Raw genomic sequence first — 230,686 nt, 5'->3', positions numbered from 1 at the left:
AGCGCAAATTGCACCAATATATTTATTATCATTTTTAAATTTTTTTAAAATTTTCTTTAGTAGTTCATCATCTGCAAGATTAAAGGCATTTGGTAACCCACCTGGTAAAACAATCATATCAAAATCATCTGGATTTATATCTTTTAAAAGCGTATCCGCATTAATAGAGATTTTATGCGCACCTAAAACTTCTATATCCTCTATTGAGGCTATAGTAACTTCTATCTCTGCCCGTCTACAAACATCAGCTATAGTTAAAGCTTCAATCTCTTCAAAGCCATTTGAAATTGGTAATAAAATTTTTGACATAATACAACTCCTTATTTTATATTTTCGTATTTTATCATATAAAGATGAAAATAGGTGTATTTGTGGTCTTTATAGAATGGGTTTTCAAGAATTTATAAGCTATTTTTAAATAAAATCTTAGGAACTAACATAAGGGGAATTTATGTATAAAACTTTCGCTAAATCTTGCCTTGTAGCTGCAACCGTTTCATTATTTTTAGGGTGTTCAGTAAAATCACCATTTCAACAAAGTTATTCAGATAATTCAGTTGACAAAGAAAATCAAAAAGTTCAGCTTACAAAACAACATATAGAAGTTGCAAATGATATGCAACAAAATGTTACTACACAATATACACTTGAAGGAACAATAAACTCATTAGCTACACAAATGATGCAAAATCAAAAGATGAGTACAAGTAAACCAGTTCTAATCACATCTTTTGTAAGACTTGATAATTTTAAGAAAACTACAGAGTTTGGAAGAGTTGTAAGTGAAAGTTTAATAAATGAGATGTCTAACAGAGGCTTTAATATCATAGAATACAGAGGTCAGATGGCTGTATCTATAAATGAAAGAGGTGAATATTTCATTACTAGAAATCCTCATAAATTAAAAGATAAAATACCTAATACTTACGTAGTAGTTGGTACTTATTCTAGACAGTATGGAAAAGTTATGCTTAATGCAAGAGTTATGGATAATATTACAGGTAAAATAATCTCAAGTGCTAGAGCAACTTTCCAACACAATAGAAGAAATGATTGTATTCTTTTTAAAGATTGTAAACCAGCAAGAACTATTAAAATTATTGAAGAAAAATAGTATATATGAATAATTCTTTTATAAAAGTATTGAAATATAGTTTTCTTTCAATACTTTTAATCTCTTTTTTTACTGGATGTGGAAATATAGCTAAAACAATAGGAAGTAAATCTCCTATCTATCATAAAAACTTAACTGGTGCAAATAACTTTAATTCATTAGTTGAGAATCTTATACAAAAACAAGAAACAAAAGTCTCACAATATGTCTCTATGGAAGAGGTGGTTTTAGTACCAGATTTTGTAAATATTAATAGATTAAGAAACCGTTCAAAGTTAGGGTTTCTTTTATCTGAGCAAATGAAAAACTCTTTATCGAAAAGAGGAATTATTGTAAAAGAGATTGAGCTTGGAAAAGATTTCCAGTATGGTAAACATGGATTTAATCTACTTACAAGAGACCAAAAAGATATAAAAGATAAAGAGATTGATAATAACTATGCTTTTGTAGGAACTTATAGTATCACTACACAAAGTCTTATTGTTTTTATTAAGCTTATTGATATAAATAATGGAAATATATTAAGTTCTGCATATAGTGAAACTTTGATTGATGAAGAGATTTTAGATTTAGAGAGAAGTGCATCTCAACCTCTTATTATCTCTCCTATGGTTTTATAGAATATCTTGGATTAAAAATTGAGGGCTTATTTCCCCTCTAAATTCATTTTTATTTATTGATACTACTAAATCTATATACTCATCTAGTATTTTATTTTCTGTATGAAATTGTAAAGCTTCAAATACAAAGCCATTGTTACTTAATGTAAGTTTTAAGTGATTTTTGTCTTTCCCAAAAAGTTGGGATTTCATAACTTTAGAATTAGATATTCTAAAAATTGGTCGATGATTGTTTAAACCATATGGTTCAAACTTTTCAATAATATTTAAAAACTCTATGTCTACACATGAGACATCAAGTTCTCCTAAAACATCATGCTCTATATGTAACTCTTCTGGTTCTATATTTAGTAAAGTATTAATTCTTTCTTTAAACTCTTCTAGATTTGATGCTTTCATTGATAAACCAGCAGCATTTTTGTGTCCACCAAAACCAATCAATAAATCAGAAGTTTCTGAGATAATAGAGTGAAGATTTATATTTGCATTTGCTCTAGCACTTCCTTTTGCAATTCCCTCTTTGATTGAAAAAATAAAGGCAGGCTTTTTATATGAATTGGATAGTTTAGATGCTACAATCCCAATAACACCTTCATGCCAATCTTCTCCCCAAACTATTACTGCATTGTCTTCTTGGTTTGTAGCATTGTTTGCTTTTTGAGAGATTCTTTCTTGAAGAACTTTTCTATAACAATTTAATTCTTCTAAAAGTTGTAATGAGTTATTTGCATCATATATGTTATCAGAAAGTAGAAAAGATAATGCTACAGATGCATCATCCATCCTTCCTGCGCTATTGATTTTAGGTGCAATTGTAAATCCAATGTCATCTGAAACATATAGATTTTTTTGCATCATTTCATTTATTTTTATAAATGCTGGTCTTTGAGATTGTTTTATTAATTTTAGACCATGTTTAACCATAGTATAGTTTAGATTAGTCATAGGCATTATATCAGCTATAATAGCAACACATAAAAGATCAAAAAACTCTTGTAAATTTACATCTGCATTAATCTCTTTTTTTATTGCTGCACATAGATACCAAGCAACTTGTGCCCCACAAATATCTTTAAATGGAAAAGTACAATCTTTTTGTTTAGGATTTATTATTGCTAAAGCATCAGGGAGTTCTTCTCCTACTGTATGATGATCGGTAATAATCAAATCAATCTTTTTCTCTTTTAATTTTTTTGCAGCATTCACCGCAGAAATACCGTTATCTACAGTTATTACTAATCCTGAATCAATCATATCCACAATCTTAGGAGATAATCCATATCCATGTTTAAATCTATTTGGAATAATATGATTTACATCTATCCCTATTCTTTTGAAGAAGTCTACTATAATTGTTGTTGAAACTACTCCATCAACATCATAATCTCCAACAATAGTAATCTGTTCATTTGAATCTAAAGCTTTCTTTATTCTTTTTGTAGCTTTGTCTATATCTTTAAAAGTATCAGGTTTAGGCATTTGGGCAAGGCGAGTATATTGATTATTCTCATGCCTTGCTTTTAAAAGATCGAAAAGTTCTTTTTTCGTAATTTTTGACATTACTTAGTAGCGTTCGCTTGTTTTACAAACTCTAAAATAATTGGATTTGGTGTTTCTAAATGTGAAGTAAATTCAGGGTGGAATTGAACTCCTACAAACCATGGATGATCTTTAATTTCAACAGCTTCAATTAGTCCATTTGATTGACCAGTTATTATCATACCTGCTTTTTCTAATTGTTCTTTATATGCAGGGTTTGCTTCATATCTATGTCTATGTCTCTCATAATATACATTTTCTTTTCCATATGCTTTTTGAAGATTACTTCCTTTTAATGGTTCAAATGGATATTCACCAAGTCTCATTGTACCTCCCATAGGAGATTTTTTTGTTCTTACTTGTTTATTCCCACTTTGGTCAATAAATTCATCAATTAAATATATAAATGGATTTGGAGTTTCTGTGTCAAACTCAACTGAGTTAGCATCTTCAATCTCTAATACATTTCTTGCATATTCTATAATTGCAAGTTGCATCCCAAGACAGATACCAAGATATGGAATTTTATTTTCTCTTGCATATTTAATAGCTTCAAGTTTTCCTAAAACACCTCTGTGTCCAAAACCACCTGCAACTAAAATACCATCAGCATTTCCGATAATATCATATGCTCCGCTATCTTCTATTCTTTGAGAATCACACCAGTGAATATTAACTTTAGTATTTAAGTGAGCTCCAGCGTGAATAAGTGCTTCAATTAATGATTTATAAGATTCTTTTAAATCTAAATATTTTCCTACAAATGCAATAGTAACTTCATCTTGTGGAACAAGAATATTTTTTACTAAAGTATCCCATTTCTCCATGTTTGGTTTAAGTTTTACATTGAAGTGATCAGATAAAGGATTTAAAATACCCTCTTTAATAAAATGAAGAGGAACTTGATAAATAGATTGTGCATCACCCGCTTCAATAACTGCATTTCTATCAATATCACATGAAAGTGCAAGTTTATCTTTAAGATTTTTTGGAAGAGGTTTTTCAGTTCTACAAACTAGCATATGGGGAGTAATACCGATTCTTCTTAACTCTTGAACCGAGTGTTGAGTAGGTTTTGTTTTTAGTTCCCCTGCTGCTTTGATATAGGGAATTAAACTTACATGAATATTCATTGTACTTGTTTTTGGTAATTCATGTTTCATAGCTCTAATAGCTTCCATAAATGGAAGACCTTCAATATCTCCTACTGTTCCACCAAGTTCTATGATTAGAAAGTCGTTGTCATCTGCTGCTGCGTAGATTCTATCTTTAATCTCATCTACAACATGTGGAATAACTTGGATAGTTTTACCTAGATATCCACCTTTTCTTTCTCTTCTAATTACACTTTGGTAAACTTGACCTGTAGTAAAAGAGTTTTTTGCTGTAAGAGTTTTATCTATAAATCTTTCGTAGTTTCCTAAATCCAAGTCTGTTTCTGCACCATCAGCTGTAACAAAAACCTCTCCATGCTCTAGTGGGCTCATTGTCCCTGGATCAACATTTAGGTATGGATCGATCTTTAGCATTGAAACTTGAAAACCTGATTGTTTCAAAATAGTTGCTATAGAAGCTGAGGTAATACCTTTTCCTAGTGAGCTTAAAACCCCACCTGTAACAAATATGAATTTAGTCATTGTATAAAACTCCGTAAAAATTGATTAAAAATTGTAAAATTATTTCGCGATTATAACTTAATAGAGGTAAATTTTGAGTTAAGCAGAAAGGAGTATTCAAACTCCTTTCAGTTTATTTTTTTAGCTTGTCAGCTCTTGGGTATATAAATACCGCTTTTCTAAATACAGTTACTTTTTCAGGTTCATCAACTGCGAAAGCTCTGATTGTAACAGTAATTGGTGTATCTTTTGTAGCGTCATTTACAAGTATTTTATCTGTTTGTAAAATAACTACTTTTTTAGCCATTTTTTTAGGGCTTAATTTAAATGGTCTAAATCTTGTAATTTTAATATCTGGATTATCTACTACTTCTAAATCATAAGTATGAGTTTTAGAATCAGTGTTTTGGAAAAGGAATAAGAAGTTATTTGTTACAACATTCCCCTCTTTTACTTTATATAGTTGTGTTGTTTTATTTACATTTAACAACATATGTTCTTTTTCTCCACCCATTACAAATAAAAGACCAATAATAACAATAAGTGCAACTGAGTACATAATTGTAGATTTTCTAAATATTTTAGTAGGTTCATTTTTCTCTATATCTCTTGTACTTGTCCATTGAACTAAAGATTCTTTTCCTAATTTACCCATAACTGTTGTACATGCATCAACACACTCTAAACAGTTAATACATTCAAGTTGTAAACCTTTTCTAATGTCAATATGAGTTGGACATACTGTTACACATGATTCACATGCTGTACATTCATCCTCTGCATTTGGTAAGTCTTTTTGTTTAAAAATGATTTTTTCTTTTGAATCATTATAGATATTACCACCTCTTTTTGTAGAGTAAATTGCTTGGTAGGTATCATCATCATAAAGAACTGATTGAACTCTTGAATAAGGACAAATATATACACAAAAGTTTTCTTTCATCCATACTACATCATATACTAAAAATGCAGCAATAATTAAAACAAAACCTATTAAAAACCAGTGTTCTGCTGGATTTTGAATATATGCAAAGAAATCTTCGGGTGGAACAAAGTACCACATAAAGTCTGCTGCTGCTATGATAGCTAGTAAAGACCAAATTAGAATCGCAATAACTCTTTTTGAAGCATTTTCTGCTTTTTTCCAATTAGGTTCTTTTTGTTTGTTTTTAATTCTTCTAAGACCTAAAAGTTTGCTTTCAATTAAATCTCTATATACAACCCTAAAGATTGTCTGTGGACATGACCATCCACACCATGCTCTTCCTCCAATTGCAGTAACTGCAAAAATTCCTAAAAATAATAACATAAGTAGAAATGGCATTAAATATAATTCTTGCATATCAAATGCAACACCCATTAAGTGAAGTTGCTTTTTATCAAATGATAATAAAAATATATGATTTCCGTTAATTGTAATAAATGGTACAATTAAAGCAACCATAGTTGCAACTATATAAGCGTAATACCTTTTTATTCGGTATGGAGTCTTTTTTAAAGTCGCTGTTTGTGCTTCCATTTTTTTCATCCTAAACTTTTTCTTTAATTATATATAAAGCTAACTTATAATTAACATAAATTATTATAAGTTTAGATTATAAGTTAAGCTTATATATCAAAATGTAAGTTTTCTATAAGTTTCTATTCTTACAGAAATACTATTTATGATAGAGTCAATATCGTAGTCGTGTGTATAATTAATTTTAGGATAGTTTTTTATGATAGAATCAAATTTTTCAATAATCTCATTTAAATTACTTCCTTTAATTGATGGTAAGTGTAACTCTTTTATTAAACTCTCGTCATACTCTTTGTCATCTCTTCTTAATAATACAGGTTTTCCTCCACACTCTATAGCCTCAATACAAGCATTAAGTGAACCAGATAAAAGGTACTTAACATTTTGTATAGAATGAACATACTCCTCTTCTTCTAAAATTTCACTAAAATAAGGAGTTAATTCTTTTTCATTTCCTAAAAAGAAATAGTGCCCCCAAAGTAGAGGTATATTTGTTTGTTTTGATTCTTTGCATATATTAAGAAGATTATTGTTGTAGTCATCATCTCCAAAAAAGAACATTTTTTCTATTGAATGTTTCTTTTGTTTTTTATAAAACTCTTTATCGATAATTATAGAAGGTATATCATCAGAGATTTTGTATAAAAGTGTACAAAACTCTTTCATATTTGTTTCCATAAATTCACTAGCTTCATCTGTATCATAGATTAAAATATCGCCTCTTTCCATAATATTTGGTAAGTTTGATAGCACATCAACAGATACATATTTTTTTATACCTAATTCCTCTTTAGCATAAGCACCTGCTCTAAAATCACAAGTGCATAAGATAGGATCGCAGTTTTTTTCTTGTAAAAGCTTTGCAACCGCTGAACATCTTCGTGTTGCATCTAATCCAATGGCATGGCCACTTTTAGCATAAAGATAAACTTTCATAACTATTCCTAATCTTAAATTTTGATTACATCAATTTCGCGAATTTTATAATAATCTAGATTAAAGTTTAAACTTTTTTGAATTTTACTAGTCATCACTCTCTATTCCATCGTGTAATCTTCTTATTGTTTCATAATCATCTTTCCTAAAAAATGTTAAAAGTTCAATTACCTCTTCTCTTGTTCTTCCTAAGCTTAAAAGAGTCTCTGCTCCTAATCTTAAGCTTCCTTCTGAAGACTCAGGCATAGCCCATGAAGCGCCATGTTTAAGTAGAGCATCCCTTGTTTTCATATTTTTTGTACGAGATAAGATTCTAAGTGCTGGAAATCTATTTCTTATATGAGAAACTATTTTTGATGAGGTGTGATGATTATCAACTGTAACAATCACTAAGCTTGCTCTGTCTAAACCAATTTGAGACAAAAAGTCTAAATCGCTTAACTCACCAAAATAGACTGCACGACCCTCTTTTTGACCTAATTCAACTCTATGAATATCTGCATCGAAAGCTACAAAAGGTACATTTGCATGATGAAGCATAGTCGCAACTAATCTTCCAACTCTACCATAACCAGCAATTATCACACCTTTCCATTGCTCTTCAGGTACATATGCTGATTTTATTTCAATTGGGGTATTGTCAAATTTTTCTGCAATTTTTTCACTTAATCTAACAACTAATGGTGTTAGAAGCATACTAAATGAGATTATTGTAACTGCTGCTACAAACATTTGGTCACTAATAACTCCTAAAGCTTTGGCTGCACCAAACAATACAAAACCAAACTCTCCACTTTGAGCTAAAAGAAAGGATACTGATATTGCTGTAGAGCGTTTATATCCCATATAAAGCATAAGAAGAAAAAGTGCAACTATCTTTATACTCATAATTACAACTAAGTGTTGAACTAATATAAGAGGGTCATTCATCATCGCTTCTAAATCTACAGACATACCAACTGCAACAAAAAATAGCGTCATAAGAAGCCCTTTGTAGGGTTCAATATTTGCTTGGATTTGATAATGATATTGTGAACTTGATAAAATCATACCCATAATAAAAGCACCTAAAGCCATAGATAAACCTGCATGTTCCATAGCCCAAGCAGCAAATACTACAGATAAAATAACTGAGAAAAAGAAGGCATCTTTATTTTGGTGTCTTGCTAAATAATCTAGCATTTTAGGAACAATATATTTCCCGAAAGCTAGAACAAGTAAGATTAATCCTATAGCTATAAGAACTTGTTGCCAAACTGGATGACCATCTGTAAGATTACCTTTTTCTGCCAAAATAGGAACTAATGCAAGTAGAGGTACGACTGCTAAATCCTGCATAAGTAAAATTGAAAAACTACTTTTCCCTTTTGGGGTATAAAGTTCACCTTTTTCTTGTAATATTTGCATAACAAATGCTGTTGAAGATAGGGCAAAAGTTAAACCTACTAATAAAGCAACTTGCCAAGAATTAGAATAATAGATCGAATATAAAAATATAAAAAATCCAGAAATAAGAATTTGTCCACTTCCTAATCCAAAAACCTCTTTTCTCATACTCCAAAGTTTTTTAGGTTGCATCTCAAGACCAATTACAAAAAGTAAAAGTACAACCCCAAACTCAGTGATATGACGAACAGCTTCAACCTCTTTTGTCAAAATTGGACCAGGAGAATAAGGACCTACAATCACACCTGCAATAAGAAGTCCCAAAATACTACCTAATCCTAAACGTTTAGATAAAGTAACTAAAATAGTGGCAACTACAAATAGATAAAGTGTAGAGTTTAACAATTCGCCATTTGACATAGAAATCCTTATTATTGTTCTATTTTATGATTATTATATGAAGTATATTTTACTGAATAAAATTGAAGAGAATATTATATTTTTAAAAAGTGGCTATTTTTGTTTAACTAGAAGATTAAATCCTTTTAGTTAGGAATAATCTCTAGTTAAAAGAGGTATCTATTTTGATGTTTTATTTTTCACATTTAAATACATATGAATAATATCAATAGCAGCTGGTGTTACTCCTGATATTTCACTTGCATTAAATAGTGTAGGTGGTCTAAATTTTTCTAGTTTTTCTACAACTTCATTTGATAAACCTGGAATTACTTTATAATTAAAGTTCTCAGGGATTGTCATTTGAAGCATTTTTTTCATTTTTTCTATTTGTTTTTTTTGTTTTGCAACATATCTATAATATTTTGCTTCTATTATGATTTGTTCTTTTAGGTATTCATCTGTATTAGCAAGGCTTGGAACAAGTTTATCAAATTTTGATGCATCTACTGTATTTCTTCCTACTATATCAATAAGTAGTGATCTATCTTTGATTTTGTCTTCACCTAGACTTTCAAGTAGTTCTAGGTTCTCTTTTTTTGAAGTGAACCATTCATTTGCCATAAATTCAACTGCATCACTTAGAGTTTTTCTTTTATGCTCAACTATATCCATTTGTTCATCAGAGATTAGTCCAAGTTCATGTCCATATTTACTTAGTCTTAAATCAGCACTCTCTTCCCTTAGAAGAAGTCTATATTCTGCACGGCTTGTAAACATTCTATATGGTTCATTTGTCCCTTTTGTAACTAAATCATCAATTAAAACCCCAATATAAGCTTCATCTCGTCTTAGGATAAAAGGTTCTTTTTCATCTATCGCTAAAGCTGCATTTATTCCTGCAATCAAACCTTGAGAGGCTGCTTCTTCATATCCTGTTGTTGCATTGATTTGACCTGCATGGTATAGGTTCTCAATCTTTTTTGTTTCAAGGGTATGTTTTAACTCTGTAGGGTCAACATAATCATACTCAATAGCATAACCATATCTGATGATTTTTGCATTTTCTAAACCATTGATAGAGTGAATCATCTCTTTTTGAACATCAATAGGTAAAGATGTTGATAATCCATTTATATAGTATTCTGTACACATTTTTGTTTGAGGCTCTAGGAATAGCTGGTGTCTTTCCCTTTCTGAAAATCTATTTACTTTATCTTCTATACTTGGACAATATCTTGGACCACTTCCTTGAATTTGTCCTGTAAATAGTGGAGCTCTATGGAAGTTTCCTGTAATTGTGTCGTGTGTTCCTACATTTGTATATGTTATATAACATGGATATTGTTTTGGATTGAAGTTTGATTTATCTGTTCTAAATGAAAATGGTGTTGGTTTTTCATCTCCACCATGTGCATCCATCACATCAAAATTAATAGAGTTAGAATCGATTCTTGCAGGTGTTCCTGTTTTTAGTCTTCCTACATTTAGTCCTAACTCTTTTAATTGAATAGATAATGTAGATGATGGTAACTCCCAAGCTCTACCCGCATCATATTTATTTTCACCTATATGGATAAGTCCTCTCATAAAAGTACCTGTTGTAAGGATAACTTTTTTGGCTTCAAACTCTTCACCAAGTTTTGTTTTTACACCATAAACTTTATTATCTTCCATTAGTAATGAACTTACTTCATCTTGATAAACTTCAAGATTAGGAGTATTGTGACAAACTTTTCTCATGTAGTGTCTATACTCATCCATATCGATTTGAGCTCTACTTCCTTGAACAGCCGCACCTTTTGAGGCATTTAGAATTCTAAATTGGATACCAGCATAGTCTGTACAAAGTCCCATCTCTCCACCAATGGCATCAAGTTCTCTAACTAAGTGACCTTTTGCAAGACCACCAATTGCAGGGTTACAACTTGCAGCACCTATTTGCTCAACAAGCATAGTTATAAGTAAGGTTTTTTTACCCATTCTTGCAGCTACTAAAGAGGCTTCAATTCCTGCATGACCCCCTCCAACTACGATTACATCATATTTCATGTTTTTCCTTCGAAAAAGCCTTTTTCTTAATTTGGCTTTTTAGTATTTTTATAGGAAATCTCTTAGATAAATGTTTTCTTCCACTTATCTAAAAAATTTCAATCTTAATAATTTTTCGGTATTATATCACATTGATATTAGTTAATACTTTATATTATAGATTAATAGATACTAAAAGAAGGATTTTTTTGTTTACTGGTTTGATACGTGAGATGGCTGAGGTTGTTAGTCTAAAAAATAGTTTTTTAACACTAAAAGCAAAATATAGACCAAAAATTGGAGATTCTATCGCTGTAAATGGTGCTTGCCTTACTGTTGTTAGATTTTCTAGTGATACTTTTACTGTAGAATTATCTCCTGAGACTCAAAGTATATTAGCAATGGAAAACTACAGGGGAAAAGTACATATAGAACCAGCTATGATGATGGGGGATAGATTTGAAGGTCATATAGTTCAAGGTCATGTGGATTGTTTAGGTACAATAAAAACTATAAAAAACAATGGAAATTCAACTGATTTTATTATCTCTTTACCAAAAGAGTATTCAAAATATATTATTCCAAAAGGAAGTATCACTATTGATGGAGTATCTTTAACTGTAAATGAAGTTTTAGAAGACTCTTTTAGATTGACAATTATTCCCCATACTATAAAAAATACACTTTTTGAAACTTATAAAGTTGGTTCAAAAGTAAATTTAGAAACAGATATGTTTGCTAGATATATCTATAATATGTTTCAAAATAAAAATAGTGAAAAAGACTTAACTTGGGATAAAGTTGATGGGATTATGGCTAGATATTAGAATAGAGTGTTTTTTTTAATTCTTTAATCTCTTTTGGTCCTGTTTGACAACATCCTCCAATAATATTTACACCTTCATTTTTCCATAGATTTGCCATCTTTGCAAACTCTTTTTCATCTGTTGGTGAGTTTTCCCATTGTTTTGTTAGAGGGTTATATTTCGCTCCTCCATTTGGATAAACAACTACATTTTTGTTTGATGATTTTTTTATTTTATTAATTAATGATGAAATATATTGTGGAGAGGTACAGTTTATACCAATAGCGCTAATATGCTCTTGTGAATCTAGATATTTAGCACAAGTTTCAATATCATCTCCTGCATTTGTAAAACTTGAATCTTTTGCACTAAAACTAATCCAAGAAGAGATATCTTTATAAGGTTTTAAAAGTTCACATATGATTTTTGCCTCTTTAAAAGAGGGTATTGTTTCTACAGCAAAAATATCAGGATTTGTTTTTGCAACTATTTCCAATCTATTTTTATGAAACTCTTTTAACTCTTCATCTGAGATTTTATAGTTTCCACTATACTCTGAACCATCTGCAAGATATGCTCCATAAGGGCCAATTGAAGCTGCTACTAAAGGTTTTATTCTATTTTGTGACCTGTTTTCTTTCCAAAACTTATCTCTTGCTTCTTTTGCCAAGTTTATTGATAAGATTAGTAAATTTCTAGAAGTTTTTTCATCGAAACCCTTTTTTACAAACCCTTCTATACTTGCTTGATATGTAGAGGTTATAATACAATCTGCACCGGCATTTAAGTATTCTGTATGGATATCTTGTAGCGCTTTTGGGTTTTCATTTAGAAATTTAGCTGACCATAAAGAGTCATTTATATCAAAACCTTTTTCTTGTAATCTTGTTCCTAATGCTCCATCAAGTAGTAATATTTTTTGTTTTTCTAATATTTTATTTAGTTGGTTCATTTTCTTTAATTTTCTCTTTTTTATATACTAAAAATGATTTTTGTTTTAATACATTTGCATAGGGCACAATAGTTGCTTCTTGTATATCTTGCATCTTTTTTATTGATACAACACGTCCAACTTTTAAGCCTTCAAAAAAGATATTATCCATACCTGAAGTTATCACTTCATCTCCCTCTTTTATATCAAACCATATAGGAACAAACTTTGCTATAAGTTCATGCTTGTTTTGTGAACCATGGATGATTCCTGGAGCTTTATTCTCTCCAATAAAGATTGCATAATTGCATTTTTCGTTACCATTTAATAAAGCTTTTGCTCTACCTTGTAGGTTAACAACTATACCAGCTGCATATCCATCTGAGATAAGACCTAAAATAGAATTATCTTTTTTCTCCATATCAAGCCATACTTTTGTAAAGTTATCAAAATCGATATATGACAGTACATTTACAAATTTTATTTGGTCAGTAGTTCCTTTGGGATTATTAATTGTTTTGAGTACAGAGTCTAGCTCATTGTGGGCAGATTCATAAAGAACTTTGTAGGGTCTTAATTCTTTATTTTCTTTTTGAAGTTCCTCTATTGTAGAGACTTGTTTAAAATATTTTTCTGTAGTCTCTTGTATAGATACTACAGTATTTATGTATGAACGTTTAATTGATTCGAAGGGGTTAAAATTTCTAGCAATCATCTCATCAACCTCAAAAAGGTATCCAAGAGAGATTGCTAAAAAAAGAATAAAAAATATTAGTTTATTCATTAGAGATTAATTTTAATAACGCGTCCTGATCTAATACATTACTTGTTCCATAAGCAACCGCTAGTAGTGGTTCATCTGCTACACTTACAGGAAGTTTGATAATATCTGCAAGATATTTATCTAATCCTCTAATTAAAGCTCCACCACCTGTTAAAATAACACCATTATCAACAATATCACTTGCTAAATCAGGTGGCATCTCTTCAAGTACAGATCTTACAGCAGATACAATCTCTCTTAAAGGTTCTTTTATCGCAGTTCTAACACCTTCACTTCCTAATTCAATTGTTGAAAGAAGTCCAGAGTTATCTCTACCTTTTACTTTGATTTTTAATTCTTGGTCTTGTTTAATAGCTGAACCAATTTCAATCTTGATGTTTTCAGCTGTTCTTTCACCAATATATAGGTTATAGTTTTGTCTTACATATTCCATAATAGCTTTATCAAATCTATCTCCAGCTACTTTGATTGATTTACACAAAACAAGTCCACCAAGTGATGTTACACCAATCTCAGTAGTTCCACCACCAATATCAACAACAACATATCCTGAAGGATCTGATACAGGAATTCCTGCACCAATTGCTGCTGCCATAGGTTCTTCTACTAGAAATACTTCTCTAGCCCCAGCACTTAAAGCTGATTCTTTAACAGCTTTTCTTTCAACTTGTGTAATTCCATAAGGGATACAGATAATTATTCTTGGTCTGATAAATGATTTTCTAGCGTGGGCTTTTTCAATAAAATATCTAATCATTCTTTCTGTCATCTCAAAGTCAGCAATAACACCATCTTTCATTGGTCTAACAGCAGTGATATTCAATGGTGTTTTACCAATCATTTGCTTAGCTTCTTGACCAACTGCTAATATTTTATCTTTTCCATATCTATCATTTTGTACTGCTACAACAGATGGCTCATTTATAATAATACCCTTACCTCTAATAGAAACAACAGTATTTGCTGTTCCAAGGTCTATTGCCATATCATTTGAAAACATTCCAATTAACTTGTCTAATAACATTTATATCCCTTCTTTAAGCTATTTTTGGCTCTTTCTCTTTGGTTACAACTTCTTTTGTAATAATCACTTTTTTATCTTTGAACTTAGGTAAATCGTACATAATATCTAACATAATATCTTCTAAAATTGATCTTAAACCTCTAGCTCCCGTTTTTCTTTCAATTGCAAGTTTTGCAATCTCTTTTAATGAGTCTTCTTCAAATTCAAGTTCAACATCATCCATTTTAAATAGTTTGATGTATTGTTTGATTAAGGCATTTTTAGGTTCAGTAAGAATATGAACCATATCATCTTCAGTAATCTCATTTAGTGTAGCAATCATATGAAGTCTACCAATTAATTCTGGAATAAGACCATATTTTACTAAATCGTGAGCTTCTACATCTGAGATAATCGCTTCATCATTTTTACTTTTTTTCTCTTGGTTGAAACCTAAAACATTTCCACCTTTTTTCTTTTTAACAATCTCTTCAAGACCGTCAAAAGCTCCACCACAAACAAATAAAATATTTGTAGTATCAACTTGAATAGCATCTTGACCTGGATGTTTTCTCCCCCCTTTAGGTGGGACATTTACAACAGAACCTTCAACTATTTTAAGAAGGGCTTGTTGAACACCTTCCCCTGAAACATCTCTAGTAATAGATCTGTTTTCACTCATTCTAGCTACTTTATCAACTTCATCGATGAAAATTATCCCTTTTTCAGCTTTTTTTACATCTCCGTTTGCAGCTTGAAGAAGTCTTGTAATTACATTTTCAACATCATCCCCTACATATCCAGCTTCTGTAAGCGAAGTTGCATCAGCTATTGCTAAAGGTACATCAAGATATTTTGCAATTGTTTGAGCAAGAAGTGTTTTACCTGAACCTGTTGGTCCAATTAAAAGTACATTTGACTTATTTATCTCTGTATCATCTTCAATTTCACTTTTTCTAAAGATTCTTTTATAGTGATTATAAACTGCAACAGATAGAACTTTTTTTGCTCTATTTTGACCAATGATATAATCATCTAAAATCTCTTTTAATTGTGCTGGACTTTTAAGTTCAAAAGAAGAAGTAACACTTTCGTTTTCTTCTTGACCTTCTTGATCAGAAGGTTCTTTAACTCCTGTCATTATTTCATGTGCAGCATTTACACAAGCTTTACAAATACAAGCATTATCTCCTGATATGATTGGATTCTCAGCTGAATCGGGTGCTCCACAAAAATCACATTCTAGTTGACTCATAAAAATATATTCTCCTATTTTCTATTAAAAGGTATTCCACGTTTTGTTGAAATTACAAAATTAGCAAGCTCTTGTACATAGATATTATTGTTTGTTTCAATAAGCTCTTTTGCTACATCAGCTATTGCATTTCCTGATTCAAAGATAGCTTTATAAGCTCTTTTAACTTCATCAATATCTTCTCTACTTTGAAATCTTCTTCTTAATCCAGTTAAGTTAAGACCTCTTAAAACTGCTCTATTCCCCTCTGCAAGGCAAAATGGTGGGATGTCTTGAGTTACAACTGAACCACCTGCAATCATCACATTTGAACCAATTTTACAAAATTGATGAACAGGTGTTAATCCACCAATTACTACGTTATCATCAATCTCTACATGTCCTGCAAGTGTTGCTACATTTGCAAAAATACAATTGTTTTTTACAATTACATCATGGGCAACATGCGTATATCCCATGAAAAGGTTATTGTCACCAATTTTAGTGATACCACCTCCACCTTGGGTTCCTGGGTTAAACAGTGTATATTCTCTAATTTTGTTATTGTTTCCAATAATTAGTTCAACATCTTCCCCATTGAATTTTAAATCTTGAGGAATTGTTCCAATTGAAGCATGAGAAAAGATTTGATTATCTTCTCCGATAGTTGTTTTACCTTCAATTAGTGTATGTGAACCAACTGTTGTACCATTACCTATTTTTACATCTTTACCTATTATTGTATAGGCTCCAATTGTTATATTATCACCAAGTTGGGCACCATCTTCTATTATTGCTGTTTTGTGAATATTATTCATTGCTTACCTATACTATTTATCAACAATCATAGCTTTAAGTTCTGCTTCTGCTACAAGTGAATCATCTACATAAGCTTTACCATCAAGTACTATTAAGGTTCCTCTTAATTTTTTTACTTCAATTTTATACTCAAGTTTATCTCCTGGTTTAACAGGTGTTCTAAATTTAGCTTTATCAATACTCATAAAATAGATAACTTTGTTTGCTAATTCTTCGTTTGATAAATCATTACTCTTTAATGCAAGAACTCCACCTGCTTGAGCCATCCCTTCTAAGATTAATACTCCTGGATATATTGGGTGCCCTGGAAAGTGCCCCATAAAGGCAGGTTCACTTATCGAGATATTTTTATACCCAATGATACTTTTACCTTTTTCCATTTCAGTAATTCTATCTACTAAAAGAATAGGGTATCTATGGGGTAAAATTTCTTGAATTTCCATTATATCTAACATTCTTGTATCCTATGTGTTTATATTTATATATATTTTAAAAATCATATATTTTATCCAAAAATAAATTAGTTTTGGATTATTTCAGCTACATTTTGAGAACTACCATGTTTCAGATATTCTCTTAGTATAGCAGAGTTTTTTAAGTATTTTTCTCTATCCATAGAGTTATACTCTTTTAAAAGATTTTCTACTGTTACCTCTTCTTGCAAAAACTCTTTATGAATAGGGTTTTTACCCATTTTTTCAAAAAATATATTTGCTAATCCTATATGGGGAAGTTTTACAAACTTTCTTCCTATAAAGTAGTCGATTTTTTTAGCAATATAACTTAAGACAAAAGGTGTACCAACAATTGAAGCTTCTAAGGTTGCTGTTCCTGAACAAATAAATCCAAACTCTGCTTCTTTTAAACTTTTAGGAGCATTATTTGAAATCTCAAAATTTGAGATGTCTCCGTAAATTCTTTCAATATATTTTTTATCAAATTTTGAAGGGATAATTAGTATATGTTTTTTATCTTTTATTTGTTGGCTTATTTCTCTAAAAACTGGCATATGATTTATAATTTCAGTCTTTCTACTTCCTGGCATGTAAACTATTTTATCGGTTTTTTCAAGAGTAGTTTTATATTCTGTAATCTCATCTAATAAAGGGTGCCCTACATAGGTAACTTTTTCTTTGTTTGTATAAATCTCTTTCTCAAAAGGTAAAATAGAACAAAGTTTATCACAATATTTTTGTAGTTTAAATACTCTTTTTTTCTTCCATGCCCAGGCTTGAGGTAAGATATAATAAATAATCTCTTTATTTGGGTAAGTCTCTTTTATTTTTCTTGCTAGTGGAAGGTTAAATCCAGAACTATCCATAAGTAAAACTTTGTCACAATCTTTTGCTGCAAGTACAAGTTCATCTCTTAGTTGAAAGAAAAATTTTAACTTTTTTATTGCATCAATGAACCCCATTATTGCAAGTTTTGTTAGGTCATACATTGGATTACCTAACTCTTTATCATATACTCCTACAAGTTCAATATCATCATTTAGATATTTTTTTAACTCTTTTAAATGAATGTTTGAAGAGGTTTCCATTGCACAGACTAAAAGCCTCATACAATAACCTCTTTTACATCTTCATATATTGTAGAATCTAGTTCAATCTCATATTTACCATCAATCACTTCATCAATAATAACAATAGTTGATAAACCATAAGGATTTTTTGTAACTTTGTCTCTGATATTAAGTTCAGATTCAAATGTTGGTGGATTAAACATTAAATCTTTAGTACATTTATAAGAACTATTTCCTATCTCATTAAAAATATCAAGACTTAAAATTTTTACTTCATCTCTACCTAGATAATGAATCTCATCTTTTTCGTATACAATTCTTCCATTCATCTTCTTATTATTTAAAGTTGAATAGCAAAGGAAATATGATGGGACTATTTTTTTGTCAATTTTAGTTAAGCCTTTTAATAATCTATAATTTAGAAATCTTTGTTTAATGATTTTAAAAGGGATACCTTTCTCTTCTAATTCATCTCTTTTTTTGTATATCTCTAATCTACTTTCAATTGATTCAGGTAAAATTTGATTAGAAATAGGTGAAAACATCTCATCCATGATTTTTTTCTGCTGCTCTCTTTGTGCAGTTAGTCCAAATAGACAACCACAATAGTTTTGCCTATACAAAGAGTTTTCTTTTACAAGTTCTCCTTGTTTTTGGGTACCACTTCCGCTTCTATAATCTTTAAAAATAAATTTACAATCATACTTTTCTTCTAACTCATTTCCTATTTTTTCAAGTTTATCTTGAGATTTTTTAGGAGAGATTAAAAGTGTAGTTGTAAATTTATCATGTCCTAGCTCTTTTGCTTTTTTTACAGTTGTTTCAAGTCTATCATCAAAGCAAACTGTACATCTGTCACCTTTTTCAGGTTCATTTTCCAAGCCCTTTACTTTTTTTAACCACTCTTCGAGGTTATATGGACCTTCTATAAGTTCTATACCTAACTTTTTACATGAATATTCAACATCATAATATCTAAGCCTATATTCATTATATGGATGGATATTAGGATCATAAAAGAAACCAATTATCTCTTCGTTTGGATACTCTTCTTGAATTCTCATTAAAAAGTAGTGTGAATCTACGGCGCAACAAATATGAACTAGCAATTATAACCTTTAATTATATATTTTATCGTTTTTTAGTATTATAGTGAAATTTTTTGAAACAAAGGATAAGAGATAAAAAAAATATTCTTTTTTGTAACCATTATATTGATTTTTACTTCTTGTTCTTTTAACCAACCTACGGTGGTTTCTAGCGCAACAATATTGATAAAAACACCAAAACTAAAATTTTATGATAAAGGGTTTATCTCTATATACAATAACTATACCCAAGTTGAAGTTTTAAGTGCAGGAACAACAATTTTAGAATTAAAAATATATAAAGACAAAGTTTGTAAAGACTCTTACAATTGTCAGAGTTTTAAAAGTTTCAATAAAGAGTTTTTAAATGAAAACTATAAAGAAACTTTTATAAAAGAACTTTTTGAGAAAAATGAAAAAAATACTATCTTCAGAGATAAAAAAAATAATATCTTAATCAAAATCCTAAGGGACTAGATTTTTCTTAGTTTTGAATAGCCTGTTTTTATAAGTTTTAAAAGTGGAGCTCTATAAGAAGTAAATACATATTTTTTAATCTCATAGGCTAATCTTCCTTTTACATGGAAAAGATTAAAGATATTTCCTGCGGCATATTGTCCACCTAAAGCAATTAAGATACCATCTAATTTTGGTTGGCATTTTATTAGTTTCTTTTTGTTTATAATATTTAAAATATTTTTTCCTGCATTTGTACCACTGATTCTAGCAATTGTAACATTTGGAGGCATTATCTCTCCTGCACTGTTTTTAATCTCAGCCATATCTCCAATAGCAAAAATATTTTCATATTTATCAGTTTGCATATATTCATTTACTATTATTTGACCTTTTTTGTTTTTAGCTACATCTAATTCATCTGTGATTTTAGAAGCTTCAACTCCACCTGTAAAAATCAAAAAAGAGTAATGGATTTTTGTACCATTAGATAAGAAGGCATATTTATCCACACATTTTTGAAGTTTTGTATTTGTAATAACATTTATTCCAAGCTCTTTTAATCTATCATGGGAAATTCTAATAAGTTCAGGAGTTAATCCTGGCAAGATAGTATCTGAACTACTTATTATAGAGATTTTCATATTATCACAAGAAAATTTACCCCTTTTGAAAAATTTTCTAGAGTTATATGCCATCTCTGCTGCTATTTCAACCCCAGATAAACCAGCTCCTACAACTACAATATGCGTATCAGCACACTGTTTTGCTTCATCTCTAATCTTTTTAAATAATTCATTTTCAAAACTTTGTTTAAAAAACATTGCTCTGTGAAGTTTTTTTATATCATCAGCATTGTTTAATCCTGAGATTGCAGTTGGGAAAAATGTTCTTGTTCCCGCAGCCATTACTAGATAATCAAATTCAACTATCTCTTTTTCTTCTGTGAAAATCTTTTTTGTATTGTGGTCTATTTGTCTAACTTTTAAGTTTTTATATTCCAAATAAGGATGGTTTAATCCTGCACAAAGTGTAGTTAAATCTACAGTTACATCTGCTATATTTGATTTATTTGCAATTAAATCATAAACCTCGGGTTGTAAGTTGTGAAAAGTGTGTTTGTCAATAAGTGTTATTTTTATATTTTTTGATTTTACTAGTTCTCTTAGAGCATAAATACCTGCATATCCACCACCTATAATTACTACTTTATCCATAAAAAGTCCTTGCATATCTATATTGATATAGATATTTACATATTTTGTACCATTGAAAAATAACTCTTTACAAATTTGTAAAATAATCTAATCTTTTTTTTATATGTGTAGATTAATAACACTATGTAAAAACAACTCTTAAAATTATCTACAGACTTTTTTAGTAAAATATAACAAAAAAAGAGGATATTTAATAATGAAATATGTTGGAGCACATGTAAGTGCAACAGGTGGAGTTTTCAACGCTCCCTTAAACGCCAAAGAGTTAGGAGCAAAAGCCTTTGCTCTTTTTACAAAAAACCAAAAAAGATGGGATGCTAAGCCCTTTGATAATAAAACTTTAGACCTTTGGTTTAAAAACTTAGAAGAGAGTGGTATTCAGCCAAAACATATCTTACCCCATGATTCTTATCTTATTAATTTAGGGCACCCCGAAGAGGAAAAACTTATTAAAAGTAGAAATGCTTTTATCGATGAGATGCAAAGATGTGAAATCCTTGGACTTGATAGACTTAACTTTCACCCAGGAAGTCATCTACAAAAGTTTTCTAAAAGAGCAGAAGATTATGATGATTTAATTTATAGTGCAGAGTTACAATGTCTAGAAGTTATAGCAGAATCAATTAATATAGCACTAGATAAAACAAGTGGTATTACAGCAGTTATCGAAAATACAGCAGGTCAAGGAACAAACCTTGGATACAAATTTGAGCATTTAGCTTACATCATAGATAAAGTTGAAGATAAAAGTAGAGTTGGAGTATGTATAGATACCTGTCATATGTTTACAGCTGGGTACGATATAAGAACAAGGGAAGCTTATGATAAAACTTGGGGTGACTTTGACAAAATTGTTGGAAGAGAATTTTTAAAAGGGATGCACATCAATGACTCAAAACCACCTTTAGGAAGTAGAGTAGACAGACATCACAGCTTAGGTGAAGGTGAGATAGGTTGGGATGCTTTTAAATTTATTATGAATGATAGTAGAATGGATGATATCCCAATGGTTTTAGAAACTATTGATGAGACTATTTGGCCTGAGGAGATTAAGGCTATGTATGAGTTGGTGGAGAAGTGATTCAGTTCGTGATTTAGCAATAAAAAATCCAAAATCTTTCCTTTTGACAGTGCTTGTGACATAAATACTTTATAATTAGATTGTTTATTAAAAAGAGGTGTAATTAAACAATCTTTATAAAGGAATAGTTATGAGTCATTTAAAAAAAGTAAGAGCTGGAAGTTGGCTTCCTAATAGTATTGGTCAGATTGATGCTTGGATTAGGGATTTAAAAAAAGAGGTAAAAAAACAAAATGCTCCTTTAATAAAACCTATACAAGATTTTAAACAGATGGTAGAAAGTGATGCTGTTTTAAATGGTCTTGCCACTTCTATGTTTACTGAAGCAGTGATTATGAGAGAAAAAACTCCATTAGGAACGCCTGAGGTTAAAAACTTTGATGAATTTTTATCTCTTTTAAATGGTATTATGACACAAGCTCCCCAGTTTACAGAGTGTCCTGATAAAAGTGATGATGAAGAACCTTGTGGTCTTATTGGTTTTCCTATAAATGCTCTACTTGATTGGCCTATGGCAACAAGTTTTGGGTATGAGTTTTTTTCAAATGTTTTGGTAAATCAACAACTTAAAAAAATATTGGCTTATTGGAGTGAATATTTAGTAAGTAAAGACTCAAGGAAAGTATTAATAGAAAGTTTTCCTAAAAGAACTCCTAAAGTATTGGCTTGGTTAAGCGAACCTGCAAAAAAAGAGATGCTAAAAGTAGCTTGCGAAGCAGTAAATGTAAAAGATCAAAAATTTTGCTTAAAACAAAAATTTGAAGATATTTTTGAGTGCAATCCAAATGACAAATATTATGGTTTTAAATCTTGGGATGATTTTTTTACAAGAAAATTTAAAAAAGGAGTAAGACCAATAGCTAAAGGTGATGATATCATAGTAAATGCTTGCGAATCTGCTCCTTTACAAGTGGTAGAAAATGTACAAGAGGATGCAAAATTTTGGTTAAAAGGTCAACCCTATTCTTTAGAAAATATGATGAATTTTGATCCTTTAGCAAAAAAATTTAAAGGTGGGACAGTCTATCAAGCCTTTTTAAGCGCTTTAAGTTACCATAGATGGAACTCTCCTGTAAGTGGAAAGATAAAAAAAGCTTTTATAGTAAATGGAACCTATTATTTAGAAAACAGATATCAAGGTTTTATAAACCCAGAACAAGCAGACCCAAGCGCACCAAACGATTCACAACCTTTTTTAAGTGCTGTTGCCACAAGAGCTGTAATCTTTATTGAGGCAGATAATCCAAAAATTGGTTTAATGTGTTTTATAGCAATAGGAATGGCAGAAGTATCATCATGCGAAATTACAGTAAAAAAAGGACAAAAAATCAAAAAAGGTGAAGAGTTAGGTATGTTTCATTTTGGAGGATCAACCCATTGTCTTATCTTTGGACCAGATGTAAAACTAAAATTTGATTTCCATAATAACGAAGAACCAAATATAAATGCGATAAATATACCTGTGCATTCTAAACTTGCTAAGGTAGAATGAAAAGAAAAAGCTTATTTATACTTAACTAAAAATAAATAATATAATTTATTTTTGGATATTATTTGATATTTAAATTTAATGACATAGTCTTCTTAAAGGATTAATATTGAAATATTTTGAACTAAAATGCATCGCATATATAAAAAAAGAGATTCCTCTAAATGATAGCTTTGATGCTTTATCTAGCTATATAAACTATTGTTTTACAAAAGATGAAGTATTGAAAAAGCTACATGAAGAAAAAGACTTCAAAAACTATTGTTTTGGGAATTTCTATCCAATAGAAAAAGACAAGGTATATAAAAAAGGAAACACTTATGAGTTTGTGATACGCGCACTAGATGAAGAATTTATTTATAAATTACAAAAACTATTAAGAGAAAATGTAAACAACAGTTTTTTTCAAGTACTACAAGCAACAAAAAAAGTAGTAAAACAATTTTTTGTAAGTGAACTATATACAATAACCCCAACAATCACTACAGTAAAAGATGAAAACAACAAATCAATATTTTGGACAGTAGATAAAGATGGAGATATCTTAAAACTGCAAGAACAACTTCAAAAAAATCTTCTAAAAAAATACGAAAACTTTTACAATGAAAAACTAGAACCAACACAAAACTTTATCCAACTACTAGAAATCAAAAATCAAAAACCACAATCAATATATTTTATGAAAAAGATAAATGATAATAAAAGCATAAGAGTAAGACTCTTTGGAAATAAGTTTAAAATAGCACCAAATGAAGATGAAGTAAGTCAGAAGTTATCGTTTGTAGCTTTAGCTTGTGGACTTGGTGAGAAGCAAAGTTATGGTGGAGGGTTTTGTTTATGGAAGTAGTTCAAGAAAATTTATTTAATGTTACACAAAAAGATAAAATTGTTTCTAAAAAGTTTACGGTAAAAGATGTATTTTTTAATAACGGTTTAGTAAATTTATACCAGTTCTTACAAGAGTATGCTTTTGATATTGATATTAAATTAGAAAAAAGTTTTTTAGAACTTAAATACAAAGATGAAAAAATCTTTTTTGAGATTTTAAATAAATTCTTAGAAGAAAAAGAAATAGTTACTTTTAATAAAAAAAATACAAGAATATTTTTTGATACAAATACAAATGAGTTCACTCAAGCCCCAAAAGTAAATATAAAAAATGGTGGAAGTAATGATTCTAAAAATGCTTTGATTAGAGTGCATATTGATTATTTATCTATATCAAAAGAAGAACTTTTAAAAAAAGAAGAAAAATATATACAAGAAAATGAAAATCACACTAAAGATGAGTATAAGATAGAGAAGTGTTATTATGATAAATCAAAGCAGGAAATTTATGTATTATCGTCTTTACAAAAACATATTGAAAAGTTTTCTTCATATTTAGTAAAAGATGATTTTTTGGCTTTAAACTCTTCTATTCATAATTTTGAAGATGGGCAAAAAAGTTTTCATGATATGATAAAAATATCTAAAAATTATAATATAGACAAATGGGAAGCTTTAATTTACTGGTTTGGTACAAAAATACAACATTATTTTAACTTTGCTTTTTTTATCTATCCAAACTCATCTAATATAGAAGCATTAAATATTTTTAAAAGAGATTTAAAAATAAAAGATGAAAAAAATAGTTTTAGAGATGAGGATGATACTTTAATAACGACAAATACAAATATTAACTTTTATAGTCAATTACAAGATGATGAAATATTTGGGAAAAAATTCAAAAATTTTTATATATCTAAAAGTGATATTGAGTTTGAGTTAAAGTTTTTTATGTATTTATATTCAAAAATTTGTCATATTGAAGAGGAATATGAAAAAGCAGGGAAAAGAATAAAAAAATTAAAAGAAAAGATTTTTAATGCTTTGCAAGAGATTTCTTTTGTTATTTATGTTGAAGATGGAACTTTTAAAAAGTCTTTAAATGAATATACAAAAGCATATCAGTTTATTCAATTTTTAGAGGAACTAAAAAAAACAAAAACAAATATTCAAAAAGATAAAGAGAGTAATCTTTTTATTTACCTTGCAGATATGATAGTGACATTTGGATTATCACAAAGTTCAAAAGAGATAAATATAAATTTTCAAAAATGGTGTAAAGCTTTTTTAGAGTTTAAATCTCTTAGAAAGTATTATTATACAACAAGTTTTAATATTCTAAAAAATGAATCAAAATCTTTTGGTAAAGGTTTATATGAGTTTGAAAAAATTTATTTAAAAAATATAATGAAAGGGAAAAATATGAGTACACATGAGAAGTCAAAAGTTTTAGGAGAGTCAATTGGTTATTTTTGTGCAGAATTGGGGGATAAAGATTTACTTTTCAAACTAAGAAATGTAAAAAATTATAAACAATTATTATCGTATTTTAAAGATTTAAAATTTGCAAGTTTAAAAAATGAAGAAAAAGCAAGGTTTTCAAAAGAGTTTAATGAGTCTTTAGAAGAGGTAATTGATATTTTGGAAACTGATTGGGAAATTATAAGAGATTATATTGCAATCTATGCAATAGATAAATTTAAAGCAACAAATTATGCAAAATCACAACAAAATAAATAAGGAGAAAAAATGTTTTTAAATATCGCATATATTACAAAAGTAAATTTGGCATCATTAAATGGTAGTGAAGGAACAGGTGGAAATATAACTGAAATGAAAAAAATAACAAGTGCAAATGGTGAAGAGTATGCTTATGTTTCGGGACAAGCTTTAAGAAGATATTTTAAAGAAACATTACTTCAACTAGGACAAAGAATTACAGAAGTAAGTGAAAATGGTAATCCAACTTTTAGAGATGAAAATGGTAAATATATAGATCTTGATAAAAATTTAAAAGATGTAAAAGAATTGGCTTATAAAAAATTTATTGATCTTGATCTTTTTGGTTATATGTTTCCAAATGGTGGGAGAAGATGGTCTCCTGTAAAAGTTACTCCACTAATCTCTATCCTTCCATATAAAGGTGAATATGATTATCTTACAAGAAAACAAAAACCAAAAAAGGAAAATGAAAAAAGTGGAAATATTGTACAAATAGAGATAGATACATTAAATTTTATGAGAGGGAATATTATGGTAAATACTTCTCATATAGGAAATGAAATAGATGAATATACTTATGATGTAAATAAAATTTTAGATAATGAAGAAAAAAATACTAGATTAAATATCTTTTTAGATGCTATTAAAAACTTTAATGGTGGAGCAAAACAATCAAGAAACCTTGAAGATATTTCACCAAAATTTATAGTAATAGCTAAACAAAAAACTGGGAATCCATTTTTATTAAATAGCTTGGATGTGGATATTGAAGGTAATATAAATATTGAAAATATAAAAGAATCTATTGAAGACACAGATGTAGAATCTCTAACTATAGGCATATCAAAAGGGATATTCAAAAATGAAGAAGAGATAAAAAATAGCTTTGAAAATGTAGTTTCTGTAGCAAAGGCAATAGAAGAGTATAAAGATATATTAAAGAGTAAATAATGAAAGTTATAAGATTTGAGATACAAGGTCTTATGAATTCATATAGAATACCTTTTTTTAGAACTTATCATAAAAGTTTTTTAGCTCCACCAAAAACTACTATCATAGGAATGCTTTGTAATATCTCATTAAAATCTCAAAAAGAGTTTTTTGAGATTTTAGATAAAGAGGTATTTGAAGTATCAGTTGTAATAAATGAGATTAGAGGAAGAGCTAAAGATTTATGGTCATATAAAACTTTAGAGAAAAAAAATATGGGAAAAAGTGTAGTTAGAAGAGATAAACTTTTTTCTCCAAAATACACGATATATCTAAAAATAAAAGATGAAAAACTTTATAATGAAATTTTAGAAAATCTAAGATTGCCTAAAAATACTCCATCTTTAGGAATGGATGATGAGTTGATAGAGATAAAAAATATTAAAACTTTAGAAATGGAAGAAGAATGTACAAATAAAATAAATTCTATTTTTTTAGATAAAAATATTTCTTATAAGGCATATGTGAAAGATTTATCAAAAAGTATAGAGCTTCCAACTATAAATTTAATTCCTACAAAGTTTATAGCTTTTGATAAAAAAAATAAAAGAATACCAAAAGAATCAAATAAAGATTTTGAATTTAGCCAAGTTGAGTATTTAAATTGTGAAATAGAGTTTGCTAAAGATATAGAGAATTTTGTGGATGTTGAACTTAATAATAAAGTGGTGTTTTACTAGTGGAAATATTAGCAAAAAAAATTGTAGAAGATGAACAGATTAAAACTCAAACTTTAGGGGAGCATACAAAATGGGTTATAGATGAAGCTTTAAAGTTAATAGATGATAAGTCATTAACAAAAGTTTCTATAATAAGTGGTTGGGAAGAAGAAAAGATTTTGGATTTGATTTTTTTTAGCTGTTATTTTCACGATATTGGAAAAGCCACTATTGAATTTCAAAATACTATTAATAATGGAACTAATTCCTATCATTCTTTTTATTCTATATTAGTTTTAGATTTGATTGAGGATTTTGATTTTGAAGAAGATAGTGGCTATTTTATAAACTTTCTTCAAGTTCTATCTTTGACTCATCATTCTTTATTGAATGTTCCTAAATTAAATATTGAATGTAGTTTTTTAAAAGAAGCAGAAAACATATTTTATGAATATAAAAACGTTTATGAAAGATATTTAGATAAAAAATGTCTATATAATTTTGAGTTTATAATAGAAAAAGATATTGGAGTTAAAGTTGGTATTATAAAGTCAAATTTAAAATACATAAAACAAAATCACAAACTAAGAATTTTGTATACTTACTGTAGTGGTATTTTAAATCTAGCAGATTGGTTAGCAAGTGCTAGATTTAGTAAAAGTTTACCAAAAACATATTTTGAAGAAATGCCTACAAAAGAAATTTTTTTAGAACAACTATTAAAAAATAATCCATCTTTTAAAAAATTAAGAGATTTTCAAGATGATTTATCAATTTTAGGTAAGAGTGTACTTGTAGAAATACCAACAGGGGAAGGGAAAACTGAAGGTTCTTTGTTGTGGGCTATAAAAAATCTATATGATAAAAACTCTAAGGTTATATATACTCTTCCTACACAAGTAACTTCAAATAAATTATATGAAAGAGTGACTTCTCTTTTTGATAAAAATGAATGTGGACTTATACATTCATCTTCAAAGTTATATCTTGAGAAGGAGTATGAAAAAGAACATGGTTTAGTAGATGACTTCTTTAAAAGTGAAATAACTTTTAATAAAAACTTTTCAAAGCCTGTAACTGTTTCTACTATTGATTCTCTTTTAAAGTTTTTCATAAATATTGGTAGATTTAATATTGCAACAAAAAACTATTTAAATTCAGTTGTGATTATAGATGAAGTGCATTGTTATGATTTTAAACTAATGGGTTTTTTAAAAAAGTTTTTAGAACTTTGCAACGAATTTGATGTAAAAGTTTGTTTGATGAGTGCATCTATTCCTAAAAAGATAAAAGAATTATTAGGTATTGAAAACTATCCAATTATCACTGAGAAAAAATTATTTAAGAAAAAAGCAAATGAAATTATAAAAATAGATGAAGAACTTGATGAAAACTTTGATTTAATAATTAAAAAGTTCAAAGAAAATAAAAATATATTAATTATAAGAAATAGTGTAAAAAGTGCAACAGATACATATAAAAAGCTTAGAGATGATTATGGTATAGATGAAGATGATTTGATACTTTATCATTCTACATTTAAAAAAAGAGATAAAAATCAAAAAGAGAAGGATATTTTTGATAAGTTAGATGGTAATAAACCTTTTATTTTAATTGCAACTCAAATAGTAGAAATATCATTAGATATTGATTTTGACATAATGTTTACAGATAATGCTCCAATTGATTCTTTGATTCAAAGGTTTGGTAGAGTAAATCGTAAAAAAGATGAAACTAAAAAGGGAGTAATATATATTTTTAAATATGAAAAAGAGTTCCCTTATAAGTCAAAGTATCTAATACAAATAACTTTTGATACTATAGAAAATGGATATTTTGAACTTGGGGAATATGTAAAATGGCTAAATATAGTTTATGATAAAGTATTTAAAAATGATATAAAGATAAATAATGAGATAGATAGCCTATTTAAACAAGGATATAAAAAATATGATGATGTTCTAAAAGAATTAGATGGAATAAAAAAATCTGAAGATAATTATGACTTAAGACATATAGAGCAATCTAAAGTAGACTATTTATTAGTAGATGATTTTTTAAATGATAATATAGATTCAAAAAAATTTCATGAATATACTATTTCATTACCAAATTATTATGGAAAAAAATATCTTTATATATCACAAAAAGAATCTTTTTATAAAGTTTTAGACTTAAAATATAATTATAGAGAGGGATTATTAATAGATGATGATAAGTCTTGTGAATTTATGTAAAAAGGTAGAATATGGACAAAATACAACTTTTTGAATCGAAACAGATAAGAAGTCATTGGGATGAAAATAGTGAATTGTGGTATTTTAGTATTGTAGATGTAGTGACAATATTAACTCAAAGTGCTAGTCCTAGAAAATATTGGAATAAACTAAAACAGAGATTAAAAGAGGAAGGGAATGAAACGGTGACAAATTGTCACCAGTTGAAAATGAAAGCATCTGATGGTAAGATGAGACTTACTGATGTAGCTACTACAGAACAACTTTTAAGGCTTATCCAGTCTATTCCCTCACCTCAAGCTGAACCTTTTAAAATGTGGCTAGCAAAGATTGGCTATGAGAGAATAGAAGCTATACAAGATCCTGAAAAGTCTATTGATACTGCTTTGAGAGATTATATGAAACTTGGATATTCTGAAAAGTGGATAAACCAAAGACTTAAAAGTATTGAAGTAAGAAAAGAGCTAACTGATGAATGGAAACAAAGAGGAGTAGAAGAGGGTAAGGAGTTTGCTCTTCTTACTGATATTATTTCAAAAGCTTGGAGTGGGAATACTACAAAAGAGTATAAAAAACTCAAAAATCTCAAAAAAGAGAATCTAAGAGACAATATGACAAATCTTGAGCTAGTTCTTAATATGCTTGCAGAAGCAACCACAACAGAAATCTCAAAAGAAAAAAAGCCAGATGGACTAGATGAAAGTAAAAAAATAGCTAAAGAGGGTGGAACAATAGCAGGAGATACAAGAAAAGCAATAGAAGAAAAAACAGGTAAAAGAGTTGTAACAAATCAAAATGCAAAAGACTTATTAGAAAACAAATGAAAATAAACGGCACTTTAATCTCATACTTTTTTATATGTAAAACAAAACTCTGGCTTCATGCCAACCGCATAAACCTAGAAGACAATAGCGAAGATGTACGAATTGGTAAAATCTTACATGAAATAAATGAATCAAAGTCAAAAAAAGCTGAGATAAGTATTGACAATATCAAAATAGATAAACTCACCCGTGATTATTTGGTAGAGATTAAAAAAAGTGATAGTGATATAGAATCTGTACGATGGCAGGTTTTACTTTATCTTTATAAACTAAAACAAAAAGGTGTTGAAAGAAAAGGGAAAATAGAGTTTATAGAAAAAAATAAGCAAGATAAAAAGATACATTATATTGACTTAGATGAGGTAAATGAAAAAGAGCTTTTAAAAATATGTGATGAGATAGAAACTCTTATAAATGCACCAGTACCACCAAGAGCAAAATTTGAAAACAAGTGTAAAAAGTGTGCTTATTATGAGTATTGTTTTATATAAGGATTAAAATGGCAAAGAATCATACTAGATATATATTTTCAATGGGTGAACTTAAACGCAAAGATAACTCCATAGCTTTTAGGAATGAAAAAGGAAATTTTTATATTCCCATTCAAGATACTAGGGAACTATATTGTATGAATGAAGTGAGTTTCAATACTAAATTTTTGGATTTTATCTCAAAGGCTGGTATTACTCTTCACCTTTTTAATTATCATGGAAATTATAGTGGAAGCTTTTATCCTAAAGAGCAACTTGTAAGTGGGAATTTGACTATAAAACAATCTTTATGTTTTATTGAGCGAAGATTGCACATAGCAAAGGCTATTGTAAGGGCAATAGCTTTTAATATTCATGAAAGCTTATATCATTATTTTAGACATGGAAAAAAAGAGTTAAAGCAGGTGTTAGATTGGCTTAAAAATGATGTTGAAAAGCTTTTAAATAAAGAGTTAACTATAGAGCAAATACTCTTTGTAGAAGGGCAAGTTTGGAATAGGTTTTACGATAGTTTTAAATACTTTTTGCCAGAAGATTTTATCATGAATAAAAGGGTAAAAAGACCACCAGATAACCCTATAAATGCTCTTGTGAGTTTTGGAAATACTTTGCTTTATACAAAAACAATATCAAGTATATATGAAACACATCTAAATCAAACTATAAGTTTCTTGCACTCTCCAAGAGAGGGAAGGTTTTCTTTAAGTCTTGATATAAGTGAAGCTTTTAAACCTATCATTGTATTTAAAACTATTTTTGATTTAGTAGGTAAAAAAAGAATTCAAGTTGCAAAGCACTTTGACAAAAGTTTAAATTATGCGCTTTTAAATGAAGAGGGCAAAAAGATATTTATAGATGCCTTTGAAACAAGAATAAATGAAACTTTTATGCACAAAAAACTAAAAAGAAAAACAAGTTTTAAAAACTGTATCAAACTTGATGGATATAAACTTATAAAATATATAGTTGAAGAAAAAGAGTTTAGTCCATTTTTATTAAAAGAGAAGATGTAATATGGCTAAAAAACAAAATATAAACTATAACTATGTATTTTTGTTTTATGATATCGCAGATGAGTTTAGCGATATAGGTAAATATAGAGTTGCGAAAGTTTTTAAAATATGTAAACAATACCTAAAACACCATCAAAAATCAATTTTCAGAGGAAACATAACTCCTTCTGATCAAATAATGTTAGAAACAAAACTAAAAAAAGTAATAGATAAAGACTTGGATTTTATCTCCATCATAAAGGTACAAAACTCAGGAAGCTTTGCAGAAGTTGTTATAGGAAATGATAAAAAAGAATCAGAATCCATCTTTATATAATTTTTCCAAGCTACTTAAAAACAATATCATCTAAAAACAGCTATAATAAGGCACTTTTAAAAAGTTCTTTCACAACTTATTGTTTTAAAATAATCGGTTGGAAAAACTTCTTTAAAGAACCAATTAAAGGGAAAGTGTATTTTAGAAATGCCTAAATCATCTAACTTGAACCAAAACATATGATGTATTGAAATTGGTACCTAAGAGCTGGCCTTTTTACTTTATTAGCTTGAACCAAAACATATGATGTATTGAAATTCTAAATTATTAAAAGAAAATATCAAATTAGTATTTGCTTGAACCAAAACATATGATGTATTGAAATAATCTTATGTGATAAAGTAGAATAGTTTTGATTGCCTTGAACCAAAACATATGATGTATTGAAATTCTTTTTTTCTTATTAAAAATTCAAATGAAATTTCTTGAACCAAAACATATGATGTATTGAAATTATAATGATAAAAAGTATGAAAACTTATATAAGTCTCTTGAACCAAAACATATGATGTATTGAAATATCGAACTTACTGCATTAGAAATATTACCTACATTTCTTGAACCAAAACATATGATGTATTGAAATTACTTCAAAACATACCAAGAAGGCATGGGATATTACTTGAACCAAAACATATGATGTATTGAAATGTGTTTTTAATCTCTATAGCTATATCATTTATAGCTCTTGAACCAAAACATATGATGTATTGAAATCTTATTGTTTTTATATCAACTCTGCAAGTTAAAACACTTGAACCAAAACATATGATGTATTGAAATTGTCAAAGTCACAGCGATATAAGAAAGGCTCATGTCTTGAACCAAAACATATGATGTATTGAAATGCTGTACATCTATAAGGTTTTAATCTTAAACCCTCCTTGAACCAAAACATATGATGTATTGAAATGCATATTATTTTGATAAAACTTTTAGAACTAAGTATCTTGAACCAAAACATATGATGTATTGAAATGTAGCAATAAAACGAAACATATCTTTAGCTTTTTGTCTTGAACCAAAACATATGATGTATTGAAATTAGTCATGCAATGTTATACCTAACATATCTCTTAACTTGAACCAAAACATATGATGTATTGAAATAAAATTTGATTATTTGAATTTAAAGGTGCAACTACTTGAACCAAAACATATGATGTATTGAAATGTGTTTTTAATCTCTATAGCTATATCATTTATAGCTTGAACCAAAACATATGATGTATTGAAATTCGCGTTGGACATTGGAAAAATTTGGAAAAGAATTTCTTGAACCAAAACATATGATGTATTGAAATAAAGTTGCCAAATCAACTCTTACATATATATTAAACTTGAACCAAAACATATGATGTATTGAAATCCAGATATCAAAATAAAACAATAACTTCATAGAGCCTTGAACCAAAACATATGATGTATTGAAATAACATTAGAATATTTATATATATTGCTCACGCTTGCTTGAACCAAAACATATGATGTATTGAAATAACAAATATGTCTAACTCAATAGCTATGCTTGTAACTTGAACCAAAACATATGATGTATTGAAATTTCTTCAATATGTTTTGGCTTTATTTCTGTAACTAGTCTTGAACCAAAACATATGATGTATTGAAATTTTATAAATGGTTCACACGCTGATGGACTTAATTACTTGAACCAAAACATATGATGTATTGAAATAACTTCATATCAAGGAGATAATTACGGAAATAAACTTGAACCAAAACATATGATGTATTGAAATCCACCTCCTGCAAATAAATCGACTATTAACTCTTTGCTTGAACCAAAACATATGATGTATTGAAATATTTTTTGGAGATTATTATGTGGATTAAAGTTTTTCTTGAACCAAAACATATGATGTATTGAAATTATAGATAGTCAGTAGTTTTTTTAAATATTAATGACTTGAACCAAAACATATGATGTATTGAAATCTTATCAAAAGGGATATATGCATCTGCTGCATTGGCTTGAACCAAAACATATGATGTATTGAAATCAACAAGAAAAAATAAAAGAGATTAAATCAGTAACTTGAACCAAAACATATGATGTATTGAAATAAAACATCTGCAAGTCTTTGTGCTGCTAAAGGTGACTTGAACCAAAACATATGATGTATTGAAATCAAGATCACATGGATTTTCAAGACCAAAGAATTTTCTTGAACCAAAACATATGATGTATTGAAATAAAAGATATTTAGATAAATATGATTTTATTAGAAACTTGAACCAAAACATATGATGTATTGAAATCCTGTTTATCCTGACATGAGTTTATATCAAGTTATCTTGAACCAAAACATATGATGTATTGAAATAGTGGAAATTAGAGAGTTGAAACTTGAAAAAGCTTCTTGAACCAAAACATATGATGTATTGAAATCAAGAACAGCCCAAAGAATCAGAGAGCTTTTTCAACTTGAACCAAAACATATGATGTATTGAAATGTAATCTAATAACTCATCTCTAAAATACCCTTGCCTTGAACCAAAACATATGATGTATTGAAATAAAATTTGGCACGTTTTACATTTTCTTTAGGAACACTTGAACCAAAACATATGATGTATTGAAATCAAAAAGTGGGAGTGACTGACTTAAAATTCACTAAGCTTGAACCAAAACATATGATGTATTGAAATCGAATCTGCTAGATTAAATATGAGTAATGCAATACCTTGAACCAAAACATATGATGTATTGAAATATGATAAGAACTTCTAAAAACTGATTGTTTTAATAACTTGAACCAAAACATATGATGTATTGAAATTTTATCATATGATTTATACAGGTCTTTTGGTTTTCTCTTGAACCAAAACATATGATGTATTGAAGTTTTACATATAACGGATCATTTTAATGAGAATACTTAACTTGAACCAAAACATATGATGTATTGAAATTTATTATTAATATCAATAATCTTATTTTCTACTTGACTTGAACCAAAACATATGATGTATTGAAATTCTGTAGCTGTAATATTTAATAAGATATGTTCAAGCTTGAACCAAAACATATGATGTATTGAAATATAAAAGTATCGTTAAAAGTATCATTTAATGAGAATCTTGAACCAAAACATATGATGTATTGAAATTTACTTAAAAGTATTTGTATAGATATTAGTATTGCTTGAACCAAAACATATGATGTATTGAAATGCTTGTACAGTTTTTGAAATTGTTCCTAGAGTTGCTTGAACCAAAACATATGATGTATTGAAATCCAATATTAAGAGAGCCTATATCATCATTAGAATTCTTGAACCAAAACATATGATGTATTGAAATGTTAAAATTTTAGCTCGAAAAAGTGGAAGTTCAACCTTGAACCAAAACATATGATGTATTGAAATTTAAGCACTATTCAAAAATCAGTAATTACAGACATTCTTGAACCAAAACATATGATGTATTGAAATTATGGCCTGGATTATTATGGTCGAAAGTATTAATTTCTTGAACCAAAACATATGATGTATTGAAATGATTCTGAACTTTCAAGCGAAGAGACAATCAATTCCTTGAACCAAAACATATGATGTATTGAAATGAACTTGCACGACAATTTGAGACTATGAGCAAAGCTTGAACCAAAACATATGATGTATTGAAATAAGGGTAATTCTACTAAAAAATTGAGTTGCTAAACTTGAACCAAAACATATGATGTATTGAAATCATTTTAACTTTATCTTGATTATCAAAAAAGTTATGCTTGAACCAAAACATATGATGTATTGAAATCTAAACATAGATTTAATTAATCGCAATCCGCGACGACTTGAACCAAAACATATGATGTATTGAAATTAAATAGCTAATAAAAAAGGCAGTCCTAATCCTATCTTGAACCAAAACATATGATGTATTGAAATGTTTTACAACTTTAAACCTAACTTCACCTTTATTCTTGAACCAAAACATATGATGTATTGAAATTGTCTATTGAAATCAACTTCATTAAAAAGCTTTACTTGAACCAAAACATATGATGTATTGAAATGCTAAAAAATTTAATTCAACTTTTAATAGATTAAACTTGAACCAAAACATATGATGTATTGAAATAAAGGGGCTTTTAATGTTGTTCTTTGCATAATTACTTGAACCAAAACATATGATGTATTGAAATAGATATACAAAATAAAAATGTTGATAACCTAGATCTTGAACCAAAACATATGATGTATTGAAATATATTTTTGAATATTAATCAACTGTTTAAGTGGTGTCTTGAACCAAAACATATGATGTATTGAAATAAATGAAAATTGTGAACACCTTGAACCGTCAAGTACTTGAACCAAAACATATGATGTATTGAAATTATATTAGGGGTTTTATAAGCTATAAAATATAATATCTTGAACCAAAACATATGATGTATTGAAATTGAAAATAAATTATTATCATTAGGATGAACCAAAACTTGAACCAAAACATATGATGTATTGAAATACTGCTGCACAATTAGATAATAGTAATGACGTTAACTTGAACCAAAACATATGATGTATTGAAATTTTAGATGGTTTAGTGAGAAGTTTAAAGGTGTTTCCTTGAACCAAAACATATGATGTATTGAAATAAGATGATTTAGTTTCTTCTACAATTAGTTCTTCACCTTGAACCAAAACATATGATGTATTGAAATAAAATCAACATTCAAAATAAAAAAGAAAATATAGACTTGAACCAAAACATATGATGTATTGAAATCACATATTAATATCATCTAATCTCTCAATCCATAGGCCTTGAACCAAAACATATGATGTATTGAAATTATCTAAAACTTTACCAACAATTTTTAAAGCTTTTCTTGAACCAAAACATATGATGTATTGAAATCACATATTAATATCATCTAATCTCTCAATCCATAGGCCTTGAACCAAAACATATGATGTATTGAAATAAAGGAATCCACTCTGCAACACCAAATAAATTAAATCTTGAACCAAAACATATGATGTATTGAAATTTGCATCTATTCTTCTATGTACTCTATTGATAGAGGCTTGAACCAAAACATATGATGTATTGAAATTTTAATAAATAACTATCACTAGCTTGTGCAGTTTTACTTGAACCAAAACATATGATGTATTGAAATCAAATAGGAAGTTCTGCATCTACACCTTGCTCTTCTTGAACCAAAACATATGATGTATTGAAATTTGTCATCAATAGACAATGCAATTGCAAGATTTGATGGAACTTGAACCAAAACATATGATGTATTGAAATGAGCATTCCATTTCGATTATAGAGTCTCATTTTTCTTGAACCAAAACATATGATGTATTGAAATAATTTATTATAATCAGGTAAATTGTTTTGCATGGTTCTTGAACCAAAACATATGATGTATTGAAATTCTTTATCTATCTTTTCGCAATGTGCTAGTATTTCTTGAACCAAAACATATGATGTATTGAAATTATTTAACTCTAAAGGGTTTGAAACACCATCAATATCTTGAACCAAAACATATGATGTATTGAAATAATGTAGGTGAGAATATATCTGGTTCTAGTATGGATCAACTTGAACCAAAACATATGATGTATTGAAATATAGTATGTTGTATTTGGTGTATTTAGTCTTGATCTTGAACCAAAACATATGATGTATTGAAATATTATCTATACAATTTTTTAAAATTATTTGAATTTCTTGAACCAAAACATATGATGTATTGAAATTAAAAACTCATTAGTCTATCCTTTTATTTGCATTGCTTGAACCAAAACATATGATGTATTGAAATAAGAACCGAAGATGTAAAACCACTAAGTGAAGATGCTTGAACCAAAACATATGATGTATTGAAATCCTTGTGTTTCACCTATTTCAATCCACTCTGTAGCTTGAACCAAAACATATGATGTATTGAAATAGAGCTCGTGAGATTCTTTTAGAAAACCCAAATGCTTGAACCAAAACATATGATGTATTGAAATCCTTTACACTTAACAGAAAAAGTACCTACACAAAGACTTGAACCAAAACATATGATGTATTGAAATGTTAATGCAATTTGGGGTAGTAAAGATTTTGATGATCTTGAACCAAAACATATGATGTATTGAAATTTTTGAAGAATAACAGAATAACTATTTGAAGCACTACTTGAACCAAGACATATGATGTATTGAAATTAAAAATAACACTAATAAAGACTGAAAAATAAGACTAAAAAGAAAAGTTAATTATTTTCAAGTCAACTAATAAAGAAAACATTAATTTATATAAGATATTATATTAATTAAAATATATATAATAATATTTATATATGGAGTTAATTAATGAAAACCTATGAAAAATATTTAGAAGCTTTAAAAACTTTTGAGGATTATGTAACTGTTTCAGAATGGGCAGAAAAGGTTGCTTTGTTATATCCTGGTCTTTTAGAAAAAGCTAATAAAGAGGCAGATGAACAAAAAAATGATACTACTGGTTTAAGAGAGATTGCTGCAAGGATTGGTTCTAGGGTTTCTACTGGTGGATTTGATGGGTATATTAAAATCAATGATATGGAGAGACCAAGAAGAGTTAAATATATATCAAAAGAGGAATTAGACGAAAATACTACCCAAGAGATTGAAGAGGATTTAGAACCTTTAAACAGAAAAGAGATAGAAAAAAAAGCTGAAGATAAAATGGTATTAAAAGAGCTATATCGTTTAGATGAGTTTAGAAATATCCAAAAAGCTTTTAAAACATTTTTTAATCTAGATTTTGAACTTGACCATGCAAAGGCTTTATTAAATGAAGATGATGCAGGGGAACACCATCCAGACAACTTTCAATTAATACTAAAATATCATAATGGAAAGAAAGTAAATAAAAACTGGGAAAGATTTACTCTTGATGAGCAACTAAATTATATAAGAAAGTGTTTTGAACTTCATACTTTAGTTGCAAATAGATTTGGAGTTTCTATTGATGAAAATATCTTAAATTCTTTAATGGAAAGGTTGAAAGAGGTTTATTAATTTAAACTATCTCGTCAACCTCAAACTCATAATAGTCTGCTAAGGATGCAAACATAAAATCTTTATACTCTTTTGAGATGATTTCATAATTTCTTTTTGTAAGTTCTTCATTTAAACTTATCTCTTTAAAATTTAAGGTATAAAGCTCTTCAAATTTTGGTACTATATCTTTTACTGTTTGTGTAGTAAAAAAATCGTTAGGATTGAAAGGTTTAGTGCCTTTTTTCATTTAATAGCCTTTTAAAAAAATATATACAAGAATTATTCCTTGTAATTAGTAGTTATGGAATAAATTTAATATTTACATAAACTAAAAGTTATAAAATGCGAATTTTAATGAATAAATATGAAGGATTGTTATGTCAAAAATAGGAATTTTAGTTGCAAGTTCAAACAATAATTTAAAACTTGGACAAAAGTTAGCATTACTTGCAAAAGAGCAAGGTGTCGAGACTGAACTTATAGATTTAGTAAGTCTTAATTTGCCACTTTATAATACAATTGAAGAGGAAAAAAATGGTATTCCAAAAGAGGCTCAAGAGTTAGCTTCAAAAATATTATCACTAAAAGCTTTTATTGTAGTAGCTCCTGAATATAATGGAGTTATGCCAGCTGTTCTAAACAATGCTATGTCATGGACTTCAAGAGCTACAAAAGATTGGAGAGATGCATTCAATGAAAAGGTTGTTGGATTAGCAACTCACAGTGGTGGGGGAGGAACAAAAGTTCTTCAAGCTATGAGAATCCAATTTCAACATTTAGGTGCTAATATTTTGTCAAGAGAGATTTTAACAAGTTATGATAAACCATTAAATGAAGAGAGCGCGATAAATATGATTTCTCAACTTAACAAGCTTTCAGAGGTTTAAAACCTTTGGAAGTTTATTAAGTATTTAAAGAAGATTTTTACTTTCAAAAAAAATGAGATATAATATCATTAATAATTTATAAACAGAAGGTTCTATGGAACATATACTTACAGCACTAATCCCTATATTTTTATTGATTTTAACTGGATTTTCATTTAAGAAAATCAATTTTCCATCAGCAGAATTTTGGAAAAATGCAGATAAATTAACATACTTTATACTTATGCCAGCATTATTGATTTTTAAATTATCAACGGCAAATTTAGATAATCTAAATGCTATTGATTTTGTAATAACTGGTATATTAGGAATAGTATTTATTCTTATTATAAGTATAATCATTAAATTTAAAATGGATACTTCTGGAGCTTCATTTACCTCTGTAGTTCAAGGTGCAATACGATTTAACACTTATGTTTTCTTAGGACTTATAGCTGCTATTTTAGGAGATGAGGGGATAGCCCTTTCAGCCTTATTAATAACTTTTGCAATTCCAATTATAAATGTTATTTGTATCACTGTTTTTGCAATATATGTAAATGATACTAAAGCTACATTTATAGGAATGATTAAATCAATTGTAAAAAACCCTTTAATTGTTGCTTGTCTTATTGGTGGGAGTATAAATTATTTTGACTTTTATATGCCAATTATTGCAGTAAAATTTTTAGAAATTCTAAGTGCCTCTGCTCTTCCTTTAGGTCTTTTATCTATAGGGTTTGCATTGGATTTAAGTTCTATAAAAGAAGCAAAGCTTGAATTAGTTGTTTCATCTGTTTTAAAACTAGTTGTAATGCCTGTTGCTATGTTTTTTATAGGGAGTTTTTTTGCACTAGATTCATTTTTATTAACTATATTGATAATATTTGCTGCAATGCCAACCGCCTCTTCTTCATTTATTTTAGCAAGACAGTTAGGTGGAGATACTAAATTAATGGCATCAATCATAACTTTTGAAACCCTATTTTCTTTATTCACGGTCTCTTTTATTTTAGGTTTTCTACAATATATAAATTAAGATATTAATAGATTACCTTTAACATAATTGTAGTAAGATATTAATAGTTATATTGGGAGTATTAAATGATTTTTTTAGTTTTAGTAGGAATTGTGGCTACAATAGTTATTGTTTTAAATATGATGGATAATTCTAATTTAGAAAAAATAGAAAAGTATTTTAAAGATAAAAATTGTAAAAATATAACCTATTCAAAAGGTACTTACAAAGCTATTTGTGGTGATGAATTAGTTGAAATACCTAATAGTTTTGAGGTAGATATTAAAGAAGATAAGAAAAGAATAAAACTAAAAAATATAAAAAAGTTGGATGATAAAACTCTAACAATTATTATAAATGATGATTATGAGATTGAATTTAAAGACAAACAAAATAAAGAAAATTTTTATAAAAATTTAAAGGATCAGTTAGATAAATGAATGAGATTATAGATTACATAAAAGCCCATAATGTTGAAAAAACAAACTTTTTCAAACATCTAAAGTGTTCAAAAGAGGAAGCAAAAATTTTACAATATATCACAAAAGAGTATATTACAGGTAGAGATACTCTTATTGTGATTGATATATTAGCAGAGTTTTATGATGTGAAAAGCTATGAACACTTAAATCATATCCATGAGATAAAATCATTATTAGGCTTAGGATGGCTAGTACAAAATAGTTTTGAACATCTAAAATTAAGTGATATGTCTCAACTAGAGCTTTTAAACTCAGCAGTTACTTTATCTCCTGCATATTTAAAGTTTTTGGAAAAAGGTTCTTTGGAGTTTGTTCTTCCTGAAATAAAAAGTTATGCTGACCATTTGGAGTATTTACAAGATCAGTTTTTTAAAATAGATTTAGCACAACAGTTAAATTTAGTAAAAAGAAACTTTGATGAAAATTCACCAAATATAAATAGATTAAGAACAAAATTAACACTTTTAGAAAATAGAATAAAAGACAGAGTAAAAGAGACAAATAGTGAAATTTTACTTGAAGATTTTTTTAAATCAAACAGTTTAAATGAACAAGAACAGATGTTGTTCTTAGCTCTTTTAAAAGAGGAGTATTCTGGGGGAGATGGAACAATTAGAGATATGAACTCTTTGATTGAATTAATCTCAAGTGATGATTATGAAAAAATCAAATTTAGAAGTTTACTAGAAGAGGGCTCAACATTAGTTTCAAATGGTTTAGTTGATTATGATGAGGTTTTAACTCCTTTTGGGGGAATAAACAGAAATTTTTATATTCCAGATGATGTTCTTTATAAAATATCACACCCTACAAAAAAGAAAACATCAAACAGAAAAGTAAAATTAGATAGTTTGATAAAAGACCAAGATATGTTTGAGTTGGTTACAACAAGTAAGTCTTTAGATGATGTTGTCCTAAATGATAAAACAAGAGAGATTTTGAACTCTTTATTAAAACAAATGGATAAAGATGTATTTAATAGATTAAAAGAGTGGGGACTAAAAGATAGAAAAAGAGGAATTGAAGCTAGAATTATCTTTTATGGATTTGCAGGAACAGGTAAAACCTTAACTGCTTTAGCTTTTGCAAAGTCTTTAAAAAAGCAAATATTGAGTTTTGATTGTTCAAAGATCTTATCAATGTATGTTGGTGAAAGTGAAAAAAATGTTAGAGCAATTTTTGATAAATATTATGATTTGAGAGATAAAAGTAAATCAGAACCAATTTTACTTTTAAATGAAGCAGATCAGTTTTTAAGTGCAAGAACAACTACAAGTGCAAGTGGTAGTGAAAAGATGCATAATCAGATGCAAAATATATTTTTAGAGCAAATTGAAAGATTTGACGGAATACTTATTGCAACGACAAACCTTTTAGAATCACTTGACAAAGCCTTTTCTAGAAGGTTCAATTACAAAATTGAATTTAAAAAACCAAATTTGCAACAAAGAGTTCAATTATGGGAAAAGTTACTACCTGAAAATCTTCCATTGGAAGAGGGGTTTGATATTCAAAAACTTGCTAAGCATGAGTTGACTGGTGGTCAAATAGAGATGGTTATTAAAAATACTGCATTTAAAATTGCAGTTGAAGAGGAACCTCTTTTTACCGTTAAATCTTTTGAAGAACAAATTGATAAAGAGAAAAAAGGTAATTTTGATTCTGAGGCTAAAGTTGGGTTCTTTAGTTAAATATATTAGAAAAGTTAATATTTACTTAATAATTTTTTTTATTTGATACTTTTAGTTATAAATAAAAAAAATAGTAAGTAGATAACCTACTCTTATAAGATGAGCTTTATAAGAGATTGGATATTATCTAACATTAATGAGAAAATTTAAGAAGGATTAAAGATGACACATATGGAGTTTACACATCCGTATTTTGGTGCATTTTTCATGTTTTTATTAACATTCGGTGCCTTTATAGCAACGGTTTTTTTAGCTAGATTTGTAAGCCGAAAATTAGCTAGACTTGATACAGAAAAATTAAAGTCTACACTTTATGAATGTGGACCAGAAGTTACAAAACAGCCAAGTAGTATCTCTGTACAATTTTATTTAATGGCTCTTTTGTTTATTCTTTTTGATATTGAGATTATATTTATGTTTCCATGGGCGATTGATTTTAAAGTTTTAGGATGGTTTGGATTTGTTGAAATGATACTTTTCATTCTATTACTTACTATTGGATTTATCTATGCTTGGAAAAAAGGAGCACTTGAATGGCACAGCATAAAGTAAATTATTTACAAGATGGTGGAGCACCAATTGCTCTTACTACAGTTGACAAACTTGTAAACTGGGGTAGGTCAAATTCTGTATGGCCTATGACATATGGATTAGCCTGTTGTGCTATTGAGATGATGGCAACAGGGGCATCAAGATATGATTTTGATAGATTTGGTACTATTTTTAGAGCCAGCCCTAGACAATCAGATTGTATTATCGTTGCAGGAACACTTACAAAAAAACATGCAGAGTTTATGAGAAGATTATATGATCAAATGCCAGATCCTAAATGGGTTATTTCTATGGGGTCTTGTGCAAATACTGGTGGGATGTTTAATACTTACGCAACAGTACAAGGTGTTGATAGAGTTATCCCTGTAGATATTTATCTTCCAGGGTGTGCACCAAGACCTGAAACTCTACAATATGCTCTTATGATGCTACAAAAGAAAATAAGAAGAGAAACAATTTTTAGAAGTATAAAGAAAAAGAGGTTAGTGTAATGAGAAAATATACACCTAAAAATGATGTCCAAAACAAATCATATTTTAGTGACAGATTTTATGTAGCTCCTCAAACTCCAAAAAAAGAAGCTAGTGAAGATGAAATATATTCTAAAGATATAGAGGCTTTAACTAATAAGTTTGAAATATCAGAGTCATATATTGAGATTGATGAATTGGTTATATATATCAAAAATGAAGACAATGTAGATGTCTTGACATTTTTGAAAGAAGAGCTTGAATATGAGATGTTAATGGAGATGTCAGCTATTGATTATATTGCCCAAAGAGGTGGTTTTGAGATTTTTTATGAGATGCTTTCTTTAACAAAAAGAAAAAGAATGAGAGTTAAAACTTTCATTAGACAAAAACAACCTATTGAATCTGTATATTCTGTATTTAAAATGGCAAACTGGGCAGAAAGAGAGATGTATGACATGTATGGTGTAAAAGTTGTAAATCATCCAAACATGAAAAGAATCCTTATGCCTGATGATTGGTATGATTATCCACTAAGAAAAACTTATCCATTACATGGTGATGAAACTGCGCAGTGGTATGAAGTTGATAAAATCTTTGGAAAAGAAGCTAGAGAAGAGATTGGTCCTGAAATAAGAGATGGAGCAAATGTAGATAGATATGATACTGAGAGATTCTCAAGATTAGGTCATGAAGTTCCATATGGTACTGATATTACAGATGGGAAAGAACCAGAACACACACCACTTGGTTACCAAGAAGAAGGTGGAGTTAGAATTATTAAAAAACTTCATGAAGATGATAGCGTTACATTAGAAGAGAGAAGATAGATTATGAAACAAACACCAAATAGATTAAAACCTTTCTTTGAAAATATAAATTTTGAGAGAGAAGATAATACGATGATGATCAACTTTGGTCCTCAGCATCCATCTTCTCACGGACAAATGAGACTTATGCTAGAACTTCAAGGGGAAGAGATAGTAAAAGCTAGACCAGGTGTTGGTTATCTTCATAGAGGTATGGAGAAAATGGGTGAGAATATGATTTATAATGAATTCTTACCAACAACAGATAGAATGGATTATATAGCATCAACTTCAAATAATTATGGTTATGCTTTAGCTGTAGAAAAACTTTTAGGAATAGAAGTACCAAGACGTGCAGAAGTTATTAGAACTATGCTTTTAGAATTAAATAGAATCACCTCTCACCTTTTTTGGCTTGCAACACACGCTTTAGATGTTGGGGCAATGTCAGTTTTCCTTTATACCTTTAGAGAAAGAGAATTTGCAATGGACCTTATAGAGGATTATTGTGGAGCAAGACTTACTCATAGTGCAGTTAGAATTGGTGGAGTTCCTTTAGATTTACCAGAAGATTGGTGTGATAATTTAGAAAAATTCTTAAAGATTTTAGATGTAGAAGTTGATAAATATGAAGGGCTTTTAACAGAAAATAGAATCTGGAAAATGAGACTTGAAAATGTGGGTGTTATCTCTCCAGAACTTGCAAAATCTTGGGCTTGTTCGGGGATTGCTCTTAGAGGTTCAGGTATTAAATGGGATTTGAGACGTGAGATGCCTTATGGATTATATCCAGAATTGGAGTTTGATGTTCCTATTTCAGATAAATGTGATAGTTATGGAAGATATCTTTGTTATATGCAAGAGATGAGAGAATCTGCAAAAATTTTAAGACAACTTATACCTATGTATAAAGAGAGTGAATGTCAACTAATGGCACATGCTCCTGAATATATCTCTGCTCCTAAAGAGGATATTATGACTCAAAACTACTCTTTAATGCAACATTTTGTTCTTGTAACACAAGGGATGAGACCACCAAAAGGTGAAGTATATGTAGCAACTGAATCACCAAAAGGTGAATTAGGATATATGATAGTAAGTGACGGAACTCCATATGCTTATAAAATGAAACTAAGAGCACCATCATTTTGGCATACAGGTATATTTGAAGATTTAATGCCAGGTCATCAGTTAGCTGACGTTGTAACTATGATTGGTAGTTTAAATGTAGTATTTGGTGAAATTGATAGATAAGGAGAAGTTATGAAAAGATTTGATTTAAGACCTTTAAAAGATAACTTCTATGACAGAATGTTAGAACTTATGGATAAAGAGGTTAGTTCTGGTGAAAATGCAATTTTTCTTTTTGAGATAGGAGATTTTAGTGGTGTTCAAAAAAGTGCAGATGTAGTTCTTGAAGCTGGCTATACACTTATGAATTCTCTTAAGTTCAATGAGGTTGATTGGACTATAGTTGTAAAAAAAGAAAAAGATGTAGAGCTTATTGAAAAAAAGAGAAAAGAGGCAGAAGAAAAAGCAGCTCTTGAAGCAAAAAAAGCTGAACAAGTTGAAAATGATGATGACGATGAAGAGTAGAAATGGGTATTAAAGAAATTATTGCAAAAAGTGATTATATTATCACATTTGGATCTTTCTTAGCGAGAGATAATGTAGAGATTCAAGAATCAATTATAGAAGCTATTGCTAAAAACAATGCAGAGTTTATATATTTGCATCCTATTGACAATATTGATTTAAAAGTATATTACACCCAATTTATAAAATATGAAGTTGGAAGTGAAGAGGGTATTACCTCTTTACTATTAGATACTTTTGTAAAACAATCAGATGAAAAAGTTCAAGCTTATATAAATGATTTAGATATAGGTTATATTTCTGCTGAAAGTTCAGCTGGTGAAGAAGAGTTTGAAGAGGCTTTAGCAAAAGCAGAAAACAAAAAACAAAAAACAATGATTATTGGAAGAGATGTATTTTCACATGAAAGAGTAGAAAATATTACAAAAATTCTTTCAGTTATAAGAAAATTTAGTGATTTAAATATTGTGGCTTTAGACCCTGAATATAATGCCATATTAAATGAAGTAACGGATGAAAATCTAGAAGAGGTTGAAGAGTTACACTCTTATAATGGAACAATAATTTATAGAGTTTATGAAGAGGATGATATCTCAACTTTAATTGGAAGTGAATCTTTTGCAAAAATTGCAAAAATCTCTAATCATGATAAAATCTATATTAATTGTGCTGAAGAGAAGTTTCAAAGAGAATTTAAAATAGATAAAAATTTATTTGGTACTGTAGCTTTATGTCCTATGTCATATGGAGATAAAACTAGTTTATCTAAAGGGTATCGTTACAAACAAGTAAAGATTGAAAAGGTTGATGCATAATGAGTGATTTAATAACATTAACGATAAATGGTAAGAGTGTTCAAGGAAAAGAGGGAGAATATATATTAAATGTTGCTCGTGCAAATGATATATTTGTTCCTGCTGTTTGTTATCTAACAAGATGTTCACCTACATTAGCATGTAGACTTTGCTTGGTAGAAGCTGATGGTAAACAAGTTTACTCTTGTAATACAAAAATAAAAGAGGGTATGAATATCACTACTGATACTCCTAATATTGCAAAAGAAAGACGTGCAATAATGGAAGTATATGATGTAAATCACCCATTACAATGTGGAGTTTGTGATCAAAGTGGAGAGTGTGAATTACAAAATTATTCTTTATATATGAAAGTTGATTCTCAAAGTTATACTATAAAAGATGTTCCAAGACCAGCTGCAAACTGGGGAGTTATGAAATATGACCCAGGTTTATGTATTGTTTGTGAAAAATGTGTGACTGTATGTAAAGATATGATTGGATCAAATGCCTTAAGTACAGTTAAACGTGGTGCTGATGCTATTGAAAAAACATTTAAAGATACTATGCCAAAAGATGCTTATTCTATGTGGAATAAACTTAATAAATCACTTATTGGATTTGATGAAGATTCATGTACAGATTGTGGTGAATGTATCTCTGTTTGTCCTGTTGGTGCATTAGTTTCTTCTGACTTTCAATATAAATCAAATGCTTGGGAATTAAATAAAATACCAGCAGCAAATCCACATTCATCAGATTGTGCATTTATGTATTATGAAACTAAACATGAATCAATAGAAAATGCTGAACCTAAAATCTATAGAGTTACAAATGAACATCACTACTCAACTTTAAATGGAGCTGCTAGATTTGGTTATGACTTTGAAAATAAAGTTCAAGGCAAAGATGAAGAAAGCTTTGCAAAAGCTGTTGAAGCATTTAAAAAAGCAGATTCAATTGTTTTTAACTCTTATATTACAAATGAAGAAGCATTTATTTTACAAAAAATTGCAAACAAAACTGGAGCAAAACTTGTAAATAAAGATGCATACAATTATAAAAGATTCTTAAGTGCATATAGTTCTACTTCTGGTACAACTTTATATTCATCAACTTTAAAAGATGTACACGATTCAAATTTTGTAATCTCTGTTGGGTCATATTTAAAAACAGATTTACCAAATGCTAGATATGCACTAAATAACTCTGTTGTTATAAATAAAGGTGCAGCTTTATATTTCCATCCAATCTCTGATAAGGTTATGGAAAAAATTGGTAAAAGAGGAAAAACAACTGAGTTTGTTCAATACAATCCTTTATCAGAAGAATCAGTTTTATATCTAATCTTAGACAAATTTGGAAAAGACTTACCTCAAGATATTCAAGCTTTCATTGACTCTCAAAAAGAGACAAGAACTAAAACTATAGTTGAAACAGTAAAAGAGACTGTAGTTGAAGTTATAAAAGATGAAGAAACAGGTGAAGAGACTGAGAAGAAAAAAGTAGTAAGTAAAAAAGTTAATAAAGAAGTTGAGTTTGAATATACAAAACTACTTGACAATCTAGGATTAGATGAAAAATTCCTTGATACTTTAGAAACACTACTTGCAAAAAAAGATACTTACTCTTTAATAGTAGGGGAAGATTTATATACTCATCCAAAAAGTGAAAATTTAGCAAAATTATGTGGATTAATCGATAAACATACAGATTTCAGTATTGTAATAATACCTTCTCAGACTAATACTTTAGGTGTTAGTTTAATTTGTGATTTAAGTGATACTGTTTCAGGATCTACAGTAGGTTATAACGAAAAGGCAGATTTCCAATTAAGTGCTTTAGGTGATGGTGATTTAGATATGCCAGCACTTAACCAACAAGAAGGAACTTTCACAAATATTGATAAAAAAGTAATCCCTACAAATGTTGCAATAGATTATAAAGGATATGTTTTAAATGATATTGCAAATAAAGTATTAGAAGATGATGTAGAGTATACAATAGAATATACAGTTGAACTTCCAGAAAAAGCTGGTTTCAAAGCAGTTGAGTTTGATAAACTTCCTAACTATTTTGGAAATGATAGAGTTGAGTTTAGGGGATATGACTTAGTACCTCAAGAGATAGTTGTACCAAAAACTTTAGAAGAGGGATTAAATGAACTTTCTGTTACACAAGTTGATGAGGCTTTAAGTTCTACATTAACATTATTAGAAAATGAAACTCTTATTTATAGAGCAAATCCAATTAATCAATTCAATGAATTCACAGCTATTGCTCATGAGTTTGCAAAAGATTTACAGTCAGGTGTTTTTGTTTCAGAAGAATTATTTGAAAAACTTGAACTTGAAAAAGGTGATAAAGTAAAAGTTAGTTCAAATGGAACTGAACTTGAACTAAATGTATATTGTGATGATCAAATATCTGGAGAGATTGCATATGTATCAACATTCCAAAAGGATTTAGATACAAAAGAACTTTTTGATGGATATAGATTTTCAAAAGCTGTGATTAAAAAGGCGTAATAATGGAAACAGGATTTATTATTGAGACTATTATAAAAGCTGTAGTTGTATTAGCAGTTTTCTCAGCATTAGCTGGATTTACTACTTATATCGAAAGAAAAGTACTTGCATTTATGCAAAGAAGACTTGGACCTATGAATGTAGGACCTCATGGGGTTTTACAGTTAGCAGCAGATGGTATAAAATTATTTACAAAAGAGGATTTTATCCCACAAAATGCAGCTAAACCTGTATTTATGATTGCACCTATTATTACAGCAGCCACTGCTTTTATAGCAATGACAGCCGTTCCTTTCTTCCCTGAGTTTGAATTATTTGGTTATACAGTAAGACCTATTATTTCAGATGTAAATGTTGGGGTTTTATTTGTAATGGGTGTTGCTTCAGTTGGACTTTATGGACCACTTTTAGGTGGTATGAGTAGTGCAAATAAATGGTCACTTTTAGGTGGAGCTAGAACAGCTATTCAACTTCTTTCATATGAGGTTGTATCTGGACTTGCTTTACTTGCTCCTCTTATGCTTGTTGGTTCATTATCTTTAATTGATATAAATGAGTATCAAGCAGGTGGATTTACCCATTGGTTAGTTTGGTCTCAACCATTAGCTTTTGTTCTTTTTGTGATTGCTGGGTTTGCTGAAACAAACAGAACTCCATTTGATTTACTTGAGCATGAAGCTGAGATTGTTGCAGGGTATGCAACTGAGTATTCAGGTATGAGATGGGGTATGTTCTTTATTGGAGAATATGCAAACCTATTTACTATTTGTTTCTTAGTATCTTTAATCTTCCTTGGTGGATACAATGATTTATGGTTTATCCCTGGAGGACTTGCAATTATCCTTAAAGTTATGTTCTTAGTATTTTTCTTTTTATGGACAAGAGCAGCTTGGCCACATATTAGACCTGATCAATTGATGTGGTTATGTTGGAAAATTTTAATGCCATTAGCAGTAATTAATATCTTGATTACTGGTTTTGTGATGATGTTTTAGGAGTTAAGATGGGATTAGAAAAACTAAAAGATAGAAATATTAGCATGGGTGACTATGTTAATGTTTTAGAAGAGGAATATCCACAAACTTCTTGGGAACAATTTAAACAAGTTGCAAAGAGGTCTGTAAAAGGTGAACTTTTTGTGGGGCTAAAAATTGTTTGGAATATGATGACAGGAGCTTTATTTAAAGGTGAAATGCATACTGTTCAATATCCAGCAGAAAAACTGCCTATTGGTCCAAGATATAGAGCAGTTCATAAACTTCTTGCATTATTAGAATCGGGTGAAAACAGATGTATTGGTTGTGGTTTGTGTGAAAAAATCTGTATTGCTGATTGTATTAGAATGGATACTAAAATTGATGAAAACTCTAGAAAAGAGGTTTTAGAGTATTCAATTAATCTTGGTCGTTGTATCTTTTGTGGATATTGTGCTGAGGTTTGTCCAGAGCTTGCAATTGTTCATGGTGGAAGATATGAAAATGCAAGTGAACAAAGAGCACACTTTGTTATTAAAGAGGATTTACTTACTCCTCTTGATAAATTAAAACAACAAAAAGAGTATCCTGGTTTTGGTGCTGTATCTCCTGATGCAGATGAAAAAATCAAGAAAACTCCATTATCATATTAAGGAGGGGAGATGTTTGAAATAGTAGCTTTTTATCTATTTTCAATTTTAACAATTGTTATGTTCTCCATAACAGTTTTTACAAATAATTCACTATATGCCCTAAGTTCTTTGGCTGCAGGGATGATTTTTATTTCAGCTTTCTTCTTCTTGCTTGATGCTGATTTTCTAGGGGCTGTACAAATTGTAGTTTATACAGGTGCTGTAATGGCACTTTATGCCTTTGGTATGATGTTTTTTGATGCTTTATCTGTTGTAAAAGAGAAAGTAAATAATCCAAAATTGGTATTTTTATTAAGTGGAGTATCTGCTTTAATTATAGTACTTATTTTTGTTGCTCCAATCGTTACATCAAATGTAGAAGCTCAGTATCCAGTTCATCCTGAATGGGGTAATTCACAAGATGTTGGGGTAGTTTTATTTACAAAATATTTAATTCCATTTGAGGTTGCAGCTGTTATGTTGTTGGTTGCAATGATTGGTGGTATTATTTTAGCAGGGAAAAAGATGGATACTTCATACTCTGAATTAAGTGAAGAAGAGATTGATATATTAGAGTCCCAAGAAGCAGAAAAGGATAGCAAATGAGTTTAAACGCATATTTGATTTTATCTTCAGTTTTATTTTTAATAGGAACTGTTGGTGTAATTAGAAGAAAAAACTTACTTATGCTTTTCTTCTCAACTGAGATTATGTTAAATGCTGTAAATGTTGGTTTAGCTGCTATTTCAAAGTTTCATGGAGATTTAACAGGGCAAATGTTTGCATTTTTTATTATAGCAATTGCAGCAAGTGAGGTTGCTATTGGATTAGGTTTATTAATCCTTTGGTACAAGAAAAGAGGATCAATTGATCTTGATACTATTCAAAGTATGAAGGGGTAATAATGGAAAAATATTTATATATAGCACTTTTTGCCCCACTTTTAGGTTCTTTAATAGCTAGTTGTTTTTCAATGAGACCTAAGATGTTATTTACAGGAATCATAACTTCTCTATTATTAGCTGTATCTATGGTATCTTCATTAATACTTTTACAATATATTTTTACAACAGAATCTATTGTTCATGTAAAACTAATAGATTGGATATCAATTGGAAGTTTAGATATCCCATTTGGGTTTGTAGTTGACCAAGTAAGTGTTGTGATGATGGTTGTTGTAACTATTGTATCAACGATGGTACATATCCATTCAATTGGATATATGGATCATGATAAATCATTTAATAGATTTTTTGCTTGGCTTTCAGCTTTCGTTTTTTCAATGATGATTCTTGTTATGTCAGATAACTTTGCTGGATTATTTATAGGATGGGAAGGTGTTGGATTATGTTCATGGGGATTAATTGGTTTTTGGTATCATAAAGAGGATCAAGCTTTATCAAAAGATATCTATAAATCACCATTTTCTACACTGTCTCCATTTTCTTCAATCTCTCCAGGTTATGCAGCTAATGAAGCGTTTATAACAAACAGAGTTGCTGACCTTGGGATGTTAGTTGGATTATTCTTAATCTATTGGAATCTTGGAAGTTTACAATATGATGATGTATTTGCAAATATCTCTACTCTTGATACAGGGTTAGTTATTGCAATAGCAGCTTTCCTTTTTATTGGAGCTATGGGTAAATCAGCACAATTTCCTTTTAATCAATGGCTTGCAAATGCAATGGAGGGTCCAACTCCAGTTTCTGCACTTATTCACGCTGCAACTATGGTAACAGCAGGGGTTTACTTAGTAATCCGTGCAAATGAAATCTTTACAACTGTTCCTGAAGTTGGATATTTTATTGCTTGTCTTGGTGCTTTTGTTGCTATTGGAGCTGCTTCTATGGCATTAGTTGCTACAAATATTAAAAAGATTATTGCATTCTCAACACTATCTCAATTAGGATATATGTTTGTTGCTGCTGGTCTTGGAGCATATTGGGTAGCATTGTTTCACCTTGCAACTCATGCTTTCTTTAAATCGGTACTATTCTTAGGTGCTGGTAATGTTATGCATGCACTAAATGATGAAATAAATATCAAAAATATGGGTGGACTTCATAAACATATGAAGGGAACTTCTATTATTATGACAATTGCTTCAATAGCACTTGCAGGAATTTTCCCATTCTCTGGTTTCTTCTCAAAAGATTTAATCCTAGAGGTTGCTTTTGGACACCACTCTTATATTTTATGGGCAATTTTATGGATAACAGCAGGTTTAACTGCATTTTATTCATTTAGACTTATTATGTATGTATTCCATGGTGAAGAGAAGTTTAAAGAGAAAGGTTATCATCCCCATGAAGCTCAATCATATGTGATTGCTGCTATGACACCACTTGCAATATTAGCAATTATTGCAGGTATCTTTAAAGGTTCATATATAGAGATGGTAACAAAACTTCTACCTGAATTAGAAGTTCATGTTAGTGATTCAACACTTTGGATTTTAATTATAATAACTCTAGGTATAGCACTTGGGGGTATCGCATTTGCTGTGTTTAAATTCAAAAAAGATGGTACATATTTTAGTGAGAAATTCAAAGATAGACTTTGTTATAAAGTGTTGGCAAACCAATATTTTATGCCTCATCTAATAGAAAATGTAATAAATAAACCTTATTTAGCACTTTCTAAATTCTCATGGAAAAAAGTTGATCTTAAAATTGTTGATGCAATTGTTGATGCAATTGCAAAAGTTGTTTATAAAAGTGGAGAGCAAACTAGAATTATGCAAAGTGGAAATTTATCAACATCGTTAAGATTGATGATTTTAGGTTTAACAGTGTTACTGGTACTTTTAGTAGCACTTGGAATAGCGAAGTAAGGGGTTAGATAGATGGAACATATTTTATCAATTTTAATATTTTTTCCAGCATTTGCAGCATTTATAGGATTTTTAGTTAAAAATGATTCTATTAGAATGTATGCGATTTTAGTAACTGCAATTGAGTTTGTATTAACTGTTTTATTATGGTCAAACTTTGATACAAATATTGCAGATATGCAGTTTACTGAGATGATCCCTATAATTGAAAGTTATGGAATTAACTATTTAGTAGGAATAGATGGTATCTCTTTATTTTTGGTTATTATGACAACATTTATGACAATGATTGCTGTAATTGGATTAACTGAAAAAAGAAACCTAAAACATATGATTATCACTATTTTATTTTTAGAGATGACTATGGTTGGTGTATTTGTTGCTTTAGATGCAATTATCTTTTATTTATTCTGGGAATTATCACTTGTACCTATGCTTTATATAATAGGAGCTTGGGGTGGTCAGCTTAGAATCTATGCGGCAATCAAATTTTTCTTATATACATTCTTAGGTTCACTTGTGATGTTAGTTGGTATGTTATATCTTGGATATGTTTATTACCAAACAACAGGACACTGGAGCTTTAGTATTATGGATTGGAATATGCTTGTATTGCCTTTCGATATGCAATTATGGCTTTTTATTGCCTTTTTTGCAGGTTTTGCAATCAAAGTTCCAATGTTTCCATTCCATACATGGCTTCCATATGCTCACGGTCAGGCACCAACAATAGGTTCTGTAATCCTTGCAGCTGTATTGCTTAAAATGGGTACATATGGATTTGTAAGATTTTCACTTCCACTTTTCCCTGATGCCTCAGTTTACTTTACAATACCAATGGCTATCTTAGCTTTAATTGCTATTGTTTACACAGCAATGGTTGCTTATGCACAAGAGGATATGAAACAAGTAATTGCATACTCATCAGTATCTCATATGGGTGTTATTATACTTGGTATTTTTGCACTAAATGTTGAAGGTATTGGTGGTTCAATCTTCTTAATGATTTCACATGGTGTAGTATCAGGAGCACTGTTCATGTTAGTTGGGGTTATTTATGATAGACGTCATACTAAGATGATAAAAGAGTTTGGTGGATTAGCTAGCGTGATGCCAAAATATGCAACAATCTTTGGAATTATGCTTATGGCATCTGTTGGTCTTCCACTTACAATTGGATTTGTTGGGGAGTTTTTATCTTTATTAGGATTTTTTAAAGTATCTCCTGTATTAACAATTATCGCAGGACTTACAATTATCCTTGGAGCTGTTTATATGCTTGTGATGTACAAAAAATCTTTCTTTGGACCAATTACAAATGAAGAGAATAAAAAACTTGAAGATATCAAAGGTAGAGAGATTGCAGCACTTGTACCATTAGTTGCATTGGTTATTATCTTAGGGGTTTATCCAAAACCTATATTAAAACCTGTTGATAAATCAGTTTCTCAACTTGTAGAGATTATGCAAATAAAAGCAGTAAATCAAACAACAAAGACTAGACTCTTAGAGTCTAATAGCATTGGGGAGGTGAAAAATGACTAGTGTTATCCCACCAGTAGCAATTGATTTTGCTAGTTTAAATTTTACTACAATTGTACCAATGCTTATGGCAATAGTTGGTGCTTTAGTTATTCTTTGTGTTGATTTAGTAAATAAAAAACTTGATAAGTCACTTTATGTGATGTTAACTGTATTATTCCTTTTTGTAGACTTAGGTACATTAATTGGTTACTCAGGAAATGTTAGAGGTTTCTTTGATCTGTTATTAGTTGATGGTATTGCAATTTTATCTCAGGCTATTATTGTATTTGCTTCGATTTTATTTATTTTAACTGCAATGAATAAATTAAGATTCCAAGAGTATAGATATCCAGAATATTTTGCTTTATATTTATTTGTTGTAGCTGGTTTCCAATTTATGGTAAGTTCAGATTCATTGATTCTTATTTTTGTTGGACTTGAAACTGCATCAATGGCTTTATATACACTAATTGCAATGCATAATAGAAAAAATGCAATTGAAGCAGCAATTAAATACTTTACAATGGGTGCATTAGCAACGGCATTTTTTGCATTTGGGTCTATGTTATTTTATGCAGTTACAGGTACAGTTGAACTGGGACAAATCTCTGAGGTTTTAACTGAATCAAATTTTGAAAACTATCCTGTAATCTTACTTGGAGTTGTTTTCTTACTAGGTGCACTTGGGTTTAAACTTTCATTGGTACCATATCATACTTGGGTTGCAGATGTTTATGAAGGGTCAACTGCTTCTCTAGCAGGATTTTTATCTGTTGTTCCCAAAATAGCTGGTTTTGTTGTAGCTTTAAGATTTTTTGAAATCTTTGTTGCAAGTGGAGATATGTTTGTAGAGATTATCCTTTATGCAACGGTAGTTTTAACTATGACTATTCCAAATATTATAGCTTTAGTTCAAACAGATATAAAAAGAATGTTAGCTTATTCATCTATTTCTAATGCAGGTTTTGCAATGGGAGCAATTTTAATAGGAACTACACAAGCTACAAATGCTTTATTCTTATATTGGATTATGTTCTTTATTACAAACCTTGGTGGATTTACAATGTTATGGTTAAATAGAAACAAAGATTATAGCTTTGCAAGTGACCATTCCCTTGAAAAATATTCTGGAATTATTAAAACTTCACCATTTACAGCTACTATGATGGGACTATTTTTCTTATCTTTAGCTGGTGTACCTCCATTTTCTTTATTTTGGGGGAAAATGTATTTAATAGGAAGTGCTGTAAATGCCGGATATATTATTCTTGCACTTATTATGGCAATTAACTCTGCAATAGCAGCATACTATTATTTAAAACCAATAGTATATATCTTCTTAAAAGAGCCAGTTGAAGATGGTGTAAAATGTATGGTTAATGCAACAGGACCAATTAAAACAGTTATTGGTTTTTGTGCTATTGTAACTATACTTTCTATCTTTTTAGTAGAACCACTACTTAATGTGATTTCATATTATGTACAAATCTCAGGTTACTAGGATTTTTTCCTAGTAGCTGAGTTAAGAAGCTTTTTGATTAATTGAGGCTATAAGTCTATAAGCCATCTGTTTTAATCTTGACTCATAATTTTCTAACAAATTCTCTTTTGGTGTTAATGCAACCCAATCAATAACTCTTGCCCCAATAGATGCTGAGGTGTGTTCCATATATAGTTTTGAAGTATAAAAACTATGATTCATAAAATATTTTGTAGTGTTAAGATTTATAAGAATAGAGTTTTTAGAAAAATATCCTCTTCTTGGTTTAGCTTCAACTTGACCATAAGGCCAATAGTAGTATGCAACTAACCTTTCGGAAAACTTCTCATGTATTTTATTTCTTTCAAATAAGGAGTTTCTATCTGCTAAGATAACATAAGCATCAGATTTTTCTATCTTATCAATCAAATCACTCATCTCATCTTTTATGACACATTTAATTGGGTTTTCACCCTTTTTTTGAGTACAGCATCTACATTGAGTACATTTTGCAATTTTATATTGATTTATAGTTAGTATATTAGTATCTATATTAATTGAATTAAAGTATTGATCTAAATAATTAATTATTGTATTTATCTCACTATGGTACTGTTCTGAACAATCTATAAATGTAATATTCATGAGAAGCTCCAATTAATAAATGAATATTCATATATTAACATAAAAAAATTACAATTTGAAGACTTTTATTAAAAAATATACTCTAGAATTACTTTTCTAAACATTTTTTATTTATAAATTTAAAATTTCGTAAAACAATTAAATCTAAAAGTAATCCACTTCTTGATACAATCCAAGTACAAAAAATTTTAAGGATATATTTTGAAGACTATTAGTGTTGCACACTCTCCTGATGCTGATGATATCTTTATGTATTATGCAATTAAGTTTGGATGGGTTACACCAAAAGATGCAGTATTTGAAAATATTGCAGATGATATTGAAACTTTGAACCAAGCTACATTAAAAGGTGAGTATGATATTTGTGCTATCTCATTTGCACTTTATCCTTTTGTAAAAGAAGATTACGCTTTATTGAAAACTGCAGTCTCTTTTGGAGAGGGATATGGTCCAAAACTTATTAAGAAAAAAGATAAGAAATTAAAAAGAAATTTTAAAGTAGCTCTTAGTGGTGAGTTTACAACAAATGCTTTATTGTTTAGAATAGCTTATCCAGAAGCTAGAATTACTTACATGAATTTTCTTGATATTGAAAAAGCTGTATTAGATGGTGAAATTGATGCAGGTGTATTAATCCATGAATCTATTTTAACTTATGATGAAGAGTTAGAAGTAGAACGTGAGATTTGGGATATTTGGGTTGAACTTAGTGGAGGAGATTTACCTCTTCCTTTAGGTGGAATGTGTATTAGAAGATCTCTTCCTTTACATAGTGCTATTGATTATGAAAATACTTTAATAAAAGCAGTTGATGTAGCAAATAAAAATAGAAAAGTATTAGCTCCTATGCTTTTAGAAAAAGGTCTAATAAGAGTAGATGCCAATACACTAGATAACTATTTAGACCTTTATGCTAATGATAATTCTGTAATGCTTAGTGAAGTTCAATATAAGGCTTTAGATAAATTATATGAATTGGGTTATCAAAATGGTTTTTATGAAAGCCTTGTAAAAGCACAAGATTTTTTAATCCCTAGTGAATATGAGGAATTAAGAGCAAAGTGAGTTTTAAGCAAATAGATTTTTCAAGATACTCTTCAATAAAAATTGGACCAAAGGTTGAGGTTAAAGTGATTGAAGAGATAGGTGATTATAGTGAGTACCAAATAATAGGTCGTGCAAATAATCTTTTAATATCTAATAATCCTCCAAAGTTTGCAATTTTAGGTGAAGCCTTTGATTATATCAAACAAGAAGATGATAAACTATATGTTGGATGTGCTACAAGTTCAGGGAAACTTCTAACTTATGCAAGAAAGAATAATATTGCAAATTTAGAGTTTATAGCAAAACTTCCAGGAAATCTTGGTGGACTTGTAAAAATGAATGCGGGATTAAAAACTTGGGAAATCTTTAATTATATAAATAAAATAAAAACTAAAGATGGATATGTAAAAAAAGAGGATATAAATTATTCATATAGAGATACAAAACTTGATACAATAGTTTATGAAGTTGTATTTAATATAGAGTATGGTTTTTGCAAAGATAAGTTAAAAGAGTTTAATAAAATGAGAGATAATCAACCACAAGTTCCTAGTGCAGGGAGTTGCTTTAAAAATCCTAAAGGGAATTTTGCTGGAAGATTGATTCAAGAGGTTGGTTTAAAAGGTTTTAGAAAAGGTGATATGGCATTTAGTAATGTACATTCTAATTTCTTAGTGAATTTGGGAAATGGGAAATATGAAGATGCTATTTATCTTATAAATGAAGCAAAAAAAAGAGTAAAAAAAAGTTTTAATATAGATTTAGAGGAAGAGATTATAATTTTTTAGTTTTAAAATATTTATGTTAGAATTCGAGATTTAAAAAATTAAGGGTATGTATTAGTGAAAAATTTAGTAATAGTGGAGTCACCAGCAAAAGCAAAAACAATTTCAAAGTTTTTAGGAAAAGACTATAAAGTTATGGCCTCAATGGGACATGTAAGAGACTTACCTAAATCAAAGTTAGGGTTTGATCCTGAAAATAATTTTGAACCAAAATATCTTATCTCAACAGATAAGAAAAAAGTTATAAGTGATTTAAAAAAAGAGATTACTAAAGATACTACAATCTACCTAGCGGCCGATGAGGACCGAGAGGGAGAAGCTATTGCTTGGCATCTTATCCCTGCGCTTAAAATTGAAAAAAACCCTATAAAAAGAATTGTTTTCCACGAAATCACTAAAGGTGCAATTTTAGAGGCTATTAATAACCCAAGAGAAGTTGATCAACACTTAGTTGATGCTCAACAAGCAAGAAGAATTCTTGACAGAGCAGTTGGTTATGAGCTTTCACCTTTATTATGGAAAAAGGTTAGATATGGACTTAGTGCTGGAAGAGTTCAATCTGTTGCTGTTAAAATAATTGTTGATAGAGAAAATGAGATTAGGGAATTCGTTCCTGAAGAGTTTTGGAAAATCAAAGCTGATTTTATAAATCCTGAGTTGAAATCTGAATTAGCAAAAATTGATGGAAAAGCAAAAAAAGTAAAAAATGAGCAAGAAGCAAAAGAGATTGAAACTTCTATAAATCAAGGTAAATTTGAACTTTTTGATATTGAAGAAAAAGAGAGCAACAGAAACCCAGCAGCACCTTTTACAACATCTACATTACAACAAGAAGCAAGTAGAAAACTTGGATTATCTGTTAGACAAACTATGGTTATAGCTCAACAACTTTATGAAGGAAATGTTGGGAATATACCAAACCATACAGGTGGTTTGATAACTTATATGAGAACAGATTCCTTAAATCTTTCAAAAGTTGCTACAAGTGCCGCAAAAGAAGTTATTGAAAATGAATATGGGAAAGAGTATGCTTTAGCTAAACCTAGAGTTTATCGTTCTAAAGCAAAAGGAGCACAAGAAGCTCACGAAGCAATTCGTCCAGTAAATATGGCACTTAAACCAAGTGATATTAAATCTTATGTTGAACCAGCTCAATTTAAACTTTATAGTCTTATTTGGAAAAGAACACTAGCAACTCAAATGGCACCTGCAAAAATAGCTAATACTACATATAAAATAAGTGCAGGAAAAGATAAAGAGTATGAGTTTCAATCAAAGGGTCAAAGAATAATTTTCCCAGGATTCATGAAAGCTTATACTGAAGGTAGTGATAATCCAGAAGCAGTTTTAGATAGTAGTGAAAAGATTTTGCCAACTATTAAAGTAGGAACAGTTTTAGATTTAGAAAAATTAGATTTAGAACAAAACTTTACAAAGCCACCTGCAAGATATACAGAAGCTAGTTTAGTTAAAAAATTGGAGAGTGAAGGGATAGGAAGACCATCTACTTATGCTCCAACTATTTCAACTATTCAACAAAGAGAATATGTAACAAAAACTGAAGATAAAAAATTAGCTCCAACTCCAACAGGAGAGATTGTAAATAGCTTTTTAGTTGATCATTTCCCACATATTGTAGATTTAGGTTTTACAGCAAAAGTTGAAGAAGACTTTGATGAGATTGCAGAGGGGAAAATTGCTTGGCAACAAGTTATGCAACATTTTTATGGGGATTTCAAAAAAACTATTAATGAAAAAGAAGAGAGTGTAAATAAAGAGGACTATCTTCAAATAAGAGAGATAGGAACAGATCCTAAGTCTGGGAAACCAATTAGTGCAAGAGTTGGAAGATTTGGTCCCTTTGTTCAAATAGGTACAAAAGATGATGAGGAAAAACCACAGTTTGTTGCGATTCCTGACCATCTAAATATGGATACTATTACACTTGATGAAGCATTGTTTTTATTTACCCTGCCAAGAGTTGTGGGACAAACGCAAGAGGGTGAAGATATAAAAGCAAATATTGGAAGATTTGGTCCATATTTACAAGTTAAAACAAAGTTTTATTCTTTAAAACAAGATGATCCTTATACAATTGAACTTCCAAGGGCTTTAGAAGTGATAAAAGAGATTGATGAAGCAAAAGCAAAAGCTTTAATAAAAGAGTTCCCTGAAGAAAAAATCCAAGTTTTAATAGGTCAATATGGACCATATATAAAACAAGGAAGAAAAAACTTCAAAATACCAAAAAGTGTTGAAGCTGAAGATTTAACTTTAGAGCAGACTTTAGAGATAATTGCGAAAGATCCAAAGTCTAAAACAGCAGCAAAAAAAACAGCAGCTAAGAAAACAACAACAAAAAGAACGACAAGAAAAAAGTCAGCAGTAAAAACAACTACAAAGAAATAGATGAAAGTAGGAATTTTATCAGATAGTCACTATAAAAGTGACTATACTAAAGAGGTTATAAACCTTTTAAAAGAAAACCAAGCAGAATACTTAATTCATGCTGGTGATTTATGTAAAGAAGAGAACTTAAAACATTTAGAAGAATCAGGATTAACTTATGTTTGTGTATTTGGGAATAATGATTTTTCTTTGATTGAGTTATCTTCTAAATACAATATCAAGCAAGAACCTTATTATTTTAAGATTAAAGATACTAGTTTCAAACTTATGCATTTGCCTTTTTATTTAACAGGTGATACAGATATAGTAATTTATGGACATACACATATTTTTGAAACTGATTATAAAAATGGAACACTATTTTTAAACCCAGGAGAAGTGTGTGCTAGAGAGAAACCTTTAGTTGAGTGTATCTTGTTAGATATTAATGAAAATGAGTATATAATCCACTATTACTCAAAAGATATAAATGAAAATAAATTTTTAAAAGAAGAGATTAAATATGAGCGTAAATGATAAAAATAAAGATATTTTTTTATGTGCTATTTGTAATATAGAAAGTGGTACATGTAATGAAGACTGTAAATTTTGTACACAAAGTGTAAAGTATAAAGCAGATATTCAAAGATATAAACAAAAAGAGATAGAACAAATTGTTGAAGAAGCAAAAAGAGCAAGAGAAAACAATGCAAATGGATTTTGTCTTGTAACAGCAGGTAAAGGTCTTACTGACAAAAGATTAAAATTTGTTTGTGAAGCAGCACGTGCAGTTAAAAAAGAGAATCTGGGTTTAATTTTAATTGCCTGTAATGGTACAGCAAGTGTTGAGCAACTTCAAACATTAAAAGAAGCTGGAGTTGATGCATATAATCATAACTTAGAGACAGCACAAGATTTTTATTCAGAGATTGTTACAACTCATACATGGGAAGAGCGATATCAAACATGTAAAAATGTAAAAGAGGTTGGATTAAGATTAGTATGTGGGGGAATCTTTGGTTTAGGTGAAACTCAAGAACAAAGAGTTTCGATGCTTGAATCTATTGCCTCTTTAGAACCTATGAATGTACCTTTAAACTTTTTTATTCATAATCCAGCTTTACCTATTAAAGCTAGTACAATTAGTAGAGAAGAGGCTTTTGACTTAATTAAATTAGCTAGAAAAATGGTTCCAAATGCAATGAAAATAATGGTTGCAGGTGGAAGAGAACTTATGTTTGGTGAAGAACAATATAAAATCTTTGAAAATGGAGCAAATGCTTTTGTTATTGGTGATTATTTAACAACAGCTGGTAAATCTGCTAAAGAAGATATGGATGAACTTGAAAAATTAGGTTTTAAAATAACAAGAGAAAGAAACTAAGGTAGAGTAAGATGAGTGAAGAAATACTGATTATTATCTCAATATCATTAATTATTTTTCTTTCTCCACTTGTCTCTCGTGTATTAAAACTTCCTACTATTACTGTTGAGATAATTTTAGGTGCTATTGCTGCATATTTTGCATTTATAGTTGAACATTCTATCTTAGAACTTGTTGCAGAGCTAGGTTTTTTATATTTGATGTTTTTAGCAGGTTTAGAAGTAGATTTAAAAAAATTGATTAATATTTCAGGCGATTTACTTAGAAGATCAATTTTTTATAATGTGATTCTTTTCTCTTTAGCTACGGCAATAACTTTTTATTTTGAACTTGGAAAAATATTTATTGTTGTTTTACCTTTGATTTCAATAGGATTATTGGCTGCACTAAAAAAAGAGTATGGGGATGTTGAATGGATTAAACTCTCTATTACAGTAGGTCTTATAGGTGAAATAGTATCGATTTTTGCATTAACAACTGTTTCAGCAGCTTTAGAATTTGGTTTAAATTTTGAATTTTATAAAACTATGGCTTTATTCATTTTCTTTTTAATATTTATGCTTTTTGTATATAAATTGTTTCATAATGCAATTTGGTGGTATCCTGAGATTAAAGCTGTATTAATGCCAGAAAAAGACAATCAAGAACAAGATATTAGAGTTTCTATGGCTATATTCTTTTTAATGATTACAGTTATGATGTATCTACATTTAGAGGTTGCTTTTGGAGCATTTATTGCAGGAACTTTTATTACTACATTTTTCGAAGAACATAATAAACAATTACCTCATAAGTTAGAACACTTTGGTTTTGGTTGGTTAGTACCAATATTTTTTATTTATGTTGGTTCTTCCTTTGAGATTGAGTCTTTATTACATGATGGTTTAGTAAAACATGCTATTTTAATTGCTCTTGCAATGATTCTTATAAGAATAGTAGCTTCAACACTATTTATTAAAACAATTGGTTGGAATAGATTTTATATGATAGGTCTTTCTCATTCTATGCCATTGACTCTATTAATTGCCGTAGCAACTTTAGCATATCATAATCATTCAATTACACAATACTATTATTATGCGTTTATTTTAGCTTCAATTATTGAGGTTTTATTTGTAATGATAGCGATAAGATTATTATCTCACTTTGTTAAGCTTGATAATAATCTAAAATAGTTATTCGTAAAGTTTTATAACACTAACTTTTTCATTATCGTAAGTTACTTCATAATCATCTGGAGTACTTGCAAGTTCAATTACAATTCTAAAAAAGTTTTCATCTTTGTGATTTCCTACAGCTATTTTAGGAAAATTTGTAGATTTTAATTCATCTCTTACTGTATAGAAATTTTCTTTTGCATTAAAATCAAGAACAACTTTTTTCTCACCTGGAAGAGTTATTTTTTTGCTAACAGAGTATTTTGAAAAAATATCAATTCTATCATTATCATATTCAATTTTTACAAAAGGAAGAAGTTGTTTTTCATTTACAACATCAAGTCTTGGTTTTACATAAACCACTTGTTCAACTTGTTTTGGTTGTTCGACAATAACCTCTTTAGCAATATTTTTTGCTTTCTTTTCAGTCTCTTTTTGTGCCTTTTTAATCATTTTTTGTACTTTTTCTTCTGTTAAAGCAGGTACTTTAGGTTTCTCCTCTTCAGGCTTATTCATTTTCTCGTACATCTCATTTACGTATTGTTGCTCTTGTTGAAACTCTACTGCATAATCCTCTTCAACTTCGTTCATCTCAATAATTCTTGCTGCTTCTTCTTCATAAGCATTTGTTGCTTCAAAAGGATTTTCTCTAGCAATTAAGCTAACAGATAGTACTAATAGTAGTGTAAATAAGTTTTTCATTCTTCAGGCTCCAAATTTTTAAGTTCAAAATACTCTTTTTGAAGATAAGCATTTTCCTCTTGCAATCTTTTTATTTCACTTTTAAGATATGCTTTTTTGTGCTTTAGAGAACTATATACCTCTAAAGAATTATCTCCAAAAAGAATATTAGAAACATGATAACCAAGAAAAATCGTTACAGCAATAGAAAATATTGCTAATAACGAGAATTTCTTAATTGTATGCTTTTTTTCTTTCATAAATTATTTAGAAAAAGGTTGTTTCCCTAAATATTCAGCATAACCAATCTCTGCACCAATCTCTAAAAGTCTGTTGTATTTTGCGATTCTATCACTTCTAGCTGTTGAACCAGTTTTGATTTGACCGCAGTTTAATGCAACAGCAAAGTCTGCAATAAATGCATCTTCAGATTCACCTGATCTGTGAGACATTACGCAGTTGTAGTTGTTTCTTTGTGCAAGTCTAATTGTAAGCATAGTTTCACTAACTGATCCAATTTGGTTTGGTTTAATTAAAATCGAGTTTCCAATACCTTTTTGAATTCCTTCATTTAAGATATTTGCATTTGTAACAAATAAATCATCACCAACTAATTGAACTTTTGAACCAAGTCTATCAGTTAAAATTTTCCATCCATCCCAATCATCTTCTGAAAGACCATCTTCAATAGAAACAATAGGGTATTTAGTACATAAATCTTCATAATAAGAAACAAGTTCTTCAGAAGTTAAAACTCTACCTTCACCTTTAAGTTCATATTTACCATCTTCAGTTGTAAGTTCTGATGCTGCAACATCAAGTGCAATTGCAATTTGCTCACCAGCTTTATATCCAGCTTTTTCAACAGCTTCTAAAATAACTTGGATAGGTTCTTCGTTTGATTTTAAGTTTGGAGCAAATCCACCCTCATCACCAACTGCTGTAGATTCACCCATACCATCAATAACTTTTTTTAGATTTTGATAAATCTCAGAAACAGCTCTTAATCCATCATTGAAGTTTTCAAATCCAACTGGCATAACCATATATTCTTGGAAATCAACAGAGTTATTTGCATGCTCTCCACCATTAATAATATTAAACATAGGAACAGGCATAGTCATAGCATTCGCTCCACCTAAATATCTATATAATGGAATATCTAAAGATGTAGCAGCGGCACGTGCAACTGCCATAGATACACCTAAAACTGCATTAGCACCTAAATTTGAATAATTTTGTGTACCATCAATATCTTTCATAGTCGCATCAATCTCTGCTTGATTGTATGGACTTAAACCTAATAATTCATCTGCAATAGTTGTGTTAACATTTTCAACAGCTTTTAGAACACCTTTACCTAAAAATCTATCATCACCATCTCTTAATTCTAAAGCTTCTCTTTTACCAGTACTTGCTCCACTAGGAACTATAGCACTCGCTTTTGTACCATCACTTAATATAACAGTTGCTCTAACTGTTGGATTACCTCTTGAATCTAATACTTCATCCGCGTAAACATTATCAATAAATACCATCTCAGGTCTCCTATTTTTGATTAAATCACAATATTATACTTAATTTTTTATTTTTTGTTGCTTTATGAAGAATAATATAATTAAAGATTAGATTTTGTGTAAAAAAGTTTGAAAATTATAGCTTAAAATGGTAGAGTTAAGAAGTTGAAACTTAGGAATGATTTATGGAAAGTATAGATAAAAGAACATTAGGTTTACAAATTGGGTTTGCATTAGAGTTGTTTAAAACAGGTAAATATGAAGAATCTTTAATCCAATATGAATATATCATTAACAACTATGAATTTAACTTTCCAGAAATATTTATTGCATATGGTAATTGTTTATTTGCTTTAGGTAAATTAGATGAAGCAATAGATAGTTTTAAAAAAGCCTTACGAATCAATGTTAAGTTAACAGATGCATCTTTAGGATTAGGAAAAGCATATTTACATAAAAAAGAGTATCAAAAAGCAGAAAAAGTTTTTTCAAATTTAGTAGAAAATGAGTCTTCTTTAAGTGCTGCAAATTATTTAGCATATACTTACGAAAAACAAGAAAGATACAATGAAGCAGAATATCTTTATGTAACAATTTTGGAGATCAATAATAAATTACACGAAGTATGGAATGGCTTAGCTTTATTTTATAAAAACTGTAGAAAAAATGAAGAAAAAGCGATTGAAGCACATCAAAAAGCTATAGAGTTAGAAGAAAAGTTAGAATATTTACAAAATTATGCTCTTACACTTTTAGATTTTGAAGATGCAAAAGAAGCTTTGAAACTGATAAATAGATGTCTTGAAATAGAACCTGATAATCAAACTACAAAAGAATATCTTGAAATAGCAAATAAAATGTTAGATAAGTAGATAAATTAAATCAGTGAAGAAAAGGATTAATCCTAATCTTCATCATTTTCAGGTTCACCTTGAATGATTTCATCATTTACACCCATTGCAGTTAAGATTTTTTCTTCAACTTCTTTTGCAATTTCAGGGTTCTCTTTTAAGAATACTTTTGAGTTTTCTTTTCCTTGACCTATTTTGTTATCTCCATAACTAAACCAAGCTCCAGCTTTATCTACAATATCAAGTTTTACACCATAATCAATCAATTCTCCAGTTTTAGAGATACCTTCCCCAAACATAATATCAAATTCAGCTAGTTTAAATGGTGCTGCAACTTTATTTTTTACAACTTTTACTTTAACTCTATTTCCTATAGAATTTTCACCTTGTTTTAAAGTAGCAATTCTTCTAATATCAAGTCTAACAGAAGAATAAAACTTAAGGGCATTACCACCAGTTGTTGTTTCTGGACTTCCGTAACCTGTCATCCCAATTTTCATCCTAATTTGGTTAATAAAAATAACTGTACAGTTCATTTTATTTAAAAGACCAGTAACTTTTCTAAGTGCTTTACTCATAAGCCTAGCTTGTACTCCTACTTGTTGATCATCCATATCTCCATCAATCTCAACTTTTGGAGTTAAAGCAGCAACAGAATCCACAACAACTAAATCAACAGCACCACTTCTAATAACAGTTTCTAAAATTTCTAAAGCCTGTTCTCCAAAATCTGGTTGAGATACAAGTAAGTTATCTGTATCAACACCAAGGTTTCTTGCATATGTAACATCAAGTGCATGTTCTGCATCAATAAAAGCACAAACTCCACCAGCTTTTTGACACTCTGCAATTGCATGAAGTGTAAGGGTAGTTTTACCTGAAGATTCAGGTCCATATATTTCTATAACTCTACCTTTTGGTAAACCACCAACACCTAGTGCTAAATCAAGACCTAATGAACCTGTTGAAATCGATTCAACAGGAACAACCTCTTTGTCACCTAGCCTTATTAGAGTACCTTTACCAAATGTTTTGTCAATCTGTTTGATAGCTAACTCTAAAGATTTTTTTTGATTATCATCCATTGTTTTTCCTAATCTCTTTTTATTTATGCTGGAATTTTAGCAAAATTTTTTTTAACTAAGTAGTAATATTGCAAAATGTAATAATTTTTTATTCATCTTTATCTAAATTATTTTCTTTTTGCATTTTTTCCACATTCTCAATTGTTTTGATATGTGATGAAACTCTTTTTTTCATACTAAATCTTTTGATATGTTTCGCCAATATTTTAGTATATTTTTTATAGTTTCTTGAGTCTTTTTCAAAAGTTGCTAGTTTTTTTTGAATTTTTTTTATATCTTCTGGAATATAGTCTGCCATATCTAACCTATAAAATTTAATTGTTATAAATTATTGCATATATACTCTTAAAATCAAAGTTAAATAAATTATTAGATATTATATTATAAACAAATCTTTTATTTAGATAAAAAGGCATCAGATGTTTGATGGTAAAAATATTTTAATTACTGGCGGAACGGGAAGTTTTGGTAAAAAATATACTAAGATTTTATTAGAAAAATATAAACCAAATAAAATAATTATATATTCAAGGGATGAATTAAAACAGTATGAAATGTCTCAAGAATATAATAGTAAATGTATGAGATATTTTATTGGAGATGTAAGAGATGCTTCAAGATTAAAAAAAGCTATGAATGATGTTGATTATGTTATTCATGCAGCAGCATTAAAACATGTGCCAATTGCTGAGTATAATCCAATGGAGTGTATAAAAACAAATATAAATGGTGCCCAAAATGTTATTGATGCTGCGATGGAAAATGGTGTAAAAAAAACAATTGCACTATCAACTGATAAAGCTGCAAATCCTGTAAATTTATATGGAGCAACAAAACTAGCTTCTGATAAACTATTTGTAGCTGCAAATAATTTAGTTGGAAATCAAGATATTCAATTTTCAGTTGTAAGATATGGAAATGTTATTGGGAGTAGGGGTTCTGTTGTCCCTTATTTTAAAAAATTAATAAAAAATGAAGCTAAAGCACTTCCTATAACTGATGAAAAAATGACTAGATTTTTAATTACTCTTGAAGAGGGTGTTGAGTTTGTTTTGAAAAACTTTGAAAGAATGCAAGGGGGAGAGATTTTTGTTCCTAAAATCCCTTCTATGAAAATTACTGATTTAGCAAAGGCCCTTGCTCCTAATATTCCCCATGAAATTATAGGAATTAGGCCAGGAGAAAAATTACATGAAATAATGTGCCCAAGTGATGATTCTCATTTGACTTTAGAGTTTGAAAATCATTTTGTTATTCAACCAACGATAACTTTTACAAAAGTTAGAGACTATAAAATAAATGAACTTGGAGAAAAAGGGAAAAAAGTTAAACAAGGTTTTGAATATAATTCGGGAGATAATACTTTGTGGTATAAAAAAGAGGATATTTTAAAGATAGTAAAAGATATATAATGAATATTGTTAATTATGGAAAACAAACTATTTTAAAAGATGATATAAGTGTTGTTGAAAAGGTTTTAGAATCAGATTTCTTAACTACAGGACCAAAAGTTCAAGAGTTTGAGTTTGCCCTTTGTAAATATACTGGAGCTAAATATTGTGTTGTTGTATCAAATGGAACGGCAGCTCTTCATCTATCTTCTATGGTTTTACTAAATAAAAATGATAAAGTTTTAACAACTCCAAACTCTTTTTTAGCCACATCTAATTCAATACTTTATGTAGAAGCAAAACCTATTTTTGTAGATATTAAAGAGGATGGAAATATTGACTTAGAGCTTTGTGAAGAGGAACTTAAAAAAGATTCTTCAATAAAAGCTATTTATGCGGTACACTTTTCTGGAAATCCAGTAAATCAAGAAAAATTAGAGTACTTAAAAAAAACATATGATATAAAAATATTAGAAGATTGTGCCCACAGTTTGGGTGCAAGTTTTAATGAAATTAAAGCTGGTAGTTGTAAAAATAGTGATATATCAATTTTCTCTTTTCATCCTGTGAAAAATATTACAACAGGTGAGGGTGGAGCAATAACAACTAACTCAAAAGAGATTTATGAGAAACTGCTCAGCTTGCGAAATCATGGGATAATTAAAACACAAACTATGAAACCTTGGGAATATGAGATGCAAGATTTAGGTTTTAATTATCGACTTACAGATATTCAATGTGCATTAGGGATTTCACAATTAAAAAAATTAGATAATTTTTTAGAAAAAAGATACACAATATCAAAAAGGTATGATAAGTTTTTTGAAAAATTAGAAAACATAAAACCTTTATACCCTTTTAGAAAAGAATCTGCATATCATCTTTATATTGTGAGAGTTGATTTTAGAAAATTCTCAATTTCAAAAGAGGAGCTTTTTAATAAGTTAAGAGATAAAAATATAGGGATACAACTTCATTATATGCCAATAAATAAACAACCTTTTTATAAAAGTTTGGGATATGGAGATGAATATACACCTCAAATGGATAGGTATTATGAAGAGGCTTTATCTTTACCAATTTTTCCAAGCTTGAGTGAAGAAAAACAAAATTATGTAATAAACTCTTTAAAAGGTTTATTATATGCCTAAGTGTATTGCCATAATTCCTGCAAGGGGTGGAAGTAAAAGAATACCTAGAAAAAATATAAAACTTTTCCATGAAAAACCACTAATTGCATACTCTATTGAAGCTGCTTTAAGAAGTGAACTCTTTGATAAAATTATTGTAAGTACAGATGATGAAAAGATAAGTAAAATAGCAAAAAAATACGGTGCAGAAGTTCCTTTTTTAAGACCTAAAGAGTTGAGTGATGATTATACGGGAACGGGAGCTGTTGTTTCTCATGCATTAAGATATTTAAAAGAGAAGGGTTTTGAATATGACTTTTGTTGTACAATCTATGCCACGGCTCCTTTAATAGATGAAAAATATATTAAACAAGGTTTCTTTAAATTAAAAAAAAGTGATGCATCTAGAGCTTTTTCTGTTACTTCTATGCCTTTTCCTATTCAAAGAACTTTTAAAATTACCAAAAATGACAGATGTCAAATGTTTTGGCCTGAAAATATTACAAAAAGAAGTCAAGATTTAGAAGAAGCCTATCAAGATGCAGGACAATTTTATTGGCAGAACATGAATAAAAAATCAAAAGATATAACTTTCGGTCAAGATAGTATACCGATTGTTTTACCTAGATATTTGGTTCAAGATATTGATACTTTGGAGGATTGGGAAACAGCAGAATTTTTATATGAGGCTGTAATAAAAAACAGGAAAAATATACTTTTTAGAGTTGATTCTTCATCTGATATAGGAATAGGGCATCTTATGAGAGATTTGGTTCTGGCAGAAGAGTATAAAAAAGATAAAATTTTCTTTGCCTCTTTGAATCTTGAAGGTAATTTCAATGAAAAAATTTTAGAAAAAGGTTATGATTTAAAAGAGTTAAATACAAATAATGTAGATGAAATTATAGGCTTAATCAAAAAACTGAAAATAGATTTTATGATAATAGATCACTATGGCATAGATGTAAATTATGAAAAAAGAGTAAAAGAGGAGACAAAAGTAAAACTCTTAGTCTTTGATGATTTATATGAAAAACATTATTGCGATATTTTACTCAATCATAATATATGTGCTAAAAAAGAGAGATATAAAATACTTGTTCCAAATTTTACAGAACTTAGATGTGGAAAAAATTATACTTTAATTAGAGAAGAGTTTAAAAAAGAGAGAAAAAAAGGAAAGAAAAACGATTTTGATGAAAAGCAGATAAAAGTCTTTTTGGCTATGGGGGGAGCAGATCACTCAAATATAAATATAAATATTTTAGATGTTTTAAATAAGTTTTCAAATCTAAAAATAGATGTAGTTACAACTACTGCAAATAAAAATATAGAAAAACTTAAAGATTATAGTAAAAAATATAAAAATATAAAAATATATATAAATAGTAATAATATAGCTTCTTTTATTAACTGTTGTGATTTTGCTATTATTAGTCCTAGTGTAATTGCCCATGAAGTACTCTTCCTAAAGACTCCTTTTATTGCAATAAAAACAGCTTTAAATCAACAAGATATGTATGAATATTTATTAACGAATAATTATGATGTTTTGGAAAAATTTGATACTATAAAATTAGAAAAAATAGTTGAAAAAAAGATAAAGTCTTTAAAGGAAAAATAGTTGAGAAGTATAGTAATTGTCACGATAAAAGAGTGGAATATAAAAAACTATTTTGAGTTAAAAGCTAAATATGAAAAAGAGTTCCAATTTTTTTTGTTTACTTCTGTGGAAGAGTTGACTTATGAAGCTATAGAAAAGATAAAACCGAAATATATATTTTTCCCGCATTGGTCGTGGATTATTCCTAAAACTATTTATGAAAAATATGAATGTGTGGTTTTTCATATGACGGACTTACCCTTTGGCAGAGGAGGAAGTCCTTTACAAAATTTGATTGTTAATGAAATTTATGACACTAAAATAAGTGCAATAAGAGTTAATAATGAGTTAGATAGTGGAGATATATATTTAAAAGAGGATTTGAATATTGCTATTGGCAGTGCCGAAGAGATATTTATTAATGCTTCAAATATCACTTTTCAAAAGATAATTCCCAAATTTCTGAAAAAAGATTTAAAAGCAACTCCTCAAGAAGGGGAAGTTACAATTTTTAAAAGAAGAAAACCTTTTCAAAGCAATCTTTTGGAACAAGACAATTTGACTATAAACAAAGTTTATGATTTCGTAAGAATGTTAGATGCAGAGGGTTATCCCAAAGCCTTTATCCCTTTTAATTCATTAAAAATAGAGTTTAGTGAAGTACATAAAAAAGGTGATAAAGTTATAGGAAGATTTGAGGTTATTGAAAATGAATAAAAAGATATTGATTGTAGCCGCACATCCTGATGATGAGGTTTTAGGTTGCTTTGCAACAGTTTCAAAACTTATAAATCAAGGGAATGAAGCTTATACTTTGATTTTAGGAGAAGGAAAAACAAGCAGAGATGAAAAAAGAGTTATAGAAAAAAGAAAAAATGAGCTTAAGCTTTTAAATAAAGAAATAATAGAGGCAAATAATCTTATAGGAATAAAAAAAGTATATACGGAAAATTTTCCTGATAACCGCTTTGACAGTGTGGCTCTTCTTGATATCGTAAAAGCGGTAACTAAAGTGAAAGAAGAGATAAAGCCTGATATAATTTTTACTCATTATGAAAATGATCTAAATATAGACCATCAAATAACTTATAAAGCAGTGCTTACTGCAACTAGACCAATGGAAAAGGAGAGTGTAAAAGAGATTTATAGTTTTGAAATATTATCTTCCACTGAATGGAGCTATCCTCTCTCTTTTTATCCTGATTTTTTTGTTGATGTGGAAAGTAGTATTGAATTAAAAATTGAGGCTATGAAAAAGTATAATTCTGAACTTCGTGAATACCCTCATCCAAGAAGTATAGAGGGAATAAGATTAAATGCCCGATATCAAGGAATGAGAGTAGGGAAAAAATGTGTTGAAGCTTTTAAAACGGTAAGAGTTATTAAATGAAAGATATTTTTATATTAGCAGGAAGTGAAGAGCAGTTTGAACTTATTTTCGAAGCAAAAAGATTGTGTTTTATTGTTCATCTTTTTGATGCAGATAAAGAGTGCTTAGGTAAAAACTATGCGGATTTCTTTTATCATATTGATATTGCAGATAAAGAGGCTATTTTACAAAAAGCTTTAGAAATAAAACCTGTAGCAGTTTTGACAATTGCAACGGAAATAGGCAATATCACATCATGTTATGTAAGTGAAAAATTGAATCTTCCAACAAATGGATATAATGTTGCATTGAATACAACAAATAAGCTAAAGATGAAAGAAATAGCTAAAGATAATTACATAAAAACAGCACTTTATAAAAAAGTGTCTTTAAAAGAAGATCTCTCTTGGAATTTTTTCCCTTGCATTATAAAACCGGTTGATAGTTCAGCAGGGAGAGGAGTTAGTTTTATAAACTCTTCTGAGGATTTTGAAGATGCAATTAAATTGGCAGTTCCTTATTCAAGAACAAAAACAGTTTTAGTTGAGGAATATATAAAGGGAGTCCAATTTAGCATTGAAACAATTAGTGTTGATAAAAAACATCATATCATTGCCATAACAGAAGAGTATATAAGTAAACCACCTAGAGTAATAGAAACACAGCAATTACTACCTGCAAGAATTGACAAAGAGTTAGAAAAAAAGATTGAAGAGTTTGCTTTAAATGTTTTAAAAGCTTTTAATATATCTTTTGGAGCCTGTCATATTGAAATAAAGATCGATGATAAAGGTGAAATATATTTGATTGAAATAGCTTCCAGAGTTGGAGGTTGGAGAAGTGAATTGATAAATTTGGCTTTTGGAATTAGTTATTGTCAACTACTTATATTCTCAGCTCTAAATAAAAAAATAGAGTTTGAAAAATCAAGAAAAGATTTTGCAATTGTTAAATTAATTTTATCTCAAAAAGATTTTGAAGAGTATGAATATTACTTAAATAATTTTCCTTCCAATGTTTTTTCAAGAGTAAAAATAGATAAAATAAAAGAATCTAAACATTTAAGTGATTTAAATGGTTTTTATTTTTTACATATACAAGATAAAAAGCAGTTGGAAAATTTTATAAAAGAGCATAAATGAAAGAGTATATTTGGATAATTGGAGGTTCTATTCATCAAATACCTGCAATAGAAGAGGCAAAAAATTTGGGATTAGGGATTGTTTGCAGTGACTATAATAGTAATTGTGTAGCCAAAGATGAGGTTGATATTTTTGTAAATATTAGTATTTATGATAAAGAGGCTCATATTGAAAATATAAAACGATTAAAAAAAGAAGGCATCAATATAAAAGGAATAGTATGTATTGCTGTTGATGCTGCAATTACAATGGGCGCGGTAAATGATTATTTTGGTTTTTGTGGAGTAAGTGAAGAGATAGCAACTATTTGTAAAGATAAGACCAGATTTAGAAAAGAGATAGAAAATTCTATAATACCAAATGCAAAATTTAAGATTTTGACCAAAGAGGATAAAGAATTAAATCTTGATATTGATTTTCCTATAATCATTAAACCAAACAATGGTTTTGGTAGTGTAGGTGCTAAAATATTTCATAATCAAACAGGGATAAAAGAACATATTGATGAATTGCTAAACTCATTTGAAAAAATTTTAGTAGAAGAGTTTTATATAGGGGAAGAACAAACAGTTCAATGTATATTTGATTGTAATGGAAATTTTGTACCTGAATATATCACGGATAGATTTTTTACAAGAGATATTTATCCTGTAGAGATTGGATTGCAAAATCCTAGTTCTTTAGCTAAAAATATCCAAGAAGAATTATTTGATTTGGCAAAAAAAACAGGTGAAGTTTTAGGGATCAAATCAGGTACTGTAAAATTAGATTCAATAGTTACTAAAAAGGGAGTAAGAATTATTGAGGCAACAGTTAGAGTTGCAGGTGGTTTAGACCCGTACTTTTTAGTTCCAGCTTCAACAGGTAAAAATATTATGCAAAATGCTATTTTAACAGCATTAGGTAAGAAGCTTAAAAATGAAGCATTAGAAAATAGTAAAAATAAATATGCTCTTACTGGATCACCTTTCCCTAAACCTGGTATTATAAAAAATATTCAAGGTATAGAAGAGGCAAAAAAATTACAAGGTGTTGAGCAAATATTTCTTTTTGCAAAAAAGGGTGATACAATTAAAGAGTATAAAGATGGGACGTCAAGAGTATGTTTTGTATTAGTATCAGATAAATCTTTACAAGAAGCAAATAGTATCCTGAAACAAGCAATAAAATTGATAAAAATAGAGACAGAATGAAAGATATAAAATACATATTAGAACCAGCATTAGAAGATAAAGAAAACTTAGATGGGTTAATTTACAATGATTTAGAGTGTGATATTGATTTTAAAGATATTTTAGTAAAAAAACCTTGGGGAAGTGAATATCTTCTTTATGAAAATGAGTATTGTGCAATATGGATATTAAATATAAGATATATGCAAAATACATCAATGCATTGCCATGTGAAAAAACAAACCTCTTTAGTATGCTTAGATGGTGAGGTTATGTGTGGTACTCTAAACAAAACAAATTTATTAAAAAATTTAGATGGATTGTTTTTTGAAAAAAAGATTTTTCATCAAACACAAGCAATTAATGAAGAAGGTGCTTTGTACTGGAAATTGAAACTCCTGTAAATAAGTTTGATTTAGCAAGGATAAATGATACTTATGGAAGACAAGGCAAAGAGTATGAGAATAAAAACTGCTATGAAGATGTAAAAAATTTATCTTTGTCTTTCCCCAATAATACTATAAAAAAATTTGGAACTACAAAAGTTGAAATACTTAAAATAGATGATTTAAAACAATTAAATACTTATGATGAAAATTCAATAATATCTATTTTGAATAATGATAAAAATGTTGGTAAAATATTTAGATTAAAAGATATGAGTAATATGAAAGTAGGAAATACTATTTTGTTGCTTTCAAAGGAGATATAAATGGAAAAAAGAGCTGTAATAATTATAGGGAAAGGGTTTGAAGATAGTGAGTTTACCTACCCTTTTTATAGACTGCAAGAAGAGAATATAAAAGTTGATGTGGCAATTGCAGGAGATAAAAGTGTAAGTGGTAAACTTGGACAAGAAGCAACTCCAACTATAAAATGCAGTGAATTAAAGGAAAAGGATTTTGATATTGTCGTCATTCCCGGAGGACACGAAGGACCGGATAGAGCAAGACAAGTAAAAGAGATACTTGATTTTGTAAAAGAGATGGATGAGAAGAAAAAGCTAATAGCAACAATCTGTCATGGCTCTTGGGTTGCAATCTCTGCAAAAATAATGAAAGGCAAAAAAGCAACTTGTTATAAAGGAATGAAAGATGACCTTATAAATAGTGGATGTGAATATCTAGATGAAGATGTAGTTGTAGATGGACATTTTGTGTCTTCACCTCATTTTAGAAATAATCATCAGTGGATGAGGGCTTTGATTGAGCAGTTGTAAAATTACAGGTGGTGCTGGATATATTGGTAGTCATGTTGCTAAGCAATTACTTGAAAAAATTAGTCATAATGTAATTATTGTTGATAATCTATCAACAGGACATATTGATACAATTAAAAAATTAAAAGAGATAAAAGATTTTAGATTTGTTGAATTAGATTTATCTCAATACTTTTTACTTAATGGATTATTTAAAAAAGAAAAATTTGATGTGATAATACATTTTGCAGGTAGTAGTATTGTTTCTGAATCAATAAAAAATCTTATAAAATACTATACAAACAATACTTTTAATACAGCAAACTTGATAAAGTGTACTATTTATAACAATGTAAAAAAGTTTATATTTTCAAGTTTAGCTGCTGTTTATGGAGAGCTTAAAAATAATAAAGAAATAGAAGAAAGTTTTGAAACAAAACTTATAAATCCTTATGGTATGAGTAAATTAATGAGTGAGGATATATTAAAAGATAGTTTCTCAAAAAATAGAGATTTTAAATATATTATTTTTAGATATTTTAATATAGCTGGCGTAGATATTTTTTATGATAAAGGTGAACTTAGCCCAAGAATAGGTGAAAAACATGAACCTGAAATACATTTTATCTCACTTATTGTAAAAGTTATAACTGGTAAAAAAGATACTTTGTCTATATATAGAGATGATTTTGATACTAAAGATGGGACTTGTATCAGGGATTATATCCATGTTGAAGATTTGGCAAATGCTCATGTTGAAGCTATAGAATATTTAGATTTAAATGATAGTGATATTTTTAATTCAGGATTTGGAAAGGGATATAGTGTAAAAGAGATTATATCTACTATGGAAAAAGTTATTCAAAAAGAATTGAATCAAAAGATAGATAAAAGAAGAGAAGGATACCCCTTCTTTTCAGGAGCAAATAATAATAAAATCATTGAGAGTAAGGGGTGGAAATCTATGTATGATAATTTAGAATTAATATGTAAAAATGCATATGCTTGAGAAGTGAGTGATTAAATAGTTATGAATAAGCTTGTGAGTGTGATAATTCCTATTTATAATGTTGAAAAATATTTAAAAAAATGTTTAGACTCTGTAATAAAACAATCATTTAAAGAAATAGAAATTTTAATTATAAATGATGGGTCACCTGATAATAGTTTAAGTATTGCACGAAATTATAAAGAAAAAGATTCTCGTATAAAAATAATAAATCAAGAAAATAAAGGACTAGGGGGAGCCAGAAATACAGGGATTAAATACTCAAAAACAAGATATTTGATTTTTATAGATAGTGATGATACTATACATCCGAAGATGGTTGAGCTTCTTTACAATGAGGCCTTTTATAAGAAATGTGATATTGTTACTTGTCGATATAAAAGAGTAAATTCTTCAGAAGAGGTTTTATCAATATCTCCCAAAGAATATTCTGTAAATAACCCTATATCAGATTTTATGACTTCTAATATATCTCTAATGGTTTGTAATAAAATATATAAAAAAAATCTTTTTATTGAGAATAAAATCTTTTTTCCCGAAAAAAGATTTTATGAAGATCAATTTGTTACTCTACAATTATTTTTTTATTCAAAGAAAAATTTAAGTATTGAAAACATATTGTATAATTGGTTTGTAAGAGAAAACTCTATTACTCAATCAATATCTAATAAGCATATTGAAGATATGTTTTTTAGTTTATCTTCAATTAAAAATTTTTTAATAGATAATAGTTTATTTAATAGATATGAAGGTTTTTTTTATTCAAGATCTTTATATATTATAACTACACATTTATTATCTAGTTTATGTATATTTAATATTGATACAAAAATTTACTTACAACTAATATTATATAAGTTAAGTAAATTAACTACTCCTCAAAAAGATATAATAGAAATAGTAAAAAAAGAAAATCCTGTATATTTTATAAATTTTTCATACAATTTTTTAAAAGTTATATTAATAAATAAGCTAGATATAGGAATGATAAAATTTTTAGATTCAAAAAGTCTTACTAATCTGGAATATAAAATAAAAAATATTAATATTAATGAAATAGATAGTGAAATGTTTATAAGTATATTAGAGTATAGAAATATAAAAGAAGTGATTCTTTATGGAGCAGGAAAGCTGGCTAGTGATTTATTAAAAAAGCTAGAAAAGAATAGAGTAAAAGTCTTAGCTGTTATAGATAGAAATGATTCTAACTTTTTAAATGAGTTTAAGGTGTCTAAATTAGAAGATATAACATTGGACTTGAATAATAAAAATATTTTAATTACAAGTATCGCTTATGCAATAGAGATTCAGAATCTAATAGAAAACTATGCAAAGAAAAAAAATTTTAATATAAATATTTTAAGTATTTGTAATTTATTTTAAAAATATTAAATTTTATAACTCAACTTTCGCACATAAAACTAAGTTATTTTTCATGTGAACACGTATAAATCTTTATTTGTCTTGACAATCTCTTGTGATTGAAAAATATCTCCAAGTGATTTTGAAGAAAAATGTTATATTTAGAATAACGGTTAGTTAAATTAAAAATTTTGTGCCCTATAAATTGTTGACAGATCACACTTAAATTTCAAGATTAATTGAAATTTATATAATCAGATCTATTAATACATTATTTATAGCAGTTTTGATAAAATTGACAACTCCTATAAAAAACCTTTATAATAGTTCTTTTGTCGATCTAATTATCACTAAAAGTTCATGCTTATGGGGTTTGACAAAGCTTTTAAGTATAAAAAATTTATGATTTTTTATGTGTGAAAATTAATTTAGGTAATTAAATGGAATTAGATAATTTAAAAAATAAGAGAATATATTTAGCACCATATAATAATTTGACTATTGAACTTAGTTCACAATTAAAAGAGTATGGTATTGATATTCTTGGTTTTGTAGATAATTTTAAAATAGGAAAAAATATTTATAAGAAAGAGAATATTTCTAGGTTCGACTATATTATAATAGATTCTCCTAAATATTGGAATGAAATATCAAATAGTTTTGATTTATCTAAAGTAATTGTATCTCATAATAAATCATTAGGACTAATACTTTATAATGATTATAAAAAGTTCTTAATATCTATATATAAAAATAAATATGATATATTATTTTTTGCATATAATAGATCGAATGTTATAGATTCAAGTTTAGTAAGTAGAGCCTTAATTAAACTAGGATTTAGAGTTGCAATTATTATTAACCCTAGTCATTATGATTATATTAATGTAAAGATTGGATTAGAAGAAAACTCAGATATTGAAACAGTGAGTATTGATGCCATACATTTTATCAATTTTGAGGCATTGGTTTGTCTTGTAGATTGGATAGATAGAGATATTATTGTTCAATCTAAAGAAAAAGGTATAAAAACTATAGGTTTAGTTGATGGAATAGAAGACTTTGAAGATAAAGATTATAAAATAAAAAGATATCCATATCAGACAACAGAATTTGTTTTAACTTGTGGTCGAAATGATATGAAGTTTTTACAAAATAAAAAAGATAAATGTGCTATAGTTGGATTGCCTAAAATGTTTGATATGTGGAATAGCCCTGTAACTTTTCCTGATGAACATTTAGTAATGATAAATGTAAATTTCACGTATGGAACTTATGAAGAAGTTAGAGAATTATGGTTAGAACAAGTAATTGAAGCTTGTAATATTTTAAATTTAAACTATATAATAGCACAACATCATGCTGACAAAGGTGAGTTATCTACTTTTTATAATGTAAGTGAGGATGATATATATACAACGATAAAGAAATCAACAATTGTTATAAGTAGGTTTAGTACTATAATTTGTGAATCTTTAGCATATGGAAAGCCAGTTGTTTATCATAATCCTCATAATGAATTGGTGAAATTATATAAAAATCCTAAAGGTGCTTACAGCATTAGTACAGATACTAATTCATTGGTTAAAATGATAAGGTATGAATTATCTAATAGATTAAATATTAGACAACGGGCAAAAGAGTTCTTAGATGATCAATTTAATATATTATCAAGAAAGAATCCCATTGATGTAGCAGCAACAAAAATAAAAAACATAATAGAAAAAGGTAGAATATGAAAAATAACTATTTTTTAAAAGATAACTATAAATCAAGAGATAAATATGTACACTATAATGATCAAAATGAAACTGATGATTGGCAACTTGAAATATATCTGCATGCCTTAGGATTAATGAAAAAAAATAAGTTATCTAAAGTATGTGATATAGGATGTGGTTCAGGATATAAATTAGTTACATATTTAGGTGAATATAAAACAATTGGCCTAGAATTAGATGAAAATCTTGATTTTCTTAAAAATAAGTATCCTAAAAAGAAATGGCTTGAATCTGACTTTACTAAAAACTATGATTTAGACGTGGATGTATTAATTTGCTCTGATGTTATTGAACATTTAGTTAATCCTAATGAATTAATTGAATATATAAAAAAGATAAATTTTAAATACTTAGTATTATCTACTCCTGAAAGAGATTTGGTTTATCCTAAAGATTCTAAGTATTTAGATGGTCCACCAAGAAATCCAGCCCATCAAAGGGAATGGAATTTTAACGAATTTAAGGATTACATTTCTCAATATTTTAATATTATTGATCATAGAGTAACAAATTTACATCAAGCTACACAAATGATAATATGTACTAAATAAAATTGTCTATTTTAGACAGTTTTATGTTGAATGTAGACATTAATTTACTATTATCACAAATAGATTTTTTTATATCTCCATTTTTTGTTTTTAAATAATTAGCTTTGAAATTTTTATTATATTTTTTATTCATGAGATTAAAGAGTTCATTAATAGTCGTTTTTTTTGAGCTACCTACACAAAATAGTTCTCCTGAAATATTTTGTATATTCATTGCTTTTATTGTTATTTTTACAATATCTTTTACATATATAAAATCTCTATATTGTTCGCCATCTCCATAGATATTTGGAATTTCATTATTCTTAAATTTATCATTAAAAATAGTTATTACTCCGCTATAGTTACTATTGGTATTTTGTCTTTCTCCAAAAACATTAAAATATCTTAGGATAACTGTTTCTAAGTTATATTGATCATTGTAAAGTTTCATATGGTATTCACTGATTAGTTTTTCATATCCATACGATGAAATAGGTTTAGTTGGGGTTTTCTCCGATTTTAATACACTATTTTCATCACCGTAAACTGCAGCAGAACTAGAGAATACAATTCTTTTAACGCCATTTTGTTTTGAAGCTTCTAATACGTTTAATGTCCCTTTTACATTAACTTCATTAGATAAAAGAGGATTTCTTATAGATATTTGTACAGAAGCAATTGCTGCTAGGTGGTAAATATATTGTATATTGTGGTTTTTAATTATTTTAGTTAATTCATAAAAATCTCTAATATCTGCTTTGATAAATAGAAAATTATTGTATTCATCAAATGAATTGATAAGTTCTAAATTTTCTTTATTTCCACTAGATAAATTATCTATTCCTATTATTGTATTCTTTTTATCTTTTAATAGTTCTTCTGCTAAATGAGAACCTATAAATCCTGCACAACCTGTAATTAAAATATTCATTTAAATTAACTCTTTTACTTTTTGTATAAATTCATTAATTTCTTTTTGGTTTAAAGCTAAGTTTGGTCGTAATCTAACAGAAGTTTCTCCACCTTTGTTAATTAATAACTTATTATCAAAACATTTTTTTACAAAATTATCGCGTAGCTTTGAATTTTTAAAATCAAACGCAATTAAATGACCAATTGATCTATAGTTTAAGACATGTGATTCTAAATTTTGTTTCAATTTATTTGAATTATTTTTTACATTATTTAATATATTATATTTTTCGAACGCTTTCAAAATATAAGTTGACCTTACAATATCTATTAAATCTCCATCAAAAGTCACATCAAGTTTTTGATAAGTACTTTCCAGTATCCCTTTATATTTGTTGCTTATAACTATACCTGAAACTTGAGATTTTTTACCAAATACTAAAATATCAGGTATTAAATCTAAATATTCATAATACCACATTTTACCAGTAGTCCCAAATCCTGTTTGTATTTCATCTAATATAAAACATATATCTTTTTCTATACATAAATTTCTTATTATTTTTAATTTATTTTTATCGAGATAAATATCTCCATTTGTAGCTTGAATAGGTTCTATTATTATTGCAGTTAAATTTTTTAAGTTTTTTCTTTCCAAATATTTAATAATATCATCTAAGCTTAAATCAAGCCAATTATTTTTTGGAAAATATTCCATTCTTTTTGCAGTAACTCCTACTCTACTGGTTGTAAACCCCCAACTATTTACTCCATGAAATGAGTTTTTCACACTTAGTATTAGTGGATTATCAATTTTTTTATATTCCATAGCAGCTTTCAATGCCGATTCAACTGCCAAAGCACCGGTACATGTAAAATGAAAATTTTTACTAAAGGTGTATTGCTTAAATATATTAATCATATCTAGAAATTCATCACTTTGACAGACATTATTTGTCATTTTGATATAAGATATTTCATTTATTTTGGATTTAAAACTATCATCAAAAATAGTGTGGTTGTAACCTAATGGTAAAGATGAATACATACTAAAAAAATCTAAATATTTAGTTTGTGTATTTTTATCAAAAAGATATGAACCATTAGATTTTCTAAAATCTATTTTTAACGGTAAAAGATAATTCATTAATTAGTAATCCTCATTATCATACACATGATCTACATCATATCTACTTACTGCAATTCTTATAGCGGCTTCATTTCCAATTGCAGTAATTTTATGTTTTATTCCTTTTTGTATAAATACAAGATCACCTTTTTGTATAGTTTTAACTTCATTGTCAATATCCCATTGCCAGGTTCCATCTATGATAAACCACCATTCATTCCAATCAGGATGGTAATGCCTTCTGTTCCCTTCTCCTGGTAGTTGACATATAAGTGTAGCAGAATTTGATTCTGTGTCAACAAGAGTATGAGACCAGGATGAGTTTTTACCATATTTCTGAATTAAGTTAGGTACATGAGTTATACCTTGGTTTGCCATATCAAATATTGATTTTTCTACACCATCTTGTTTTAATATCTTTGGTACATTTGCATCAGCCGTTAATTGATTACTTAAGTCATAATATTTTTTATTTTGTTTTTCTTCATTCATTTTTATAACAGCTTCTGCTAGATAAAAATCCTTTTCATTATCTATATCAATCATTCCGGCACCTTTAATTGTATAGTAACCAATCTTCCCGTTCCCACCGTAAACTGCACAGCCATTTTTTTTCATATTTTCTTTAAATTTTTGAGTATCCCACGCCATAATTGATGAGGTAAATATTTTTACAGGGGTTAACTCTTGAGAAGGAGGCATTTGTTTAAGTGGATCAAAGTTTAAGGGTATATCATTAAAAAGTCCTTCAATTTGTTCATCTTTTACAGTATGAACTGTTTTATAATCTCCATTTATAAACATTTTTACAACACCTTCTATATCTTCCGGTGTTGTAAATGGTGAAGTAGGGTTTACTTGAACTAGAATATCACATTCTACATTATTTATAAAATCAAGACTGAAATCATCATTCGTAGCACTATTTGAAGCTAATTCATTAGGTCGTTTATAAAACTTTATTCCTATATCTGTTGCAATTCTTTCAAAAATTTCAGATTCAGAATTTATATATATTTCATCAAAAATATTTGTTTTTTTACAAGATTCTCCTACCCATTGGGTTAAAACTTTATTTCCTAATAATCTTAAATTTTTTTTAGGTATTCTTTGGCTTCCCAATCGTGCAGGTATCATTGCTACAATTTTTTTCCCATTAATCATTAAGTAATTCCTTTATATGTTTTATTGCACTTACTCCCATTGCTAAAGTAGACTCTTTTGAGTTGCCGCCAATATGAGGAGTACAAATAAGATTTTCTAGAGATAAAAGCTCTTTATCGCTAGGTGGCTCTTGGTCATAAACATCGATTGCGGCTCCAGCTATTATATTATTTTGTAAAGCATATTTTAAATCAGTAAGGTTAACTAAGTCACCTCTAGCTGTATTTATAAGGAAAGATGTTTGTTTCATCATTTGTAGAGTATTCTTATTAATCAAATTTGTTGTCATTTTATCTAATGGAATATGTAAGGTAATAATATCACTTTGTCTAAATATTTCTTCTTTTGTAGATTCTATAAGATTATTCTTTTTATAATAATCATTTTGTTCAATAATATCATTAACTAGAATTTTACAGTTAAATACATTAAGTATTTTTATTAGTTCTTTTCCAATATTCCCTATACCAATAATACCTATTGTTTTACCATATAAATTACATCCTCCATTTTTATCCCAAATTGATTCTGATAACTTATTGGAAGTTGTATATAAGTTTCTAATTAACATTAACATAAATCCTAGTGTCATTTCAGCTACACTTCTTTTATTTACTCCTGCCGTCCATCCAATTTTAATATTTTTTTCTTTACAGTATTTTATATCTATATTGTCTAGTCCTACACCAAATTTTGCTATAACTTTTAATTTAGGTAAATTATCTACTACATTTCTATTTATATCTTCTAATGCAACTATCGCTCCATCACAATCTTCTAAGAAGTCAATAACTTCTTTTTCTGTTAATTTTCTTGTCCCATGATTAAGTTTTATATCTTTAAAATATTTTCTTAATTCACTTATTAAAATTTCATTCTTACTAAATGCTTTAGACGTAACTGCTATTTTCATCTATTATTATCCTAACAATTGATATAAACTAATGTCCCATGAACAATTGTTTGAGAATCTAATTTAAAGTGATTAAAATATTTTTTCAATTCATTTGAAATTTCATAGGTATTTATATCAGTAAAATTTCTATTTCTACAATCTTCAATATCTGTATTTGGCAAATGAAGTATTGCTTGTCCACTTAGTTTCAAGATTCTAGAAATTTCTTTTATATAGTCAAAAATGTATTTTTTCTCTACTCTAACTAGGGTATCCATACAAAAGACTAAATCAATACTGTTATTTTTAATACCATTTAATTCATTACCTTTAGAGATATAAAATTTAAATTTATTAGCTCTTTCGGAGAATCTTTTTTTTATTACATCTATAAAATACTTATTAATATCAACACAATATATTATTTTTGCCTCAAGCATAAACTTAGTCCATTTGCCACTTAATGTTCCAATTTCAAGGATAGAAGTATTTTTATCTATAAGGCTATTTAATTTATTTAAGATATTTAAATAGTTACCTAAAGGGTCATTCATATTTGTTGGATTGCCCCAATCATAACCACATTCTTCTATAGCGTTATTTAAGTCATATTTTTTTAGATGATTTTCCCAATACCATCTTTGTGTTTGTAAATAGTTTGTATTTAATTTTGGGATAGTTTTATAACCTTTAAATGAATTAAAATCTATGTAAGTAAAGTTGTCATTTTCATAATTAATTATAAATTTTCTACCTCTTTTCAATGAATTTGCTATTTCTTCATAATAATTTGGACTAAAAATTAAAATGATATCTTCATCTTCTATAGTATTTTTATTTACAATATCAGAATCTTTTTTATATGAATCTATAAAACCTATAAAATTATGTCCACTGGTTACTAGTAGATATTTTAAATATTCATTAAATTGTGTTTTAGGAGTTATAAATATTTTTTTGTTATAAAATTTTTCAAACATTGTTATTTTAGTCCTAAGATTTTTATAAGTTCATCTAGAGTTTTATTAAATTCTTCAAATGTTAAATTATCTATTTTTGTTGCTCTAATATCATTATCTATAGGTATAATAATTGTTAAATCTTTACCAATTCTTTTTTTATCATTTTTCATAGATTCTAATAAAACTTTTGGGTTGAAATAAGTATCTTTGAGTTTAATTGGTATGTTTGGTAAAAATAGCTTTTTATTAAGTTTATTAAAAATATTTTTGCTTATTAAGCCTCTATTAAAAGAGATAATATTAGCAAAAATCATACCTATTGTTACGGCAATTCCATGGGGAATTTTATATGAAGAACTATTTTCTAGTGCATGTCCAAAACAATGACCATAGTTAAAAAGATTTCTTTTCCCTATATCAAATTCATCTTCATCAATATATGCTTTTTTGATTTTCATAGTATTGAAAATAGTCTTTAAAATATTTTTGTCATTTTTTAAATCTTCAATTGTTTTGATTATTGAATCGATTTTTTTAGGATAAGATTCTTCTAAAAGAGCGAACTTTATAACCTCTCCTATCCCACTAAAAAAATCTTTTTTTGTTAATGTTTTTAAAAAAATAGGTGCTATATATATTGTGTTTGGAGGATAAAAACCACCTAAAATATTTTTATAAGTTTCAAAATTTAGTGATGTTTTACTTCCAATAGAACTATCTGCTTGGGCTAAAAAAGTAGTAGGGATAAAAATCCAATGGATCCCTCTATATAATGTTGATGCAACAAAACCTGTTACATCTTGAGTTATCCCTCCCCCAATTGATATGAGGGTAATATTTCTTTTTTCATCAAATTTTGCTAAGAATTTATACATATTTTGTACACTTTCTAGAGTTTTTTTCTCTTCAATGGCATCAAAAATATAAAGTCTATTTTCTTGGATTTTAGTAAAATATTGTTTATATAAATTATAAATATTTTTATCAATAATAAATACTTTCTTTTTTATATCTATTAATTTATTAATAAATTCCAAGTCGTTCTTAAATTTCACTTCATAGTTATGAATATTGGAGTTTAATATTAATTTTTTCATGACGTGAATCCTCCGTCAATAATTAAAGTTTGTCCCGTTATATAACTATTATCATCACTAATTAAAAATTTAATTGCTTTTGCTATCTCTCTTGGTTTGGCTAGTCTTTTAAGTGGAATTTGATTTTGAATATCTAATAATTCAGTTTCAGATAAACTTTGCATAGTTAAATCAGTTGCAGTAAATCCTGGACATACAGCATTTACTAAGATATTGTATTCCCCAAGTTCTTTTGAGAGTGCTTTTGTTTGACCAATTATACCAAATTTAGTACCACTGTATAAAGTTCGCTTCTCTTTACTTTTTACTCCCCAAATGGAGCTAATATTTATAATTTTACCAAAATTATTTTTTTTCATATTTGGTATAACTTTTTGAATTAATTTTAAAGGGGCAATCAAATTTATTTGATTTATCTTTTCAATATCATTATCTAAAATTGATTCAATATCTTTTATAATATTAATACCCGCACTATTTATTAATATATCAATTTTTTTGTCACTTTCAAAGTAGGTTTCAATTGATTTTAAAGATGATAAATTAAGTTGTTCTCTTGTTGGTGCAATAACTTCATAGTTATTTTTAAGCTCCTCAAAAATCGCTTTTCCTATTCCTCTACTTCCGCCTGTTAATAAAACTCTTTTCATTTATAGAATCCACTTTTATTATAAATTGTTTCTACTAAATTAAGTACTCTATATGCTTCTTGGCTTGTACCATGAATAATATCTTTTTTATTTAATATTCCATCGATAAACTCTTCAAGTTCTAATTTCCATGAATCATCATTTTCAAACCAAGTTATACTCTCTTTTGGTTTGCCCATTGCATGTGTAATATCTTCAAACTCTCTTCTCCCTACAATCAGGGTTTCTGGAGCATAAGATCTGGAATTTGATAGTATGCCATCAAGATTAATATAGCCCTCTTCAAAGCATAATTCTAATAAAAACTTATGTCTCCATTGAGTTGCACTAGAATGCATAGTTGCAATTATATTATCTTTTTTTAAAGTTATAAAAGCATTATCTTCAACTTCAATATCCCAATATGAATTATCTAAGGTAGCATTTAATACATCAAAAGTACTATTTGTAAAGTAGCAGATTAAATCAAGCATATGAATTCCTTGATCTAAAAGAATTCCTCCACCAGAGTATTTTTTATAGTTTCTCCAGTTTTTATGGTAATCTATACTTCCAGCTTTTCCATAAACTCCTCTTATTGATAAAAGTTTACCAAACTTTTTGGAATCAATTAATTTTTTAGCTTCAATAACAGAGTAATGTAATCTATGATTAAATCCATATTTTAAAATTAAATTGCTATTTTTTTCAACATCAATAACTTCTTTTAATTCTTCACAAGTATGAGCAGGGGGCTTTTCACAAAATACATGAATATTTTTTTGCAAAGCTTTTATTGTATATGGTTTTGCTACATTATTATAAGCACATATGAATATTGCATCCAGTTTTTGTTCTAATAGTTCTTCATAGCTTTTACATATTATGGCATCTGTATAAAGTTTATTGCTAACTTCACCAATTTGTTCATAAATAGCTACTAGTTTAGTATTTGGATTTTTTAATATTTCATCAGCTCGAATTTGACCCATTTTACCAAAACCAGCTATCCCTATTCTTAACATAAATTATTCCATTGTATAATTTGATTTGGAATTTGGCTTTAAAGAGATATAATAAGAAAAAATAATATGATCTAAAATCATGTGAATATCTTCAACTAATCCATATTCACCTTTATCTGTTTGCACATGGAACTTAATGTCTGATAAGTTTTTTAATTCTCCACCATCAAAGCCAGTCATGCTGATAATTGTTGAACCCTTTTGTTTAGCATATTTTACAGCTTTTAAAATATTTGGACTATTTCCACTACATGAAATAGCTATTAGTAAATCATCTTTGTTTATTTTATTCTTAATTTGAGCATAAAAAATATTTTCATAGCCTATATCATTAGCAATTGCTGTACATACTGATGGATTATCACTTAAGCTTTCAACATTAAAGTTTCTTATTTCTCTAAGTTTTAAACCAACATCTAGATCATTTGCCATGTGTGAAGCAGTTGCAGCACTTCCTCCATTTCCAATTATATAAATTTTCGAACTTTTTTGCAGAGTGTATTCTAATGACTCAACTATTTTTACTATACTTTTTTGATCAATTTGATTTAGTAAATTTATTAATGAGTTTGTGTAATTATTTATAAATTTTTCCATTATTGCTTAACCTGAGTTTTATTAAAATAAAGTATTATATCATATAGTAATGGTAGTGAAGATTAAATTGAGTGAAATATGTTAATTAAAAATTTAAATTTGAAAAATAAAAAAGTATATTTAGCACCCAAAAATATCAATTCAAAATATATGGAATCATATATTAAATTGAAAGGTGCAAATTTTTTATCATATATTGATAATTTCTCAAATGACTGTGATGTTGTTAGTGCAAAAGATATAAGTGAACATGATTTAATAATTATTGTTAAAACAAAGTATTTAAGAGAAATTTTAAAAAGTATAAATTCAAATAAAATATTTGTTTTAATTAATAGTGAAAATGGCATTTATAATCCTAAGTATTATGATATTTTAAGTATTCTATGCAAAGATAGAATTAGTAAAATTTTATTTAAAATTAAAGTGTTAATCAACTTTTTACCTTTATCAAGAAATTATTTTAATATTAAAAAATTTCAAAAAACACACAAAAGAATATTTATAGTAGGTAACGGCCCAAGTTTAAATGTTCATGATCTAGAAAAGCTTAAAATGGAAACTACAATTGCTGCAAATAAAATATTTTTAGCTTTTCAGAATACATCCTGGAGACCAACTTATTATACAATCGAAGACCCATTAGACTTAAAAGAATATTATGATAGCTTAAGTGAATTTGAATTAGGTCAAAAGTTTTTTCCTTTTACCACGATTAGTAAAAAATTAAAGAATAGTTTATATTATAAACAATTGACATTAAATAATTACAAAAATGTTAAGATTTCAAATAATCCTATCTCTGGATTTTATAGTGGTGAGAGTGTAGTTTTTACAATGTTTCAGTTTGCTATGTTCTTAAAAGCTAAAGAAATTTACTTAATAGGATTTGATCATAATTATATTTTTCCAACAAAAAATTCTGATGCATTATACAAAGTATCATGTGGAGAGCAAAATCATTTTCATAAAGATTATAGAAAGAAAGGAGATTTGTGGGCTGAGCCAAGAATTGATAATATAACATATCAATTTGAGATAATTAATGACTATGCAAAAAGTAATAATGTAAGAATTTTTAATGCCACTAGAGGGGGTAGTCTTGAAGTATTTCCTAGAGTAGATTTTGAAAATATTGTTAATCAATAAAAAATTATTATTTTGAGATAACAATCTAATTCTGAAAAGTAATTTTAATTAAAAGATTTCTCTGAAAATCAAATTATGATATTTTTTTATATGATTATTACTTAACCCAAGTTCAATAAATTTGTAATAATACAGGTCTTCAACATAATTAAAATTTTCATTTTCAAGATTAAATTTATTTTTAAAAATTTGTGTTACTGATGAATTGAATTTCTTAATATCATGGTTATTTAAATTAAATTTGTCAGGGCACGATATTATGGGGTGATTTGTGTTAATTAAGATGTTATCATAGTCGGTTAATGATAACTTAGCGTGAGGTAAATAAATATATATTACTAGAATATTTATACAATTAATTGCTATTGTAGTATTTAATACTTTTTTGTCAATAGAACTAGTTTCATTACAAATAATTATTTCAGTTTCTTTAGCTAAATCATAAATATTTGAAAGTTTAAAAGTTGTAACTTTAAAATCAAAATTTGATAAAACAATATCTAATAACTTTTTTTGTTTATTATTTATGTAAAAACATTTAATTTCTACTAGTGGAAATCTTATTTTGATTTCTCTTATATAATTCATAAATACAACATTTTTTAAGTTTTCTTCAGTCCCCAAAAAACCTATTGAATTAGGACAATATAAATCTTTAACTTCTTCTGGATCTACTTTCTCTAAACTATGTAAAAATCTATACTCATTAAATTTAGGGTTATCTTCAGATATAGTTTTTATAGGTGAGTTTACAAGTTCTTCTTCTCTACATTTAAATTGTAGTAAATGTACTTTCCCGATGTACTCTTCTGGTAATTCAAACTCAAAAGCATGATTTTTTACATCATACAGTTTTTCTATTTTTTCTATATTTTTATCTGCTTGGATTGAATCAATTCTTTTATTATCTAAATATACGTCTACGGTTTGAATATCTTCATTATCAACTTTTTTACAAAAGCCAATAAAGCTTAGATAATTGTCAACATGTATTGCACCATAGCTTTTTGCATCTTTTGCTGGTATGAGCATTGAAACTCCAATTTATTTCAAAATTTAGGAAAAATTATAACTAAATTATGATAAGTTAAACTATAAAGAATATTAGCATACAATTCTTAATATTAGATTAATATAAATCATTTATATATTTGTTAGTTGAATAACAATAAAATACTACAGAGAAAAAAAGGAAAGAGAGTGCAAAACTACTTAAAAAATAAATATACTTATATAATCGCTGAACTATCTGCAAACCATAATCAAAGTTTTCAAATAGCCAAAGATAGTATTTATGCGGCAAAAGAAGCAGGAGCTGATGCAATAAAATTTCAAACTTATACAGCTGATACAATGACATTGAATATAAAAAATAGCCATTATAGTGCCGGGAATATTTGGGATGATCAATATTTATATCAGCTTTATGAAAAAGCCTACATGCCTTGGGAATGGCAAAAAGAGTTGAAGGAATATGCCGATGAGCTTAAAATTGATTGCTTCTCTTCTCCTTTTGACTGTAGTGCGGTTGATTTTTTAGAAACTATAGATGTTCCAGTGTATAAAATAGCTTCTTATGAAATTACAGATTTACCTTTGATTGAATATACTGCTTCAAAACAAAAACCTCTTATAATTTCAACAGGTATAGCCTCTATTGAAGATATAGAAGAAGCGATAAATAGTTGTAAAAAGATGGGAAATCATAATATTTCTTTGTTAAAGTGTACAAGTTCTTATCCTGCACCTTTAGAAGATGCAAACTTAAATTCTATTAAATATTTGGAGGATAGATTCAATTTACCTGTAGGATACTCAGATCATACTTTAGGTATTACGGCACCTATTGTTGCAGTAAGTTTAGGTGCTAAAATAATAGAAAAGCATTTTATTTTAGATAAATCAATTCCTAGTGCAGATTCTTCTTTTTCTTTAGATAAAAATGAGTTAAAAAATATGGTCAACTCAATTAGAGATGTAGAAAAAATGTTGGGAGAATATAAGTTTAAATTAACAAAAAAACAAGGAGAAGGAAAATATTACAGCCGATCACTTTTTGTAGTAAAAAAAATAAAAAAAGGTGAAGTTTTTACCAGCGAAAACATCAAGTCTCTTAGACCAAATTTAGGTATAAAACCAAAATCATTAAATCAAATAATAGGGAAAAAAGCAAAAATGGATTTAGAATACGGTATGCCTTTGAGAGAAGAGTCTATAGAAGATACGAAAGAGGGATAAATGACAAAAGAAGAACAAATTCTGCAAGAAGCCTTGATAACTACTTATAAAAAAAATTTGGAGTTATTTAGTATAGTTGATCAGAGTTTATATCAAAGAATATTTTTTTTATCAAATGCAATAAATAGTGGAGAATATAAAGAAAGATATTTTTTAGAATTCATAAAAGAATCAGGTGATTTTGATATTTACGATGAGCATGAGCAAAAGTTTTTATATGATAAAAAACCAAAAGAGTGGAATAAAAGAGCAACATTAAATACAAATTTAGATACCTTGGGAACTTTTAATCTCTTTAATGCTGCTTTATATCAAAAAAATATTGTTGATTTAAGTGAAGAAGATTTTTCATTATTTTCTTTATCTAACGTTAAAACAGCTGTAGATATTCAACCTTTTAAAAAAGTTTTAAATGAGACAGACTTTAATAGAGTGAAAAAAGTAAAAAATTTTGATAAGTTTATTTTTATAGGAACTTTACTGGGGCGGCATTTTTCGTCTATTATAAAAAAGATTAATTGTAAAACAATATTTGTGTGTGAATCAAATCTAGAAATTTTTAGACTCTCTTTATTTGTCTTTGATTATACTCTTCTATTTTCTGAAAATAGAAGAGCCTATTTCTCAATAATGGATGATGAAAATGATTTTATAGAGAAATTCATGCTGTTTTTTAACTATAAAATTTCAAAAAATATCTTATTAAAATATCATACAACAGATTACAATGTAAGTAATTATTTTGATTTGATTTTAAATGCTATTTATAAATTTGACCCTTATAAGTTTAACTATAGAGCTGTTTTAGATAATATAATAAAAAGAACTTCAAAAAACAGTGAAAAATATAAGTTATTGAATTTTTCTAAAAATATTGATAATCTTTTTGAAGATAATCCTATCCTGCTTCTTGGAGCTGGGCCTTCAATGGGGAAGAATATAGAGTGGATAAAAGAGAACCAAAATAAGTTTATAATTGTTGCATTAGCTGTAACTTTAAATAAGTTAACAGTAAATAATATTATTCCTGATATAATAATATCATATGACCCCCAAGAAATTGTAAAAAATCATTTTTTAAGGGGGCCATACAGGTCTTTAATCAATGAAAAGATTAAACTTATATCCGTTTCCAGTGATGATTCTGTTTTAAATTTATTTGAAAATGATAAAAATTTATTTACTTTTGAAACTTATAGAAGTTTATTTGATAATTCAACTGCAATAACTGGAGTTAGTGTTGGTGAAGCATCTTTATTAATATCTATTCTTTTTAATGCTAAAAAAATATATATGTTAGGTCTTGATTTAGCTTTAGATCAAAAAACTGGACGTTCACATATTGATACTCATTACTCTTATATGGAGAATAGTATTGAAAAAATTTCAAAAAATAAAAGTTCTATTGAAAAAGGTAGTTATTCTTTAAGAGATGATTATATGAAAGTAAAAGGAAATTTTTTTGATAAAGTCTATACCACAAGACTATTTTATACATCATTAATAGAAATGAATCAAATAATTAAGTATTTCAAAAAAGGAGAAACTACAATATATAACTTAAGTGAAAATGGTGCATATATTGAAAAAACTATACCTTTGGAAATAAAAGATGAGAGAATAAAATGTTTACCTCAAATTAATAAAGAACATATTTTACAAAAAATAAAGAAATCATTTACGGAACTTTGTGATGAAAAGTTAAAAAGCAAAAAGAATCTGCATGCGGAAATTGATTTAATAGATAAAATACTAAATAGATTAAAAAAGTTTGAAAATACAAACATATCAAAAGTTGAACAGTTTGAGGCAGAAGTAGATTTATTGATAGATTATATAAGGGATAACTCTTTATTATTTTTATTTGAATTAACAATTAATTATCTTCTTATAATTAATAGATATATCTTTTATTGTTTTAATTTAAAAGAGTTAAAACATGAAAAATCAAAAATCAAAAAAGTTAAATATTTTTGGATAAAACAATTTGAAATGATATTAAAAGAGTATAGAAGTTATTTAATAAATATAAAGTAGAGAAAATCTCTACTTTATAAAATAAGTTAATATTTATTACTATTGTAATAATTTCAATACGTTTTGTTGTACTGTATTAGCTTGAGAAATAGCATAAGAACCTGCTTGTGCTATAATATTTTGTTTGTTGAAATTTGCTGATTCTTTAGCATAGTCAACATCTCTAATAACAGATTCAGCAGCATTTACGTTAGTTGCTTGAGTCATTAAGTTTCTAACTGCACTTTCAACTTGGTTTTGAGTAGAACCGATTTCAGATCTAAACTCATTTAGTTTTGTAATTGCACTATCAACTAATCCTTGTCCAGTTGCACCATATGAATTAAAAGTTGCACCGGCACTTACATTGTTAACAATTGAAGTCAAACCTAACCCAGAAGTATTTGATTGAATATTACCTACAGTAATAGTATCTGCAGCAGTTTCACCTACTTGGAAAGTTAGACCTGGCATTGTTCCTGTACCAGAAGAACCAGTTGAAGCTTGTAATAAAGCTGTACCGTTATAATTAGTTTGCTCAGCAATATTATTTAATTGTTCTAATAGTTTTCGAACATCATTTTTTATTGATGCGATACCATCAGTTGATGTAGTATTTGTATTTGCTTGAATCATTTTTGCTTTAATAGTATCAAGGATATTTGATTGCTCTGCCATAGATTTATCTGCAATTTGAAGTAAAGATATTGCTGAGTTACCATTATCTGCTGCTTGATTAATTGAAGTAGCTTGTGTTCTTAATTTATCAGCAATTGCTAAACCAGAAGCATCATCCGCTGCTTTATTGATTCTTAAACCTGAACTTAATTTTTCTAATGAACTTTTAAGTACATTATTTGTGTTAACTGCAGATTCTTGTGCATTTAACGATGAAACGTTTGTATTAATTCTCATAATAGATCCTTTCTATATTATGACACATTGTAAATTTTAAAAAATTTACTTCCTCTTAACATTCTTGTTTTACCAAGCATGAAGTTTTAAACTTCTCGGAAGCCATTGCTCCCTATGTTTGTAATGAAATTATGACACACCAATTCTTAAAATTAGTTTAAATTATAAAAGATAAAACATTTTATTCAAAATAAAACTTTAAGAATAGGTTGTTTAAAAAGAGAAATAACCACAGAGATTTTTAACTCTCTATGGTATGCTATTTAAGAGTAGGGTTATTGTAATAGTTTTAATACGTTTTGCTGAACATTGTTAGCTTGAGAAATAGCATAAGAACCTGCTTGTGCTATAATATTTTGTTTGTTGAAATTTGCTGATTCTTTAGCATAGTCAACATCTCTAATAACAGATTCAGCAGCTTTTACATTTGTTGATTGAGTCATTAAGTTTCTAACTGCACTTTCAACTTGGTTTTGAGTAGAACCGATTTCAGATCTAAACTCATTTAGTTTTGTAATTGCATCATCAACTAATCCTTGTGCAGTTGCACCATATGATGTAAAAGTTGCACCGGCACTTACATTGTTAACAATTGAAGTTAAACCTAACCCAGAAGTATTTGATTGAATATTACCTACAGTAATAGTATCTGCAGCAGTTTCACCTACTTGGAAAGTTAGACCTGGCATTGTTCCTGTACCAGAAGAACCAGTTGAAGCTTGTAATAAAGCTGTACCATTATAATTAGTTTGCTCAGCAATATTATTTAATTGTTCTAATAGTTTTCGGACATCACTTTTTATTGATGCAACACCATCAGTTGATGTAGTATTTGTATTTGCTTGAATCATTTTTGCTTTAATGGTATCAAGGATATTTGATTGCTCTGCCATAGATTTATCTGCAATTTGAAGTAGAGATACTGCCGAGTTACCATTATCAACTGCCTGAATAATTGAAGTAGCTTGTGTTCTTAATTTATCAGCAATTGCTAAACCAGAAGCATCATCCGCTGCTTTATTGATTTTAAGACCTGTACTTAATTTTTCTAAAGAGCTTTTTAAAGCATTATTAGTGTTTGTAGATGCTTCTTGTGCAGTAAGAGAAGAAACGTTAGTATTTATTCTCATGCTTGTTCCTTTTTTTTAATATTTTTATATATTATCTAAGCTAACTTTAAATTTTGTTTAAGAAAAGCCCAGATTCTATATGTTCTGTGTATGCAAACTGATCAAAAAGTGCGAAATTTATTATTTTATGTGTTTTAGTTAACTCTTTTAAATCTCTGTGTAAAGTTTCTGGATTACAAGAGATATAAATTATTTGATCAAAATTTTTTACTAAATTTCTTGTTGTATCATCAAGTCCAGCTCTTGGAGGATCTACAAAAATTGTATCAAAATTGTAGCTTTTTAAATCTATATCTTTTAATCTTCTAAACTCTCTTTTCCCTTCTAAAGCTTCAACAAAATCTTCCGCGCTCATACGAATAAAATCTATATTTTCTATGTTATTTAATTCACAGTTTTTTAATGCTGATTTTATAGAAGTTTTTGAAATCTCTGTAGCTAAAACTTTTCTAAATTTTTGACTTAGGGGGATTGTAAAGTTTCCTCCTCCACAATAAAGTTCACATAGGTCATTATCTTGCTTTTCAAGTTTATCTAAAACCCATTCAATCATTTTAATATTTACCCCACTATTTGGCTGTGTAAAACCACCTTCTTGGTATAAAAAATTAAAATCTTTATTTGAAATATTTAATGTTTCATTTATGAACTCATCACTGATAATTACTTTTTGTCCTCGGCTTCTTCCAATAATTTTTATATTTAATTTCTCTTCTATCTTTTTAGCTTTTTCATTCCAGTTTTCATCTAATTTTTTATGATAAATTAAAGTTACAAGCATATCATTTGTAGTTGAGTTTAAAAATTCAACCGCATATAATTTAAATCTTAATTTCTCATCTTCTTGTAAAAGTACTAATAAGTTTTCCATAATCTCTTGAATATGAGTTGTTACAATTTGACAGGAATCTATTTCTACAGAACTTTTTTCAAAACTAGTCATTGTATATGAGATAGTAGGATTCTCATTTTCATCAAAATTTTTCCATATCCTAAACTCTGCACGGTTTCTAAAGTTTTGTTCTTTACTTTTGATTATTTCAAAGTCAAAATCTATTAAATCCGAGAATCTTTCTTTTTCTCTTGAAATTTTATAATTTAATTGTTCTTCATAATTTTTATCAAATAAAGTACAGCTTCCACAAACACCAAAATATTTACATTCCATAAAAAGTCCTAATTATTATACGATTTAATCTAATATTATATTCTATTTACTATAATACCTTTATGAATGAAACTTTCCAACAACAGCTGCAGTCTTTATTGTACTGCGATTTAAAATCACTTTTTCCTCTTGCAAGAAGTATGAATAGAAAACTAAAATTTTTTGTAGGTCCCACAAACTCAGGAAAAACTTACAATGCTATGCAGGAGTTAAAAAAATCAAATAGTGGGTTATATTTAGCTCCATTAAGATTACTCGCTTTAGAAGGGTATGAAGATCTAAAAGAAAACAATATTGATGCTACTTTGATTACAGGTGAAGAGCAAATGATTCATGAAGAAGCAGCGCATGTTTGTTCTACTATTGAGATGCTGGACTTTAATTTAGATGTTGATTTAGCGATTATAGACGAAGTTCAAATGTTAGAAGATGAAGATAGAGGTTGGGCTTGGGTAAATGCGATTATTGGAGTGCCAGCTAAAACTGTTATTATGACTGGAAGTGTAAATGCACTTGATGCAGTAAAAAAAATAGCACAATATTTAGGTGAAGAGTTAGAGATAGTAAAACATAAAAGAAAAACTCCTTTAAAAACAATGGCTAGACATACCTCTTTAGAAAATCTTGAAGAGGGTACGGCTCTTATTGCATTTTCTCGGTCAGATGTTTTAAAATTAAAACAAAGACTTCAAAAAAAATATAAGGTTTCAGTAATCTATGGAAACCTCTCTCCAGAAGTTAGACGTGATGAAGCAAAAAGGTTTAGAGAAAAGAAAAGTGATATTTTAATTGCAACAGATGCAATTGCCATGGGACTTAACCTTCCTATTAAAAATCTACTTTTCACAACAGATACAAAATTTGATGGTAAAAGTAGAAGAAAATTAACTGTTAATGAAATTGTACAAATTGCAGGGCGTGCAGGAAGGTATGGTCATCACCAAGTTGGATTTTTAGGTGCAACAAGAAGAGATGTTTTAAATTATATTAAAGAGGAGTTTGAACAACCGATTCGAACAATCAAACCTCCTTACAGTGTAAAAATGAGTAATGAACAATTATTAGATTTAGCCTCACATATAAAAACAAACTCTATAACAAGAATTTTGAGTTATTTTAATAAAAATATGAAATTTAATGGTCCTTTTAAAGCAGCTAATATCTCATCAATGATTGAAACATCAGTTATAATAGATAAAAGAGATAAGTTAAGTTTAGAAGAAAAATATCTACTTTCACAAGCTCCAATTACTATGAAATCAACAATTATTTTGCAAGCTTTTGAGGCTTATGTTGCTGCAATTATAAAAAAAAGAGTATGTAGATATAAGCCATCTATTACTTTGCCTAAAAAAGCTATTACCCAAAAAGATTTATTGTTAGTTGAAGATGAGGTGAAAAAAATATCTTTATATTTATGGTTATCTTATAAGTTTCCTGATATCTTTCCAGATTATAATAAAGCTGTTATTTTAAGAAATAGTTTTAACTCTTTTATAGAAAAGTCTTTAAAGATGAATTTAAAATTAGAAAGACCTAAATACAAATCAGATAATTATTTTAATCAAAAAAGAAGACCTAGGCGAAGAGATTAATTAACTTTTTTTTGGTATAATCTTAGAATTGACTAGTTTTAGGGGTTTTTGATGTTAGGTATATTCAAAAGTGATGGAGCTGAAGCGCTTCAAAAAGAGCTATTGAAAAATTATATAGATGAAAAGAAGATACAAGCTCTTATTGATAGTGGAGTAAATATAAATAGAAGAGATGCAAAAGGTAGAACTCTTTTATTTGATTTAGCTGCAAAAAGAAGAATAGAATCTATTAAAATGCTCATTAAAAATGGTATTGATGTAAATGCAGAAGATAATTATGGAAAGACTGTTTTAACAGAAGCCGTTGATAAAATTGATGGAATGATGATTAGGTTTTTATTGGAAAATGGGGCTTCAATAAATCATATAAACTCATCAGGTAGAACAGTTATGCATGATGCAGCTCTAGAAGAAAATGAAAAAGTCTTCAAAATATTAATGACTCAAAATCCCGATTTAACAATTACTGACCATTATGGGAAAACAGTACTTTTTGATGCTGTTGAGGGTGGAAATTTAGAAATAATAAAAGAGATAATCAATAATATCGATGATATTAATGTAGTTGATAACAATGGACAATCTGCACTATTTTATGCTGTATTAAAAGAAGACCCAGATGTAGCAAAATTTTTGATTTCAAATGGTATTGATGTAAATATTTTAGATAAAAAAAGACAAAATGTTTTATTTAATGCAGTTGTTTTAGGAGCACAAAATCTAAGTATTATTGAACTTTTACTTGAAAAAGGCGTTAAGTTAAATATAAAAGATTATGCAGAAAAAACTTTATTAGATGAAATTTTAAAAATATTATCAATAGTAAAAGATCCAGATGCAAAAGTTGATGGAAAATATAAGTTGGTTAGAGAAGAGAGAAACTACTTAAAACTAACAGGTATTTTAATCGATTTAGGTTTAGCAATTGATAGGGTTGATGAAAATGGCAAAACAGTACTTTATAAAGAGGTTGAGAGAGATAACTACGACACAATTGATTTTTTAATAGCTTCTGGTGCAGATATTAATGCACAAGATAAAGAGGGGAAAACAGTTCTTTTTGATGCAGTTCTAAAAGGCGCACAAAATATGGCTATGATTGATCATCTAATTGCTCACGGAGCAGATATAGACCATAAAGATTATAGTGAGAGAACAGTTATTGATGATTTAGCAGAAGCTGTACTAATCACTATGAATAATAAAAAACCAAGTTCAAGAAGATTTTTTGAAATAAATGAATATGAAAACTATATTCCAATGCTTAAAAAAATGCTTTTATTTAAGCCTCGAATCAACGACCAAAGAACTGATGGCAAAACTATAATATTTGATGTTGTTGTTGAGAACAATTTAGAACTAATTAAAGTACTTGTAAATGCGGGTGCAGATTTAAATATTATTGACAACAATAACAATACTCCCTTATCTTATATGGTGGATAAAGGATTAGAAATAACTAATCAAAAAGAAAAAGATAACTTTTTAGAGAGATTAGTATTTATTCTTAAATATAGAGTTGATGTAAATACAATTGATAATGATGGTAGAACAGTTATCCATAAAGCTGTTTTAGCAAATAATATTGAAGTAGTAGAAAAACTTTTAACAAAAAAAGTTGATTTAAATATAAAAGACAAACAAGGAAGAACGGCACTTCACCACACTCAATGGAAAGGCAATTATAAAATTGCCAGATTATTGATATCAGCTGGTGCAGATATAAATGAACCAGATTATGCAGGATTTAGTATTTTAAATTATGCTGCTATTTTAGGTCATACAAAATTAGTAGTGGTTTTAATTCTTTCAGGTGTATTAATGTATAACCATAGAAAAAAGAGTAAATCTGTAGCAAAATTCTTTAAAGAAAGAGAAGGAAATTTAGAAAAACTATTACATGCAAACATTACAGATGAAAAGATGCGAAGAGCAATAGAAGAGGTGATTGAAAACCTTAAAAAAGAGATAAATGAAGCATTGGAGAATTAAATTTATATGTTAAACAAATCAATTATTATTTTAGCAGCAGGTGCAGGAACTAGAATGAAATCAACAACACCAAAGGTGTTACATAAGATTTCAGGGAAGCCAATGTTATATTTTTCTATAAAAGAGTCATTAAAACTTAGTGATGATATTACAGTGGTTTTATACCATCAAGCTCAAAAAGTAAAAGAAGAGATTGAAAAACTTTTTAAAGAGATAAAAATAAATTTTGTAATTCAAGACCATGAAAAGTATCCTGGAACTGGTGGTGCAGTAATGGGAATTACTCCAAAATATGATAAAACATTAGTATTAAATGCAGATATGCCTTTAATTCAATCTTCAGAATTAGAAAAATTTGACTTAGATGCAACAATAGTAATGTCTGTACTAGAATTAAAAAGTGCAGATGGTTACGGTAGAGTTGTAATAGAAAATGGTAATGTCAAAAGAATTGTTGAGCAAAAAGATGCAACTGAAGAGGAATTGAAAATTAATACTGCAAATGCAGGGATATATCAATTTGAAACAAAATATCTTTTAGAAAACCTTCCAAAACTTTCAAATAACAATGCCCAAAAAGAATATTATATTACAGACTTAATAGAGATGGCAATAGAACAAGGAAAAGTTTTAAAGCCAATAGTTGTAAATGAGGAAAACTTTAAAGGGGTTAATTCAAAAATTGAATTAGCAGATGCAGAAGTTATCCATCAAAAAAGAATAAAACAACAGTTTTTAAAAGAGGGTGTTATTATGAGAATGCCTGAAACAATTTATATAGAAGAGGGTGTTTCAATAAAAGGGGAATCTATCATTGAAAATGGGGTTTCACTATTGGATAATGCAGTGATTATAAACTCTCATATAAAAACAAACTCTATTGTAGAAAACTCAACTCTTGAAGATTCTGACATTGGACCAATGGCTAGAGTTAGACCTGGAAGTAGATTAAAAAATACACATTTAGGAAACTTTGTCGAAACAAAAAAAGCCATATTAACAGGGGTAAAAGCGGGACATCTTTCTTATCTTGGAGATTGTGAAATTGATGAGGGTACAAATGTAGGTGCTGGTTGTATTACTTGTAATTATGATGGTATAAATAAACATAAAACAATAATTGGTAAAAATGTATTTATAGGTTCCGATTGTCAATTAGTAGCTCCAATAACAATTGAAGATGATGTTATACTTGCAGCAGGAACTTGTGCTACAAAAAATATTTCAAAAGGAAGTTTAGCTATAAACAGAGCACCTATTAAGTTAATAAAAAATTTTTATTATAAATTTTTTGGAAAAAGATAATGCTTTTAAAAGATAAAAATATTCTTTTAGCAGTTACAAGTTCTATTGCTATATATAAAAGTTTAGAGTTAATAAGACTTTATATAAAAGCAGGAGCAAATGTTAAAGTAATAATGACAGAAGCTTCTCAAAAATTTATTACTCCTTTAACTTTTGAAGCAATTTCTCAAAATAAAGTATTATGTGAAACTACAGAGAGTTGGGAAAAAAATCAAGAATATAATCATATTGATATTGGAAAGTGGGCAGATGTTTTTGTTATAGCTCCTGCAACTGCGAATACAATAAATAAACTTGCAAATGGAATATCAGATAATCTATTAACTCAAACAGCTTTAGCTTACCCTAGAGTTAAATTATTAGCCCCAGCAGCTAATACAAATATGTTAAAAAATCCAATCACTCAAGCAAATTTAAAATTATTAAAATTATGTAATTATGAAGTTGTTTCTTCTCAGGTAAAAGAGTTAGCGTGTAAAGATGTGGGTGATGGCGCTATGGCAGAACCTTCAGAAATATTTTATGCAACAGCAAGAGAACTTCTAAAAGATAATTATTGGATTGATAGAAAAGTTGTTTTAAGTGGTGGAGGAACAATTGAAAAGATAGATGATATACGATATATATCTAATTTTTCATCAGGGAAAATGGCTTCATCTTTAGCTTTGGCTCTTTTTCTAAAAGGAGCGGATGTTTGTCTAGTAAGTACTAGAGGATATTATAATTTACCAAAAGATATTCATATTATCCCTGTAGAATCATCGGCACAAATGTATGAGTATCTAGTTGATTCATTAAGGGTTGCGAAGAAGGGTAAATTAAGTAAAACCACTTTAATGGATAATTCAAAACAAACATTAATTGAAAAAAAACCATTTTTATTTATGGTTGCTGCAATCAGTGATTATATTCCAAATTTTCCCCAAGATGGTAAGTTAAAAAAAGAGGTTTTAGGCTCTTCGTGGAATCTTGATTTAGTTCAAAATATGGATATCTTAGCATCTTTACCAAAGGATGGAATTTTTACAGTAGGTTTTAAAGCAGAAATGGATGATACTGTAGCTTTCGATAATGCAAAAAATATGATTGAGAAAAAAAATATAGATGCAGTTTGTTTAAATATTTTAAACGATTCTTCATCTTTTGGTTCAAACACAAATGAGATAGAACTTATTTTGGAAAATAATGCCTATAGTTTAAAGGGTGAAAAACTTAATCTTTCTCTTGATATATTAGAAAAATTGCAAAAAGAGTTTAATTTAGATGACTGAAAAAAGAAATCCAGAGCATATTGCCATTATAATGGATGGAAATGGAAGATGGGCAAAGGAGCGAGGTTTAAAAAGAACTGCAGGACATGAAGAGGGTGCAAAAACTGTAAGGGAGATAACAAAATATTGTGCTAAATTGGGGATTAAGTATTTAACATTATATGCTTTTTCTACAGAAAATTGGAGTAGACCCAAACTTGAAGTTGAATATCTGATGAAGCTTTTAGATAAATATTTAAAAAGTGAACTTTCAACTTATTTGGAAAATGGGATTAAATTTAAATCAATAGGAGATATCTCAAAGTTTTCTAAATCTTTACAAAAAACTATTTTAGATGTTGAAGAAAAAACTAAAAATGGTAAAAATCTTACGCAAGTTCTAGCTTTGAATTATGGTTCTCAAGATGAAATCTTAAGAGCAATAAAAAAACTAAACGAAAAAAAACTTGAAATTACAAAAGAAAATTTTGAATCATGTCTTGATACAGCTGGAATTCCAAATGTAGATATGTTAATTAGAACTAGTGGTGAAGTACGTTTATCCAATTATCTATTGTGGCAAAATGCCTATGCAGAACTATTTTTCACAAACACCTACTGGCCAGAGTTTTCAACAAATGATTTAGATGATTTAATTAGCGATTTTAATCAAAGAGAGCGAAGATTTGGAGGTATTTAGTTTTATTTTTGGATGCTTAATGGGATCATTTTTAAATGTTTTAATTCTACGACTACCTTTAGGAAAATCAATAGTATTGCCAAGAAGTCAATGCCCAAGTTGTAATCATTTGATATACTGGTATCATAATATCCCTATAATTTCCTATTTTTTATTAAAAGGGAAGTGTGCTTATTGCAAAGATGAAATTTCAAAACAATATATTATTGTGGAGTTAATATCAGCAATTATAACTGTTTTTTTATATTTAAAACTTTCAATATCTTTTGAACTTTTATTTGCATTAATATTTTTTTATAACCTTATAGTTCTATCTTTTATAGATTTTAAATATAAAGCAGTACCTGATTATTTGTTATTAATAGCATTTGTTAGTTCGTTTTTAGTAACACCACTTTCTTTAATAGATGCATTTAAAGCAGCCTTAATGATTTCAGGAGCTTTTGTGTTATTGAATTTTTTAATAAGTTTTTATATTCAAAATATAAAAGCTAGAGTTTTAAAAGATGATTCTTTAAAAACACAGGAAGCTTTAGGGGAAGGCGATATTCCAATATTAGCTGCCATTGGTATAATACTTGGATTAAAAGCATCTTTAGTGGCTATTTTTTTATCTTCACTTTTTGCTATAATACCATCACTTTATTTTAGTTACAAGAAAAAAGATATTCAAACGCCATATATCCCATATTTAGCTTTAGGTTTAGTTGTTGAATATTTTTTAAATTTATCAAAGGTTTTTAGTTGAAATTAAAAGAGTATTTATTTAGTCAATTAGCACATACATTTTTCCCAATATTTTTTGGATTGTACTTTATCACATCAATAATTTTTTTAGTGAAGATTGCTTCATTAACTTCTGTTATTACTATGGATTTTTTTGAATTATTGAAACTATATAGTTATGTTGTTCCTACAATTGTTTTTTATACTTTACCAATAACATTTTTTATATCTATTGCAATCACTTTATCAAAACTTTCAAATGAGTACGAGTTGATTGTTGTAACTTCATTTGGTTTAAATCCAATAAATATATTAAAGATGTTTTTGCCTGTGACTTTATTTGTCTCAATCTCTTTACTTATTGTATCTTTAGGTCTTATTCCTAAAGCGCAATTTGAAAATGAAACTTTTATGGAAAAGAAAAAAAGTGAAGCAAATTTTAATATTAAAGCCTCTGAATTTGGTCAAAACTTTGGAGAATGGCTTATCTTTATAAATGAAAGAGATGATAAGATTTATAATAAAGTTAAACTATTTCAAACTCAAGATAATGAAGATCAATTTATTATTGCTGATAAAGCAGTTTTAGATAATAAAGATGGAGAGCTTAGTTTTAAACTTTTTGATGGAAAATCTTTTAATATAAAAGATGAAGAGTTTAATCAAATAGATTATTCAACAATGACTATTTTCAATAATATAAAGAATGACGAAGCCTTATATCAATTTACAGATTCATACTCTTTTTGGAAGTTTTATTTAACTAAAACAAATATAGTAACTGACGAGTTTGCATATTATATTCTTTTATCATTATTCCCTTTATTATCACTTTTTTTAACTGTTACATATGGGTATTATAACCCTAGATACGAGAAGAGTAGAGTTGTACAATGGTGTGCTTTTTATATAGTAATCTATTATTCTTTAATCAGTTTTCTAAGTAAAGAATTATATCTACATTCTATTTATATTATACCTATTGTCTGGGTGGCTTGGACTTATTACTTATATACTAAGAGTGTAAAAAAGCAGTATTAAAATGAATGCGAAATTTACAATATCTTATGATGGAACTTATTTTAAGGGGAGTCAAACACAGCCTGATGGCTCAAGTGTAGAGGATAGTATTCAGGAAACTTTTAAATCATTAAATATAGATACAAAAATCATTTTAAGTGGTAGAACCGATAAAAATGTTCATGCTTCAGGACAAGTGTTTAATTGTATACTTCCTGCTTACTGGAAGGATTTGGAAAAACTGAAAGATGTTTTAAATCGGCATCTACCTTTATCTATAAAAATAAATAGTATTAAATTTGTAAATGATGAATTTCATTCAAGGTTTCATGCTAAAAAAAGAGTTTATAGATATTTACTTTCAAAAAAAGAACCTACTGTATTTAATTCAAAATATATTTCACATACAAAAGAGTTTGATGAAGATAAAATTAAAGAAGCCATAAAATGTTTTATTGGAGTTCATGATTTCGAGTATTTTCATAAAAAAGGTAGTGATAAGGATAATACAGTTAGAGAAGTTTTTGATGCGAAGTTTTATAAATATAAAGGTATTTATGTTTTTAAATTTACTGCAAATTCATATTTGCGTTCACAAATAAGACTAATGGTTGCTGTATTAATAAAAATAGGCGAAGGAAAATTATCAATTGAAGATTTAAAACTTCAATTAAGTAGAAAAAAATTTATTCATAGAATACCTGCATCGCCTTATGGTCTGTATTTGGCTAAGGTTTTTTATTAATGTTTAAAAAAAGAAAGTTTTATAACCTTTCCGATATAAAAAAACATTTAGTATTTACACCTTTAATATTTGTATTTATAAGTGCAATAGTTTCTATAATTGTTACTACCTTTGTTTTAGAATTTAAAAAGAACAATGAAATATCCTTGGTAAAGCAAGAAGATACCTTTCAAAAAGATAAAATTTTAACTCAATTTATTGATGATATAAAGTTTAATGCAAGTGCTTCTTTTGACAGTGAAGAGATTGCTTTAAGAGAAGCGGTAATCTCTCTTTATGGTTTTATAAACTATGTAAAAGAAGATATTAAAATAGATAAAATAAGAGAAAAGATAAAAGAGATAGAAAATAATACAGATTTTGAATTTGTTTTATTTAAAAAAGATTCTGATGATATTTTGTATGGACAAGATATTATTGACTATCTTAAAACCCTTACTGGTTCAAGTCTAGAAATCAGTAACTTTAGACACCATATGTTAAGAAATATATCTTATATTGGGGTTGATAACCTTTTTTACTGGATAGATAAAGAGAAAAGAAAAATTAGATTAAGCTATTTTAAACTTTTAGATAAAAAAAATCTTTATTTAGGTGCTTTTTCAAAAATTGATGATATGAAAGAGACTACAAGAAAGGTTATTGAAAACTCTATTGTTCAAAAAAGTAAGTATTACAATGATAGTTATTTTTGGTTTTATGATTATAGTTCAGGATATGTTTTTAATTATTATAACAAGGGTAAAAAACTTAATATAGATTATATTTTAAAAAACGATACTTTAAATAGTTCAAATAAAATTTTAGAAAAATACAATAAAGATGTTCAGGATAGTTCTTCTGTTGATACATATGATTTTAGAAAATATAATTATCTTGTTTCGATAAAAAGCAATTTTTTACCAGCTAAAGTATCACAAATTAAATTCGACTATAACTCAAAGTTATCAGTATCTATTGCAGTAATTGGTTTAATCTCTTTATTTCTAATAGTTGCTTCATCTTTATTTGCAAAATTTATAAATAAAATTTTTCATAGGTACAATAAAAGACTAGAAACACGAAATATTATGTATAAAAAATGGAAAGAAAGATATGAACTTGCAATTATCGCTTCAAATGATGGTTTGTGGGATATTGATTTAAAGACTAAGCATATCTATTTTTCAAAAAAATGGTTAGATATGTTTGGTTATGAAGATGGAGACATTAATACATTAAATGAGTGGTTTGATTTAATACATAAAGATGATGTTTCTATTGTTAGACAAAAATTTGAAACCCATTTACAAGGAAAGAGTGAACATTTTATTTGTGAGTATAGAATTAAAGACAAATCAAATAAATTTAAATGGATTTTTGTAAGGGGGAAAGCCTTTGATGATAATCATCATAAAAGAATGCTTATGATGTCAATGGATATAGAACAAAGAAAAAAACTTACAAAAGAGTTACAATATGTTGATTTACTTGTTGAATATGGAAGAATAGTTATTTTTAAGTGGAAAAACGATGAAAATCTTACAGTTGAGTATTTGTCTAAATCGATTAGTTCTTATGGGTATATTGTAGAGGATTTTGAAAGTAAAAGAGTAAAATATTTTGATTTTGTTTATGAAGAAGATGTAAAAGATTTAGTTAAAGATTTAAATACTGCCATGAAAAATGATGATAAATCTTTTACTAAATTTCATAGGGTTAAAGATAAAGATGGCGAAATAAGATGGGTGTTTAATAGAACAATTTTCTTAAAAGATGATTTTGGAAATATAACTCATTTGTATGGATATGTAAATGATATAACTGAGATGAAGTTAACTGAAGAGGAATTAAAACAAAAGATTAATGAAGAGGTAGCTAAAAATATTGAAAAAGATAGAATTCTTGTTCAACAAAGTAAGCTTGCTGCAATGGGTGAAATGTTAGGAAATATTGCTCATCAATGGAGACAACCACTAAATAATATTAACCTTCTTATCCATTTTATTAGAGATAGTTATGGCACTCTTTCAAAAGAAGAGGTAAATGATATTATAAAAGATTCAAAAGTTCAAATTGATTATATGTCTCAAACTATTGATGACTTTAGAAACTTTTACCAACCAAATAAAGATAAAATAGAGTTTGATATAAAAGAAGCACTTATAGAGTGCTCTAATATAGTTGAAACTCAATTAGAAAAATATAAGGTTTTATTAAAAATTGATGGGGATAGTGTAAATATATTTAATTATAAAAATGAATTTGAACAAGTAATCTTAAATATTTTAAATAATGCAAATGATGCTGCAAAAGTAAAAAAAGAAGAGATTGAATTTGATCCAGTTATTAATATAACTATAAAAAGAAAAGATGATAGTGTAGAGATAACTCTTTCAAATAATTGTGGAGAGATACCTTCAAATATTATTGATAGAATATTTGAACCATACTTCACAACTAAATTTGAAAACCAAGGTACAGGCATAGGTTTATATATGGCGAAAACTATTATAGAAAAAAATATGAATGGAAAAATATCTGTAAAGAATATCAAAGAGGGTGTTTTATTTACAATATATTTACCACTTTAAAATCATTTTTTGATATAATAAGAGAAATTATGAAATAGGAACAGAGATGAAAAACTATTCTACAAGAGTTTTATTAGTAGAAGATGAGGATGTTGCAAGAAAAACTCTCTCTTTTTATCTTAATACAATTTTTGATGAAGTTGTTGTTGCAAAAGATGGAGAAGAGGGTGCTTCAATTTTTAAAAATGATTTTGAAGAAAAGAAAAAATTTGATTTAGTACTTACAGATTTAAAAATGCCAAATAAAGATGGTATCTCTATGATTGATGATATTAGAGAGATAGTTCCTAATCAAAGATTTATAATAGTAAGTGCCCATAAAAATGAAGAAGACTTACTAAAACTTATAAACTTAAGGGTTTTAGGATATTTTGTAAAACCTTTAAATATTGATAATATGATGGAGATGCTTAAAAAAGCAAAAGAAGAGGTTTTAGCAGATAATGGAAGTTTAGAAAAAACTGATTTAATCACTTTAAATAAAAGATATACATACAATACTATAAATGACAAACTTTATAATGAAGAAACAATTGTTAAATTATCAAAAAAAGAGCTTGATATCTTAAAAGTATTAATTGATAATTTAGGTGATGTAGTTCCAGTTACAAAATTTAAAGAGCTTGTATGGAATGATATTAATACAAATGATTCTGCATTTAGAACAGTTATGAAAAGATTAAAAGATAAAGTAAAAGATGATGACTTTATAATCTCTCATAAAGGTTATGGGTATATTATAGAAAAACCTCTAAAAAAATAGAGATTTTATTTTATAAAATTATTCTCTTTAAAATATTTAGCTGCACCTTCATGTAAAGGTGCACCTAATCCTTCTAATAAAGATTTTTTTGTTATATACTTATAAACAGGATGAAGTTTTTTAAACTCTTCAAAATCTTCTAATATAGCTTTTACTAAAGTGTAAACTGCTTTTGAACTTACATCTGAACTAGTAACTAATACTGCTTTTGCTCCAAACGTAGGAACAGGCTTTTTAACCCCTTTATATAAATTTGCAGGAATTACATCTTTTATATAATATGGATTTCTTTTTATAAAATTATCAATCTTAGCTCCACTAATTGGAGTTAAAAAGATATCAGAAGTATTAGAAGCATCCTTTATATTTGCTGTTGGATGCCCAACCATATAAAAATACCCATCTATTAAATTATCTCTTAAAGCATCAGGTGCCTCTCCAGCCTTTAATCTACCTACATAAGAGAAATCAGAAGGTTTTATCTTTAAGTCATTTAATAAAGTCATTGCTGTAGCTTCATTTCCTGAACCTACATTTCCTAAGTTGATTCTTTTTCCAACAATATCATCAATAGTTTTTATATTAGCATCTTTTCTTGTTACAAGAGTAAATAGTTCTGTGTAGATTGACATTACAGATCTTAACTCTTTTATAGGGTGATTTTTAAATTTTTTTATTCCATTTATAGCTTGATAAACTGCATCAGATTGTGCAATCCCAAAATCTAATTCACCTTCATCTATAGCTCTAATATTATATACAGATGCATCAGTTGCTTCAACAGAACATCTAATCTTTGTTTCTTTTTTATATTTATTTACAAGTTTACATATTGCTCCACCAGTTGGATAATAAGTTCCTGTAACACTACCTGTTCCTATTGTTATGAATTCTGAACTAAAAGCAAGTATATTAAATATTAAAAGTAACAAAATAGATTTCTTCATTGAACAACTCTTTTTATTTTATTATATTGAAAAAAGTTGAAATAATTGGAAAAAAGTATATAAAAAATGGTAATTATTTAAAATTTAGCACTTTTATAAATCATTTGCCAAAAAAGAACTTGACATTTACTCACTCATATAGTATAATATTTTTAGCAGTTTAAGATTTTAAGTGCTAAAAAATAGAAAGTGGATATAAAATGATTGACAAAAAAGAGTTTTTATTACATTCAATTATTAAAGCTTATATCGAGCATTTAGAGCCTATTGGTTCTACACAACTTAAAAATATGTATGATATTACATATTCGCCTGCTACTATTAGAGGGTATTTTAAAAAGTTGGGTGACGAGGGATTCTTAGCACAAGAACATGTAAGTTCAGGAAGAACTCCTACAACAGAAGCTTTAAAAATGTATTGGAGTAATAAGCTTAATTTTAGACTCAATTTTGTTGATGAAAAAGCTATAGAATATCTTTCAAAAGATATTGGATTATCTGTTTTTATTCAAGACCAAAAATCTGACATTTTAAAAAATATTTTAAATGTAGAAAACAGATATATGATTTTAGAGTTTTCGTCATTTGCAATTACAGTAAAGTTCACTGATGCTTTATATAGATTTTTAAGTGATATGCTAGGTTTAGAGTTAGTTCATATTGTAAATATCTCTAAACAAGTTGGAGCTTTTGAAATATATGAAAAGGTTAGTCAACATTTACAAAATAAAAATTTCCATATTTATAATACAAAAGAGTTTTTCTCTTTAGCACTTAAATATAACCTTAATGAAGAGAACATTAACTCTTTTTTAAAAGGGATAGTTTTAGACTCTATTGATGAAGGTTTATATTTTGACAATATAGTACCTGAAGGTTACATTGGAATATGTCATAACTGTAAAGTTGGACAAAAAGAAGTAAAAATGTTAGTCGTTGGTGAGTTGTCAAGAGATTATGAATACTTCTACAATAAGATTAGTATGATTTAGGAGAATTACTTTGAGTGAAAAACAAGAAGAATTAAATAACGAAGAGCAAGTACAAGAAGAGCAAACTCAAGATGAGGTTAGCGAAACTGTTGATTCAAATGAATCTGCACAATTAAGTGATGAAGATAAGATTGCTGAACTTGAAGCAAAGTTAAAAGAGAGTGAAGATAAATATTTTAGAGTTCATGCAGATTTTGAAAATATTAAAAAAAGATTAGAAAAAGAAAAATATCAAGCAATAGATTATGCATCTGAAAAGTTTGCAAAAGACTTATTAGCTCCAATTGATACTCTTGAAATGGCTTTAGCAGCTGAAGAAGCTGCTGATTTACCAGCTGAAGAGTTATTGGCAAAACTAAAAGAGGGTGTTGAATTAACAATTAAAAATTTTTATGCTGCATTTGAAAAGCACGATATTTCAATTATTGAAACAGATGGTGAGTTTGATCCAAATTTCCATGATGCAGTTATGCAAGTAGATAGCCCTGAACATGAAAGTGGTCAAATTGTACAAGTGATGCAAAAAGGTTATAAGTTTAAAGACAGACTTTTAAGAGCATCAATGGTTAGTATTGCTAACTAATTGAAAATGACCGTAATGTCTATAAACTATTGAATAAAACTAAAAATTAATAATAAAGACAAAGAAGGATAATAAAATGAGTAAAGTTATTGGTATAGATTTAGGTACAACAAACTCTTGTATGGCAGTTTATGAAGGTGGTGAAGCGAAAGTTATTCCTAATAAAGAGGGTAAAAACACTACTCCATCTATTGTTGCATTTACAGACAAAGGTGAAGTTCTAGTTGGTGATCCAGCAAAAAGACAAGCTATTACAAACCCTGAAAAAACTATCTATTCTGTAAAAAGAATTATGGGTTTAATGATGGATGAAGAGAATGCTAAAGAAGCACAAGCAAAAGTTGGATACAAAATTGTAAATAGAAATGGCGCAGCAGCAGTTGAAATTGGAGATAAAGTTTATACTCCACAAGAGATTTCAGCTAAAATTTTAGGAAAATTAAAAGCAGATGCAGAAGAGTATTTAGGTTCTCCTGTAACTGATGCAGTTATTACTGTTCCAGCATACTTCAATGATGCTCAAAGAAAAGCAACTCAAGAAGCGGGAACAATTGCAGGATTAAATGTATTAAGAATTATCAATGAGCCAACAGCAGCTTCATTAGCATATGGTTTAGATAAAAAAGGTGAAGAAAAAGTTCTTGTATACGATTTAGGTGGTGGTACATTTGACGTTACTGTTTTAGAGATTGGTGATGGAACATTTGAAGTACTTTCAACAGATGGTAATGCATTCTTAGGTGGAGATGACTTTGATAACGCAATTATTGATTGGTTAGCAAAAGAGTTTGAATCTGAAAATGGATTTGATATTAAAAATGACAAAATGGCATTACAAAGATTAAAAGATGCAGCTGAAAATGCTAAAAAAGAGCTTTCTTCTGCTGAATCAACTGAAATCAACTTACCATTTATCTCAATGGGTAATGCTGGTCCAGTTCACTTAGTTAAATCATTAACAAGAGCTAAATTTGAGTCTATGACTGAGAATTTAATTAATGAAACTCTTCAACATATTAAAACTGCATTAAAAGATGCAGGATTAGATAAAGGTGAGATTCAAGAAGTAATTATGGTTGGTGGTTCAACTAGACTTCCAAAAGCAAATGCAGTTGTAAAAGAGTTCTTTGGAAAAGATTTAAATAAAGGTGTTAATCCTGATGAAGTTGTTGCAGCAGGTGCAGCAGTTCAAGCAGGTGTATTAAGAGGTGATGTTAAAGATGTATTATTACTTGATGTTACACCATTATCATTAGGAATTGAGACTTTAGGTGGAGTTGCTACTAAACTTATTGAAAAAGGTACAACTATTCCAGTTAAAAAATCACAAACATTCTCGACTGCTGAAGATAACCAACCAGCAGTATCAATTCATGTTGTACAAGGGGAAAGAGAATTTGCTAAAGACAACAAATCTTTAGGTATGTTTGAACTTTCTGATATCCCAGCTGCTCCAAGAGGTGTTCCTCAAATTGAAGTAACATTTGATATTGATGCAAATGGTGTTCTAAATGTATCTGCTAAAGATAAAGGTACAGGAAAAGAGAACAAAATTACTATCTCTGGTTCATCTGGATTAAGTGATGAAGAGATTGAAAAAATGGTTCAAGAAGCAGAATCAAATAAAGAAGCTGATGCTAAGAAAAAAGAATTAATTGATGTAAGAAATCAAGCAGATGCTTTATTACACTCAACTAAAAAAACATTAGAAGAAAATGAAAATGCAGTTTCTGAAGATGAGAAAAAAGCAATTATTGATGCAGCAGCCCAGTTAGAAGAAGTTCTAAAAGATGAAAATGCAACAAAAGAGCAAATTGAAGAGAAAGTTAAAGCATTAACTGAAAAATCTCATAAATTAGCTGAAGCTATGTATGCAAAAGAGCAACAAGCTGGAGGCGCGGCACAAGGTCAACCAAATCAAAAAGCTAAAAAAGACGATGACGATGTTATCGATGCAGAAGTAGAGTAATAACTCTACTTCATGCAAACAATAATCTTCTTATTACTACTTTTTTTAATAGTAGTATTTTCAATACTTCTTTATTATAAAAACAAGCACAAAAGAGTTGATAAATTAAATTCTGGCGAATGTCCATCTTGTGGAGCAAAGCCAAGAGTTTTCTATGATGAAAATACTCAAAGAACTTTTAAACAAGATGTTATCTCTACAAGAGTATTGAAAAATCATGGTTGTTCTGGAGTAAATGATATTGAATATAGATGTAAAGTGTGTGGTTTAAAAGAGGTATATTCTCAATCTTCATTTTCTAATTGTGGTATGTAATTTTTTATTAACTTTTAAATGTTAAAATTCCTTAAATTATAAAGGGATTAAATGAATTATTTATCAACTATTACAATTATATTTATACTTATTCTTACTGGGTGTACCCAAAAAGAGCCTATAAAGTTCGAAAAACTTCCTATTTCAAAAGCAAATGTTAAACAAATAGATTTTAAAGATATCCAAGGTTTTTATGAAGATAATCTTCCTTTGGCTTTTGATGTATTTAAAAAAGATTGTGTTAGAGCAAAAAGGTTTGATTTATTTAAAAATATATGTACAAAAGCAGAAGAATATACAAATGCTTCTGAATTTTTTACTGAAAACTTTACAGCATATCAATTATATGATAACAAAGGTCATGATAAGGGTGTAATTACAGGTTATTATGAGCCATTATTAAAAGGAAGTAGAACTCAAAATGAAGTTTACAAATATCCTATTTATAAAACTCCCGATGATATGATTATTATTGATTTAAGTGATTCTTATCCTGAATTAAAAAAATATAGATTAAGGGGAAAACTTGTTGATGGTAAAATTGTTTCTTATGATGATAGAGAAGAATTAGTAAAAAGAGATGATTTAGAAGCAATTTGTTATGTTGATGATAGAATCGAATTATTCTTTTTACAAGTGCAAGGTTCTGGAAAAGTTGAACTTGATACAGGGGAAATAATAAATATAGGTTATGCAAATCAAAATGGTCATAAATATAGTGGTATAGGAGGACTTTTATTAAAAGAGGGTGTTTTAAAAGATTATGGGGCTTCTATGCAAGGTATTAAAGCATATTTTGAAGATAACCCACAACGACTTGATGAAGTACTTTTTAAAAATAGAAGTTATATCTTCTTTTCTGAAAGAAAATCAGGGGCAACAGGAGCATTAGGTACACCTTTAGTTGGAGGAAGAAATTTAGCTGTTGATAGAAGATATATCCCCTTAGGGATGCCAGTATTTATAAATACTAAAAATTCAGTTACTCAAGAAAAAATTGATAGGCTTATGGTTGCAGCAGATGTTGGTGGTGCAATTACAGGAGAAATCAGGGCAGATTTTTTTTATGGATTTGGAAAAAATGCAGCACTTTTTGCAGGTGGAATGAAAGAGAGTGGGAAACTTACAATTTTAGTACCTAATAATTAGCATAAATATTATAAAATAATATATATTGATTTAAAGAGGTTATTTTGAATTACAAATTTTGGAAAGAGTATGATTTTATCAATGACGAATTGACTTATAAACTAGATAAAAGATTAAAAAATGTAATTGATAGAATAGAAAATTTTTTTAGAAATGTTATCTCTAATCCTATGGATGAAGATTTTGTTGAGTTTTATTTAGCGGGTTCGTGTTTAAAAAGAGACACTTTTAGAGATATTGATATGTTTTTTTTAACTGATTCTGATTTAAAAGAGATGGTAAGTTCAATTGATGAGGAGTATTTTTTATATAAAAACAATTCGCATACTTTTATTTTTGAGGATGACATCTTTCAATGTGTTTATAGAGAAAGATTTTTAAATAAAGATTTAAAATTTGTAATAGATATTTTTGATTTTTATTCAACAAAAATTGGATTTAAGTGTAAGCTAAATACTAAAACTAATAAAGTTGAAGTTATTCAGTGGGAAGTTAGAAAAGAGTTTATTGATTATATGGAAAAAAGATATAACGATATTACAAGAATAAATCAAAATCCATTTGTATCTTTACAAAGAGCGATACATTTTACAAGAAGTGGTGATCATGTGCCTTTCCATGCTTTTTTAGATATTATGTTTGAGATAGAAAAAGTTGATCCTATTGCTGATTATGAAAAATGTTTTCAAAGAATACAAGGTGATGGTCAAAATTATGAATTGATAAAAAAAGCTATAGATAAATATTTACAAAGAAAAAAAGAATTGAAATAGGAATATGGTTTTAACCATATCCCTAGCTACAGCATCCTGTACCACAACATGATGATTCTTGAGGCGCTCTAAAAGAGATAACAAAATTTTCTGAATCTTCAATTAATTGAAACTCATGTTTTCCACAAAATTGTGCATTCATATGATTTTTCATTTGTATTGCTTTACTTAAAGCTTCATCTTTAGAAGTTAGTTCTAAATTGTTTTCTAAGTCACTTCTTTTGAAGCAACCACATTGATTTTCTACAATGATTTTGTGCATTTTTATTTCCTTTAAATAATTATAAATATATTTTGGAAGATTATCTAAATAGCGTTTAAAAATACTTAGATTTTTTTGTTAAATAGCTATTTTAATTTGGGATTAGATAAAATTTGCAAAGATTATAAAATTTAATAAGGGTGTTTATGCATATAACAAATATAATTTCTCAATATTTTGGCAAGTTTGCAAAATTTGAGTTTCCATTATTTATTCAAAAATTTATAAATGGAGCATATGTAAAATTTTTGGGTTTAAATATGAGTGAATTTAGAAATCCAAAATTCTATAAATCATTAAATGATCTATTTACAAGAGAGCTTGCAATTCCAAGAGAAATAGATAACGACAAAGATTGCTTCATTTCACCATCTGATAGTTTAATAACTCAATGTGGAAATTTAGAAGATGATTTATTACTTCAAATAAAAGGTATGGAATATTCTGTTGAGGAGATGTTAACTTATAATTGTGCAAACAATTTTAAGAAGATTCAAAATGGTTCTTATATGAATTTTTACCTATCTCCAAAAGATTATCATAGATATCATGCTCCATGTGATTTTAAAGTAAATAAACTTATTCATGTTCCAGGAAAATTGTATCCTGTTAATTTAAAATATCTAAATAAGCAGATTGATTTATTTGTTGAAAATGAAAGAGTGATTTTAGAATGTATACATGAGGAAAAACTTTTTTATATGGTATTCGTTGGAGCTTTAAATGTGGGGCAAATGGTATTTAACTTTGAACCAAAAGTTGAAACAAATAATGAGACAAAAGAGATAAAAATATATGAATATGAATCTTTAGAGATTAAAAAAGGTGAATGTTTAGGTTATTTTAAAATGGGTTCAACAGTAGTTATGGTTTGGGAAAAAGATTTTGTTCAATTAGAAGAGTTGTTAGGACAAAATGTAAAATATGGACAAAGAATAGCTACAAAACCAAGTTGATGGGTTCCAAGGTTACTTTTTAATCCAACTAAAGCGATTAATATTATAAATTTAAGATAACAAAAGTTTCTTTTTGTAAAATAGTAATATTTAAAATTACAAAAGGATATTATATGGCAACAACAGAATTAGGAACTCTTCAGTTAGCTGGAACAAAAAAAGGTAAAATCTCTATTTCAAATGTTTCTGAACCATATGGTAAAGGAACACCTGATATTGTAAGTATAGGAATCTCTTTAAATGGGAAAGATATTGAGTGGAAATCTCATATTCCTTATGAAAACTTAGATGATGTTATAGCTATTTTACAAGAAGCTAGTGAAAAGAAAAAAGAAGAAGATTAAAACTCTTCTTCTCAATCAAAAACTACTTCTCTATTTTCTTCAAGCCATAAAGCCATTCCACCTGCTAAATGAGTAACATTTGTATATCCATGATTTTGTATTAAAAAATCTCCTACAACTCTTGTTCTATTTGCATGTGCACAAATCAAAACAAAAGTTTCATCTTTTGAAGTAACTATTTTTTCAAATTCTCTCATCCAAGTTGGGATGTCATGATTTCCATACTCATCGAAAAATGTTAGTTTGTGTACATTTTTTATAACCCCAGTAGTTTTCCATTCATCAGGTCTTCTAATATCAATCATAGGGATATTGTCTTTTATCATAAACTCAACACTTTTTGGTGGAAGGTCTATTAATGTATTCATATGTAACCTTTTATACTAAAAAAGTAAATTTTATCAAAAAAATATTAATTATTATATAATTTTTAATTATAATTCTTATCTTAGATTTTCTTATAAGTAAACAAAGACTTCACATAGTTTTTGTATAATAGAAAAAAAATAAAAGGAATTTAATGAAAAAAATCTTATTACTTGTATTATTTTTTGCTTTTGGTAAGCTATTTGCATTTGAACATTTAACAAAAGATAATTTTATTGAAAAAATAAAAGGTAAAAATGTTATAGTTGATTTTTATGCTACTTGGTGTCCACCTTGTAAAATTCTTGGAGGAACTTTAGAAGAGTTTAATAAAGTTAAACCATCAAATGTAACAATTTATAAAGTAGATATAGACCAATATAGAGATTTAGCTATATCATATGGTGTTAGAGCACTTCCTACCCTTGCTTATTTTGAAGATGGAGAATTAGTTACAACAGAAGTTGGATTAAAAAGTATTAAAGAGTTAAAAAGTAGCGTTAAAGATTATTTTGAATAAGGACTAAAAACAGATGATAAAAAAAATATTATTGCTTTTGATTTGTTCTTTATATGCTTTTGGAATTCAACAACAAAGTTTTCTAGAGCCAGAAGAAGCATTTAAAACAAGTTTTGAGAAACAAGAAGATAAATTAGTTTTTAAACTAAAGCTAGGTAAAGATATCTATTTATATGATGATAAATTAAAATTTTTCATTACTAAACCAGAGAAAATAGATATTAGAAAAGATTTAATAGTCCCTGAAGCAAAACCTTATGAGATTTGGCAAATACATACAAAAGATTTAAATATTGAAATTCCATATGATTTGTTAAAACAAAAATCTTCAAGCTCTACTTTTGAAGTACAAATTGATTTTCAAGGGTGCTCAAAACAAGGTTTATGTTATGCACCAATGAGTGAGACTATAACTGTAGATTTAAATGAATCAGGAAAAGATGTCGAAAAATTAGATTCTTCTAATGAGCAAACTGCAACTTCACAAAATGAAACTGATATTATCGCAGGAACTTTAAAAGATGGAAATGTACTTTTAGTTTTAGCAACATTTTTTGGATTTGGTCTTTTATTATCTTTAACTCCTTGTGTTTTCCCAATGATTCCTATTTTATCTTCAATTATTGTAAAAGCGGGAGATAGTGGTAACTTAACAGCTTCAAAGGGTTTCTTTTTGTCATTGGTTTATGTTTTATCAATGGCTGTAGCTTATACAATAGCTGGGGTTTTAGCTGGATTGTTTGGAGCTAATTTACAAGTAGCACTTCAAAATCCATATGTATTAGTTGCCTTTGCTGCAATTTTTGTTGCTCTTGCATTTTCTATGTTTGGTTATTTTAAACTTGAATTACCTCAAAGTTTACAAAATAAGATAAATAAAACAACAGATGGTAAAGAGAATCAAGGTGTAGTGGGTATTGCTATTATGGGATTTTTATCTGCTTTAATAGTTGGACCTTGCGTTGCACCACCTCTTGCTGGAGCTTTAGTGTATATTGGACAAACAGGTGATGCAATACTTGGTGGGGCAGCACTTTTTGTTATGAGTATAGGAATGGGAGCACCACTATTATTAATAGGTTTAGGTGCAGGAAAATATATGCCAAAACCTGGTGGATGGATGGAATCTGTTACTAAGATATTTGGTATAGTTATGCTTGCTGTTGCTGTTTGGATGTTAGATAGAGTATTAGATCCAAGTATTATTATGTACTTATGGGCATTATTACTAATTGGTACAGCAGTTTATTTAAAAATATTTGAACATATTCTAGCAAGAATTTTAACAATTGTTATTCTTATTTATGGGGTACTTGTTTTTGTAGGTGCAGTTAGTGGAGCTACAAATGTTTTAAAACCATTAGATAAATTTACTTCAGGTGTGGCAGCAGTTAAAAGTGAAACCTTGCCAGTAGTTTATGTAAAAAACAATATAGAAATTGATGCCGCTGTAAAAGCTTCAAGTAAACCAGTTATGCTTGATTTTTATGCCACTTGGTGTATCTCTTGCAAAGAGTTAGAAGAGATAACTTTTAAAGACCCAAGAGTTATAGCCAAACTAAAAGAGTTTACTTTAGTAAAAGCTGATGTAACTGAAAATAATGCAGATGATAAAGCTATGCAAAAAAGGTTTGGAGTAGTGGGTCCTCCAGCATTAATTTTTTGGGATAAAGACAATAATGAAATAAAAGCTGCACAAATTGTTGGATATAAAAATCCTGATGATTTTTTAGAGATTTTAAACAAACACTTTTAGTAAATTATTCTTTATTTTGATATACTTCCTAAAATTATAATTTTTAGGAAGTTTTTATGGAACTTTTTGTTGCTACATTTTTAAAAATGTTTTTTATTATGACACCTTTCTTTGTTTTGTCAGTTTTTTTAACTTTGACAAATGAAGCTTCTACAAAAGAGAAAAAAACTCTTGCGATAAAAGTTACAATAGCTCTTGTTTTTCTTAGTTTAGCATTACTATTTTTTGGAAGACATCTTTTTGCAATATTTGGAATCACTTTAGATGCATTTAGAATAGGTGCTGGAGCACTTTTATTTTTATCAGCTGTGGAATTGATTAAAGGTAGTAAAGATGGACAAAAAGTTGATGCCTCAAATCTACATGATTTAGCAGTTGTTCCTTTAGCTATACCTATTACAATTGGACCAGGAGCTATAGGTATTTTACTTGTTATGGGTGCTGGATTTAAAAATGCAACTGAAAATCTGATAGGTATCATAGCACTTATATGTGCTGTTGTAGTTATAGGATTTATGTTATATTTTTCTCATGTGATAAAAAAAGTTATTGGTAAACAAGGTCTTCTTGTAGTATCAAAAATCACAGGTCTTTTTCTTGCTGCATTATCTGCACAAATTATGTTTACTGGAATAAAAAACTTTTTAAATATATAGACAATGATAGATTTTAGTAAAAAAGAGAATTTTTTAAAACCAAATATACAAATCGATTATAATAATATAGAAAAATTAGATTATTTATATCTACTTGAACTTTTAAAGAATAGATATAAAATATCTGAAAAACAAGTTGAATTATTCAATGGTTACAGCTCTTCAATATACTCAATATTAAAATTTTTGAATAAGAAATATTGTTTTATCTATTCTCCTTGTAGTTTAGAATACAAAAAAGCTGCAACAAACTTAAAATATGAAGTAAGGCTTATAAATAGATTTGAGAATATATTTTTGCCAATAAAAGAGGATAGTATAATTGTTTTTGCAAACCCTTCTTATCTTGATGGAACTTTTTATGATTTAGAAAATTTATTTAAGTATTGGGTATCAAAAAATGCAACTATAATAATCGATGAAACACTTTTAGATTTTTGTTCAGATACAATTGCTGTAAGTTATCTAAACCAATATGAAAAGCTTTATATCATAAAAAACTACTCAATATATTATTCAAATAAAAATTTAAATATATCTTCTATATTTTCAACCATGGAAAATATAAACAATCTAAGAAAATTTGAACCTGAAGATAAATTATCTATGTATGATATGAAGTATTTAGAGGAATCATTAAAAGATAGAGAATTTAGAGCAATATCAAATAGTATAAATATAAAAAATAGAATTGAATTAGAAAAGATATTTCACTCATGTAGATTTGTAGATTTTCTATTTCATAGTAGTTCAAACTCTTTATTAATAAAATTAAAAAATATAGATTCTAAAAAATTTAGAGAGAAGTTAGAAAAAGAAAACATAAAAATATACAATTGCCTTAAGTATGATTTTATTGATGAATATTTTATAAATATTTATGTTAATGGTAAAGATAATATTCAAAAACTAAAAGAAGTGTTATATGCTATTTGAGAATAAATTTATATATTATAGTTCAATTATTGTATCTGTTGTGATAATTCTATTTATTGTAGGAATGATATTTAAATCTTTTTTTATAGTAAAAAACCAATTTATTGATATAGGTGGATTGACTTATGTAAACCAAGTAAGGGAAGATGACTATACTTTAAAGTTAGCAAAAAACTTAATTCAAGGATGTGATACAAAAGTTTGTGAAGTACAAAGTATGTTGGATTTGGTTACAAATATCCCTTATAAGGTAAATAAATCAGTAGCAAGAAGTGGTAAAAATGTTATAAAACAAAATTATGGAGATTGTGATGATAAAAGCAATCTTTTAATATCACTACTTAAAGCAAGAGATTATGAAGCTTATTTTGTATTGGTTCCAAAGCATATTTTTGTAGTAGTACATCTAAATCTTATATTACCAAATAAAAAAGCTCTATATATAAATGGAAGACCTTTTTATATCTTAGAGAGTACAGCAAAAGGTTCACAAATAGGTTTCCCTTTAAAATATAGCTTTGATGAAATAAAAGCATTTATTGATCCATTTAAAAACAAAAAATTAGTAGTAGATACTTTGGAGTATAGATGATAGCAGTTATTCAAAGAGTACGCAGTTCAAGTGTAAAAGTAGATGGTGAAATTGTTGGTAAGATAGATAAAGGATTAAATATTCTTTTGGGAGTAAAAAAGGGTGATACTAGTGAAGATGTAAAAAAACTAGTAAGCAAGATAGTAAACCTTAGAATCTTCCAAGATGAAAATGACAAGATGAATCTATCGTTACTTGATATAAAAGGTAAAGCCTTGATTATCTCCCAATTTACTTTAGCTGGAAATATAAAAAGAGGGCGACGTCCTAGCTTTGACTCTAGTGAAAACCCAGCAGTAGCAAAAGAACTTTATGAAGAGTTTATAGATGATATGATAAAAGAGGGGATTGAGGTTCAAACAGGAGTGTTTGCAGCTATGATGGATGTTAGTATTCAAAATGATGGGCCTGTAACTTTTATAGTTGATTCCAAGGAGATTTAGTTGAAAAATATAATCATAACAGGGGCTTCAAATGGTATTGGAAAAGCTCTTGCTAAAAAGCTTAGTAAAAAATACAATATTATAAATATAGATAAAGAAGAAAATTCTATAGATGGAATCACTTTTTATAAATGTGATTTATCAAATAAAGAGGAACTTTTAAACATAATTGAAGCGATAAAATTAGAATTAGATTCTTTATATGCACTTATAAACAATGCTGGATTTGGATTATTTAAATCTTTGGATAAACAAACTTATGATGAGTGGGATGAGGTTTTAAATACAAACTTAAGAGCTCCATATATTTTATCAAAAGAGTTTAGTTATCTTTTAAAAGAAGCAAAAGGACATATTATAAATATCTCTTCAACAAGAGCCCTTATGAGTGAATCAGGAACAGAAAGTTATAGTGCTTCAAAGGGTGGTATTAGTTCTTTAACCCATGCTTTATCAATCTCATTAGCTCCTTATGTAAAAGTAAACTCAATAAGTCCCGGATGGATAAATACAGATGAAAACTTTATTCCATCTACGCAAGATAATTATCAACATCCTAGTGGTAGAGTTGGAACACCAAATGATATAGTTGATATAGTAAAGTTTTTATTAAAAAACAAAGGTTTTATTACTGGAAGTGATTTTGTTGTAGATGGTGGTATGACAAAAAAGATGATATATATTTAATTAGGAAATGAAAATATGACTTATAATGAGTGGTTCAATGAACATGGAAAAAAACATGGAAAAATTTTAGAAAAGTTAAAAGATTTATCAGATGATGAAGTGATAAAGTATTTTAGATTTGAGAATATGGTTGAAAAAGAGAATGATTTTTGTCCTCTATATAAAAATAATAAAAAATGCCATGATTATGAAGAGTTAAATTGTTATTTATGTGCCTGTCCAAATTTTAGATTTGATGATGATGGGATTAAAAAACAAGAGGATAAAACACTATTTTCATATTGTAGTATAGATTCAAAAGATGGGGCACAATACAAAGGTGAAGATTATATACACCAAAATTGTTCAGGATGTATAGTTCCTCATAAAGAAAGATATATAAAAAAACATTTTAATAGAGATTGGTTTGAGATTATGAAAGAGGTTAATCTATCAAAATAGTAAAGATGTTTTTCCCTTGATTATGTTTATATATTAATTTATAACCATGAAGATTTGCAATAGTTTTTACAATATATAAACCTAATCCAAAACCATCACTTCTTTTCTCCTCTTGTGAAAAAGCTTCAGTATAATATTCTAAATCGTGTTTTAATTTTTCACCTAAAGAGATGATGTCAATTCTATGTTTGTTTGCTTTTACTACTACATGGTTATTTGGTGAAAATTTTATTCCATTATCAATTAAATTTTTAAGTGCAACGGAAAACATTGTTACATCTGCATTTAGTTTGAAGTCATTTATTTTGGCACTGAGTTTATCTGGACTTAAAAGAGCTATTTCAACAGTCTTTTTATAGATTTTAAAAAATGAGGTAGGTTCTTTATATACGGCTGTATTATTTGAGGTAAGCTTTTCTACCATTGCAAGTTCTTTAATAATATCATCCATTCTTTTAAAAGCTCTTTGTAGAGTTTCTCTTTTTTTATCATCTTCTAATGTTTCAGCAATAAACATAGCTTTTGTAATAGGTGTTTTAAGCTCATGCATCATATTACGCATAAAAAGCTCTTTTGATTTTGTTTGGTTATTTATATGGGTAATAGCTTCATCAAAAGTTTTTGCAATAGTTCCTATCTCATCAGAACTATTAGATTGTATTTTTACATTTAAATCACCCTCTGAGAATTTTTTAATCTCTTTATTTAAATTTCTAAGAGGTTTTAATTTTCTTTTTAAAATATAATATAATGAAAACAATGTACCTAAAGATAAAGCAATAGCTAAAGAGATAATAGATAGATTGTAAGAATAGTTTTGTGAATCTTGAAGCATTAAGTTGTATCCATCTTTTTGAACATAAGTATATAGATTATCTTCTAATATAAATATTCTATACATCCCTTTTGAATTTTGTCTTATCAAGATTGGTTTTGCTTCATTTAATAGTTTTAAAGTAAATTCAGTATCGTCTAGTTGTTTCATCTTAAACTGTTCAAGAATAGATTTTATGCCATTTTTTGAGGGAGCAAAATCTAATGTTTTAAGAAGATTTTCAGCAACTAATTCATATTTCTTTTGCATAGTAATATTAAATCTTTGTTTATCAAGTTTTATAAAAATAGTAAAAGTTAATGAAATAGCTATTAATGCTAAAATAAAAATTGTATTGATAAATGCAGAGATTGAAATATTACGTATCATATAAGTTGGTAACCTATTCCTCTAACTGATTTAATGTAGGTTTTACTATCATCTATTTTTGAGATTTTTGATCTAATTCTTGAAACCATTACATCAATATTTTTTAAACTACTGTCATCTTCAATATGATCACTTGCATAAATAAAATCTTCTCTTGCTATAACAGCACCATTTCGTTGAATCATAAGTCTTAAAATATCAAATTCTGCTAGAGTTAAATTTAATAATTGGTCTTTAAAATAGATTTGAATATCATCTTCTTTTAATATAAAATCAGATTTTTTAACATTTTCATCTACTTTTTCTACGGGCATGATTCTTTTTAGAATAGCTTTTATTCTTGCTTGTAATTCTCTTGGGTTATAAGGTTTTGGCAAATAATCATCTGCTCCTCTTTCAAGACCCATAACTTTATCTAAAATATCATCTCTTGCACTTGAGATAATAATAGGAATATCAGATTTTGCTCTAATTTTTGGAATTAGTTCAAGTCCATCAATCTCTGGAAGAGTTAAATCTAGAATAAGAAGTTTGTAATCTTTTAAACTTAACATAGACAGCCCATTATATGGGCTATCTGTATTTGTAACTTCAATATCGTATGAAGCTAAATAATCTGTGATGATTTGAGCTAACTCTAAATCATCCTCTATCATAAGTACTTGAACTATAATAAATCCTTTATTTTATAGCAAATGGAATTGTCTGTCCGTATCTGTTTACGTAGACTCTTTTTAGTTGCTTATTATATTTTCTAATAGCTTGTTGCATATCTGCAAAACTTTTTATCTCTATATCTTCTATTTGAATAATAACATCCCCTGGTTGAAAACCTACTTTTTCAGCTTCAGAATTTGGTTCAACATAGGCAATAAGTACACCTCTTGTATTGGCATTTAACCTAAATCTTTTAATTATGTTCGCATCTAGCTCTGTTAGTTTTAAACCACCTAGAAATTTCCCATTATTTGCAGCTGAGGTTACAAGTCCAGCTCTATTTCCTAGTGTGATGTTTAACTGAATATCTTTTTTGTCTCTTTCTAATTTTATAGAGATAGTTTCATTAGGTTTAAATGAAGCAATTGTATTCTGTAAGGCTTTTCTATCTTTTATAGGAACATTATTTATCATATAAATTAAGTCACCTCTTCTTAAACCAGCTTTTTGAGCAGGTGTATCTCCTGCTACATCTAAGATAAGTGCACCAGATTTATGTTTATATAGTTTTGATAAGTTTGGTTTTAAATCATCAATAACTACACCTAAATAACCCCTTGTAACTTTACCATCACTAATTAATTTTTTTACAACATCTTTTACCATTGCAACAGGGATAGCAAAACCTATACCATTATTCCCACCTGATTTAGAAATAATTGCACTATTAATACCAATTAAAGCTCCTCTACTATCAACTAAAGCACCACCTGAGTTACCAGGGTTAATTGAGGCATCTGTTTGAATAAAATTTTCATATCTGTTAATACCTACATGATCCTTATTTAGTGCTGAGATAATACCTTGTGTAACTGTTGTTCCTATACCAAATGGGTTACCAATAGCAAAAATTAAATCTCCAACTTTTAAATCTGTTGAATATCCAAATTTAATAGCTTCAAAATTTTCACCTTCAATTTTAATTACTGCTAAATCACTATCTGAATCCTTACCTATAATAACTGCATTGTACTCTTTTGGATTATTACCAATAGTTACAGAGATCTCATCGGCATTTTCAACAACATGATTATTTGTTACAATATATCCATCTTTTGAAATTATAACACCAGAACCAAGTGATCTTTGAATTCTATTTTGGTTAAATTGTTCATTAAACTGGTCTCCAAAGAATCTTCTTAGAAAAGGGTCGTTAAACATTTGAAATGGGATATTTGCCGCATTTGATATTACTCTTCTTTTTGCTGCAATATTTACAACAGATTTCATAGCCCCATTGACGCTACTATTAAAAGATAATATTTGATTTGGATTGCTAGGTGCAACTCTTTGTGGATTTTTTTCTGCCATTTGAAAATCAATATTATTGGCAAAAAGACTACTCGCTATAAAGATAGCTATAAAAAATAGTTTCTTTTTCATTATAATTCCTTTACGTTTTCTATATATATAGAAAGAATTATAATATCTAAATGTAAACTATATTTGAATAAAACGTAAATAAAAAATTAATACAACGTGGAGTTTTTGTGGGGTTTCTAGTATTTTATATTATTTTAATGCTAACCCCGATCCAATTTTTATATGAGTGTATAATTTTCCTATTACAGTTACTCTATCACAATCATTTATACTATTTAGTTTAGGAAACTCTTTATTATCAGAAATTATGTCTATTCCTTTAGTTCCTCTAAAATGTAATCTTTTTATTTGAATAGTATCATCAATATTTACAAGATATATACCATCAACCTCATAAAAGCACCTTCCATTTGCCATATCGATAATAACCCAATCATTCATACTAATAGTAGGTTCCATACTATCCCCTACTACTTTAAATAACATAAGATTGTCAGGTTTTATATTTGCATCTAAAACAAAAGCTTTACTAACTCTTATTTTTTTTGCATTGTTTTCCTCTATTACACCTTCACTTCCTGCTCCAACAGCTCCATTATATATCTCTAAGGTATAACTATCATCTTCAAAAGAGTTGTTAAATATAAAATCTTCACTATTTGCTTGTACTGTTTGATATTTTGATATTTTTTTTAATGTTCTTTGGGAATTGTCAAAAAGAAGTTGCTCGGGAATATTTAAAGCCTCTGCAAGGGCATATATATCACTTATTTTAACATTTGTTCCATTTTCCCATGATTTTATATTTTCATAGGTTGTTTTTTTCCCAGTAATTGCTTCAACTTTTTGGGCTAAAACCCCTTGAGATAGACCTACTTGGTTTCTATAAAATTTAAGGTTATTACTAAATTGCATTAAAACTCCTTTTCTAGTAATTATATTACCAAAATATATAGTAACTAAAATACTATTTAAGATTCCTTTCATAGAAATTATATTACTATTAATTTAGATATTAAATTACTAATATATAAATAAATAGAAATAAAATAACTAAAAAGGATTAAAAATGTGTATTAGAATAAACACTTATGAACTTCTTGTTCAAGAGTTGGGGGAGGAGATTGCTTTTAAAGTGTGTGAATGTTTTTCGGGAATTGATTTAAAAATACCTAAAAAAGCTCACAAAACTTATAGGATAAAAGAGATAGTAAAAAGACATCTATCCCTTTTACAAAAGGAGGATAAAAAAACAAGATTTGTTAAGTTTTTTAGTGAAGAGATGGATTTAAGCAAAAGGGTTATTTATAAAATAATACAGGAGGTGGAAGATGAATGTAGAAAATAAAAATATGAAGACTAAAAAAGATAGAAAAAAAGTAGATATAGAAACATTAGTAAAAGAGATAGCTTATATAGATAAAAAACTAGTGCAAAAGGTTAAAAATGCCTCAGCATCTAAAGAGGAAGAGGAGGAACTACTTTTAAAACTGTAAATAGAATTTGAAAAAAAGTATCTATTTTATGCACAGAGTTTCTTTTATAATTTGACTGTTGAACGAGTAAAACAAACTGTTCTAGAAGGTTGGTTTTACAAGGTGAACAAAATGTCTTAACAGTATAAATATAAAAGGAAAATATTATGGAAACAGAAAAAACAGCATTTGAAAACTTACTTGAATCTTTTACAAACCTATTATCAAGTGATGATTCAAGTTTAGATCAACTACAAGAGATAGTTGATTTTATCAAAGAAAACAGACAAAAGATAGAAAATCTATCAGTGGAACAAATCAATGGTTTACAAGAAGCCTTAGATTTAAAAGTAAATATTGCAGATATTATAGATGATTTAACTTCTACTTTAGCAGATGCACCACTTAGTGCAAATCAAGGAAGAGTTTTAAATGAAGAGATTGCTCTTTTACAAGAAGCAATTGAATCTTTAAGAGTAATTCTAACAAGTGATGATACAACTTTAGATGAGTTACAAGAGATTGTAAATTTTATCAAACAAAATAGAGATGATTTAGCAAACCTTGATTTAAGTAATATCGCTGAAACTGATACTTTAAAACACTTTAGTAAAGAGTTAAAAGATAAACTAGAATCAATTGAAGAGGGTGCAAATAAATATATTCATCCAGTATCACACGCTGCAACAATGATTGAAGAAGATACAGCACATAGATTTGTAACAGATACTCAAATAGATACTTGGAATAATAAAGCAGACATAGATACAAATACTTGGAGACCTGTAAGTGATAGTGTATCAAGTACAAGTTCTAGTGTAGGTGCAAGTTCAAAAGCTGTAAAAACTGCTTATGATAAAGCTACTAGTGCCTATAACAAAGCAAATAATTCTGTTGTTCCAATAGGATTTATAATGATTAATCCTACTCCTTCTATTCCAAGTGGATTTTTAGAATGTAATGGGGCAGCGGTATCAAGAGCTGCATATTCTGCATTGTATTCAAAAATAGGTACAAGATATGGATCAGGAAATGGAAGTACAACTTTTAATTTACCAGATTTAAGGGGTGAATTTATAAGAGGATATGACCATGGTAGAGGTGTAGATTCAGGGCGTGGACTTGGAAGTTTTCAAGTTGATACCTTTAAAAAGCATTCTCATAGTGTATATACATTACTTGGTTCAGGTTCAGGTGTAGCAGGTAGTCCTATAGGACAGGTTAGAGGAAATAGAGATACAACTGCTGTTGGTGGAAATGAAACAAGACCAAGAAATATAGCAATGATGTATTGTATTAAATATTAGGAGAATCTATGGAGAGTTGGCATATATCTTCAGCTGTTGTGACATGTGGAATTATTGCACAATTTGCTGTAAACAAATATCAAAATGCAGAATTCAAAAAACAAATTGAAACTCTTTTTAAAAAGTATGATGAACATGCTGAAGATATTGTCCAACTTCAAACCCAAAGGAAACAGTATCTAACAATAGATAAAGCAGATGATGTTTATCTAAGGAGAAAAGAGTTTGAACTTTTTGAAAAACATATTGATAGACGATTTGATACTTTAGAATCTACCATGGGGAAGATTCTAACTTATCTTGAAAAAAAATAAAGGAGGGGGAAATGTTTGATATTTTTAAAATTATTTTTGGTAATGACAATGTTATAAAAAGAGGTTTTGATCTTATTGATGAGGTTTGGACAAGTGATGAAGAAAAAGCAGAAAATGAGGCAAAGTTAATAGAAACAAAAGCAAAGGCAAAGATTGATTTAATAGCAGCTTATGCCCCTTTTAAAATAGCCCAAAGATACCTAGCTCTTATGTTTACACTTGTTTTTTTGTTTATTATGATAAATGGAGTTTTAGGTTCTTTGTATGGCTGGATTGATATGAAAAATGTTCAAGAAGCTAGAGTTTTTGCAGATAAAATGTGGTTAGGGGAGATTATGATCTCTATTGTTTCTTTTTATTTTGGTGGAGGCTTTATTGAGAGCATAAAAAGAAAAGGCTTGGATGATGAAAAAAAGTTATAAAGGGGTAGTTGTTCATTGTAGTGATAGTAGTTTTGGAAATGCTCAGCTTATAGAGAGTTGGCATAAACAAAGGGGTTGGCAAACCATAGGATACCATTTAGTTATCTTAAATGGACAAATTGAAAACAACACCTATTTAGAGTTTATGGATGGACAAATAGAAGCAGGAAGAGATTGGGATATTGCAGGAGCCCATGCTAAAGGGTTTAATGACCATTTAGGTATATGTTTGATTGGTGTTGATTCTTTTACAACTAATCAATTTAAGATGTTAACAAAAGTATTAAAATCATTAATGGAAAAATACAATTGGAGTTTAAAGAATATTTTATTTCACTATGAGGTTTCTTCTAAAACTTGTCCCAACTTTAATAAAAATTGGTTTTTTGAAAACTATATGAAAGTATAGTATAGCGTTACGCTATACTATATTTTATAAATCAGTTTTTAAAACTGCACCTGAACTTGCATTTGTTACAAGTGCTCTATATTGACCAAGCCATTTAGAGTTAAGTGGTTTTTTAAGAGGAGTAAACTCTGCTTTTCTTTTTGCAATTTCCTCATCGGATAAATTAACACTTAAAATATATTTATCAACATCGATATGAATCTCATCTCCATCTTTTAATAAACCAATCATACCACCTTCAGCTGCTTCTGGTGAAACGTGACCAATTGAAGCACCTCTTGTAGCACCAGAAAATCTACCATCAGTTATAAGTGCAACTTTATCTCCAAGACCCATTCCCATGATAAGTGAAGTTGGAGCTAACATCTCTTGCATCCCTGGACCACCTTTTGGACCTTCATATCTAATAACAACCACATCACCAGCTTTAACTTTTCCACCAATGATTCCTGCAATAGCTTCAGGTTGACCATCAAAACATACAGCTTTACCTGTTAAGGCTCTAGCTCCTGTAATCCCAGCTGTTTTAATAACTGCACCTTGTTCTGCCAAGTTACCATAAAGAATAGCTAGACCACCAACTTTTGAATATGGGTTATCAATAGTATGAATTATATTTGTATCTTTGATAAAGGCGTCAGCAATTTTTTCATATAAAGATTCACCAGAGATTGTTAAGTTATCTATTAAGATATCATCACCTCTTTTTGTCATCTCTTTCATAACAGCATTAACTCCACCAGCTTTATTAATATCTTCCATATGAACTGTAGATAAAGATGGAGAGATTTTAGCAATATGTGAAACTTTTTTAGAGATAGAATTAATATCTTCTAGGTTAAAGTTTACTTCTGCTTCTTTTGCAATAGCTAACATATGTAATACAGTGTTTGAACTTCCACCCATAGCCATATCAACTGCAAAAGCATTTCTTACTGCATTTTCATTTAAGATGTTTCTTAATTTGTATTTTTCTCTTTTCTTTGCATCTTTTGCAATCTCACAAATTCTTCTAGCTGCTTTTCTATATAACTCTTCTCTTTGGGGAGTTAAAGCTAAGATTGTTCCATTTCCTGGAAGTGCAATACCCATAGCCTCCATAAGTGTATTCATAGAGTTTGCTGTAAACATCCCAGAACATGAACCTCCACTAGGACATGCATTACATTCGATATCTTTTAACTCTTCATCAGACATATCACCTTTTTCATGTTTACCAACAGCTTCAAAAGCAGTTGCTAAATCAATAGGTGTACCATCTTTTGTATGCCCTTTTTGCATAGGACCACCACTTACAAATACAGTTGGAACATTTACTCTTAATGCACCCATAATCATGCCAGGTACAATCTTATCACAGTTTGGAATAGCAATCATTGCATCTAATTTATGTGCATTCATAACTGTTTCAATAGAGTTAGCAATAATCTCTCTACTTGGTAATGAAAATAACATACCATCATGACCCATTGCAATTCCATCATCAACACCAATTGTGTTAAACTCAAAAGGAACACAACCATTTGCTTTAATCTCTTCTTTTATGATTTTTGAAACTTCATCTAAGAAAAAATGTCCTGGAATTAATTCAATAAAAGAGTTTGCAACTCCAACAAAAGGTTTATCAAAATCTTCATCTTGTAATCCTGTTGCTCTTAATAGCGATCTATGTGGAGTTCGGTCAAAACCTTTTTTAACTTCATCACTTCTCAATTTATATCCTTTTTTTCGGGTTTTGTTATGGCTTGCATTATACATTTTTTGCCGTTGATTTTTCTTTAAATAAAAAAATTTTCAAAAAATTTTCAAAAACCCTTGACAAATAAAAAAATTTAGAATATAATTCCACTCCAATTTAAGAAGAACGTTTCTTAAAACTACTGTTAATAGTGCGAGTGTGGCGGAATAGGTAGACGCGTGGGACTTAAAATCCCATTCCGGTTTCGGAGTGTGAGTTCGATTCTCACCATTCGCACCACTATATCATTTGATGCGAGAGCATCTTTTTTTTTGCGTAGAGAGTTGGCTGAGTTGGTCGAAAGCACCGGTTTTGAAAACCGGCGAGGTTCACGCCTCCGAGGGTTCGAATCCCTTGCTCTCTGCCATTTTTCAATAAATCATTTTTCTTTCTATTGTCAAAAATGATTCTTTGGAGGTATAGCAAAGTTGGTAATGCCCGGGATTGCAAATCCTGTATGCGTCGGTTCGAGTCCGGCTACCTCCTCCACGTTTTCAATCACAATCATAATTTTATTTTTTCATATAATTTATTTTTAAATTAAAAGTTTTTTAATAGACTTATTTAAATACGATTTAAATTTTATATTTTCAATATGTCAAGAAATAGTAAAGATAATAAGCCTTGTGAAATTGACATTTTATAATTATAATTCTAACTCTTAATAAAGTGTTTCTAAGTACAAAATAGCAAAATATGACTAAAACTAAATTTGCAAGTTTTGTACTTAGCTTTTAATTTTCAAAGGGTATTTATGTCAATAGTTGATATTGTTTTATTTGGATTTATTGGTGTAGTTCTCATTGTTTCATTAGTAGGATTTTTTATTTATAATTCAAAATAGATTTAAATATTTTATTATTAAAGATTATTAGAATTCTTATAAACAAAAACTTTTCTATCTTCATATAGTTTTCAATCTCAGATTTATATTTACAACTATAGTTTAGAACATCTACAACTATTAAAAAGATATTTCTACTCATCATCTATATGAAATATCCTTTTATTAGAATAAGTGTTGGAAGTCAGATAGAGCTTTATGTAAACAATATTATAAGTTATATTTTAGTAAAATATAAAATTATCTTCAAGGTTTTCAGGAAATCTCTATGCCATACAATCTACAAGAATTATCAAAACTTGATAAAAATCTTCTTCATTTATTAACTGAACATTTACCAGATATGCTTTGGATTAAAGACTTAAATGGTTATTATATATATGCAAATAAAGCTATTTGTGAAGGTTTATTAATGGCAAAGGATATTAATGAACCAATAGGGAAAAATGATGTTTTTTTTGCAATGAGAGAAAGAGAAGCACATAAAGAAAATCCTAAATGGCATACTTTTGGAGAATTATGTTTTAATAGTGACCAAGTGGTAATAGATACAAACAAACCAATGAAGTTTGAAGAGTGGGGTAATGTAAAAGGTAAGTTACTTTATTTAGAGGTAAATAAGGCACCTTTTTATGATAATGAGGGGAATATTATTGGTACTGTTGGTTCAGGTAGAGATATAACACAATTAAAATTGACTCAACTTGAGTTAGCAAAGCAGGCTCAAATTATTGAGCAAATACATGATTCTATTATTACTAGTGATAAATGTGGGAATATTATAACTTGGAATAAAAGTTCAGAAAAACTTTTTGGATATAAAGTTGAAGAAGTAAGAGGTAAAAATATTAATATAATTTTACCTGAGGAATTACAGGAAAAGATTAAAAGCTTTGATTTAAAAGATCTTGAAAACAACCCTTTTGAGAAAAAAGTAAAATTAATAAATAAATCATCTGAAATATTAACCTGCATGCTTTCTTTGTCTTTTTTCAAAGAGAAAGACTCTGAAAAAGATAGAATTGTTTATTATATAAAAGATATTAGTGATGAAGAGAAACTTAGTGAAGAGAACAAACATCAAGAAAGAATTATAAATATACAATCCCAACATGTAGCTATGGGACAAATGATAGGTAATATTGCTCATCAATGGAGGCAGCCTTTAAGTGTTATTTCTGCTGCTACAACTGGAGTCCAAATTCAAAAAGCTTTAGGTACATTATCAGATGAATCATTAGAAAATTCATATAACAGTATAAATATGCAAGTGCAGTATTTATCAAACACTATAAATACTTTTAGGGATTTTATAAAAGAAGAGAAAGTTTATAAAGAAGTGATACTTCAAGAAAGAGTTGATAAGTCATTGGAAATTTTAGATGCAGCTTTAGTTGGAAACCATATTGAACTTATAAATAACATTGATTATTCAGTTCCTTTAAAAGTAAGGTTAATTTCAGGAGAAATATCTCAAGTGATTATAAATATTGTAAGTAATGCAAAAGATATTTTGATAGAAAATAATATAAAAAAACCTTGGATAAAAATAAATCTAAAAACTAAAAAAAATAAGGCAATTTTATCTTTTGAAGATAATGGAGGAGGTATTCCTTTAGAGATTATTGATAAAGTGTTTGAACCATATTTTACTACAAAACACAAATCTATAGGTACAGGTTTAGGATTATATATGAGTTATAAGATTGTAGTTGAAAGTTTAAGTGGAAAGTTATATACAAAAAATACACAAAATGGTGCAAAATTTTATATAGAACTTCCTTTGATTGATTAATTATAATGAATTATTTGATTTCTTCCACTTTCTTTTGCGATATATAATCTTTTATCAACAGTTTTCATTACTGATTCTAAATCATCTTCATCTGTTGGAATAATTGATACTAAGCCAATAGAAACTGTCATATAATCAGAAATTTTACTTCCTTTACTTTCTATTTTAAGATTATTTATATTTTCTTGTAATTTTAAGGCTAAATTGTAACAAGCGTCACTTTTATAACAATTAAAAACTATTGCAAACTCTTCTCCACCTACTCTAAATGCGAAATCCGATGGTCTTTTACAGGTTTCTTTTAAACATTTTCCAATTTTCTTTAAGGCTTCATCACCATATGCATGACCATACATATCATTTAGAAGTTTAAAATAGTCTATATCAAAAAGTATAACTGAAAAGTATTTTTTCTCTCTTCTTGCTCTTTTCATCTCTAAATCAAAGATATTCTCAAAATGTCTTCTATTATATAAAGAAGTTAGTTGATCCGTAATTGAAAGCTCTTGTAACTGTTTATTTACATCTTTTAAAGCTTTTTCTGCTTTAATTCTTGCATTTCTTTCTCTCATTAAGCTAAGAGTTCTTGCTGAAACACCATCGTACATAGAAAGGATTGCTTCAATAAGAGTTCTAATTGAACCATTCATAAGTCGATCTGAAACTCTTTTTGCTTCCTCTTTAGATTTACCTTTTTGTATCTCTTTAATAACTATTGCTAATCTTTTATCTTCATCAATAATATGAAAAGATAGCCATCTAATTAAAAATTTGATAACCTCTTCAATAATATCAATAAGAGATTTATCTTTATTTTTTTCTCTTAATTCAATAACTGTAGGTAAAAATTTTGTATGACTTTTTTTATGAGCTTTTAATAAGGAACTATCTTCTAGAAATTCTTCCCAGATTTTTTCTTCCGCATCAAAATGGTAATCAGCATATTTTGCTAATTCATTGAAAGCATCTTCTATTTCTATCTCTTTTTCATTTATAAGCGTATTGGCTAAATTATTAAGTAATTTTACTAATATTTTATGTTGTTTATCAACCTCTTTATGACCTATTTCAAAGTTTTTGTTCCATGGAAATACTTCAAAATAATCTAACGATTCATTTTGTGACATTTTTAACCTTATTTTTTATTATTATAACAAATTATTGTTTTAGATTTAGCAATTAAAAAAATATTAGAAGTTATTAATTTATGGTGTTTGAAAGATATTATTTAAATAATTATTTTAGGAAAGCTTAAAAGCTTTCCCATTGTTCATCATCTTTTTTTGTATTATTTTGTTTTTCTTTACTTTTATCTTGTGTATTTAGATCACTGATGTTTAAATCTTTTGCTGTAACAGTTTCTTTTCCCAGAAACTTTTTCTCATCAGCATTACTTACAATTTTTGTTGCTATGTATTGTGTTTGAACGGCAACTTCTTTTGTATGTGTAGCAACACTTGCATTTTCTTGAGTTTGTTGGTCTAATTCAGTTACTGCATCGTTTATTTGTTCAATTCCTGATTGTTGTTCTTTTGAAGACATCTCTATATCTTTAATAATTTCAATTGTTTTAGAGATATTTTCATTTAAATCATGATATCCATGAATCATTTTATCTGCAATTGTTTTACCATCATTTGCTTTTGTGGTTGCATTTTCAACCAATGATTTTATTTCATTTGCAGCTTCAGCACTTCTTGATGCAAGGTTTCTTACTTCTTGGGCAACTACAGCAAAACCTTTACCAGCTTCACCAGCTGTTGCAGCTTCTACTGCTGCATTTAGAGAAAGAATATTTGTTTGGAATGCTATTTGATCAATTATTGTAATAGCTTCATTGATTGCATTTACTTGTTTATTTATTTCGTCCATTGCAAAAGTTGTTTCTGAAGCCAGTTTTTGCCCATCATCAGCAGAAGAATTTAATTCTTCTGCATATTTAGACATTTTAACTACATTTTCTGTATTTTGTACAATATTACTTGTAATCTCCTCTAAAGCTGCAGCTGTCTCTTCAAGTGAAGCGGCAGCTTCATTTGTTGAATTACTTAAAATATCAACATTTTCAAGAAGAATATCTGCACTATTTTGTAGAGTAAGACCATTTGCTTTATTCTCTTTTAGCATATTATTAATAATTTCAGCTAATGAATTTAATCCTTGAGAAGTTTTTCCTGTAGGATTTGGGATTCTATGAGTAAAATCTAAGTCTTGAAACTTTTCTAAGCCTAATTGAACTTTATTCATATCTCCACAAACTTTATCTGCCATAATATTAAGCATTTCATTAAAAATATTTCTTAATTCATGAAGTGATTCATTTTGTGAATCAAGTTCAACTTTTTTATAAAGGATACCATGTTTAGCTTCATTTACAATTCTTTTAACATCATCAATTACAAGCAGGTCTTTGTGTATTCCATCTTCAATAGTTTGAAGATATTTATTAAAGTTATCAGACACCATTCCAATCTCATCTTTTGATGAAACTTCAACTCTTGATTTAACATCTCCACTATTGAGTAGTTGTAGAATTCCTTTATTTAATTTATTTAATGAAGAAGCTATACTCATAGGTATAGAAATTGAGAATAATACAATAGCAATCACTATAATAATTGAAATGATTATTGAAGTTTGGATAAGATTTTTATTGAGTTTTGCTACCATTGGTCCAATCTCATCTTGTTCCTCTTTTATAGACAATTTTATATCTTCAGCTAAAGAAGCTATTTTAGTTCCAATAGGAGCTAAGGATTTAGTTGTGATATTATTTCTTTTTTCTATAATTTCAACTAAGTTATTTAGTCCATCAAGATATATAGAGATTGTATTTATTGTTTTTTTAATTTCATCTTTTCTTTTTTGAGATGTCATTATTGTTGATATTTTACTAATATCATCTTTTAATAAAGAAAACTCTTCTTGTGCTCTATTTATATCTTCTGTTGAATTGGTATTTAAAAATTTAACGACATATAACCGAGCTAAGAGTAGTAATCTAATTGAGTGAGATACTTCTAAAGCTTCAATATTTTGATTTTGATTTTGATTTTGTGCATCATACATAATTGAAGTTAACATTTGTTCTATTTTTTTACCATTTATATTTAAATTTTCATTTACAATTTGATTTCGTTGATTTATTAAAGAGATTACATTATAAAAATCTTTATTGTAAGTATCTAATTGATTTATTATTTGATTTAGCATTTCAGCCCTTTTAGGACTTTTTATCTCTTTCATTGCTATTTTTAGCAATTCAGAAGTATTCTTATAATAAAGATCAAATTCTTTTATACTAGCTTTTGATTGAGTTCTTAAATAAGTTGAGCCTTGCATTCTCATCATCAACATATTACCTTGAACTCTACTAGCTAACAGACTATCTCTTGCAAGTTCTCGATAGTTTGAAAAGCCATCCGAAGATTTATTTAATCCTATTATATTATATATAGCAAGAACAACGACAAATAGTAATATTAGGCTGAATGAAAATATTAATTTCAGTTTTATACTTAAATTTTTAAACATGATTAGCTCCTTTAATCTTTACAAATTATGATATAAAAGTAGAAATTAAATGGAACTTATAAAAAATATATAATGTTATTTGTTTTATTTTGATTTTAAAAATATACTAAAATTCTTTACTTAATCTGCAACCAACTTTTTGTATAGTTTCAATGATTTTATGTTCAAGTTTACTTCTTAATCTATAAATTAGAGTTCTTAAAGTACTTGTTGAGACTTCTGTATTTGGCCATATTCTTTCTTCAATCTCTTTAAATGGTACAATTTTATTTTCTGCTTCTATTAGTATTCGAAGAAGAAGATTTTCTTTTTTGCTTAAAGATATAGGAAAGTTTTTAAAATATAAATTGTTCTCTTGAAAATTATAGTAATAATCTAGACCTATGTGTATCTCTTTAGGACTAACATTCTCTTTTGTTTCTTTTTTTATCTTATATAATCCAAGTTGAATATTTGATTTCAATTCTTCTCTTTTAAAAGGTTTAATAATATAACAAATGGGTTCTGTTTTAATTGCCCTTTCTATGGTAATTTCATCTGAAAATGCAGTTATATATATAACGGGAATTTTTTCAATTGTATGTATTTTTTCAATTGTTTCAATACCATCTTTTCCACTTCCTAAATTGATATCCATAAGAATTAAATCGGGTTTATTTATTCTTACACTATTTAAAGCTGTATTGTAATCTGAAGCTATAGCAGTAACTTTAAAGTTTAAACTTTCTAGAGTTTTTTTTATATCTAAAGCCACAATTGTTTGGTCTTCTACTACAAGTATATTAGGACTAGTTTGATTATTTTCCATTTTAATAGTATTGTCTCCTCTTTTTTTTATTATACAACTTATTATATTACTATAGATTTAATAATCAATATAATTATGAGAATTAATTAAAGGGAATATTGATCTCAATTGTTGTACCTAGGTTTTCATTGTAAGCAGTAATTTTACCTTTAAACTCATTTATTATAATATTTTTGGAGATGCTAAGACCCATTCCTGAAGATTCTTTTTCTTTTAGTGTAAAATTATTTTCAAATATTTTATTTATAAACTTAGGTTCAATACCACCTGCTGTATCTTTGATCTTTATATTATAAAATTTTGTATCATGTGAAATATCTATAAGGATTTTCTTTTCTTTAAATTTTTTATTTGCAATATCAAATTCATCTAAAGAATTGTTTAGAATATTTAAAATAACTTGTGCAAATTCACTTTTATGTCCCTTTAAATTAATGGTTTTATCAATATTCTTTTCTATTATAATGCTTCCTTTTACAAATCGATTTTTTAAAATTCTTTCTAAAGTAGTTATAATTTGATCTAAATTAAAAAGTTCAACACCTTTTTCGGTAGACAAAAAGATTTTAAAATCATCTGCTGTATTATATATATAAGAAGTGTTTTCTTTAATTGTATTAAGATTTTTTGATAATTTATCAGCTGTAATATTATTTGTCTCAGAATCTATTTCAAGTGATTGTACGCTTAATGAAATAAGATTTAGAGGATATTTCCATTGTAAAATAATATTGTCAATTAAATTCCCAACTTGTGCTTGTTTAAGCTTTTTTGACAATTTTTCTTCCATTAACAATCTATTTGATACTTCTTCTAGTACTTTATTCTCTAAATCTTTGTTTAACTCTTTTAATTCTGTTATATCAATAGCAATACCTAAAATAAAATCTTTATTTAAAACTCCTAAGAATGTAATTTTAATTAATCTTGTATCAAAATACAATTTTTTATTGTTAGGGAGGATTAAACTATCTTCAAATTTAATATTCTTTTTTGAAAGCACTTCTGAATCTATTTTTTTATTACTATATGGAAGATCTTTATCTTTAAATTTGTATGAATTTTTTCCTAATAAACTATGTTTATTAGAGAAGCCATAAAGTTTTGAAAGAGATGTATTTACTAAAATAAAATTACCTTTGCTATCTTTTAGTACTATAGGAAAAGGTAAACTATCAATTAAAGTCTCTAATATTTTCATTTGAAAAGTTTGTAGATATGAACCTAATATTACAATAGGTAGTGTAATTAAAAATATTATAAAAAACATGCTAATAATACTCTTTTTTAATTCTATTAATTCATTTTTATAAAATTGTTTTTTTATTGAATAGATTATAAAAAAATCATTATCAGTAATTGAAAATTTATTTATATAATAAATATGATTTTTATCTGTAAGTTCGTTGTTTATTAGATTATCAATATTTTTAATTTCATCTTTTACTTGATAATTTGTTTTTAGTTGGCTACTCCATGATTTTTCTTTATTTGGATGAAGTAAAAAGTTTTTATTTTTATCCATATAATAAACATCAAAAATTCGTTGTTCTAAAATATAATCAATTAGCTCTTTAGCATTATAGTTTATTATCAGAATACCTTTGAATGTATCATTTAAATAAATAGGAGTTGATACTCTAATTGTTGGTTTATAAGGTATTTCAATTTTTCCATTTTCAATATTTAAATCAAAATCTGAAATATAAAATTGATTGTTTTTTAAAAGTTTTGTTTTTTTAAAATAGTATCTATTCCCTTTATTTTGCAGCTTATTTATTACAACGACTTTATTATTGATTTTATCTACTCTTAATTCCTCAATTCCATTTTTATCTAAAAATCTAAATTGGAAAATATTTTTATTTGTTTTTGAAAAGGTTTCAAAATCATGTAAAAGTAAAGCTTTTTTTTCCCAATTTGAGTTGTTATTTAAATAGTGAATAAAATGGGGACTTATCTTCACATTTTCAAGAATAAGTTTAAAGTGGTCAATCTTGTTTTTTATCTCTTTTTCTGTTTGTATAAATTCCAATTTTGCAATTTCTAGATTTTTCTTATAAAGTGATTCTGTTAGAGAATTTTTAAAATAGTTGTACATAAGAAAAGTTATAAGCCCATTTAATATAGCTACAATAATAATAAAAAAATAAGCGTTCTTTTTTGCAGAAATTGAATAATTCATATTAAACTCTCAAAAATAATATTTATATGAATAAATTCTATGAAAGTAATCTTAAAATAAAATATAAAATCTAGACTACTTTAAATTATACTTTAGTACAAGAGTAAGATTTATAGGAAATATTTTATTATCTTTATATCCTTGAATTGGGAAACTATTTATGATAGCTTCTTTTGCTGCTTTAAAAAAAATCTTTTTTCCTTGTATAATTTTTACCATTGTTAGTTTTCCATTATTTTGGATAGTGAATTCAACCTTTACACTTCCCTCAATACCACGTCTTCTTGCACTATTTGGATAAAATTTATTACTATTGATTGTTTTTTTCACTTTTGCTATATAATCATTTTTTATTTTAGATATATTTATTTTAGGTGCTACAGATACTATGTTTTCTACATTTTTTGAAGGTGATTTCTTAACTTCTTTTGTCTCATTTTTAATACAAGTTTTTGATTTAATGATTTTTTTTACTATTTTCTTTTTTGGCTTTTTTACTGATTTAATGATTTTTTTTACTATTTTCTTAGGTTCTTTTTTTAAGCTTTTGATTCTCTCTTTTTCTTTTTTTTGCTCAATTTCTTTTTTTTGTTCTACTTTTGCTTCAATAAGTGATACTTTAACTAAAGACTTTTTTTCTTCTTTATTGGTAATGTTTGATTGATTATTAAAACTATAAAATAAACTTGTAATAGTAGCTGCATATAAAATCAGCGTTATAAAAAAAGAACCAAAGTATCTCAATTTAGTTTTTCCTTTTTGGTAATTATCCCTATATTTTCGTAATTGTTATTTTTTAATATATCTAATAAAAAAATAAAGTTTTCAAATTTTACGTTTTTATCACAGTTTATTTGAATAGGTGTTTTTTTCTCATATGTTATAAGTCTTTTTTCAAAATCAGATCTATCTATATGATTTTTTTCAAATAGTATTTCACCATTTTCTTTTACAGTAATAGTGATACTTTTTTTATTTTCAATAGTTTTTGCACTTGATGCTTCTGGCAAATCTACAGGAATCATCCCTTTAGCTACAAATGAAGCAGTAGTTAATATAATAACTAAAAGAACTAGCATAATATCAATAAATGGAATTACATTTATTGAATCAAACTTTTTAATTTTCACATTTTGCCTTTTGATTTATATCCCATTTAGCAAGAAGTACTTCTACTTTTCTTACTAAGTGGTTATTAAATACAATTGCTGGAATTGCTACAATTAGTCCCATTGCTGTTGCTTTAAGAGCTAAGGCAAGTGAAGTCATAATATTTTTTACATCTATATCTCCACTTTCTCCCATTATATAAAATGTAATAATTATCCCAAATACAGTTCCTAATAAACCTATATAAGGAGCATTTGATGCAGTTGTAGAGATTATTCCAAGATTATTTGTTAAAGCAATCTCAAGCTCCTCTTTTGAATCATAATTTTCAAGTTTAATTGTTTTATAAAACCAAATTCTTTCAATCCAAAACATAATTGTTAAAAAACTTAAAAATCCTAAAAATCCAATCACACCATAATCTGCTAATTTACTTATTAATTCTATATTCATTTTTTACCTTAGTTAAAATCTTTTAATGAAACTTTTATAGCTTCTTCAAAGTTTTTAATCTCTCCTCCATATTTTTTTTGAAAATTTTCTGCATCATATTTCTTTTTAAATGCATATTTACTAATAGGTGACATTGTTCCTTTTTTATTACTTCCAATGACATATAAAGCTTTTGTTGCTTCTATAAATTTTAAGGTATTTGTATCTACAACTTTTATATCTTTTAGAGGTAATTTTTTTAATTTTAAATCTTCAGTTAAACAATGAATTGAACAATATTGTTTTACTTCACCATTAACTGTTGCACTATGGTTTGTTTTATAAAACATTGGTAGATTCATTCCACAAACTGCTCCATTTTGTTTATTTTTACCACTTTGAAGTAAAACAGCCTGCTTTATATCTACTGATTGAAACATTTTAGAAGTTTTGTGCGAATTGTGATTGTGCCCACCACGCTTTACACCATGCGTACTAAATACATAAGCTCTATAAAAATTTAATACTAAGTAAAATGTTATTAATGAAGAAGCAAATATAAATGCTAAAACTTTTTTACTTTTTGATACTTCAAAAAAGTTTATTCTTTTTGCTAAGATTAAATATCCCCATATAACAGCTAAATAGGGAAAAAAGTTGAATATTTTTAACCAATTGTCTTGTCTTGAAGCTAGATTCGAAACCTTAATCTCTTCAAATCCAAATCCATATAAAAAACCATTTACGATATCTGCATATGTATGAGTAAAAAAGCTATGCAATAAGTGAGCTAATCCCCCTATAATAAATATGGGAATAAAAGCATAACCTAAAGTACTAAGTGTTTTTTTAGTATCACTATTTAAAAATTTTGAAGCAATAAACATACCAAGATAAACAATTGATATTGAAAAAAATAGGGCATAAAAAAAAGAAAACATTCCTACTGTATCAATTGAAGTTATATTAAAAGTTTTTTCAAAAAAGTTTGCTGTTTTACTCCAAATAAATTGGTCTGCAATATTAGTTCTATTTAACCCATGGTGAAATGACATTGTAATAGGAATTGCTGCAACTATAAGTATGTATGTCCATACTTCAGTTAAATCAGTTTTAAATTTTTTGAATAATGTATTTGATGGTTTAGTGATTTTAAAATTAACTCCTTCACAAGCATCACTACAATCCATACATAAAGTACAATCCTCCATTGAATTCTTTTTTTCAAAAGTAAAAGGTTTTAGATTGTAACTACAGGCTTTTGCACAATCAAAAGTTTTACACTCTTTGCAATCCTCTTTATAAGTTCCAAGAAAAGTAGATGATATTTTATGAAATGCTTTTGTTAAAGTTCCAATAGGACATATATATTTACAATAATTCATATCTTTGTATAGATAAAAGAGTAAAAATGCAAGTATTGTTAGAATAGTAAACATTAATGCAGTATTTCCAGGGCTTTTCCAAAAACCAGGGAAAGTATAATAAACAAACCACCATCCTATAATTAATATAGATATTCCAATATACCTATTTTTTAAAAAATCTGGAAACTCTTTATTTAAACCAATTTTTGTAAGATATTTACCAAGAAAACCATGTGGACAAATACCACAAAAAATTCTTCCAAAAGTTGCAAGGGTAACAACCATAAACAATGACCAAAAAAGTCCCCAAAATAAATATCTTGTAAATATATTTCCTGATTCTGGTTCTTTAAAACCAAAATATATCCCATAAATAAAAAGTGCTAAAGTTAATATTTGAACACTTCTTATTACTTTTTTATTTTTAAAAAAGAATTTTAATATTGGAATATTATAGATATCATTATTATCTCTATTTTTATTAGTTATCATATCTTTTCCTAAAATTTATATCTTAAACCAGCATAAAATGATCTAGATGGACCAACAATAATAGTTGAATCTTCCATTGTATTATCAACTCTACTAGCAGTTAGATGTACAAATTGTTTATATTCTCTATCAAATAGATTATCAATTCTTGCAAAAATTTCTAAATCTTCATTAACTTTGTATGAGGTTCTTAAGTTTACTAAAGCGTATCCACCTTGTTCAAAATTATTAGTTTCATCAGCAAAGTAACTACTTTTTGCAATTAATTCAGGAGAGATTGTTAACTTATCTATTGGGGTATAATTCAGTGTTAAATTAAGAGTATGTTTTGGAGTTCTTGGAACTTGATAGCCTGTTAAGTCTAGTGTTTGAAATACTGCAGGACTAATTAAAGTTCTTACGCCCATAGGATATGCATAGACAGCATCTGAAACTAATTGTTTGTAATTATTTCTAGTAAATTGGGCATTTAAATATGTATATGCAAGATTTACTGACAGATTATCTAGTGGAGAACTATTTAAAGCTAATTCAAAACCTCTACTTCTCATATCTCCTACATTATCATAATAATTGTCTTCATCGGAACTTCTTATATAATTTCCTGCTCTCATACCAATATAATCTTTTCTATCTAATTGGTAGATTGATGCTTCATAATTAAAGTAATCAGTTTTCCCTCTTAATCCAAGTTCATAATTTAAAATCTCTTCTGAGTCTATATCTGTTTTATATCCATTATTGCTATTACTACTTATTTGTCCAGCAGTTGGTGCTCTAAAACCTGTTGAGATACTTGTATATAAATTTGTATTTGGATTGATTTCATAGTTTAATCCTGCTCTATAAGAGCTTTCATCAAAAGATGGAGCTATATTTTGTAACGGATTTAATAGATTTTCTAAATTATAATTTATGTCATCATATCTAAAGTTAAAAGTTGAAGTAAGTTTTTTTGTTAGTTCATATTTAAATTCAGTATAAAAAGCATTTATCTCTTCATCTAGATTTGAAGAGCTAGGACTTAGTCTACCGTATGAAGTTGTTCCCCACGGAAGAGGTGTTCTTTTTGTTGTTTCATTATTTCTTTGTATATCAAGACCTAACATCACTGCATAATTATTTGAAGAATATCTATATTCCCCTTTTATCCCATTTTGTGACCATTTCTCATCATTAGAATAATCATGGGCTTCATTAAATCCATCACCATTTATATCTTCATATGCTGATTGATATGATTTATCATCAGTATATCTATATGTATTTAACATTAAATTTGAGTTGTTTTCAAAATCTTTTGAGTAAGTAATAAAACTTTTTACAAGTGTAGTATCATAGTCAGAAGAGTAAGTAATCTCCCTAACACTTTTTGGGTCTAGTATTGATGCACTTGTTCCATGAACACCACTTCCATCACCACTATCAATTTTATTGTAACTAAAACCAAATACCACATCACTTGTATCATCTAAATAGTAGTTATATTTTGTACTAAAAGTTTTATCTTTTTTAAAAGCTCTATCCCAATAACCATCAGTATTTTTATAGCTACTTTGGATTTGTAAAGCAGAACTCTCAAAACTTTTGTTTGTTGAAATTAATACTTTTTCATAACCAAAACTTCCAAGTTGAGCTTCTAATTTACTAAAATCTTTCCCTTTTGGTCTTTTGGTCGTAATTACTACAGCTCCAGATAAAGCATCATTTCCATAAAGGTAAGATGCTCCACCTTTTATTATTTTTATTGTTTCAATATTATCTAAGTCAATATTTATTTTTCCAGTAGTCTCTTGAACTGGAACCCCATCAATAACAACGGCAATACCAGGTCTTTCCCCCATGTAAACTTGATTATCAACACCTCTAATATGTAATTTTACAATATCACCTTCTGTTTGCATTGCAGTGATACCAGGAGTTGAGTTTAAAACTTCAACTATATTCTGAGGGTTAATTTGCTCAACTTTTTTTTCATCAATTATAGTAACTGATGAGACTTCACTTTTTTTTGCTTCAAACTTGTCATCAATTGTTGTTGAATCAACACTAATAACACCCAAATCCTCTGATGCAAATAAAAGTGTTGATAGAGCCATAGATAAGATTACTGTTTTTTTCATTGTTCCTCCATAATTAAGGACACTAATATTAACAATAGTAAAAGAGAGATTTAACTATAATAATATTGGTGTCAAATACCAAGTTTCCATTCTTTTGTGGCCAAACAAGTGAGAGTGGGAACTTTTTAATTTTAGGATATTATCTAGTTGTTGTTAATTATTAGTTAATTTAATGTTAAATTAAGAATTAATTTATTTTTGTAAGGTTAGTCTTATATTTAGAGTTGAGAAGCAGAATAAACTGCTTCTTATTGAGTGATTAATTTAAGAATGTAGAATTATATTCCTCTTCATTGAAACCTATTGTAAATTTGTATTCACCATTCAATCCATGTTCAATTACAGGTCTTTTTAAAATTCCATTATCTTTTTCTATTAAAGATAATGCTTTTTTTTCTGTAGGTTTTTTATCTTTTAAACCTAAGTCTCTGTATGATTTACTTCTAGGATTTAGCATAGAAGTAGCTGGTGTAAAAGTTGTCCATTGTTCAACTTTGTCTTTCCCTACAGGAGTTTTAGCTAAGTCTATAAACTCATATGAGATATTATTATTATCAAAAAAAGCTTTTGCTTTTTTAACACTTGCACAACTTTTTATTCCATACATTTTCATTTTATTTCCCTTTTTTATTGAATATCAATATGATATTTTAAATTAAGTTGAGAGCTAAAATCTTTAGCAAAACCTAAAGCAATACCTTGGATTGTATAATCAACGCCTGCTTCACTTTGACTAACACTTTTTACAGGATATATATAAATATCCATACATTGGTCAAAATAAAAAGATATTGTTTTGTTCATTGACTGATCTAAAATTGTAACTTGCGAATTTTCAAGATGTAAAGCTTCATTTATATTGTGTCCATTTACTGTTAGAATTTCATAGTCTTGAAAATGAAAGTTATACTCCAATAAATATTTCATAGTAGAGTTTTCTTCACTTTTTATTTCTATAATTGATTCTACTTTTTTGTTATTAAATATAAAGCTTTTTGTTAACTGCGTATTCTTTTTTTGTTCTTTGTATACCCCTCCATTTCTTTTAAGTTTAATACTATTTTGACTAACGTTTTCTACTTCAAAAGCTTGATTTGCGAAATCTGCATATTCATTAAAGTTACAAGCTTTAAAACTCTCTTTATTTAAACTTTTATCTGTTATATGATCAATTGCTGATTTTTTTATATACCAATCTGTAAATAGTTCAATATCTTCAGTTGTAGACAATAATGAATCATTGTGTATTGTAGCAATCTCCTCATAACTATCGATCTCTTCAACTTCTAGTATATCTTTTTCTTCAACTTTTTCAATTTTGTCATGATAGGTTTCATGGTATCTAGTAAGTGTGTTTTGTAAATTGAAACATTGTTTTCTTAAATCAAATTCAATAATCTGTCCACCCATTTTCGGATCAATTATTGTGATTAAATCAGGAGTGTAAAATTTGTATTCCTCATAAGAGTCCATATTTATATCACATTTTTTACAGCCAGTATTATCTAGAATATTTTCACATTTAATAATATATTTATAAGCATTATCTCTTAAATTAGGAAGATAAATACCTCCAAAAACTCCATGCCATAAAACATCATTACACTGGATTCTATATAGATAATCTTTAAATTGTTCAGATACCTCTTTTGTTTTAGAAAGTTCTAATGCTCGTTTATGTATCCAATTACTTTCATTGTATTTAATAAAAAAGTTTTTCCAAATTCCACCACGAATTAGATATTCTTTATCCATATGTTGATGAACTAAATTTAAATAATCATTTGCATTTGTTGGAAGTGTTGCCCATTCTCCCATTTCATGGTAAGATACTGTTGGTAAATATGATAATGATATTGCTTTATTTTTATCATAAAAATCTGTAAATGTAGTGACATTTATTGTTTCATCTTGAATACATTTTTCAAAAAAGTTTTTAAGCCATTGTTTCTCATAAACTTTTTCATATGTTTTTGGCCACACTCCAAATTTTTCTCCATCATCAAAGATAATTGCAGCATTTTTACCCTCTATATTTGAAAACTCTTTTATTTTTTTAATACTATTATCAATAGTTGCAAAAGGGATAATATATCTTAGGTCTTTATTTATAGGGAAAAGAGCCATTTGATTATTACTGTTTTCTGTTAGGAAATAGCCATTTAATTCATCTTTTTTAAATCCTGATGCAATTAAGTGATAATCATCAACAATAACATAATCAATATCACACTCCTTTAAATCATCAATAATAGAGTCATCCCAAATTCTTTCAGTTAACCAAAGTCCTCTTGGTTTTTGATTGAAATTTTCTATTATAAAATCTGATAATTTATTTATTTGTGCAACTCTGTCACAACTAGGAATAGAAGCTAAAATTGGTTCATAATATCCCCCAGTAAAAAACTCAATTTGTGAACTCAAACTTTTTATTAACGAAAAAAGTTCGGGTCTATTTTTTTTAATAAACTCAAATAACCAGCCACTAAAGTGAACTGAACATTTAAAATCAGGATAGTCTTTTAGTATTTGGAAAAAAGGTTGATAAGATTTTTCAATTATTTCATAAACAACTTTATCAAAATTGTCTATAGGTTGGTGGCAATGAATACCAAATAAAAGATTTGTTTGCATATATATCCTTAAATTTTTTATAAAATAGTAAATAATTTATACCTATATTTTATTTTACTTAAATATAATAGTAACTATCATTAACAAATTGATTACATTATATACTTTTGCAATTAGAATGTAATTGATTTCATGTATTATAATATAATATTTTGTTATTCTAATACAAATAAATATAAAAGGAAAAATTATGGCATTAAAAGTAGCAATCAATGGAACAGGTAGAATAGGTCTTATAGCAGCAAAAATTATTGCTCAAAGAAGTGATATTGAGTTAGTAGCATTAAATACTACTAGTGATTTAGATATGCTAGTTTATTTGTTAAAGTATGATAGCGTACACATGGGAGTAGATGCTGAAATAATAGATGATAATCATATTAGTATAAATGGTTGCAAAGTAAAAGTATTTTCTGATAGAGATCCAAAAAATATTGATTTTGGTGGTTGTGGAGCTACAGTAGTTATTGAGTGTACAGGTGCATTTTTAACAACTGAAAAATGTCAAGCATATCTAAAAGGTGGAGTTGAAAAAGTTGTAATGAGTGCTCCTGCAAAAGATGATACTCCAACATTTGTTTTAAATATCAACACAGATTCTTATAATGGAGAAAAAATTATCTCTAATGCATCTTGCACAACAAATGGATTAGCTCCAATTTGTAAAGTTTTAGATGATAATTTTGGGATTGAAAATGGTTTAATGACTACAATTCACTCATATACAAATGATCAAAATATTTTAGATGTAAAACATAATAAAGATAAAAGAAGAGCAAGAGCAGCTGCACTTAATATGATACCAACAACTACAGGAGCTGCAAAAGCTATTGGTTTAGTTATGCCTCACTTACAAGGTAAATTAAATGGGTATGCTATGAGAGTTCCAACAGCTGATGTTTCAGTGGTAGATTTAACTGTTAATCTTAAAAAAGATGTAACAAAAGAGGATGTAAATAAAGCTATGGAATTGGCAAGTCAATCACAGTTTGATGGATTTATTGAAATCGATAATGACAAAAGAGTTTCAAGTGATTTTATAGGAAGTTCATACTCTTCATCATTTGTTCCTGATATGACTTCAGTAGTTGATGGTAAAACAGTAAAAGTTTTAGCTTGGTACGATAATGAATGGGGATATACAAGTAGGTTAGTTGATATGACTTTATTTGTTGGTCAAAATTAAAAGGTATTTGATGTCAATAGCAATAATGACCTCCGGAGGAGATTGTGCAGGTATGAACCCTGCAATTAAACAGTTTGTAGATTATTGTTTTACAAAAGATGTTCAACCATATTTAATATATGATGGTTTGGAAGGTCTCATTGATGGAAATATTAAAGCTGCAACATATGAAGATGTAGCTGGAATCATGCATGAAGGTGGTACCAAAATAAGGTCTTCAAGGTCAAAAAGATTTTTTGAATATGAGTATAGAAAACAAGCTTTTGAAAATCTAAAAAAGCATGGAATAGATAAGATTGTTATTTTAGGTGGAGATGGTTCTTTTAGAGCATTAAACCAATTTTATAAAGATTTTGGGGTGAACTTTGTAGGAGTTCCTGCTACAATTGATAATGATATATATGGTACAGAGTATTGTTTAGGTGTGGATACCGCACTAAATATAATAAGAGAAGCAACAGATGCTATTAGAGATACTTCTGCTTCTTTTAAAAGAGCTTGTGTGATTGAAACTATGGGAAGAGATTGTGGATATTTGGCATTGGTATCTGCAATTACTTGTGGGGCTGAGGTTTGTATTATTCCTGAACTTGATTATGATTTAGAATCTATAGGTAATAGACTTAAAGAAGAATTAGAAAAAGGGCGTAAATATATAGTTTGTGTTGTTGCAGAAGGTTGTAATCATGATAAATGTACAAGTACAAATCAACTTGTACAATGGTTAGAAACTGATATTGGTATTGAAACAAGAGCAACAATTTTAGGACATGTTCAAAGGGGAGGTAATCCAACGGTTTTTGATAGATTAATGGCTTCAGAGTTTGTTACATACTCTATAGATAAGCTTCTTTCAGACCATAAGGGAGGAAGTGTAATAGTTTATAACAAAAGTGAATTCCAATTTGTAACAATTGAACACGTAAATTCACAAAAATATAAAATTAGAGATGATTTATTAGAATTAGCCAAAAGGTTAGTTAACTAATAAAAAAAGTCTAAAAAAATCTAAAAGGAAAGGTAAAAAATGAAAGCGATTGTATTAGCTGGTGGGTTTGGAACAAGAATTCAACCATTGACAAATTCTGTTCCTAAACCTATGCTTCCTATATTAAATAGACCTATGATGGAGCATATAATCATAAAGTTAAGGGATGAGTTAGGTATTACTGAAATTGGAGTATTATTATATTTTAAACCTGATATTATAAAAGACTATTTTAAAGATGGTTCAGACTTAGGTGTTAAAATAGAGTACTTTTTACCTGATGATGATTATGGAACAGCTGGAGCAGTTGCTTTTGCAAAAGAGTTTTTGGATGAAACATTTATAATTGTTAGTGGAGATTTAGTTACTGATTTTGATTTTAAAAAAATAAAAAGATTTCATGAAAAAAAACAATCACAATTAACAATTACACTTACATCTGTTGAAAATCCATTACAATTTGGTGTTGTAATTGCAAATGAAGAGGATAGAATAGAAAGGTTTTTAGAAAAACCTAGTTGGGGTGAGGTTTTTAGTGATACTATTAATACAGGTATATATATTATTGAACCTGAAGTTTTAGATTTGATTCCTTATAAACAAAATTTTGATTTTGCTAAAGATTTATTTCCTAAAATGATGAAGCAAGAGATACCTCTTTGGGGATGCTCTCATAAAGGTTACTGGAGAGATGTAGGTAATCCTGAAAGTTATAGAGAAGTATTTAAAGATATATTTAGTGGTGAAATAAAACTTCCTTCTAAGGGTCAAGTATCAAAGATAGACAAAGGTAATGTTTATTTAGAAGATGGTAGTAAACTTAATAAAAAAATTAGAGTAGAAGGAACCGTAATCATTGGTAAAAATGTATCTATTGATGAGGGTGTTACTTTAAAAAATTGTGTAATTGGAGATAATTGTAGAATTAGTAAACATTCAGAAATTATTGATTCAATACTTTGGAATGATGTAAAAATTGGTGTAAAAGTAAAACTAAATAATTCAGTTATTTGTAATAATAATACTATAAAAGATGAAACTAAAGCTTCATTTGGTGTTATTATGGCTGAAAAATGTTTGGTAAATAAGAAAGTATCTTTTGAAAAGGATATTATTATGTGGCCAGATAAAGTTTTAGAAGCTTCATCTGTAGTTAGTTCAAATATAATCTGGGGGAATAGATATAAATCTTCAATTTTTGAAGATGGGGCAGTTATAGGAAGAACTAATATAGAACTTTCTTGTGAAATGACTACTAAGCTTGCAGGTGCTTTTGGTTCAATTCTTCCTGTTGGGTGTTCAATTTATGTTTCAAGGGATTATCATAAATCTACATTTATGTTAAAAAGAGCATTTGTTGCAGGGATTCTTTCAACCGGAGTTAATATTGTTGACCCATATAATGTTCCGTCAAACGTGATGAGACATGCTTTAAGCAAAACAGATGATGTTGTTGCAGGGATACACTTAAGACAATCAGTTTTTGACCCAACTCAAACAGAGATAATATTTTTTACAAATGAGGGATTAGTTTTAGATACTAAATTAGCTCAATCTGTTGAGAGAATATTTTTTAGAGAAAATTTTAGAAAAGTAAAATATGATGAGATAGGTACAATTAGTGAAGATAAAAATCTTAGAGATGTTTATATTCAAACAATTGAAAACTCTTTTGATAAAAACTTATTTAAAGATAGTGAACTTAAAGTTGCTATAGATATTATGAATGGTTCAACTTCAGATATTTATCCTAAAATCATAAATGAATTGGGGGTTGAAAACATTATATTAAATGCTCATAAAAGTGAAAAATTAAAACCTAATGATATTGTCAAAACCCAAGAAAATATGCAAAATATTGTTAGAGGTTTAAATTTTGATTGTGGTTTTTTAATATATCCAAATGGACATAAACTACAAGTGATTGATAATAAAGGTGAATTGATTTATGATTATAAATTGTTATTAGTGATTTTAGCTTTATTAGATAGTACAACAGATAGAAAATTAAAAGTGATTTTACCTGCATGGGCACCAGACTTTGTAACTTATGATAATATAGAGGTTTCAAGGGAAAAACTATCTAGTTTTAAAGCTGAGCAGTTAAAAGAGTATGATTTGATTGCTGATAGTGATGGGCATTTCGCTTTTAATGAATTTGGATTAAATAGGGATTCTATTTTCACAAGTTTTAAAATTTTGGAATTACTTGAAAAATCAGGTAAAAAATTATCTAAATTACATAATGATATACCAGAATTTTCATATAAAGGTGAAAATATACCTTGTCCTAGTTCTCTAAAAGGGAAAATGATGAGAAAATTTCTTGAAGATGCTAAAGGGAAAAAAACATCTTCAACAGATGGAATTAAAATTTGGATGAATGATGATGAATGGATACTTATGGTTCCTGATCAACACAATGAGTATATAAATCTTTATGTTCAGGCTGAAGATGAAAAAAGTGCTGGAAAGATTTTTTACTCATATCAAGATAAAATAGAAAAGTGGATAAGTGAATAAAAAAATATATTTGTCATTTTTATGGCATATGCATCAACCTTATTATAAAGATGATTATTCTAAATCAACTTTAATGCCTTGGGTCTTTTTACATGCTACAAAAGACTATTATGATATACCTTGGTATATGGAAAATTTTCCTAACATAAAGGCTACTTTTAATTTAGTACCATCTTTATTGGCACAAATAGAAGAGTATATAAAAGGTGAAGCAAATGATAAGTTTATTGAGTATTTAAGAAAAGAACCTTCAACCTTAAGCAATGAAGAGAGGCTATTTTTAGAAGAGTATCTTTTCTTGCCAAATGAACAACATATGATAAAACCCTTTCCTAGATACAATGAACTATTACTAAAATTTAGATCAGATAATAATACTTTGTTAAACTTTAGTAATGAAGAGATAATAGAATTAGAGGTTTTATTTTTACTTACTTGGTGTGGTAATTATTTAAGGGAAACTAATTTTTTAATAAAAGAGTTGATAAATCAACAAAGGGGTTTCTCTCAAAATCAAAAACTAGATTTAGTTCAAGCAATGTTTTCTTTTCTTGAACAAATTATTCCTTATTATAAAAAGTTAAAAGAAAAAGGGCAAATTGCAATATCAACAACACCTTTTTATCATCCAATCTTGCCCCTATTACTTGATAGGAAAAGTGCTGTTGAAGCAAAACCAGATGTCATTTTGCCTATTACTAAGAGTGCAGATTATAAAGGATTTGCTTCAAAACAAGTGAGTAATGCAATTGAATATTATGAGAAACATTTTGATACAAAACCAAATGGGTTTTGGCCAAGTGAAGGAAGTGTTAGTGAAAAAACCATAGAACTATTGGCTAAAAATGGTGTAAAATGGGCATGCTCTGATGAAGAGATACTTTTTAAATCTTTACAAAAATCTAATAAAGAGATGTTGTATAAGTCTTATTCTTTTATGACAGAAGAGGGAAAAGTAAATCTATTTTTTAGAGATAAATATTTAAGTGATTTAATAGGATTTGAATATAGTAAAAAAAATGCAAAAGAAGCAGCAAGTGATTTTGTTTCACATTTAAAAAACATATATCTAAGTGCACAAGATAGTATAGTAGTACCAGTTATTTTGGATGGAGAAAATGCTTGGGAGTTTTTCCCAAACAATGCAAAGGATTTTTTTGAAAATCTATATGAACTTTTATCTACACAAGATTGGTGTGAGTTAACTCTTTTTGATGAGATCGAAACTATAGATGAACTTGAAACTACACCTTTACATAGATTATCAAGTGGTAGTTGGATTAATGGAAATTTTGATATTTGGATAGGAAGTTCACAAAAGAACAAAGCTTGGGAACTTCTTGATATGACAAAATTTGATTATGATAAAATAAAAGACTCTTTAGATGAAAGAACAATAAAACAAATAGAAAAAGAGTTTTTAATTGCATTGGGAAGTGACTGGTTTTGGTGGTATGGAGATGATCACTATACAGAACTAAATCATCAATTTGATGATCAGTTTAGGGCACATTTAAAAAATATTTATAGGTTAATGGATCAAGATGTACCTTCAGATATCTATACTCCAATAGTAAAAAAAGATAAAGGTAAGTTAATAAATATAGAACCTACAGATTTTATTTTTCCTACTATTGATGGAAATATGAGTAACTTTTTTGAATGGTTAAATAGTGGAAGATTTGATATAAAAAAAGAGTTTAGTACTATGGATTCCTCAGCTTTATTAGTTGAATATCTTTATTATGGTATTGACAAAGAACCAAATCTTTTTCTATATTTAAAGGGTGAAAAGATCCAATATAAATCAAATTTTGAGTTAAGGTTAACTTTAAATGATATGATATTTATATTTGATATAAAAAAAGAGAAAACAAGTATTGAACAAAATGGTTTATATTTTGATATTGCTTTTGATAAAGGTGTAGAGTTAAAACTTTATGATTATCGAGAGAAAAAAATAAATCTTATGTTTGAGTTGTATGAAAATAATAAAAAAATCCAAAGATATCCTTTATATGATGAAGTTATTCTTGATTTTGATAATCTATTTTTAAAAAATTGGTATATTTAATAGGAGATAATGTGTCAGAGTTTAGATATTGTAAATTAGCAAGAGAATGGACACTTTTCGCTCCTGAACGGCTTAAGAGACCAAAAGATTTAAACAATAAAAAGGATATATATCTTGGTGAAATAATACATGATAAATGTCCTTTTGATTTAGAAAGAGAGGAGTTTACTCCCCATGAAATTGCAAGGGTTTCACAAGATGGAAAATGGAAATGCAGAGTCGTACCTAATCTATATAATGCTTTATCAATAGATATTCCCTTTCAATCAACTAGAGACAGTTTTTTTGAAAAATCAAGTGGTTTTGGGGCTCATGAAGTTGTAATAGAAACACCAAATCATGATAAGCAAATCTGGAATTACGATTTTAATGATTTAATAAACTATTTTACAATATTGCAAAGTAGGGTTATAAATTTAAAAAATGATGATAGGTTAGCCTATTTGTCTATTTTTAAAAACCAAGGTGAAGATGCTGGTGCTTCAATGTCCCATTCCCATTCTCAAATTATGGGATTGCCTTTTTTACCTAAAAAAATTAAAGAGAATGTAGAGTATCAAAAAGAGTATTTTGAAACCCATAATAGAGCATTATTTGATGATATCTTATATGAAGAGTTGAATTATGAGAAAAATATAATTGCACAGAATAGTGAATTTGTATTGTATTGTCCTTATGCATCACAGTTTGCCTTTGAAGTAAAAATTGTATCAAAGAAAAAATTAGCTTCTTTAAGTGAATTTAATAAAAGTGATTTAAGTGCTTTATGTGATATAACAAAAGAGTATTTCTCAAAATTTTATGCAGCATTAGGAGATATCTCTTTTAATATGATAATTAATAATGCTCCATATAAGGATTATGACGTAAATACAAAAAACTATTTTAGATTTAATATTGAAATAAAACCAAGAATTTATAAAGAGGCTGGATTTGAACAAAATACAGATATAAATATAAATGTAATATTGCCAGAAACGGCAGCAAAAATATACAAGGAGAGTAGATGAATATTCTATTTGCCGCAAGTGAAATATTCCCTTATGCAAAAACAGGAGGCTTAGCAGATGTGGCTCATGCGCTTCCTGAGTCATTAAGAGACGAAGGGCAAAAAGTTTATACTGTTATGCCTTTATATAATCAAGTTGATAGAGAAAAATATGAAATTATTTACAATGGGCTAACTTTTGACTATTGGCTTTTTGGTGTTAGACACCAGTTTGATATTTTTGAAAATAAAAACAATAGGGATGAACTTTTTATTTATAATCCAGTTTTATGTGATAGATGGGGATTGTACAATGATGATTTTGGTGATTTTGGTGATAACGCTTTAAGATTTGGACTTTTTTCATATGCTGTATTAGAAGTTATGATAAGGCTGAAACTAAAAATAGATGTTGTTCATGTAAATGATTGGCAAACTTCTTTAATCCCATTACTTATGAAAACTAGATACAAACTAAAACAAAAAACAGTTTTAACTATACATAATTTGGCCTATCAAGGGATTTTTCCTAAAAAAGTGATGGATGAATTGGAAATAGACTGGAAAAGTTGTTTTAAATTTGATGGTTTAGAGTATTTTGATAATGTAAATTTTTTAAAAGCAGGAATATCTTTTAGTGATAGTATTACAACAGTTAGTAAAACATATGCGCAAGAGATACAAACTCCAGCTTTTGGTGAAACATTAGATGAAACATTGAGAGTTAATAGTTATAAATTAAAAGGTATTGTAAATGGTATAAGTACTGAAGTATTTAGTCCTTCAAAAGATAAATTTATAGATAAAAATTTTTCAATAGATGAATATGGTGGAAAGTTAGAAAATAAAATAAATTTATGTAAAGAATTAGGTTTAAAAGATGACAAAAGAGCTCTTTTTATCTTTGTAGGAAGATTCACTTCTCAAAAAGGTGTTGATTTAATATTAGATGCAATTAGTTTATTCAAAACCTATGAAGCTAACTTTGTTATCTTAGGAAGTGGAGAAGATATTTATAATCATAGTTTTGGAAGCTTGGTAGGTGTATATGATAATATTCATATAAAAATAGGTTATGACGAAGCTTTTAGTAGAAAACTTTATGCTAGTGCAGATTTTTTATTGATGCCTTCACTTTTTGAACCTTGTGGTTTAAATCAAATGATTGCTATGGAATATGGAGTTCTTCCCCTTGTATCAAAAACTGGTGGGTTAAAAGATACTGTGACAGATTTTACTGATATAAAAGATATTGAAAACTCTTCTTTAGGTTTAGGAATAACTTTTGATGAGTATAATCTTTTTTGGTTTAATCATGCACTTGCAAAGGCATTTTCTTTATATGGAAATAAAGACAAATTTGAAAGAATCTCTAAGCACAATATGGGTGTTGATAACTCATGGATCCATTCTGCTAAAGAGTATTTAAATCTATATAAATCATAAAAGGGATAAAAATGAGTTATTTACATAAATATGAGATTGACAAAAAGTATTCAAAAAGTGTTGCTTACTTTTCGATGGAGTTTGCAATCCATCAAGCTTTAAAAATTTATTCAGGTGGTTTAGGATTCCTTGCAGGTTCACATATGAGAAGTGCTTACGATTTAAAACAAAATCTTGTTGGTATAGGGATGTTGTGGAGTTATGGTTATTATGACCAAAATAGAGATGAAGATAGATATTTGAAAATTGAGTTTAGAAGAAAAAGATACTATTTTTTAGAAGATTTAAATATAACTGTAAGTGTAGATATAAATGGAAAACCTGTTTATGTACGAGCATATTTAGTACCAAGTGAACTATTTAACAGTGCTCCTTTAATTCTTTTATCTACAGATATTCCAGAAAATGATTATTTATCAAGAACTATTACCCATAAGCTTTATGACTCAAATACAGAAACTAGAATTGCACAAGAGATTATATTGGGAATTGGTGGTACAAAAGTATTAGAGGAGTTGAAATATAATCCTGATGTTTATCATATGAATGAAGGGCACTCTTTGCCAATGGCTTTTGAATTATATAAAAAATTTAAAGATATAGAAGAGGTTAAAAAAAGAGTTGTCTTTACTACTCATACCCCTGAGGCAGCAGGAAATGAAGAGCATGATATAAATCTTTTAAATAAAATGGGATTTTTTAGTGAAACTTCATTAGAAGAGGTTAGAACTATAACAGGTGTTGAGGGTGAAAAATTTTCATTAACTGTAGGGGCTTTAAAAATCTCAAAGATTGCTAATGGTGTTTCAAAAATCCATAGTGATGTTGCAAATGAGATGTGGAATTTTGTAGATGAAAGATGCGATATTATATCTATTACTAATGCACAAAATAGAAAATATTGGACTGATAAAGGCTTATTGAAAGCTTTAGATGAACATGAAGATTTTGAACTAGAAGCTAGAAAAAAGCACTTAAAAAGATTGCTTTTTGATGAGGTGGCAAATCAAACAGGAAAGATGTTTGATCCTGATATTTTGACTATAGTTTGGGCGAGAAGATTTGCTGAATATAAAAGACCTGGCTTATTAAAGCACGATTTGCAAAGATTTGAAAATATGATAAATAATCAAAAATACCCTATTCAAATTGTATGGGCAGGGAAACCTTATCCCTTTGATGCACAAGCAATAAATATTTTTAATGAATTAAATTATATGGCAAGATCGTACAAAAATATTGCAGTATTGATTGGGTATGAATTAGATCTTTCAATGAAACTAAAAAAAGGATCTGATATTTGGCTTAATACTCCACGAGTTACAAGGGAAGCTAGTGGTACAAGTGGTATGAGTGCTGCAATGAATGGAGCGATTAATTTATCTATTGCTGATGGTTGGCATCCAGAATTTTGTAGAGAAGGGATTAACTCTTTTACAATTCCAACAGAGGGAAGAGGTCTATCAATAGAAGAACAAGATAGATTAGATAATAAAAACTTGATGGACACTTTAGAAAATAAAATTATACCTTTATATTATGATAATAAAAAAGAATGGTTAAATGTGAAGAAAAACTCAATTTCAGATGTAATACCAGCCTTTGATTCGGGAAGAATGGTACATGAGTATTATACGTTAATGTATAATAAATAGAAAACAAAAGGAGTAAATAGTAATGGGGATAAATAAATTTGCAGGAAAAAAGGCACCAAAAGAGATTTTAGAAAATATACCAAAATTAATAAGTGATTATTATGTAAAGGTTCCAGATGTAGAAAATCCAGCACATCTAGTTAGCTTTGGAACTTCTGGTCATAGGGGGAGTGCTTCGAAAAACAGTTTTAATGAAGAGCATATCTTAGCGATGGCTCAAGCAGTTGCAGAGTACCATTTAGAAAAAAAACATAGTCAACTTTTTTTAGGTATGGATACACACGCTTTATCAATTCCAGCCCATAGAACTACTCTTGAAGTTTTAGCTGCTAATGGTATTAAAACATATTATGCAAAAGATTTTGAATATACTCCAACTCCAGTAATCTCTCATGCAATTTTAACCCATGAGAATAGTGATGGAATTGTAATAACTCCTTCACACAATCCTCCTAGTGATGGTGGGTTTAAATATAATTTTAATGATGGTGGACCAGCAGATGAGACTATTACAAAAGTTATTGAACAAAGAGCAAATGAGATTTTAAAAAATGATTTAGAAGATATTAGAGTAATGGATTTAGATGAAGCATTAGAAACAGGTTTTCTAATTGAATATGACTATATAACTCCATATGTAGAAGATTTGAAAAATGTAATTGATATGGATGCCATAAAAGATGCAAATCTTAAAATTGGTGCTGATGCAATGGGCGGTTCAGGGATGGCTTTTTATAGAGCTATAAAAGAGAAGTATAATTTAAATATGGAAATATTTAATGATACTGCCGATTTCACATTTTCATTTATGCATTGTGATAAAGATGGAAAAATAAGAATGGATTGTTCTTCCTCATACGCAATGGCAGGATTAATTGATTTAAAAGATCAATTTGATATTGCCTTTGGAAATGATACTGATTTTGATAGACATGGGATTGTAACTAAAAGTAAAGGTTTATTAAATCCTAATCATTATCTATCTGTAGTGATTGATTATTTATCAAGAAATAGAGAATTTGATGGTTTAGGTGTTGGGAAAACTTTAGTTAGTAGTTCAATGATAGATAGAGTTGTAAAAGATAATGGTAAAAAAGTATTTGAAACACCAGTAGGATTCAAATGGTTTGTTAAACCTTTTATCAAAAAAGAGATATTTTTTGGTGGTGAGGAGAGTGCAGGGGCATCTTTTTTAAGAAAAAATGGTGAAGTTTGGAGTACAGATAAAGATGGGATTATTTTAAATCTTTTAGCAGCAGAAATTTTAGCAAAAACAAAAAAAGATCCAGGTGAATATTACGATTCTTTAATTGAAAAATTTGGAGAACCTGTTTATGGAAGATTAGATGCACCAGCAAATGTACAACAAAAACAAGCATTAAAAGAATTAAAACCTGAAGATATCAAACAAGATACTTTAGCTGGAGAGAAGATTGAAAATATCATAACTAAAGCTGATAATGGAGCAAAAATAGGTGGTTTAAAAGTTGTTTCTCAAAATGGATGGTTCGCAATAAGACCTTCTGGTACGGAGGATATATATAAAATCTATGCAGAAAGCTTTAAAGGTGCAGATCATTTAAAGTTAATTCAAGAAGAAGCACAAGAGATTGCAAATAGTATATTTAGTAATCTTTAATAACCAAAAATGTATGCGAATTCTTGTATAATAAAAAAATATATTAATATTAGGAAAAATTATGAAAATAGATTCAGAAAATTTGATAAAAGAGAGTTTAAAAAACGAAAATGATTTTTCTAGTGCTTCTCATGTAATAGATAATTTTGCCTCAGAGGTGAAAAATACTGAAGTAGAATTTGAAATACCTAATAGATATAATAAAGATACTTTACGGATAATATTAGTAAATACAGAAAAGTATTTTGTATATTGGGAAGTTAGTGATAAAACTTTAGACGATGAAAAAATTAATTTAGAGAATGAAAAATTGTTTTTTAAAATTGATGATATAGATGGAAATGAATTATATAGTTTTGATTCTTCTTTTGCTTTAGGAGATTATTATATAAATTCAAAATTTGAAAATATGGATATTCTAGTTAGAGTGGGTGTTATAGAAAATGGAAAATTTAAAGAATTATTTTGCTCAAACGTAATCCATACATTCTCTTCAAAAATAAACTTTCCTAGCCAAGATGAATATGAAGCCTTATTAAGCAAAGGATACAGTTGGAGTGAAATAATAAGAACAACAGTTGAACACTTTGATTCTGCAGGATCATCATCAAAGTATATAGAAGAGTTAGAGAGATTAAAAACATTTATAAAACAAAATGAAAAAGATAAAATATCTTCTTCAACAAACCTAAAAGGAAATATTGATGGTTAAAGGTTACTGGGTTCCAGTTTTACATTCACATTTACCCTTTGTAAAACACCCGAAATATGAAAATTTTTTAGAAGAACATTGGTTATTTGAAGCTATCACAGAATGTTATATTCCCCTTTTAAAAAGATTAAAAAAGCTTGAAGATGATGGTATTGATTTTAAGCTTACAACGTCAGTTACTCCACCTTTAGCTGAGATGTTATCAGATGAACATCTAATGGGCAAATATAGAAAATATTTAGATACTCATATTGAACTTGGAGATAAAGAGATAGAAAGAACTATAAATGATGAACATTTCCATTCAATTGCGAATTTTTATAAAGAAACATTTATTGAAATAAAAGAGTTTTTTGAAGGTTTCTTAGATGGAAATGTATTAAATGGATATAAACATTTTTACTATAATGGAAGTTTAGAGGTGATTACTTGCGGGGCAACCCATGGGTATCTGCCTATTTTAAGTGTAAATGAACATGCGGTTAGAACTCAAATTGATATAGCTGTAAAAGCTCACAAAAAACATTTTGGGAAACATCCAAATGGAATTTGGCTTCCTGAGTGTGCATATTATGATGGTTTAGATAAGATTTTAAATGAAAAAGGGATCAAGTTTTTTATTGTAGATTCTCATGCTTTAACCTATGGAAGACCAACTTCATTAAATGGAGTTTATTCTCCAACCTATACACCAAATGCAGTTGCAGCTTTTGGTAGGGATTCTCAATCATCAAAACAAGTATGGAGTTCAAAAGAGGGATATCCTGGTGATTTTAATTATAGAGACTTTTATAGGGATATTGGTTATGACTTAGATTTTGATTATATAAAACCTTATATTAATCCAGATGGAATAAGAGTATTTACTGGTTTTAAATATCATAAAATCACAGGAACAACAGACTATAAAGAGGTTTATAACCCTTGGGTTGCTTTGGAAAAAACAAAAGAACATGCAAAAGATTTTCATTGTCATAGGGAACAACAGTTTGACCATTTAAGTAAACTTATGGACAGAACACCAATGGTTGTTTCACCTTACGATGCGGAGCTTTTTGGTCATTGGTGGTTTGAAGGTCCTGAGTTTTTATCAAATATGTTTAGAGAGATTGATAAAAATAAAACAATAAAAGCAGTTACTCCAATGGAGTATTTAAATATGTATCCAAAAAATCAAATTGTAAACCCAAACCCTTCTTCTTGGGGAGACAAGGGCTATTATGATGTATGGCTAAATGAAGGAAATGATTGGATTTATAGACATCTTCATGAGATGGCAGATGTTATGGAAGCTAAAGCAAAAGAGTATTTTCACACAAGTGATGAAAATATCTCAAGAGTTTTAACTCAAATGTTAAGGGAACTACTTTTAGCACAAAGTAGTGACTGGGCTTTTTTGATGACAACAGCAACAGCAACAGAATATAGTGAGAAAAGAACAAAAGAGCATATATCAAATTTTAATGAATTACTTGGTATGATAAACAGCAATAACATAGATTTTGAAAAGGTAAATTCTTTAGAGAATAAAAACTCTATATTTGATTTTATTGATTTTAGAATATTTATTACAAGTTAAGGTAAATTATAATGATAGCTGTTTTTAATGCGATAACAAATATTGCAGAAGATATAGAAAAAAATGTATTTGTAAATTGTGAAAGCTTTTTAGAAAGAGGTCTTTCTGATAAACAGATGCACGACAGTGTACATAAATACTGTTCAGAGGTTATACAAAGAGAACTAAAAAAAGTAAAATCTGTACATGGTTTTATTGGTAAAGATAAAAAAGAGTATACAACAATTAATGAGAGTGGAAAATATAAAATAAGTTATGTTGCAATAGACAACTTAGATTTATTGGATGTGAATTTTTCACTCGGTTCAATTTTTGGTATTTATGAATCTCATATGGATGCATTTCACCTTAAAGCTGCGATGTATATAACATATGGACCAACTTTTCAATTAGTGTTTGCTTCAAAAACAGAAGGGGTTATTTATTTCTCTTTTGAAGATGGAGAGTTTATTGAACAAGAGCCTCTTCTTTTAGCAAATGAGGGTAGAATTAACTCTACGGCTGGTCTTGTACCTGAGTGGAGTGAAGAGCACAAGCAATTAGTTAATAGCTTTTTTAACAAAGGATATAGACTAAGATTTTCAGATTCTTTATCTTTAGATACACATCAAATATTGTTTAAAAAAGGTGGAGTATATACTTCTCCTTCAACTAAATCTTTCCCTGATGGTAAGTTAGAAGTTATATTTGAGGCTTTCCCTATTTCATATATAATAGAGCAAGCAGGTGGTAGAGCAATTAGTAAAAAAGGAAGAATTCTTGATATGACTTCTGTTGAAATTGGTCAAAAAACACCTATATATTTTGGTTCGACAAAAGAGATTCAAGCAGTTGAAGACTCTTTTTTAAATAGTTAACTTTTTTAGTTAACTATTTGAAGAGACTTTATGGTCTCTTTTATACATCTCTCATAATTTTTTTTATTTTGAATTTCATTAAAACTGTTTGTTAACATTGAAAAAACTTCATAAGTTGGATTTTTACTATAAAGTTCTTTTATCATATACATTAGTGTTTTAATACTTATTTGATGGGAAAGAGAGTTTGATGAGTGATTATCTAAAGCACAAGCAAGTTTATATTGATTGTCTATGCAATAAGAGGCATCAATAAATATAATTTTTTTTGCATCTTTTAATTCTAAAGATAATTCAGGGGTTAGTTGAAAAGTTGATATAAGTTTTGTATTGGGAAGTTGTAGCTTTTGAAGTTTAGCTATTACATCTACTCCAAAAGCATCTTCTCCCCTTAATTCATTGCCAAAACCAACTATTATTAGCAATTTATCCTCTTTTTATATTTTCTATAATATTTTTATTAAAATCTCTTATCTCAATATTTGAAGAGATTACTCCTAAAGCATGGGTTGAACAACTTAAACAAGGGTCAAAACATCTAATAACAGCTTCGACTCTATTTAAATCCCCATCTCTTATATCTTTACCATCAACAAAAGTTTGGGCAACTTGTTTTACACCTTGATTCATAGCAAGATTGTTATTCCCTGTTGCAATTATTAGATTTACTCCTGTGATTACTCCATTATTATCAGATTTATAATCATGGAATAAAGTACCTCTTGGTGCTTCTGAACAACCTACTCCTTGATTTCTGTTAATACTTGCATAGGCTCTTATTTGTGAATCTAGTGTTTGTTCTTCATTTAATAACTCTTCTATTCTTTCTATTGCATAGATAATTTCAATTAGTCTTGCATAATGGTAATAAAATGAATTTAACACAGGTTTTCCATTGTTTAGGTTTTTAAATCTTTCAAATTCAATATCTGCTAAATATGTTCCACATCTATTTGCAATATTTAATCTAGCAAGGGGTCCAACTCTATACATTCCTTCTTTATAACCTAATGGCTTATAATATGGAGATTTTAGAAAACTATCCTCTTCAACAGCTTCTCCAATATAATCTTTATAATCTTTTGGGTCAATTTTTTCTTCTAGAATATTTCCTTGGCTATCAATAAATTTTAAAAATCCATCATAGTGCTCAAGTTTTCCCTTTTTACTTACAATAGACATAAATAGTGATGGAAAATTTGCAAAAGAGTTTATCTCTTTCTCAAATTTATGCAGACTTTGAATATAATATTTAAGTGTATTTTGGGCTATATCCATTGCTTCAGGAATTTGAGCTAAGATACTCTCTTTTGTTTCTTTGGTAATCTCATGACTTACTCCACCTGGAACAATCCATGTTGGATGGATTCTTTTTCCCCCAAGAGTTTCAATAATTTTTTGACCAAAAGCTCTTAGTTTAATTCCATCTTTTGCCATTTCTGGATTAGTTTGCATAAGTTTAAATATATTTCTATCTTCTGGTTTTGCATCAAATCCATAAACAAAATCTGGACTACTAAGATGATAAAAGTTTAAAGCATGTGATTGAACTATTTGAGCTAAGTTTATAATTCTTCTTAAGTTCCTAGCTGCTTTTGGTGGCCGAACTGCCAAAAGGTTATCACAAGCTTTTGATGAAGCTATAGCATGACTTACAGGACATATACCACATGTTCTAGCTGTAAGTGCTGGCATTTCTGTATAAGGTCTTCCTTCACAAATTTTTTCAAATCCCCTATATTGAGTTACATGTATTCTTGCATCCTCAACCTCTTTTTTTTCATTTAAATCTATTGTGATTTTAGCATGACCCTCTATTCTTGTTACTGGACTTATAACTATTTTCTCACCCATTCTTAATCCTTTTATATACCAAATCTTGTGTATTTGCTAACATCAACTTCAATTCCATTTATAAGCCCTTTTAACACTTCATAAATAGCATTTGCAGGAGTTGGACAACCTGGTACAAAATAGTCAACATCCACAGCTTCATTTAGGGGTATAACTTTTTCTAAAAGTTTAGGAACAATTTTATCTGGATATTTCCCTTTATTTAAATCAGCTAAATCAAAATATCCTTTTTCTAATGCCGCATCTGTACCTGCAAGATTTTTTAATGTGGATACATTTCCTGTAATTGCACAATCTCCAAGGGCTAATATTTTTTTAGAATTTTTTCTTATTGTATTTATAATCTTTAAATCATGGTCTGTACTTATTGCTCCTTCAACAATAAAAAGGTCGATATTTTTTGGTACCTCTTTTGCATCAACATATGGGCTATAAACAACATCCATATATTCAGCTAATTCAATAATTCTTTCATCCATATCTAAAAAAGACATATGACAACCAGAGCATCCATCAAGCCATATTGTTCCAACTCTAATTTTTTCAGTATCTATCATTTGTTTTTCCTTGCTTGAATTAGATTTGTTACTATATTTTTCTTTTTAACCATCTCTGTTGCACTTAGACCTTTTTCAAAAAGTGAACCTGTTGGGCAAACTTGAACACATTTTCCACAACTTGTACAACTTTCACTATCAGCCCATGGTTCATCCATATCATGGATGATTTTTGAATCTATCCCCCGTCCAAATAAATCAAGGGCATGGGCTCCTTCTACTTCATCACAAACTCTAATACATCTTGTACAAAGAATACATCTATTTGGGTCGTAAACATAATCTTTATGTGAAGCATCTATTTCAAAGTTTTTATGAATATATGGCACATGACTATGTTCAAGTCCTAACTCAATAGCTTGATCTTGTAGTTCACAATGACCATTTGAAACACAAACACTGCAAGTGTGGGTTCTTTCTGCAAAAATCATTGATAAAACCATTTTTCTATGGGATTGAAGTTTTTCTGAATTTGTAGTAACTTCCATCCCCTCTTTTATCTTTGAAGTACATGCAGGAACTAAACCTTTTGCTCCTTTTACTTCAACCATACACATCCTACATGAACCTACACTACTTAATCCCTCTAAATAACATAGTGTTGGGATTTTTATGCCATGCTCATTTGCAACTTCTAAAATTGTAGCATCAGATCTTCCTGTAACATCAACTTCATCAATTTTGAATGTTTTAACCCTAACTTTATCTTTAAGCATCTTTAATCCCCTCTAAATATTCTTCTTCGAAATATTTTATTGTACTTAATACTGGATTTGGTGCTGTTTGACCAAGTCCACAAAGACTGGTGTCTTGTACAACTTCACACATATTTTTTAGAAGTTCAAAATCACTTTTTGTTGCATCTTTTTTTATAAATTTATCTAATAGATTTGTTAATTCTGAAGTTCCCACTCTACATGGAACACATTTTCCACAAGATTCACTTTGACAAAATTCCATAAAAAATCTTGCAACTTCAACCATATTAGAACTGTCATCCATAACAATAAGCCCACCACTACCCATGATAGAGCCTATTGATTTTAATGATTCATAATCAACTGGTATATCAAGAAGTTCTTCAGGAATACATCCTCCACTTGGACCTCCTGTTTGAATAGCTTTTAACTTTTTCCCTTCATTTAAGCCTCCACCAACATCGTAAATTAATTCCCTTAGTGTAATTCCCATAGGGACTTCAACTAAACCGGTATTTTTAATATGACCTGTTAAGGCAAAAACTTTTGTTCCAGGAGATTTCTCAGTTCCAATACTTTTGAACCATTCTCCACCATTTCTTATTATAGGAGTAATATTTGCAAATGTTTCCACATTGTTTAACACAGTAGGAGACTTCCATAAACCATAATCACTTAAGTGTGGAGGCTTTTGTCTTGGATTCCCTCTATTCCCTTCTATTGAAGCAACTAAAGCTGTTGCTTCACCACATACGAATGCTCCTCCACCTAATCGTACTTCAATATCAAAACTAAAACCACTATCTGCAATTTGGTTTCCAAGAATTCCCTTTTTTCTGGCTTGTTTAATTGCTTTATTTAATTTTTGTACAGCAATTGGATACTCTGCCCTTACATATATAAAGCCCTTTGTTGCTCCACAAGCATAACCAGCCAATGCCATGCCCTCTATAATCTTATGTGGATCAGCTTCCATTATTGCTCTATCCATGAAAGCACCAGGATCTCCCTCATCCCCATTACATATAATATATTTTTGTTGGGCATCAACTTTTGATACAGTTTCCCATTTTAATCCAGTAGGGTATCCACCACCACCTCTACCTCTTAATCCAGATATTTTTATCTCATTTATAACATCTTGAGGTGACATATCTTCTAATGCAGTATATAATCCTAAGTATCCATCATAGGCAATATAGTCATCAATATCATCAGGGTCTACAATACCCGCATTTTCTAAAACAATTTTCTTTTGTCTTGTAAAAAAACTTTGTGTAACATCACATTTTTTTTTCTTTATTGGTGTTTGTTTATTAAGGGTTTCAATAAAACTATTTGAGTCCGTAGCACTTATTTTACTATAAATTGATGCGGAGTCTTTTACTTTGTGGTAATGTGAAACCATAATTGCTTCAGAGCATAAACCATTGCATCCAACCCCCTTTACTTTGCATCTTTCATCTAAACCATTATCTTTTATCTCTTTTTTTAAATCTTTTAGAAGTTCTTCTGAACCTAAAGAACAGCAACCACTACCAACACAAACTCTTAATTCTTCATGGGAATTTCTTTTTAAATCTCTTTTTTCTTGAGCAAGTTTTTTTAAATTTTCTAATGAATCTAACATTTTATTAACTCCTCAGCTTCAATAATTGATTGATCAACATCTAGATGACCAACAGACTTATTATCATAAATAGCAATAGGTGCCAATGAACATGCCCCAACACATCTAGCACTAATTAGAGAAACCAAATTATCTTTTGTAGTTTCTCCTGCTTTTATTTTAAATCTTTGTTCAAGTCTTTCAAGTATTTTATTTGCATTTTTTATATAGCAGGCTGTACCCATGCAAACAACTATTGTATGTTTTCCTTTAGGTTTTAGTCTAAAGTAATGGTAAAATGTTGCAACACCATATACTTTTGAAAAAGGTATTTTAAGCCTTCTTGCAATGAATTTCAACGTTTCATTTTCAAGATAACCAAAACTTTCTTGTGCAGTATGTAATGTCTCAATTAGCGCACTTCTATCATAATTTAATTTTTTCATGGTCTTTTCAACCATCTTGTAACGGGAATCATTAGGTATAGTTGCTAACAAAGTAAATCCTTTCATGATTTAATTTATATATTATATATAGTTTAGGTTTCAATAATATTACGAATATGTATATTTATTATAAATAGTTTATATTTTAATAAGCTTAAGTGAATTTTAGATTTTTAATAATGTAAATTTTAAAAAAAGTGTTTATTATAAGTAAAACTTATGGAATATTAAGGATAAATTTATATAAATAGCGTTATTATTTCCTTGATTAATTTCATGCATATCTAATGAGTATCATAAGTAACTCTTATGGTACTCTTTTTTTTGTATTGATATAAGTGCAAAATCCCACACTAAATTTATTACTAATCCTAGAAAAAAAGCTACTAATACATTTATATTAAAGATTTCTCTTTCTTTAACAACATTTAAAACTATTGTACTTAGAGGTAAACTCCAAATGAAAAAATAGATACAAAGAATTTTAATAGAAACTTTTACTTGAGGTTTAATAGTATACATTTTTTACTCCTTAATTTAGGAGTCTCAAAGAGGGCATAAATAAAATGTGCAACCCGACTATCTACTTGAGACTCGTGGCTTTCCGTCCCTAAATCGCTTTAGGTTTGGCAAGTTTTTTGTTAGTTTATCAAAAAAAATTATTTTTGTAAAGAAAATATTATAAAAATGGTAATTTTTTTATTATTTTATATATTTAGTATAAAAATATATATGAGGACAAGACTCTTTTATCTGTACAGTTTTTTGTTCAATTTTATTAGAAATTAAATTGCAAGTTTGAAGATTGTTTTTAGAAGGATTTGAAAGTAATAATCCTGAACAAAGAGTATATACATCTTGTAAGTTTGTAATTTCATTTGCAATTAAATAATATGCAATTACTTCATCTTTCATTTTGTAGTGTAAGTAATTTGATGCTAAAACAGTTAGTGTTATAACAATTAATATAGGTAATAATATTAATTTTATTGTCTTTTTTATAGTGTTTCCTTTTTTATAATTTTTAATTAATTTACCAAAAAAGTAATAATAATTTCCTGATTTCAGGATTTTAATATTATAATTGATTATTAAAGGTAGCTATTATCATGAAATCAAAAAATGAAAAACAACTTTTAAAACTTATAAAATATACTCCATTGATACTGATTTTCCTTTTTTCTATTTTTGTTATCATTTTTACATATATTGATCAAAATGCAATTTTTCAAACAGAAAAAAATAGTATGAAAAAAGAATATATAACAATTAACAAAGAAAAAATTAAAGAGATTGTAAATAGAGCTTGCACTTATACTAATAAAACTTTTAATAACACAGAAAAAAAATTAAAAGAATCTTTAAAAAAAGAAGTTCTGAATGCACATGCTATTGCGATGAATATCTATAAACAAAATGCTGATAAATCAGAAGAAGATGTAAAAAAGATGATTATAAATGCACTAAGACCTATAAGATTTAATAAAACTAGAGGTTATCTATTTATTTATGAAACTGATGGGAAAAATATATTGAATGCTGGTTTCCCAAATCTTGAAGGGAAGTCTTTATGGAATTATCAAGATTTAAAAGGCACCTTTCTTTTACAGGAGATGAAAGAAATATTATCAAATAGTGATGAAACATTTTATGATTGGTATTGGGAAAAACCAGATGACAATGAGTCTAAAGAGGTTAAAAAGATAGGTTTTTTTAAAAAGTTTACTCCTTATAATTGGTTTATAGGTACAGGTGAATATTTAGAAGATTTTGAAGTAGATGTGAAAGAGAATATATTAACTTATTTAAGAGAATTGAGGTATGGGAAGAATGGGTATATTTTTGTATTTGATTATGATGGAAACTCATTAGTTCATTTAAATAAAAAAATTGAAAATAGAAATTATAAAGAGTTTAAGGAAAATAAACAAATGTATTCGATAGGGAAAAAAGTTGTAGATACTGGTAAAAAAGGGGAAAGTTTTTTGCAATATGAAGGGATATTTAATCCAAATAAAAAAAATTTATCAATGAAAACTGTATATATAAAAAATGTCCCTAATTTAAAATGGATAATAGGTACAGGTTTTTATGAAGATGAATTATATGAAAAAATAAATAATACACAAGAAAAATATGAAAAAAGATTTGAAAAATATATACAAGATATGTTAATTATTGCTTTGATATTAACTATAATTTTTTTATTTTTATCCATATATATTACTTCCTTATTAGAAAAAAAATTTATAACTTATAGAAAGGAAATTGACAAACATATTAAAGATAATACAAGGCAACAAAATATATTGGCATATCAATCAAGAATGGCAGGTATGGGAGAGATGATTGGAAATATTGCTCACCAATGGAGACAACCTTTATCAAATATATTAACGGTAACTAGTGGAATGAAGTTAAAAAAAGAGTTAGGGATTTTAGAAGATAAAGAGTTAAATGAATCTTTTGACCAAGTTGCAAATACTATTAAATATTTATCAGGTACAATTGATGATTTTAGGAACTTTTTTAAACCTGACAAAAAGTTTAAAAAGTGTTTAGCTCAAGATATATTTAAAAAAGTTATGACTCTACTTAGTGCTCAGTTTAAAGCCCATGATATTGAAATTGTTTCAAATATTGATTTTATAGAGTTTCAAACTATTGAAAATGAATTAATTCAAGTATTGATAAATATATTCAATAATGCAAAAGATGAATTACTTGATAAAGATAGTAAAAAATTAATTTTTATTGATATGTATGAGAAAGATAAAAAGATATTTATTAGTATAAAAGATAACGCAGGAGGAGTCCCTGAAAATATAAAAGATAAGATTTTTGAACCATACTTTACAACAAAAAAAGATAAACAGGGCACAGGAATAGGCTTATATATGAGTAAAGAAATAGTAGTTAAGCATTTAAAAGGAAAATTTTATTTAAATAATGAAACTTTTAAATATGATGAAAAACAATATAAAGGTGCAGTATTTACAATAGAATTAGATAAAGAAGAGGAGATATAAATAAACCTTTTTAGGGCTATATTAACTGTTTATTAACTACATATAAGTATAATAATTTTATTTTTTATCAAAAAGAGGTACATACTAATGTCAAAAAAATTAATATATTCATTTTTTATAGTTACAATTTTCATATTTACAGGTTGTGTAAAAAAAGAAAATCAATTAAATTTATCAGATATAAGTGCAAAAAAAGAGAATACAATTGGTACAACAATACATGATGCAGTTAGAATTAACGATTTAGAATTAGTTAAAACTTTTATTAATAAAGGTGTAGATTTAAACAAAAAAGATAGATTTGGTTATACCCCTTTACATCTTGCAGCTAGATTTAATCATTTTGATATTGCAAAACTATTAGTTGAAAAAGGTGCAGATGTTAATACAAAAGATAAATATGGTGATACACCTTTAATAGATTCTACTAGAAATGGTTACACAAATGTATCAAAACTTTTAATTTGTAATGGAGCAAATAGAGATACTTTAGATAAGTACGAAATGTCTGCATTACATTATGCTTCTAAAACAAATGATGTTTATATCTCTAAACTTTTAAGAGCTGATGATATTGAACCTATTTGTTCAAATAAAGAAGAGGTGGAAGTTGAGCCTAAAGAACAGTTTTATAATTTAATTACAATTGATGATAATGATGTAATCAATGATAATACTCCAAAAATATGTGGGAATATTATTGACTCGGATGTAAAACAAGTACAAATAACATTTGATGGTGGGAAAACCGTAACTGAAGCAGAATTAAAAGATAATAGATGGTGTGCACAAGTTGAGACAAAAGTTGAAAATGGAACATACAATGTAATGGCTATGGCTATAAACTCTGCTAGTCAAAGAGGAAAAGTTGAAGATGAGTTAAAAATTTATGTGATAAATGAATTATATGATGTTTTAAATGATGAGTTTAAAGATGATTTTGCAATATGGAATGCCCAGTTAGATGAAGATACATTAACATTTAGATTTAAAGATCCAGCTATGATGTTTAAAAGGGGAAGTAGTAAAATAAATGATAAGTATAAAAAGATTTTAAATCAATTTTTTCCTAAATATGTAAATATCTTAAAAAATTATAACAATGAGATTATAAATATTCATGTGGAGGGTCATACTTCATCTAGATACAGAACAGCTCCAACACCTGAGGAAAAATTTGAAAAAAATAAAATTTTATCTCAAAAAAGAGCAGATGCTATTTTAGAATATTTAGAAGGAATTAATAATTCAATAGTTTTAGATAATAAAAATTTTATACAAAATACTTTTATCCCTGAAGGTAAATCATCTTCAGAAGTTATTTATAACAAAGATGGAAGTGAGAATTATGAATTATCAAGAAGAGTTGAATTTAGAATAGAAACTAGATAGAAAAAGGTGATATATGATAAAGACTGTAGAAAATCTTTTTAATGATATAAGAGAGGCTTTATCATATAATAAGCCTTTTGTAGCAACTAATAAAAATAAAATAGATTTTGACCCTAAAATCTCTCAAATATATATAACTCTTTTTCAAGAAGCTCAAAGACCAATTAGATGGGGGTCAAAAAAGAATACTTTTGAAGATAGTATAAATAGAGTAATTTTTAAATTACGAACAAATCCTAACTTTTTAAATTTTAATTTACTTGATAAAACAAAATGTCGTATTTTATTTGAGATAGTCACTAAAGAATATCCTTGCAATATAAGAAATTTAACCACAATGAAAATGAACTCTCCAAATAGGTTTGAACCTGGAGTAAATGGTTTAAAATGGAAATATAAAAATATTCTTCACTATTTTATGCCAACGGATGCTTATACCAAGTCTATCATGAGTGTAAATCAGTTATTAAATTTTCTATCAAAACAGTGTGATATAGCAAAAAGAACAAATAAAATTAGTGAACGTGTTCATTTAATGAGAAGGGAAGATATAGAATATACTTTTATAGATTCAAAAGCTTATGTAAGTTACGAAAATCAGGTATTAGAATTACAAAGGGGGTACCCTTTACCTGTAGATTTTAATAAAGAAATAGTTTATGATAAAACTATTAAAAGTATTAATTGGTTAGTTGAAAATATGAATGATAATGGAAGTTTTTTATATTTTTACGACCCTTATAAAAATACAATAGTTGATGATATGCATCCTAATATGATTGATCCTTTATATAATAATATATTAAGACATAGTGGTGGAACGATAACTTTACTTAGAGGATATGAATTAACAGGTGAAAAGAGTTATTTAGAAAAAGCAAAAGATTCAATTGATTTTTTTATCTCAACATTTAAAGAAGAAAAAATAGATGGAAAATATTCTTGTTTCCCTTTTTTTAACAAAAAATCTAAACTTGGTGGGGCTGGAATAGGACTTGTATCTTTAATGCATTATTATCTTAATTCTAAAAGTAATAAATATAATAAATATATGGAGGGTCTAGTAAGACATATTCTTAGTAGAATTGATGAAGAGGGTGAAATGATTGGTTATTATATCCATCCTAAATATAATGATGGGAAACCAATAATTAATCCTGATGATGAAACAAAAAAAGAATTATTCTCTTTTTATTATCCCGGTGAAGCTCTTTTGGGTCTAGCTTTATACTATCGACATATGAAAAATGTCGATGAAAAACTTCAAGAAGAGATAAAAGAAAAAAGTGAAAAAGCATTAGATTTTTTAGTTGATATTAGACCCATAAAGTATGATTATTTATTTGAACCCTTACCAGCAGATGCATGGCTTATGCAAGCAATTGAGGAGTGGGTAAAAGTAGATGGCTTAAAAAAACAAGCTTATATAGATTTTGTATTTAATGATACAAAACAGATGTTTAAGCATATGTATACAGAATATAATACTTTGAAAAGAAATAAAGATTATATAGGTGGGTTCTTTTATCAGTTTGGAGACCATGTTTATCATGATGCTTCAAGATGTGAAGGTGTAGTTAGTGCTTATTATTTGGCTAAATATTTAGAAGATGAAGAGAAGGTTTCGTGGATAATGGAGCATATGTTGTTAAGTGCAGAAGGTTTGATGAAAACTTTTCATGATGAAAAATCAAACTATTGTCATATAAATCCTAAAAAAGCACTACATAGCTTTAGGTTTAAATTAACTAGACAATGGGTAAGGGTTGATTCTGTACAACATGCAGCTTGCTTTTTTGCAAGATTATTAAAAGTATTAAAATAGTTTATATGAGTGAAGGGTAATTTAATGGATGGTATAAGTGCTTTAAAAAAGATTGATAAAAGACAATTATGGAGACTTTTTATTGATGGAAGGTTTCATAAAAAATATCGTGGTTGGACAGGTTATGAAAATCAAGAGAATGGTTCAACGCAAGGGATGATTAATGCATATACCCATATGCTAGAAAATTTTGATTTATCAAAAGGTGTTAGTTGCCACTATTTAAGAAACCTTCATCATATTTGTATGTTTAATGTTCATTCAACGTTAAGGGAAGCTTCACCAGGAGATTTAAGATGTGAAGAAACTGGTTTTAAATTTTTTGCTGCAAGAACAACATTAGAGTTTTTTAAAGAGTTATTTGAATTAAGAAAAAATGACAATGTAAAGCTTTTTCATAATAAAGGTTTTGAAAAATCTGCGAAAGATTTAGATGTTTTTGATGTATATAAACGATTAATGAAAAGAGGAAAACTACAATTTAATCCTTGGTTTCCAGAGTTGGATGAAAAGACTAAAAATATCTTGGATCAAAAAGGAAGTTTTGTAGAGTTTTATGAAGCTAAAGCTTATGTGCAACTTCAATTTGCAAAAAAAATGGAAGAGATTGTAAATAGATTTAATCAAAAACTACAAAAACTAGAAGGTGAAGATAATATCATAAGTGAAATAGCTAAGTTTATTCAGGAGATTGAGTTATTACACCCTTTCCCAGATGGAAACTGTAGAACATTTTTAACTTTGACAAATCATCTATTGTTATATAAAGGTTTATTACCAACAATGATTGAAAATCCAAACTTTGATGGTACCTATTCTTATAAGGAGTATGCTTATGAGATAAAAAAAGGGATGGAATGCACTAAGAAATTATTAGAAAATCCAAATGAAAAACTATATAACTACTCTATAGAAGAAGCTTCAGCTGAAGAGATTTCAAAGTTCAAAGATATGGCTTCAAAGTTTATTTCTACTATTGAGAAATTCTCTTTTGAAATACCTTTAAATATTGAAGATTCTATATATTTGACTCCTGAAAATTTAACAAAAATAACAGGTGGGAAATGGATTAATTTTAATCCAAATATTTTATACTCAAGAGTTGGAACTCACAGCGATGCTAGAAAAGGTTTTATTAGTTTTTTTGTATCTTTATCAGATTGGAGAAAAGAAAACCTTTCTTCTGAAGTTATTATGGAAAGGATAAACTCTTGTGTAAAAAAAGGTGTAAACACAATTGTTGTTGATAGAGAAGAGTATGCAAAAGGCTTAAAAATACCAGTACTTGTTGTGGATGATGTAACTTCAATGTTAAGAAAAGTTGCAATTGAAGTAAGAGAAAAAGTTAATCCTCAAACGGTATTTGTAGGGGGTACTGTAGGAAAAACAGGTTTTAAAATACAATTGCATACTTGTTTAAAAGATATTGTTAATACCCATGCAATTTTAAATAGTGGAAATATAAAACTTCCAATTTTGTACTCTTTAGCAAGTTTAAAAAGTGATGACAAAGTTGAGATAGTTGAAGTATCAGGTGCAGCAAAATATAGTTGGGGTGTAAGTAGAAGTAAAATTATCTCTCCAAATATTTGTGTTTTTACAGATATAAATTTAGTTCATATGGATATTCATAAAAGTGTAGAAAACCTAATTAGAAACAAGGCTTCAGCAGTTGAAGGTTTAAAAGAAAATGGTATTTGTATTGTAAACAATGATGCTTTATATGCCCAAGAATTAAAAACTGTAATTAAAGAGATTAGAGAAGATGCAAAGATTATCACTTTTGGTGAATCAAAAGAGAATAATGCACATATTATCTCAAAAGAGTTTAATTCAGATGATTTCTCTTGGAATATAAAAGCTATGATAAACGAAAAAGAGATTGAGTATAAGTTACCATTGTTTCAAAATCATGCTCCAATACAGAGTTTAGGAGTTTTATTAGTTGTTGATAGTTTAGGTTATGATATAAAAGAGGCTGCATTAAATTATAAAAACATTAGTACCTTTCAAACAATGGGTAGACTTTTTAGAATTACAGAAGAAAAAAAGAGTTTTGTTTTTTATGACCAGTCTTTAAGGGGCTCTATACAAGGTATGGAATCAGCTTTAAATGATTTAAAAAACTTTAAAATCAAGGGTAAAAAGATAGCACTTTTAGGTGGTTCATCCATTGAAGAGGATGGTGAATTTACAAAATTACAACATGAAAAACTTGCTAAACTTTTAAATGAGAGTGATATTGATTTACTTTATACTACAGGTCCGTATTTAAATTATCTACATGATAACTTAAATGATGAATTAAAATCTAAATTAAAACTGCATAGTGATGACAGAGAATTATTAGTTGAAGATCTTATAAAAAACATAGAAAATGATGATTGTGTTTTTGTAATGGGAAGTGCATATTTAAGACTAGGCAATGTTGGTCAATATATTTTATCTTTAGGGAAAAGAGAACAGATTGGATAATTATGAGTGAAAAAATATATCTAGATGCACAAAAACTAAAAGAGATAACAAAAGGCTATTGGATAAATTGTAAAGAGAACATTAACTTTACAGGAATTGGAACCCATGGGGTTTTAAAAGAGGGTAATTTAAGTTTTGCAATTGCACTTGATAAATGGAGAAAAGAATCAATAGATATCGAATATGAATTATTAAAAATATTTAGAAAAAAAGTTTCAGCTGTAGTTATTGATAAAAAAGAGTATGCACAATTTTTTAATAAACCTATGTTAGTTGTTGATGATGTAAATAAAGCAATGGAAAAAGTTGCTTGTGCTATTAGAGATGAGTTAAATCCTATAAGAGTTTTAGTTGCAGGAAGTGTAGGAAAAACTGGATTTAAAACCCAATTGCATCATATCCTTTCACCCCTAATCAATACCCATGCAATAATCAATAGTGCAAATGTAAAATTACCAATCTTATATTCTCTTTTAAGTATGAAAAAAGATGATAAGGTAGAGATATTAGAAGTTTCAGGTGCAGCAAGATATGAAGTGGGTGTTGAAAGAAGTGAAATAGTAAAACCAAATATTGTAGTATTTACAAATGTTACTCCAAATCATATGAGAGTACATAAAACATTAGATAATTTTATAAAAGCAAAGGCTTCTGCTGTAGTTGGGATGGTTCCTAATGGTTTTTGTATTTTAAATGAAGATATGGATACATATGAGATACTAAAGAACAAAATAAAAGAATTAAGACCTGATGTTAAAATATTTACTTTTAGTAAAGAAAACAATGCCGATGCCTTTTTATTAGAAAACACTTTTAATCATAAAGATTTTACATGGGATGTAAAAGCAAATATTAGAGACAATATTGTTGATTATACAGTTCCTATGTTTCAAAATCATGCTCCTTTACAAAGTGTTGCAGCCTTATTAGTAGCTGCTTTATTATCTCAAAATATAAGTAAAGTTAGTGAAAACTATAAAAATTTAATTTGTTATGAAACAATGGGAAGATTATTTGAAGTGGTTTTTGATAATAAAAAGATTTTATATTATGATCAATCTTTAAGAGGTGCAATTGAAGGGATGAGATCTGCACTTTTAGATTTAAAAAATATAAAAGGAAATAGAAGAATTGTAGCTGTTATTGGAGGTTCTTCAACTGAAGAAGATAATTCATTTACAAAAGAACAACATACAGCTTTAGCCTCATATATAAATGATGCACCTATTGATTTATTATATACAACAGGACCATATTTAAACTATCTTCATGAGAATCTAAATGAGGAAATGAAGAAAAAAGTTATTATGGATACAAATGATAAAGATAAAATTTTTGATAGTTTAAGGGAAAATTTACAAGAAAATGATTTATTATTTATAATGGGAAATGGGTACTTAAAACTTGCAACTATAAGTTCAAGGATTTTTAAACTTGGCTCTAAAAAACAAATAAAGTAATCCCATGATAAAAATATCTTTTTTTCTTTCTATATTTTTATTTTCAAAAATATTGTTTGCAAATGAGTTTCCAACTTTTGATATACATTTTGCTGTTTTGACAAAAAATGACAAAGCACATAAAAAAGCTACATTAAAACAATTAAAAAAAGAAGTAGATATTTTAAATAAATATTTTGTAAGTGAAAACAAAGATAAATTAATAAATTTTAGATTTAAATCAGCATCCTTTTATAAAGATATAAAAAATTCTAAATGTAAGTTTATTCGTTTGGGAGATACAAAAGAAAAATACAATAAAAAAAGAGTTTATAAGGAATATTTTACTTGTAAAGATATAAAAGTTAGGGATACAAAAGCGATAAATATATATGTTATAGATAGTTATTCTCCTTTTTATGGTTATGATAAATATACCACTTCAAGGGGAGCTTTTAATAAAGCTTCCCATCCTTTTATTTTATTAGATTGGAAAAGATTAAACCATACTAAACAAAGTCCTGAAGAACATGAGATGGGACATTGTTTTGGATTAGGACATGTTTGTGTAAAAGATGCCAAATATAACAGCGATACAAATATTATGTCTAGTTCAAGTAATTGTAAAGGTAGTGGTGGACAAAGAAATATTGGTTTTAATAAAGAACAAGTTTCTATGATAAAAAGAAATGCAAAAATAATAAAACAAAATTTTAATTTAGAAAAAGTTTTTAAAAATGAAGAAACTATTACAAAACCTGTTAATAACTTAGTTGAAAAATTTATTAACAATGGTGGAAAATCTTATAAAGATTTAAATTCAAAGGATTATCAATACTCTTATATGTACGATAATTTTAGAATATTTTATTCTTTATCTGGAAAAGATGCAATAAAGAATATTGAAGATAAAAATAAAAATTTAGTACCAGATAAAATAGAGAGTTTAATGTATCAATTAGTTTTTTCTAAAAATATTTTAGAAAACTATTTTTTATTAAAAGATCCTTTAAACTATTCTAATAGTCCTTTTGTTTTAAGAGGTTCAAAATATATAGATATAAAAATTAGAGATGTAAAATCAAAAGCATATACTTCAAATAAGAATGTACTTTCTAGATTTTCTATTACAAAAAAATACAATTTACATAGAGGTTCCGTTATTTCAATGACTATTAATAAAGATTTTAAAAATGACAACCTTATCCCTTTTCACGAAATGACACATATTTACCAAAATGCAAAAACAAGATTAAGAAACGATTGGTTTTCTGAAGGTTCATCAAGATGGCTTGAATATAGTTTAGAAAATAAAAAAATAAAAAATAGAAAACTTCCTAAAACTCAAAAAGAGTTATTATCCCTTTTTTCTCAAGGATATAATGCTGCATCTTTTTGGAATAGTTTAGGTAAATATTGTGAAGATTCTGAAAACTTAACTTTTAAAAAGTATAAAATACCTGAGTATTTACAGTTCCCTAAAATCTCAAATGGATTTAAAAACACAGAGTTTTATAAATCTTTATTAGATAATTTACAAGAACAAAGTATATATGCAACAAAAGCAAAAAATTTAAATAACTATTTAGAGTGGCCGGCAAAACAGCAGAAATCAAAATCAAATAATATATTTTTATTAAAAGCATTAACTAAAACAATAAAAGAAAAATGTCAAATAGAAAAACAAGAGATAAATAGTTTTATAAATTTATCTGAGAAATATTTGAGAAGTTATTAAAGGGATTAGATGAAGAATTTTAATTTAACAGCAGTAGGGGATTTAATACTTGCTCGCAGAATGCATAAGTTTTATGAGCAAGATTCCATTGAAAAAATATTTGGAAATACTTTAGAATACTTAAAAAATAGTGATTTAAATCTTTGCAATCTTGAAACAGTTATAACTCACAAAGGTAAACTATTTCCTAAAAGAGAGAAAAATCCTTACTATTTTAGATGTAGTGTAAAGTTAGCTCAACTTTTAATTGACTCAAATTTTCATGCTGTAATAACTGCAAATAATCATGCTATGGATTATGGTGAAGAGGGTGTTGTTTTTCAAAAAGAGTTTTTAGATTTTATGAATATACCAAATTCAGGAAGTGGAAAAAACTTAGCTGAATCAAAAAAACCAATGTATATCAAAGTTAAAGATAGCATTGTTGCAGTAATTAGTTTTTGTACAGTTAAACCAAAAACATTGTTTGCAACAGATGAAAGGGGTGGAATATTTTATATTAGTAAGATAGAAAATATCTCATCAACTTTAGAAGGGATTATTAAAAAAGCAAAAGAGCATGCTGATTTTATAATAGTTTCTCCCCATTGGACAGAAAACTGGGTAGATAATCCAGAAGAAGAGTTAAGAGTTCAAGCAAAAAAATTGATTGATTTTGGGTGTGATGCTATCCTTGGACACTCTTCCCATCTTCTTTTAGGAATGGAAGTTTATAAAAATAAACCAATAATATACGATATGGGTACATTTTTAGTAGATACTATTGCTGGTAATGAATATTTAAAATACTCAGCAATGTTTAAATTAGAGTTTTCCAATAATCAAATTTCACAATTAAATATCTATCCTACAATATTACACAATGGTGGAGTTGAAACAGCAGATGAAAAATGCTTTTCATATGTTAGTGAAAAACTTCAAAGTTTAGATGATAATAATTTAGAAAATTTAGAAATCAACAAAGATGAAAACAATATTAGATTTATTTTTGAAAAAGAGAAAAAAAGAAAGAAAAAGAAAAAAGATATCTTTATTTATGATATAAATGATATTAAAAAAGATGTGTCTATTTATGAAGAAAAAAATTTATTAAGTGAAGATGTTGCAACAAATTCAATAAATATACAATTAGAACATGGATATAAGATTTTAGATTACCAAGCTGTGGAAAGTTTTAGAACAGGTTCAGGATTTCTTTCAAAATTAACGTTTCAAGTTGGAGAAAAAAGTTTTTCAAATATTGAGGTTAATATAGTTGGTAAATCTAAATATGGTCAAACATTTAGTGAAATACATCCTATATCAAATGGGGTTTATAATTCTATACATTGGAAAAAAGATGATATTGTTGTTGATGAAGTTTGTTTAAGAATTAATAGAAGAGTGCAACCTGGGATATACAAACTTTATTGTGCATTAATTGATACACAAACAAATGATTATATAAAAACAATTGATGGAAAAGATTTTGTTGAACTCTCAGAAATATATATATTGCCAGAATTGGTTTCAAATTTGGCATCGGGAATTGATTGGGATGGAAAATTAAAAGAAACAGTAAAAAGAAAATTTGAGGATGAGTTTATGAATGAGCCAGAAAGATATTTATTAGAGGGAATTAGAAAAGAGTTTATAGATGGAAATAAGTTTGATAAAAACTTTTCATTAAGAGCATTTGAACAAAAATATAAATTCAATTCTTCTTTATCATTAATATATTTAACTTTATTTCAAGATGGTAAAGGTTCAACCAAATGGGGTAGCCGTAGAAAAGATTTAAAATCAGCTCTATTAAGGGATATTGAAAAGATTCAATCAAAAAGAAATTATTCAAAATTTGATTTAGAAGATGAAAACTGTGGAATCTTACTTGAAATGGTTATTGATAAAATAGATATTCCTGTAGATGAATTATTAAAAGAAGAGATATTATTTGATGAAAATAAATTAGGATATGAGTTTCAATTTGACGATAAAATAGATGTTTTAGTAACAGAAGCAGAATGTAAATATTTTAACCTTTATACAAATAGGCAAAAGATAGTATTTTCATTAATAAAATATGGAATTACAGAATTTGATGATTTAGAAACTTTTTTGAGAGAAAATTATGAAAAAATAGTATATAGAAAAGTTAAAACAGTTGCATTGGTTAATTATCAAGGTAATACAAATGGATATGTAACTTTTAAAAATATCGATTCAATAATATTTTCATAGAAAGAATAGGAAATAAAATGAGAAACAGTGAATATATTTCTAAACTATTTAGACCACCTTTAGAAAAAAATGATAGAGACCAATATGTTTGTTTAGATAAAAATGAACCCCCTTTTAGTGCCTTTGATTCAATTGATGGTATGTTTAATGATTTAGATATGAAGATGTTAAGGATCTATCCTGACTTATATGATTTATATGAGAAGTTAGCAAAATTTGTAGGAGTTGATGTTAATAATCTACTTATCACTCAAGGCAGCGAACAAGCACTAAAGTATGTATTTGAAGTATTTATTGATGAAAATGATGAAGTAGTATATTATAACCCAAGTTTTGCCATGTATGATGTTTTTAGTTATCATAGAAAAGCAGTGAAAAAATATGTTGAATTTAGAGATGATGCAACTACAAAAGTTGAAGATATTATAGATAAAGTTACAAAAAATACAAGATTATTCTCACTTATAAATCCCCATAATTTTACTGGAACTATGTTTACTCTTGATGAGGTAAAAGCTATTGCAAAACACACTTTAAAGACTGATACAATCTTTTTATTAGATGAGGCATATTTTCATTATATAGATATAGATACTGTAAGTTTAATAAAAGAGTTTCCAAATTTAATTATTACAAGAACCTTTTCAAAAGCCTTAGGAATTCCTGGGGCTAGAGTGGGGTATGCCATTTCAAATCCTGAAAATATAGAACTTCTTAGAAAATATAAACCCATAGATGAGATTGATTATTTAGCAGGAACAGTAGGGAAAAAAGTTTTAGAGAATGCCCAAAAAATTTTAGAAAAAAATGTCAATCAAGTTAAAAAGTGGCAACAAATTTTTAAATCTGCTCAATTAAAAGATATAAAATATATGGATACATATGCAAATTTTATATTACTTAAATCATCAAATTATGAATTTCATAAAAATATATTGTTAGAAAATAAATTTTTAATTAAATATGATTTTAAACAAAAGTGTCTTGAGAATTGTATTAGATTTTCAATTGTTGATGATGAAAATATGCAAAAAATTTTAGATTTATTAAAATAGGAGAAGTAATGAAAGTATTAATTTTAGCTGCAGGGGTTGGAACAAGAATTAGTAGGTATCTTGGAGATCATCCAAAATCGTGTGTTGATGTTGGAGGAAAACCTTTAATAAGAAGAACAATGGAACTTTTTTATCGTAATAATATTACAGATATTACAATTGTTGTTGGATATCAGGAAAAGTATATACATGAAGCTTTAAAAGGTTTTGATTATAAAACATATAAAAACCCATTTTATAAAGTTACTAATTCTATTGCTTCTATGTGGTTCGCTAAAAATGACTTATTAGATGATGATTTAATAATTTTAAATGCAGATTTATTTATAGAAGATTCTATGTTGCAAGATTTAATTAATACAGACTTATCTCCAGTTTTTTTGTCAGATAGCACAAGGATTGAAGATGCCGATTATAGATTTTATTGGGAAGGTAATAAACTAATAAAGTTTGGAAAAGAATTAAAAAATGAAGACACTACCGGTGAATACGTAGGTATAGCTAAGATTCAGAAAAAAGATTTAAAAATCATGAAAGCTCAATTAGAATACTTGGTTGATAAAGGTGAATACAATATGTGGTGGGAAGATGTCTTTTATTCACTAGTTGAAACAGGTAAAAATGTATATATAAAAGATATAAAAGGTGCTTTTTGGGCAGAAGTGGATTTTATAGAAGATTATGAAAGAATAAAAGAATTTGTAAAAAATAAATAAAAGAAACTTATTAAAAACTTTTTTCTTATAAGATGGTAGTAGATAAAACCGCAAAGGATCTATGATGAAACTGATTATAAGACATATAAATGGTGAACTAGAAGAAAAATTAGTTACCAATGGAATGGAATTGAAACCTTTAGAGGGTGAACAATTCTACTTCTTAGGGGCTGACAAATATACTTTCTCTCTTGCAAATGAAGAAGAAACAATTAAGCTATTTTTACTTGAAAATGGGCAGAGATACGAAGTTTCTTTAGACAATATGGCAGGGCTTATAAAGAATAATAAGCCTGATGATATATTTGCTTTAAATACAGCATTAGGTGTTTCTGCAACAACTGATGGTGAAAAAGAAATTTTAGAAGCAGTTTCTAATCCAGAATTTAAAAGCGGTGAAATTATTGAAGCATTAAAAGAGAGCTTAGCGGTTAGTTCTCTTGCAGACTTAGATGGTTCAATCATAGATAACTTTGGGGCATTAGTAGAACAATTAGATGCAGCAGCAGCTGGTGAAATCTTAAGTGATGGAACATTATTTATTGAAGATGATACAACACAAGATGCAACTCCTGCAGAGACTACAGAAAGAGGTATTAGGCTAGAGTCAGACAGTGATACAGATAATGATACAGATATAGACACAGACACAGACACGGATACAGATACGGACACAGACACAGACACAGATACGGATACAGATACAGATACTGATACTGACACTGATACGGACACTGACACAGATACAGATACGGACACAGATACAGACACAGATACGGATACAGATACGGATACAGATACGGATACAGACACAGATACAGATACAGATACGGACACTGACACGGATACAGATACGGACACTGATACGGATACGGATACAGATACGGACACAGACACAGATACAGATACTGATACGGACACAGATACAGACACAGATACTGATACAGACACAGATACAGACACAGATACAGATACAGATACAGACACTGACACAGATACAGATACAGACACAGATACTGATACGGATACTGATACGGATACAGACACAGATACAGATACAGACACAGACACTGACACAGATACAGACACTGACACAGACACAGATACAGACACTGATACAGACACAGATACAGATACAGACACAGACACTGATACGGATACGGACACTGATACAGACACTGACACAGATACAGACACAGATACTGACACAGATACAGACACTGACACAGATACAGATACTGATACGGACACAGATACTGACACAGATACTGATACAGATACAGATACTGATACGGACACTGACACAGATACAGATACAGATACGGACACAGATACAGATACAGATACAGATACTGATACAGACACAGATACGGATACAGACACAGATACGGACACAGATACAGACACAGATACAGACACAGATACTGATACGGATACAGACACAGATACGGATACAGACACAGACACTGACACAGATACAGATACTGACACAGATACAGACACTGACACAGACACAGATACAGACACAGATACAGACACTGATACTGATACTGACACAGATACAGATACTGATACGGATACAGATACTGACACAGATACTGATACAGACACAGATACAGACACAGACACAGATACAGACACAGATACAGATACAGATACTGATACAGACACAGATACAGACACAGATACGGACACTGACACGGATACAGATACTGATACAGATACAGACACAGACACAGATACGGACACTGATACAGACACAGATACGGACACTGACACGGATACAGATACTGATACAGATACAGACACTGATACAGATACTGATACAGATACAGACACAGATACAGACACAGATACGGACACTGACACGGATACAGATACTGATACAGATACTGATACAGATACTGATACAGATACAGACACTGATACGGATACAGACACAGACACAGATACTGACACTGACACAGACACAGATACTGACACTGACACAGACACAGACACAGATACTGACACAGATACAGATACTGACACAGATACAGATACTGACACTGACACAGATACCGACACAGACACAGACACAGACACTGATACGGATACGGACACTGACACAGATACAGACACTGACACAGATACTGACACTGATACGGACACTGACACAGACACAGATACAGACACAGATACTGATACGGATACAGACACAGATACAGATACAGATACAGATACAGATACAGACACTGACACAGACACTGATACAGATACAGACACTGACACAGATACAGACACAGATACAGATACAGACACGGATACAGATACTGACACTGACACTGACACAGATACAGACACTGATACTGATACGGACACAGATACTGATACTGACACAGATACAGACACAGACACTGATACTGATACCGACACAGATACCGATACTGACACAGATACGGACACAGATACGGATACAGATACGGATACAGATACTGATACTGACACAGACACTGACACGGATACAGACACAGATACCGACACTGACACGGATACAGATACAGACACAGACACAGACACTGACACAGACACAGATACTGATACAGACACAGATACGGATACTGACACTGATACAGATACAGACACTGATACAGATACAGACACAGATACAGACACAGATACAGATACGGACACTGACACAGATACAGATACAGATACTGATACAGATACGGACACTGACACAGATACTGACACTGACACTGATACAGACACAGATACTGATACGGACACTGACACAGATACTGACACTGACACAGATACGGATACAGATACGGACACTGACACAGACACAGATACAGATACAGACACGGATACGGACACAGACACTGATACGGATACAGACACTGATACGGATACAGATACAGACACAGATACGGATACTGACACAGATACGGATACAGATACGGACACTGACACGGATACAGACACGGATACAGATACGGATACAGATACGGACACTGACACAGATACTGACACTGATACGGACACTGACACAGATACGGACACTGACACAGATACGGATACAGATACTGACACTGATACGGACACTGACACAGACACAGATACAGATACAGACACGGATACGGACACAGACACTGATACGGATACAGATACAGACACAGATACGGATACTGACACGGATACAGACACAGACACAGATACGGACACTGACACGGATACAGATACAGACACAGATACGGATACTGACACGGATACAGATACTGATACAGATACAGACACTGATACGGATACAGACACTGATACGGATACAGACACAGACACAGATACGGACACTGACACGGATACAGATACAGATACAGACACTGACACTGATACGGACACTGATACGGACACAGATACAGACACTGACACAGATACAGATACAGACACAGACACAGATACAGACACTGACACAGATACAGACACTGACACAGATACAGACACAGATACAGACACAGATACTGATACAGACACGGATACAGATACTGACACTGACACAGATACAGACACTGATACTGATACGGACACAGATACTGACACGGATACAGACACAGATACCGACACTGACACGGATACAGATACAGACACAGATACGGATACTGACACGGATACAGACACAGACACAGATACGGACACTGACACGGATACAGATACAGACACAGATACGGATACTGACACGGATACAGATACTGATACAGATACAGACACTGATACGGATACAGACACTGATACGGATACAGACACAGACACAGATACGGACACTGACACGGATACAGATACAGATACAGACACTGACACTGATACGGACACTGATACGGACACAGATACAGACACTGACACAGATACAGATACAGACACAGACACAGATACAGACACTGACACAGATACAGACACTGACACAGATACAGACACAGATACAGACACGGATACAGATACGGACACTGACACGGATACAGATACTGATACAGATACAGACACTGATACGGATACAGACACAGACACAGATACGGACACTGACACGGATACAGATACTGATACAGATACAGACACTGATACGGATACAGACACTGACACGGATACAGATACAGATACAGACACTGACACTGATACGGACACTGATACGGACACAGATACAGACACTGACACAGATACGGACACAGATACGGACACAGATACGGACACAGATACGGATACAGATACTGATACTGACACAGACACTGACACGGATACAGACACAGATACCGACACTGACACGGATACAGATACAGACACAGACACTGACACAGACACAGATACTGATACAGACACAGATACGGATACTGACACTGATACAGATACAGACACTGATACAGATACTGACACAGATACTGACACAGATACGGATACAGACACAGATACTGACACAGATACGGATACAGACACAGATACAGATACGGACACTGACACAGATACAGATACTGACACAGACACAGATACTGACACAGATACAGATACGGACACTGATACAGACACTGACACGGACACAGATACAGATACAGACACTGACACAGACACAGATACTGACACTGACACAGACACAGATACTGACACAGATACAGATACAGATACAGATACAGATACAGACACTGACACAGACACTGACACAGACACTGACACAGATACAGATACAGATACAGACACTGACACTGATACAGATACTGACACTGATACGGACACTGACACAGACACAGATACAGATACAGACACGGATACGGACACAGACACTGATACGGATACAGACACTGATACGGATACAGATACAGACACAGATACGGATACTGACACGGATACAGATACTGATACAGATACAGACACTGATACGGATACAGACACAGACACAGACACTGACACAGACACAGATACTGATACAGACACAGATACGGATACTGACACTGATACAGATACAGACACTGATACAGATACTGACACAGATACTGACACAGATACGGATACAGACACAGATACTGACACAGATACGGATACAGACACAGATACAGATACGGACACTGACACAGATACAGATACTGACACAGACACAGATACTGACACAGATACAGATACGGACACTGATACAGACACTGACACGGACACAGATACAGACACTGACACAGACACAGATACTGACACTGACACAGACACAGATACTGACACAGATACAGATACAGATACAGACACTGACACAGACACTGACACAGATACAGATACAGATACAGACACTGACACTGATACAGATACTGACACTGATACGGACACTGACACAGACACAGATACAGATACAGACACGGATACGGACACAGACACTGATACGGATACAGACACTGATACGGATACAGATACAGACACAGATACGGATACTGACACGGATACAGATACTGATACAGATACAGACACTGATACGGATACAGACACAGACACAGATACGGACACTGACACGGATACAGATACTGATACAGATACAGATACTGATACAGATACAGATACAGACACTGACACTGATACGGACACAGATACAGACACTGACACAGATACAGATACAGACACTGACACAGACACTGATACAGACACTGACACAGATACAGACACTGACACAGATACAGACACAGATACTGATACAGACACAGATACTGATACAGACACGGATACAGATACTGACACTGACACTGACACAGATACAGACACTGATACTGATACGGACACAGATACTGATACTGACACAGATACAGACACAGACACTGATACTGATACCGACACAGATACCGATACTGACACAGATACGGACACAGATACGGATACAGATACTGATACTGACACAGACACTGACACGGATACAGACACAGATACCGACACTGACACGGATACAGATACAGACACAGACACAGATACTGATACAGACACAGATACGGATACTGACACTGATACAGATACAGACACTGATACAGATACTGACACAGATACGGATACAGACACAGATACAGATACTGACACTGACACAGACACAGATACTGACACAGATACAGATACAGATACAGATACAGACACTGACACGGATACAGATACAGATACAGACACTGACACTGATACGGACACTGATACGGACACAGATACAGACACTGACACAGATACAGATACAGATACAGACACTGACACAGATACAGACACTGACACAGATACAGACACTGACACAGATACTGATACAGACACGGATACAGATACTGACACTGACACTGACACTGATACTGATACGGACACAGATACGGACACAGATACGGATACAGATACTGATACTGACACAGACACTGACACGGATACAGACACAGATACCGACACTGACACGGATACAGATACAGACACAGACACAGACACAGATACTGATACAGACACAGATACGGATACTGACACAGATACAGACACTGATACAGATACTGACACAGATACGGATACAGACACAGATACGGACACTGACACAGATACAGATACTGATACAGACACAGATACTGACACTGACACAGACACAGATACTGACACAGATACAGATACAGACACTGACACAGATACAGATACAGATACAGACACAGATACAGATACAGATACAGATACAGATACAGATACAGACACTGATACAGACACTGATACAGATACAGACACAGATACAGATACGGACACTGACACAGATACTGACACAGATACGGATACAGATACGGACACTGACACAGATACTGATACTGACACAGATACAGATACAGATACAGATACAGACACTGATACAGATACTGACACTGATACGGACACTGATACGGACACTGATACGGACACTGACACAGATACTGACACTGATACGGACACTGACACAGATACAGATACTGACACAGACACAGACACAGACACAGACACAGATACGGATACAGATACTGATACAGATACAGACACGGATACAGATACGGACACTGACACGGATACAGATACTGATACAGATACAGACACTGATACGGATACAGACACAGACACGGATACAGATACTGATACAGATACAGACACTGATACGGATACAGACACAGACACAGATACGGACACTGACACGGATACAGATACAGATACAGACACTGACACTGATACGGACACTGATACGGACACAGATACAGACACTGACACAGATACAGATACAGATACAGACACTGATACGGACACTGATACGGACACAGATACAGACACTGACACAGATACAGATACAGACACTGACACAGATACAGACACTGACACAGATACTGATACAGACACGGATACAGATACTGACACTGACACTGACACAGATACAGACACTGATACTGATACTGATACGGACACAGATACGGACACAGATACGGATACAGATACTGATACTGACACAGACACTGACACGGATACAGACACAGATACCGACACTGACACGGATACAGATACAGACACAGACACAGACACTGACACAGACACAGATACGGATACTGACACTGATACAGATACAGACACTGATACAGATACTGACACAGATACGGATACAGACACAGATACAGATACGGACACTGACACAGATACAGATACAGATACTGATACAGACACAGATACTGACACTGACACAGACACAGATACTGACACAGATACAGATACAGACACTGACACAGATACAGATACAGACACTGATACAGATACAGACACAGATACAGATACGGACACTGACACAGATACAGACACAGACACTGATACTGATACCGACACAGATACCGATACTGACACAGATACGGACACAGATACTGATACTGACACAGACACTGACACGGATACAGACACAGATACCGACACTGACACGGATACAGATACAGACACAGACACAGACACTGACACAGATACTGATACAGACACAGATACGGATACTGACACTGATACAGACACTGATACAGATACTGACACAGATACTGATACTGACACAGATACAGATACCGACGATGATATTGATGCAGAGTGTGATATTAACTTTGTAGATGAAAGTACAGGTGATAATGATACCCCATCTAGTATGCCAGGTATTTCTAATGTTATTGTTTGTATGAGTGATGGTACATTAGTTAAAATTGATAATTATGAAGATGACATAAAAAATTATAATGATCCTCAACAGTACTTTGCTGATCTTGAAGCTAAAATTCCTGGAAGTGCTACAGTTGTTGATTATATTATTAAAGCTTCAAGTGATAGTTCATCTCATGGTTCAGAGTATTGGGATAAAGATGGAAACAATATTGATCTTCCATTTGATGTAGATTGGATTGATTGGAATGATCTTAAATTATTTGGAGGAGTAAAAGTTGATTATGAATTCTTGCAAAGTTCATTATCAAGCGATGGTTCAGTAGGTGGAGATAATACAGGTAATAATCAAATAGTTACGGGAAATGTATTATTAAATGATGAAAATGCTGATGTTGTTACTCAGATAGTTATGGATGGCGTTGTGACAAATGTACCTCAAGATGGTACAACTGTAGATGTTATAACAGAATATGGAACATTAACTATTGATATGTATGGTAATTATTCATATACAGTTAATAATAGTCTAGATGAAGTTGATGCAATGAAAGATGGGGATATGATTATTGATAATATCACTTATGTTGCATCAAATGGAACACAGAGCGATGAGGCTACATTAAATATAGCAATAAATGGTAAAACAGATGGAACAGAGCCAGATATATATCCTTATACAGATGAAGATAATACTGCTAATGTTGTTGGTTCAGAATCTACAACTGTTACAATCGATATAAGCAATGTTACAAATACAAATCTTGGATATAGTGTTAAAGCTTATAGTAATATAAATGATTTATCGACAGAAGTAGATGTATCTACTGTAACTGGAACAAATCATGATGGATTTGGAGTAAAAGGACTTCCTGAATCAGAAAATACAAATGTAAATCCAGCAAATGAATCTGAAATAGGTTATGATGCAAATGATAATATATCAGAAGGGATTGTTGTAAGTTTTGATGATGATATAAGTAGTATAGATGTTTCATTTGGATGGATCCACTCTTATGACAGTGGCGATGGAGATGGTGAACATGCACTAATTGAATTTTATAAAGATGGTGTAAAAGTAGGAGAATCTATAGATTTCTATAAATCTTCTTTCACAGATACAGTAGATGGTCCATTTACATTTGAAACGACAAATGGAGAAAGTTTTGATGAAGTTAGATTCTCAACTATAGGTGAAGGAGATGATTATCTAATTAACTCGTTAACATATACAACTATTTCTAATGCTGCTGATGCTGAGTGTGATGTAGTTATTGCAAAAGAAGAAGGACATGAATGGGTAGGTGTAGATAATAATACTCATACTACAAATTCTCCTATTGAAGGTATAATTGCATCTGGTAATATATTATCAAATGATGAAAATGTTACTAGTATAACTGAAGTTACTATCAATGGAGTAACAACAGCAATACCTCAAGATGGTTCAACAGTTAGTATAAATACTGCATATGGAACAATAACGATCTCTAGCAATGGAGATTATACATATCAAGTAGATGATACAAATACAACAGTAGATGAAATGAATATAGGTGATTATATTGTTGATAAAATAGAATATGTATCATCAAATGGAATAGATAGTGATGATGCAGCAGTTGGTATTATTATAAAAGGTACAGATGATGCTCCTATTATCGAATCTATCTCAGGAAATGATCAACCAATTCACACAGTAAATGGTTTATTAGATATAGATGGTGATGGAAATGGTGATGTTGTATCACCTAATGATTTACTTGATAGAAATGGAACGCCTGTGTTCCCAACTAATAATGGTAATATAGAAATAGATATGGGAGATGGTAGTTCAAGTCTTTCAATAGATTACTTCGGTGGAAATGCAAGTTATACAAATGCATTTGGTTACTATACTGTAGATGAAAATGGAAATTATGAAGCTCATATTATCTATACTGATACAGGAGATATGGATGGTGATGGAAGTAATTATGATAAATTCTTAGATGGAATAAATTTAGGAACGTTAACAAACCTAAGTGGTGAAATTGGATTCTTTATTATTCCAAATGGAACAAGTTTAGGAATTACAACATCTTCTTCTGTAACATATGATGATGTAAATGGTTGGCAAGTTGATGGAAATAGTGTAAATGCATATGCTACAGATAATGATCTATCAACAGATGGTAAAGATCATGCTGTTATGACTGTAAACCCAGATGGAGGATTAACAATAGGTTTTGAAGATCAATCTATAGGGGATAAAGATTATGACGATTTTGTAATTACAATTTATCCTTGTGAAACTTTAGGAAGTGCTACTCAAACAGTATTACTAGAAGAAGATTTTGAAGGTATAACAAAAGATTGTAAAGATTCTAACTTTAATAAAGATTGGTATGTTGATCATGGTACTTATGGAGATGATGTTTTAGTAAGTGATGATCAAAATGAATGGCAAATGAATGATTCAGGTGTTGAAGTAAGAGTTGATGGTGGAGTACATGGTTTAGAAACTGCAAATGATTCAGATACTTATATTGAATTGGATTCTCATACTAAGGGAGTTAATAGCAGTATAACTACTGAAGTTGATTTAGGGGATTCAAATGATGGATTTACATTAACATTTGATTATGCACCAAGACCTGGCAATGAGAATAGTAGTGATATGCAGTTTACTTTTGCAGGATATACTGTAAGTATAAATGTAGATAGTGCTGGAAATGTTACAATAGATGCCCCTTCAGGAGTTGAAGCTTCAATTGAACCAAACGGAGATTGGTATTCTATTACTGCAACATATTCAAATGTTACAGGTGATTCAGCTACATTATCTTTTGAGTCAACTGGAAATGCAGATACATTTGGTGCATACATGGATAACATCAAACTTGTTGGAACAGACTATAGTAATGAAAATACAATATTAACAGATATATCTTTATCTGATGTAGATGATACAAATTTAGAAAGTGCAACTATAACATTAACTAATTATCAAGTTGGTGATGTAATTAATACAACAGGTTTACCAAGTGGAATTACAATAGCAAGTAATAGTGTTGATGGAAATGGTAATTTAGTTGTTGAATTAACTGGTACAGCAACAAAAGCTGATTATGAGTTAGCATTAGAATCTCTTACTTTTGAATCATCAAGTGAAAATAGAACACCAAGAGAATTAGAGTTTGTAGTATTTGATGGTGATAAATATAGTAATACAATGGAAGTTACTATTGATATAGGTGGATGTGAATTAAATACTTACAGTAAAGCTGTATTAAATATTGTTGGACCAGAAACTGTTATGGAAGGTGATGATGCAGAAGGTTATAAAGTAACTATAGATGAAGCACCGGAAACAGATTTGATTGTAACTGTAGTAACTGGACATATTACAACTCAAGATGGTGATTATATAGCACTTACAAAAGATGTTACCATAAAAGCAGGAGAAACATCATCAGAAGAATTTAGTGTTACAACAAATAATGATACAGATGCAGATAGTGGTGAAAAATATAGTGTAAGTATCACTTCTACAAGTGGTGGAGGATTTGATAAAGTAGAGATTGGAGTAGGAAGTGTAACAACAACTATTCTTGATAATGATTCAAATCTTTCAATAGCAGATACTGCCGCAGTAGTATCAGAAGAAGGTTTAGATGATGGTATTAAAGATGATTATCAAGAAGCTTCTGATTATACAGGAGTAGATTATACTGATGTTACAGATTCAAGTAGTTATTCAGGAAATATTAACATTACAACTAATGGTACAAATGAAAACACTATAGAGATTGATTTATCATCATTGCCAACAAACTTAAGTTCAAATTCTGAAACAATAGTTTGGTCTTATGATATATCATCTGGAAGTGAGAATAAAGCAGTTGCTATAGGTTCAAACTCTGAGGGTGAAGTTATAAGAGTTGAGTTAAATAGTGGAAATACTACTGTAAATACACAAGGTACAAGTGCACCAAGTACAGTATCTTATGAAGTAACAATTTCACAACCTCTTGATCATCCAGTAAATAGTACAGAAGATACTGTATCTTTTGACTTTGATGTAACATTATCTGATGGAGTATACACGCCAGCAACAGGTACAATAAGTGTAACAATAGAAGATGATATGCCAACATCAAGTGATGCCTCAATTGAAATCAATGTATCTTCTCAACCTGTAAACTTAGTATTTACATTAGATATCTCAGGAAGTATGGGACAAAGTGGAGATAGATTATCTAAAGCTATTGAAGCTATAGAAGATTTAGTTGCAGAATATGAATCTCAAGGAAAAGAGGTTTATACACAATTAAATACTTTCTCTACTACAGCTCAAACTCCTGTTTCAGGTTGGTTAGATTCTGAAACATTAAGTACAGAGTTAGCTAAATTATCTTCAGGTGGTTATACAAATTATGAAGCTGCATTAGAACAAACAGAAGAAAACTATACTACCCCAACAAATGGTGGAAACACATATGTTTACTTCTTATCTGATGGAGTTCCTACAGTAGAACTAGAGGATAGAACTTCAAATCCTGATGATACAACTTATGGATATAGACAAGATTGTATTAATGGTGTAACTTACAATACAGGATATTTAGATGCGAATAGATTAGAAGCATGGGAAGATTTTATAAGTAATTCAGCAAATAACATTGCAAATGTTTATGCAATTGGAATAGATATGGATTCTGATACATATTTAAAATTAATCTCTTCAAATGCATCAGTAGTTGATTCAGATAATTTATCAGCTAATCTAATTGGAACTGTTGTAAATGAAACTGGATCATTAGACTTTAGTTTTGGTGCGGATGGACCAGCAGATGATTTAGCCTTTACTTGGGAAACTCCAGTTGTAACAGGAGATGATAGTTCATCTATTTCTTGGAATATTATAGGTGGAACATTGTTAGTTGGAACAATTGCTGGTGAGGTTGTTATTAAAGTAGAAGCTACAGATATTGATACAGATAATCCTCAATATAAAATTACTAATTTAGATAGTGGAATTGATATTGATAATATATCTATCCCTTATAAAGTAACAGATGGTGATGGAGATAGTGTAACATCTACATTAGATATTACAGTTAATACACCAACTATTATTGAAGATACAAATGTGATTCTTTGTGAAGACAATGTTTATACATTTACAATGAATGACTTTGATAATGATGCAACATCAATAAGAATTGAATCATTACCATTGCTTGGAGTATTAAAAATTGATGGTGTAGAAGTAGAATCAAGTGATTTACCACTTGAAATTTCTAAATCAGATATAGAAGGTGGAAAACTTACATTTACACCAGATATAAATGATTCGGGAAGAGATGAATACAATACGACTGGTTTAGGAGACCAAGAAAGTGATTATGCAAGATTTGAATTTAGTTCATCAGATGGTTCATCATGGAGTAGTAGTTCAACTGTTACAATCGATGTATCTCCTGTAGCAGATGCACCTACTTTAGATATAGAAGGTACAATTACAACTACAACTACAATAGATATAACAAATGTAAATGATACAACTGGTGGATATAGTGTTAAAGCATATGACATCAATGGAAATGAAACCTCAGTTTCTATTGTAACAAATACTAGTCATAATGGTATTGGAGTTGATGGAACAACTTATGGTGGAGCAAACCAAGGAGATGAAAACGAAATTGGTTACGATACTAATAGTTCAAAATCTGAATCATTAGTTGTAAACTTTGACAATGAAGTAACAAGTGTTGATATATCATTTGCTTGGAAACATGGATACGATTATTCATCATATTCAGGTGAAACTGCCGTAATTGAATTCTATAAAGATGGAGTGAAAGTTGGTGAATCAATTACTCATAATGGAGGAACTGATACAGTAGATGGTCCTTATACTTTCCAAACAACAACAGGTGAAGAGTTTGATGAAATTAGATTCTCATCTTATGGTGAAGGTGATGATTATTTAATCCATGAAATTACATACAATGAAGTAGTTACAAGTGAAAGTGAACTTACTACACAAGCAGGAGAAACTATAGAATTAAATATCTCTTCTGCATTAACAGACTTAGATGGTTCAGAAAGCTTAGCTAGATTAGTAATTGATAACTTACCAGAAGGTACAATAATCTCTGATGGTACAAATGAATTTACTTCATCAGGTACAAATGATTCAGTAGATGTATTATCTTGGAATTTAAGTTCTATTTCATTAACTTTACCAAGTGGAATTGATGAAGGAAGTTATGAATTAAGTATTAAATCTACATCTGAAGAGAGTTTAAAAGATCAATTGGACGGAACAGTTGCTTGTCCATTAGAAGCAGATACTGAAAAAACATTTACAATAATTGTTGAAGAGGTTACAAATCCTAATGCAAATACACCAATTGCAGATATAGAGGTTGAATATTCAAAAACAATTACAACAAATGAAGTGTGTACTACAGGACAAGATTTAGGAGGAATAGTTGATTACTTAAATAATGGTTCTAGTGCCGTTAATGCTTCAACAATAATTGATTTAATTGAAGATCAAAATGGTAATACAGCTAATGTAAGTCAATATACGGATCCTAAATATGATGATAATTTAGAGTTCATACATGAAGGTGAAAATGATTTATTAATGCATAAAGATGCTTCTTATTGTGGAAAACAAGTTATCGATATAGAAGATATAGATTTAAAAGATTCTGCTACTTATACAGGAGCAACCGCAACAGTAATAGATAGTGACGACTTTATGAATTCATATAAAATGTCAGATAATAATACAACTGAAGTAATAGTTAAAAATGGATTAGGTGTTAATGATGCTATTGAAGGTACTTCTGGAAATGATATAGTTATTATTGATGGTGATATGGGAGAAGGAACAGGAACAAAAGTTATACCTGGTGATGGTAATGATCTTATTGCAATTTTAGGGGATATTCATGGTGGATATGTAAATGCTGATGGTGGAACTGATATTTTATATCTAGGAAAAGACGCTTCTCATTACGAAATTGTTTGGATTAATTTCCATGAAGACTTTGATGGTCAAATAAAAGATTTAGATACTGGAAAAATCTTAGGATTTAATAATATTGAAGGTATTGCATTTGGTGATGGTTCAGGTATTAATTGTAATACAACAAGTACTACAACATATCAATATATTGTAAGTATTAGTGCAGCATTAGCAGATGTAAGTGCTGATGAGACATTATCTGTAGTTATTAGTGGTGTACCAACAGGTGCAACATTGAGTAGTGAAGTTTATACTTTAGTTGATAATGGTGATGGTACATGGACAGTTACAGTACCAAATTCAGATACATCAATTAGTGATGACAACATTATAATGGAAGTTCCAAGTGATACTGGAGATTTCAATATCTCTGTTACTGCAACTGCAACAACAACTGATGGTACTACAGCTGAATTTACAGATATTGAAGCTGTTTCAGATGATATTGATGCAGATGAAAGTATAAGTAGAATATTTGATATAACAAGTGATATAACTACGGGATCAGGTGAGGATGAAATATCAGCAGGTGATGATATAAGATATTACGCAGATATTAATACTGGTGCTGGAGATGACACAATTAATGTTGGAGATGATATAAAATATCATGCAAATATTAATACTGGTGCAGGTGATGATATCATTAATGTTGGAGATGATATAAAAGATAATGTTAAAATTGATACAGGTTCAGGAGATGATATAATAAATCTTGGAGATGAAATTACAGGTTCAGCACATATAGATATGGGTGATGGATATGATACTTTATCTTTAGATGATGAAGATACTATCGATTTAGTAGATATTGCGCAAAGAATTGATAATATAGAAGTTATTGATTTAGATAATGAAAAAGACCAACATTTGAAAATATATATTGATGAACTTGATGATATTGATGATATTGTAGATATAACAGATAGCGATAACGATTCCTTAATAATAAAAGGAAATGATGGAGATTCAATTGAGTTTAATGATTCTGATACTTGGAATAAAGCTACAGACAAAACTCAAATTGATGGTGAAGATGGTGAATTCTATGAATACACAAGTTCAACTAATCCAAATATTTCTATCTTTATTGAAGATCAAATAGATACTGATTTATAATTTTAAATAAAAGAGGTTTTTACCTCTTTTATATATCAAGGTTTTGTGTTTTTGAAAAAACTAGAAGAAGAGAATCTTAAATTAAAAAATGAGATAGAAGAACTTAAAAATAAAATTTCTATTGAGATTGAAAGAAATAGAAGAAATGATAAAATGCTTTTTCAACAAAGCAGAATGGCTTCAATGGGAGAGATGATAGGAAATATTGCTCACCAATGGAGACAACCTTTAATGGAGTTATCATCAATAACTATGGAACTTCAAGCAAAATTAGAAATCTTTGGAAAAATATCAAATCAAGAAATACTTGAAGCAATAAATAAATCAAATGATATTACAAAATATATGTCTCAAACTATTGATGATTTTCGAAACTTCTTTGCAAAAGATAAAAAAAGAGTTCAGTTTAAAATTACTGAGCAAATAAGTTCAGCAATAAATATAATCAATTCTTCTTTGAAGCAACATAATATAAAGTTAGAAATAATTGTTATGAAAAACTCTTTTATAACAGGCTTTAAAAATGAGTATTCACAAGTTATTATAAATATTTTATCAAATGCAAAAGATGAGTTAGTAAATAGAGATATTAAAGAACCTAAAATTACTTTGCGTATTGCAGAAAAAGATAATAATAGTGTTGTTGAAATAGAAGATAATGCAGGTGGAGTAGGAATAGAACCTATTCAAAAGATTTTTGAGCCTTTTTATACAAAAAATAAAGTTAATGGGACAGGAGTAGGGCTATTTATGTCAAAACTCATAATTGAAAATAATATGAATGGAAGACTTTTTGTTAAAAATGGTGAAAAGGGTGCTAAATTTATTATAGTGGTACCTAAAAGTTTAGATAATTAATTTATATTAAGTTGATAACCAATACCAGAAATGTTTTTTATAGAATCTTTCCCAATCTTTTTTCTTAATTTATTTAATACTCCCTTTAAAGCAGAATCTGTAGCTTCATAATCATCTTCCCAGACATTGTTTTTAATTTCAATAGTTGGAACGACTCTTTTTCTATTTTTATATAAAAATTCAAGAAGTATAATCTCTTTTGCCGTAATATTTATCTCTTCAGAATTCATGAATAGCTTCTTTTTAGAAAAATCATAATATATATTGTTTTCAAAATTAATAGAAAAATTTCCAGAGTTATAAATTTCATTTGAAGCTTTCATTAATGCTTCTTTTAACTGATTAAAATCAAGTGGTTTTACAATATAATCAATAAGTCTTAATCTTGTAGCTTCAAGCAAAAAATTTGTGTCTGTATGTGCAGTTAGTAGTATTATAGGTATAGTTTTGTTATTTTTTCTTATCTCTTTAGATAGTTCTAAGCCAGACATCTCTGGCATACTTATATCACTTAAAACTATATCAATATGATTATTTTTTAATTGCTTTAATGCAACTATTCCATTTGGTGCTGTAATTACATTATTAACCAGTAATAAGAGTGTCTTTGCAATATTGTTTCTAATGTTTTCTTCATCTTCTACATATAAAATATTTAGAGTTTTTAAAAATTTAAAATAGTCAATATTCATAAGTAATCTTTATTTTTATGTTAATTTTAGTTAATTTAATCTAAAAAAATAATAAAATAATAAAGAAACTATGTTTTTATAAGAAACTTTTAGAAACTTTTATGTAGAATAATTATATATCATAAAAAAGGGTTGTTATGAAAACGTATATTATTAGCATGGTAGCAGCTACTTTATTGACCTCTTCATTGTGCGCGACTAGTTTAAAAGACGTTGTAGAACAAACTATAGATGCAAATCCTGATATTTTGTCAGAGAAGTTCAATAAAGATGCATACAAAAAATATGTTGACGAAGAAAAAGGTGATTATTATCCAACAATCAATTTCTCTGGCTTTCTAGAAGATTCAAAAACTAGATACAATAGAGATAATCAAATTGCAGATCCTACTACTGAAGATAAGGATGGTTGGAATGCTTCCATTACAGTTGATCAAATTATATATGATGGAGGGGTTACTCCAAGTGAGGTTGAAGAGTATAAGCATATCTATTATGGTAATAAATATAGAAGTACTCAAAGAGTTGAAGAGATTTTAAGGGGTGCTATTGATAGTTATATGGATTTAGTAATGTATCAAGAATTAATGAATCTTTCAGAAAATAATTTGAAACTTCATGATGATTATTTAGTAATTGCTAGAGAGAAAGAATCTATAAGTGGAGAGACTTTAGAGAGTTATCAAGTTAATTCTAAAAAACACTATATTACTGATAGATATTTAGAGCAAAAACAATCACAAGATGAAGCTTTAAATCAATATATGAAATACACACAAAGACAAACTGATGGGAATATTTGTAGACCAAAAATCAATGAATCTATTATTCCAAATACATTGGAAAAAATTCTTGAGATTGCAGATAAAAAGAATTTTAAAATATTAGAACAAATTGAAAAGATAAAAGAACAAAGAGAAAATCTTGAGCAAGCTTCTGCAAATTATTTACCTACATTAAGATTCCAATGGCAATCTACTTGGGATAATGATTTAGAAGAAGCAGAAAATGGTAGACAAGATATAAGTAGGGCAAGATTAATCTTAGATTGGAATATTTTTGAGGGTGGTAAAACTTATCATGCAACACAAAGAGAAAAATTATTTCTTCAAGAACAACAAAAAGTTTTAGATAATATAGTAAATGAAGTTGAAGAGGAAGTTACTACTGCATACAACTCTTATTTTATTACAAAACAAAGAGTTGAAAACCTAAAAAAATATGTTAATGATAATAAAAATATTAGAGATGTTTATTTAAAACAATTGCAAGATGGAACAAGAACATTTATAGATATTCTTGATGCAGAATCAGAACTTTATAGATCAGAAATTAGTACATTAGAGCAAGAGATGGATATGTATGCAAAATATTTTGATTTATTAGAAAAAACAGGAATGTTAAGTGAAACAATTTTAAAATCTGGTGATCAAGTTTGTAAAGCTTATGTATCAAAAGAGTACATCAACCCTATGAAAAAACCTAAAAATCAACAAGATGAGCAGTTAGATGAAGATTTATTAAATGAGTTAGGTGTTGAAACTAGTAGTTTAGATGCAGAGATAAACAAATTAATTAATACAAGTGCAGAAACAGCTACTGATAAAAAAGAAAATAATAAAAAGCCAATAACACTTCCTAATGGTAAATATACAATAAATATGGCAACTTTAGATAATAAAGTTGAGGATATTAAATCATTTAAACAAAAATATAACTTATTAAACAATAAATCTTTGTATACTTATAATATGAGTTTAGGAACTAAAGTGTTATATGGAAGTTTTGATAGTTTAAGTGAAGCTAATCAGGCAATAACAGATTTAGATAACCAAGGTATTGATTTAAAAGTATATGTTGATTATATGAATAAACATAAAAAACTTTTAGAAAAATATAAAAATATAAATTAAAATAAGGAAAATCTTTGTCTAATCAAGAGGTTAATCAAATTGATGAAAAAGTTGGAATATTGCAAGAGCGAAGAAAAGTTGATACTCTTTTAGAGTGTTTACTTTTCTTAGCAAAATATTATCAACGAGCTACATCTAAAGAGTCATTAATTTATGGAATGGCTTTACATGAAACAGTCATGGATGTAGATACTTTTATATTGTCATCAAAAAAAATAGGATTAATCTCTAAATTTGTATCAAGAGAAAAGATACAAGATATCTCTAAATTGGCTTTGCCAGTTGTATTAATCACAGACAAAAATAGATCAGCGGTTTTACTTGATTATGATGTAGAAAAAAATGAAGCTATAGTTATCATTCCAGGACTTAGTGATGGTCAAATTAGTATGAAACTTGATGCTTTACAAAGTCAATATGTAGGTAAAGCTCTAATAATTAAACCAGAATACAATTTTGAAAATAGGGTTAGTAGCAGTATTATTATTCCTAAATCAAAAAAATGGTTTTGGGATGCAATAAAAAGAAATAAAGATATTTATCTTAGAATAGTTTTTGCATCTATTTTTATAAATCTTTTTGTAATAGCTACACCACTTTTTACAATGAATGTTTATGACAGAGTACTTCCTAATAATGCAATTGATACCTTATGGGCTTTAGCAATTGGTATTTTATTTGTAATGATATTTGATCTCTTATTAAAACTTATAAGATCATATTATTTAGGGAAAGCAAGTAAAAGAGCAGATGTTGTTATGAGTAATACAATATTTGATCAATTATTAAACTTAAGATTAGAAGAGAGACCTGCTTCAACAGGAATGTTTGTAAATAGATTACAATCTTTTGAATCAGTTAGAGAGTTCTTTGCTTCGGCAACTATTACTACTTTAGTTGATATCCCTTTTATTTTTATATTCATTTCAATAATCTTTTATATTGGGGGACCTTTAGGTTGGGTAACTGTTGTATCAGTAATTTTATCTCTTATCTTTTCATGGTTTATGAAAAAACCTATAAAGAAGACAGTAGAAGCTTCAAGTAAAGAAGATCAAATAAAACACACTACATTAAATGAAACAGTTGCAGGACTAGATATTATAAAAAGTGTTCGTGGTCAAAATAGAATGAAAACACACTGGGACAAATCTATTAATCAAACAGTTTATCATAATGAGAAGTCTCAGTTTTTATCTCAAATAGCAACCTTTATGACTACATTTGTTTCTCAATTTTCTAATATAGCAATAGTAATTGGTGGAGTATATTTAGCTAGTGAAGGTGAAATGACTATGGGGGGAATAATTGCTTCTATGATTTTAAATGGAAGAGTAATTGCACCAATTTCACAAGTTGTTGGGATGATTATAAAATTTGATAGAACAATGCTTGCACTTAAAAATATTGATGAGATTATGAATATGCAAGTAGAAAGAGAAAATAAAACTTATTTAAGTCGACCAGATTTAAAAGGTGATATTGAATTCAAAGATGTTGTATTCTCATATAAAATGCAAAATTTCAATGCTTTAAAAGGTATAAACTTAAACATAAAAGAGGGCGAGAAAGTTGCTATTTTAGGAAAAATAGGTTCTGGTAAATCAACATTAGTTAAGTTACTCCAAAATCTATATGTACCTACTAGTGGTTCAGTTTTAGTTGATAAGACAGATGTAAGACAGATTGATCCAGTAGATTTAAGAAGAGCTATTGGAGTAGTACCTCAAGAACCATTTTTATTTATGGGAAGTATTAAAGATAATATAACTATTGGTGAACCATTTGCAACTGATGAAGAGGTTTTAAGAGCTTCTATGATTGCTGGTGTTCATGACTTTTTATCAAAACATGAATCAGGATATGATTTAGTTGTTGGAGAAAGAGGAGAAGGATTGAGTGGAGGTGAAATTCAATCTGTTGCATTAGCAAGAGCACTTATCTCAAATCCAAATATATTAATTTTAGATGAACCTACTAACTCAATGGATAGACAAACAGAAAAAGTATTTATTAATAAAATGGCAAAAATTATTGAAGATAAAACATTGATATTAATTACTCATAAAGTATCAATTTTATCATTGGTTGATAGGGTTATTGTATTAGATGATGGTCAAATTGCAGCAGATGGTAAAAAAGAAGAGATATTTTCAAAGAATATAAAGGGACAAAATGACAAATGATGATGTAAATTTTGTCCATTCTTTATATGGACAAGCGAATGATAAACCTAAATTCAGAATCGATTTAGTATTTTTTATAATCGTTGGTTTCTTTTTATTTGCAATTATTTGGGCTAATTTTGCACTAATTGATGAATTAGCAAGAGGACAAGGTAAAGTAATTCCAACAAATAAAATTCAAAAAATTCAATCTTATGATGGTGGTGAGATAGAAGAGATTTTAGTAAAAAATGGTGAGCATGTTAAAATAGGGCAGCCATTAGTAAAAATTGATACAACTAGATATCAAGCAACATTAGAGGAGAATCAAGAGGGAATTAGTCAATGGATGGCAATGATTGAAAGATTAAAAGTCGAGTCTGAAATTGATATAAATAGACCTGTACCAAAATTAAAATATAGTAAAAAAGTAAAAGAGATAGCAGGTGGATATATTGATTCAGAAACTACACTTTTTAGAAATAGAGTACAAGAATTAAAAAGTTCTGTACAAGTTCTTAAATCTCAGTTAAATCAAAAAAAACAAGAACTAGAAGAGATAAAGGCAAAAAAAGAACAGTTGGAAAAAAGTTTAGAACTTGTTCAACTTCAAAGAAAGACTATTAAAAATCTAGTACAGTCTGGAGCTAAATCAAGAGTTGAATTAATCAATATTGAAAAAGAGTATCAACAACTAAAAGGTGATTTGAGGTCTGCTGAATTATCAATGCCAAGATCTAGATTTGCAATTACTGAAGCTGAAAATAAAATTTCTGAAAAAATAAGAGGTTTTAGAACTGAAGCTTCAAAAGAGTATCAAAGAATTTTAGTTGAATTAAATAAAGCGCAGGCTAGAAAAGTTTCAGATAGTGATAAAGTTAAAAAAACAGTTATCAAATCACCAGTAGATGGAATTATTAAAGAGATTTATATGAATACTATTGGTGGAGTTGTTAAATCTGGTCAAGATTTAATTGATATAGTTCCAAACAGTGATATCTTGTTAGTAGAAGCGAAAATTGATCCAAGGGATATAGCTTTTATCAATCCAAAACAAAAAGCAATTGTAAAAATTACAGCATACGATTTTGCTATATATGGAGGTTTAGAGGGGCAAATTGTAGAAATTTCTGCAGATAGTATTATCGATAAAGATAGTAAAGAGGGGAAAAGTTATTATAAAGTTGTTGTAAGGACAGAAAAAAACTATTTGGAAAAAGATGGTGAAAAATTACCAATTATTCCAGGTATGATTGCAAGTGTTGATATTGTAACAGGACAAAAATCTATTATGGATTTTATTCTAAAACCAATACTTAAAATAAAACAAAATTCGTTGCATGAACGTTAAATTAGAAGAAGGGAGTTAAGATGAAAAATTTAAGAAAAGTGCTATTTATTAGCTTTATTACTTTATTTGCATTAATTGGTTGTTCTCAAAAAACAGAAACTGTAAATGAAGTTCAAAATACAAGTGTTGAGGTAGAAAAAGGTACCCAAAATGATTTTATAAATGAGCTTGCATTACACGATGCAGTAAGAGCTAAAGATAAATCATTAGTGGATGAATTAATTTCAAAAGGTGTAAAGGTTAATACACAAGATAAATACGGATATACTCCTTTACACTTAGCAGCAAGACTTAATCAATTAGATATAGCTGAAAAACTTTTTGCAAGTGGTGCAAGTATTAACAATACTGACACTTTTGGAGATACACCTTTACTTGATTCAACAAGAAATAGTACAAATGCTATGTCTAGATTTTTGATTTGTAATGGAGCAGAAAGAAATGTTGAAGATAGACATGAAATGACTCCTTTACATAATGCATCAAAAAACAATGATTTATATATTGCTATGATGTTACAAACTCAAGATATTACTTTATTATGTCAAAAATTGACAATTACATTAGAGTATTATGATGATGTAGAGAATAAGATTTGTGGAAATATTCCAACAGGAGTTGCAACTAATATTGATGTAACACTTGCTAATGACTCAGAAGATTCTATAAAACCTATGGGGCCTTTCAAAGCTGGAATTGATGGAAAAACTTATTGTGCTAAACTTAATAAACCACTTAAAAGCGGAACAGATTATTTAGTTACAGCAATTGGGACAAATGATATTGATAAAGCAATTGCAACTGCAAATCTAAATGACTTAAGACTTACAAAAGAGGAACCAAAAAGTGAATATATTGAAGGTTTATATGAAGCTTTAATGAATGAATTTGGACCAGATTTTGAACCATGGAATGCAGAATTAGATAAAAATGGTTTAGTATTTAGATTTAAAGATCCAACTGTACTTTTTGAAAGAGGAAGTAGTGACCTAAGAACAAAATATAAAGAGATTTTAGATAACTTTTTTCCTAGATATTTAAAAGTATTAGATAGATATGTAGATCAAATTGCAGCAGTAAGAGTTGAAGGGCATACATCTTCAGAGTATAGAACAGCTAAAAATGATGAAGAAAGATATTCTAAAAATAAAACTCTTTCAGAAAATAGAGCAAAAAAGGTATTTGATTATACACAAAATATGACAAATGATAAAGAGCTTAAAGCTAATAGTTCATGGCTTGATCAAGTTTATTCTTATCATGGTATGGCATATGATGATTTAATCTATGATGAAAATGGTGTAGAAGATAAAATACAATCAAGAAGAGTTGAGTTTAGAATTAACAAAATTATGAATTAAAGGATCCTTTATGAAAAAATATTTAGCAGGGATAGCACTTATAGCATTAATAACAGGATGTGCTGAGAAAAATACAACTGTTGTAACTGTTGGAGATAAGGATGGAATACTAAATGAAAGTGGAGAGGTTCAAGTAAAACCAGTTTATAAAAAAATGGCAAAACTAGAGACAGTCTCTACAAACAATTATAAACATCCTCACTATATAAATCTTCATTGGTTACATGTAGATGGTGAAAGATATTCGGTAGTAAGAAATATTGATAACAAATATGGAATTGTTGATGATGAAGGAAATTTAAAATTAAAGGTGATTTTTGATTCAATTGGACAATTTGTTAATGGTTTTGCAAAAGTTGAAGTAGATGGTAAATTTGGACTTATCAATGAAAATTTTGAAGTTGTTTTAAAACCAATTTATGATGATGTACGAAATGCAATTGACAATTCTATTGTTGTTAAAAACTTTATAAAAAACAATAGAGTTCAATATGGTTGTTTAAATACAAATATGGAGCTTATTGCACCTTTAGATTATGATATGATTTTTCTTTCAAATGAAAAAAGAATGAGAGTTAAAAAAGATAATCTATGGGGATTTATGGATACAAATTGTAATTTAGTTGTAAAACCTCAATACAAATTTGTGAAAGATTTCTCAAAGGGATTAGCAAAAGTTCAAAAAACTGATGGCTTATATACTTATGTAAATTTAGCTGGAGAAGAGATAGAAAGAAAAACTTTTAACGAAGGTCTTGATTTTTAAGAGGTGAGTTTTAACTCACTTCTTCTCTTCCAAATTTTTAATATATTCTTCACTTAAAAAACTCTTTAATACTTTTTAGTTATAATCGCAAAATTTTATATTACGATAAATCATCAATCATAGGAAAATTATGTCAAAACAATTACTTCAAAAGCAAGCTGATACTATTAGATTTTTAGCTGCTGATATGGTTCAAGAAGCAAACTCAGGACACCCAGGTGCACCAATGGGGATGGCTGATATAGCTACAGTATTAAGTGCTCATTTAAACTTAAACCCTGCAAATGATAAATGGCTAAATAGAGATAGGTTAGTATTTAGTGGAGGTCATGCAACAGGATTAGTGTATTCATTACTTCATTTATGGGGATTTGATGTTAGCTTAGCAGATATGAGAGAGTTTAGACAATTTAACTCAAAAACTCCAGGACATCCAGAATATGGTCATACTCATGGTGTAGAGATTACAACAGGTCCTTTAGGTCAAGGTATTGCAAATGCAGTTGGTTTTGCTATGGCAGCAAAATATGCTCAAAATACCTTAGGTAAAGATGTAATTACACACAATGTATATTGTCTTTGTGGTGACGGAGATTTACAAGAGGGTATCTCTTATGAAGCATGTGCGACTGCTGGACATTTAGGTTTAGATAATTTAGTTGTAATTTATGATTCAAACTCTATTACTATTGAAGGTGATACATCTATTGCATGGAGTGAAAATGTTAAGAAAAGATTTACTGCAATTAATTTTGAAGTAATTGAAATTGATGGACACAATTTTGACCAAATAGATAAAGCAATAGTAGCTGCAAAACAAAGTGATAAACCAGTACTAATTATAGCTACAACTGCTATTGGTAAAGGTGCTGCAACTTTAGAGGGAAGTCACCATACACATGGAGCTCCACTTGGTGAAGATGAGCTTAGAGAATCAAAAATCAAAGCTGGATTTAATCCAGATGAAAAATTTGTAGTTCCATATGATATTAAAGGTGCATTTGATAAGCTTATCAAAGGTGTTGAAGCAGAAAATGCTTGGGAAGAATCTTTAAGTACTGAAACAAAAGAGAAAATTAAACAATTACAAAACCCAGATTTTGATTCAATTGTTTATCCAGAATTTGAAGTAGGAAGTTCAGTAGCTACAAGGGGTTCAAACCACAAAATTTTAAATGCAATTGCAAAAGCAATCCCTGGATTCTTAGGTGGAAGTGCTGACTTAGCACCATCAAATAAAACAGAATTAGCTGGAATGGGTGATTTCCCAAATGGAAGAAATATTCATTTTGGTATTAAAGAGCATGCAATGGCTGCAATGACAAATGCAATGAATCTTTACGGATTATATAGAGTATTCTCTGCTACATTCTTTGTATTCTCAGACTACTTAAAACCAAGTGCAAGAATTGCAGCATTAGCATCAATTCCTCAACACTTTGTTTGGACTCATGATTCTATTGGAGTTGGTGAAGATGGACCAACACACCAACCAATTGAACATTTATCTCAATTTAGAGCATTACCAAATTTCTACACATTTAGACCTGCTGATGCAAATGAAAATGTTGATTCTTGGAAAGTTGCTCTTAAAATGAACGCTCCAACTGCATTTGTTTGTTCAAGACAAAATCTTGAAGTATTAAAAGATGAAAAAGCGTTTGGTGATGTATCAAATGGTGGATATCTATTAAAAGAAAGAGATGGTGCAACTGTAACTATTATGGCAAGTGGTAGTGAAGTGATGTTAGCATTACAAACAGCTTGTGACTTAGAAAAAGAGGGGATTAAAGCAAATGTTGTTTCTGTTCCTTGTTTTGATTTATTAGTTGAGCAAGATAAAGAGTATGTTGATACTATAATTAAACCAAATACAAAAGTATTCGCTGTTGAAGCTGCTAGAGGTATGGAATATTATAAATATGCAGATGTAGTTTATGGTATGGATACATTTGGTGCATCAGGACCTGCTGATGAACTTTTCAAACATTTTGGATTTACTAAAGAAGCTTTAGCTGAAAAAATCAAAAAAGATATATAAGTTAGAGTCTTCTCTAACTTTAATCTTCAAATAGTTTTGTTGGTTTTCCATCAAAACTTATTTGATTTTTTCTCTTCATATATTCAATTTGCTCTTTTTTTGTTTTTTTCTTATAAAGTTTTTTTAAATCTTCCCTTTGATCTACAAATTCATACAATGGTACACCCATTCCACATGAGTTATTTACATTTAATATTTTTATTTTAAATATTTGTCTAGCTCCATTTGTATTTGGAAAATAAGAGATATATTTTTCCCATTTTTTATCTTTTTCTTGTATAGCTTTTGCTTTACAATATAGTCTTAAAATATTTGGTTTTCCCTCAAATGCACAAAACATCATAGTCATTCTATCATCTTCAAGTAGATGTGCTGCAGTTTCATTTCCACTTCCAAAATAGTTTAACCAAAGCACTGTATTCTCATTAATTACTTTAAAAGTTTTATCTAAACCTTTTGGTGAAATATTTATTTTCCCTTCTTTAGGAGCAGTTGCGACAAAAAACATTTTTTGTTCTTTTATAAAATTAATATCTTTTTTATTTAATTTATCAGTAATTTTTCCCATAATTTCTCTTTTTATTTAATTATATAAAAAAACGATTAACAAATGATTACAACTATATATCAATATATCTTGATATATTAATTGTTTTTTGCTATACTTCATTTATGATTGTATTTTAAAGGAGTTTTATGGATATTTTTCTAAAATCTGTTTCAGCATTAAATGATGAAACAAGGGTTAAATTACTTAAGTTTATTAATATTCATGGAAAATGTTGTGTATGTGATTTAGAAAACTCTTTTGATATGATACAATCACGACTTTCTAGACATCTAAAGATTTTAAAAGAGGGTGGGTTTTTAAGGGTTGACAGAGTAGGTCGTTGGGCTTACTATTCTATTCGTTCACCTTTAGATGAATTTAGACAAGCTAGTATAAAAGAGATTATGACTTTAGATATTGATTTACCAAATTTAAAAAAAGTTTGTGAGGTAAAATGACAGAAACACTATTTGTTTATGGGACACTTATGCCAAACTGTCCAAATGGACATGTTTTGGAGAATATTGTTGGGAAGTTTGTTCCTGCAACAGTTAAAGGGCGACTTGTTGATGCAGGATGGAGTGCAGGTATGGGATATCCTGGAATTAGATTAGATAAGCCAATTGACACAGTTCACGGATATTTATTTTATTCAAGTAATCTTATAAATCATTGGGATTATTTAGATGAGTTTGAAGGCTTAGAGTTTGTAAGAACGCCAGTTACAGTTGAAAGATATGATGAGTTAGATGTGGATACTTATATATATGCTTTGAAGCCTGAAGTGGAAGAGATGTTAGAAGAGTAACTAAAGAGTTACTCTTTTTTTTGATAAAATATATCAATATATCTTGATGTGTTGAATTAAGGAGAAAAATGTTTTTAGCAAGTACTATTTTTATAGTAACACTTATATTTGTTATTTGGCAACCTAAAAATTTACAAATAGGTACAACAGCGGTACTTGGTGCAGTTGTGGCATTAATAGCTGGAGTTGTATCTTTTGATGATGTATTAGTTGTTACCCAAATTGTTTGGGATGCAACTTTGGCTTTTATTGGTATTATCATACTTTCAATGGTTTTAGATGAGATTGGTTTTTTTGAATGGTGTGCAATTAAAATGGCAAAATTCTCAAAGGGCAATGGACATAAGATGTTTGTTTACTCTTTATTATTAGGTTCCTTTGTTTCTGCTCTTTTTGCAAATGATGGAGCAGCGTTGATTTTAACTCCAATTTTGTTAGCTAAAATGAAAATTTTAAAACTAAATGCAAAAACTATTTTAGCTTTTTTACTTGCAGGAGGTTTTATAAGTGACAGTGCATCTTTACCTTTTGTTTTCTCAAATCTAACTAACATAGTTACAGCAAACTATTTTAATATAGGTTTTGCACAATATTTGGCAAATATGATAGTACCTTATATTGTAAGCACAATAGTTTCTATTATAGTTTTATGGATAATTTTGAGAAAAGATATTCCTAAAACTGTTGATATATCTTTATTGAAAAATCCAGATGAAGTTTTAAAAAATAAAACACTATTTAAATTCTCTTGGGTATTTTTAGCTTTATTAATTTTAGGATATTTTATCGGTGATATGTATAATCTTCCTGTTTCAGTATTTGCATTAGGTGGTGGTATTCTATTTTTAGCAATAGCTAGTTTCATGAAAAGTGCAAAAGCTTGGCTTACTATTAAAACTGCACCATGGCAAGTTGTTTGGTTTAGTATTGGACTTTATATAGTTGTATATGGTTTAAAAAATGCAGGATTAACTGATTATTTAACTCTTATATTAAATGATTTGGTTCAAAGAGGAGATGCTATAGCAATCCTTGGTACAGGTTTTATCTCTGCAATATTAAGTGCAATAATGAACAATATGCCAACAGTTATGGTTATGGATATAGCTTTAAAAGATATCCCAAATGAGGCTTTAGCTTATGCAAATATTATAGGGTGTAACTTAGGTCCTAAGATGACACCATTTGGTTCTTTAGCAACTCTTCTTTGGCTTCATGTATTAAGCAAAAAAGGTGTTCAAATTGGATTTTGGCAATATAGTAAATTTGGACTTATAGTAACTCCACCAGTACTATTTATAGTTTTATTAACATTGATATAAAGGAATAACATGGAAAAAAGAGTTTTGATTTTATGTACAGGAAATTCGTGTAGAAGTATCATAGCTGAAGCACTTATAAATGCAAAATTAGATGGTATTAGTGCTGATTCTAGTGGAGTAAAAGCTAGTGGAAGAGTAAATCCAAATGCAAAAAAACTTTTAGAAGAAAAAAATATTTGGAAAGAGAAATATCATTCTAAAACTATAGATAAAGTGATAGATAATCCTTATGACTTAGTTGTAACAGTATGTGACCATGCAAATGAGACTTGTCCCATGTTTCCAAAAGCAGTAAAAGTTATCCATGTTGGTTTTGAAGATCCCGACGGGAAAGATTTTGGGGCTTTTGAAAAGACATATAAAGAGATTGAAACAATTTTGCTTCCAAAAGTAAAGGAAGAGTTAGGAGTATAAGATGTTTTATTATTGGGAAAAGTTTGTAGATTTTTTTGTTTTTTCTTTATTGGCTCTTGATAAAGATGCACATTTAACTCAAGCTTTACATTTTTTTATTTTTGATACTGTAAAGATTTTAGTTTTGCTTGTAGTGATAATATATCTAGTAACTTTTTTAAGAAGCTATTTCCCTGTTGAAAAAGTAAGGGATTATTTAAGTGGAAAACATAAACTTATAGGGCATATATTTGCAGCATTTTTTGGGGTACTTACCCCTTTTTGTTCATGTAGTGCCATACCTCTTTTTTTAGGGTTTTTACAAGCAAGAATACCTTTAGGAGTTACTTTCTCATATTTGATTTCAGCTCCATTAAGTGATGCAGTTGTTATTGCTTTATTATTCTCTTTATTTGGAATAAAAATTACACTTTTTTATATGGCTTGTGCTTTACTTATAGCAATTATTGCGGGCTTAGTAATTGGTTCTTTAAATCTAGAAAAAGAGATTTTATTAGAAGTTAAACCAGCTTCATGTTGTTCCTCTTCAAGTGAAGAAGATATTTCATTAAAATATAGAGCAAAAGAGGCTTGGAAAGATAGTTTAGATATATTAAAAAAGATATATTTGTACGTATTTATAGGTATAGGTATTGGGGCATTTATTCATGGGTATGTTCCTTCAGAAATGATAGTTAAATATGCTGGGGGAGATATTTGGTATGCTCCAATTGTGGCAGTTTTTATGGGAATTCCTATGTATTCAAGTGCTGCAGGGATGTTACCATTGATTGAAGTATTAACTTCAAAAGGGATGCTTTTAGGTACTGCTTTATCTTTTATGATGGCTGTTGTTGCATTAAGTTTACCAGAAGCGATGATTCTTAAAAGAGTTTTATCCATAAAATTAATTTCTATATTTTTTGGGATAGTTGGCATGGCAATTCTATTAGTAGGATTTGTTTTTAATATGATTTTATAAATATTTAGGAGAAAAAATGAAAATTGAGATTTTAGGAACAGGTTGTTCAAAATGTGAAGCTTTAACAAATAATGTAAAGGCTGCAATTGCAAAAAAAGGTATCTTTGCACAAGTTGAAAAGGTTGAAGATATGGTAAAAATAATGGAATATGGAGTAATGAGTACACCAGGATTAGTAATAGATGGGGAAGTTAAATCAACTGGAAAACTATTAGATGTAGAAGAGATAGAAAAATTGTTAAAATAGCAATTTTATTCTATATCTAAGAGAAAAAATTAGATAAGATATCCTTTTATAAGGATATCTTTTGAATCAAGAACGTATAGGTCATATTTATGCAACTTTTGCATTTCTTTTTTGGGGAGGATTATCTCCAATATATTTTAAAGAGGTATCTTCAGTTGACTCTTTTGAAATTTTATTATATAGAATTGTTTTTTCTGTATTTACACTTTTACCACTACTTTATTTTAACAAAGAGATAAAAACACTTTTTGCAACATTAAAAGATTTTAGAAAATTAAAATATCTTTTTGCTTCTACTTTTTTTGTATCAATTAATTGGCTGATTTTTATTTGGGCAATTGCCAATAATAGGATTTTAGAAACTTCACTTGGATATTATATAAATCCCTTAGTCAATGTACTCTTAGGTTTTATATTTTTTGGTGAAAGGATGACAAAGAACCAGTATTTTGCTATTTTTCTTGCTTTTATTGCAGTATTATATCAGTTACTAACTCTAGGACACATTCCTTATATCTCTTTTTCATTAGCTATAAGTTTTGCAATTTATGGTTTACTTAGAAAAAAAATAAATATAGGCTCTCAAGTAGGATTATTTATAGAAGTTCTTTTACTTGCACCTTTTGCTTTGATATATTTAGTTTATTTGTATATTAATACAGAGATGGCTTTTATCCAAAATAGTTCTAACTATATCTCTTTTATGCTTTTTCTTGCTGGGCTTATTACTATTATTCCTCTTTTGTTATTTAATAGTGCAGCAGTTAGAATAAGACTTGCTACTTTAGGATTTTTTCAATATATTGCTCCTACGGCATCTTTTTTACTTGCTATTTTTGTTTATAATGAAGATTTTAATAGTGATAAATTTATTACTTTTATTTTAATCTGGATTTCATTATTTATTTTTTCATTTAATTCAATAAAGAAAGCACTGTTTAATAAATAATTAACACTTCTTATATAAAATCCCAAGTTATTTTTTAGTAGGGATACGCATGAAATTAAAAGAAAAAAATAAAGTAGAAAACAAAACTAATGTTTTCTATAAAGCGGTTTGGAGATGGCATTTTTATGCTGGAGTTTTTGTAGTACCATTTATGCTAATATTAGCAGTTACAGGTATTATGATGATGTATATTGGATTTTTTGATGGAAGAGATGGGGAAAAGATTATTGTTCCTATTCCTGATAATAATACAATGATAAGTTTGGAAAAACAATCACAGATTGCAAAATCTTCAATTGTTGGTTCAAATGTTGTGGAGTTAATAAAAGCTTCAAGTGAAAATAGAGTTAATGTTTTTAGATTAAAGTTAGAAGATGGTACTCAAAAAATGATTGCGGTAAACCCATATTCTGGCAAGATTATAAAAGATTGGGAAAGAAGACAAGGTTGGTATGATTTAGCTGATAATATCCATAGTGATTTATTGATAGGAAAAACTGGGGATAGAATTTTAGAGATAAGTGCTGGGTTTGGTATTATTTTAATTATTACTGGTTTATATCTATGGTGGCCAAGAGATAGGAGAATTTCAAAAGTTTTAGCTTTTGATTTTTCTTTGAAAGATAGAGAATTTTTAAAAAATTTTCACGTTACATTAGGTGTATATGTTTCAATTTTCTTTTTTCTTTTTTTACTTTCTGGGATGTCATGGACAGGTGTATGGGGAGCAAAAATAGTCCAAGCTTGGAGTACTTTTCCTGCTCAAAAATGGGATAAGATTCCATTATCAGATAAGACTCATGCATCTTTAAATTATGGTCCTAGTGAAGGTATGCCTTGGGCAATAGAACATACTAATTTACCAATGTCAGGCTCAAAAATGGGACTAAAAGGTACTTTAAATAATGAAAAAATTAATATAGATTCAATAGTAAACCTAGCAAATAAGATTGGTTTTAAAGAAAGATATAGAGTATCTTTTCCTAAAGGAGAAACTGGTGTATGGACTATAAACCAAGATACTATGAATAGTGATTCCAAAAATCCATTTGTTGATAAAACAGTTCATATAGATAGATATACAGGAAAAATTTTGGCAAAAGTAACATTTGATGATTATTCCCTCGCAGGTAAAGTTATGGCTGTATCTATTCCTATTCATATGGGGCTTGTAACAATTTGGAATCTTATAATAAATACTTTGATTTGTTTATCTGTAATAGCTTTAAGTATTACTGGACTTGTAATGTGGTGGAAAAGAAGACCAGCAAATTCTGGGTTTAAACTAAGTGCTCCTCCTATGCCAAAAAATTTACCCCATTGGAAAAATGCTATGTTTATAATGCTTTTAGTCTCTTTATTTTTTCCACTTGTTGGAATTACTTTAATAGTTGTATTGGCTTTAGATATTTTAGTTTTTTCAAAAATAAAAGTACTTAAAAATATATTTTCATAAATAAAAAAATAAAAGTAAAGAGTTAAACTCTTGACTTTTATTTTAAATATCTCTATACTTTCAAGAGTAAAGAGCTTGACTCTTCACTCTTGAAAAATATTAGAGGAATAGAAAATGAAAATTATTGATGATAAAACCTACTACAAAATGAGTGAATTAGTTGAGCAAACTAAACTCTCTAATCACACTATATCTTTTTATAGTAAAAAAGGTTTATTACCAAATACTCTAAGTACTTCAAAAAATATGAAATATTATCCTCAAATCACAATTACAGTATTAAATATGATTAAATATTTTAAAGAAAATCTAAATTTTTCTATAGATTACATAAAAGAACTTTTTGATTATTATCAAATAGATTTTAATGATAGGGCAGAACTTATTTTACAATCTATACAAATGCTATCAAGTGAGATTAGAAATCCTATTTCAAAAAAGGATTTAGATAAAGAACTTGTAAATGAAGCAATAAAACTTGATTTAATTGATGACAAAGAGATATATTTTAAAACAGAAATAGAAGTTTTGAATGTATATGCAGAACTTAGATCTTATGAGATAGCAACTGAACTTATAAATGAGTATGTAATCACAAGTAAAAAATTAGCAAAATTAGAAAGGCAACTAAGTAAAAAAGTATTAGAAAAAACAGGATATTTACCTGAGATTTTGGTTTTAAATATTTTGAATTCTTTTAAACCTTATATTTTCAATAGACAAACAATCGAAGAGTTTAAAAGGCTTGATTATGAATAGATTTTCAAATAGTTTGATAGTAATAAAAATATCGTTTTTATGTGTAGTTTTTTGTAATGTTATTGTTGATGTGGCTCATAAAGTTTTACTTCAAAATATAGCTTTTAAGATTTTTGATGGAAGTGAACAAGTTGTCTGGATATCAATTATCAATGCAATGATACTAATACCTTTTTTACTTTTTTTTAGTATAAGTGGATATTTATCTGATAGATACAATAAAAAGGATATTTTAATTTATGGTGCGATCTCCTCTTTTATTCTTTCATGTTTAATGGTTTTATCTTATATTAGCGGAAATTTTTATATAGCAATGCTAAATTTAGTTTTCTTAGCAATACAAAGTACTATTTATTCTCCTGCAAAATTTGGAATAATAATTGATATCTGGGGAAAAAGTAATTTATCAAAAGGAAATGCAAGTTTACAAGCAATCTCAATTATTGCAATTCTATTTTCAATTGCAAGTGGTTCTTTTATTTTTGAATCATTTTATAATACACACAATCTAGATCTATTAACTACTAAAGAGGAGTTGTTAAAGGCAATATTGCCTTTGACTTATTATATAGTTCCTGTTGCATTCTTTGAAATGTTTTTATCATTATTTATATTAAAAAAATTAAAAACAAAATATAAACAAGATAAGAGATTAGTCTTAGATAAAAGTAAATTATTAAAAGGTCAACTTTTAAAGAAAAATATTAAAACAATTTTTTCTAATGAACAAATAACTATGTCTGTAATTGGTTTATCAGTTTTTTGGGGTATATCTCAAGGTTTAATGGCTGTATATCCATCTTTTGCAAAACAATATCTAAATATTATTGATGTATTTATTATAAATGGAATTATTGCTTCTTCAGGTATAGGAATTGCAATAGGTTCTATTATATATTCAAAGGTGTCAAAACATTATATAGAGATTGGTACAATACCTCTTGCAGCTATTGGTATGGCTATAATGATTTATATTTCAACAATTGCTGAAAGTTCCCTATTATTAGCAATTTGTTTTTTGATTTTTGGTATCTTTGGAGGTTTATTTGTTGTACCTTTAAATGCTTTAATACAATTTAATGCAAAAAGAAAAACTTTAGGAACTATACTAGCAGGTAATAATTGGTTCCATTCTTTAGCAATGTTTATAATGCTTTGTATTACAACATTTGTTTCTCTAAATAATCTTGATCCACTAAATACTATATATCTTATCTTAATTATTACTATTACTGGTATGGGATTTACAATTTATCATTTACCTCAATCTTTGATTTTATTTTTTGTAAAATTGATTGTGGGAGTAAAATATAAACTTAGTGTAAAGGGTCTTAAAAATATACCTTCTTCAGGTGGAGTATTACTTTTAGGAAATCATATATCATGGATAGATTGGGCGATTGTTTTTATGAGTTCACCACGGCAAGTTAGATTTGTAATGCATAAACCTATATATGAGAAATGGTATTTAAATTGGCTTTTAAAACTTTTCAAAGTTATACCTATCTCTAGTGCATCAAGTAAAGAGACTATAAAAACTATAGCAAAAAGTTTAGATGAAGGTGATGTTGTTGCTCTTTTCCCTGAAGGGGGTATTACAAGAAGTGGACATCTAGGTGAATTTAAAAAAGGATTTGAACTTATTTTAAAACAAACAAAAGGGGATATACCTGTTGTAGCATTTTATATTAGAGGTTTATGGGAATCAATGTTTAGTAGAGCAAATAAGAAATATAAAAAGACAGGAAGAACAAGAGCTGTATCAATATATTTCTCGAAACCTATAAAAAAGAAAAAAGCAACGGCATATAAAGTAAAACAATCTATTAAAGAGCTTTCTTCTAAATCTTGGCTTGAATATTCAAATAGTTTTAAAACTATACCTGAGGGAATCTTTGATAGATTAAAATCTGATGTTAAAGGTAAAATGATATTTGTAGATTCAACAGGAACAGAACTAAGTGGATACAAGTTTTTAACAGCTGCAATACTTTTTAAAGATTTATTAAAAAGAAAAATAAAAGGTGAAAATATTGGTTTACTAATCCCTTCTAGCGTAGGAGGAGCTTTTATTAATACTTCTATTTTAATGTTAGGAAAAGTTGTTGTAAATTTAAATTTCACCTCTTCTATGCAAACACTTATTTCAAGTGTAGAAAAAGCAGAAATTAAGACAATAGTTACATCAAAGAAGTTTATTGAAAAACTTATAGAAAAAGGTGTAAAAATTGATGAAGTACTTAGTCTAAGTGAAGTGATATATATTGAAGAGATAAAAAAAGATATAACAAAACCAAAAGCTCTAAGTACTCTAATAAGTGTAGTTTTATTTCCAACTATTCTCTTAAAAATGCTACATATTAAAAAAACAAATAGGGATTCGACAGCTGCAATTATGTTTAGTAGTGGAAGTGAAGGAGTACCTAAAGGTATAGAGTTGACTCATGCTAATATTATAGGGAATTCAAAGCAAATTGCAGCTGTAATAAATGCAAATGAAAATGATGTTATCGTTGGTTCCTTGCCTTTATTTCATGCTTTTGGAACAGTTGTAACTATGTTTTTACCTTTAATCGAAGGGATTTTATGTGTTGCTCATCCCGACCCAAGAGATGGTTTTGCAATTGGTAAATTAGTTCAAAAATATAAAGGGACAATTATTTTAGGTACTTCTACTTTTTTTAGATTATATGCAAAGAATCCTAAAGTTACAAAAGATATGCTTCAATCTCTAAGATTAGTTGTAGCTGGTGCTGAGAAACTCTCACAAAAGGTTAGAACTGATTTTGAAAAAAGATTTGATAAACAGATTTTAGAAGGTTTTGGGACAACTGAAACTACCCCAGTTGCTTGTTGCAATTTACCTGATGTAAAAAATCCTGATGGAAGTTTTCAATTAGGAAGTAAAATTGGAACTGTTGGTATGCCAATCCCTGGAACTAAAATAAAAATTGTCGACCCTAACAACTTTAAAGAGCTTAAAACTAATGAAGAGGGGATGATTTTAATCTCAGGTGTGCAAGTTATGAAGGGTTACTTAAATGATAAGAAAAAAACAAATGAAGTACTTATTGAGAAAAAAGGTAGAAAATATTACATAACTGGTGATAAAGGAAAACTTGATAATGATGGGTTTTTAACTATTGTTGATAGATATTCAAGATTTGCAAAACTTGGTGGTGAGATGATAAGTCTTGGATTGGTTGAAGAAAAAATAAAAGCTTTAATATTAGATGATGAGACAGATATTATTGTAACTACTATTAGGGATGAAAAAAAAGGAGAGAAAATTATCGCACTTATTTCTCATATAAGTGAAGAGAAACTTGAAGCACTTAAAAAATCTATAAAAGAAAAATTTGATAATAATCTAATGATTCCAAGTAGCTATAAAATTGTAGATGAGGTTCCTAAGTTAGGTAGTGGGAAAAGTGATTTTAGTAAAGCAAAAAAAGTTGCTTTAGATTTGTGTAGATAGGATTATTTTCCTTCTACACATAAATCGTTAATAATTTGATCTTGTTTTGCACAAAAGTTTCCATTTTTTTCTATAAGAAAAAGATCTTTAGCTTTATTTTTTATTGAACTCAATTTTGCAGTTTCAATCTCTATTCCATAATCATCAAAAACTTTTGCTATATAGGCAAGTAAACCTTTTTGGTCTTTTGCTATAACTTGCATAGATGCTAGATATGTAGTGTGATTACAATCTATTTTTATGCCATCTTTTTTAATTATTGGTATAGCAAGTTTTGTTTTTTTAGTCATATCAAAAGAGCTTTCAATAATTTGAGAAATAAAAATTAAATCCTCATCATCAACTTTTTCAGAAAAACTTATTTCAAAAAATTTCTTTTCATCATAAAGTTTGAAAATATTCATTGTTGAGATATTTAAAAATTCAAGTCTTCCTAATAAAAAACCTAAATTTAGTGGAACATTTCTAATAATTCTAATAACTAAATTATTTTCATTAAGTATCTCATAATCAAAGGTATCAATATTTTGTGCTTTTACAGCAATATCAATAATCTCATCTGCTTTCATTTTTAAGAACACGTGATTTGAAGAGATATAAAAAATCTTTTTCTTCATAATATTTGAAAGAGTTTTAAATTTATTTAATTTTTTAATTCTTTCTTGTTTTGCGTTTCTTCTTGCACTTTCAGTAAGAAGTGCAGTGTTTTCAAAAGCTGGCAATGATTGTAGATATAACTGTTTTAATAAAGAAGCAGTTGCACTTTTATAAACACTTTCTCCTACTGCTGAAATATCTGCATATGTAACAATAAAAAGCATTTTTAATGCAAGTTTTGATTTAACTAATGCTGTAAAAGATAATATAACTTTTTCAGAATAGATATCTTCACTTGTAGCTACTTTACTCATCATATTATGATATCTAACTAATAAAGAACCTAATTGAATATGTTCAGGGTCAAAATTATATGCTGTAGTCATATTTTTAAAAAGCTTTTCACCTGAAATATGATGATCTGTAACTCTTCCTTTACCAACATCATGAAGCAAAGTTACCATTCTAACAATTGCTTTTTCTTTCTCTTCCAAACTATTAAATAACTCTTCAACATATGAATCTTTTATATCTTCAAGCTTTTTTAAGGCTTTTATAGAGTGAACATCAACAGGATGCTGATGGTATCCATCAAATTGTGGTTGATTTACTATTTTTTTAGTTATTGGTAAAATTGTTTGAAACAATCTACTGTTATAAATTAGTTTTATTAATGGATATAAATTTGGTTTATATAATAAGACTTTTAAAGTTTTTTTTAACTCTTGAGTCTGCTTTGTTGGTAAGATAGTCCTACTTGCATAATAAACATATGACCGGTCAAAACCCTTTACATTATCAGGTAAATCAATTAATTCTTTCAAAAATGGAACTAATGTTTTTGGTTTTGCACTATATGATGTATATAATTTATTATCAATTATGTATAAATCTTTTTTATATCTATATTCTTTTAATTGTGAGATATTTTTATTGTCATGAATAATTCTTCTAGTAAATTTTTTTACCATAACTGAAGAAAAAAAGTGAATTCTATGTAGAGACTCAAGCAGTTTTGCCATACATTGTCTCTCTTTGGTCATTCTAGGAGTATGTTTAAAACCTAATTTACTACTTAAATCAGGAAGTAAGTCAAAATTTACAACATCAATTTTCTTTTTTGCTATATTATGTAAAGCATTTCTTACTTGAAAAATGAACTCTAATGCTGCTCTATATTTTTTATACTCATCTTCTGTAAACTCTTTTCCTATTAACTCTTTTGTA

At 28.6% G+C, this 230,686-nt stretch carries 195 protein-coding genes, 3 tRNA genes, 1 CRISPR repeat array and 1 riboswitch (2 of these 200 cut by a window edge); of the genes, 132 read left to right on the top strand and 66 right to left on the bottom strand.

Annotation, left to right across the window (positions count from 1 at the left end):
• A protein-coding gene (locus ACKU4C_RS13995) for a DJ-1 family glyoxalase III (protein ID WP_321313024.1) crosses the window boundary here: on the bottom strand, nt 1-309 show its 5' portion. Its footprint begins 234 nt before the window's first position; 309 of the gene's 543 nt are visible here — the first part of the coding sequence; its start codon is at nt 307-309; its stop codon lies beyond the left edge, outside the window.
• Between the two features lie 142 nt (nt 310-451).
• Here ACKU4C_RS13995 and ACKU4C_RS13990 point away from each other — a divergent pair, with 142 nt between their 5' ends.
• Nucleotides 452-1,114 carry a FlgO family outer membrane protein gene (locus tag ACKU4C_RS13990; RefSeq protein ID WP_321313022.1) on the top strand — a complete coding sequence of 221 codons (663 nt, stop codon included), beginning with the start codon at nt 452-454 and terminating at the stop codon, nt 1,112-1,114.
• 5 nt (nt 1,115-1,119) lie between these two features.
• A complete protein-coding gene (locus ACKU4C_RS13985) occupies nt 1,120-1,734 on the top strand; it encodes a FlgO family outer membrane protein (RefSeq protein ID WP_321313020.1) in 615 nt (204 codons plus the stop codon).
• On the opposite strand, the gene recJ is transcribed toward ACKU4C_RS13985, so the two are convergent.
• The 6 genes from recJ to mnmG all read right to left on the bottom strand — a co-directional run bounded on the left by recJ (nt 1,729) and on the right by mnmG (nt 11,181).
• Nucleotides 1,729-3,294 (bottom strand): single-stranded-DNA-specific exonuclease RecJ, encoded by a 1,566-nt coding sequence (gene recJ, locus ACKU4C_RS13980; RefSeq protein ID WP_321313018.1) that lies wholly within the window; start codon nt 3,292-3,294, stop codon nt 1,729-1,731. The genes ACKU4C_RS13985 and recJ overlap by 6 nt on opposite strands.
• Nucleotides 3,294-4,910: a CTP synthase gene (locus tag ACKU4C_RS13975; protein ID WP_321313016.1), complete on the bottom strand. Its 1,617-nt coding sequence runs from the start codon at nt 4,908-4,910 to the stop codon at nt 3,294-3,296. Before ACKU4C_RS13975 ends, recJ begins: the two co-directional genes overlap by 1 nt.
• A gap of 112 nt (nt 4,911-5,022) precedes the next feature.
• Entirely contained in the window at nt 5,023-6,408 is a 1,386-nt protein-coding gene (ccoG, locus tag ACKU4C_RS13970) for a cytochrome c oxidase accessory protein CcoG (protein ID WP_321313013.1), read from the bottom strand.
• A 96-nt stretch (nt 6,409-6,504) separates the two neighbouring features.
• Nucleotides 6,505-7,344, bottom strand: coding sequence for a hypothetical protein (locus ACKU4C_RS13965; protein ID WP_321313012.1), 840 nt, complete (start codon nt 7,342-7,344; stop codon nt 6,505-6,507).
• 87 nt (nt 7,345-7,431) lie between these two features.
• Complete coding sequence (locus tag ACKU4C_RS13960; protein WP_321313010.1) at nt 7,432-9,150, bottom strand: cation:proton antiporter; 1,719 nt, start codon at nt 9,148-9,150, stop codon at nt 7,432-7,434.
• 159 nt (nt 9,151-9,309) lie between these two features.
• Complete coding sequence (mnmG, locus tag ACKU4C_RS13955; RefSeq protein ID WP_321313008.1) at nt 9,310-11,181, bottom strand: tRNA uridine-5-carboxymethylaminomethyl(34) synthesis enzyme MnmG; 1,872 nt, start codon at nt 11,179-11,181, stop codon at nt 9,310-9,312.
• Nucleotides 11,182-11,369: 188 nt separating this feature from the next.
• Here mnmG and ACKU4C_RS13950 point away from each other — a divergent pair, with 188 nt between their 5' ends.
• Complete coding sequence (locus ACKU4C_RS13950; protein ID WP_321313007.1) at nt 11,370-11,987, top strand: riboflavin synthase; 618 nt, start codon at nt 11,370-11,372, stop codon at nt 11,985-11,987.
• On the opposite strand, the gene mmuM is transcribed toward ACKU4C_RS13950, so the two are convergent.
• The 8 genes from mmuM to ACKU4C_RS13910 form a co-directional block, all read right to left on the bottom strand.
• On the bottom strand, nt 11,977-12,918 hold the full coding sequence (gene mmuM / locus ACKU4C_RS13945; RefSeq protein WP_321313005.1) for a homocysteine S-methyltransferase: 942 nt from the start codon (nt 12,916-12,918) through the stop codon (nt 11,977-11,979). The two genes, ACKU4C_RS13950 and mmuM, sit on opposite strands and share 11 nt — an antisense overlap.
• Nucleotides 12,902-13,681, bottom strand: coding sequence for a rod shape-determining protein MreC (gene mreC / locus ACKU4C_RS13940; protein ID WP_321313003.1), 780 nt, complete (start codon nt 13,679-13,681; stop codon nt 12,902-12,904). Before mreC ends, mmuM begins: the two co-directional genes overlap by 17 nt.
• On the bottom strand, nt 13,674-14,705 hold the full coding sequence (locus ACKU4C_RS13935; protein ID WP_320035409.1) for a rod shape-determining protein: 1,032 nt from the start codon (nt 14,703-14,705) through the stop codon (nt 13,674-13,676). The genes mreC and ACKU4C_RS13935 overlap by 8 nt, the downstream gene beginning before the upstream one ends.
• Nucleotides 14,706-14,718: 13 nt before the next feature.
• A complete protein-coding gene (gene clpX / locus ACKU4C_RS13930) occupies nt 14,719-15,939 on the bottom strand; it encodes an ATP-dependent Clp protease ATP-binding subunit ClpX (RefSeq protein ID WP_321313000.1) in 1,221 nt (406 codons plus the stop codon).
• A 14-nt stretch (nt 15,940-15,953) separates the two neighbouring features.
• Nucleotides 15,954-16,736 (bottom strand): acyl-ACP--UDP-N-acetylglucosamine O-acyltransferase, encoded by a 783-nt coding sequence (gene lpxA, locus ACKU4C_RS13925; protein ID WP_321312998.1) that lies wholly within the window; start codon nt 16,734-16,736, stop codon nt 15,954-15,956.
• A 12-nt stretch (nt 16,737-16,748) separates the two neighbouring features.
• Nucleotides 16,749-17,192 (bottom strand): 3-hydroxyacyl-ACP dehydratase FabZ, encoded by a 444-nt coding sequence (gene fabZ, locus ACKU4C_RS13920; protein WP_321312996.1) that lies wholly within the window; start codon nt 17,190-17,192, stop codon nt 16,749-16,751.
• A gap of 65 nt (nt 17,193-17,257) precedes the next feature.
• Nucleotides 17,258-18,301: a lipid-A-disaccharide synthase gene (gene lpxB, locus ACKU4C_RS13915; protein ID WP_321312994.1), complete on the bottom strand. Its 1,044-nt coding sequence runs from the start codon at nt 18,299-18,301 to the stop codon at nt 17,258-17,260.
• Nucleotides 18,298-19,371, bottom strand: coding sequence for an epoxyqueuosine reductase QueH (locus tag ACKU4C_RS13910; RefSeq protein WP_321312992.1), 1,074 nt, complete (start codon nt 19,369-19,371; stop codon nt 18,298-18,300). Before ACKU4C_RS13910 ends, lpxB begins: the two co-directional genes overlap by 4 nt.
• Before the next feature lie 162 nt (nt 19,372-19,533).
• On the opposite strand from ACKU4C_RS13910, the gene ACKU4C_RS13905 reads away from it, so the two are divergent.
• Nucleotides 19,534-19,827 carry a hypothetical protein gene (locus ACKU4C_RS13905; RefSeq protein ID WP_321312991.1) on the top strand — a complete coding sequence of 98 codons (294 nt, stop codon included), beginning with the start codon at nt 19,534-19,536 and terminating at the stop codon, nt 19,825-19,827.
• On the opposite strand, the gene ACKU4C_RS13900 is transcribed toward ACKU4C_RS13905, so the two are convergent.
• Entirely contained in the window at nt 19,824-21,023 is a 1,200-nt protein-coding gene (locus ACKU4C_RS13900; protein ID WP_321312988.1) for an FAD-dependent oxidoreductase, read from the bottom strand. The genes ACKU4C_RS13905 and ACKU4C_RS13900 overlap by 4 nt on opposite strands.
• Nucleotides 21,024-21,219: 196 nt before the next feature.
• On the opposite strand from ACKU4C_RS13900, the gene nfo reads away from it, so the two are divergent.
• The 12 genes from nfo to ACKU4C_RS13840 all read left to right on the top strand — a co-directional run bounded on the left by nfo (nt 21,220) and on the right by ACKU4C_RS13840 (nt 39,710).
• Nucleotides 21,220-22,104 carry a deoxyribonuclease IV gene (gene nfo / locus ACKU4C_RS13895; RefSeq protein ID WP_321312986.1) on the top strand — a complete coding sequence of 295 codons (885 nt, stop codon included), beginning with the start codon at nt 21,220-21,222 and terminating at the stop codon, nt 22,102-22,104.
• A 130-nt stretch (nt 22,105-22,234) separates the two neighbouring features.
• Nucleotides 22,235-23,596 (top strand): phosphatidylserine decarboxylase family protein, encoded by a 1,362-nt coding sequence (locus ACKU4C_RS13890; RefSeq protein ID WP_321312984.1) that lies wholly within the window; start codon nt 22,235-22,237, stop codon nt 23,594-23,596.
• Nucleotides 23,597-23,702: 106 nt separating this feature from the next.
• The gene (gene cas6, locus ACKU4C_RS13885; protein ID WP_321312983.1) at nt 23,703-24,440 is read left to right on the top strand and encodes a CRISPR-associated endoribonuclease Cas6; all 738 of its coding nucleotides are present in this window, start codon (nt 23,703-23,705) and stop codon (nt 24,438-24,440) included.
• Nucleotides 24,431-26,161, top strand: coding sequence for a hypothetical protein (locus ACKU4C_RS13880; RefSeq protein WP_321312981.1), 1,731 nt, complete (start codon nt 24,431-24,433; stop codon nt 26,159-26,161). Before cas6 ends, ACKU4C_RS13880 begins: the two co-directional genes overlap by 10 nt.
• Nucleotides 26,162-26,170: 9 nt before the next feature.
• Nucleotides 26,171-27,094 (top strand): type I-B CRISPR-associated protein Cas7/Cst2/DevR, encoded by a 924-nt coding sequence (gene cas7i / locus ACKU4C_RS13875; RefSeq protein ID WP_321312979.1) that lies wholly within the window; start codon nt 26,171-26,173, stop codon nt 27,092-27,094.
• Nucleotides 27,094-27,813, top strand: coding sequence for a CRISPR-associated protein Cas5 (gene cas5, locus ACKU4C_RS13870; RefSeq protein ID WP_321312977.1), 720 nt, complete (start codon nt 27,094-27,096; stop codon nt 27,811-27,813). Before cas7i ends, cas5 begins: the two co-directional genes overlap by 1 nt.
• Nucleotides 27,813-30,029, top strand: coding sequence for a CRISPR-associated helicase Cas3' (gene cas3 / locus ACKU4C_RS13865; RefSeq protein ID WP_321312975.1), 2,217 nt, complete (start codon nt 27,813-27,815; stop codon nt 30,027-30,029). Before cas5 ends, cas3 begins: the two co-directional genes overlap by 1 nt.
• Nucleotides 30,030-30,040: 11 nt before the next feature.
• Entirely contained in the window at nt 30,041-30,853 is an 813-nt protein-coding gene (locus tag ACKU4C_RS13860; RefSeq protein ID WP_321312973.1) for a Bro-N domain-containing protein, read from the top strand.
• The gene (locus ACKU4C_RS13855; RefSeq protein WP_321312972.1) at nt 30,850-31,344 is read left to right on the top strand and encodes a CRISPR-associated protein Cas4; all 495 of its coding nucleotides are present in this window, start codon (nt 30,850-30,852) and stop codon (nt 31,342-31,344) included. The genes ACKU4C_RS13860 and ACKU4C_RS13855 overlap by 4 nt, the downstream gene beginning before the upstream one ends.
• 8 nt (nt 31,345-31,352) lie before the next feature.
• Nucleotides 31,353-32,357, top strand: coding sequence for a type I-B CRISPR-associated endonuclease Cas1b (gene cas1b / locus ACKU4C_RS13850; protein WP_321312970.1), 1,005 nt, complete (start codon nt 31,353-31,355; stop codon nt 32,355-32,357).
• Between the two features lies 1 nt (nt 32,358).
• A complete protein-coding gene (cas2, locus tag ACKU4C_RS13845; protein ID WP_321312968.1) occupies nt 32,359-32,673 on the top strand; it encodes a CRISPR-associated endonuclease Cas2 in 315 nt (104 codons plus the stop codon).
• Nucleotides 32,674-32,837: 164 nt separating this feature from the next.
• A CRISPR array of direct repeats spans nt 32,838-38,873; the repeat unit is 30 nt; unit sequence CTTGAACCAAAACATATGATGTATTGAAAT.
• Nucleotides 38,874-39,020: 147 nt separating this feature from the next.
• On the top strand, nt 39,021-39,710 hold the full coding sequence (locus ACKU4C_RS13840; protein WP_321312967.1) for an HNH endonuclease: 690 nt from the start codon (nt 39,021-39,023) through the stop codon (nt 39,708-39,710).
• 1 nt (nt 39,711) lies between these two features.
• Here the strand turns inward: ACKU4C_RS13840 and ACKU4C_RS13835 are convergent, their stop codons facing one another.
• On the bottom strand, nt 39,712-39,939 hold the full coding sequence (locus ACKU4C_RS13835; protein ID WP_321312965.1) for a hypothetical protein: 228 nt from the start codon (nt 39,937-39,939) through the stop codon (nt 39,712-39,714).
• Nucleotides 39,940-40,069: 130 nt separating this feature from the next.
• Here ACKU4C_RS13835 and ACKU4C_RS13830 point away from each other — a divergent pair, with 130 nt between their 5' ends.
• The 18 genes from ACKU4C_RS13830 (at nt 40,070) to nuoN (ending at nt 57,965) form a co-directional block, all read left to right on the top strand.
• Nucleotides 40,070-40,579, top strand: coding sequence for an NAD(P)H-dependent oxidoreductase (locus ACKU4C_RS13830; RefSeq protein WP_321312963.1), 510 nt, complete (start codon nt 40,070-40,072; stop codon nt 40,577-40,579).
• 94 nt (nt 40,580-40,673) lie between these two features.
• On the top strand, nt 40,674-41,597 hold the full coding sequence (locus ACKU4C_RS13825; protein ID WP_321312961.1) for an AEC family transporter: 924 nt from the start codon (nt 40,674-40,676) through the stop codon (nt 41,595-41,597).
• A 65-nt stretch (nt 41,598-41,662) separates the two neighbouring features.
• Nucleotides 41,663-42,016 (top strand): hypothetical protein, encoded by a 354-nt coding sequence (locus tag ACKU4C_RS13820; RefSeq protein WP_321312959.1) that lies wholly within the window; start codon nt 41,663-41,665, stop codon nt 42,014-42,016.
• Entirely contained in the window at nt 42,013-43,749 is a 1,737-nt protein-coding gene (locus ACKU4C_RS13815) for an ATP-binding protein (RefSeq protein ID WP_321312957.1), read from the top strand. The genes ACKU4C_RS13820 and ACKU4C_RS13815 overlap by 4 nt, the downstream gene beginning before the upstream one ends.
• Nucleotides 43,750-43,911: 162 nt before the next feature.
• Nucleotides 43,912-44,301 (top strand): NAD(P)H-quinone oxidoreductase subunit 3, encoded by a 390-nt coding sequence (locus ACKU4C_RS13810; protein WP_321312955.1) that lies wholly within the window; start codon nt 43,912-43,914, stop codon nt 44,299-44,301.
• The gene (locus ACKU4C_RS13805) at nt 44,283-44,792 is read left to right on the top strand and encodes an NADH-quinone oxidoreductase subunit B family protein (protein WP_321312953.1); all 510 of its coding nucleotides are present in this window, start codon (nt 44,283-44,285) and stop codon (nt 44,790-44,792) included. The genes ACKU4C_RS13810 and ACKU4C_RS13805 overlap by 19 nt, the downstream gene beginning before the upstream one ends.
• Complete coding sequence (locus ACKU4C_RS13800; RefSeq protein ID WP_321312951.1) at nt 44,792-45,601, top strand: NADH-quinone oxidoreductase subunit C; 810 nt, start codon at nt 44,792-44,794, stop codon at nt 45,599-45,601. The genes ACKU4C_RS13805 and ACKU4C_RS13800 overlap by 1 nt, the downstream gene beginning before the upstream one ends.
• Nucleotides 45,602-45,604: 3 nt before the next feature.
• Nucleotides 45,605-46,834 carry an NADH dehydrogenase (quinone) subunit D gene (gene nuoD, locus ACKU4C_RS13795; protein WP_321312947.1) on the top strand — a complete coding sequence of 410 codons (1,230 nt, stop codon included), beginning with the start codon at nt 45,605-45,607 and terminating at the stop codon, nt 46,832-46,834.
• 9 nt (nt 46,835-46,843) lie between these two features.
• Nucleotides 46,844-47,176, top strand: coding sequence for an NADH-ubiquinone oxidoreductase subunit E family protein (locus ACKU4C_RS13790; RefSeq protein ID WP_321312945.1), 333 nt, complete (start codon nt 46,844-46,846; stop codon nt 47,174-47,176).
• Nucleotides 47,177-47,178: 2 nt separating this feature from the next.
• The gene (locus ACKU4C_RS13785) at nt 47,179-47,991 is read left to right on the top strand and encodes a hypothetical protein (protein ID WP_321312943.1); all 813 of its coding nucleotides are present in this window, start codon (nt 47,179-47,181) and stop codon (nt 47,989-47,991) included.
• Complete coding sequence (locus ACKU4C_RS13780; RefSeq protein WP_321312941.1) at nt 47,991-50,498, top strand: NADH-quinone oxidoreductase subunit G; 2,508 nt, start codon at nt 47,991-47,993, stop codon at nt 50,496-50,498. Before ACKU4C_RS13785 ends, ACKU4C_RS13780 begins: the two co-directional genes overlap by 1 nt.
• A 2-nt stretch (nt 50,499-50,500) precedes the next feature.
• Nucleotides 50,501-51,493, top strand: a complete 993-nt coding sequence (nuoH, locus tag ACKU4C_RS13775; RefSeq protein ID WP_321312939.1) for an NADH-quinone oxidoreductase subunit NuoH — start codon at nt 50,501-50,503, stop codon at nt 51,491-51,493.
• Nucleotides 51,494-51,501: 8 nt separating this feature from the next.
• Nucleotides 51,502-52,125: an NADH-quinone oxidoreductase subunit NuoI gene (nuoI, locus tag ACKU4C_RS13770; protein WP_321312937.1), complete on the top strand. Its 624-nt coding sequence runs from the start codon at nt 51,502-51,504 to the stop codon at nt 52,123-52,125.
• A 9-nt stretch (nt 52,126-52,134) separates the two neighbouring features.
• Entirely contained in the window at nt 52,135-52,710 is a 576-nt protein-coding gene (locus ACKU4C_RS13765; protein WP_321312935.1) for an NADH-quinone oxidoreductase subunit J, read from the top strand.
• Nucleotides 52,707-53,006, top strand: a complete 300-nt coding sequence (gene nuoK / locus ACKU4C_RS13760; RefSeq protein ID WP_320035375.1) for an NADH-quinone oxidoreductase subunit NuoK — start codon at nt 52,707-52,709, stop codon at nt 53,004-53,006. The genes ACKU4C_RS13765 and nuoK overlap by 4 nt, the downstream gene beginning before the upstream one ends.
• Before the next feature lie 2 nt (nt 53,007-53,008).
• Complete coding sequence (nuoL, locus tag ACKU4C_RS13755) at nt 53,009-54,940, top strand: NADH-quinone oxidoreductase subunit L (RefSeq protein ID WP_321312932.1); 1,932 nt, start codon at nt 53,009-53,011, stop codon at nt 54,938-54,940.
• A gap of 12 nt (nt 54,941-54,952) precedes the next feature.
• Complete coding sequence (locus ACKU4C_RS13750; protein WP_321312931.1) at nt 54,953-56,485, top strand: NADH-quinone oxidoreductase subunit M; 1,533 nt, start codon at nt 54,953-54,955, stop codon at nt 56,483-56,485.
• Nucleotides 56,478-57,965, top strand: coding sequence for an NADH-quinone oxidoreductase subunit NuoN (nuoN, locus tag ACKU4C_RS13745; RefSeq protein ID WP_321312928.1), 1,488 nt, complete (start codon nt 56,478-56,480; stop codon nt 57,963-57,965). The genes ACKU4C_RS13750 and nuoN overlap by 8 nt, the downstream gene beginning before the upstream one ends.
• Before the next feature lie 21 nt (nt 57,966-57,986).
• Here nuoN and ACKU4C_RS13740 read toward each other — a convergent pair whose 3' ends face one another.
• Nucleotides 57,987-58,589, bottom strand: coding sequence for an NAD(P)H-dependent oxidoreductase (locus ACKU4C_RS13740; protein WP_321312926.1), 603 nt, complete (start codon nt 58,587-58,589; stop codon nt 57,987-57,989).
• A 198-nt stretch (nt 58,590-58,787) separates the two neighbouring features.
• Here ACKU4C_RS13740 and ACKU4C_RS13735 point away from each other — a divergent pair, with 198 nt between their 5' ends.
• Genes ACKU4C_RS13735 through ACKU4C_RS13710 form a run of 6 tightly spaced genes read left to right on the top strand, consistent with a single transcriptional unit; the run spans nt 58,788 to nt 65,368 of the window.
• Complete coding sequence (locus tag ACKU4C_RS13735) at nt 58,788-59,654, top strand: MqnA/MqnD/SBP family protein (protein ID WP_321315886.1); 867 nt, start codon at nt 58,788-58,790, stop codon at nt 59,652-59,654.
• The gene (locus ACKU4C_RS13730) at nt 59,651-60,424 is read left to right on the top strand and encodes a UDP-N-acetylmuramate dehydrogenase (RefSeq protein ID WP_321312925.1); all 774 of its coding nucleotides are present in this window, start codon (nt 59,651-59,653) and stop codon (nt 60,422-60,424) included. The genes ACKU4C_RS13735 and ACKU4C_RS13730 overlap by 4 nt, the downstream gene beginning before the upstream one ends.
• A 54-nt stretch (nt 60,425-60,478) precedes the next feature.
• Entirely contained in the window at nt 60,479-62,830 is a 2,352-nt protein-coding gene (gene topA, locus ACKU4C_RS13725; RefSeq protein WP_321312922.1) for a type I DNA topoisomerase, read from the top strand.
• Entirely contained in the window at nt 62,831-63,346 is a 516-nt protein-coding gene (locus ACKU4C_RS13720) for a YfcE family phosphodiesterase (protein ID WP_321312921.1), read from the top strand.
• A complete protein-coding gene (locus tag ACKU4C_RS13715; RefSeq protein WP_321312919.1) occupies nt 63,333-64,193 on the top strand; it encodes a biotin synthase in 861 nt (286 codons plus the stop codon). The genes ACKU4C_RS13720 and ACKU4C_RS13715 overlap by 14 nt, the downstream gene beginning before the upstream one ends.
• Before the next feature lie 11 nt (nt 64,194-64,204).
• Nucleotides 64,205-65,368 carry a cation:proton antiporter gene (locus tag ACKU4C_RS13710; protein WP_321312917.1) on the top strand — a complete coding sequence of 388 codons (1,164 nt, stop codon included), beginning with the start codon at nt 64,205-64,207 and terminating at the stop codon, nt 65,366-65,368.
• Here ACKU4C_RS13710 and ACKU4C_RS13705 read toward each other — a convergent pair whose 3' ends face one another.
• Genes ACKU4C_RS13705 through eno form a run of 3 tightly spaced genes read right to left on the bottom strand, consistent with a single transcriptional unit; the run spans nt 65,369 to nt 67,569 of the window.
• Complete coding sequence (locus ACKU4C_RS13705) at nt 65,369-66,052, bottom strand: AMIN domain-containing protein (RefSeq protein WP_321312915.1); 684 nt, start codon at nt 66,050-66,052, stop codon at nt 65,369-65,371. It abuts the gene before it with no gap.
• Nucleotides 66,049-66,291, bottom strand: coding sequence for a septum formation initiator family protein (locus tag ACKU4C_RS13700; RefSeq protein WP_321312913.1), 243 nt, complete (start codon nt 66,289-66,291; stop codon nt 66,049-66,051). The genes ACKU4C_RS13705 and ACKU4C_RS13700 overlap by 4 nt, the downstream gene beginning before the upstream one ends.
• Before the next feature lie 3 nt (nt 66,292-66,294).
• A complete protein-coding gene (gene eno, locus ACKU4C_RS13695) occupies nt 66,295-67,569 on the bottom strand; it encodes a phosphopyruvate hydratase (protein ID WP_321312911.1) in 1,275 nt (424 codons plus the stop codon).
• 164 nt (nt 67,570-67,733) lie between these two features.
• Between eno and ACKU4C_RS13690 the strand changes: the two genes are divergently transcribed.
• Nucleotides 67,734-68,420, top strand: a complete 687-nt coding sequence (locus ACKU4C_RS13690) for a tetratricopeptide repeat protein (protein WP_321312909.1) — start codon at nt 67,734-67,736, stop codon at nt 68,418-68,420.
• Nucleotides 68,421-68,452: 32 nt separating this feature from the next.
• Here ACKU4C_RS13690 and recA read toward each other — a convergent pair whose 3' ends face one another.
• Together recA and ACKU4C_RS13680 are read right to left on the bottom strand one after the other, a co-directional pair.
• Nucleotides 68,453-69,484, bottom strand: coding sequence for a recombinase RecA (gene recA, locus ACKU4C_RS13685; protein WP_321312907.1), 1,032 nt, complete (start codon nt 69,482-69,484; stop codon nt 68,453-68,455).
• An 88-nt stretch (nt 69,485-69,572) separates the two neighbouring features.
• On the bottom strand, nt 69,573-69,782 hold the full coding sequence (locus ACKU4C_RS13680) for a hypothetical protein (protein WP_321312905.1): 210 nt from the start codon (nt 69,780-69,782) through the stop codon (nt 69,573-69,575).
• Between the two features lie 121 nt (nt 69,783-69,903).
• On the opposite strand from ACKU4C_RS13680, the gene pseB reads away from it, so the two are divergent.
• The 14 genes from pseB to ACKU4C_RS13610 all read left to right on the top strand — a co-directional run bounded on the left by pseB (nt 69,904) and on the right by ACKU4C_RS13610 (nt 83,192).
• Nucleotides 69,904-70,896 carry a UDP-N-acetylglucosamine 4,6-dehydratase (inverting) gene (pseB, locus tag ACKU4C_RS13675; RefSeq protein WP_321312903.1) on the top strand — a complete coding sequence of 331 codons (993 nt, stop codon included), beginning with the start codon at nt 69,904-69,906 and terminating at the stop codon, nt 70,894-70,896.
• Nucleotides 70,896-72,026: a UDP-4-amino-4,6-dideoxy-N-acetyl-beta-L-altrosamine transaminase gene (pseC, locus tag ACKU4C_RS13670; protein ID WP_321312901.1), complete on the top strand. Its 1,131-nt coding sequence runs from the start codon at nt 70,896-70,898 to the stop codon at nt 72,024-72,026. Before pseB ends, pseC begins: the two co-directional genes overlap by 1 nt.
• Nucleotides 72,019-73,629 (top strand): pseudaminic acid cytidylyltransferase, encoded by a 1,611-nt coding sequence (pseF, locus tag ACKU4C_RS13665; RefSeq protein ID WP_321312900.1) that lies wholly within the window; start codon nt 72,019-72,021, stop codon nt 73,627-73,629. Before pseC ends, pseF begins: the two co-directional genes overlap by 8 nt.
• On the top strand, nt 73,630-74,325 hold the full coding sequence (locus ACKU4C_RS13660) for a methionyl-tRNA formyltransferase (protein WP_321312899.1): 696 nt from the start codon (nt 73,630-73,632) through the stop codon (nt 74,323-74,325).
• Nucleotides 74,318-74,998, top strand: a complete 681-nt coding sequence (locus ACKU4C_RS13655; protein WP_321312897.1) for a PIG-L deacetylase family protein — start codon at nt 74,318-74,320, stop codon at nt 74,996-74,998. Before ACKU4C_RS13660 ends, ACKU4C_RS13655 begins: the two co-directional genes overlap by 8 nt.
• Nucleotides 74,995-76,119 (top strand): ATP-grasp domain-containing protein, encoded by a 1,125-nt coding sequence (locus ACKU4C_RS13650; RefSeq protein ID WP_321312895.1) that lies wholly within the window; start codon nt 74,995-74,997, stop codon nt 76,117-76,119. The genes ACKU4C_RS13655 and ACKU4C_RS13650 overlap by 4 nt, the downstream gene beginning before the upstream one ends.
• Nucleotides 76,116-77,312, top strand: coding sequence for an ATP-grasp domain-containing protein (locus ACKU4C_RS13645; protein WP_321312893.1), 1,197 nt, complete (start codon nt 76,116-76,118; stop codon nt 77,310-77,312). The genes ACKU4C_RS13650 and ACKU4C_RS13645 overlap by 4 nt, the downstream gene beginning before the upstream one ends.
• A complete protein-coding gene (locus ACKU4C_RS13640; RefSeq protein ID WP_321312891.1) occupies nt 77,309-77,695 on the top strand; it encodes a hypothetical protein in 387 nt (128 codons plus the stop codon). The genes ACKU4C_RS13645 and ACKU4C_RS13640 overlap by 4 nt, the downstream gene beginning before the upstream one ends.
• 95 nt (nt 77,696-77,790) lie before the next feature.
• Nucleotides 77,791-78,003 carry a hypothetical protein gene (locus ACKU4C_RS13635; protein ID WP_321312889.1) on the top strand — a complete coding sequence of 71 codons (213 nt, stop codon included), beginning with the start codon at nt 77,791-77,793 and terminating at the stop codon, nt 78,001-78,003.
• The gene (locus ACKU4C_RS13630; protein ID WP_321312888.1) at nt 78,004-78,510 is read left to right on the top strand and encodes a DJ-1/PfpI/YhbO family deglycase/protease; all 507 of its coding nucleotides are present in this window, start codon (nt 78,004-78,006) and stop codon (nt 78,508-78,510) included.
• Nucleotides 78,497-79,498, top strand: a complete 1,002-nt coding sequence (gene galE, locus ACKU4C_RS13625) for a UDP-glucose 4-epimerase GalE (protein WP_321312886.1) — start codon at nt 78,497-78,499, stop codon at nt 79,496-79,498. The genes ACKU4C_RS13630 and galE overlap by 14 nt, the downstream gene beginning before the upstream one ends.
• 33 nt (nt 79,499-79,531) lie before the next feature.
• A complete protein-coding gene (locus tag ACKU4C_RS13620) occupies nt 79,532-80,881 on the top strand; it encodes a glycosyltransferase family 2 protein (RefSeq protein ID WP_321312884.1) in 1,350 nt (449 codons plus the stop codon).
• 419 nt (nt 80,882-81,300) lie between these two features.
• Nucleotides 81,301-82,599 (top strand): hypothetical protein, encoded by a 1,299-nt coding sequence (locus tag ACKU4C_RS13615; protein WP_321312882.1) that lies wholly within the window; start codon nt 81,301-81,303, stop codon nt 82,597-82,599.
• On the top strand, nt 82,596-83,192 hold the full coding sequence (locus ACKU4C_RS13610) for a methyltransferase domain-containing protein (RefSeq protein ID WP_321312880.1): 597 nt from the start codon (nt 82,596-82,598) through the stop codon (nt 83,190-83,192). The genes ACKU4C_RS13615 and ACKU4C_RS13610 overlap by 4 nt, the downstream gene beginning before the upstream one ends.
• Here the strand turns inward: ACKU4C_RS13610 and ACKU4C_RS13605 are convergent.
• From ACKU4C_RS13605 to ACKU4C_RS13565, 9 genes are read right to left on the bottom strand one after another with little or no spacing between them, the layout of a single operon-like run.
• On the bottom strand, nt 83,185-84,105 hold the full coding sequence (locus ACKU4C_RS13605; protein ID WP_321312878.1) for an NAD-dependent epimerase/dehydratase family protein: 921 nt from the start codon (nt 84,103-84,105) through the stop codon (nt 83,185-83,187). The two genes, ACKU4C_RS13610 and ACKU4C_RS13605, sit on opposite strands and share 8 nt — an antisense overlap.
• Nucleotides 84,106-85,233 carry an aminotransferase class III-fold pyridoxal phosphate-dependent enzyme gene (locus tag ACKU4C_RS13600; RefSeq protein WP_321312876.1) on the bottom strand — a complete coding sequence of 376 codons (1,128 nt, stop codon included), beginning with the start codon at nt 85,231-85,233 and terminating at the stop codon, nt 84,106-84,108.
• Nucleotides 85,234-85,236: 3 nt separating this feature from the next.
• Nucleotides 85,237-86,379 (bottom strand): cytidylyltransferase domain-containing protein, encoded by a 1,143-nt coding sequence (locus tag ACKU4C_RS13595; RefSeq protein WP_321312875.1) that lies wholly within the window; start codon nt 86,377-86,379, stop codon nt 85,237-85,239.
• The gene (locus ACKU4C_RS13590; protein WP_321312872.1) at nt 86,372-87,292 is read right to left on the bottom strand and encodes a phosphoglycerate dehydrogenase; all 921 of its coding nucleotides are present in this window, start codon (nt 87,290-87,292) and stop codon (nt 86,372-86,374) included. Before ACKU4C_RS13590 ends, ACKU4C_RS13595 begins: the two co-directional genes overlap by 8 nt.
• Nucleotides 87,293-87,303: 11 nt before the next feature.
• Complete coding sequence (locus ACKU4C_RS13585; protein WP_321312870.1) at nt 87,304-88,254, bottom strand: class I SAM-dependent methyltransferase; 951 nt, start codon at nt 88,252-88,254, stop codon at nt 87,304-87,306.
• A gap of 2 nt (nt 88,255-88,256) precedes the next feature.
• On the bottom strand, nt 88,257-89,333 hold the full coding sequence (locus ACKU4C_RS13580; RefSeq protein WP_321312869.1) for an AroB-related putative sugar phosphate phospholyase (cyclizing): 1,077 nt from the start codon (nt 89,331-89,333) through the stop codon (nt 88,257-88,259).
• Entirely contained in the window at nt 89,330-89,983 is a 654-nt protein-coding gene (locus ACKU4C_RS13575; protein WP_321312867.1) for an SDR family oxidoreductase, read from the bottom strand. Before ACKU4C_RS13575 ends, ACKU4C_RS13580 begins: the two co-directional genes overlap by 4 nt.
• Nucleotides 89,980-90,987 (bottom strand): Gfo/Idh/MocA family oxidoreductase, encoded by a 1,008-nt coding sequence (locus tag ACKU4C_RS13570; protein WP_321312865.1) that lies wholly within the window; start codon nt 90,985-90,987, stop codon nt 89,980-89,982. The genes ACKU4C_RS13575 and ACKU4C_RS13570 overlap by 4 nt, the downstream gene beginning before the upstream one ends.
• 3 nt (nt 90,988-90,990) lie before the next feature.
• Complete coding sequence (locus ACKU4C_RS13565; RefSeq protein ID WP_321312863.1) at nt 90,991-91,584, bottom strand: SIS domain-containing protein; 594 nt, start codon at nt 91,582-91,584, stop codon at nt 90,991-90,993.
• 78 nt (nt 91,585-91,662) lie between these two features.
• Here ACKU4C_RS13565 and ACKU4C_RS13560 point away from each other — a divergent pair, with 78 nt between their 5' ends.
• Nucleotides 91,663-92,733, top strand: coding sequence for a 6-hydroxymethylpterin diphosphokinase MptE-like protein (locus ACKU4C_RS13560; RefSeq protein WP_321312861.1), 1,071 nt, complete (start codon nt 91,663-91,665; stop codon nt 92,731-92,733).
• Between the two features lie 48 nt (nt 92,734-92,781).
• Here the strand turns inward: ACKU4C_RS13560 and ACKU4C_RS13555 are convergent, their stop codons facing one another.
• Nucleotides 92,782-93,765: a hypothetical protein gene (locus tag ACKU4C_RS13555; RefSeq protein WP_321312859.1), complete on the bottom strand. Its 984-nt coding sequence runs from the start codon at nt 93,763-93,765 to the stop codon at nt 92,782-92,784.
• A 168-nt stretch (nt 93,766-93,933) separates the two neighbouring features.
• Between ACKU4C_RS13555 and pseI the strand changes: the two genes are divergently transcribed.
• The gene (gene pseI, locus ACKU4C_RS13550) at nt 93,934-94,971 is read left to right on the top strand and encodes a pseudaminic acid synthase (RefSeq protein WP_321312857.1); all 1,038 of its coding nucleotides are present in this window, start codon (nt 93,934-93,936) and stop codon (nt 94,969-94,971) included.
• Nucleotides 94,972-97,008, top strand: a complete 2,037-nt coding sequence (locus ACKU4C_RS13545) for a 6-hydroxymethylpterin diphosphokinase MptE-like protein (RefSeq protein ID WP_321312855.1) — start codon at nt 94,972-94,974, stop codon at nt 97,006-97,008.
• Between the two features lie 39 nt (nt 97,009-97,047).
• Here the strand turns inward: ACKU4C_RS13545 and ACKU4C_RS13540 are convergent, their stop codons facing one another.
• The 3 genes from ACKU4C_RS13540 to trmA form a co-directional block, all read right to left on the bottom strand.
• A complete protein-coding gene (locus tag ACKU4C_RS13540; RefSeq protein ID WP_321312854.1) occupies nt 97,048-97,902 on the bottom strand; it encodes a flagellin in 855 nt (284 codons plus the stop codon).
• Nucleotides 97,903-98,177: 275 nt separating this feature from the next.
• Entirely contained in the window at nt 98,178-99,032 is an 855-nt protein-coding gene (locus ACKU4C_RS13535; RefSeq protein ID WP_321312852.1) for a flagellin, read from the bottom strand.
• Between the two features lie 46 nt (nt 99,033-99,078).
• Complete coding sequence (gene trmA, locus ACKU4C_RS13530) at nt 99,079-100,200, bottom strand: tRNA (uridine(54)-C5)-methyltransferase TrmA (protein WP_321312850.1); 1,122 nt, start codon at nt 100,198-100,200, stop codon at nt 99,079-99,081.
• A gap of 62 nt (nt 100,201-100,262) precedes the next feature.
• On the opposite strand from trmA, the gene ACKU4C_RS13525 reads away from it, so the two are divergent.
• From ACKU4C_RS13525 to ACKU4C_RS13480, 10 genes are read left to right on the top strand one after another with little or no spacing between them, the layout of a single operon-like run.
• The gene (locus tag ACKU4C_RS13525; RefSeq protein WP_321312848.1) at nt 100,263-101,795 is read left to right on the top strand and encodes a helicase-related protein; all 1,533 of its coding nucleotides are present in this window, start codon (nt 100,263-100,265) and stop codon (nt 101,793-101,795) included.
• A 51-nt stretch (nt 101,796-101,846) separates the two neighbouring features.
• Nucleotides 101,847-103,787, top strand: a complete 1,941-nt coding sequence (locus tag ACKU4C_RS13520) for an ankyrin repeat domain-containing protein (RefSeq protein WP_321312847.1) — start codon at nt 101,847-101,849, stop codon at nt 103,785-103,787.
• Nucleotides 103,788-103,793: 6 nt separating this feature from the next.
• Nucleotides 103,794-105,092 carry a bifunctional UDP-N-acetylglucosamine diphosphorylase/glucosamine-1-phosphate N-acetyltransferase GlmU gene (gene glmU / locus ACKU4C_RS13515; RefSeq protein ID WP_321312845.1) on the top strand — a complete coding sequence of 433 codons (1,299 nt, stop codon included), beginning with the start codon at nt 103,794-103,796 and terminating at the stop codon, nt 105,090-105,092.
• On the top strand, nt 105,092-106,363 hold the full coding sequence (gene coaBC, locus ACKU4C_RS13510; protein ID WP_321312843.1) for a bifunctional phosphopantothenoylcysteine decarboxylase/phosphopantothenate--cysteine ligase CoaBC: 1,272 nt from the start codon (nt 105,092-105,094) through the stop codon (nt 106,361-106,363). The genes glmU and coaBC overlap by 1 nt, the downstream gene beginning before the upstream one ends.
• Nucleotides 106,356-107,042 carry a di-trans,poly-cis-decaprenylcistransferase gene (locus ACKU4C_RS13505; RefSeq protein ID WP_321312841.1) on the top strand — a complete coding sequence of 229 codons (687 nt, stop codon included), beginning with the start codon at nt 106,356-106,358 and terminating at the stop codon, nt 107,040-107,042. The genes coaBC and ACKU4C_RS13505 overlap by 8 nt, the downstream gene beginning before the upstream one ends.
• A 19-nt stretch (nt 107,043-107,061) precedes the next feature.
• Complete coding sequence (locus tag ACKU4C_RS13500; protein ID WP_321312839.1) at nt 107,062-107,790, top strand: prepilin peptidase; 729 nt, start codon at nt 107,062-107,064, stop codon at nt 107,788-107,790.
• Complete coding sequence (locus ACKU4C_RS13495; RefSeq protein WP_321312837.1) at nt 107,787-108,809, top strand: LptF/LptG family permease; 1,023 nt, start codon at nt 107,787-107,789, stop codon at nt 108,807-108,809. The genes ACKU4C_RS13500 and ACKU4C_RS13495 overlap by 4 nt, the downstream gene beginning before the upstream one ends.
• Before the next feature lies 1 nt (nt 108,810).
• Complete coding sequence (gene truA, locus ACKU4C_RS13490) at nt 108,811-109,533, top strand: tRNA pseudouridine(38-40) synthase TruA (RefSeq protein WP_321312835.1); 723 nt, start codon at nt 108,811-108,813, stop codon at nt 109,531-109,533.
• Complete coding sequence (locus tag ACKU4C_RS13485) at nt 109,533-112,106, top strand: PAS domain-containing protein (protein ID WP_321312833.1); 2,574 nt, start codon at nt 109,533-109,535, stop codon at nt 112,104-112,106. Before truA ends, ACKU4C_RS13485 begins: the two co-directional genes overlap by 1 nt.
• 46 nt (nt 112,107-112,152) lie before the next feature.
• Nucleotides 112,153-112,869, top strand: a complete 717-nt coding sequence (locus tag ACKU4C_RS13480; RefSeq protein ID WP_321312831.1) for a response regulator transcription factor — start codon at nt 112,153-112,155, stop codon at nt 112,867-112,869.
• Nucleotides 112,870-112,874: 5 nt separating this feature from the next.
• Here the strand turns inward: ACKU4C_RS13480 and ACKU4C_RS13475 are convergent, their stop codons facing one another.
• Complete coding sequence (locus tag ACKU4C_RS13475; protein ID WP_321312829.1) at nt 112,875-113,816, bottom strand: TAXI family TRAP transporter solute-binding subunit; 942 nt, start codon at nt 113,814-113,816, stop codon at nt 112,875-112,877.
• A gap of 200 nt (nt 113,817-114,016) precedes the next feature.
• Here ACKU4C_RS13475 and ACKU4C_RS13470 point away from each other — a divergent pair, with 200 nt between their 5' ends.
• The 6 genes from ACKU4C_RS13470 to ACKU4C_RS13445 all read left to right on the top strand — a co-directional run bounded on the left by ACKU4C_RS13470 (nt 114,017) and on the right by ACKU4C_RS13445 (nt 119,597).
• Entirely contained in the window at nt 114,017-114,808 is a 792-nt protein-coding gene (locus ACKU4C_RS13470; RefSeq protein WP_321312826.1) for a heat-shock protein, read from the top strand.
• Between the two features lie 10 nt (nt 114,809-114,818).
• Nucleotides 114,819-115,391, top strand: a complete 573-nt coding sequence (grpE, locus tag ACKU4C_RS13465) for a nucleotide exchange factor GrpE (RefSeq protein ID WP_321312823.1) — start codon at nt 114,819-114,821, stop codon at nt 115,389-115,391.
• A 76-nt stretch (nt 115,392-115,467) separates the two neighbouring features.
• On the top strand, nt 115,468-117,360 hold the full coding sequence (gene dnaK, locus ACKU4C_RS13460; RefSeq protein ID WP_321312821.1) for a molecular chaperone DnaK: 1,893 nt from the start codon (nt 115,468-115,470) through the stop codon (nt 117,358-117,360).
• A 12-nt stretch (nt 117,361-117,372) separates the two neighbouring features.
• A complete protein-coding gene (locus ACKU4C_RS13455; RefSeq protein WP_321312819.1) occupies nt 117,373-117,675 on the top strand; it encodes a hypothetical protein in 303 nt (100 codons plus the stop codon).
• Nucleotides 117,676-117,726: 51 nt separating this feature from the next.
• On the top strand, nt 117,727-118,824 hold the full coding sequence (locus tag ACKU4C_RS13450; RefSeq protein WP_321312817.1) for a murein transglycosylase A: 1,098 nt from the start codon (nt 117,727-117,729) through the stop codon (nt 118,822-118,824).
• 44 nt (nt 118,825-118,868) lie between these two features.
• Entirely contained in the window at nt 118,869-119,597 is a 729-nt protein-coding gene (locus tag ACKU4C_RS13445) for a hypothetical protein (RefSeq protein ID WP_321312815.1), read from the top strand.
• Between the two features lie 22 nt (nt 119,598-119,619).
• Here the strand turns inward: ACKU4C_RS13445 and ACKU4C_RS13440 are convergent, their stop codons facing one another.
• Nucleotides 119,620-119,859, bottom strand: coding sequence for a hypothetical protein (locus ACKU4C_RS13440; protein ID WP_321312814.1), 240 nt, complete (start codon nt 119,857-119,859; stop codon nt 119,620-119,622).
• A 146-nt stretch (nt 119,860-120,005) separates the two neighbouring features.
• On the opposite strand from ACKU4C_RS13440, the gene ACKU4C_RS13435 reads away from it, so the two are divergent.
• Together ACKU4C_RS13435 and ACKU4C_RS13430 are read left to right on the top strand one after the other, a co-directional pair.
• Entirely contained in the window at nt 120,006-120,815 is an 810-nt protein-coding gene (locus ACKU4C_RS13435) for a phosphatidylserine decarboxylase (RefSeq protein ID WP_321312812.1), read from the top strand.
• A gap of 113 nt (nt 120,816-120,928) precedes the next feature.
• Nucleotides 120,929-121,159, top strand: a complete 231-nt coding sequence (locus ACKU4C_RS13430) for a hypothetical protein (protein ID WP_321312810.1) — start codon at nt 120,929-120,931, stop codon at nt 121,157-121,159.
• 11 nt (nt 121,160-121,170) lie between these two features.
• Here ACKU4C_RS13430 and ACKU4C_RS13425 read toward each other — a convergent pair whose 3' ends face one another.
• Nucleotides 121,171-121,527 (bottom strand): rhodanese-like domain-containing protein, encoded by a 357-nt coding sequence (locus ACKU4C_RS13425; RefSeq protein ID WP_321312808.1) that lies wholly within the window; start codon nt 121,525-121,527, stop codon nt 121,171-121,173.
• Nucleotides 121,528-121,679: 152 nt separating this feature from the next.
• Here ACKU4C_RS13425 and ACKU4C_RS13420 point away from each other — a divergent pair, with 152 nt between their 5' ends.
• The 8 genes from ACKU4C_RS13420 to ACKU4C_RS13385 are packed head-to-tail and all read left to right on the top strand — an operon-like array spanning nt 121,680 to nt 127,556.
• Nucleotides 121,680-122,045 carry a thioredoxin domain-containing protein gene (locus ACKU4C_RS13420; RefSeq protein WP_321312806.1) on the top strand — a complete coding sequence of 122 codons (366 nt, stop codon included), beginning with the start codon at nt 121,680-121,682 and terminating at the stop codon, nt 122,043-122,045.
• A gap of 16 nt (nt 122,046-122,061) precedes the next feature.
• On the top strand, nt 122,062-123,801 hold the full coding sequence (gene dsbD, locus ACKU4C_RS13415; protein WP_321315884.1) for a protein-disulfide reductase DsbD: 1,740 nt from the start codon (nt 122,062-122,064) through the stop codon (nt 123,799-123,801).
• A gap of 56 nt (nt 123,802-123,857) precedes the next feature.
• Nucleotides 123,858-124,457, top strand: coding sequence for a MarC family protein (locus tag ACKU4C_RS13410; protein WP_321312805.1), 600 nt, complete (start codon nt 123,858-123,860; stop codon nt 124,455-124,457).
• Nucleotides 124,458-124,460: 3 nt separating this feature from the next.
• Nucleotides 124,461-125,393, top strand: coding sequence for a histidinol-phosphate aminotransferase family protein (locus ACKU4C_RS13405; protein ID WP_321312803.1), 933 nt, complete (start codon nt 124,461-124,463; stop codon nt 125,391-125,393).
• Nucleotides 125,383-125,985 (top strand): hypothetical protein, encoded by a 603-nt coding sequence (locus ACKU4C_RS13400; protein WP_321312801.1) that lies wholly within the window; start codon nt 125,383-125,385, stop codon nt 125,983-125,985. Before ACKU4C_RS13405 ends, ACKU4C_RS13400 begins: the two co-directional genes overlap by 11 nt.
• Nucleotides 125,982-126,428 (top strand): D-aminoacyl-tRNA deacylase, encoded by a 447-nt coding sequence (dtd, locus tag ACKU4C_RS13395; protein WP_321312799.1) that lies wholly within the window; start codon nt 125,982-125,984, stop codon nt 126,426-126,428. Before ACKU4C_RS13400 ends, dtd begins: the two co-directional genes overlap by 4 nt.
• Complete coding sequence (locus ACKU4C_RS13390; RefSeq protein ID WP_321312797.1) at nt 126,429-127,115, top strand: SDR family oxidoreductase; 687 nt, start codon at nt 126,429-126,431, stop codon at nt 127,113-127,115.
• 15 nt (nt 127,116-127,130) lie between these two features.
• Complete coding sequence (locus ACKU4C_RS13385; RefSeq protein WP_321312794.1) at nt 127,131-127,556, top strand: hypothetical protein; 426 nt, start codon at nt 127,131-127,133, stop codon at nt 127,554-127,556.
• On the opposite strand, the gene ACKU4C_RS13380 is transcribed toward ACKU4C_RS13385, so the two are convergent.
• The 4 genes from ACKU4C_RS13380 to ACKU4C_RS13365 all read right to left on the bottom strand — a co-directional run bounded on the left by ACKU4C_RS13380 (nt 127,540) and on the right by ACKU4C_RS13365 (nt 131,715).
• Entirely contained in the window at nt 127,540-128,760 is a 1,221-nt protein-coding gene (locus tag ACKU4C_RS13380) for an ArsS family sensor histidine kinase (RefSeq protein ID WP_321312792.1), read from the bottom strand. The two genes, ACKU4C_RS13385 and ACKU4C_RS13380, sit on opposite strands and share 17 nt — an antisense overlap.
• Nucleotides 128,757-129,431 (bottom strand): response regulator transcription factor, encoded by a 675-nt coding sequence (locus ACKU4C_RS13375; RefSeq protein WP_321315882.1) that lies wholly within the window; start codon nt 129,429-129,431, stop codon nt 128,757-128,759. The genes ACKU4C_RS13380 and ACKU4C_RS13375 overlap by 4 nt, the downstream gene beginning before the upstream one ends.
• 10 nt (nt 129,432-129,441) lie before the next feature.
• On the bottom strand, nt 129,442-130,860 hold the full coding sequence (locus tag ACKU4C_RS13370; protein WP_321312790.1) for a Do family serine endopeptidase: 1,419 nt from the start codon (nt 130,858-130,860) through the stop codon (nt 129,442-129,444).
• Between the two features lie 129 nt (nt 130,861-130,989).
• Nucleotides 130,990-131,715, bottom strand: coding sequence for a S24 family peptidase (locus ACKU4C_RS13365; protein WP_321312789.1), 726 nt, complete (start codon nt 131,713-131,715; stop codon nt 130,990-130,992).
• A gap of 154 nt (nt 131,716-131,869) precedes the next feature.
• Here ACKU4C_RS13365 and ACKU4C_RS13360 point away from each other — a divergent pair, with 154 nt between their 5' ends.
• The 6 genes from ACKU4C_RS13360 (at nt 131,870) to ACKU4C_RS13335 (ending at nt 134,727) form a co-directional block, all read left to right on the top strand.
• On the top strand, nt 131,870-132,148 hold the full coding sequence (locus ACKU4C_RS13360) for a hypothetical protein (RefSeq protein ID WP_321312787.1): 279 nt from the start codon (nt 131,870-131,872) through the stop codon (nt 132,146-132,148).
• On the top strand, nt 132,132-132,296 hold the full coding sequence (locus ACKU4C_RS13355; RefSeq protein WP_321312785.1) for a hypothetical protein: 165 nt from the start codon (nt 132,132-132,134) through the stop codon (nt 132,294-132,296). The genes ACKU4C_RS13360 and ACKU4C_RS13355 overlap by 17 nt, the downstream gene beginning before the upstream one ends.
• 146 nt (nt 132,297-132,442) lie before the next feature.
• Entirely contained in the window at nt 132,443-133,582 is a 1,140-nt protein-coding gene (locus ACKU4C_RS13350; RefSeq protein WP_321312784.1) for a tail fiber protein, read from the top strand.
• A gap of 8 nt (nt 133,583-133,590) precedes the next feature.
• Complete coding sequence (locus ACKU4C_RS13345; RefSeq protein ID WP_321312782.1) at nt 133,591-133,896, top strand: hypothetical protein; 306 nt, start codon at nt 133,591-133,593, stop codon at nt 133,894-133,896.
• Nucleotides 133,897-133,907: 11 nt separating this feature from the next.
• Entirely contained in the window at nt 133,908-134,318 is a 411-nt protein-coding gene (locus ACKU4C_RS13340; RefSeq protein WP_321312780.1) for a hypothetical protein, read from the top strand.
• A complete protein-coding gene (locus ACKU4C_RS13335; RefSeq protein WP_321312778.1) occupies nt 134,302-134,727 on the top strand; it encodes an N-acetylmuramoyl-L-alanine amidase in 426 nt (141 codons plus the stop codon). The genes ACKU4C_RS13340 and ACKU4C_RS13335 overlap by 17 nt, the downstream gene beginning before the upstream one ends.
• Before the next feature lie 24 nt (nt 134,728-134,751).
• Here the strand turns inward: ACKU4C_RS13335 and ilvD are convergent, their stop codons facing one another.
• Nucleotides 134,752-136,440, bottom strand: a complete 1,689-nt coding sequence (ilvD, locus tag ACKU4C_RS13330; protein WP_321312776.1) for a dihydroxy-acid dehydratase — start codon at nt 136,438-136,440, stop codon at nt 134,752-134,754.
• A 178-nt stretch (nt 136,441-136,618) separates the two neighbouring features.
• On the opposite strand from ilvD, the gene ACKU4C_RS13325 reads away from it, so the two are divergent.
• From ACKU4C_RS13325 to ACKU4C_RS13310, 4 genes are all read left to right on the top strand, one after another.
• Nucleotides 136,619-136,705: transfer RNA gene (locus tag ACKU4C_RS13325), tRNA-Leu, on the top strand.
• 38 nt (nt 136,706-136,743) lie between these two features.
• Nucleotides 136,744-136,832, top strand: a tRNA-Ser gene (locus ACKU4C_RS13320).
• Nucleotides 136,833-136,878: 46 nt separating this feature from the next.
• Nucleotides 136,879-136,954: transfer RNA gene (locus ACKU4C_RS13315), tRNA-Cys, on the top strand.
• A gap of 623 nt (nt 136,955-137,577) precedes the next feature.
• Nucleotides 137,578-139,104, top strand: coding sequence for a PAS domain S-box protein (locus ACKU4C_RS13310; RefSeq protein WP_321312774.1), 1,527 nt, complete (start codon nt 137,578-137,580; stop codon nt 139,102-139,104).
• On the opposite strand, the gene ACKU4C_RS13305 is transcribed toward ACKU4C_RS13310, so the two are convergent.
• The 11 genes from ACKU4C_RS13305 to ACKU4C_RS13255 form a co-directional block, all read right to left on the bottom strand.
• Nucleotides 139,101-140,231 (bottom strand): bacteriohemerythrin, encoded by a 1,131-nt coding sequence (locus tag ACKU4C_RS13305; RefSeq protein ID WP_321312772.1) that lies wholly within the window; start codon nt 140,229-140,231, stop codon nt 139,101-139,103. The genes ACKU4C_RS13310 and ACKU4C_RS13305 overlap by 4 nt on opposite strands.
• A 124-nt stretch (nt 140,232-140,355) precedes the next feature.
• A complete protein-coding gene (locus tag ACKU4C_RS13300; RefSeq protein ID WP_321312769.1) occupies nt 140,356-142,638 on the bottom strand; it encodes a methyl-accepting chemotaxis protein in 2,283 nt (760 codons plus the stop codon).
• 106 nt (nt 142,639-142,744) lie between these two features.
• A complete protein-coding gene (locus ACKU4C_RS13295; RefSeq protein ID WP_321312767.1) occupies nt 142,745-143,446 on the bottom strand; it encodes a response regulator in 702 nt (233 codons plus the stop codon).
• Nucleotides 143,447-143,528: 82 nt separating this feature from the next.
• Nucleotides 143,529-145,631 (bottom strand): ATP-binding protein, encoded by a 2,103-nt coding sequence (locus ACKU4C_RS13290; RefSeq protein ID WP_321312766.1) that lies wholly within the window; start codon nt 145,629-145,631, stop codon nt 143,529-143,531.
• Nucleotides 145,632-145,706: 75 nt separating this feature from the next.
• Complete coding sequence (locus tag ACKU4C_RS13285; protein WP_321312764.1) at nt 145,707-146,375, bottom strand: TonB family protein; 669 nt, start codon at nt 146,373-146,375, stop codon at nt 145,707-145,709.
• On the bottom strand, nt 146,372-146,761 hold the full coding sequence (locus ACKU4C_RS13280; RefSeq protein WP_321312762.1) for a biopolymer transporter ExbD: 390 nt from the start codon (nt 146,759-146,761) through the stop codon (nt 146,372-146,374). Before ACKU4C_RS13280 ends, ACKU4C_RS13285 begins: the two co-directional genes overlap by 4 nt.
• A complete protein-coding gene (exbB, locus tag ACKU4C_RS13275; RefSeq protein WP_321315880.1) occupies nt 146,751-147,179 on the bottom strand; it encodes a TonB-system energizer ExbB in 429 nt (142 codons plus the stop codon). The genes ACKU4C_RS13280 and exbB overlap by 11 nt, the downstream gene beginning before the upstream one ends.
• 23 nt (nt 147,180-147,202) lie before the next feature.
• Nucleotides 147,203-149,032 carry a nitrous oxide reductase accessory protein NosL gene (locus ACKU4C_RS13270; RefSeq protein WP_321312760.1) on the bottom strand — a complete coding sequence of 610 codons (1,830 nt, stop codon included), beginning with the start codon at nt 149,030-149,032 and terminating at the stop codon, nt 147,203-147,205.
• A gap of 8 nt (nt 149,033-149,040) precedes the next feature.
• Nucleotides 149,041-151,155 (bottom strand): TonB-dependent receptor, encoded by a 2,115-nt coding sequence (locus tag ACKU4C_RS13265; RefSeq protein ID WP_321312758.1) that lies wholly within the window; start codon nt 151,153-151,155, stop codon nt 149,041-149,043.
• A 259-nt stretch (nt 151,156-151,414) separates the two neighbouring features.
• On the bottom strand, nt 151,415-151,768 hold the full coding sequence (locus tag ACKU4C_RS13260; protein ID WP_321312756.1) for a Spx/MgsR family RNA polymerase-binding regulatory protein: 354 nt from the start codon (nt 151,766-151,768) through the stop codon (nt 151,415-151,417).
• A gap of 14 nt (nt 151,769-151,782) precedes the next feature.
• Nucleotides 151,783-153,789 carry an alpha-amylase/4-alpha-glucanotransferase domain-containing protein gene (locus ACKU4C_RS13255; protein WP_321312754.1) on the bottom strand — a complete coding sequence of 669 codons (2,007 nt, stop codon included), beginning with the start codon at nt 153,787-153,789 and terminating at the stop codon, nt 151,783-151,785.
• Nucleotides 153,790-153,979: 190 nt separating this feature from the next.
• On the opposite strand from ACKU4C_RS13255, the gene gap reads away from it, so the two are divergent.
• The 11 genes from gap (at nt 153,980) to ACKU4C_RS13200 (ending at nt 169,436) form a co-directional block, all read left to right on the top strand.
• Nucleotides 153,980-154,975 carry a type I glyceraldehyde-3-phosphate dehydrogenase gene (gene gap / locus ACKU4C_RS13250; RefSeq protein ID WP_321312752.1) on the top strand — a complete coding sequence of 332 codons (996 nt, stop codon included), beginning with the start codon at nt 153,980-153,982 and terminating at the stop codon, nt 154,973-154,975.
• Between the two features lie 10 nt (nt 154,976-154,985).
• Nucleotides 154,986-155,963, top strand: a complete 978-nt coding sequence (locus tag ACKU4C_RS13245) for a 6-phosphofructokinase (protein WP_321312750.1) — start codon at nt 154,986-154,988, stop codon at nt 155,961-155,963.
• Nucleotides 155,964-156,002: 39 nt separating this feature from the next.
• Nucleotides 156,003-158,486 carry a sugar phosphate nucleotidyltransferase gene (locus tag ACKU4C_RS13240; protein WP_321312748.1) on the top strand — a complete coding sequence of 828 codons (2,484 nt, stop codon included), beginning with the start codon at nt 156,003-156,005 and terminating at the stop codon, nt 158,484-158,486.
• Entirely contained in the window at nt 158,479-160,560 is a 2,082-nt protein-coding gene (locus ACKU4C_RS13235) for a glycoside hydrolase family 57 protein (RefSeq protein WP_321312746.1), read from the top strand. Before ACKU4C_RS13240 ends, ACKU4C_RS13235 begins: the two co-directional genes overlap by 8 nt.
• Before the next feature lie 11 nt (nt 160,561-160,571).
• A complete protein-coding gene (gene galT, locus ACKU4C_RS13230; protein ID WP_321312745.1) occupies nt 160,572-161,570 on the top strand; it encodes a galactose-1-phosphate uridylyltransferase in 999 nt (332 codons plus the stop codon).
• Nucleotides 161,567-162,994 carry a glycogen/starch synthase gene (locus ACKU4C_RS13225; RefSeq protein WP_321312743.1) on the top strand — a complete coding sequence of 476 codons (1,428 nt, stop codon included), beginning with the start codon at nt 161,567-161,569 and terminating at the stop codon, nt 162,992-162,994. Before galT ends, ACKU4C_RS13225 begins: the two co-directional genes overlap by 4 nt.
• An 11-nt stretch (nt 162,995-163,005) precedes the next feature.
• On the top strand, nt 163,006-164,649 hold the full coding sequence (gene glgP, locus ACKU4C_RS13220) for an alpha-glucan family phosphorylase (protein ID WP_321312742.1): 1,644 nt from the start codon (nt 163,006-163,008) through the stop codon (nt 164,647-164,649).
• A gap of 22 nt (nt 164,650-164,671) precedes the next feature.
• A complete protein-coding gene (locus ACKU4C_RS13215; protein ID WP_321312741.1) occupies nt 164,672-166,288 on the top strand; it encodes a phosphoglucomutase, alpha-D-glucose phosphate-specific in 1,617 nt (538 codons plus the stop codon).
• Between the two features lie 61 nt (nt 166,289-166,349).
• Nucleotides 166,350-167,000: a DUF4912 domain-containing protein gene (locus ACKU4C_RS13210; RefSeq protein ID WP_321312739.1), complete on the top strand. Its 651-nt coding sequence runs from the start codon at nt 166,350-166,352 to the stop codon at nt 166,998-167,000.
• Nucleotides 166,993-168,579, top strand: a complete 1,587-nt coding sequence (locus tag ACKU4C_RS13205) for a 1,4-alpha-glucan branching protein domain-containing protein (RefSeq protein ID WP_321312737.1) — start codon at nt 166,993-166,995, stop codon at nt 168,577-168,579. The genes ACKU4C_RS13210 and ACKU4C_RS13205 overlap by 8 nt, the downstream gene beginning before the upstream one ends.
• Nucleotides 168,580-168,590: 11 nt before the next feature.
• Nucleotides 168,591-169,436 (top strand): hypothetical protein, encoded by an 846-nt coding sequence (locus ACKU4C_RS13200; protein WP_321312735.1) that lies wholly within the window; start codon nt 168,591-168,593, stop codon nt 169,434-169,436.
• Nucleotides 169,437-169,441: 5 nt separating this feature from the next.
• Here ACKU4C_RS13200 and ACKU4C_RS13195 read toward each other — a convergent pair whose 3' ends face one another.
• The 8 genes from ACKU4C_RS13195 to ACKU4C_RS13160 form a co-directional block, all read right to left on the bottom strand.
• Nucleotides 169,442-169,861, bottom strand: coding sequence for a hypothetical protein (locus tag ACKU4C_RS13195; protein WP_321312733.1), 420 nt, complete (start codon nt 169,859-169,861; stop codon nt 169,442-169,444).
• A 1-nt stretch (nt 169,862) separates the two neighbouring features.
• On the bottom strand, nt 169,863-171,290 hold the full coding sequence (locus tag ACKU4C_RS13190; RefSeq protein ID WP_321312731.1) for a Ni/Fe hydrogenase subunit alpha: 1,428 nt from the start codon (nt 171,288-171,290) through the stop codon (nt 169,863-169,865).
• A gap of 11 nt (nt 171,291-171,301) precedes the next feature.
• Complete coding sequence (locus ACKU4C_RS13185; protein ID WP_321312729.1) at nt 171,302-171,847, bottom strand: hypothetical protein; 546 nt, start codon at nt 171,845-171,847, stop codon at nt 171,302-171,304.
• On the bottom strand, nt 171,844-172,563 hold the full coding sequence (gene hoxU / locus ACKU4C_RS13180) for a bidirectional hydrogenase complex protein HoxU (RefSeq protein ID WP_321312727.1): 720 nt from the start codon (nt 172,561-172,563) through the stop codon (nt 171,844-171,846). The genes ACKU4C_RS13185 and hoxU overlap by 4 nt, the downstream gene beginning before the upstream one ends.
• Nucleotides 172,556-174,175, bottom strand: a complete 1,620-nt coding sequence (locus ACKU4C_RS13175; RefSeq protein WP_321312724.1) for a NuoF family protein — start codon at nt 174,173-174,175, stop codon at nt 172,556-172,558. Before ACKU4C_RS13175 ends, hoxU begins: the two co-directional genes overlap by 8 nt.
• Nucleotides 174,169-174,651 (bottom strand): bidirectional hydrogenase complex protein HoxE, encoded by a 483-nt coding sequence (hoxE, locus tag ACKU4C_RS13170; RefSeq protein WP_321312722.1) that lies wholly within the window; start codon nt 174,649-174,651, stop codon nt 174,169-174,171. The genes ACKU4C_RS13175 and hoxE overlap by 7 nt, the downstream gene beginning before the upstream one ends.
• 243 nt (nt 174,652-174,894) lie before the next feature.
• The gene (locus tag ACKU4C_RS13165) at nt 174,895-175,122 is read right to left on the bottom strand and encodes a hypothetical protein (protein WP_321312720.1); all 228 of its coding nucleotides are present in this window, start codon (nt 175,120-175,122) and stop codon (nt 174,895-174,897) included.
• Nucleotides 175,123-175,166: 44 nt separating this feature from the next.
• Nucleotides 175,167-175,241, bottom strand: a riboswitch (cyclic di-GMP riboswitch).
• Between the two features lie 61 nt (nt 175,242-175,302).
• On the bottom strand, nt 175,303-175,515 hold the full coding sequence (locus ACKU4C_RS13160; RefSeq protein WP_321312718.1) for a hypothetical protein: 213 nt from the start codon (nt 175,513-175,515) through the stop codon (nt 175,303-175,305).
• A 194-nt stretch (nt 175,516-175,709) separates the two neighbouring features.
• On the opposite strand from ACKU4C_RS13160, the gene ACKU4C_RS13155 reads away from it, so the two are divergent.
• From ACKU4C_RS13155 to ACKU4C_RS13105, 11 genes are all read left to right on the top strand, one after another.
• Entirely contained in the window at nt 175,710-177,629 is a 1,920-nt protein-coding gene (locus ACKU4C_RS13155) for a cache domain-containing protein (protein WP_321312716.1), read from the top strand.
• Nucleotides 177,630-177,716: 87 nt separating this feature from the next.
• Complete coding sequence (locus ACKU4C_RS13150) at nt 177,717-179,021, top strand: ankyrin repeat domain-containing protein (protein WP_321312713.1); 1,305 nt, start codon at nt 177,717-177,719, stop codon at nt 179,019-179,021.
• Nucleotides 179,022-179,034: 13 nt separating this feature from the next.
• Entirely contained in the window at nt 179,035-180,846 is a 1,812-nt protein-coding gene (locus ACKU4C_RS13145; protein WP_321312711.1) for a protein containing Six-hairpin glycosidase-like domain protein, read from the top strand.
• Nucleotides 180,847-180,870: 24 nt separating this feature from the next.
• Complete coding sequence (locus ACKU4C_RS13140) at nt 180,871-183,321, top strand: Mur ligase family protein (RefSeq protein WP_321312709.1); 2,451 nt, start codon at nt 180,871-180,873, stop codon at nt 183,319-183,321.
• A 2-nt stretch (nt 183,322-183,323) separates the two neighbouring features.
• Nucleotides 183,324-184,781 (top strand): Mur ligase family protein, encoded by a 1,458-nt coding sequence (locus ACKU4C_RS13135; protein WP_321312707.1) that lies wholly within the window; start codon nt 183,324-183,326, stop codon nt 184,779-184,781.
• Nucleotides 184,782-184,785: 4 nt separating this feature from the next.
• Complete coding sequence (locus ACKU4C_RS13130; protein ID WP_321312705.1) at nt 184,786-186,498, top strand: hypothetical protein; 1,713 nt, start codon at nt 184,786-184,788, stop codon at nt 186,496-186,498.
• 9 nt (nt 186,499-186,507) lie between these two features.
• On the top strand, nt 186,508-188,718 hold the full coding sequence (locus ACKU4C_RS13125; protein WP_321312703.1) for a CapA family protein: 2,211 nt from the start codon (nt 186,508-186,510) through the stop codon (nt 188,716-188,718).
• 17 nt (nt 188,719-188,735) lie between these two features.
• Nucleotides 188,736-189,773: a histidinol-phosphate transaminase gene (locus ACKU4C_RS13120; protein WP_321312701.1), complete on the top strand. Its 1,038-nt coding sequence runs from the start codon at nt 188,736-188,738 to the stop codon at nt 189,771-189,773.
• 8 nt (nt 189,774-189,781) lie between these two features.
• Nucleotides 189,782-190,489 carry a phosphocholine cytidylyltransferase family protein gene (locus tag ACKU4C_RS13115; RefSeq protein ID WP_321312698.1) on the top strand — a complete coding sequence of 236 codons (708 nt, stop codon included), beginning with the start codon at nt 189,782-189,784 and terminating at the stop codon, nt 190,487-190,489.
• 64 nt (nt 190,490-190,553) lie between these two features.
• Entirely contained in the window at nt 190,554-206,771 is a 16,218-nt protein-coding gene (locus ACKU4C_RS13110) for a hypothetical protein (RefSeq protein WP_321312696.1), read from the top strand.
• Nucleotides 206,772-206,822: 51 nt separating this feature from the next.
• A complete protein-coding gene (locus ACKU4C_RS13105) occupies nt 206,823-207,629 on the top strand; it encodes a HAMP domain-containing sensor histidine kinase (RefSeq protein ID WP_321312694.1) in 807 nt (268 codons plus the stop codon).
• On the opposite strand, the gene ACKU4C_RS13100 is transcribed toward ACKU4C_RS13105, so the two are convergent.
• Nucleotides 207,626-208,321, bottom strand: coding sequence for a response regulator transcription factor (locus tag ACKU4C_RS13100; protein WP_321312692.1), 696 nt, complete (start codon nt 208,319-208,321; stop codon nt 207,626-207,628). The genes ACKU4C_RS13105 and ACKU4C_RS13100 overlap by 4 nt on opposite strands.
• A 137-nt stretch (nt 208,322-208,458) precedes the next feature.
• Here ACKU4C_RS13100 and ACKU4C_RS13095 point away from each other — a divergent pair, with 137 nt between their 5' ends.
• From ACKU4C_RS13095 to tkt, 6 genes are all read left to right on the top strand, one after another.
• On the top strand, nt 208,459-210,234 hold the full coding sequence (locus ACKU4C_RS13095) for a TolC family protein (RefSeq protein ID WP_321312690.1): 1,776 nt from the start codon (nt 208,459-208,461) through the stop codon (nt 210,232-210,234).
• Between the two features lie 14 nt (nt 210,235-210,248).
• Nucleotides 210,249-212,420 carry a type I secretion system permease/ATPase gene (locus ACKU4C_RS13090; RefSeq protein WP_321312688.1) on the top strand — a complete coding sequence of 724 codons (2,172 nt, stop codon included), beginning with the start codon at nt 210,249-210,251 and terminating at the stop codon, nt 212,418-212,420.
• Nucleotides 212,410-213,750, top strand: a complete 1,341-nt coding sequence (locus tag ACKU4C_RS13085) for an HlyD family type I secretion periplasmic adaptor subunit (protein ID WP_321312686.1) — start codon at nt 212,410-212,412, stop codon at nt 213,748-213,750. Before ACKU4C_RS13090 ends, ACKU4C_RS13085 begins: the two co-directional genes overlap by 11 nt.
• 20 nt (nt 213,751-213,770) lie before the next feature.
• A complete protein-coding gene (locus ACKU4C_RS13080; RefSeq protein ID WP_321312685.1) occupies nt 213,771-215,111 on the top strand; it encodes an ankyrin repeat domain-containing protein in 1,341 nt (446 codons plus the stop codon).
• Between the two features lie 10 nt (nt 215,112-215,121).
• Nucleotides 215,122-215,877: a WG repeat-containing protein gene (locus tag ACKU4C_RS13075; protein WP_321312683.1), complete on the top strand. Its 756-nt coding sequence runs from the start codon at nt 215,122-215,124 to the stop codon at nt 215,875-215,877.
• Between the two features lie 130 nt (nt 215,878-216,007).
• Nucleotides 216,008-217,918, top strand: a complete 1,911-nt coding sequence (tkt, locus tag ACKU4C_RS13070) for a transketolase (RefSeq protein WP_321312681.1) — start codon at nt 216,008-216,010, stop codon at nt 217,916-217,918.
• A 19-nt stretch (nt 217,919-217,937) separates the two neighbouring features.
• Here the strand turns inward: tkt and ACKU4C_RS13065 are convergent, their stop codons facing one another.
• Nucleotides 217,938-218,486, bottom strand: coding sequence for a pyridoxamine 5'-phosphate oxidase family protein (locus ACKU4C_RS13065; RefSeq protein ID WP_321312679.1), 549 nt, complete (start codon nt 218,484-218,486; stop codon nt 217,938-217,940).
• Nucleotides 218,487-218,614: 128 nt separating this feature from the next.
• Between ACKU4C_RS13065 and ACKU4C_RS13060 the strand changes: the two genes are divergently transcribed.
• The 10 genes from ACKU4C_RS13060 (at nt 218,615) to ACKU4C_RS13015 (ending at nt 228,862) form a co-directional block, all read left to right on the top strand.
• Nucleotides 218,615-218,926: a metalloregulator ArsR/SmtB family transcription factor gene (locus ACKU4C_RS13060; protein ID WP_321312678.1), complete on the top strand. Its 312-nt coding sequence runs from the start codon at nt 218,615-218,617 to the stop codon at nt 218,924-218,926.
• The gene (locus ACKU4C_RS13055; protein WP_321312675.1) at nt 218,923-219,276 is read left to right on the top strand and encodes a gamma-glutamylcyclotransferase family protein; all 354 of its coding nucleotides are present in this window, start codon (nt 218,923-218,925) and stop codon (nt 219,274-219,276) included. The genes ACKU4C_RS13060 and ACKU4C_RS13055 overlap by 4 nt, the downstream gene beginning before the upstream one ends.
• Nucleotides 219,277-219,344: 68 nt before the next feature.
• Nucleotides 219,345-220,598, top strand: a complete 1,254-nt coding sequence (locus ACKU4C_RS13050; RefSeq protein ID WP_321312673.1) for an arsenic transporter — start codon at nt 219,345-219,347, stop codon at nt 220,596-220,598.
• A 9-nt stretch (nt 220,599-220,607) separates the two neighbouring features.
• On the top strand, nt 220,608-221,012 hold the full coding sequence (locus tag ACKU4C_RS13045) for an arsenate reductase ArsC (protein WP_321312672.1): 405 nt from the start codon (nt 220,608-220,610) through the stop codon (nt 221,010-221,012).
• 1 nt (nt 221,013) lies between these two features.
• Nucleotides 221,014-221,973: a permease gene (locus ACKU4C_RS13040; protein WP_321312671.1), complete on the top strand. Its 960-nt coding sequence runs from the start codon at nt 221,014-221,016 to the stop codon at nt 221,971-221,973.
• A gap of 16 nt (nt 221,974-221,989) precedes the next feature.
• The gene (locus ACKU4C_RS13035) at nt 221,990-222,220 is read left to right on the top strand and encodes a thioredoxin family protein (RefSeq protein WP_321312670.1); all 231 of its coding nucleotides are present in this window, start codon (nt 221,990-221,992) and stop codon (nt 222,218-222,220) included.
• A gap of 61 nt (nt 222,221-222,281) precedes the next feature.
• Entirely contained in the window at nt 222,282-223,169 is an 888-nt protein-coding gene (gene rarD / locus ACKU4C_RS13030; RefSeq protein ID WP_321312669.1) for an EamA family transporter RarD, read from the top strand.
• Nucleotides 223,170-223,218: 49 nt separating this feature from the next.
• Nucleotides 223,219-224,625, top strand: a complete 1,407-nt coding sequence (locus ACKU4C_RS13025; RefSeq protein WP_321312668.1) for a PepSY domain-containing protein — start codon at nt 223,219-223,221, stop codon at nt 224,623-224,625.
• 114 nt (nt 224,626-224,739) lie between these two features.
• A complete protein-coding gene (locus ACKU4C_RS13020; RefSeq protein WP_321312667.1) occupies nt 224,740-225,384 on the top strand; it encodes a MerR family transcriptional regulator in 645 nt (214 codons plus the stop codon).
• Nucleotides 225,377-228,862, top strand: coding sequence for an acyl-[ACP]--phospholipid O-acyltransferase (locus tag ACKU4C_RS13015; RefSeq protein ID WP_321312666.1), 3,486 nt, complete (start codon nt 225,377-225,379; stop codon nt 228,860-228,862). The genes ACKU4C_RS13020 and ACKU4C_RS13015 overlap by 8 nt, the downstream gene beginning before the upstream one ends.
• A gap of 2 nt (nt 228,863-228,864) precedes the next feature.
• Here ACKU4C_RS13015 and ACKU4C_RS13010 read toward each other — a convergent pair whose 3' ends face one another.
• A protein-coding gene (locus ACKU4C_RS13010) for an HD domain-containing protein (RefSeq protein ID WP_321312664.1) crosses the window boundary here: on the bottom strand, nt 228,865-230,686 show its 3' portion. It continues 713 nt past the right edge of the window; the window shows 1,822 of its 2,535 coding nt (coding positions 714-2,535); its start codon lies beyond the right edge, outside the window — the gene reads right to left on this strand; the stop codon is at nt 228,865-228,867.

Source organism: Halarcobacter sp., from assembly GCF_963676935.1.
GTDB lineage: Bacteria > Campylobacterota > Campylobacteria > Campylobacterales > Arcobacteraceae > Halarcobacter.
This window is presented reverse-complemented; position numbering and strand designations above follow the sequence as displayed.

Excerpts from the sequence above, each read along its gene's own strand:
- ACKU4C_RS13245 (WP_321312750.1), top strand. The coding sequence starts at position 154,986 with ATGTCAATAGCAATAATGACCTCCGGAGGAGATTGTGCAGGTATGAAC.
- ACKU4C_RS13205 (WP_321312737.1), top strand. The coding sequence starts at position 166,993 with ATGGTTAAAGGTTACTGGGTTCCAGTTTTACATTCACATTTACCCTTT.
- ACKU4C_RS13345 (WP_321312782.1), top strand. The coding sequence starts at position 133,591 with ATGGAGAGTTGGCATATATCTTCAGCTGTTGTGACATGTGGAATTATT.
- ACKU4C_RS13290 (WP_321312766.1), bottom strand. The coding sequence starts at position 145,631 with ATGAATTATTCAATTTCTGCAAAAAAGAACGCTTATTTTTTTATTATT.
- ACKU4C_RS13480 (WP_321312831.1), top strand. The coding sequence starts at position 112,153 with ATGAAAAACTATTCTACAAGAGTTTTATTAGTAGAAGATGAGGATGTT.
- tkt (WP_321312681.1), top strand. The coding sequence starts at position 216,008 with ATGTCAAAACAATTACTTCAAAAGCAAGCTGATACTATTAGATTTTTA.
- ACKU4C_RS13075 (WP_321312683.1), top strand. The coding sequence starts at position 215,122 with ATGAAAAAATATTTAGCAGGGATAGCACTTATAGCATTAATAACAGGA.
- ACKU4C_RS13545 (WP_321312855.1), top strand. The coding sequence starts at position 94,972 with ATGACAAAAGAAGAACAAATTCTGCAAGAAGCCTTGATAACTACTTAT.
- truA (WP_321312835.1), top strand. The coding sequence starts at position 108,811 with ATGAATGCGAAATTTACAATATCTTATGATGGAACTTATTTTAAGGGG.
- ACKU4C_RS13890 (WP_321312984.1), top strand. The coding sequence starts at position 22,235 with ATGAGTCATTTAAAAAAAGTAAGAGCTGGAAGTTGGCTTCCTAATAGT.
- ACKU4C_RS13050 (WP_321312673.1), top strand. The coding sequence starts at position 219,345 with ATGTTTTTAGCAAGTACTATTTTTATAGTAACACTTATATTTGTTATT.
- ACKU4C_RS13805 (WP_321312953.1), top strand. The coding sequence starts at position 44,283 with ATGGCACAGCATAAAGTAAATTATTTACAAGATGGTGGAGCACCAATT.
- ACKU4C_RS13240 (WP_321312748.1), top strand. The coding sequence starts at position 156,003 with ATGAAAGCGATTGTATTAGCTGGTGGGTTTGGAACAAGAATTCAACCA.
- ACKU4C_RS13505 (WP_321312841.1), top strand. The coding sequence starts at position 106,356 with ATGACTGAAAAAAGAAATCCAGAGCATATTGCCATTATAATGGATGGA.
- ACKU4C_RS13405 (WP_321312803.1), top strand. The coding sequence starts at position 124,461 with ATGATAGATTTTAGTAAAAAAGAGAATTTTTTAAAACCAAATATACAA.
- ACKU4C_RS13095 (WP_321312690.1), top strand. The coding sequence starts at position 208,459 with ATGAAAACGTATATTATTAGCATGGTAGCAGCTACTTTATTGACCTCT.
- ACKU4C_RS13055 (WP_321312675.1), top strand. The coding sequence starts at position 218,923 with ATGACAGAAACACTATTTGTTTATGGGACACTTATGCCAAACTGTCCA.
- eno (WP_321312911.1), bottom strand. The coding sequence starts at position 67,569 with ATGGTATTTATTGATAATGTTTACGCGGATGAAGTATTAGATTCAAGA.
- ACKU4C_RS13525 (WP_321312848.1), top strand. The coding sequence starts at position 100,263 with ATGAATGAAACTTTCCAACAACAGCTGCAGTCTTTATTGTACTGCGAT.
- ACKU4C_RS13410 (WP_321312805.1), top strand. The coding sequence starts at position 123,858 with ATGGAACTTTTTGTTGCTACATTTTTAAAAATGTTTTTTATTATGACA.
- pseC (WP_321312901.1), top strand. The coding sequence starts at position 70,896 with ATGAATATTGTTAATTATGGAAAACAAACTATTTTAAAAGATGATATA.
- ACKU4C_RS13645 (WP_321312893.1), top strand. The coding sequence starts at position 76,116 with ATGAAAGAGTATATTTGGATAATTGGAGGTTCTATTCATCAAATACCT.
- ACKU4C_RS13615 (WP_321312882.1), top strand. The coding sequence starts at position 81,301 with ATGGAATTAGATAATTTAAAAAATAAGAGAATATATTTAGCACCATAT.
- dnaK (WP_321312821.1), top strand. The coding sequence starts at position 115,468 with ATGAGTAAAGTTATTGGTATAGATTTAGGTACAACAAACTCTTGTATG.
- ACKU4C_RS13470 (WP_321312826.1), top strand. The coding sequence starts at position 114,017 with ATGATTGACAAAAAAGAGTTTTTATTACATTCAATTATTAAAGCTTAT.
- ACKU4C_RS13185 (WP_321312729.1), bottom strand. The coding sequence starts at position 171,847 with ATGATAGATACTGAAAAAATTAGAGTTGGAACAATATGGCTTGATGGA.
- ACKU4C_RS13840 (WP_321312967.1), top strand. The coding sequence starts at position 39,021 with ATGAAAACCTATGAAAAATATTTAGAAGCTTTAAAAACTTTTGAGGAT.
- ACKU4C_RS13975 (WP_321313016.1), bottom strand. The coding sequence starts at position 4,910 with ATGACTAAATTCATATTTGTTACAGGTGGGGTTTTAAGCTCACTAGGA.
- recA (WP_321312907.1), bottom strand. The coding sequence starts at position 69,484 with ATGGATGATAATCAAAAAAAATCTTTAGAGTTAGCTATCAAACAGATT.
- ACKU4C_RS13140 (WP_321312709.1), top strand. The coding sequence starts at position 180,871 with ATGGATGGTATAAGTGCTTTAAAAAAGATTGATAAAAGACAATTATGG.
- pseF (WP_321312900.1), top strand. The coding sequence starts at position 72,019 with ATGCCTAAGTGTATTGCCATAATTCCTGCAAGGGGTGGAAGTAAAAGA.
- ACKU4C_RS13175 (WP_321312724.1), bottom strand. The coding sequence starts at position 174,175 with ATGTTAGATTCATTAGAAAATTTAAAAAAACTTGCTCAAGAAAAAAGA.
- ACKU4C_RS13655 (WP_321312897.1), top strand. The coding sequence starts at position 74,318 with ATGAATAAAAAGATATTGATTGTAGCCGCACATCCTGATGATGAGGTT.
- ACKU4C_RS13120 (WP_321312701.1), top strand. The coding sequence starts at position 188,736 with ATGAGAAACAGTGAATATATTTCTAAACTATTTAGACCACCTTTAGAA.
- mmuM (WP_321313005.1), bottom strand. The coding sequence starts at position 12,918 with ATGAACCAACTAAATAAAATATTAGAAAAACAAAAAATATTACTACTT.
- ACKU4C_RS13125 (WP_321312703.1), top strand. The coding sequence starts at position 186,508 with ATGAAGAATTTTAATTTAACAGCAGTAGGGGATTTAATACTTGCTCGC.
- ACKU4C_RS13575 (WP_321312867.1), bottom strand. The coding sequence starts at position 89,983 with ATGAAAAGAGTTTTATTAACAGGCGGAAGTAGAGGAATAGGAAAAGCG.
- ACKU4C_RS13590 (WP_321312872.1), bottom strand. The coding sequence starts at position 87,292 with ATGAAAATAGCAGTTACGTCTAAAGCATTTAGTAAGAATGAAATTTTA.
- nfo (WP_321312986.1), top strand. The coding sequence starts at position 21,220 with ATGAAATATGTTGGAGCACATGTAAGTGCAACAGGTGGAGTTTTCAAC.
- ACKU4C_RS13680 (WP_321312905.1), bottom strand. The coding sequence starts at position 69,782 with ATGGCAGACTATATTCCAGAAGATATAAAAAAAATTCAAAAAAAACTA.
- ACKU4C_RS13960 (WP_321313010.1), bottom strand. The coding sequence starts at position 9,150 with ATGTCAAATGGCGAATTGTTAAACTCTACACTTTATCTATTTGTAGTT.
- ACKU4C_RS13260 (WP_321312756.1), bottom strand. The coding sequence starts at position 151,768 with ATGAAAATGTATGGAATAAAAAGTTGTGCAAGTGTTAAAAAAGCAAAA.
- ACKU4C_RS13700 (WP_321312913.1), bottom strand. The coding sequence starts at position 66,291 with ATGAAAGAAAAAAAGCATACAATTAAGAAATTCTCGTTATTAGCAATA.
- ACKU4C_RS13160 (WP_321312718.1), bottom strand. The coding sequence starts at position 175,515 with ATGAAAGATGAAGTAATTGCATATTATTTAATTGCAAATGAAATTACA.
- nuoH (WP_321312939.1), top strand. The coding sequence starts at position 50,501 with ATGGAAACAGGATTTATTATTGAGACTATTATAAAAGCTGTAGTTGTA.
- ACKU4C_RS13200 (WP_321312735.1), top strand. The coding sequence starts at position 168,591 with ATGATAGCTGTTTTTAATGCGATAACAAATATTGCAGAAGATATAGAA.
- ACKU4C_RS13150 (WP_321312713.1), top strand. The coding sequence starts at position 177,717 with ATGTCAAAAAAATTAATATATTCATTTTTTATAGTTACAATTTTCATA.
- ACKU4C_RS13300 (WP_321312769.1), bottom strand. The coding sequence starts at position 142,638 with ATGTTTAAAAATTTAAGTATAAAACTGAAATTAATATTTTCATTCAGC.
- clpX (WP_321313000.1), bottom strand. The coding sequence starts at position 15,939 with ATGAGTCAACTAGAATGTGATTTTTGTGGAGCACCCGATTCAGCTGAG.
- ACKU4C_RS13430 (WP_321312810.1), top strand. The coding sequence starts at position 120,929 with ATGGCAACAACAGAATTAGGAACTCTTCAGTTAGCTGGAACAAAAAAA.
- nuoN (WP_321312928.1), top strand. The coding sequence starts at position 56,478 with ATGACTAGTGTTATCCCACCAGTAGCAATTGATTTTGCTAGTTTAAAT.
- ACKU4C_RS13110 (WP_321312696.1), top strand. The coding sequence starts at position 190,554 with ATGAAACTGATTATAAGACATATAAATGGTGAACTAGAAGAAAAATTA.
- ACKU4C_RS13825 (WP_321312961.1), top strand. The coding sequence starts at position 40,674 with ATGGAACATATACTTACAGCACTAATCCCTATATTTTTATTGATTTTA.
- nuoI (WP_321312937.1), top strand. The coding sequence starts at position 51,502 with ATGGGATTAGAAAAACTAAAAGATAGAAATATTAGCATGGGTGACTAT.
- ACKU4C_RS13555 (WP_321312859.1), bottom strand. The coding sequence starts at position 93,765 with ATGCTCATACCAGCAAAAGATGCAAAAAGCTATGGTGCAATACATGTT.
- ACKU4C_RS13765 (WP_321312935.1), top strand. The coding sequence starts at position 52,135 with ATGTTTGAAATAGTAGCTTTTTATCTATTTTCAATTTTAACAATTGTT.
- recJ (WP_321313018.1), bottom strand. The coding sequence starts at position 3,294 with ATGTCAAAAATTACGAAAAAAGAACTTTTCGATCTTTTAAAAGCAAGG.
- ACKU4C_RS13780 (WP_321312941.1), top strand. The coding sequence starts at position 47,991 with ATGAGTGATTTAATAACATTAACGATAAATGGTAAGAGTGTTCAAGGA.
- ACKU4C_RS13475 (WP_321312829.1), bottom strand. The coding sequence starts at position 113,816 with ATGAAGAAATCTATTTTGTTACTTTTAATATTTAATATACTTGCTTTT.
- ACKU4C_RS13705 (WP_321312915.1), bottom strand. The coding sequence starts at position 66,052 with ATGAAAAACTTATTTACACTACTATTAGTACTATCTGTTAGCTTAATT.
- dtd (WP_321312799.1), top strand. The coding sequence starts at position 125,982 with ATGATAGCAGTTATTCAAAGAGTACGCAGTTCAAGTGTAAAAGTAGAT.
- ACKU4C_RS13130 (WP_321312705.1), top strand. The coding sequence starts at position 184,786 with ATGATAAAAATATCTTTTTTTCTTTCTATATTTTTATTTTCAAAAATA.
- ACKU4C_RS13360 (WP_321312787.1), top strand. The coding sequence starts at position 131,870 with ATGTGTATTAGAATAAACACTTATGAACTTCTTGTTCAAGAGTTGGGG.
- ACKU4C_RS13015 (WP_321312666.1), top strand. The coding sequence starts at position 225,377 with ATGAATAGATTTTCAAATAGTTTGATAGTAATAAAAATATCGTTTTTA.
- ACKU4C_RS13420 (WP_321312806.1), top strand. The coding sequence starts at position 121,680 with ATGAAAAAAATCTTATTACTTGTATTATTTTTTGCTTTTGGTAAGCTA.
- ACKU4C_RS13440 (WP_321312814.1), bottom strand. The coding sequence starts at position 119,859 with ATGCACAAAATCATTGTAGAAAATCAATGTGGTTGCTTCAAAAGAAGT.
- ACKU4C_RS13500 (WP_321312839.1), top strand. The coding sequence starts at position 107,062 with ATGGGATCATTTTTAAATGTTTTAATTCTACGACTACCTTTAGGAAAA.
- ACKU4C_RS13990 (WP_321313022.1), top strand. The coding sequence starts at position 452 with ATGTATAAAACTTTCGCTAAATCTTGCCTTGTAGCTGCAACCGTTTCA.
- ACKU4C_RS13815 (WP_321312957.1), top strand. The coding sequence starts at position 42,013 with ATGAATGAGATTATAGATTACATAAAAGCCCATAATGTTGAAAAAACA.
- ACKU4C_RS13720 (WP_321312921.1), top strand. The coding sequence starts at position 62,831 with ATGAAAGTAGGAATTTTATCAGATAGTCACTATAAAAGTGACTATACT.
- mreC (WP_321313003.1), bottom strand. The coding sequence starts at position 13,681 with ATGAATAAACTAATATTTTTTATTCTTTTTTTAGCAATCTCTCTTGGA.
- ACKU4C_RS13800 (WP_321312951.1), top strand. The coding sequence starts at position 44,792 with ATGAGAAAATATACACCTAAAAATGATGTCCAAAACAAATCATATTTT.
- ACKU4C_RS13155 (WP_321312716.1), top strand. The coding sequence starts at position 175,710 with ATGAAATCAAAAAATGAAAAACAACTTTTAAAACTTATAAAATATACT.
- ACKU4C_RS13210 (WP_321312739.1), top strand. The coding sequence starts at position 166,350 with ATGAAAATAGATTCAGAAAATTTGATAAAAGAGAGTTTAAAAAACGAA.
- hoxU (WP_321312727.1), bottom strand. The coding sequence starts at position 172,563 with ATGCTTAAAGATAAAGTTAGGGTTAAAACATTCAAAATTGATGAAGTT.
- glgP (WP_321312742.1), top strand. The coding sequence starts at position 163,006 with ATGAGTTATTTACATAAATATGAGATTGACAAAAAGTATTCAAAAAGT.
- ACKU4C_RS13935 (WP_320035409.1), bottom strand. The coding sequence starts at position 14,705 with ATGTTATTAGACAAGTTAATTGGAATGTTTTCAAATGATATGGCAATA.
- ACKU4C_RS13385 (WP_321312794.1), top strand. The coding sequence starts at position 127,131 with ATGACTTATAATGAGTGGTTCAATGAACATGGAAAAAAACATGGAAAA.
- ACKU4C_RS13040 (WP_321312671.1), top strand. The coding sequence starts at position 221,014 with ATGTTTTATTATTGGGAAAAGTTTGTAGATTTTTTTGTTTTTTCTTTA.
- ACKU4C_RS13835 (WP_321312965.1), bottom strand. The coding sequence starts at position 39,939 with ATGAAAAAAGGCACTAAACCTTTCAATCCTAACGATTTTTTTACTACA.
- ACKU4C_RS13900 (WP_321312988.1), bottom strand. The coding sequence starts at position 21,023 with ATGGATAAAGTAGTAATTATAGGTGGTGGATATGCAGGTATTTATGCT.
- lpxB (WP_321312994.1), bottom strand. The coding sequence starts at position 18,301 with ATGAGGCTTTTAGTCTGTGCAATGGAAACCTCTTCAAACATTCATTTA.
- ACKU4C_RS13085 (WP_321312686.1), top strand. The coding sequence starts at position 212,410 with ATGACAAATGATGATGTAAATTTTGTCCATTCTTTATATGGACAAGCG.
- ACKU4C_RS13045 (WP_321312672.1), top strand. The coding sequence starts at position 220,608 with ATGGAAAAAAGAGTTTTGATTTTATGTACAGGAAATTCGTGTAGAAGT.
- ACKU4C_RS13710 (WP_321312917.1), top strand. The coding sequence starts at position 64,205 with ATGAGTGAAGAAATACTGATTATTATCTCAATATCATTAATTATTTTT.
- ACKU4C_RS13060 (WP_321312678.1), top strand. The coding sequence starts at position 218,615 with ATGGATATTTTTCTAAAATCTGTTTCAGCATTAAATGATGAAACAAGG.
- ACKU4C_RS13115 (WP_321312698.1), top strand. The coding sequence starts at position 189,782 with ATGAAAGTATTAATTTTAGCTGCAGGGGTTGGAACAAGAATTAGTAGG.
- ACKU4C_RS13855 (WP_321312972.1), top strand. The coding sequence starts at position 30,850 with ATGAAAATAAACGGCACTTTAATCTCATACTTTTTTATATGTAAAACA.
- ACKU4C_RS13485 (WP_321312833.1), top strand. The coding sequence starts at position 109,533 with ATGTTTAAAAAAAGAAAGTTTTATAACCTTTCCGATATAAAAAAACAT.
- ACKU4C_RS13690 (WP_321312909.1), top strand. The coding sequence starts at position 67,734 with ATGGAAAGTATAGATAAAAGAACATTAGGTTTACAAATTGGGTTTGCA.
- ACKU4C_RS13790 (WP_321312945.1), top strand. The coding sequence starts at position 46,844 with ATGAAAAGATTTGATTTAAGACCTTTAAAAGATAACTTCTATGACAGA.
- gap (WP_321312752.1), top strand. The coding sequence starts at position 153,980 with ATGGCATTAAAAGTAGCAATCAATGGAACAGGTAGAATAGGTCTTATA.
- ACKU4C_RS13880 (WP_321312981.1), top strand. The coding sequence starts at position 24,431 with ATGGAAGTAGTTCAAGAAAATTTATTTAATGTTACACAAAAAGATAAA.
- ccoG (WP_321313013.1), bottom strand. The coding sequence starts at position 6,408 with ATGGAAGCACAAACAGCGACTTTAAAAAAGACTCCATACCGAATAAAA.
- ACKU4C_RS13225 (WP_321312743.1), top strand. The coding sequence starts at position 161,567 with ATGAATATTCTATTTGCCGCAAGTGAAATATTCCCTTATGCAAAAACA.
- ACKU4C_RS13165 (WP_321312720.1), bottom strand. The coding sequence starts at position 175,122 with ATGTATACTATTAAACCTCAAGTAAAAGTTTCTATTAAAATTCTTTGT.
- ACKU4C_RS13830 (WP_321312963.1), top strand. The coding sequence starts at position 40,070 with ATGTCAAAAATAGGAATTTTAGTTGCAAGTTCAAACAATAATTTAAAA.
- ACKU4C_RS13020 (WP_321312667.1), top strand. The coding sequence starts at position 224,740 with ATGAAAATTATTGATGATAAAACCTACTACAAAATGAGTGAATTAGTT.
- ACKU4C_RS13145 (WP_321312711.1), top strand. The coding sequence starts at position 179,035 with ATGATAAAGACTGTAGAAAATCTTTTTAATGATATAAGAGAGGCTTTA.
- ACKU4C_RS13255 (WP_321312754.1), bottom strand. The coding sequence starts at position 153,789 with ATGCAAACAAATCTTTTATTTGGTATTCATTGCCACCAACCTATAGAC.
- ACKU4C_RS13985 (WP_321313020.1), top strand. The coding sequence starts at position 1,120 with ATGAATAATTCTTTTATAAAAGTATTGAAATATAGTTTTCTTTCAATA.
- ACKU4C_RS13365 (WP_321312789.1), bottom strand. The coding sequence starts at position 131,715 with ATGCAATTTAGTAATAACCTTAAATTTTATAGAAACCAAGTAGGTCTA.
- ACKU4C_RS13270 (WP_321312760.1), bottom strand. The coding sequence starts at position 149,032 with ATGATAACTAATAAAAATAGAGATAATAATGATATCTATAATATTCCA.
- cas5 (WP_321312977.1), top strand. The coding sequence starts at position 27,094 with ATGAAAGTTATAAGATTTGAGATACAAGGTCTTATGAATTCATATAGA.
- ACKU4C_RS13715 (WP_321312919.1), top strand. The coding sequence starts at position 63,333 with ATGAGCGTAAATGATAAAAATAAAGATATTTTTTTATGTGCTATTTGT.
- ACKU4C_RS13810 (WP_321312955.1), top strand. The coding sequence starts at position 43,912 with ATGACACATATGGAGTTTACACATCCGTATTTTGGTGCATTTTTCATG.
- ACKU4C_RS13565 (WP_321312863.1), bottom strand. The coding sequence starts at position 91,584 with ATGGAAAAATTTATAAATAATTACACAAACTCATTAATAAATTTACTA.
- fabZ (WP_321312996.1), bottom strand. The coding sequence starts at position 17,192 with ATGTTAGATATAATGGAAATTCAAGAAATTTTACCCCATAGATACCCT.
- nuoL (WP_321312932.1), top strand. The coding sequence starts at position 53,009 with ATGGAAAAATATTTATATATAGCACTTTTTGCCCCACTTTTAGGTTCT.
- ACKU4C_RS13335 (WP_321312778.1), top strand. The coding sequence starts at position 134,302 with ATGAAAAAAAGTTATAAAGGGGTAGTTGTTCATTGTAGTGATAGTAGT.
- ACKU4C_RS13450 (WP_321312817.1), top strand. The coding sequence starts at position 117,727 with ATGAATTATTTATCAACTATTACAATTATATTTATACTTATTCTTACT.
- ACKU4C_RS13340 (WP_321312780.1), top strand. The coding sequence starts at position 133,908 with ATGTTTGATATTTTTAAAATTATTTTTGGTAATGACAATGTTATAAAA.
- ACKU4C_RS13310 (WP_321312774.1), top strand. The coding sequence starts at position 137,578 with ATGCCATACAATCTACAAGAATTATCAAAACTTGATAAAAATCTTCTT.
- ACKU4C_RS13135 (WP_321312707.1), top strand. The coding sequence starts at position 183,324 with ATGAGTGAAAAAATATATCTAGATGCACAAAAACTAAAAGAGATAACA.
- ACKU4C_RS13600 (WP_321312876.1), bottom strand. The coding sequence starts at position 85,233 with ATGAATTATCTTTTACCGTTAAAAATAGATTTTAGAAAATCTAATGGT.
- ACKU4C_RS13605 (WP_321312878.1), bottom strand. The coding sequence starts at position 84,105 with ATGAATATTTTAATTACAGGTTGTGCAGGATTTATAGGTTCTCATTTA.
- ACKU4C_RS13455 (WP_321312819.1), top strand. The coding sequence starts at position 117,373 with ATGCAAACAATAATCTTCTTATTACTACTTTTTTTAATAGTAGTATTT.
- ACKU4C_RS13400 (WP_321312801.1), top strand. The coding sequence starts at position 125,383 with ATGCTATTTGAGAATAAATTTATATATTATAGTTCAATTATTGTATCT.
- ACKU4C_RS13570 (WP_321312865.1), bottom strand. The coding sequence starts at position 90,987 with ATGTTAAGAATAGGGATAGCTGGTTTTGGTAAAATGGGTCAAATTCGA.
- ACKU4C_RS13965 (WP_321313012.1), bottom strand. The coding sequence starts at position 7,344 with ATGAAAGTTTATCTTTATGCTAAAAGTGGCCATGCCATTGGATTAGAT.
- ACKU4C_RS13585 (WP_321312870.1), bottom strand. The coding sequence starts at position 88,254 with ATGTTTGAAAAATTTTATAACAAAAAAATATTTATAACTCCTAAAACA.
- coaBC (WP_321312843.1), top strand. The coding sequence starts at position 105,092 with ATGCTTTTAAAAGATAAAAATATTCTTTTAGCAGTTACAAGTTCTATT.
- ACKU4C_RS13740 (WP_321312926.1), bottom strand. The coding sequence starts at position 58,589 with ATGAATATTACATTTATAGATTGTTCAGAACAGTACCATAGTGAGATA.
- ACKU4C_RS13560 (WP_321312861.1), top strand. The coding sequence starts at position 91,663 with ATGTTAATTAAAAATTTAAATTTGAAAAATAAAAAAGTATATTTAGCA.
- ACKU4C_RS13860 (WP_321312973.1), top strand. The coding sequence starts at position 30,041 with ATGGACAAAATACAACTTTTTGAATCGAAACAGATAAGAAGTCATTGG.
- ACKU4C_RS13350 (WP_321312784.1), top strand. The coding sequence starts at position 132,443 with ATGGAAACAGAAAAAACAGCATTTGAAAACTTACTTGAATCTTTTACA.
- cas1b (WP_321312970.1), top strand. The coding sequence starts at position 31,353 with ATGGCAAAGAATCATACTAGATATATATTTTCAATGGGTGAACTTAAA.
- ACKU4C_RS13540 (WP_321312854.1), bottom strand. The coding sequence starts at position 97,902 with ATGAGAATTAATACAAACGTTTCATCGTTAAATGCACAAGAATCTGCA.
- ACKU4C_RS13650 (WP_321312895.1), top strand. The coding sequence starts at position 74,995 with ATGAAAGATATTTTTATATTAGCAGGAAGTGAAGAGCAGTTTGAACTT.
- ACKU4C_RS13025 (WP_321312668.1), top strand. The coding sequence starts at position 223,219 with ATGAAATTAAAAGAAAAAAATAAAGTAGAAAACAAAACTAATGTTTTC.
- trmA (WP_321312850.1), bottom strand. The coding sequence starts at position 100,200 with ATGGAATGTAAATATTTTGGTGTTTGTGGAAGCTGTACTTTATTTGAT.
- ACKU4C_RS13630 (WP_321312888.1), top strand. The coding sequence starts at position 78,004 with ATGGAAAAAAGAGCTGTAATAATTATAGGGAAAGGGTTTGAAGATAGT.
- mnmG (WP_321313008.1), bottom strand. The coding sequence starts at position 11,181 with ATGAAATATGATGTAATCGTAGTTGGAGGGGGTCATGCAGGAATTGAA.
- ACKU4C_RS13305 (WP_321312772.1), bottom strand. The coding sequence starts at position 140,231 with ATGTCACAAAATGAATCGTTAGATTATTTTGAAGTATTTCCATGGAAC.
- ACKU4C_RS13080 (WP_321312685.1), top strand. The coding sequence starts at position 213,771 with ATGAAAAATTTAAGAAAAGTGCTATTTATTAGCTTTATTACTTTATTT.
- ACKU4C_RS13610 (WP_321312880.1), top strand. The coding sequence starts at position 82,596 with ATGAAAAATAACTATTTTTTAAAAGATAACTATAAATCAAGAGATAAA.
- ACKU4C_RS13100 (WP_321312692.1), bottom strand. The coding sequence starts at position 208,321 with ATGAATATTGACTATTTTAAATTTTTAAAAACTCTAAATATTTTATAT.
- ACKU4C_RS13785 (WP_321312943.1), top strand. The coding sequence starts at position 47,179 with ATGGGTATTAAAGAAATTATTGCAAAAAGTGATTATATTATCACATTT.
- lpxA (WP_321312998.1), bottom strand. The coding sequence starts at position 16,736 with ATGAATAATATTCACAAAACAGCAATAATAGAAGATGGTGCCCAACTT.
- ACKU4C_RS13355 (WP_321312785.1), top strand. The coding sequence starts at position 132,132 with ATGAATGTAGAAAATAAAAATATGAAGACTAAAAAAGATAGAAAAAAA.
- ACKU4C_RS13820 (WP_321312959.1), top strand. The coding sequence starts at position 41,663 with ATGATTTTTTTAGTTTTAGTAGGAATTGTGGCTACAATAGTTATTGTT.
- ACKU4C_RS13580 (WP_321312869.1), bottom strand. The coding sequence starts at position 89,333 with ATGAAAAAATTAATATTAAACTCCAATATTCATAACTATGAAGTGAAA.
- ACKU4C_RS13425 (WP_321312808.1), bottom strand. The coding sequence starts at position 121,527 with ATGAATACATTAATAGACCTTCCACCAAAAAGTGTTGAGTTTATGATA.
- pseB (WP_321312903.1), top strand. The coding sequence starts at position 69,904 with ATGTTTGATGGTAAAAATATTTTAATTACTGGCGGAACGGGAAGTTTT.
- ACKU4C_RS13535 (WP_321312852.1), bottom strand. The coding sequence starts at position 99,032 with ATGAGAATAAATACTAACGTTTCTTCTCTTACTGCACAAGAAGCATCT.
- ACKU4C_RS13215 (WP_321312741.1), top strand. The coding sequence starts at position 164,672 with ATGGGGATAAATAAATTTGCAGGAAAAAAGGCACCAAAAGAGATTTTA.
- ACKU4C_RS13380 (WP_321312792.1), bottom strand. The coding sequence starts at position 128,760 with ATGATACGTAATATTTCAATCTCTGCATTTATCAATACAATTTTTATT.
- ACKU4C_RS13750 (WP_321312931.1), top strand. The coding sequence starts at position 54,953 with ATGGAACATATTTTATCAATTTTAATATTTTTTCCAGCATTTGCAGCA.
- ACKU4C_RS13640 (WP_321312891.1), top strand. The coding sequence starts at position 77,309 with ATGAAAGATATAAAATACATATTAGAACCAGCATTAGAAGATAAAGAA.
- nuoD (WP_321312947.1), top strand. The coding sequence starts at position 45,605 with ATGAAACAAACACCAAATAGATTAAAACCTTTCTTTGAAAATATAAAT.
- ACKU4C_RS13295 (WP_321312767.1), bottom strand. The coding sequence starts at position 143,446 with ATGGAAAATAATCAAACTAGTCCTAATATACTTGTAGTAGAAGACCAA.
- nuoK (WP_320035375.1), top strand. The coding sequence starts at position 52,707 with ATGAGTTTAAACGCATATTTGATTTTATCTTCAGTTTTATTTTTAATA.
- ACKU4C_RS13595 (WP_321312875.1), bottom strand. The coding sequence starts at position 86,379 with ATGATTAATGGGAAAAAAATTGTAGCAATGATACCTGCACGATTGGGA.
- glmU (WP_321312845.1), top strand. The coding sequence starts at position 103,794 with ATGTTAAACAAATCAATTATTATTTTAGCAGCAGGTGCAGGAACTAGA.
- cas2 (WP_321312968.1), top strand. The coding sequence starts at position 32,359 with ATGGCTAAAAAACAAAATATAAACTATAACTATGTATTTTTGTTTTAT.
- ACKU4C_RS13265 (WP_321312758.1), bottom strand. The coding sequence starts at position 151,155 with ATGAAAAAAACAGTAATCTTATCTATGGCTCTATCAACACTTTTATTT.
- ACKU4C_RS13370 (WP_321312790.1), bottom strand. The coding sequence starts at position 130,860 with ATGAAAAAGAAACTATTTTTTATAGCTATCTTTATAGCGAGTAGTCTT.
- ACKU4C_RS13190 (WP_321312731.1), bottom strand. The coding sequence starts at position 171,290 with ATGGGTGAGAAAATAGTTATAAGTCCAGTAACAAGAATAGAGGGTCAT.
- ACKU4C_RS13035 (WP_321312670.1), top strand. The coding sequence starts at position 221,990 with ATGAAAATTGAGATTTTAGGAACAGGTTGTTCAAAATGTGAAGCTTTA.
- ACKU4C_RS13435 (WP_321312812.1), top strand. The coding sequence starts at position 120,006 with ATGCATATAACAAATATAATTTCTCAATATTTTGGCAAGTTTGCAAAA.
- ACKU4C_RS13065 (WP_321312679.1), bottom strand. The coding sequence starts at position 218,486 with ATGGGAAAAATTACTGATAAATTAAATAAAAAAGATATTAATTTTATA.
- ACKU4C_RS13520 (WP_321312847.1), top strand. The coding sequence starts at position 101,847 with ATGTTAGGTATATTCAAAAGTGATGGAGCTGAAGCGCTTCAAAAAGAG.
- cas7i (WP_321312979.1), top strand. The coding sequence starts at position 26,171 with ATGTTTTTAAATATCGCATATATTACAAAAGTAAATTTGGCATCATTA.